Annotated in this window: 207 protein-coding genes, 2 tRNA genes and 1 pseudogene (1 of these 210 running past the window's edge); 125 read left to right on the top strand and 85 right to left on the bottom strand. The window is 65.1% G+C overall.

The window, feature by feature from the left end; genetic code table 11:
* Window positions 1-489: the 3' portion of a septal ring lytic transglycosylase RlpA family protein gene (locus BBA01S_RS07065; RefSeq protein ID WP_027815810.1), read on the top strand. It extends 117 nt beyond the left edge of the window; the window shows 489 of its 606 coding nt (coding positions 118-606); its start codon lies beyond the left edge, outside the window; it ends in the stop codon at window positions 487-489.
* Window positions 490-681: 192 nt separating this feature from the next.
* On the opposite strand, the gene rsmI is transcribed toward BBA01S_RS07065, so the two are convergent.
* Entirely contained in the window at window positions 682-1,578 is an 897-nt protein-coding gene (gene rsmI, locus BBA01S_RS07060) for a 16S rRNA (cytidine(1402)-2'-O)-methyltransferase (protein WP_027815809.1), read from the bottom strand.
* Here rsmI and BBA01S_RS45760 point away from each other — a divergent pair.
* From BBA01S_RS45760 to BBA01S_RS40385, 6 genes and pseudogenes are all read left to right on the top strand, one after another.
* Entirely contained in the window at window positions 1,577-2,122 is a 546-nt protein-coding gene (locus tag BBA01S_RS45760) for a YraN family protein (protein ID WP_084161922.1), read from the top strand. The genes rsmI and BBA01S_RS45760 overlap by 2 nt on opposite strands.
* Window positions 2,123-2,292: 170 nt before the next feature.
* Window positions 2,293-2,880 carry a phosphoheptose isomerase gene (locus BBA01S_RS07050; protein ID WP_027815808.1) on the top strand — a complete coding sequence of 196 codons (588 nt, stop codon included), beginning with the start codon at window positions 2,293-2,295 and terminating at the stop codon, window positions 2,878-2,880.
* 47 nt (window positions 2,881-2,927) lie between these two features.
* The gene (locus tag BBA01S_RS07045; RefSeq protein WP_027815807.1) at window positions 2,928-3,722 is read left to right on the top strand and encodes a BON domain-containing protein; all 795 of its coding nucleotides are present in this window, start codon (window positions 2,928-2,930) and stop codon (window positions 3,720-3,722) included.
* The gene (locus BBA01S_RS40390; RefSeq protein WP_042296292.1) at window positions 3,722-4,057 is read left to right on the top strand and encodes a c-type cytochrome; all 336 of its coding nucleotides are present in this window, start codon (window positions 3,722-3,724) and stop codon (window positions 4,055-4,057) included. The genes BBA01S_RS07045 and BBA01S_RS40390 overlap by 1 nt, the downstream gene beginning before the upstream one ends.
* A 70-nt stretch (window positions 4,058-4,127) precedes the next feature.
* A tRNA-Ala gene (locus BBA01S_RS07040) sits at window positions 4,128-4,203 on the top strand.
* Between the two features lie 190 nt (window positions 4,204-4,393).
* Window positions 4,394-5,607: pseudogene (locus BBA01S_RS40385) on the top strand (tyrosine-type recombinase/integrase).
* Window positions 5,608-5,861: 254 nt separating this feature from the next.
* On the opposite strand, the gene BBA01S_RS07030 reads toward BBA01S_RS40385, so the two are convergent.
* Window positions 5,862-6,320 (bottom strand): hypothetical protein, encoded by a 459-nt coding sequence (locus tag BBA01S_RS07030; protein WP_027815806.1) that lies wholly within the window; start codon window positions 6,318-6,320, stop codon window positions 5,862-5,864.
* 424 nt (window positions 6,321-6,744) lie between these two features.
* On the opposite strand from BBA01S_RS07030, the gene BBA01S_RS07025 reads away from it, so the two are divergent.
* A complete protein-coding gene (locus tag BBA01S_RS07025) occupies window positions 6,745-7,038 on the top strand; it encodes a hypothetical protein (protein WP_027815805.1) in 294 nt (97 codons plus the stop codon).
* 442 nt (window positions 7,039-7,480) lie between these two features.
* Here BBA01S_RS07025 and BBA01S_RS07020 read toward each other — a convergent pair whose 3' ends face one another.
* Window positions 7,481-7,795, bottom strand: coding sequence for a DUF4148 domain-containing protein (locus BBA01S_RS07020; RefSeq protein WP_027815804.1), 315 nt, complete (start codon window positions 7,793-7,795; stop codon window positions 7,481-7,483).
* A 283-nt stretch (window positions 7,796-8,078) separates the two neighbouring features.
* Between BBA01S_RS07020 and BBA01S_RS07015 the strand changes: the two genes are divergently transcribed.
* From BBA01S_RS07015 to BBA01S_RS06985, 6 genes are all read left to right on the top strand, one after another.
* Window positions 8,079-8,327 (top strand): BufA1 family periplasmic bufferin-type metallophore, encoded by a 249-nt coding sequence (locus BBA01S_RS07015; protein ID WP_027815803.1) that lies wholly within the window; start codon window positions 8,079-8,081, stop codon window positions 8,325-8,327.
* A 15-nt stretch (window positions 8,328-8,342) separates the two neighbouring features.
* Window positions 8,343-9,188 carry an MNIO family bufferin maturase gene (gene bufB / locus BBA01S_RS40380; RefSeq protein ID WP_042296291.1) on the top strand — a complete coding sequence of 282 codons (846 nt, stop codon included), beginning with the start codon at window positions 8,343-8,345 and terminating at the stop codon, window positions 9,186-9,188.
* Window positions 9,185-9,967 (top strand): HvfC/BufC N-terminal domain-containing protein, encoded by a 783-nt coding sequence (locus BBA01S_RS07005; protein WP_027815802.1) that lies wholly within the window; start codon window positions 9,185-9,187, stop codon window positions 9,965-9,967. The genes bufB and BBA01S_RS07005 overlap by 4 nt, the downstream gene beginning before the upstream one ends.
* A 275-nt stretch (window positions 9,968-10,242) precedes the next feature.
* Complete coding sequence (locus BBA01S_RS40375) at window positions 10,243-11,748, top strand: sensor domain-containing diguanylate cyclase (protein ID WP_042296290.1); 1,506 nt, start codon at window positions 10,243-10,245, stop codon at window positions 11,746-11,748.
* Window positions 11,749-11,829: 81 nt separating this feature from the next.
* A complete protein-coding gene (locus BBA01S_RS06990; protein ID WP_042296289.1) occupies window positions 11,830-12,486 on the top strand; it encodes a DUF2239 family protein in 657 nt (218 codons plus the stop codon).
* Window positions 12,487-12,995: 509 nt separating this feature from the next.
* The gene (locus tag BBA01S_RS06985; RefSeq protein WP_027815800.1) at window positions 12,996-14,300 is read left to right on the top strand and encodes a solute carrier family 23 protein; all 1,305 of its coding nucleotides are present in this window, start codon (window positions 12,996-12,998) and stop codon (window positions 14,298-14,300) included.
* Between the two features lie 118 nt (window positions 14,301-14,418).
* Here BBA01S_RS06985 and BBA01S_RS06980 read toward each other — a convergent pair whose 3' ends face one another.
* Window positions 14,419-16,086: a Na+/H+ antiporter gene (locus BBA01S_RS06980; RefSeq protein ID WP_027815799.1), complete on the bottom strand. Its 1,668-nt coding sequence runs from the start codon at window positions 16,084-16,086 to the stop codon at window positions 14,419-14,421.
* A gap of 452 nt (window positions 16,087-16,538) precedes the next feature.
* Here BBA01S_RS06980 and BBA01S_RS06975 point away from each other — a divergent pair, with 452 nt between their 5' ends.
* Window positions 16,539-17,816 (top strand): sensor domain-containing phosphodiesterase, encoded by a 1,278-nt coding sequence (locus tag BBA01S_RS06975; protein WP_027815798.1) that lies wholly within the window; start codon window positions 16,539-16,541, stop codon window positions 17,814-17,816.
* 81 nt (window positions 17,817-17,897) lie between these two features.
* Here BBA01S_RS06975 and BBA01S_RS06970 read toward each other — a convergent pair whose 3' ends face one another.
* The 7 genes from BBA01S_RS06970 to BBA01S_RS40360 all read right to left on the bottom strand — a co-directional run bounded on the left by BBA01S_RS06970 (window position 17,898) and on the right by BBA01S_RS40360 (window position 27,147).
* Complete coding sequence (locus tag BBA01S_RS06970; RefSeq protein ID WP_027815797.1) at window positions 17,898-21,512, bottom strand: indolepyruvate ferredoxin oxidoreductase family protein; 3,615 nt, start codon at window positions 21,510-21,512, stop codon at window positions 17,898-17,900.
* 189 nt (window positions 21,513-21,701) lie between these two features.
* Window positions 21,702-22,679, bottom strand: coding sequence for an ion channel (locus tag BBA01S_RS40370; protein WP_084161919.1), 978 nt, complete (start codon window positions 22,677-22,679; stop codon window positions 21,702-21,704).
* A gap of 158 nt (window positions 22,680-22,837) precedes the next feature.
* Window positions 22,838-23,083 (bottom strand): hypothetical protein, encoded by a 246-nt coding sequence (locus tag BBA01S_RS06960; protein WP_027815796.1) that lies wholly within the window; start codon window positions 23,081-23,083, stop codon window positions 22,838-22,840.
* Window positions 23,084-23,266: 183 nt separating this feature from the next.
* Window positions 23,267-23,488 carry a hypothetical protein gene (locus BBA01S_RS06955; protein ID WP_027815795.1) on the bottom strand — a complete coding sequence of 74 codons (222 nt, stop codon included), beginning with the start codon at window positions 23,486-23,488 and terminating at the stop codon, window positions 23,267-23,269.
* 173 nt (window positions 23,489-23,661) lie between these two features.
* Window positions 23,662-24,639 (bottom strand): carbohydrate kinase family protein, encoded by a 978-nt coding sequence (locus tag BBA01S_RS06950; RefSeq protein ID WP_027815794.1) that lies wholly within the window; start codon window positions 24,637-24,639, stop codon window positions 23,662-23,664.
* 68 nt (window positions 24,640-24,707) lie between these two features.
* Entirely contained in the window at window positions 24,708-26,051 is a 1,344-nt protein-coding gene (locus BBA01S_RS40365) for an AGE family epimerase/isomerase (RefSeq protein ID WP_084161916.1), read from the bottom strand.
* 7 nt (window positions 26,052-26,058) lie between these two features.
* A complete protein-coding gene (locus BBA01S_RS40360; RefSeq protein ID WP_042296287.1) occupies window positions 26,059-27,147 on the bottom strand; it encodes a LacI family DNA-binding transcriptional regulator in 1,089 nt (362 codons plus the stop codon).
* Window positions 27,148-27,425: 278 nt separating this feature from the next.
* Between BBA01S_RS40360 and BBA01S_RS45755 the strand changes: the two genes are divergently transcribed.
* Window positions 27,426-27,581: a DUF3309 family protein gene (locus tag BBA01S_RS45755; RefSeq protein ID WP_042296285.1), complete on the top strand. Its 156-nt coding sequence runs from the start codon at window positions 27,426-27,428 to the stop codon at window positions 27,579-27,581.
* Window positions 27,582-27,674: 93 nt separating this feature from the next.
* Here the strand turns inward: BBA01S_RS45755 and BBA01S_RS40350 are convergent, their stop codons facing one another.
* Together BBA01S_RS40350 and BBA01S_RS40345 are read right to left on the bottom strand one after the other, a co-directional pair.
* On the bottom strand, window positions 27,675-29,591 hold the full coding sequence (locus tag BBA01S_RS40350; protein ID WP_084161913.1) for an EAL domain-containing protein: 1,917 nt from the start codon (window positions 29,589-29,591) through the stop codon (window positions 27,675-27,677).
* Between the two features lie 303 nt (window positions 29,592-29,894).
* Entirely contained in the window at window positions 29,895-30,926 is a 1,032-nt protein-coding gene (locus BBA01S_RS40345; RefSeq protein WP_042296283.1) for a bile acid:sodium symporter family protein, read from the bottom strand.
* Window positions 30,927-31,597: 671 nt separating this feature from the next.
* On the opposite strand from BBA01S_RS40345, the gene BBA01S_RS40340 reads away from it, so the two are divergent.
* Window positions 31,598-32,122: a hypothetical protein gene (locus BBA01S_RS40340; protein WP_052391691.1), complete on the top strand. Its 525-nt coding sequence runs from the start codon at window positions 31,598-31,600 to the stop codon at window positions 32,120-32,122.
* Between the two features lie 117 nt (window positions 32,123-32,239).
* Here BBA01S_RS40340 and BBA01S_RS46715 read toward each other — a convergent pair whose 3' ends face one another.
* The gene (locus BBA01S_RS46715; protein WP_156965880.1) at window positions 32,240-32,734 is read right to left on the bottom strand and encodes a hypothetical protein; all 495 of its coding nucleotides are present in this window, start codon (window positions 32,732-32,734) and stop codon (window positions 32,240-32,242) included.
* Between BBA01S_RS46715 and BBA01S_RS06915 the strand changes: the two genes are divergently transcribed.
* Both BBA01S_RS06915 and BBA01S_RS06910 read left to right on the top strand, forming a co-directional pair.
* On the top strand, window positions 32,733-33,842 hold the full coding sequence (locus tag BBA01S_RS06915) for a porin (RefSeq protein WP_027815793.1): 1,110 nt from the start codon (window positions 32,733-32,735) through the stop codon (window positions 33,840-33,842). The two genes, BBA01S_RS46715 and BBA01S_RS06915, sit on opposite strands and share 2 nt — an antisense overlap.
* Window positions 33,843-34,040: 198 nt before the next feature.
* Entirely contained in the window at window positions 34,041-34,997 is a 957-nt protein-coding gene (locus tag BBA01S_RS06910; RefSeq protein WP_027815792.1) for a LysR family transcriptional regulator, read from the top strand.
* A gap of 43 nt (window positions 34,998-35,040) precedes the next feature.
* Here BBA01S_RS06910 and BBA01S_RS06905 read toward each other — a convergent pair whose 3' ends face one another.
* Entirely contained in the window at window positions 35,041-36,000 is a 960-nt protein-coding gene (locus BBA01S_RS06905) for an NAD(P)H-dependent flavin oxidoreductase (protein WP_027815791.1), read from the bottom strand.
* A 281-nt stretch (window positions 36,001-36,281) separates the two neighbouring features.
* On the opposite strand from BBA01S_RS06905, the gene BBA01S_RS06900 reads away from it, so the two are divergent.
* Entirely contained in the window at window positions 36,282-37,175 is an 894-nt protein-coding gene (locus tag BBA01S_RS06900) for an alpha/beta fold hydrolase (RefSeq protein WP_027815790.1), read from the top strand.
* 9 nt (window positions 37,176-37,184) lie between these two features.
* Here the strand turns inward: BBA01S_RS06900 and BBA01S_RS06895 are convergent, their stop codons facing one another.
* Window positions 37,185-37,658, bottom strand: a complete 474-nt coding sequence (locus tag BBA01S_RS06895; RefSeq protein ID WP_027815789.1) for an Lrp/AsnC family transcriptional regulator — start codon at window positions 37,656-37,658, stop codon at window positions 37,185-37,187.
* Between the two features lie 132 nt (window positions 37,659-37,790).
* Here BBA01S_RS06895 and BBA01S_RS06890 point away from each other — a divergent pair, with 132 nt between their 5' ends.
* Window positions 37,791-38,693, top strand: a complete 903-nt coding sequence (locus tag BBA01S_RS06890) for a DMT family transporter (protein WP_027815788.1) — start codon at window positions 37,791-37,793, stop codon at window positions 38,691-38,693.
* A 127-nt stretch (window positions 38,694-38,820) separates the two neighbouring features.
* The gene (locus BBA01S_RS06885) at window positions 38,821-40,122 is read left to right on the top strand and encodes a DUF445 domain-containing protein (RefSeq protein ID WP_245641437.1); all 1,302 of its coding nucleotides are present in this window, start codon (window positions 38,821-38,823) and stop codon (window positions 40,120-40,122) included.
* Window positions 40,123-40,367: 245 nt separating this feature from the next.
* Here the strand turns inward: BBA01S_RS06885 and BBA01S_RS06880 are convergent, their stop codons facing one another.
* From BBA01S_RS06880 to BBA01S_RS06855, 6 genes are read right to left on the bottom strand one after another with little or no spacing between them, the layout of a single operon-like run.
* Window positions 40,368-41,297: an MBL fold metallo-hydrolase gene (locus tag BBA01S_RS06880; RefSeq protein WP_027815786.1), complete on the bottom strand. Its 930-nt coding sequence runs from the start codon at window positions 41,295-41,297 to the stop codon at window positions 40,368-40,370.
* The gene (locus tag BBA01S_RS06875; protein WP_027815785.1) at window positions 41,294-41,755 is read right to left on the bottom strand and encodes a MaoC family dehydratase; all 462 of its coding nucleotides are present in this window, start codon (window positions 41,753-41,755) and stop codon (window positions 41,294-41,296) included. Before BBA01S_RS06875 ends, BBA01S_RS06880 begins: the two co-directional genes overlap by 4 nt.
* A complete protein-coding gene (locus BBA01S_RS40335; protein ID WP_042296428.1) occupies window positions 41,752-42,015 on the bottom strand; it encodes a DUF1289 domain-containing protein in 264 nt (87 codons plus the stop codon). The genes BBA01S_RS06875 and BBA01S_RS40335 overlap by 4 nt, the downstream gene beginning before the upstream one ends.
* Window positions 41,993-42,514, bottom strand: coding sequence for a YbaK/EbsC family protein (locus tag BBA01S_RS06865; protein WP_027815784.1), 522 nt, complete (start codon window positions 42,512-42,514; stop codon window positions 41,993-41,995). Before BBA01S_RS06865 ends, BBA01S_RS40335 begins: the two co-directional genes overlap by 23 nt.
* Before the next feature lie 37 nt (window positions 42,515-42,551).
* On the bottom strand, window positions 42,552-43,484 hold the full coding sequence (locus BBA01S_RS06860) for a hydroxymethylglutaryl-CoA lyase (protein ID WP_027815783.1): 933 nt from the start codon (window positions 43,482-43,484) through the stop codon (window positions 42,552-42,554).
* A 41-nt stretch (window positions 43,485-43,525) separates the two neighbouring features.
* The gene (locus BBA01S_RS06855) at window positions 43,526-44,476 is read right to left on the bottom strand and encodes an NAD(P)-dependent oxidoreductase (RefSeq protein WP_027815782.1); all 951 of its coding nucleotides are present in this window, start codon (window positions 44,474-44,476) and stop codon (window positions 43,526-43,528) included.
* A gap of 301 nt (window positions 44,477-44,777) precedes the next feature.
* Here BBA01S_RS06855 and BBA01S_RS06850 point away from each other — a divergent pair, with 301 nt between their 5' ends.
* Window positions 44,778-45,422, top strand: coding sequence for an RBBP9/YdeN family alpha/beta hydrolase (locus BBA01S_RS06850; RefSeq protein ID WP_027815781.1), 645 nt, complete (start codon window positions 44,778-44,780; stop codon window positions 45,420-45,422).
* 9 nt (window positions 45,423-45,431) lie between these two features.
* Here BBA01S_RS06850 and BBA01S_RS06845 read toward each other — a convergent pair whose 3' ends face one another.
* Both BBA01S_RS06845 and BBA01S_RS06840 read right to left on the bottom strand, forming a co-directional pair.
* Window positions 45,432-46,703 carry an acetate/propionate family kinase gene (locus tag BBA01S_RS06845; protein WP_042296279.1) on the bottom strand — a complete coding sequence of 424 codons (1,272 nt, stop codon included), beginning with the start codon at window positions 46,701-46,703 and terminating at the stop codon, window positions 45,432-45,434.
* On the bottom strand, window positions 46,704-47,666 hold the full coding sequence (locus BBA01S_RS06840; protein WP_084161910.1) for a bifunctional enoyl-CoA hydratase/phosphate acetyltransferase: 963 nt from the start codon (window positions 47,664-47,666) through the stop codon (window positions 46,704-46,706). It lies immediately after the preceding gene.
* 422 nt (window positions 47,667-48,088) lie between these two features.
* Between BBA01S_RS06840 and BBA01S_RS40330 the strand changes: the two genes are divergently transcribed.
* Both BBA01S_RS40330 and fabI read left to right on the top strand, forming a co-directional pair.
* A complete protein-coding gene (locus tag BBA01S_RS40330) occupies window positions 48,089-51,004 on the top strand; it encodes a DUF3141 domain-containing protein (RefSeq protein WP_063750527.1) in 2,916 nt (971 codons plus the stop codon).
* A gap of 100 nt (window positions 51,005-51,104) precedes the next feature.
* The gene (gene fabI / locus BBA01S_RS06830; protein ID WP_027815778.1) at window positions 51,105-51,884 is read left to right on the top strand and encodes an enoyl-ACP reductase FabI; all 780 of its coding nucleotides are present in this window, start codon (window positions 51,105-51,107) and stop codon (window positions 51,882-51,884) included.
* Between the two features lie 50 nt (window positions 51,885-51,934).
* Here the strand turns inward: fabI and BBA01S_RS06825 are convergent, their stop codons facing one another.
* Entirely contained in the window at window positions 51,935-52,216 is a 282-nt protein-coding gene (locus BBA01S_RS06825) for a hypothetical protein (RefSeq protein ID WP_027815777.1), read from the bottom strand.
* A 389-nt stretch (window positions 52,217-52,605) separates the two neighbouring features.
* Between BBA01S_RS06825 and BBA01S_RS40325 the strand changes: the two genes are divergently transcribed.
* Both BBA01S_RS40325 and BBA01S_RS06815 read left to right on the top strand, forming a co-directional pair.
* Window positions 52,606-53,667 carry a hypothetical protein gene (locus BBA01S_RS40325; RefSeq protein WP_052391690.1) on the top strand — a complete coding sequence of 354 codons (1,062 nt, stop codon included), beginning with the start codon at window positions 52,606-52,608 and terminating at the stop codon, window positions 53,665-53,667.
* A gap of 5 nt (window positions 53,668-53,672) precedes the next feature.
* Window positions 53,673-54,812: a glycosyltransferase family protein gene (locus BBA01S_RS06815; protein WP_027815776.1), complete on the top strand. Its 1,140-nt coding sequence runs from the start codon at window positions 53,673-53,675 to the stop codon at window positions 54,810-54,812.
* 68 nt (window positions 54,813-54,880) lie between these two features.
* Here BBA01S_RS06815 and BBA01S_RS06810 read toward each other — a convergent pair whose 3' ends face one another.
* The 5 genes from BBA01S_RS06810 to argS all read right to left on the bottom strand — a co-directional run bounded on the left by BBA01S_RS06810 (window position 54,881) and on the right by argS (window position 61,123).
* Window positions 54,881-56,488, bottom strand: a complete 1,608-nt coding sequence (locus BBA01S_RS06810) for an ABC transporter substrate-binding protein (protein WP_027815775.1) — start codon at window positions 56,486-56,488, stop codon at window positions 54,881-54,883.
* A gap of 252 nt (window positions 56,489-56,740) precedes the next feature.
* Window positions 56,741-57,514 (bottom strand): SDR family oxidoreductase, encoded by a 774-nt coding sequence (locus BBA01S_RS06805; protein ID WP_027815774.1) that lies wholly within the window; start codon window positions 57,512-57,514, stop codon window positions 56,741-56,743.
* Between the two features lie 14 nt (window positions 57,515-57,528).
* Complete coding sequence (locus BBA01S_RS06800; protein ID WP_027815773.1) at window positions 57,529-58,182, bottom strand: thiol:disulfide interchange protein DsbA/DsbL; 654 nt, start codon at window positions 58,180-58,182, stop codon at window positions 57,529-57,531.
* 114 nt (window positions 58,183-58,296) lie between these two features.
* Window positions 58,297-59,190, bottom strand: coding sequence for an SPOR domain-containing protein (locus BBA01S_RS06795; RefSeq protein WP_042296421.1), 894 nt, complete (start codon window positions 59,188-59,190; stop codon window positions 58,297-58,299).
* Window positions 59,191-59,338: 148 nt separating this feature from the next.
* Complete coding sequence (gene argS, locus BBA01S_RS06790; protein WP_027815771.1) at window positions 59,339-61,123, bottom strand: arginine--tRNA ligase; 1,785 nt, start codon at window positions 61,121-61,123, stop codon at window positions 59,339-59,341.
* A 420-nt stretch (window positions 61,124-61,543) separates the two neighbouring features.
* Here argS and BBA01S_RS06785 point away from each other — a divergent pair, with 420 nt between their 5' ends.
* On the top strand, window positions 61,544-61,870 hold the full coding sequence (locus tag BBA01S_RS06785; protein WP_042296276.1) for a DUF1840 domain-containing protein: 327 nt from the start codon (window positions 61,544-61,546) through the stop codon (window positions 61,868-61,870).
* 96 nt (window positions 61,871-61,966) lie between these two features.
* Here BBA01S_RS06785 and BBA01S_RS06780 read toward each other — a convergent pair whose 3' ends face one another.
* The 7 genes from BBA01S_RS06780 to BBA01S_RS06750 form a co-directional block, all read right to left on the bottom strand.
* Entirely contained in the window at window positions 61,967-62,182 is a 216-nt protein-coding gene (locus tag BBA01S_RS06780; RefSeq protein WP_027815769.1) for a hypothetical protein, read from the bottom strand.
* Between the two features lie 241 nt (window positions 62,183-62,423).
* The gene (gene metH, locus BBA01S_RS06775; protein ID WP_027815768.1) at window positions 62,424-65,141 is read right to left on the bottom strand and encodes a methionine synthase; all 2,718 of its coding nucleotides are present in this window, start codon (window positions 65,139-65,141) and stop codon (window positions 62,424-62,426) included.
* Window positions 65,142-65,210: 69 nt separating this feature from the next.
* Window positions 65,211-66,278: a homocysteine S-methyltransferase family protein gene (locus BBA01S_RS06770; RefSeq protein ID WP_027815767.1), complete on the bottom strand. Its 1,068-nt coding sequence runs from the start codon at window positions 66,276-66,278 to the stop codon at window positions 65,211-65,213.
* 293 nt (window positions 66,279-66,571) lie between these two features.
* Window positions 66,572-66,829, bottom strand: coding sequence for a BTH_I0359 family protein (locus BBA01S_RS06765; RefSeq protein WP_027815766.1), 258 nt, complete (start codon window positions 66,827-66,829; stop codon window positions 66,572-66,574).
* 144 nt (window positions 66,830-66,973) lie between these two features.
* Complete coding sequence (locus BBA01S_RS40320) at window positions 66,974-67,816, bottom strand: alpha/beta fold hydrolase (RefSeq protein WP_042296273.1); 843 nt, start codon at window positions 67,814-67,816, stop codon at window positions 66,974-66,976.
* A 337-nt stretch (window positions 67,817-68,153) separates the two neighbouring features.
* Entirely contained in the window at window positions 68,154-69,530 is a 1,377-nt protein-coding gene (locus BBA01S_RS06755) for a DUF3108 domain-containing protein (protein ID WP_027815765.1), read from the bottom strand.
* A gap of 82 nt (window positions 69,531-69,612) precedes the next feature.
* Entirely contained in the window at window positions 69,613-70,551 is a 939-nt protein-coding gene (locus BBA01S_RS06750; RefSeq protein WP_027815764.1) for an IclR family transcriptional regulator, read from the bottom strand.
* A gap of 106 nt (window positions 70,552-70,657) precedes the next feature.
* Between BBA01S_RS06750 and BBA01S_RS06745 the strand changes: the two genes are divergently transcribed.
* From BBA01S_RS06745 to rfaE2, 6 genes are all read left to right on the top strand, one after another.
* A complete protein-coding gene (locus BBA01S_RS06745; protein ID WP_027815763.1) occupies window positions 70,658-71,650 on the top strand; it encodes a fumarylacetoacetate hydrolase family protein in 993 nt (330 codons plus the stop codon).
* A 131-nt stretch (window positions 71,651-71,781) separates the two neighbouring features.
* A complete protein-coding gene (locus BBA01S_RS06740) occupies window positions 71,782-72,606 on the top strand; it encodes an enoyl-CoA hydratase/isomerase family protein (RefSeq protein ID WP_027815762.1) in 825 nt (274 codons plus the stop codon).
* Between the two features lie 192 nt (window positions 72,607-72,798).
* Window positions 72,799-73,551, top strand: coding sequence for a PhaM family polyhydroxyalkanoate granule multifunctional regulatory protein (locus tag BBA01S_RS06730; protein WP_027815761.1), 753 nt, complete (start codon window positions 72,799-72,801; stop codon window positions 73,549-73,551).
* 74 nt (window positions 73,552-73,625) lie between these two features.
* Window positions 73,626-74,873: a patatin-like phospholipase family protein gene (locus BBA01S_RS40315; RefSeq protein ID WP_042296270.1), complete on the top strand. Its 1,248-nt coding sequence runs from the start codon at window positions 73,626-73,628 to the stop codon at window positions 74,871-74,873.
* 539 nt (window positions 74,874-75,412) lie between these two features.
* Complete coding sequence (locus BBA01S_RS06720) at window positions 75,413-76,282, top strand: ferritin family protein (protein ID WP_027815760.1); 870 nt, start codon at window positions 75,413-75,415, stop codon at window positions 76,280-76,282.
* A 124-nt stretch (window positions 76,283-76,406) separates the two neighbouring features.
* Entirely contained in the window at window positions 76,407-76,892 is a 486-nt protein-coding gene (rfaE2, locus tag BBA01S_RS06715; RefSeq protein WP_027815759.1) for a D-glycero-beta-D-manno-heptose 1-phosphate adenylyltransferase, read from the top strand.
* Window positions 76,893-76,960: 68 nt separating this feature from the next.
* Here the strand turns inward: rfaE2 and BBA01S_RS06710 are convergent, their stop codons facing one another.
* The 3 genes from BBA01S_RS06710 to BBA01S_RS06700 are packed head-to-tail and all read right to left on the bottom strand — an operon-like array spanning window position 76,961 to window position 79,002.
* On the bottom strand, window positions 76,961-77,200 hold the full coding sequence (locus BBA01S_RS06710) for a hypothetical protein (protein WP_027815758.1): 240 nt from the start codon (window positions 77,198-77,200) through the stop codon (window positions 76,961-76,963).
* Window positions 77,201-77,251: 51 nt separating this feature from the next.
* Complete coding sequence (locus BBA01S_RS06705; RefSeq protein ID WP_042296267.1) at window positions 77,252-78,088, bottom strand: type III pantothenate kinase; 837 nt, start codon at window positions 78,086-78,088, stop codon at window positions 77,252-77,254.
* Window positions 78,085-79,002 carry a biotin--[acetyl-CoA-carboxylase] ligase gene (locus BBA01S_RS06700; protein ID WP_027815756.1) on the bottom strand — a complete coding sequence of 306 codons (918 nt, stop codon included), beginning with the start codon at window positions 79,000-79,002 and terminating at the stop codon, window positions 78,085-78,087. Before BBA01S_RS06700 ends, BBA01S_RS06705 begins: the two co-directional genes overlap by 4 nt.
* 391 nt (window positions 79,003-79,393) lie before the next feature.
* On the opposite strand from BBA01S_RS06700, the gene BBA01S_RS06695 reads away from it, so the two are divergent.
* The 10 genes from BBA01S_RS06695 (at window position 79,394) to BBA01S_RS06645 (ending at window position 88,766) form a co-directional block, all read left to right on the top strand.
* Window positions 79,394-80,527, top strand: coding sequence for an MlaE family ABC transporter permease (locus BBA01S_RS06695; RefSeq protein WP_027815755.1), 1,134 nt, complete (start codon window positions 79,394-79,396; stop codon window positions 80,525-80,527).
* Window positions 80,524-81,450, top strand: coding sequence for an ABC transporter ATP-binding protein (locus BBA01S_RS06690; RefSeq protein ID WP_407668293.1), 927 nt, complete (start codon window positions 80,524-80,526; stop codon window positions 81,448-81,450). The genes BBA01S_RS06695 and BBA01S_RS06690 overlap by 4 nt, the downstream gene beginning before the upstream one ends.
* Before the next feature lie 82 nt (window positions 81,451-81,532).
* A complete protein-coding gene (locus BBA01S_RS06680) occupies window positions 81,533-82,498 on the top strand; it encodes an MlaD family protein (RefSeq protein WP_027815753.1) in 966 nt (321 codons plus the stop codon).
* A gap of 178 nt (window positions 82,499-82,676) precedes the next feature.
* Window positions 82,677-83,306, top strand: coding sequence for an ABC-type transport auxiliary lipoprotein family protein (locus BBA01S_RS06675; RefSeq protein ID WP_027815752.1), 630 nt, complete (start codon window positions 82,677-82,679; stop codon window positions 83,304-83,306).
* A gap of 86 nt (window positions 83,307-83,392) precedes the next feature.
* Window positions 83,393-84,643 carry a VanZ family protein gene (locus BBA01S_RS06670; RefSeq protein WP_084161907.1) on the top strand — a complete coding sequence of 417 codons (1,251 nt, stop codon included), beginning with the start codon at window positions 83,393-83,395 and terminating at the stop codon, window positions 84,641-84,643.
* A gap of 181 nt (window positions 84,644-84,824) precedes the next feature.
* On the top strand, window positions 84,825-85,160 hold the full coding sequence (locus BBA01S_RS06665; RefSeq protein ID WP_027815750.1) for a (2Fe-2S) ferredoxin domain-containing protein: 336 nt from the start codon (window positions 84,825-84,827) through the stop codon (window positions 85,158-85,160).
* Between the two features lie 65 nt (window positions 85,161-85,225).
* Complete coding sequence (locus BBA01S_RS06660; protein ID WP_027815749.1) at window positions 85,226-85,858, top strand: alpha/beta hydrolase; 633 nt, start codon at window positions 85,226-85,228, stop codon at window positions 85,856-85,858.
* A gap of 372 nt (window positions 85,859-86,230) precedes the next feature.
* Window positions 86,231-87,433, top strand: a complete 1,203-nt coding sequence (locus tag BBA01S_RS06655) for a D-alanyl-D-alanine carboxypeptidase family protein (RefSeq protein WP_027815748.1) — start codon at window positions 86,231-86,233, stop codon at window positions 87,431-87,433.
* Between the two features lie 17 nt (window positions 87,434-87,450).
* Entirely contained in the window at window positions 87,451-88,461 is a 1,011-nt protein-coding gene (locus tag BBA01S_RS40310; protein WP_042296261.1) for a D-amino acid aminotransferase, read from the top strand.
* Window positions 88,458-88,766, top strand: a complete 309-nt coding sequence (locus BBA01S_RS06645) for a DUF493 family protein (protein ID WP_084161904.1) — start codon at window positions 88,458-88,460, stop codon at window positions 88,764-88,766. Before BBA01S_RS40310 ends, BBA01S_RS06645 begins: the two co-directional genes overlap by 4 nt.
* A gap of 89 nt (window positions 88,767-88,855) precedes the next feature.
* Here BBA01S_RS06645 and BBA01S_RS06640 read toward each other — a convergent pair whose 3' ends face one another.
* On the bottom strand, window positions 88,856-89,833 hold the full coding sequence (locus BBA01S_RS06640; protein ID WP_027815746.1) for a transcriptional regulator GcvA: 978 nt from the start codon (window positions 89,831-89,833) through the stop codon (window positions 88,856-88,858).
* A 99-nt stretch (window positions 89,834-89,932) separates the two neighbouring features.
* Between BBA01S_RS06640 and BBA01S_RS06635 the strand changes: the two genes are divergently transcribed.
* The 6 genes from BBA01S_RS06635 (at window position 89,933) to BBA01S_RS06610 (ending at window position 97,609) form a co-directional block, all read left to right on the top strand.
* Window positions 89,933-90,259, top strand: coding sequence for a DUF2917 domain-containing protein (locus BBA01S_RS06635; RefSeq protein ID WP_027815745.1), 327 nt, complete (start codon window positions 89,933-89,935; stop codon window positions 90,257-90,259).
* Window positions 90,260-90,423: 164 nt separating this feature from the next.
* Window positions 90,424-91,326, top strand: a complete 903-nt coding sequence (lipB, locus tag BBA01S_RS40305; protein WP_084161901.1) for a lipoyl(octanoyl) transferase LipB — start codon at window positions 90,424-90,426, stop codon at window positions 91,324-91,326.
* 61 nt (window positions 91,327-91,387) lie between these two features.
* Window positions 91,388-92,404 (top strand): lipoyl synthase, encoded by a 1,017-nt coding sequence (lipA, locus tag BBA01S_RS06625; RefSeq protein WP_027815744.1) that lies wholly within the window; start codon window positions 91,388-91,390, stop codon window positions 92,402-92,404.
* Window positions 92,405-92,757: 353 nt separating this feature from the next.
* Window positions 92,758-94,041, top strand: a complete 1,284-nt coding sequence (locus tag BBA01S_RS06620; RefSeq protein WP_027815743.1) for a dicarboxylate/amino acid:cation symporter — start codon at window positions 92,758-92,760, stop codon at window positions 94,039-94,041.
* A gap of 207 nt (window positions 94,042-94,248) precedes the next feature.
* Complete coding sequence (locus BBA01S_RS40300; RefSeq protein ID WP_042296258.1) at window positions 94,249-96,210, top strand: sensor histidine kinase; 1,962 nt, start codon at window positions 94,249-94,251, stop codon at window positions 96,208-96,210.
* A 37-nt stretch (window positions 96,211-96,247) separates the two neighbouring features.
* Complete coding sequence (locus BBA01S_RS06610; RefSeq protein ID WP_027815742.1) at window positions 96,248-97,609, top strand: sigma-54-dependent transcriptional regulator; 1,362 nt, start codon at window positions 96,248-96,250, stop codon at window positions 97,607-97,609.
* A gap of 79 nt (window positions 97,610-97,688) precedes the next feature.
* Here the strand turns inward: BBA01S_RS06610 and BBA01S_RS06605 are convergent, their stop codons facing one another.
* Window positions 97,689-98,228: a TlpA disulfide reductase family protein gene (locus BBA01S_RS06605; protein WP_027815741.1), complete on the bottom strand. Its 540-nt coding sequence runs from the start codon at window positions 98,226-98,228 to the stop codon at window positions 97,689-97,691.
* A gap of 196 nt (window positions 98,229-98,424) precedes the next feature.
* Between BBA01S_RS06605 and BBA01S_RS06600 the strand changes: the two genes are divergently transcribed.
* On the top strand, window positions 98,425-98,976 hold the full coding sequence (locus tag BBA01S_RS06600; RefSeq protein WP_027815740.1) for a hypothetical protein: 552 nt from the start codon (window positions 98,425-98,427) through the stop codon (window positions 98,974-98,976).
* Window positions 98,977-99,468: 492 nt separating this feature from the next.
* On the opposite strand, the gene BBA01S_RS06595 is transcribed toward BBA01S_RS06600, so the two are convergent.
* Both BBA01S_RS06595 and BBA01S_RS06590 read right to left on the bottom strand, forming a co-directional pair.
* Window positions 99,469-101,037 (bottom strand): YifB family Mg chelatase-like AAA ATPase, encoded by a 1,569-nt coding sequence (locus tag BBA01S_RS06595; protein WP_027815739.1) that lies wholly within the window; start codon window positions 101,035-101,037, stop codon window positions 99,469-99,471.
* Window positions 101,038-101,175: 138 nt separating this feature from the next.
* A complete protein-coding gene (locus BBA01S_RS06590) occupies window positions 101,176-101,445 on the bottom strand; it encodes an accessory factor UbiK family protein (protein ID WP_027815738.1) in 270 nt (89 codons plus the stop codon).
* 592 nt (window positions 101,446-102,037) lie between these two features.
* Between BBA01S_RS06590 and BBA01S_RS06585 the strand changes: the two genes are divergently transcribed.
* From BBA01S_RS06585 to ptsP (BBA01S_RS06555), 7 genes are all read left to right on the top strand, one after another.
* Window positions 102,038-102,376 carry a P-II family nitrogen regulator gene (locus tag BBA01S_RS06585; RefSeq protein ID WP_027815737.1) on the top strand — a complete coding sequence of 113 codons (339 nt, stop codon included), beginning with the start codon at window positions 102,038-102,040 and terminating at the stop codon, window positions 102,374-102,376.
* Window positions 102,377-102,412: 36 nt separating this feature from the next.
* Window positions 102,413-103,900, top strand: a complete 1,488-nt coding sequence (locus BBA01S_RS06580) for an ammonium transporter (RefSeq protein WP_027815736.1) — start codon at window positions 102,413-102,415, stop codon at window positions 103,898-103,900.
* A 448-nt stretch (window positions 103,901-104,348) separates the two neighbouring features.
* Window positions 104,349-105,638 carry a glutamate--cysteine ligase gene (gene gshA / locus BBA01S_RS06575; protein ID WP_027815735.1) on the top strand — a complete coding sequence of 430 codons (1,290 nt, stop codon included), beginning with the start codon at window positions 104,349-104,351 and terminating at the stop codon, window positions 105,636-105,638.
* 108 nt (window positions 105,639-105,746) lie between these two features.
* A complete protein-coding gene (gene gshB, locus BBA01S_RS06570) occupies window positions 105,747-106,700 on the top strand; it encodes a glutathione synthase (RefSeq protein ID WP_027815734.1) in 954 nt (317 codons plus the stop codon).
* Window positions 106,701-107,133: 433 nt separating this feature from the next.
* Entirely contained in the window at window positions 107,134-107,730 is a 597-nt protein-coding gene (locus tag BBA01S_RS40295; protein WP_084161898.1) for a PTS sugar transporter subunit IIA, read from the top strand.
* Window positions 107,731-107,877: 147 nt separating this feature from the next.
* The gene (locus BBA01S_RS06560) at window positions 107,878-108,147 is read left to right on the top strand and encodes an HPr family phosphocarrier protein (RefSeq protein WP_027815733.1); all 270 of its coding nucleotides are present in this window, start codon (window positions 107,878-107,880) and stop codon (window positions 108,145-108,147) included.
* 280 nt (window positions 108,148-108,427) lie between these two features.
* The gene (ptsP, locus tag BBA01S_RS06555; RefSeq protein ID WP_027815732.1) at window positions 108,428-110,167 is read left to right on the top strand and encodes a phosphoenolpyruvate--protein phosphotransferase; all 1,740 of its coding nucleotides are present in this window, start codon (window positions 108,428-108,430) and stop codon (window positions 110,165-110,167) included.
* Window positions 110,168-110,245: 78 nt separating this feature from the next.
* Here ptsP (BBA01S_RS06555) and BBA01S_RS06550 read toward each other — a convergent pair whose 3' ends face one another.
* The 3 genes from BBA01S_RS06550 to gpmA all read right to left on the bottom strand — a co-directional run bounded on the left by BBA01S_RS06550 (window position 110,246) and on the right by gpmA (window position 113,922).
* The gene (locus tag BBA01S_RS06550; RefSeq protein WP_027815731.1) at window positions 110,246-111,001 is read right to left on the bottom strand and encodes a HesA/MoeB/ThiF family protein; all 756 of its coding nucleotides are present in this window, start codon (window positions 110,999-111,001) and stop codon (window positions 110,246-110,248) included.
* Between the two features lie 179 nt (window positions 111,002-111,180).
* Window positions 111,181-112,758: a S41 family peptidase gene (locus tag BBA01S_RS06545; protein ID WP_027815730.1), complete on the bottom strand. Its 1,578-nt coding sequence runs from the start codon at window positions 112,756-112,758 to the stop codon at window positions 111,181-111,183.
* A 414-nt stretch (window positions 112,759-113,172) separates the two neighbouring features.
* Entirely contained in the window at window positions 113,173-113,922 is a 750-nt protein-coding gene (gene gpmA / locus BBA01S_RS06540; RefSeq protein WP_027815729.1) for a 2,3-diphosphoglycerate-dependent phosphoglycerate mutase, read from the bottom strand.
* Between the two features lie 203 nt (window positions 113,923-114,125).
* On the opposite strand from gpmA, the gene BBA01S_RS06535 reads away from it, so the two are divergent.
* From BBA01S_RS06535 to BBA01S_RS06510, 6 genes are all read left to right on the top strand, one after another.
* A complete protein-coding gene (locus tag BBA01S_RS06535; protein ID WP_027815728.1) occupies window positions 114,126-114,551 on the top strand; it encodes a rhodanese-like domain-containing protein in 426 nt (141 codons plus the stop codon).
* Window positions 114,548-114,811: a glutaredoxin 3 gene (grxC, locus tag BBA01S_RS06530; RefSeq protein WP_027815727.1), complete on the top strand. Its 264-nt coding sequence runs from the start codon at window positions 114,548-114,550 to the stop codon at window positions 114,809-114,811. Before BBA01S_RS06535 ends, grxC begins: the two co-directional genes overlap by 4 nt.
* Before the next feature lie 159 nt (window positions 114,812-114,970).
* Complete coding sequence (secB, locus tag BBA01S_RS06525; RefSeq protein ID WP_027815726.1) at window positions 114,971-115,435, top strand: protein-export chaperone SecB; 465 nt, start codon at window positions 114,971-114,973, stop codon at window positions 115,433-115,435.
* A 48-nt stretch (window positions 115,436-115,483) separates the two neighbouring features.
* Window positions 115,484-116,482: an NAD(P)H-dependent glycerol-3-phosphate dehydrogenase gene (locus BBA01S_RS06520; RefSeq protein WP_027815725.1), complete on the top strand. Its 999-nt coding sequence runs from the start codon at window positions 115,484-115,486 to the stop codon at window positions 116,480-116,482.
* 73 nt (window positions 116,483-116,555) lie between these two features.
* Complete coding sequence (locus BBA01S_RS06515) at window positions 116,556-117,080, top strand: O-acetyl-ADP-ribose deacetylase (protein WP_027815724.1); 525 nt, start codon at window positions 116,556-116,558, stop codon at window positions 117,078-117,080.
* Between the two features lie 82 nt (window positions 117,081-117,162).
* Entirely contained in the window at window positions 117,163-118,092 is a 930-nt protein-coding gene (locus BBA01S_RS06510; protein WP_042296254.1) for a glycosyltransferase family protein, read from the top strand.
* Between the two features lie 38 nt (window positions 118,093-118,130).
* Here BBA01S_RS06510 and trmL read toward each other — a convergent pair whose 3' ends face one another.
* Complete coding sequence (gene trmL / locus BBA01S_RS06505; protein WP_027815722.1) at window positions 118,131-118,601, bottom strand: tRNA (uridine(34)/cytosine(34)/5-carboxymethylaminomethyluridine(34)-2'-O)-methyltransferase TrmL; 471 nt, start codon at window positions 118,599-118,601, stop codon at window positions 118,131-118,133.
* A 56-nt stretch (window positions 118,602-118,657) separates the two neighbouring features.
* A complete protein-coding gene (locus BBA01S_RS40290; protein WP_407668292.1) occupies window positions 118,658-119,518 on the bottom strand; it encodes a ComF family protein in 861 nt (286 codons plus the stop codon).
* A gap of 171 nt (window positions 119,519-119,689) precedes the next feature.
* Between BBA01S_RS40290 and BBA01S_RS06495 the strand changes: the two genes are divergently transcribed.
* The 8 genes from BBA01S_RS06495 (at window position 119,690) to BBA01S_RS06460 (ending at window position 127,176) form a co-directional block, all read left to right on the top strand.
* Window positions 119,690-120,685, top strand: coding sequence for a methyltransferase domain-containing protein (locus BBA01S_RS06495; RefSeq protein ID WP_027815721.1), 996 nt, complete (start codon window positions 119,690-119,692; stop codon window positions 120,683-120,685).
* 285 nt (window positions 120,686-120,970) lie between these two features.
* Window positions 120,971-121,447, top strand: a complete 477-nt coding sequence (locus BBA01S_RS06490; protein WP_027815720.1) for a DUF2244 domain-containing protein — start codon at window positions 120,971-120,973, stop codon at window positions 121,445-121,447.
* Window positions 121,448-121,540: 93 nt separating this feature from the next.
* Window positions 121,541-123,175: a cytochrome c oxidase subunit II gene (gene coxB, locus BBA01S_RS06485; RefSeq protein ID WP_027815719.1), complete on the top strand. Its 1,635-nt coding sequence runs from the start codon at window positions 121,541-121,543 to the stop codon at window positions 123,173-123,175.
* A 236-nt stretch (window positions 123,176-123,411) separates the two neighbouring features.
* Window positions 123,412-125,025, top strand: a complete 1,614-nt coding sequence (ctaD, locus tag BBA01S_RS06480; RefSeq protein ID WP_027815718.1) for a cytochrome c oxidase subunit I — start codon at window positions 123,412-123,414, stop codon at window positions 125,023-125,025.
* Between the two features lie 167 nt (window positions 125,026-125,192).
* Window positions 125,193-125,333 carry a cytochrome oxidase small assembly protein gene (locus tag BBA01S_RS06475; protein WP_027815717.1) on the top strand — a complete coding sequence of 47 codons (141 nt, stop codon included), beginning with the start codon at window positions 125,193-125,195 and terminating at the stop codon, window positions 125,331-125,333.
* A gap of 40 nt (window positions 125,334-125,373) precedes the next feature.
* Window positions 125,374-125,955: a cytochrome c oxidase assembly protein gene (locus BBA01S_RS40285; protein ID WP_042296248.1), complete on the top strand. Its 582-nt coding sequence runs from the start codon at window positions 125,374-125,376 to the stop codon at window positions 125,953-125,955.
* Between the two features lie 37 nt (window positions 125,956-125,992).
* A complete protein-coding gene (locus BBA01S_RS40280) occupies window positions 125,993-126,226 on the top strand; it encodes a DUF2970 domain-containing protein (protein WP_042296246.1) in 234 nt (77 codons plus the stop codon).
* 92 nt (window positions 126,227-126,318) lie between these two features.
* Window positions 126,319-127,176 carry a cytochrome c oxidase subunit 3 gene (locus BBA01S_RS06460; protein ID WP_027815715.1) on the top strand — a complete coding sequence of 286 codons (858 nt, stop codon included), beginning with the start codon at window positions 126,319-126,321 and terminating at the stop codon, window positions 127,174-127,176.
* A gap of 156 nt (window positions 127,177-127,332) precedes the next feature.
* Here BBA01S_RS06460 and BBA01S_RS06455 read toward each other — a convergent pair whose 3' ends face one another.
* Window positions 127,333-127,542, bottom strand: coding sequence for a twin transmembrane helix small protein (locus BBA01S_RS06455; RefSeq protein WP_027815714.1), 210 nt, complete (start codon window positions 127,540-127,542; stop codon window positions 127,333-127,335).
* Window positions 127,543-127,659: 117 nt separating this feature from the next.
* Between BBA01S_RS06455 and BBA01S_RS06450 the strand changes: the two genes are divergently transcribed.
* The 6 genes from BBA01S_RS06450 (at window position 127,660) to BBA01S_RS06425 (ending at window position 132,917) form a co-directional block, all read left to right on the top strand.
* A complete protein-coding gene (locus tag BBA01S_RS06450) occupies window positions 127,660-128,445 on the top strand; it encodes an SURF1 family protein (protein WP_027815713.1) in 786 nt (261 codons plus the stop codon).
* Window positions 128,446-128,647: 202 nt separating this feature from the next.
* Window positions 128,648-129,205 (top strand): SCO family protein, encoded by a 558-nt coding sequence (locus BBA01S_RS06445; protein WP_245641444.1) that lies wholly within the window; start codon window positions 128,648-128,650, stop codon window positions 129,203-129,205.
* 40 nt (window positions 129,206-129,245) lie between these two features.
* Window positions 129,246-130,355 carry a COX15/CtaA family protein gene (locus BBA01S_RS06440; protein WP_027815711.1) on the top strand — a complete coding sequence of 370 codons (1,110 nt, stop codon included), beginning with the start codon at window positions 129,246-129,248 and terminating at the stop codon, window positions 130,353-130,355.
* A 9-nt stretch (window positions 130,356-130,364) separates the two neighbouring features.
* Complete coding sequence (gene cyoE / locus BBA01S_RS06435) at window positions 130,365-131,270, top strand: heme o synthase (RefSeq protein ID WP_027815710.1); 906 nt, start codon at window positions 130,365-130,367, stop codon at window positions 131,268-131,270.
* Between the two features lie 13 nt (window positions 131,271-131,283).
* Complete coding sequence (locus tag BBA01S_RS06430) at window positions 131,284-131,928, top strand: SCO family protein (protein WP_027815709.1); 645 nt, start codon at window positions 131,284-131,286, stop codon at window positions 131,926-131,928.
* Window positions 131,929-132,104: 176 nt separating this feature from the next.
* Window positions 132,105-132,917 (top strand): MetQ/NlpA family ABC transporter substrate-binding protein, encoded by an 813-nt coding sequence (locus tag BBA01S_RS06425; protein WP_027815708.1) that lies wholly within the window; start codon window positions 132,105-132,107, stop codon window positions 132,915-132,917.
* Window positions 132,918-133,071: 154 nt separating this feature from the next.
* Here BBA01S_RS06425 and BBA01S_RS40275 read toward each other — a convergent pair whose 3' ends face one another.
* On the bottom strand, window positions 133,072-133,509 hold the full coding sequence (locus BBA01S_RS40275; RefSeq protein WP_042296411.1) for a MarR family winged helix-turn-helix transcriptional regulator: 438 nt from the start codon (window positions 133,507-133,509) through the stop codon (window positions 133,072-133,074).
* 442 nt (window positions 133,510-133,951) lie between these two features.
* Here BBA01S_RS40275 and BBA01S_RS06410 point away from each other — a divergent pair, with 442 nt between their 5' ends.
* The 5 genes from BBA01S_RS06410 (at window position 133,952) to nagE (ending at window position 141,485) form a co-directional block, all read left to right on the top strand.
* Window positions 133,952-134,686 carry a GntR family transcriptional regulator gene (locus BBA01S_RS06410; protein WP_027815707.1) on the top strand — a complete coding sequence of 245 codons (735 nt, stop codon included), beginning with the start codon at window positions 133,952-133,954 and terminating at the stop codon, window positions 134,684-134,686.
* Window positions 134,687-134,828: 142 nt separating this feature from the next.
* The gene (gene nagA, locus BBA01S_RS06405; RefSeq protein WP_027815706.1) at window positions 134,829-135,932 is read left to right on the top strand and encodes an N-acetylglucosamine-6-phosphate deacetylase; all 1,104 of its coding nucleotides are present in this window, start codon (window positions 134,829-134,831) and stop codon (window positions 135,930-135,932) included.
* On the top strand, window positions 135,925-136,932 hold the full coding sequence (locus BBA01S_RS06400; protein ID WP_027815705.1) for an SIS domain-containing protein: 1,008 nt from the start codon (window positions 135,925-135,927) through the stop codon (window positions 136,930-136,932). The genes nagA and BBA01S_RS06400 overlap by 8 nt, the downstream gene beginning before the upstream one ends.
* A gap of 39 nt (window positions 136,933-136,971) precedes the next feature.
* Window positions 136,972-139,587 carry a phosphoenolpyruvate--protein phosphotransferase gene (gene ptsP / locus BBA01S_RS06395; RefSeq protein WP_042296408.1) on the top strand — a complete coding sequence of 872 codons (2,616 nt, stop codon included), beginning with the start codon at window positions 136,972-136,974 and terminating at the stop codon, window positions 139,585-139,587.
* Window positions 139,588-139,739: 152 nt separating this feature from the next.
* Window positions 139,740-141,485, top strand: coding sequence for an N-acetylglucosamine-specific PTS transporter subunit IIBC (gene nagE / locus BBA01S_RS06390; RefSeq protein ID WP_027815703.1), 1,746 nt, complete (start codon window positions 139,740-139,742; stop codon window positions 141,483-141,485).
* 81 nt (window positions 141,486-141,566) lie between these two features.
* Here the strand turns inward: nagE and cydB are convergent, their stop codons facing one another.
* The 4 genes from cydB to rpoH all read right to left on the bottom strand — a co-directional run bounded on the left by cydB (window position 141,567) and on the right by rpoH (window position 145,893).
* The gene (cydB, locus tag BBA01S_RS06385; protein WP_027815702.1) at window positions 141,567-142,703 is read right to left on the bottom strand and encodes a cytochrome d ubiquinol oxidase subunit II; all 1,137 of its coding nucleotides are present in this window, start codon (window positions 142,701-142,703) and stop codon (window positions 141,567-141,569) included.
* 37 nt (window positions 142,704-142,740) lie between these two features.
* Window positions 142,741-144,327, bottom strand: a complete 1,587-nt coding sequence (locus tag BBA01S_RS06380; RefSeq protein WP_027815701.1) for a cytochrome ubiquinol oxidase subunit I — start codon at window positions 144,325-144,327, stop codon at window positions 142,741-142,743.
* On the bottom strand, window positions 144,317-144,613 hold the full coding sequence (gene cydP / locus BBA01S_RS40270) for a cytochrome oxidase putative small subunit CydP (protein WP_063750526.1): 297 nt from the start codon (window positions 144,611-144,613) through the stop codon (window positions 144,317-144,319). The genes BBA01S_RS06380 and cydP overlap by 11 nt, the downstream gene beginning before the upstream one ends.
* Window positions 144,614-144,951: 338 nt before the next feature.
* Complete coding sequence (rpoH, locus tag BBA01S_RS06370) at window positions 144,952-145,893, bottom strand: RNA polymerase sigma factor RpoH (RefSeq protein ID WP_027815700.1); 942 nt, start codon at window positions 145,891-145,893, stop codon at window positions 144,952-144,954.
* A 617-nt stretch (window positions 145,894-146,510) separates the two neighbouring features.
* On the opposite strand from rpoH, the gene BBA01S_RS06365 reads away from it, so the two are divergent.
* Window positions 146,511-146,894, top strand: a complete 384-nt coding sequence (locus tag BBA01S_RS06365; RefSeq protein WP_027815699.1) for a nuclear transport factor 2 family protein — start codon at window positions 146,511-146,513, stop codon at window positions 146,892-146,894.
* Window positions 146,895-147,036: 142 nt separating this feature from the next.
* Here BBA01S_RS06365 and leuA read toward each other — a convergent pair whose 3' ends face one another.
* Both leuA and ybiB read right to left on the bottom strand, forming a co-directional pair.
* Window positions 147,037-148,683, bottom strand: coding sequence for a 2-isopropylmalate synthase (gene leuA / locus BBA01S_RS06360; protein WP_027815698.1), 1,647 nt, complete (start codon window positions 148,681-148,683; stop codon window positions 147,037-147,039).
* Between the two features lie 606 nt (window positions 148,684-149,289).
* Entirely contained in the window at window positions 149,290-150,279 is a 990-nt protein-coding gene (gene ybiB / locus BBA01S_RS06350; RefSeq protein ID WP_027815696.1) for a DNA-binding protein YbiB, read from the bottom strand.
* Between the two features lie 285 nt (window positions 150,280-150,564).
* Here ybiB and BBA01S_RS06345 point away from each other — a divergent pair, with 285 nt between their 5' ends.
* On the top strand, window positions 150,565-151,263 hold the full coding sequence (locus tag BBA01S_RS06345; RefSeq protein WP_027815695.1) for a fumarylacetoacetate hydrolase family protein: 699 nt from the start codon (window positions 150,565-150,567) through the stop codon (window positions 151,261-151,263).
* Window positions 151,264-151,310: 47 nt separating this feature from the next.
* Window positions 151,311-151,958 (top strand): maleylacetoacetate isomerase, encoded by a 648-nt coding sequence (gene maiA, locus BBA01S_RS06340; protein WP_027815694.1) that lies wholly within the window; start codon window positions 151,311-151,313, stop codon window positions 151,956-151,958.
* A gap of 85 nt (window positions 151,959-152,043) precedes the next feature.
* On the opposite strand, the gene ftsY is transcribed toward maiA, so the two are convergent.
* The gene (gene ftsY / locus BBA01S_RS06335; protein ID WP_027815693.1) at window positions 152,044-153,186 is read right to left on the bottom strand and encodes a signal recognition particle-docking protein FtsY; all 1,143 of its coding nucleotides are present in this window, start codon (window positions 153,184-153,186) and stop codon (window positions 152,044-152,046) included.
* A 257-nt stretch (window positions 153,187-153,443) separates the two neighbouring features.
* Between ftsY and rsmD the strand changes: the two genes are divergently transcribed.
* The 3 genes from rsmD to BBA01S_RS06320 all read left to right on the top strand — a co-directional run bounded on the left by rsmD (window position 153,444) and on the right by BBA01S_RS06320 (window position 155,035).
* Window positions 153,444-154,091, top strand: a complete 648-nt coding sequence (rsmD, locus tag BBA01S_RS06330; RefSeq protein WP_027815692.1) for a 16S rRNA (guanine(966)-N(2))-methyltransferase RsmD — start codon at window positions 153,444-153,446, stop codon at window positions 154,089-154,091.
* 111 nt (window positions 154,092-154,202) lie between these two features.
* Entirely contained in the window at window positions 154,203-154,703 is a 501-nt protein-coding gene (gene coaD, locus BBA01S_RS06325) for a pantetheine-phosphate adenylyltransferase (RefSeq protein WP_027815691.1), read from the top strand.
* Between the two features lie 74 nt (window positions 154,704-154,777).
* Window positions 154,778-155,035 carry a YfhL family 4Fe-4S dicluster ferredoxin gene (locus BBA01S_RS06320; protein WP_027815690.1) on the top strand — a complete coding sequence of 86 codons (258 nt, stop codon included), beginning with the start codon at window positions 154,778-154,780 and terminating at the stop codon, window positions 155,033-155,035.
* Window positions 155,036-155,113: 78 nt separating this feature from the next.
* Here BBA01S_RS06320 and hisC read toward each other — a convergent pair whose 3' ends face one another.
* The 8 genes from hisC to BBA01S_RS06280 form a co-directional block, all read right to left on the bottom strand.
* Window positions 155,114-156,199, bottom strand: a complete 1,086-nt coding sequence (hisC, locus tag BBA01S_RS06315; protein WP_027815689.1) for a histidinol-phosphate transaminase — start codon at window positions 156,197-156,199, stop codon at window positions 155,114-155,116.
* 66 nt (window positions 156,200-156,265) lie between these two features.
* On the bottom strand, window positions 156,266-156,868 hold the full coding sequence (gene pth / locus BBA01S_RS06310) for an aminoacyl-tRNA hydrolase (RefSeq protein ID WP_027815688.1): 603 nt from the start codon (window positions 156,866-156,868) through the stop codon (window positions 156,266-156,268).
* Between the two features lie 171 nt (window positions 156,869-157,039).
* Entirely contained in the window at window positions 157,040-157,642 is a 603-nt protein-coding gene (locus BBA01S_RS06305) for a 50S ribosomal protein L25/general stress protein Ctc (protein WP_027815687.1), read from the bottom strand.
* A gap of 174 nt (window positions 157,643-157,816) precedes the next feature.
* On the bottom strand, window positions 157,817-158,773 hold the full coding sequence (locus BBA01S_RS06300) for a ribose-phosphate pyrophosphokinase (protein WP_027815686.1): 957 nt from the start codon (window positions 158,771-158,773) through the stop codon (window positions 157,817-157,819).
* Between the two features lie 64 nt (window positions 158,774-158,837).
* Window positions 158,838-158,914: transfer RNA gene (locus BBA01S_RS06295), tRNA-Gln, on the bottom strand.
* A 50-nt stretch (window positions 158,915-158,964) separates the two neighbouring features.
* A complete protein-coding gene (gene ispE, locus BBA01S_RS06290; protein WP_027815685.1) occupies window positions 158,965-159,867 on the bottom strand; it encodes a 4-(cytidine 5'-diphospho)-2-C-methyl-D-erythritol kinase in 903 nt (300 codons plus the stop codon).
* Between the two features lie 71 nt (window positions 159,868-159,938).
* The gene (gene lolB / locus BBA01S_RS06285) at window positions 159,939-160,577 is read right to left on the bottom strand and encodes a lipoprotein insertase outer membrane protein LolB (RefSeq protein WP_042296242.1); all 639 of its coding nucleotides are present in this window, start codon (window positions 160,575-160,577) and stop codon (window positions 159,939-159,941) included.
* A 10-nt stretch (window positions 160,578-160,587) separates the two neighbouring features.
* The gene (locus BBA01S_RS06280; RefSeq protein ID WP_027815683.1) at window positions 160,588-162,447 is read right to left on the bottom strand and encodes a tetratricopeptide repeat protein; all 1,860 of its coding nucleotides are present in this window, start codon (window positions 162,445-162,447) and stop codon (window positions 160,588-160,590) included.
* A gap of 160 nt (window positions 162,448-162,607) precedes the next feature.
* Between BBA01S_RS06280 and mutM the strand changes: the two genes are divergently transcribed.
* Window positions 162,608-163,438, top strand: coding sequence for a bifunctional DNA-formamidopyrimidine glycosylase/DNA-(apurinic or apyrimidinic site) lyase (mutM, locus tag BBA01S_RS06275; RefSeq protein ID WP_027815682.1), 831 nt, complete (start codon window positions 162,608-162,610; stop codon window positions 163,436-163,438).
* Between the two features lie 15 nt (window positions 163,439-163,453).
* Window positions 163,454-164,602 (top strand): A/G-specific adenine glycosylase, encoded by a 1,149-nt coding sequence (mutY, locus tag BBA01S_RS06270; protein WP_042296239.1) that lies wholly within the window; start codon window positions 163,454-163,456, stop codon window positions 164,600-164,602.
* A gap of 18 nt (window positions 164,603-164,620) precedes the next feature.
* Here mutY and BBA01S_RS06265 read toward each other — a convergent pair whose 3' ends face one another.
* From BBA01S_RS06265 to kdsD, 11 genes are all read right to left on the bottom strand, one after another.
* Window positions 164,621-165,256, bottom strand: coding sequence for an LON peptidase substrate-binding domain-containing protein (locus tag BBA01S_RS06265; protein WP_027815680.1), 636 nt, complete (start codon window positions 165,254-165,256; stop codon window positions 164,621-164,623).
* A gap of 40 nt (window positions 165,257-165,296) precedes the next feature.
* Window positions 165,297-166,190, bottom strand: a complete 894-nt coding sequence (gene rapZ, locus BBA01S_RS06260; RefSeq protein ID WP_027815679.1) for an RNase adapter RapZ — start codon at window positions 166,188-166,190, stop codon at window positions 165,297-165,299.
* Between the two features lie 97 nt (window positions 166,191-166,287).
* Window positions 166,288-167,256, bottom strand: coding sequence for an HPr(Ser) kinase/phosphatase (gene hprK / locus BBA01S_RS06255; protein WP_027815678.1), 969 nt, complete (start codon window positions 167,254-167,256; stop codon window positions 166,288-166,290).
* A 198-nt stretch (window positions 167,257-167,454) separates the two neighbouring features.
* Window positions 167,455-167,910 carry a PTS IIA-like nitrogen regulatory protein PtsN gene (gene ptsN, locus BBA01S_RS06250; RefSeq protein ID WP_027815677.1) on the bottom strand — a complete coding sequence of 152 codons (456 nt, stop codon included), beginning with the start codon at window positions 167,908-167,910 and terminating at the stop codon, window positions 167,455-167,457.
* Between the two features lie 425 nt (window positions 167,911-168,335).
* The gene (gene hpf / locus BBA01S_RS06245; protein ID WP_027815676.1) at window positions 168,336-168,692 is read right to left on the bottom strand and encodes a ribosome hibernation-promoting factor, HPF/YfiA family; all 357 of its coding nucleotides are present in this window, start codon (window positions 168,690-168,692) and stop codon (window positions 168,336-168,338) included.
* 177 nt (window positions 168,693-168,869) lie between these two features.
* Window positions 168,870-170,387 carry an RNA polymerase factor sigma-54 gene (locus BBA01S_RS06240; protein ID WP_027815675.1) on the bottom strand — a complete coding sequence of 506 codons (1,518 nt, stop codon included), beginning with the start codon at window positions 170,385-170,387 and terminating at the stop codon, window positions 168,870-168,872.
* Window positions 170,388-170,784: 397 nt separating this feature from the next.
* On the bottom strand, window positions 170,785-171,552 hold the full coding sequence (gene lptB, locus BBA01S_RS06235; RefSeq protein ID WP_027815674.1) for an LPS export ABC transporter ATP-binding protein: 768 nt from the start codon (window positions 171,550-171,552) through the stop codon (window positions 170,785-170,787).
* A 20-nt stretch (window positions 171,553-171,572) separates the two neighbouring features.
* Window positions 171,573-172,265 (bottom strand): lipopolysaccharide transport periplasmic protein LptA, encoded by a 693-nt coding sequence (lptA, locus tag BBA01S_RS06230; RefSeq protein WP_027815673.1) that lies wholly within the window; start codon window positions 172,263-172,265, stop codon window positions 171,573-171,575.
* 34 nt (window positions 172,266-172,299) lie between these two features.
* Window positions 172,300-172,899, bottom strand: a complete 600-nt coding sequence (gene lptC / locus BBA01S_RS06225) for an LPS export ABC transporter periplasmic protein LptC (RefSeq protein WP_027815672.1) — start codon at window positions 172,897-172,899, stop codon at window positions 172,300-172,302.
* The gene (locus BBA01S_RS06220) at window positions 172,896-173,462 is read right to left on the bottom strand and encodes a KdsC family phosphatase (RefSeq protein WP_027815671.1); all 567 of its coding nucleotides are present in this window, start codon (window positions 173,460-173,462) and stop codon (window positions 172,896-172,898) included. The genes lptC and BBA01S_RS06220 overlap by 4 nt, the downstream gene beginning before the upstream one ends.
* Window positions 173,463-173,568: 106 nt before the next feature.
* The gene (gene kdsD, locus BBA01S_RS06210) at window positions 173,569-174,555 is read right to left on the bottom strand and encodes an arabinose 5-phosphate isomerase KdsD (protein WP_027815670.1); all 987 of its coding nucleotides are present in this window, start codon (window positions 174,553-174,555) and stop codon (window positions 173,569-173,571) included.
* 307 nt (window positions 174,556-174,862) lie between these two features.
* Here kdsD and BBA01S_RS06205 point away from each other — a divergent pair, with 307 nt between their 5' ends.
* The 5 genes from BBA01S_RS06205 to purU all read left to right on the top strand — a co-directional run bounded on the left by BBA01S_RS06205 (window position 174,863) and on the right by purU (window position 180,035).
* Window positions 174,863-176,875, top strand: coding sequence for a cation:proton antiporter domain-containing protein (locus BBA01S_RS06205; protein ID WP_027815669.1), 2,013 nt, complete (start codon window positions 174,863-174,865; stop codon window positions 176,873-176,875).
* A 91-nt stretch (window positions 176,876-176,966) separates the two neighbouring features.
* On the top strand, window positions 176,967-177,533 hold the full coding sequence (locus BBA01S_RS06200; protein WP_027815668.1) for an adenine phosphoribosyltransferase: 567 nt from the start codon (window positions 176,967-176,969) through the stop codon (window positions 177,531-177,533).
* A gap of 21 nt (window positions 177,534-177,554) precedes the next feature.
* Window positions 177,555-178,181, top strand: a complete 627-nt coding sequence (locus tag BBA01S_RS06195; protein ID WP_027815667.1) for a LysE family translocator — start codon at window positions 177,555-177,557, stop codon at window positions 178,179-178,181.
* A gap of 43 nt (window positions 178,182-178,224) precedes the next feature.
* Complete coding sequence (locus tag BBA01S_RS06190) at window positions 178,225-179,103, top strand: NUDIX hydrolase (protein WP_027815666.1); 879 nt, start codon at window positions 178,225-178,227, stop codon at window positions 179,101-179,103.
* A gap of 62 nt (window positions 179,104-179,165) precedes the next feature.
* A complete protein-coding gene (purU, locus tag BBA01S_RS06185; RefSeq protein ID WP_027815665.1) occupies window positions 179,166-180,035 on the top strand; it encodes a formyltetrahydrofolate deformylase in 870 nt (289 codons plus the stop codon).
* A gap of 97 nt (window positions 180,036-180,132) precedes the next feature.
* Here the strand turns inward: purU and BBA01S_RS06180 are convergent, their stop codons facing one another.
* Window positions 180,133-181,230: an AI-2E family transporter gene (locus BBA01S_RS06180; protein ID WP_027815664.1), complete on the bottom strand. Its 1,098-nt coding sequence runs from the start codon at window positions 181,228-181,230 to the stop codon at window positions 180,133-180,135.
* A gap of 131 nt (window positions 181,231-181,361) precedes the next feature.
* Complete coding sequence (uvrA, locus tag BBA01S_RS06175) at window positions 181,362-184,262, bottom strand: excinuclease ABC subunit UvrA (RefSeq protein ID WP_027815663.1); 2,901 nt, start codon at window positions 184,260-184,262, stop codon at window positions 181,362-181,364.
* Between the two features lie 270 nt (window positions 184,263-184,532).
* Between uvrA and BBA01S_RS06170 the strand changes: the two genes are divergently transcribed.
* From BBA01S_RS06170 to BBA01S_RS06150, 4 genes are all read left to right on the top strand, one after another.
* The gene (locus BBA01S_RS06170; RefSeq protein WP_027815662.1) at window positions 184,533-185,705 is read left to right on the top strand and encodes an MFS transporter; all 1,173 of its coding nucleotides are present in this window, start codon (window positions 184,533-184,535) and stop codon (window positions 185,703-185,705) included.
* Window positions 185,706-185,913: 208 nt separating this feature from the next.
* The gene (locus BBA01S_RS06165) at window positions 185,914-186,459 is read left to right on the top strand and encodes a single-stranded DNA-binding protein (RefSeq protein WP_027815661.1); all 546 of its coding nucleotides are present in this window, start codon (window positions 185,914-185,916) and stop codon (window positions 186,457-186,459) included.
* A gap of 338 nt (window positions 186,460-186,797) precedes the next feature.
* Window positions 186,798-187,487, top strand: a complete 690-nt coding sequence (locus BBA01S_RS06155; RefSeq protein WP_042296401.1) for a helix-turn-helix transcriptional regulator — start codon at window positions 186,798-186,800, stop codon at window positions 187,485-187,487.
* Window positions 187,484-188,455, top strand: coding sequence for a threo-3-hydroxy-L-aspartate ammonia-lyase (locus BBA01S_RS06150; protein ID WP_027815659.1), 972 nt, complete (start codon window positions 187,484-187,486; stop codon window positions 188,453-188,455). Before BBA01S_RS06155 ends, BBA01S_RS06150 begins: the two co-directional genes overlap by 4 nt.
* 22 nt (window positions 188,456-188,477) lie before the next feature.
* On the opposite strand, the gene BBA01S_RS06145 is transcribed toward BBA01S_RS06150, so the two are convergent.
* Window positions 188,478-189,383 carry a LysR family transcriptional regulator gene (locus BBA01S_RS06145; RefSeq protein ID WP_027815658.1) on the bottom strand — a complete coding sequence of 302 codons (906 nt, stop codon included), beginning with the start codon at window positions 189,381-189,383 and terminating at the stop codon, window positions 188,478-188,480.
* 138 nt (window positions 189,384-189,521) lie between these two features.
* On the opposite strand from BBA01S_RS06145, the gene BBA01S_RS40265 reads away from it, so the two are divergent.
* The 5 genes from BBA01S_RS40265 (at window position 189,522) to BBA01S_RS06120 (ending at window position 198,231) form a co-directional block, all read left to right on the top strand.
* Window positions 189,522-190,862: an MFS transporter gene (locus BBA01S_RS40265; protein ID WP_407668297.1), complete on the top strand. Its 1,341-nt coding sequence runs from the start codon at window positions 189,522-189,524 to the stop codon at window positions 190,860-190,862.
* A 273-nt stretch (window positions 190,863-191,135) separates the two neighbouring features.
* Window positions 191,136-191,783, top strand: coding sequence for a response regulator transcription factor (locus BBA01S_RS06135; protein WP_027815657.1), 648 nt, complete (start codon window positions 191,136-191,138; stop codon window positions 191,781-191,783).
* Window positions 191,780-192,562: a response regulator transcription factor gene (locus BBA01S_RS06130; RefSeq protein WP_084161895.1), complete on the top strand. Its 783-nt coding sequence runs from the start codon at window positions 191,780-191,782 to the stop codon at window positions 192,560-192,562. The genes BBA01S_RS06135 and BBA01S_RS06130 overlap by 4 nt, the downstream gene beginning before the upstream one ends.
* A gap of 248 nt (window positions 192,563-192,810) precedes the next feature.
* Entirely contained in the window at window positions 192,811-193,548 is a 738-nt protein-coding gene (locus tag BBA01S_RS40260; RefSeq protein ID WP_042296233.1) for an aquaporin, read from the top strand.
* Between the two features lie 9 nt (window positions 193,549-193,557).
* The gene (locus BBA01S_RS06120; protein WP_027815655.1) at window positions 193,558-198,231 is read left to right on the top strand and encodes an ATP-binding protein; all 4,674 of its coding nucleotides are present in this window, start codon (window positions 193,558-193,560) and stop codon (window positions 198,229-198,231) included.
* Between the two features lie 234 nt (window positions 198,232-198,465).
* On the opposite strand, the gene BBA01S_RS06110 is transcribed toward BBA01S_RS06120, so the two are convergent.
* Complete coding sequence (locus BBA01S_RS06110; RefSeq protein WP_027815654.1) at window positions 198,466-199,407, bottom strand: LysR family transcriptional regulator; 942 nt, start codon at window positions 199,405-199,407, stop codon at window positions 198,466-198,468.
* A 463-nt stretch (window positions 199,408-199,870) separates the two neighbouring features.
* Here BBA01S_RS06110 and BBA01S_RS06100 point away from each other — a divergent pair, with 463 nt between their 5' ends.
* The 3 genes from BBA01S_RS06100 to BBA01S_RS06090 all read left to right on the top strand — a co-directional run bounded on the left by BBA01S_RS06100 (window position 199,871) and on the right by BBA01S_RS06090 (window position 202,710).
* Complete coding sequence (locus BBA01S_RS06100; protein WP_027815653.1) at window positions 199,871-200,998, top strand: porin; 1,128 nt, start codon at window positions 199,871-199,873, stop codon at window positions 200,996-200,998.
* 278 nt (window positions 200,999-201,276) lie between these two features.
* Window positions 201,277-201,711 (top strand): CHRD domain-containing protein, encoded by a 435-nt coding sequence (locus BBA01S_RS06095; protein WP_027815652.1) that lies wholly within the window; start codon window positions 201,277-201,279, stop codon window positions 201,709-201,711.
* Between the two features lie 9 nt (window positions 201,712-201,720).
* Window positions 201,721-202,710 carry an alpha/beta hydrolase gene (locus BBA01S_RS06090; protein WP_027815651.1) on the top strand — a complete coding sequence of 330 codons (990 nt, stop codon included), beginning with the start codon at window positions 201,721-201,723 and terminating at the stop codon, window positions 202,708-202,710.
* Here BBA01S_RS06090 and BBA01S_RS06085 read toward each other — a convergent pair.
* Entirely contained in the window at window positions 202,680-203,510 is an 831-nt protein-coding gene (locus BBA01S_RS06085) for an EcsC family protein (RefSeq protein WP_027815650.1), read from the bottom strand. The two genes, BBA01S_RS06090 and BBA01S_RS06085, sit on opposite strands and share 31 nt — an antisense overlap.
* 120 nt (window positions 203,511-203,630) lie before the next feature.
* Between BBA01S_RS06085 and BBA01S_RS06080 the strand changes: the two genes are divergently transcribed.
* Window positions 203,631-205,226, top strand: coding sequence for an MDR family MFS transporter (locus BBA01S_RS06080; RefSeq protein ID WP_027815649.1), 1,596 nt, complete (start codon window positions 203,631-203,633; stop codon window positions 205,224-205,226).
* Between the two features lie 68 nt (window positions 205,227-205,294).
* Window positions 205,295-205,753: a MarR family winged helix-turn-helix transcriptional regulator gene (locus BBA01S_RS06075; RefSeq protein WP_027815648.1), complete on the top strand. Its 459-nt coding sequence runs from the start codon at window positions 205,295-205,297 to the stop codon at window positions 205,751-205,753.
* A gap of 27 nt (window positions 205,754-205,780) precedes the next feature.
* Here the strand turns inward: BBA01S_RS06075 and BBA01S_RS06070 are convergent, their stop codons facing one another.
* Window positions 205,781-207,073: an amino acid deaminase gene (locus BBA01S_RS06070; RefSeq protein WP_027815647.1), complete on the bottom strand. Its 1,293-nt coding sequence runs from the start codon at window positions 207,071-207,073 to the stop codon at window positions 205,781-205,783.
* A 166-nt stretch (window positions 207,074-207,239) separates the two neighbouring features.
* On the opposite strand from BBA01S_RS06070, the gene BBA01S_RS06065 reads away from it, so the two are divergent.
* From BBA01S_RS06065 to BBA01S_RS06055, 3 genes are all read left to right on the top strand, one after another.
* A complete protein-coding gene (locus tag BBA01S_RS06065) occupies window positions 207,240-208,214 on the top strand; it encodes a MurR/RpiR family transcriptional regulator (protein WP_027815646.1) in 975 nt (324 codons plus the stop codon).
* A 92-nt stretch (window positions 208,215-208,306) separates the two neighbouring features.
* Window positions 208,307-209,788, top strand: coding sequence for an N-acyl-D-amino-acid deacylase family protein (locus BBA01S_RS06060; RefSeq protein ID WP_027815645.1), 1,482 nt, complete (start codon window positions 208,307-208,309; stop codon window positions 209,786-209,788).
* A 77-nt stretch (window positions 209,789-209,865) separates the two neighbouring features.
* The gene (locus tag BBA01S_RS06055; protein ID WP_027815644.1) at window positions 209,866-210,255 is read left to right on the top strand and encodes a RidA family protein; all 390 of its coding nucleotides are present in this window, start codon (window positions 209,866-209,868) and stop codon (window positions 210,253-210,255) included.
* A gap of 58 nt (window positions 210,256-210,313) precedes the next feature.
* Here the strand turns inward: BBA01S_RS06055 and BBA01S_RS40255 are convergent, their stop codons facing one another.
* Both BBA01S_RS40255 and BBA01S_RS06045 read right to left on the bottom strand, forming a co-directional pair.
* A complete protein-coding gene (locus BBA01S_RS40255; protein ID WP_042296229.1) occupies window positions 210,314-210,634 on the bottom strand; it encodes a helix-turn-helix domain-containing protein in 321 nt (106 codons plus the stop codon).
* Window positions 210,631-211,116, bottom strand: coding sequence for a type II toxin-antitoxin system RelE/ParE family toxin (locus BBA01S_RS06045; RefSeq protein ID WP_084161995.1), 486 nt, complete (start codon window positions 211,114-211,116; stop codon window positions 210,631-210,633). The genes BBA01S_RS40255 and BBA01S_RS06045 overlap by 4 nt, the downstream gene beginning before the upstream one ends.
* 357 nt (window positions 211,117-211,473) lie before the next feature.
* Here BBA01S_RS06045 and BBA01S_RS06040 point away from each other — a divergent pair, with 357 nt between their 5' ends.
* The 12 genes from BBA01S_RS06040 to BBA01S_RS46710 all read left to right on the top strand — a co-directional run.
* Window positions 211,474-212,418, top strand: coding sequence for an IclR family transcriptional regulator (locus tag BBA01S_RS06040; RefSeq protein ID WP_027815642.1), 945 nt, complete (start codon window positions 211,474-211,476; stop codon window positions 212,416-212,418).
* Window positions 212,415-213,434, top strand: a complete 1,020-nt coding sequence (locus BBA01S_RS40250) for a 2-dehydro-3-deoxygalactonokinase (RefSeq protein ID WP_042296225.1) — start codon at window positions 212,415-212,417, stop codon at window positions 213,432-213,434. The genes BBA01S_RS06040 and BBA01S_RS40250 overlap by 4 nt, the downstream gene beginning before the upstream one ends.
* A gap of 50 nt (window positions 213,435-213,484) precedes the next feature.
* Window positions 213,485-214,171, top strand: coding sequence for a 2-dehydro-3-deoxy-6-phosphogalactonate aldolase (locus tag BBA01S_RS06030; RefSeq protein WP_027815641.1), 687 nt, complete (start codon window positions 213,485-213,487; stop codon window positions 214,169-214,171).
* Window positions 214,168-214,944, top strand: coding sequence for an SDR family oxidoreductase (locus BBA01S_RS06025; RefSeq protein ID WP_027815640.1), 777 nt, complete (start codon window positions 214,168-214,170; stop codon window positions 214,942-214,944). The genes BBA01S_RS06030 and BBA01S_RS06025 overlap by 4 nt, the downstream gene beginning before the upstream one ends.
* A gap of 162 nt (window positions 214,945-215,106) precedes the next feature.
* A complete protein-coding gene (locus BBA01S_RS06020) occupies window positions 215,107-216,108 on the top strand; it encodes an arabinose ABC transporter substrate-binding protein (protein ID WP_027815639.1) in 1,002 nt (333 codons plus the stop codon).
* A 101-nt stretch (window positions 216,109-216,209) separates the two neighbouring features.
* Window positions 216,210-217,721, top strand: coding sequence for an L-arabinose ABC transporter ATP-binding protein AraG (araG, locus tag BBA01S_RS06015; RefSeq protein WP_027815638.1), 1,512 nt, complete (start codon window positions 216,210-216,212; stop codon window positions 217,719-217,721).
* Between the two features lie 23 nt (window positions 217,722-217,744).
* Window positions 217,745-218,761, top strand: coding sequence for an L-arabinose ABC transporter permease AraH (gene araH, locus BBA01S_RS06010; protein ID WP_027815637.1), 1,017 nt, complete (start codon window positions 217,745-217,747; stop codon window positions 218,759-218,761).
* Window positions 218,762-218,784: 23 nt separating this feature from the next.
* Window positions 218,785-219,585: an SDR family NAD(P)-dependent oxidoreductase gene (locus tag BBA01S_RS06005; RefSeq protein ID WP_027815636.1), complete on the top strand. Its 801-nt coding sequence runs from the start codon at window positions 218,785-218,787 to the stop codon at window positions 219,583-219,585.
* The gene (locus tag BBA01S_RS06000; protein ID WP_027815635.1) at window positions 219,582-220,499 is read left to right on the top strand and encodes an SMP-30/gluconolactonase/LRE family protein; all 918 of its coding nucleotides are present in this window, start codon (window positions 219,582-219,584) and stop codon (window positions 220,497-220,499) included. Before BBA01S_RS06005 ends, BBA01S_RS06000 begins: the two co-directional genes overlap by 4 nt.
* A 263-nt stretch (window positions 220,500-220,762) precedes the next feature.
* Window positions 220,763-221,986: an aldose 1-epimerase gene (locus BBA01S_RS40245; RefSeq protein ID WP_084161892.1), complete on the top strand. Its 1,224-nt coding sequence runs from the start codon at window positions 220,763-220,765 to the stop codon at window positions 221,984-221,986.
* Window positions 221,987-222,124: 138 nt separating this feature from the next.
* Window positions 222,125-222,940 (top strand): orotidine-5'-phosphate decarboxylase, encoded by an 816-nt coding sequence (gene pyrF / locus BBA01S_RS05985; protein ID WP_027815634.1) that lies wholly within the window; start codon window positions 222,125-222,127, stop codon window positions 222,938-222,940.
* 559 nt (window positions 222,941-223,499) lie between these two features.
* Window positions 223,500-224,810: ESPR-type extended signal peptide-containing protein (locus tag BBA01S_RS46710; RefSeq protein ID WP_042296221.1), on the top strand; the 1,311-nt coding region annotated here is incomplete at its 3' end.

Below are 224,810 nucleotides of genomic sequence, written 5' to 3'. Positions count from 1 at the left end.
AAGGACGCGCACACCGCGTTCGCGTCGCCGCAGAGCTACGGCTCGGCGCTGGCCGCGCTGCCCGCTTCGGGCACCGCAAAGGACAACTCGCTCGCCGATGCACAGGCGATCGACGACAACGCTGTAGACGTCGGCTCGTTCCACCAGACCGGCCGCGCCTCGTGGTACGGCCGCGCCTTCCACGGTCGCAAGACCGCCAGTGGCGAGCGCTTCAACATGGAAGCGCTGACCGCCGCGCACCGCACGCTGCCGCTGGGCTCGTACGTGCGCGTGAGCATCCCGGCGACCTCGAAGTGGGTTGTCGTGAAGATCAACGATCGTGGCCCGTATGCGCGCGGCCGTGTGATCGACCTCTCGTTCGCAGCGGCGAAGATGCTGGGCCTGCAACACGCGGGTACCGCGAAGGTGAACATCGAAGGACTCTCGCGCCAGGAAGCGAAGGCCGCTCAGGCCGAAATGCTGGCGGCGAATTCGACCAACGCCCAGTGATGGTCTGAGCTTGACGGCCTGGGTGTGTGCCGATCCGTGTTGGCGCGTTGCGCGCACCGGACGAACCGCCCGAGCCGAAAGCTCGCCGGACTGGACGTAGCGAGTTATCGAGTTATCGACGTATCGACGTCTCGAAGTACAAAGGGCCGCCCCATCCGGGCGGCCCTTTGCATTTGGCGCTTCCTGCGGGAATTAGTCTTCTGCTTCGTCGCCGTCTTCTTCCTTCAGCTCGAGCGCACGCGCATAGAGCGTATTGCGCGACGCGCCCGTGAGCGCGGCCGCGATCTTCGCCGCACCCTTCACCGGCACTTCCTGCAACAACACGCGCAACAGCGCATCGTGATCGGCCTCGCCGGACTCGGGCGCGCTCGCGCCTTCCACAACCAGCACGAACTCGCCGCGCTGGCGGTTCGCGTCCCCCGCGAGCCACGTTGGCCCTTCGGCCAGGGTGCCGCGCCAGAGCGCCTCATGTAACTTGGTCAACTCGCGGGCGATCAACAGCCGCCGCGCAGGGCCGAACGCATCGGCGAGTGCCTGCACGGTTTCGACGATGCGATGCGGCGCTTCGTAAAACACCATCGCATGAGCATGCGAGGCGAGCGGCTGCAACGCGGACGCTCGCTGCTTCGCCTTGGGCGGCAGGAAACCGAGGAACGTGAACGTCGATACCCAGTCGCCCGCTGCGGAAAGCGCGGTTGCAAGCGCGCTCGCGCCTGGCAGTGGCACGACCTGGAAACCGGCGTCGCGCACTGCATCGACGAGCTTTGCGCCCGGATCGGAAATGCCTGGTGTGCCCGCATCGGACACGCAGGCGACGCGCTCGCCTGCACGCAGATGCTCGATTACGCGTTGCGCGGCCTGGCGCTCGTTGTGCTCGTGCACGGCGATGAGCGGCTTGGAAATGCCATAGCGCGTGAGCAACTGGCCGGTGTTGCGCGTGTCCTCTGCGGCGATGCGATCGACGAGGCCGAGCACATGCAGCGCGCGCACGGTGATGTCGGCCATGTTGCCGATGGGCGTCGCCACGACGTACAGCGTGGCGACCGGATAGTGCTGGGCCTGTGCGAGTTCGAAAGGAGACGACGTCATGACACGGAACGCGCGAACGCAAGAAAAGAGGCCGTCATTGTGCCATGTGGGGCGGAGCGCGGCGGCGCCTGCGCGCGAGGGCGGCGTGGGTGGCACGAGTGAAGTGGGTAAGCTGGGTAGAGACAGGGGCGACAACTTTTCCGCGCGCGCCCGGTCAAACGCCGAACGCGGCCCGGCCGACCGCCGCGCAACAGGCGCCCGTTTCGAAGCGCATGCGCAGGCCTGGCTGCAACGACAGCGACTGGTGTTCGTCGCGCGCAACGTGCATTGCCGTGGCGGCGAACTCGACCTCGTGATGCGCGAGCGCGACGGCACGCTGGTCTTCGTGGAGGTGCGCGCACGCACGCGGGCCGCATACGGCGGCGCGGCGGCGAGCGTGGGCTGGCACAAACGCCAACGGCTCTTGCGCGCCGCGCGGGAGTATCTGCTCACGTATGCGGACGAACATGGCGCGTTGCCGCCGGCGTGCCGCTTCGACGTGGTGACGTTCGAGGGCGGCCGCCTCGCCTGGCTGCGCGATGCGTTTCGCGAGGATGAGCGTTAAACGTGCGGGGCTCCGTGCGAAGAGACGGAAGAAGCGTGCAGAAAAGCGCGTGATCGAAAAGAACGCCGGAAGAGAACCCCTGCGAGTGCGCTAAACTTGCGGCACGCCGCAACCAAGGGGATTTTCACGAGGGAAACTCGCGAAACCCCGCAGTACAGATTAGAGAGTCGATGTCCGTCGAACGCATTCAACAGCATTTTCGCGATAGCGCAGCGACCCAGCTCGCCGCGATGGAAACCCTGGCGGTACCGATTGCCGCCGCGGTCGATACGATGTTCGCCGCACTGGCAAACGGCAACAAGATTTTGACCTGCGGCAATGGTGGCTCGGCCGCCGACGCCCAGCATTTCGCCGCCGAACTGATCGGCCGATTCGAGCGCGACCGCCCGGGCCTGCCCGCGCTTGCGCTGACGACCGATGCATCGGTGCTCACGGCCGTGTCAAACGACTACGCCTACGACCAGGTGTTCGCGCGCCAGGTGCGCGCGCTCGGCCAGCCCGGCGACGTGCTGCTGGCCATCACGACCTCGGGCAACTCCGCGAACGTGCTGGCCGCGATCGCCGAAGCGCACGAACGCGAAATGATCGTGATTGCGCTGACGGGCAAGGGCGGCGGCTTGGTCAACGAGACGCTTGCGGATACCGACATCCACCTGAGCGTGCCGTCCGAGCGAACGGCGCGCGTCCAGGAAGTGCACCTGCTGACGATCCATTGCTTGTGCGACGGCATCGACGCGATGTTGATGGGCGAAGACTGACATCGGATTCATCGGACTGACACCGAAGAACCAAGGAGAGGGAGTTGATGAGCAGAAACAGCATGACGCGCGCGCTGGCACGAACCACGCTGACGATCGGCTTCGCGGCCTCGCTGTGCGCGAGCCTTCAGGGTTGCTTCCTCGCGCTTGCGGGCGCGGCGGGCGGCACGGCACTGGTGGCGACCGACCGTCGCACGGTGGGTTCGCAGACCGAAGATCGCGAGATCCAGGTGAAGGCGCTCTCGAATGTGACGAGCGGGTTGACCGATGCCGCGCACGTGAATGTGGCGGTGTTTAATCAGCGGGTGCTGCTGACGGGTGAGGTGCCTGACGAAGCTTCGAAGCAGAAGGCCGAAAGCATCGTGCGTGGGATTCCGAATGTTGGCTCGATCGTGAATGAGCTGGCGGTGCAGCCGGCTAGTTCGTTCTCGTCGCGTGCCAATGACTCGTATCTGGAAGGGCGCGTTAAGAGCGAGCTCGTGCTGTACAAGGAGATTTCGGCTAACAACTTTAAGGTTGTGGCCGAGCGCGGGAATATTTATCTGATGGGCTTGGTGACGCCGCGTGAGGGGAATGTTGCGGCTAATGCTACGAGTACCGTTTCGGGTGTGGCGCAGGTTGTGAAGTGCTATCAGTACATTGCTCCGGATCAGGCGCTGGCTTCGTCTTCGGGTAATGCACCGGCTTCGAATGCGCCGACGCAGAGTAATGCGGCTGATGCGCCTTCTGTTGGGGCGATTCCGGATTCGGGTGTGAGCTCGCGTCCGATCGATCAGCAGGCTCCGGCGCCGGTGATGGAGTCGTCGCCTGCGCATGCTGGGTCAACTGGAGCGTCGATGTGATGGTGCGGCGTTTGGTTGTTGGGCTCGTGTTGGCGAGTGCGGCGGCTTCGGCTCCCGCGTTCGCTGCGGATGGGGCTGCGGTTGCTCGGGCTAATGCTTGTATGGGCTGTCATGCGGTTGATCGGAGGCTGGTTGGGCCTTCGTTTAAGGATATCGCTGCTAAATACAAGGGTGATGCCGGGGCGCAGGCTAAGCTTGAGAAGAAGGTGAGGGATGGCGGGTCTGGGGTTTGGGGTGCTATTCCTATGCCTTCGCATCCGGGGATGAGCGCCGGTGATATCCGCGATGTTGTGACGTGGGTTTTGGCTGGGGCGCCGGCTTCTTCGGCTAAGTAAATCGGGTTGCTGCGGCGCAAGGGCGAGGTTGGTACAACGAAAAATAGGTGTGCTACACTCGTTTGGCAGTGGGGCGGTAGCTCAGCTGGGAGAGCGTCGCGTTCGCAATGCGAAGGTCGTGAGTTCGATCCTCATCCGCTCCACCATTAAGTATTCCACGAAGTTCCACAGTATTCCGCAAACCCCGCGTCCCGTAAGGCTCGCGGGGTTTTTGTTTCCACTCTGGGATCATGGCTTCCGTTGACAGCCGGGGGCCTTTCGGCGCAGGTTTGGGGGCATGTGGCTCATTTTTGAGCTCGCTGGAAATTTAGGCCCCCACCCTACGGGAGGTGTCCCATGCCTCTAACCGATCTGGAAGTTCGCCGGGCTGCCGCACAGGAGAAGACGTATCGGGTCTCCGACGGCCGCGGAATGTATCTTGAGATTTCTCCGTCCGGCGGCAAGTACTGGCGCCTCAAATACCGGTTCAATGACCGTGAGCGGAAACTGGCGCTCGGCGTCTATCCAGATGTCACACTCGCCCACGCCCGGAGGAAGCGCGACGAAGCCCGTGCGATGCTGGCCGATGGCATCGATCCTGGCCAGGCCAAGAAGGATAGGAAACGCCTGGCGCGACTCAACGCGGCCACCACCTTCGAAGCCGTCGCGCTCGAGTGGTTCGAGCAACAGGCACCCGGCTGGGCAGCGAGCCACTCCGAGAAGATCATGGGGCGGCTCAAGAAGGACCTGTTTCCGTGGCTTGGTTCGCGTCCCATTGCCGACATCAGCCCCCTGAAGTGCTCGAAGTGCTGCGCCGTGCCGAGAAGCGCGGTGCCCACGACACCGCACACCGGCTCCAACAAAACTGCGGGCAGATTTTTCGCTACGCCGTGGTGACCGGGCGCGCGATGCGCGACGTGAGCGCCGATTTACGCGGAGCGCTGCGGCCCAACCGGCATACCCACTTCGCCTCGATTACGGATCCCGAGAAGGTCGGAGAGATGCTGCGGGCCTTTGACGGCTTTTCCGGCACATTGGTTGTGCGCGCGGCGCTACAACTTGCGCCGTTGCTGTTCGTGCGACCCGGCGAGTTGAGGCAGGCTGAGTGGGCGCAGATCGATCTGGAGCGACACGAGTGGCGCTATACCGTTTCCAAGACGAAGACTGAGCATCTGGTACCGCTGGCTACCCAGTCGGTGCGTATCCTGAAGGAATTGCAGGCGCTGACGGGCAAATGGCGTTGCGTTTTTCCAGGCCGTGACCGCAGAAAGCCCATGAGCGGCGCGGCGATCAACGCCGCGTTGCAGCGGCTGGGCTTCGATACGAAAACCGAGATCACCGGCCACGGATTCCGTGCGATGGCTCGAACGATCCTTCATGAGCGGCTTCGGTTTCCGGCCGAAGTCATCGAGCACCAACTTGCTCACCGGGTTCCTGACTCGCTCGGCAGCGCCTACAACCGGACTCGGTTTCTTGACGATCGGGTCGCGATGATGCAGGCATGGGCTGACTACCTGGATCGACTAAAAGCAGGGGCGGAGGTCGGGCCGATCCGGCCGCGAGGTTTTTGAGGCGGAGATCCTAACGTGCCGAGTTTCTGGTCAGCGCTTAGTTCAGAGCTTCCTAGGCAGACAGAGTCGCGCAAAGCCGTTGAAGGTAGATGCTGTGCGAGGGCCGCCCAAGGTAAATGTCTGCGCAGGAATATAGATGGTTTGTCGCTATCCATCTACTACAGGTTTGCCGCAACGTTGTCGCATCGTCGGGTTGCGTTTGGGTGCGGTCTGATAGCGTCCATCGCGCTGATCCGTTTGTATCGGTGTCTGGTTCAAAGGTCTTCGATATCGGGTCTGATTTGGAAGCTGAACGTATCCTGGACGACCATCGAGCCGGGTTTGTTGTTATCGCGCTCCGTCTTAGCCTGAGGTGCAAGACTGGTTTGCTGACCAGCTGTGCGCTTTGCCGATTGGTTGGGGGAAGTATTCGTGCGACCGCGAGCTCCGGATGTGCCATCCAGTCGACGACCGGTTCCCTTTTGCTTCTTCGTTTCCTGCAGTGCGTATCGAAGTGCACTGGCCGTCACATCGATACCCGCCTGCTTCGCTTGAACTATCAGTTGCTCGACCGAATAACCTTTGGCGCGAGCCGCATTGATGTGGACGCGCACGTTCGGCATCGCGTCCCGCACGGTGATGCGCCGTTCCGACGGTGGCTTTTTCGGTAGCGCATCAAGTAGGCGGACGAACTCATCCCATTGGGCTTTCGTGTACATCTTCGGTGCGGGCATGGTTACCCTCCGTTTCCATCGAACGATCTCTGTCTCTAACCGATCCTGCATGCCGTTGGCTAGCACGTCAACGCCATACTCGTGCGCGTTGTGGACGTTCGCGGTGCGCCTTGGGCGGCAATGGGACACATGGGAACGACGTATCTTTTTCTGTCAGTGACGGAGGAGCAACGTTTGAGCATTCAGGGAGTATTAATCAGGAAAATCCGGGTTTGCGTCGATATTGCAATATGCTCGATCCAGCGGCATAGCGCTATTTGTGAAGCGCGTGAGTATTTTGCAGACGAAATCGCGAGATACGTGTGCAGACAGCTTCCACAGAAGTCGCTGGCGCGTCTCATCCCCCATCCTCATCGCCTAAACTTCCTTCATTCGCCCGGCCGATTCCCCCGCAGCCGAGGCGCCCAGAAGAAGGAGGCTCACCATGCCCGCTCCTCAAAATGGTCCACAAAAGTTCGACCACGAAGGCTTCGAAATCCACGTCAACGCAGCGCCGATAGAAGAGAACGCCGCGCGCTACACCTACACGGCCTACATCTGCCACCCAGGCGCGAACCCAGCGCTCCCAGGTCACACCGTGCACTTTCACGCCGACGGCGAAGAAACCTTTCGCACCGAGCAGGAAGCGCTCGAAGAAGCCGCGCACATCGGCAGAAGCATCATCGACGGCACGCATCCCGACTTGTCGGTGTTATCGCTGGTCACACACGGCTTCTAACTCGCAACTAACTGCCAGCCAGGGCCGCGCCCATCCAAAGCGCACACACATCACCACGCAAGGCCGTCGTGACGTCACACGCCCCGAACCCACCAAAACCAAACAGAAAAAGAAGAAAGCAGACGAGTCCGCGCACCGACGCCAACGAAGCGCGAACTGATGGAACAAAGCGTGCAGCGCCCACAAGGAATAGAGGAAAAAGGCCCGGGCAACGAGTGCCCGGGCAAGCCGCCGGATATCCGACGGCGGAGGTTTCCTTGGGCGTGCTTCGCACGACGCGATCAAAGCGACCAAAGCGATCGCAGCGGGCACAAAGCAACAAAAACTAACGCATCTGCACAAACACTGACGGGCCCGCTCTCCAGTTCCTGCGAGAGCGGGCCCGACTGGCGTAGGTCAGGCAGCGCGCGTCAAGGCGCGGCGCTGGATCTGACCGGGCAACTTACTGGCCGAAATAAACCGGCTTGATGTTTTCCGTCGAGCGGCTGCCAGCTTGCGTCGAACCGTTCGTCGATGCACCGTAGGCCGTGGCTTCAGCCGTCGCGTTCTGTTGTGCGACGCGCGCTTGCGCGGCTTGCAGGTCTTCCGGGTAGTACGGGCTCGACAGGCCCGGGCGATAGCCGGCCTTTTCGAGTTGCACGAGTTCGGCACGCACCTGGGCGCGGGTCAGCGGCTGTTGGTTGTTCGCTTGTGCGAACGAAAGGGCCGGAGCGGCAAGAACAGTAGCAGCAAGCGCTGCGGCAATCAGGGTCTTCATGATCTACAACCTCCAAAAATTATCATTCGAACCGTAACAATGTGCTTGCTCGATCCGTTGATGCGACTTTATTGCGGTGCACATCAAAGATAAATACCGTGATACGGCAAACATCATTGCGAAAAACGAGATAATTCCGATGTCGATTCGGTGCCGGAACGCAAAGCTGGAAATACCGCCCCTCCGATAATTCGGCGTCATCGGTGCTGAGGCAAAATAGGGTGCACAAGGCCGGGCGCGAAAAGCGCGCCGCGCGCCAACCGCAACTTCCAGGAGATTTCCCATGAAAAACGCGCTCGGCCGTCAGGCCGTGATCGCCGCCGCGCTGGCGGGTCTTGCGACGGCAGGCGTCGCGCACGCCGACGATCAGGTGAACTGCTACGGCGTCGCCCAGGCTGGCAAGAACGATTGTTCGAGCAAGACTGGCGTGCATGACTGCGCGGGCCAGGCCAAGGTCGATCACGACAAGGGCGACTTCAAGACCATGCCGAAGGGCACCTGCGAGAAACTCGGCGGCACGCCAGAAAAGTAACGCGCGAGCGTAGCAATGACGACGCAGACGTCCGCGGGCTCATCGCAGCAGCATGCGCGTGGCGCAGGCATAGGCTTGCGCCACGCGCACTATGACGACTTCATGCAGGCTGCGCCGCCCGTCGGCTGGGTCGAAGTGCATAGCGAAAACTACTTCGGCGACGGTGGCTACGACCTGCACGTTCTCGACACGGTGCGTCGCGACCTGCCGGTGAGCCTGCACGGCGTGGGCCTTGGCCTCGGCTCGGCCGCGCCGCTGGACGAGGCGCATCTCGCACGGCTCGCGCGCCTTGTGGAGCGCATCGAACCCGCGCTCGTTTCCGAGCATCTTTGCTGGGGCGCGACGCCGCATGCCGCGCTGCACGACCTGTTGCCGATGCCGCTCACGCAGGCGTCGCTCGCTCATCTGGGCGCACGCGTGGCGCAGATGCAGGACACGTTGCGCCGCCGCGTGCTGATCGAAAACGTCTCGACCTACGTGCGGTTTCGCGACGACGATTTCAGCGAAGCCGCATTTCTCGCGGAGCTGGCGCGGCGCACCGGCTGCGGCGTGTTGCTCGACGTGAACAATCTCTACGTGAACCAATGCAATCACGGCGAAGACGCGCTCGCCGCGATGAACGCGTTGCCGCGCGATATCGTCGGCGAACTGCATCTTGCGGGCCATCGCGTCACGCCGGCGGCGGTGATCGACGATCACGGTTCGCGCGTCGCGCCCGAGGTCTGGTCGCTCTACGATGCGGCGTTGCATCGCTTCGGCGCGGTGCCGACGTTGATCGAATGGGATACGGAAGTGCCGACGCTCGACGTGCTGCTCGACGAAGCGCGGCAGGCACATGAACGCATGAGCGCGCACGCATGAACCCATCGCTAGAGGCATTGCAGTCGGCGTTCGCCGAGGCAATCGAAGATCCTGCTGCCGATGCCGCGCTCCTCCAGCATCTCCAAACAGCCGACGATAAGCTCACGCACGAGCGCCTCGGGCTCTATCGCGGCAATGTGCGCGCGGCCCGGCGCAACGCATTGGCGAGCGCCTATCCCGTGCTCGCGCAACTCACCGGCGACGCTTACTTCGACGCGCTCTCACTCGCCTATGCGCGTGCTTATCCGTCGCGCGAAGCCGACCTGAACCGCTTCGGCGCATCGCTTCCCGAGTTCATCGAGCGTTACGAAGCCGACGCACGCTATGCGTATTTCGGCGATATCGCGCGGCTCGAATGGGCTTTGCATGCGGCTGCGTTCGCCGCCAATGCCGCGCCGCTTTCGCCTGCGCAGTGGCAGGCAATTGGCGTCGAAAAACTCATGGCGGCGCGGCTAAACGTGCATCCGGCATGCGCCGCGCTGGAATCGCGTCACACCGCGTTCGATATCTGGCGCGCGCATCGCCAGAACGAAGTCGTCGAGCGCATCAACATCGACACCAAAGTACCCAACTGGACGCTCATCGTGCGTCCGCAATGGCGAGCCGCCGCGCTATCGCAAACGCTGGCCGCCCACACGGCCTTTACCGCGCTGCAATGCGGAAAGACGCTGGACGAAGCACTCGAACGCGCTTTCGCCATCGACGAAAATTTCGATTTCGCCACGCAATGGCGCACATGGATAGAAACAAACGCGATCACCGGTTTGCGCGACACCTGACTAATGGTTAGCGAACATAAAAATCATAAACAGCGCGATGAAAAACAGGATTCCGAACAAATCAATCGCGCAATGAAACACCCGCTTTAATCAGGCGATTTAAACGTCAGTCCCGATGTGTTCCGCGCCACATAATCGCTGCGCGCGGCGCGTTTTCAGGATGTACACTCGATTGCAAACCGGCACGCCGCGCGTGCCGCGTATCGACGCGTGCGGCCGATTCATTATGCCGCCGGCTGGCTGTTCTTCGCCCGCGCGCACGCGAGTCCAATGCCATGATCACCCGCCGACCGAACGCCGTGATCGTCCTCAGCATCGTGCTGGCTGCCGCCCTCACGGCGGTCGCCGGCTGGGTCATGGCGCAGATGCGAGAGGACGCGCTCGCGAGCGCCCGCGCCGCCGCCTACAACATGGCGCTGCTGTTCGAGCGCGATACGCAGCGCAATTTCGATGTGTATTCGCTCGCGCTGCAAGGCGTGATCGACGCCATCGACGATCCGCGTCTGGCCGAACTGCCCGACGACCTGCGCCAGAGCGTACTGTTCGACCGCTCGGCGACGGCGAAAAATCTGGGTGCAATCCTCGTCGCTAACGCCAGCGGCGACGTCATCTTCGATTCGCGCGCGTCGCCGCCGCGCGAACTCAATGTGGCCGATCGCGATTACTTCATTGCGCAGCGCGACTCGCCGCATACGGGCCTCTACGTCAGCCATCCAATGATGGCGCGCGATGGCCCCGACGACGCCACTATCGGCCTGAGCCGCCGCCTCGAAAAACCCGACGGTTCGTTCGCAGGTGTGGTGGTGGGCACGATGCGGCTCGATTATTTCCGCCGCCTGATGAGCGGCATCGAGATCGGCGCGCACGGTGCCGTCACGCTCACGCTCGCCGACGGCACCTTGCTGATGCGCCGTCCCTACGCGCCTGAAATGATCGGCAGGAATCTCGCCGATTCCGCGCTGTTTCAGCGTTTCGGGCAGGAGCAGGAGGGGGGCTTTTTCGGCGTGGGGCCGGTGGACGGCGTGCGGCGCTGGTTTGCGTTTCGCCGCGTGGACGGTTATCCGCTGATCTTCAGCGTGGCCGTGGCGGCGGGCGATATCTACACCGAATGGCGCGCGCGAGCGTGGATCATCGGCTCGCTCACGGCGCTGCTCGACGCTACGCTGATTGCGTTTGCCGCGCTGCTGTCGCGGCAGTTGCGCCGCCGCGAACTGCTTGAAGACGAGCTGCGCGCGCTCGCGGGCACCGACGCGCTCACGGCGCTCGCCAACCGCCGCGCCTTCGAGGCCCGCGCCGATCACGAATGGCTGCGCGCGCGCCGCTCCGGTCAGCCGCTCGCGGTGATGATGCTCGACGTCGATCGCTTCAAGCCCTACAACGACCGCTATGGGCACGCGGCGGGCGATGCCGCGCTGGCGGCGGTCGCGCGCGCGATCGGCAGCCATGCGCGGCGGCCCGGCGATTGCGCGGCGCGCTATGGCGGCGAGGAATTCGTGCTGCTGCTGCCCGAGACCAACGCGGCCCAGGCGCTCGCCCACGCGGAGAAACTGCGCTCAGCCATCGAGACGCTCGACATCCCACACGCGGACAGTCCCAACAACGTGCTCACGGCCAGCGTCGGCGTGGCGAGCACGTCGGCGAGCGATTTCGACAGCTGGCGTGCGCTGGTCGAAGCCGCCGACGCAGCGCTCTACACGGCCAAGCGGGCAGGGCGCAACCGCGTGGCGGTCTGGCAGCCGAGCTTCGCACGCGAACACCATAACGCTGGCCCCGAGCTTTGACATATTTTTACCCGGATAATATTGCATCGATAAATTTACCCGGGTAATATTCGCTGCATCATTCGATCCGGGGGATTCACGATGACAGCGACAGCAACTCACACGCCGCGCGGCGCGGGCGTGACGGCATTCGCAGGGACGCGGCTGATTGCGCGCGGCACGCCGCTCGACGTGGCGCTCGCGGTAAAGGCGGCGCTGGACAAGGGCGAAGCGGCGTCGGTGCTGGTCTTCGACGACCGCGACGCGACCCAGGTGGAATTCGATCTGCGCGGCCGTCCCGCCGATGTTGCCGCACGCCTGTCAGCCGACGCCGCGTGGCAGGCGCAAGCGGCAAGCGAAACCTCGCAGGACGCAGCGAACGAAGAAGCGGACGAAGAAGCGGGCGACGACGCGCCGCGTGGCCGCGGCCGCCCGAAGCTTGGCGTCGTTGCGCGCGAGGTCACGCTGTTGCCGCGTCACTGGGACTGGCTGGCGGCGCAGCCGGGCGGCGCGTCGGTGGTGCTGCGCAAGCTGGTGGAAACGGCGCGCCACGCGAGCGAGGCGAAGGATCGTGTGCGCACATCGCGCGAAGCGGTGCATCGTTTCATGACGGCGCTGGCGGGCAATTTGCCCGGTTACGAAGAAGCATTGCGCGCACTTTATGCTGGCGAGCGTGCGCGTTTCGAAGCGTGGAGCGTGGACTGGCCCGAGGGCGTGCGCGACTACGTGCGCGAACTGGCGCACGATGCGTTTGCCTGATTGTTCGAAAGCCCGGATAAAACCGGCGCACAAAAAAAAGCCGCTCAGGCCGGGCGGCATGAGCGGGAAGTCGGAGAGTTTACAACTTACAACCTCTGCATGAACAGTCATGGGGTCACGCAGTAGAGCCAGTCTACGGATGGCGCTCCTGCGTCGATATCAGACTTGTCCGAATCTGCGTCAAGATGCTTTCAAAGCCGCAGCCTCGACCATATCCGACCGAGCTGTTTCCTCCCGCCCACACGCAACGCGACTTGCCTTGCCACGCGGATTGCGGCTCCGTACACTCGCGCGTGATTTCTCTGACGGGTATTGCCGAGGCTCGCCGCCACTTCAGCGCGCGAGCCGCGCTCCGTTCCAATAAATAGCACCTGACCACACCGGCGGCCCCGCCCGCGCCGCCTTCTGGAGCACCGAAGGCGACGCTGGCCACAAGCCATAAGCGGACGCACGCCGGTCGCAGGTCAGAACGCCACAAGCAACAGAAAAGCCCACAACAAGGAGCCCTAATGTCCGATTCCTGGTTTCCCCGCTGGCGCGCGCAAACCGGCGCCGCGAAAAGCGTCGTCGCGCCCGACGAGCGCCTCGCCTGGCCGCAGATGTTTGCGATGGGCGTGCAGCACGTCGTCGCGATGTTCGGCTCGACGGTGCTCGCGCCGCTGCTCATGGGCTTCGATCCGAACCTCTGCATCTTCATGTCGGGGATCGGCACGCTGCTGTTCTTCGTCGTCGTGGGCGGGCGCGTGCCCAGCTACCTCGGCTCCAGCTTCGCGTTCATCGGTCTCGTGATCGCCGTCACGGGCTACGGCGGCCACGGCCCGAACACCAATATCCCTGTCGCCCTTGGCGGCATCATCGCGTGCGGCGTGGTCTATGCGCTGATCGGCGTGCTGGTGTCGGCTGTCGGCACCAAGTGGATCGAGACGCTCATGCCGCCCGTCGTGACAGGCGCGATTGTCTGCGTGATCGGCCTGAATCTCGCGCCCATCGCCGTGAAGGGCGTGAGCGCGACGCAGTTCGATTCGTGGATGGCGCTCGTGACCGTGCTGTGCGTGGGCGGCGTGGCCGTGTTCACGCGTGGCATGCTGCAGCGCCTGCTGATTCTGGTCGGCCTGATCATCGCCTACGTGATCTACGCGATCGTGACCAACGGCATGGGTCTGGGCAAGCCGATCGACTTCTCGATCGTCGCCAACGCCGCCTGGTTCGGCATGCCGAAGTTCAGCGCGCCGGTGTTCGATCCGCACGCGATGACGCTGCTGGTGCCAATCGCCGTGATTCTGGTCGCCGAAAACCTCGGCCACATCAAGGCTGTCTCCGCGATGACGGGCCATAACCTCGACCGTTACGTGGGCCGCGCTTTCATCGGCGACGGTCTGGCGACGATCGTGTCGGGCTTCGCGGGCGGCACGGGCGTGACCACCTACGCGGAAAACATCGGCGTGATGGCCGTCACGAAGATCTACTCGACGCTGGTGTTCGCTATTGCCGCGGTGATCGCGCTGGTGCTGGGTTTCTCGCCGAAGTTCGGCGCGGTGATCCAGACGATTCCGGGCCCGGTGCTCGGCGGCGTGTCGATCGTCGTGTTCGGCCTGATTGCCGTGACGGGCGCGCGCATCTGGGTCGTCAACAAGGTCGACTTCTCGGACAACCGCAACCTGATCGTCGCCGCCGTCACGCTCGTGCTGGGCGCGGGCGACTTCTCGCTCAAGGTCGGCAACTTCGGGCTGGGCGGCATCGGCACCGCTACGTTCGGCGCGATCATCCTGTACGCGCTGCTGCGCAGGAAGCCGGCGCAGGAAGCCGCGGTTTAAGCCTTAAAACAAGCTGTCGAATGCAAAACGCGACGCCTTCTTTCGAAGGACGTCGCGTTTTTTTCGTCTGTGCAAAGCGTGCGGACGGCGTGGCTCGGCCCCGCCTTCAGCCCCGCTTTTAGCCCCGATTACGCCCGCGATTCATCATCGCCGTCTCGATCAGGTCGACCTCGCGCATCAGCTTGCCGAGCGTCTCGTCATTGATCGTATTCTGGTTGCGCATCTCAAGCAGCGCCGCGCGTTCGGCACGCATGGCGGCCAGCCGCATCTGCACCTCCAGCATTTCCGCCTGGCGCGCGTTCTTGCTGCGGTCGTGATCGGCGTCGAGCGTCGCAAGGCGCCGGCGATAGGTGTCCATCACGCGCGCGGTGGTGTCGGCGGCATGGGCGAACTCCGATTCGTCCATGTCTTTCGTGGCCGTTTCCATATGCGCGTCCACCGCGCGGATCGCGGCTTGCGCGGCCTGGATGCGGGCGAGGCGTTCCTCGGCTTGATGCTTCGATTCGCCGCCGCGCCGCACGCCGCGCAGCAACAGCGGCAAGCCGACGATCGCCACCAGCAGCGACGCGAGGATCACGCCCGTGGCGATGAAGATGGCGCTGTCGCGGCCCGGCAGCGGCAAGCCGTTGTCGAGCGCGACTGGCAGCGACAGCACGCCCGCGAGCGTCACCGCGCCGCGCACCCCGGCGACCGTCGTGATCGCCACAGTGCGCAGGCCCGGCACCGCGTTCGACACGCCATGGCGCGCCGCGCCGCGGCTCGCGACCCAGCGCAGCAGCCAGACCCAGCCGAAGCGCATCGCGTAGAGCGCGACCAGCACGGCAGCCACATACATGATGAGGCGCAGCATCTGCAGGTTGCTGGTGTGATGCGCCTCCAGCAGCGCCTTGCCGAGAATGCCGGGAAACTGCAGGCCGAGCAGCGTGAACACCATGCCGTTGAAGACGAACTCGATCATCGACCACGTGCTGGCCGCGCGCACGCGTGCCGACACCGGCCCGATGTGCGCGGTGCTCGTGTAATTCATCATCATCCCGGCGGAGACGGCGGCGAGCACGCCCGACACTTCCATGTGCTCCGCGAACAGATACGCCGCGAACGGAATCAGCAAGGTCATCACGACGCCCGGCGCGGGATCGCCTTCGGACGTGAAGTTCAGGAAGCGCTCCGACACGAAGCTGAACACCCAGCCGATGAACGCCCCCACCGCGAGGCCGCCCGCCGCGATCAGGAAGAAGCTCAGCGTGGCTTCGCGCAGCGAGAAGTAGCCGGTGAGCGCCGCCGCTACCGCGAACTTGAGTGCGACCAGGCCCGAGGCGTCGTTCATCAGCGCTTCGCCTTCGAGGATGTGCATGAGCTGCGCGGGAATGCGGTCTTTGCCCGCGATGGCCGAGAGCGCGACCGCGTCGGTGGGCGAGAGCACGGCCGCGAGTGCGAAGGCCACCGGCAGCGAAATCTGCGGTACCAGCCAGTGCACAAAATAGCCCACGGCCACCACCGTCAGCAGCACGAGCCCGAGCGCGAGCATCAGGATCGAGCGGCGCTGCATGAAGAATTCCCGCTTCGGAATGCGCCAGCCATCGGCGAACAGCAGCGGCGGAATGAACAGCGCCATGAAGATATCGGGATCGAACGTGACGTGCGGATTCAGGCGCGGAAACGTCAGCAACGCGCCAATGCCGATCTGGAGGAGCGGCAGCGGCAATTTGATGGGGAGAAGCCGCACGATGACGCCCGAAAGCGCGACGGCAAGGAGCAGAATGAGAACGGTGAAGAGTGTTTCCATCGATCAAGCAAAGGGTGCGGCAAAGATGGGGCGCTGAACCCGCGATAAGCGGCTTCAGGGTGTCCCTTTATGCGGAGCGTTGCGAACGGAGGAGCGTTTGACCCGGAACCTCGCCCGGAGCGTGGGGCGGCCCGGGGTTAGCCCACGAGGCAGGCGGCTAGCTTACAACTAGTTTAGCCCGATGACGGCGTAGGCCGCCGCGAAGCGCGCAGTCAGGCCAAAGTCAAATCGCGGTCAGGCACAGGCCGGGCGCGCGCCGTATGCACGGTTTTGGTGCGTTCCGATGCGGTGCATGCCCGCTGGCCGCGCACAGGCGCTGGCGGCGGTGCAGGGTTCAATGCGCACCGGGTTCGGATGCCAGCGTGCACGGACCTTGCTTTATCGCCTCGCGTGGCGCAACGCATCAGCTGCGGCAACAGGCCGCGGCGATCAACTTGCGCGAAGAGGAAGGCATGATCACAGAGCAACAGGAAAAGACGGCGCTCGCGCCGCACGGATTCGATCTGAGCGTCACCTCGGGGCTGCAACGCTATAGCGCGCAACATGGCGAGCTCACGCTCACGAGCGTGTTCCAGCCGGTCTTCAGCCTCTCGCATATGCGCGCGATCGGCTACGAAGGGCTTTTGCGCGCACACGACGCGCTCGACCGGCCCGTTTCGCCGATCGACGTGTTCGGCGAGGCCGCGCGCGTGGGCGAGGTGTTGCAGGTCGACCGGCTCGCGCAAGGGCTGCATCTGGAAAACTTCTCGCTGCTCGGCGCCGAGCGCGAGTGGCTCTTTCTCAACGTGCATCCCGGCACGCTGATCGAGCCGTATCACGCGGCGGCGCTGCTCGCGAACCTGAACCGGCTGGGCTTGCCGCCGCGGCGCATCGTCCTCGAAGTGCTGGAAGCCGACGCCACCGATCTCGACGCGCTGGCGCATGCCGTCGATGCGTTCCGCGCGCGCGGCTTCCTGATCGCGCTCGACGACTTCGGTGCGGGGCATGTCGATATCGGCCGCGTCTGGCAACTGAATCCCGACATCGTCAAGCTCGACCGCATCATGCTGATGCACGCCGCGCATCGCGCCGACATGGCCGCGACGCTGCCCGCGCTCGTCTCGCTGCTGCACGAGGCGGGCAAGCTCGTGCTGATCGAGGGCGTGGAGACCGAGCAGGAGGCGCAGCTTGCGCTCTCGTGCAACGCGGACTTCGTGCAGGGCTTTTACTTCGCGCGGCCCGCGCCAGGACTGGCCGATTCCCCGCAGGTGCAGACCATCATCGCGGAGGCGACCGATCGCTTCCGTCAGCAAACCGAAGCGCGCGAACGTGGCACGGCCAGCCGACTGGCGCCTTATCTGCGCGCGTTCGAGCGCGCCGCGGAGCGCCTGGGCGCGGGCGAGCCGCTCGAAGAAGTGTGCTGGAATTTCCTCGCGCTCGATCATGCGGCGCGCTGCTTCCTGCTCGATGCGAACGGGCGGCAGGCGGGGCGCAACGTCGTGCTGCGCGTGGATCGCGCGGAACAGGACGCGCGCTTTCTGCCGCTCGACGATGCGCAGGGCGCGAACTGGCTGCGCCGGCCGTATTTTCGCGCGGCGCTGACTGCGCCTGGGCGCGTGCATGTGACCTCGCCGTATCTGTCGATCAACGAGGCGCTGCCCTGCGTGACGCTGTCGATGGCCGTGCAGGTGGGCGACCGCCTGTGCGTGCTGTGCGGCGACGTGGACTGGCTGGCGGAATTGCTGGCGTGAACGCGTTGTCGTTGCGCCAATGAAAAAACGGAGTGAGCGCACCCGCACTCACTCTGTTCATTTCATGCCTTGAAACAGGCGTTATTTCGCGACCACGACCGGAATGCCGCGCAATGCGCCCGCACCCTTGAACGAGTCGATCGACGCCTGCACGACCGCGCTCGTCTTCACGTCCAGGTTCAGGCGCGCGCCAAGCTCACGCTCGCTGCGCTTCACCGCCGCGAGGTTCGCGAGCTTCACGTGGCCATAGCCGCGCACGCGCTGGTGCAGGTTCGCGAGCTTCGCAATCTCGTCGGCGTTGTCTGCCGAGAGCTTCGCAATCGCGCCGCGCAGCGTCGCTTCGTAATCGTCGGCGAGTGCGCGTTCCATGCGGCGCTCCAGCGTCTTGCCGAACGGATCGATCCACGTGCCGCGCACGCCGCGCCCCTTTGACAGCAGCGCAAGCGCGCTCCACAGCCACTGGCCGAACTGCATCTTGCGCGGCGGCTGGCCGTTCTTTTCGCGGGCGAGCAGCGGCGGCGCGAGATTGAACTTCACCGTGAAGTCGCTGCCGGCCTGGCCTTCGAACTGCGCTTCGAGCGCGGCGCGGAAGGCCGGATCGGCATGCAGCCGCGCGACTTCGTATTCGTCCTTCACCGCGAGCAGCTTGTAGAACGTCGATGCGACGGCGCGCGACAACGCCTGCTCTGCCGAACGATCCGCACCGCGCGCCAGATCGACCAGCGCGCGATAGCGCTTAACAAAGCGCTCGCCGCCATACGCGAGCAGGCGCGCTTCGCGGTCGGCGATCAATTCGTCGAGCGTTTGCGTGAGCTTGCGCGCCGTGGCTTTGGCAGCGGCCGCGCGTTGCGCATCGAGCGCTTCTAGCGCGGCCGGATCGGCGGCGGCCATGCGGCCAATCGAGAACGCGAAGAGATTCGCCTGCACGGCGACGTTGTTCAATTCGATCGCGCGCGTGAGCGCCGCGAGCGACACCGGCACGAGACCCAGTTGCCACGCAAAGCCGAGCATCACGATATTCGCGGCAATCGTGTCGCCCAGATAACGCTGCGCGAGCGCTTGCGCATCGCACGCCGCAAGCGGATCCTTCGCTTCGACCGCGCCGCCGGTCGCCGCATGCCGCATCTTCGCGAGCAAGGCATCGGCGTGCAGGTTGGCTTCGGGGTTCTGCACGAACGAGGCGTTGGGAATCTCATGCGTGTTCACGACGATGCGCGTGCGGTCGTGACGCACGGTTTGCAGCGCATCGGCGCTTGCGCCCACCACCATGTCGCAGGCGAGCAGCAAGTCGGCTTGCTGCGTATCGATGCGCACCTGGTTGAGCAGCGCGTCGGTTGCCGCGAAGCGCACGAACGACAGCACCGATCCGCCTTTCTGCGCAAAGCCCATGAAATCCAGCACCGAAGCGCTCTTGCCTTCCAGGTGCGCGGCCATGCTGATGAGCGCACCCACCGTCACGACGCCCGTGCCGCCCACGCCCGTGACGAGAATGTCGTACGGCGCGTTATCCAGGTGCGTTGCCGGAACCGGCAGCGCATTCACGCGCGCGGCCAGCGCCTGCGGATCGAACGCCGCGCCCGCGGCTTTCTTGAGCTTGCCGCCTTCGATCGTCACGAAGCTCGGGCAAAAGCCGTTCACGCACGAATAGTCCTTGTTGCACGACGATTGATCGATCCGGCGCTTGCGGCCCAGTTCCGTTTCCACCGGCTCGACCGACAGGCAATTCGATTGCACGCCGCAATCGCCGCAGCCTTCGCAGACGGCCTCGTTGATGAAGAGGCGCTTGTCCGGGTCGGGAAATTCGCCTTTCTTGCGGCGGCGGCGTTTTTCGGCGGCGCAGGTCTGGTCGTAGATCAGCACGGTCACGCCCGGCGTTTCGCGCAGTTCGCGCTGCACCGTGTCGAGTTCGCTGCGATGGTGGAACGTCGTGCCCTTCGGGAACAGGCCGTGATGGCCGTCGTATTTCTCGGGCTCGTCGCTCACGACGACAAAGCGCGACACGCCTTCGGCTTCCACCTGACGCGCAATCTGCGGCACGGAAATGCTGCCGTCCACCGGCTGGCCGCCCGTCATCGCCACGGCGTCGTTGTAGAGGATCTTGTAGGTGATGTTGGCCTTCGCGGCCACGGCCTGGCGAATCGCAAGGATGCCTGAATGAAAGTACGTGCCGTCGCCAAGGTTCTGGAACACGTGGCGCGTCTTCGTGAACATCGAATGCGACGCCCAGTCGACGCCTTCGCCGCCCATCTGGATCAGGCCCATGGTGTCGCGCTCCATCCACGACGCCATGAAGTGACAGCCGATGCCGGCCTGCGCGACCGAGCCTTCCGGCACCTTCGTCGACGTGTTGTGCGGGCAGCCCGAGCAAAAGTAGGGCGTGCGGCGCACGGCGTCGGCGACGTTGGAGAGAATCTGCGGCGCGACCAGGTCGACCACGCGCTCGCGGCGGTCGAGCGCGGGCTTGTGCTTCGCGAGCCACGTCGCGAATACGGGCAGGATGCGCGACGGGCGCAGCTCGCCCAGATCGGAGAGCAGGAGCGTGCCGTCTTCAGCATGCTTGCCGACGATGGCGGGGCGCGCGCCGCTCGTGCGGTTGTACAGATGATCCTTGATCTGCTGCTCGATCACCGGGCCTTTCTCCTCGATGATGAGCACGTTGTCGAGCCCCGCGACGAACGCGTCGATGCGCGACATTTCCAGCGGAAACGACAGGCCCACCTTGTAGATGCGCACGCCCGCCTTTTCGAGGTCGTCGACGGTGAGGTCGAGGCGGCGCAGCGCTTCCATCAGGTCAAGGTGCGCCTTGCCGCAGGTGACGATGCCCACGTTCGCGTGCGGGCTGGGCGCGATCCACTTGTCGATGCTGTTCACGCGCGCAAAGTGACGCACGGCGTCGAGCTTGGCGGCGAGGCGCTGCTCGATGGCGAGACTCGGCAGGTCGGGCCAGCGGTTGTGCAGTCCGCCGGGCGGCGGCGTGAAACCTTCCGGCGCGACCCAGTCGGTCTTGAGCGCATCGAGATCGACGGTCGAGCCGGATTCCACGGTCTCCGAAATCGCCTTGTAGCCCACCCACGCGCCCGAGTAACGCGACAGCGCCCAGCCATAGAGGCCGAATTCGAGCATGTCCGCGATATTCGACGGATTCACGACCGGCATGTGCCAGGCCATCAACGCGAAGTCGCTCTGGTGCGGCATCGACGACGACACGCAGCCGTGATCGTCGCCCGCCACCACCAGCACGCCGCCATGCGGCGACGAGCCGTAGGCGTTGCCGTGCTTGAGCGCGTCGCCCGCGCGATCGACGCCCGGGCCCTTGCCATACCACATCGCGAACACGCCTTCGACGGTGCGTTCCGGGTCTTCTTCCACGCGCTGCGTGCCGAGTACTGCCGTACCGCCCAGTTCTTCGTTGATGGCGGGCAGGAAGCGCACGTCGGCGGCTTCGAGCAGTTTCTTCGCCTTCCACGCCTGCTGGTCGACCATGCCGAGCGGCGAGCCGCGATAGCCGCTGATGAAACCGGCGGTGTTCAGCCCATGCGCGCGGTCGAGCGCGCGCTGCATGAGCGGCAGGCGGATCAGCGCCTGGGTGCCGGTGAGGAAGATGCGCCCGCGCGTGGCGGTGAGGTTGTCGGTGAGCTTGTAGTCGGCGAGGGGCGGCGTGGCAGGCGTGTCGCCAAAGGCGGGGCGCGCAGTCATGGGGGAGTCTCCGTTTTTCTCTGTGACGCACCGTCGTTCGATGCGTTGAAGACTCTATTTTTTCGCGCCAATGATGGAAATTTTTTGCTAACTAATTGGGGCTGACCTCGATTCGCGCGACAGTCTGCCCACGGTCGCGCGATTTTGAGAGAGATTTTCCCGCGCTGCGCGCGCGCCGCCTGGTTTCGCTCAAATCAGGTTCGGGCCGTAAGGCCTGGTGCCCTCGAACGCGACGACGTCGTGGAAGTGCGTGTAGTCCATCACGCTGCCAGCGGCGGTATCGGTCATCAGGTCGACGTAGCGGTACTGCCAGCGAATATCGGCGTCGTTCCAGATGTGGCGCGCCTGCATGGTCTGCGCGGTGGATTCGTCCGAGCCTTCGATCACCACATGCAGCGACGCGCCCTGGCGCGCGAGTATCTCGGCGGTCGAGCCGTGCAGCGGGCTCGATTCGTCGATCACGTGCATCAGGTTCCAGCCGAGCGTGAAAAGCGGATGCTCCGCGCGCACGAGTTTCAGGTCGTAGATGCGCCGCGCCGTGTAGCCGTCCGACGAGGTTTCTATGCGGATCAGGCGCAGCTTCGCGGTGGCTTCGGCGATCACGTTCTGGCGCGCATTGGCGGCGCGCACCATCAGCGTCATCTGCCCTTCGAGCGGGTGGACGACCGCCTGGCGTGCAAACCAGATCTTCGCGCGTGGCCGCGAGAAGCGCGCGAACACGAGCCCGGTAGCCAGCGCGACGCCCGACATCCCGACAAAGATTTCGAGCGTGGCGACCAGGTGCGCGTAGACGGTTTGCGGGTGCATGTCGCCGTAACCGACCGTGGCGAGCGTCTCGACGCTGAAGAAGAACGCTCCCATGAAACCGTGCGGGAACTGATTCGCGATGGGTGCGGTGCCGAGCTGATAGAGACAGGCGAACACGGTGTTCAGCACCATGAACAGGCCCGCGAGCGACGCGAAGAAGGTGGGCCAGCGCATCGTCAGCGCGAAATGGTAGAAGTCCGTCCAGGTCTGCACCGGCATGCCGTAGACGATCACGTCGCGCGCGCCGACGCGCACTTTGCGCGCGCCGCGCAGGGGTGGACTTGCAGGTGTGGCGGAGGCGGTGTCGGATTGGGCGTCAGTGGCGGCGTGCTCGCGGCGCTCCGGCGAATCGGATGTCATGGCAGTCCCTGCTGCGGGGTCGAATAGCCCGCAAGCGTAGCAATGCCAACGAAGCCGGACAAGCGCCAGCGCGCGCAGGTTTGCTGCGCTGCATCAAAACGGGAAATCAGGCTGCCTGGAAACGACTCAAGCGAACGACGCTCAAGCAGCGGTTGCGGTCACGGGAACGCGCGCGGCTTCGGAATGCCGGCGCCATGATCGATGTCGGCGATGGCCTGGCGGCGCGCCGCGTCGATGGCTTCGGCGCTCTGCGGAAAGCCGCTGCTGCCGCCGATCGTGATCCACGGCTGAACCGGCTTGTCGCGATGGGTGATCTGATATTCGGCGTCCCAGCGTGCACCTTGCAGCTCAAGCGGATGCACGTGGATGGCGTAGACGCCGTAGAGGAAAAGTTGCTCGGTCATGATGGCCTCCTGACCGTGGTTGCCGCGTGGTTGCAGCAGGGTTGCCGCGAAGTTGCCGGATATTGCCGCGCGCGATGTGTGATCCGCGCGGGCCGCGACCGGCGCGAGGGACGGGATCGCCGCCCCACGCGCGTTCATGCAGGAACGCCATACGACGCGCGAGCGCGCGCCTCACAGGTGCCGTTACAGCTCCAGTTCGCCGAGAAGGCGATGCGCCAGCGCCTTGGCTTCTTCCAGCGCTTCCTCGGGCGTGCCCGAGGCTGCTTCGACTTCGTAGAGGGCGTTCTCAAGCTCCTCGCCGTCGTCGCGCGCCAGCGACACCATGCCCTGATACTGCCCGGCGTTCATGGGCCGCACCGAGGCGACCGCGGTGTAGATCCCCTTCGTGTAGCTGACGTCTTCCATAGCCTGCTCCTCGCGCAAGGAAAACTCATGCTAGCACGTTGACCGTGCGGCTGCGGGGCATGCTCGTGACGCTGGCGGGGCGCTTTCGTGTCACGCGCGCGGCCAGGCTATGGCAGCGCCTGGACGGTTTTCGAACGGCTCTCCAGCCGTGCTTCGACCGTCTCGCGCAACGCTCAATCCGCGATCAGCGCGACGACTTCGTCGAGCGTCGGCGAATGCGCGCCGGGGCGCCGGCAGGCAGCCGCGCCCGCCGCGAGGGCGAACGCCAGGTGCTGCGGCCAGCTGCGCTGCGGCGTGCTCATCAGGCTGAACATCAGCCCGCCGATGGACGCGTCGCCCGCGCCCACGGTGTCGGCGACTTCGACGCGCGGCGGTGCGGCCTCGAACACCTCGTCGCCCACGTAGAGCGTCGCCGCCTGCGCACCGCGCGTGACCAGCAGCGTCGCCGCCGGATTGAGCGCGCACATCGCGGCGATCGCTTCCGGCTCGCTCTTGTCGGCGAACAGCATGCGCAGGTCTTCGTCCGAGACCTTGATGAGGTCGGCGAGCGCGGCCATGCGGTGCAGGATCGGCTCGTAGCCGTGCGCCATCAGGTTGCGGTAATTCGGATCGAAGCTGATCTTCACGCCTTGCGCGCGCAGCTCGGCGGCGAGCGTCGCGAGCGTCTCGCCCAGCGGCTGGCGCACGAGGCTGATGCAGCCGAAGTGCGCCCACTTCGCGTGCGCGCGCCAGCCTTCGGGCAGCTTCGCCGGATCGAAGGCGAGATCGGCGCTGTTGTCGCCGATGAAGTAGTACGCGGGCGGGTGCGTCTGATGCACGATCGCGAGCAGCGGCGCGCGCTCGACGCGCTGCATGAAGCGCATGTCGAGACCGGCGGCGACGCTTGCGTTCCAGAGCTCGTCGGAAAAGTTATCGGTGCCGAGCGAGCCCGCACAGGCGGTGGGCAGGCCCAGCCGCGCGACCGCGCGCGCGACGTTCCAGCCCGCGCCGCCGGGGTGGGCGCGCCAGTGCGAATCCATGCCCGGCGCGCCGGACGTGCCGTGGGCTGCGTCGGCAGGCGCGCCGCGCACGAGATCGGTGAGGATGTCGCCCGCCGAGATGAACGCGGGGAAGCCGGACGAAAAGTCGGGGCCAGTGCTGCAGGTGCTCATCGCTTGATCCTTCGCTGTGTTCCGCTGTGTGCCGCTGTGTGCTGCTGTGTTCCGCCGAATGGGCGTGCTCAGACGCTGCCGTCGGTGCCGTTGGCGCGCGCTGCGGGTTCGTCTTGCGCTTCGTCGGCGACTTCGCGCCCGACTACCGGCGCCATGCCGCGTCCCGGCAGCCCGTTGAGCGCCTCGTAGCACGCGCCCATCGTGTGATAGTCGGTCTTGCCCGCAGGGCTTTTCTCGTCGCTGTACTTGCGGTTGTCGCAAGTGAGGATGCGATACCACGCGCCGTAGCGATGATCGACGAAATGCGCCCAGCTATAGCGCCAGATCTCGTCGTACCAGTCCCAGAAGCGCTCGTTGCCGGTGCGCTTGCCGAGCAGCGCCGCCGTGGCGAACGTTTCGGCCTGCACCCAGAAGTATTTGTCGTGGTCGCAGATCGTGCCGTCCGGGCCGAAGCCGTAGTAGAGGCCGCCGTGATCGTTGTCCCAGGCGCGCGCCATGGCGGCGTCGAACAGTTCGATCGCGCGCGGCAGCAGCCACGGCAGCGGACGATGACGTTCGAGAATCAGCAGCAGCTTGGCCCATTCGGTCTGGTGGCCCGGCTGGAAGCCCCACGGACGGAAGATGTTCGAGCTGTCTTCTTCGTTGTAGTGCCAGTCCACCGACCAGTCGGCGTGAAAGTGCTCCCACACGAGCCCTTGCGAGAGCTTCGCCTGGCGCAGCGTGATGTTCGACGCGACGCGCTCCGCGCGGTCGAGGTAGACGAGGTGGCCGGTCGCTTCATAGGCCGCGAGCAGCGCCTCCGTCGTGTGCATGTTGGCGTTCTGGCCGCGATAGCCGCTGACGACCCAGTCCGCGCTCGCTTCGTCGGCATAGAGGCCCGCTGCGCCGTCCCAGAAGCGGTGTTCCATCAGCTCGAAGGTGGCGCCGATCATCGGCTTCGCTTCTTCGATGCCGGCCATCGCCGCGTGCGAGTAGGCGAGCAGCACGAAGGCCAGGCCGTAGCAGTGGCGCGTGGCGTCGAGCGTGCGCTTCTTGCCGTCGCGCCAGTCGATCTCCCAGTCGTAGCCCTGGTGCTGCGGATCCCAGTGCGCCTCGCGCAGGAACTGCAGGCCGTGGCGTGCGTATTCGAGATGTTGAGGATCGCCGAATTCCCGGTACGCCATCGCGTAGTTGAAGACGTAGCGGCAGCTGCTCACCAGGTGGCGCGAGTGCGCGTTGTAGACCGAGCCGTCGTCGCGGAAGTAGTGAAAGAAGCCGCCCGAGGCGTCGAACACGTTGGGCGCGTAGAAGCGCAGCGTGTCCTCGACATGGCCGAGCAGGAACGCGCGGTCGCGAAAGCTCGCGACGGCGGGAACCGTGCTGCTGTCGTTCGCGACGGCGTGGGCGTGAAGGGTGTCGATGGGCTTCGTCATGGCGATCTCAGGTTGACTGGGCTTGAGCGGCGAGCGCCTGCGGCGCGTTCGCGTTGGTATTCGATGGCGTGTTCGGCGGCGTGGTCTGTGGCGTGTTTGCTGCCATCAGCGCGGCGGTGCTCGCGCGCTCGATCAGGCGCACGGGCAGCACGATCTCCGGCGTCACGGGCGTCTCTTCGAGCAGCAGTTCGACGCCGCGCCGGCCGAGCGCTTCCTTGTCGACGGCGATGGTCGAAAGCGAGGGCGCGGCATGCGACGCACCCGCAATATCGTCGAAGCCGATAATCGCGACGTCCTCGGGCACGCGCAGTCCGGCGGCCAGGCACACGCGCATGGCCGCGAGCGCGGCGGCGTCGTTGTACGCGAACACGGCGTCGGGCGGCGCATCGCCGCGCGCACGCGCTGCGTCGAGCAGGCGCTGCATGGCGTGCGTCGCGCCGGTGTCGGGATCGAGCCCGCCGTCGATGGTCGTTTCCAGCGACGGATCGAACAGCAGCCCCGCTTCGAAGAACGCACGCCGATAGCCGAGCGCCCGCTGCGCGATGCTGTAGTGCGCAAGCGAGCCGCCGATAAACGCCACGCGCCGCCGCCCCATGCCGAACAGGTGATGCATGGCGAGCGCCGCGCCCGCGGCGTTATCGATGTTCACCGAACGCAGGCCCTGCGCCCACAGGTCGATCAGCACGAGCGGGCGTTGCAGCGCGACCAGCGCGTTGAGCGTTTCGGGCTCGACGAAGCCCGCCACGGCGATCGCGTCGGGCGCGTGCAGGCGCAGTTGCTGGACGGTGTCGTCGGCGGGGCCGGCGGTGAGCAGCGCGGGCACGATGGCGTGCTCGCGGCAGGCTTGCTCGACGCCGTGCAGGACGTGCGAGAAGAACGGGCTGGCGGAAAAGTTGTTGTGCTGACGATGCAGCAGGAAGGTGAGGCGACGGATGCGCGGACGCAATTGCGCGCTGTCATAGCCGAGCGTACGCGCGACTTCGACGATGCGCGTGCGCGTGGCCTCAGACAGGCCGGGCTGGTTTTTGAGCGCGCGGGACACCGTGCCGATCGACACGTTGGCCGCCTGCGCGACATCGCGAATGGTTGTCCCCATGGTTCCTGTTGGTGCCTGCCTGTGCCTGCCTGTGCCTGCCTGTGCTTGCCTGTGCTTGCCCGTACGTGCCCGTGCTCGCCGGGTGGTCAGCTTTGCGCCGATTGTATAGTAAAAACCTGGGCGAGCAACGTTGCATCGGGTCTCAAAACCCCGGTAAATACCCGTAATTGCACGGATAAACGTAAATCTACTTGTTTAGTAAAACACACTAAACAGTACCGCCGGGAACGCGGGTTGCGCTATGAGTCGCGTCATCATTCGAACCGTACGGAGGCATCATGCTCGGCACCTTGCTTCTGGTCATTCTGATCCTGTTGCTGATCGGCGCTTTCCCCGCGTGGCCGCATAGCCGCTCGTGGGGCTATGCACCGTCGGGCACGCTCGGGATCGTCGTGATCGTGGTGGTCGTGCTCGTGTTGATGGGGACGATCTAGCGGCGGTCTTGCACCGCGTTGCGGAAAACGAAAAAGGCCGGTGCGGATCGTTCCGCACCGGCCTTTTTTGTATGCGAGCACGTGTGGCTCGCGCTACTCGTGGGTCTCGCTCGCGAAGCGCGAAGACTTCGCGGGGATGGCGAGTTGCGCCTCGGCGTAGACCTCGCCGTGCGAGAGCGCGGGCAGCAATTGAGCGCTCTCGCTGGCCTCGATGGCCACGAGCCCTGTCGCTTCCTGTTTGGCGCGCCGCTTGGCGATCGCGGCTAGCGACGCGATCGCTTCGCTGCCGAGTTGCGCGCCGTCGCCGGGCGCGATGTGCACGCAGCCAATCGCCATCGATACGAAGCCGAAGAAGGTCGGATGGCCGTGCCTGTCCTCGCCGTGGATGCCGCCTGCAGCGCGGTCGGCGGGAGCGTAAAAGCGCAGCGCGCCCGCGTTGAAGCTGTCGATGGCGCGGCTCGCCCGCTCGTGCCATGTCTCGCTCTGGAACAGCACCAGGAAGTCGTCGCCGCCCACGTGGCCGAGAAAATCGCGCGTGGGATCGCAGACATCGGCGAGCACCTGGGCCGCGAACTTGAGCACCTCGTCGCCTTGCCAGTAGCCGTACTGATCGTTGAACGGCTTGAACTGGTTGAGGTCGACGTAGCAGGCATGAAAGCCCGCATCGTGCGACAGCAGCCGCTCGATGTGCGAGCTGATCGGGATATTGCCGGGCAGGAAGGTCAGCGGATTCGCGTAGCGCGCCGCCTGGATGCGCACTTCGGTGACTGCGCGCACGAGGCTCTCGCCGGTGCCGAGTCCTGCGTAACGGCCGTTGTCGGTGATGACGAAGCCATCGGCGAGATAGCGCTGATCGTCGCTCGCGAGCAGCGCCGCCATCTGCTCGACGCTCATCGACTGCTCGATCTGCACGGGCTGCGCGTTCGCGAATTGCAGGCAGGCTTTCTTGCCGAACAGCTCGCGGTGATAGGGCAGCGCGTAGCGATCCATGAACGCACGCCGGTTGATGAGCGCGACGGGCGTCTCGCCTTCGACTACGGCGACCGCGTGCAGGTCGGGCATGCGCGTAAAGAGATCGAGCACGTCGTTATTGGTCGCGCGGCGCGGCAGCGCGGGTGCGTGCACCATCATCTTCTGCGCGGGCGCGCCGCCGCCCGAGCCCGCGCCGCTGTTGCGCGTGAGCTCCGGAAACACGGCGATGTGCTGCGCGCTCAGCGCGGCGCGCGTGCGTTCGTCGAGCTTGCGCGGCGGCTGCGCATCGGGGCGGCCGAGGAAAAAGCCCTGGCCGCTTTCGATGCCCATGTCGCGCAGCACCAGCAGGTCGGCTTCGTTCTCGATGCCTTCGGCGACGAGCCTCGCGCCGCTGGCCTGCGCGAAATGCTGCATGGCGCGCACCGCTTCGAACTTGAGCGCGGTGTTGGCGATGTCCTGGATGAAGAAGCGGTCGATCTTCACGACGTCGGGCTGCAACTGCACCCAGACGTTCATGCTGGCGTTGGCGCTGCCGTAATCGTCGAGCGCGAACTGCGCGCCTGCCGCGCGCAGGGCCGCGACCACGGGAGCGAAATCGCGCAGATCGGCGATAGCGCTTTGCTCGGTCAGCTCGATCACGACGCGATGGGCGTCGATGCGTGCGAACAGCGTGTCGACGCCCATGCTCGCCAGCTGGCACAGCGCCGTGGCGCTGAAGTTCAGGAACAGCTTGCCGTTGCAGCCGAGCGCGTTGAACGCGTCGATGCAGGCCTCGGCGGCGGCGCGTTCGAGCGCGGTGGTGCAGCCCGCTTCGGTGGCTTGCGCGAACAGCGCGGCGGGCGATTCGAGCGGCGTGCCAAGCGGGCCGCGAATGAGGCCCTCGTAACCGAGGATCGCGCCATCGTCGAAATCGACGATGGGCTGGAAAACGGCGCGCAACTGGCGTTGGGCGATCAATGCCTCGATGCCGGTCGAGGACGGGACTGAGCCGCCCTCGGTGATCGTTGGGGCGGACGGCGTGGACGCGCGTGCTGACATGGATAGAGCCGAAATGGCCTTAACGACGGGAATATCGGCAGCAGCGTCGGACAATTAAATGAACTTTTAATGACAGTTCGAAGAAAAATGGTGCGCCGTAGGTAGGCCAACGTTTGCGCGATTGCCGGCTGTTGTTTGTTTACTTTTTACAGCCGGTTCGGGGGCGGTTCAGTGGTCATGCGAGGCGGCGGGAAACGCGGCTCGATGTGAGGAACAGGCAGAGGGGTGAGCAGGGGATCCGGGCAGAACCGATCCCCCGCTGGAGGAGGTGAAACTGGGCCGCTCGCCTGGAGCGGCGAAACCTTATCGGCGTCCCGCCGCAGCCGCGCCACGCGACTCGTCGCCGGTTTCGGCGCCGCGCTCCGCGCTCAGGTCGCGTGCGCCCCAACGCTGCGCGAGCGCCGCGCACACCATCAGCTGGATTTGGTGGAACAGCATCAGCGGCAGCACCACCGCGCCCACGGCATTCGACGCGAAGATCACCTTCGCCATCGGCACGCCCGCCGCGAGACTCTTCTTCGAGCCGCAGAAAATAATCGTGATCTGATCGGGGCGCGAGAAGCCGAGCTTCTTGCTCGTGTAGATCGTGATGCCCAGCGCGAGCGCGAGCAGCACCGCGTTGACGACCAGCAGGCCGCCCAGTGCCGCGAGCGGCGTGTGATGCCAGAGCCCTTCGTTGATCGCCTCGGAGAACGCGCCGTACACGACGAACAGGATCGAGCCCTGATCCACGAACTTGAGCACGCCGCGATTGCGCTCGATCCAGCCGCCGATCACCGGGCGCAGCAACTGGCCCGCGACGAACGGCACGAGCAGCTGCAGCACGATGTTCCACACCGTGTGCCACGCCGAGCTGCCGCCGGCGTTCTGGTTCGTCACCACGAGGCTCACGAGCGCGGGCGTGACGAAAATGCCGATCAGGCTCGACGCCGACGCGCTGCACACGGCCGCGGGCACATTGCCGCGCGCGATCGAGGTGAAGGCGATCGACGACTGCACGGTCGAGGGCAGGGTGCAGAGGAACAGCACGCCCATATAGAGCGCGGGCGTCACGAGCGGCGAGAGCACCGGCTTGAGCGCGAGACCGAGCAGCGGGAACAGGATGAAGGTGCTGGCGAGCACCACGAGGTGCAGGCGCCAGTGCGTCGCGCCCGCCACGATCGCTTCGCGCGAGAGCTTGGCGCCGTGCAGGAAGAACAGCAGCCCGACGGCGATATTGGTGAGCCAGTTGAACGCGGTGGCGGCCTGGCCGTGCACCGGCAGCAGGCTCGCGAGAATCACGGTGCCGACGAGGCAGAGCGTGAAGTTATCGGGCAGGAATTTCGGACGTGCCATCGGACAATCTCAAGTGCGCGTGTCGGCGCCTGGCGGTGCGCGTCGTGTAACGCTTGAGACGCGGGCACTGCGGTTCATCGGGAGCCCTGAGCGGGAAAGCACTATTGTCCGCGCAAGGTAATTGAAAAAGCAAATTCATTTGAGGTATCGATTGATGAGCAATGCGCATGACGGGGCGCAGGGTTCTGCATTCGATCGCGCTTTCGCAGTGTCGCAAGTCAATTAAATCGACGTGTGTTTTCCGTCCGATGATTACCGTTTATTCGCTGATTCGTCATGCAAAAGACCGGTTCTCAAGTACGACGAAACATGCGCTTCCCAATGCCCCGCGAAGCCCGTGGGCGCAGGCTCAATCGGGTTCGAAGGAGCACAAAACAGGCCCGCGCCGCAACCCTCCAAAACCCGAAAAATCGTGCAGTAACATGGTGTTACAACCCTTCCGAGGGCATAACACTTTTTGGCTCGACACCCTGGACGGGCGCCCATAAATTACCGTCAAGGATCCTGTGTAGACCGTTGTGGTTGCAATCGTTACGCATAACAGCGCATGGGTTCCGGGAACTGGCCCGCCATGGCCCGAATGGCGGGCGGTCATGCGGATCGTCGGGCAGGTGATCGACATAATGCGCGCAGGGTTGTTACGGATTGGACAGTGGACGCTAGGGGCCGTTTTGGCGGCCCTCGTCGCGCTCGCCCATGCGCAGCCCTCATTTGCGCCGCACGGTGGCGGCGGCTTTCATGGCGGCGGCGGGTTCGGCCGCGCGCCCATGATGCGCGAGGCCTCGCCGATGCACTGGGGCGGTGGCGGACACTTCAGCGGTGGCATGGCGGCGGCTGGCGGTCGCGAGCGTCACAACGGCGCTGCGCCGATGCGCGTGGCCGACCAGGGCGGCTGGCGCGAGCGCGGCGCACCGGGCGGCGCGCGTCAGGCCGAGCGCCGCGAAACCCCCGGCTTCAGCAACAACCCCTACGGCAATGGCTTCGGCAACGGCTTCAACGGCGGGCGCGGCCCGATTCAGCCGGTGAGCGCGGAAGCGCGTCAGGTGCCGCATCCTCCTGCCGATTCCCCGGTACGCGCCGGTTCGATCCGCGAAGACGTTGCGCGCTACAACGAAGAGCGCGCCGCATTCCGTCCGTTCCAGCGCGGCGGCGGCGATGTGCCGCGTCCGCCGATGCCCTCGCCTTATCGCAACTAGCTGGCCCCCAAATCGGGCATAAAAACGCGTTCTGGTGCAATGTTGCACCGCAGCGCGTTTTTGCATTGAGCGAACCTCGCCATCGATCCGGCGACCCAGCCGCAAACTTTCCCCGTCTTACCTCTCTTCTGCGCCGACGCCCGCCTGCGTCACTGCGCCGCTCAAAACCGGCTTGATTTGCCCGTTTCTCCCGCGAAGCGATTTTTCGTGCTGAAACTGACGCGTGGATACCACACTTTTTTGGAAATCACTCGTCATACAGAACCCTTTCGTCATCAAATCCCCCCTTCGCTGTGGCGGCGCGTCAACGGCTTGCGCGGAGAGCGCAAAAATCGGGCAGAAGCCCCGTCCATGCGGGCCACGAGCCCAACGTCGTTCGTGTTGCGATGCAGCAAAAAGAGCTGAAAAACCACTCGCGACAGATTTTGCGGACAACAAACTAATCGGGCCGATATACCGGCGATAACAGCCGATATTTTTGTCCATAAAAATGGTTCGCGAAGATGGTTCCGCCCAGAACGGCCACGCCTGCGAACGACGAAAAAACAAACGGTTTGCGCGAGCGCCACAGCCGCCAGTCACACCTTTTTTGACAAAGACAGGAGAACCCATGAATACAGCCGTCAGCCGCGCGCTGCGCTCCCCGCTGCGTACGTCCCTCAAGGCCGGCGCGATTGCCGCCTTGCTCGCCGCCGCATCGTCGTCGGCCTTCGCGCAGTCGAGTGTGCAGCTCTACGGTCAGGTCGACGAGTGGGTCGGCGCCACGCGCTTTCCGGGCAGCCAGACCGCATGGAATGTCGGCGGCGGCGGTATGTCCACGTCCTACTGGGGCTTGAAGGGCTCGGAAGACCTGGGCGGCGGCTACAAGGCCATCTTCACGCTGGAAAGCTTCTTCCGCGCGCAGAACGGCCAGTACGGCCGCTTCTCGGGCGACACGTTCTTTGCGCGTAACTCGTACGTCGGCATCGAATCGCCCTACGGTACGGTCACGGCGGGCCGCCTGACGACGCAGCTGTTCGTCTCGACGATTCTGTTCAACCCGTTCATCGATTCGTACACCTTCTCGCCGATGGTGTACCACGTGTACCTGGGCCTCTCGACGTTCCCGACCTACACGACCGACCAGGGCGTGGTGGGCGACTCGGGCTGGAACAACGCGGTTCAGTACTCGACGCCGAACTTCAACGGCCTGTCGGGCTCGGTGATGTACGCGCTCGGCAACACGGCCGGCGAAAACGGCAAGAAGAAGTGGAGCGCCCAGGCGCTGTACTTCCACGGCCCGTTCGCCGCGACGGCGGTCTATCAGTACGTGAACTTCAACAACAACCCGGGCGATATCGGCAACATCGTGAGCGGCGACACGACCGTCGTCGGTCTGCGCAGCCAGGGCGTCGCGCAAGTCGGCCTGTCGTACGACCTGAAGTACGTGAAGTTCTTCGGCCAGTACATGTACACGAACAACAACAGCGACATCAACAGCTGGCACGTCAACACGGCGCAAGGCGGCGTGTCGGTGCCGGTCGGCCCGGGCACGGTGATGGCGTCGTACGCGTACTCGCGCGACAGCGGCGGCCTGAACCAGACGCACAACACGGCGGCCGTCGGCTACGACTACCCGCTCTCGAAGCGCACCGACCTGTACGCGGCGTACATGTACGACCACTACGACAACATGTCGACGGGCATGACCTACGGCGTCGGCCTGCGCGCGAAGTTCTAAGCCCGCGCGGTTTTATCGCCATGCAAAACCCCGTGCTGCTCGCAGTGCGGGGTTTTTCTTTTGGCGCAACCGAAACCGAAACTGAAACCGGGAGCGCCGCACCGCTGCGCGTTTGGCTACCAGGAATTGATAAAGCGCGCACAATATCGCGGATTGTTTCCTGATTCCGATGCACCGATAAGAGCGAAGAAGAGCGCGATGGATACCCTCGTCAGCATGAAAGTTTTCCGGCAAGTGGTGGAAGCGGGGAGCTTCGTCGCGGCGGCCGAACGGATGAGCATGTCCGCGGCCATGGCCAGCAAGCACGTGATGCACCTTGAACAGCAGCTTGGCGCGCGGCTCCTGAACCGCACGACGCGCCGCGTCGCGCCGACCGAAGCGGGCCGCGAATACTACGAGCGCGTCGCCCAGGCGCTCACCGAACTCGACGAAGCCGGCCAGATCGTGGGCGCGGCGAGCGTGGTGCCGCAAGGGCGCTTGCGCGTGTCGTCGCTGACGGCTTTCGGGCTGCGTCATGTGATGGGCGCGGTCGCCGACTACGCCGCCGATTTCCCGCAGGTGACCGTCGATATCACGCTGTCGGATCGCGTGGTCGAACTCATCGACGAGGGTTTCGACGTGGCGATCCGCGCGTCGCCTTCGGGGCTCAAGTCGTCGTCGCTGATCGCGCGGCCGCTGGCCACGGCGCATATCGTGCTGTGCGCCTCGCCGGAGTATCTGCGCCGCCACGGCGTGCCCAAATCGGTCGCCGATCTCGCGAAGCACAAGTTCGTGCATTACGCGGGCGCGTCGGCGGCGGAGCTTGCGCCGTTCTCGGAAGCGGGCGCGCGCCCGAAGCCCGGCGGCAACCTCATCGTCAATCACCTGGAAGCGCTGCGCGTGGTGGTGCTGCAAGGCGGCGGCCTGTCGATGCTCGGCACCGAAGTGATCGGCGACGATATCGCGGAGGGCCGGCTCGTGCCGCTGCTCGTCGATGCGCTGCCGCCGCGCGAGCTGCCGATCTACGCCGTCTATGCAAGCCGCCGCCATCTGTCGGCGAAGGTGCGCTCGTTCGTGGACTTTCTCGCCACGCGCTTCAACGAGCGCGCGCTCTGGCCGAACGCCGATGAAATCCGCGTGCTGGCGGCGCAGGCCGCGCAGCGCATCAAGGCCTGAGGAAGGGAACCGCGCTTAGGGCTTAGCGCTTAACGCTTGCCGCTTACCGCGCGATTCCCAGCTTCGTCTTCGCCTCGTCGTATTCGCGCTTGAGGCGCTCGACCAGTTCCGCGACCGAGGGCACGTCGTCCATCAGGCCGACGCCCTGGCCCGCGCCCCAGATGTCTTTCCAGGCCTTGGCCTTGTCGCCGCCGAAGTTCATCGCCGACTTGTCCGATTCCGGCAGCGCGTCCGGGTCGAGTCCCGCGTTGACGATGCTCTCGCGGATGTAGTTGCCGTGCACGCCCGTGAAGAGGTTCGTGTAGACGATGTCGGCGGACCTGGCGCTCAGGATCGCGTGCTTGTAGCCCTCGACCGCATGCGCCTCCTGGGTGGCGATGAAGCGCGTGCCCATATAGGCCAGATCGGCGCCCATCGCCTGCGCCGCGAGGATCGAGCCGCCGTTGGCGATCGCGCCCGACAGCACGATCGGCCCGTCGAAGATGCGCCGTACTTCGCCCACCAGCGCGAACGGCGAGGTCGTGCCCGCATGGCCGCCCGCGCCCGCCGCCACCAGGATCAGCCCGTCCACGCCCGCTTCGAGCGCCTTGCCCGCGTGGCGCAGGTTGATGACGTCGTGCAGCACGATGCCGCCGTAGCTGTGCACCGCGTCGAGCAGTTCCTTCGGCGGCGCGCGCAGGCTGGTAATGAAGATCGGCACGCGATGCTGAACGCACACGCGGATATCGTGCTCAAGACGCGCGTTCGACTGATGGACGATCTGGTTGACGGCGATCGGCCCGATCACGGCGTCGGGATGGGCGGCCTTGTGCGCGGCCAGCTGCTCCTGGATCTGCGTGAGCCATTCGTCGAGCAGTTCGGCGGGGCGCGCGTTGAGCGCCGGGAACGAGCCGACGATCCCCGCCTTGCACTGCGCGAGCACGAGTTCGGGGTAGCTCACGATGAACATCGGCGAGGCAACGACGGGCAGGCTCAGGTTTTGCAGAACGGAGGGCAAGGCCATAGAGGGGTCTCCTTAGGCGCGGAATCGGTCGGGCGCCTGGTCTCGATCAGGCTCGATCAGGATAAGTTTGGCTTGATGTATGTCAGATTTTGTCTGCGCTGCATCAGCGAAACTCACTTGAAAACGGTCGTTCGATTATAGGTGCGACGTAGGGATTCCACCGTTCGTCTGACATTCGAGGGAGTGTTCGGTTTCTAGCGCTATGGGCCTTAAAGCACGGTCTGCGCTCGCGAGTGCCTCATACAATGGCGGGACTAACAGGGACAAGAGAGAGACAAATCATGCCGTTCGAGGGATACACGCGTTTCACCGTCCGCACCGCCGACGGCGTCGACATCAACGGGATGCGCGGCGGCGAAGGCCCGCCGCTGCTGCTCCTGCATGGCCACCCGCAGACGCACATGATCTGGCATCGCTGCGCGGCCGATCTGGCGAAGCACTTCACCGTGATCGCGACCGACCTGCGCGGCTATGGCGACTCGTCGAAACCGGCGAGCGACGTGACGCACGCGGCCTACTCGAAACGCGTCATGGCCGCCGACCAGGTCGCGGTGATGAAGCACTTCGGCTTCGAGCGCTTCCTGGTTTGCGCGCACGATCGCGGCGCGCGCGTGGCGCATCGCATGGCGCTCGACCATGCGGACGCCGTCGAGCGCCTGATGCTGCTGGACATCGCGCCCACGCTCGCGATGTACGAGCAGACCGACCGCGAGTTCGCCACGCTCTATTTCCACTGGTTCCTGCTGATCCAGCCCGAGCCGCTGCCCGAAGCGCTGATCGGCGCGAATCCCGATGCGTATATCGAGCGCGTGATGGGCGGCCGTCACGCAGGTCTCGCGCCGTTCGCGCCGAAGGCGCTGGGCGCGTACCGCGCGGCGCTGCGCCAGCCGGGCGCCGTGCATGCGATGTGCGAGGACTATCGCGCGTCGGCGACCATCGACCTCGAACACGATCGCGCCGATATCGAACGCGGCAACAAGGTCGGCTGCCCGCTGCGGGTGCTGTGGGGCGAGCACGGCGTGATCCAGCGTTGTTTCGATCCGCTCGCCGAATGGCGCAAGGTGGCGCGCGACGTGAGCGGCCGCGCGCTGCCCTGCGGCCACTACATTCCCGAGGAAGCGAGCGAAGCGCTCGTCGCCGAAATGCTGTCGTTCTTCGAAGCGACCGAGCGCTAAAACTGCGGATTAAACGAGCGGCGGCAACCGGCGTGGCACGGGCGTCGTCTTGACGATGGCGCTGCTCGTTTCCGCGCGCTCGGTGACCTTGTTAAGGATCTCGTCGAGCTGTTCGATCGAATGCAGGTAGACGCGGGCGATGAAGCAGTCGTCGCCCGTCACCTTGTCGCATTCGACGAACTCGGGGATGCGCCGCAGCATCTCCTCCACCAGATGCAACTGGCCCGGCAGCGGCTTCACGCGCACGATCGCCTGCAGCGTGTAGCCGAGCGCGCGCGGGTCGATCCGCACCGTATAGCCGCCGATCACGCCCTGCGCTTCGAGCCTGCGCATGCGCTCCGACGTGCTGGGCGCGGACAGCCCGATCTGGCGCGCGAGCTCGCTCACGCTGGCGCGTGCATCCTCGGCCAGCGCCGCGAGCAGCGCGCGATCGATGTCGTCGAGCGGGGCGGGCGCATTGGCGGCATTCAAACGCTTGTTCATGATTTCGCTCATCTGTCGGGCATAGTGCCTTCGATTCTAAGGCGAGCGAAAGTTTTCGCCTTGCTTTTGCCATGTATTGCGCGTCGGGCAGCCAGTAAACTGAACGGCAGAATCTCGACAAGGAAAGACAACATGGCATCCCCAGAAGTGCGCCGCGGCGCGGGCGAAATGGTCGTCGCGATGCTGATGTCCGGCACCATCGGCTGGCTCGTGGTGGCGTCGAAGCAACCGGCGCTCAACGTCGTCTTCATGCGCTGCGTGCTGGGCGGCGCGACGCTCGCGCTGGTCTGCGCGGCGCTCGGCCTTTACCGGCGCGCGCTGCTGCCGTGGCGCACGCTCGGCCTCGCGGTGCTGGGCGGCGCGGCCATCGTCGCGAACTGGGTGCTGCTGTTCGCGGCGTATTCGCGCGCGTCGATTTCCATGGCTACGGCCGTCTACAACACGCAGCCGTTCATGCTCGTCGGCCTGGGCGCACTGCTGCTGCGCGAGCGCGTGAGCGCGTCCACGGTCGTGTGGCTGGCGCTGGCTTTCGTCGGCCTCGTGGGCGTGGTCGAGGTTCAGCCCGCCGTGCTCGCGCTGCCCGGCGAGTACCTCACGGGCGTGGCCTGCGCGGCAGGCGCGGCCTTTCTGTATGCGATCTCGGCGATCATCACGCGGCACCTCAAGGGCACGCCGCCGCACCTGCTCGCGCTTGTGCAACTGGGCTTCGGTGCGCTCGCGCTGGCGCCGTTCATCCATTACGGCACGCTGCCCGACACGCCCGTGCACTGGGCGCAGATCGTCACGCTCGGCATCGTGCATACGGGCGTGATGTACGTGCTGCTGTACGGCGCGATCCAGAAGCTGCCCACGGCGATGACCGGCGCGCTTTCGTTCATCTATCCGGTGATGGCGATATTCGTGGACTGGTTTGCATTCGGCCAGCGGCTTGCCTGGATCCAGGTGGCGGGCGCGGCGCTCATCCTGCTCGCGGCGGCGGGCGTGAACCTGGGCTGGCGGATCGTGCCGCGGCGGGAGAAGGCGCGCACGGTCTGACGCTGTGTCGCGAGCCGCAGAAGCCCGTTGGCGGTGTAAGGCGATGTGAGGCAGTGCGCCCAGGCGCGCCGTTCGGAGAGTGCCCGCATAATGTCGCGGATCGCTTTCCCGACCCTCCCGACCCCGCATGCCCACCCCTGAAATCAGCCGCGACGAAGCCGAACTCATCCGTGCCAAACGGCGCGCGTTATTCCTGCTGATCGCCGCCGCCGTGGTGTTCGTCGTCACGGCGCTGTCGCCGCCGGGCGTGATCGTCGACGGCATCAAGGCCGTGAGCGAAGCGTCGATGGTCGGCGCGCTGGCCGACTGGTTCGCCGTGGTCGCGCTGTTCAGGCGCGTGCCGATTCCTTTCGTGTCCGCGCGCACGGGCGTGATTCCGCGCAACAAGGATCGCATTGCCGACGAACTCGCCGTGTTCGTGCAGGAGAAGTTTCTCGACGTGAATTCGCTCGTCGGGCTGATCCGCCGGCACGATCCGGTCGAGCGGCTGTCCGGTTGGCTCACCGCGCCGCACAACGCGCAGCGCCTGGGCGATTACGCCGTGCGGCTCATGTCGGGCCTGCTCGGCCTGACCGACGATGCGCGCATCCAGGCTTTTATTCGCGATGGCTTGCATGCCGCGCTCGACAAGGTCGATCTGTCGAAATCGGCGGGCGCGATCCTCGACACGCTCACGAAAGACGGCCGCCATCAGGAACTGCTCGACCGCATGCTCGACCAGCTTGGCCTGCTGCTGGCGGAGGAAGGCACGCGTGAGTTCGTGGCGTCGCGCATCGTCGATGGGCTCAAGAGCGAGTTTCCGAAAAGCGAATGGATGCTGCCATCCGAGTGGCTGGGCGACAAAGGCGCGCGCGTGCTGGAGAGCGCCGTGAACCGGCTGCTGCTCCAGGTGAGCGAGGATCGCGAACATCACCTGCGGCAGAAGTTCGACGAGGTGATGCAAAAGCTGATCGTGCAGTTGAAGAACGATCCGGCGTTCTTGCGCAAGGGCGAGGAACTCAAGGCGAGCCTGCGCGAAGGCAGCGCGCTCAACGACTACACGCGCGAGCTATGGGACAGCCTGCGCGGCTGGCTGCGCAACGACCTGGAGCGGCCGGATTCGACGCTGCACGCCAAAGTGGCCGCGACGGGGCAGTGGCTCGGCCAGGCGCTGGCCGCCGACGCCGACCTGCGCGCCTCGCTCAACGGTCATCTGGAAGACGCGGCCCGCGCCATGGCGCCCGAGTTTTCGCGCTACCTGACGCATCACATTCGCGACACGGTGCGCAACTGGGACACGCACGAGACCGCGCGGCTCATCGAACTGAAGATCGGCAAGGATCTACAGGGAATTCGCATCAACGGCACGTTGATCGGCGGCACGATCGGGCTGGGGCTGTACCTCTGCTCGCATCTGTTCGAATGGTTGCGCCTGCAACTCGGCCTATGAAATGGCGCGTGCGCTGCCGCATGACAGGTTCGTGAACGTATCGCGCATAGTTTCGGAGCGCGAAGCAATATGTGCCTGTTTTTACGGGTGTTTTCAGGCCCGGGCGGGGCTCCCGGTTTGTAGGGAAATCACCGATGCGGCACGCAATCACGCGCGAGTATGATCGGCTCGAACGTTTGATCACGTCAGAGCAAGATACTCTCGCTCGTCCTTGCAAAAGGACGAGCGTTTTTTTTGGTGCAGGCTCAGGTGGCGTGGGCTGGCGCTTCGATGCCGTCCTCTCGCAGGACGAGGGCGCCGCTCTTCGCCAGCTCGCCGGCCAGCTCGCGCAGCAGCGTGGGCCACGCGCTTTGTGGCGCGAGTTGCTGCGCCGCCGCGTGCAGGATGGCGGCATCGGTGAGCATCGCTTCCAGCGCCGCGAATGTCATCGCGCGCACTTCCAGCAGCTTGAAAACGATCAGCACCTTGAGCGCGTTCTTCGCGTTGCGCGAGGGATCGGCGCGTAGCCACGCCAGGCGCGAATACGCGCGATCGAGCGCCGCGCCCACGTCCGAAAACGGCGCGCCGTGGCCCGGAATCACCGTCGCCACATCCAGTCGCGCGATGGCGTCGAGCACGGCGTGTTGCTCCGCGAAACCGCTCTCGCCTTCGAGTTCCGGAAAGATCACGCCGAAGCCCTGTTCCCAGAGCGCATCGGCGCTGATGAGCACGCGCGGCTCGCTTGCGTAGAGCATCAGCGAATCGGGATCGTGGCCCGGCGCGCCGATCACGTCCCAGTCGATGCCGCCCAGCTTCAGTCGCATGCCCGGCGCGAGCGTGCCGGTGAAGGTGAAGCGCTCGCAGGTTTGCCCGGTCGCGCCGAAGGTGAGGCGCGCTTCGTCCCACTTGCGCACGGCGTGTGCGCTGGCGGCGGGAATCAACGTCTCGCTGCGCCATTGCGCCTGCAAACGCGCGTTGCCGCCGCAGTGATCCGAATGCAGATGCGTGTTGACGATGGTGTCGAGCGCGCGGCCCGCGAGTGCATGCTGCACGAGCGCGACGGTTTGCGCGGCGTGCGTGGCGTAGCCCGTATCGACGAGTGCGGTACGTTCGTCATCGACCAGCAGGATATTGTTCGACGAGAGCCAGCCGCGTTCGAAAACGCGCAGCGACGTGGGCAGGGCGACGTCGCTCATGAGGTCGCGTTTTCCGCTGATGACGCGGGCTTCGGCATGACGAGTATCGTCGAGTGGCCTACCACGAGCGTGTCGCCATGCTGGTTCTTCGCCGTGCCTTCTAGCTTCACCAGGTCGCCGTTCAGGCTCGATTTCCAGTACGCATCGACGACACGCCATTCGAACGTCAGCACGTCGTTCGCGTGAGCGGCACGCTTGAGCTTCATGTCGAATTCGAGGCCGAGCGGCTGCGCGTACTGCGAGAAATGCGTCGCGAGCAGCGCCATGAAATGCGCGGTGGGCTGCGTGCCGGAAGCGATCAGGCCGCCGAAACGGCTCTGCGCGGCATAGGCGTCGTCATGATGCAGCGGGTTCAGGTCGTTCACGAGCGTCGCGAACGACTTCACCGAATCGGGCGAGAGCGCGAGCGTGGCACCAAATGTCTCGCCGATCTTCACGACGCGGGCGGGCGCGGTCATTGTGCGTCCTCGTGCCTTGCTTCATTGGTTGCGCGAGCAACGTTATGGGCGTCGCGCTTCGACAGCCATTGCGCGTGCCGCACCTCGATCGCGTCCCACACGGCACGCTTCGCGTCATCGTCGAGCGTCGACCACGACGCGATTTCGTCGATCGTGCGCAGGCAGCCTTCGCACAGGCCGCTGGCCTCGTTCATGCGGCACACGTTGATGCAGGGCGAGGGCGTCGTCATGCCAGGATCAGGCGTCACGCAAGGCGACATCGACGACCGGCGCGCCGGTCATCGCCGCGAGTTCCTGCGGCGACAGGTTGAACACCGCATGAGGATGGCCCGCCGCGGCCCACAGGCTGTCGAGCGCGAACAGGTCGGCGTCGATCAGCGTGACCGGGCGCGTGGCATGGCCAATCGGGCACACGCCGCCAATCGCATAGCCGGTCATCTCGCGCACGAACTTCGCATCGGCGCGGCCAATTTCGCCCACATGCGCCTCGACCTTCTTTTCGTCGACGCGGTTCGCGCCGCTCGCGATCACGAGCACCGGCGCATCGTCCTTGCGGCGGCGAAACAGGATCGACTTGGCGATCTGCGCGACTTCGCAGCCAAGTCCCGCCGCCGCTTCCGCCGACGTCTTGCCGGTTTCGGGCAGCAGCACGACCGGCTTTGCATGGCCGTGGTCGCGCAGCAGCAGCGCGACGCGGCGCGCGGATTCGGGCAGCGCTTCGATACCGTCTCTTTCGGAGTTGATGAGGGTGTCCGTCATGTCGATGTTTTCCTTCGTACTGCGATCAGTATTCAAATCAGGCGCAGGCGGCGGCGCTTTGCTGTTTGGCGAGCAGCGCCTTGCCCGCGCGCGAAACGTTGTTGCGGCCAATCGCGCGCGAGATGAAGTCGCCAGCGGCCACCACCTGGTCGAGGTCGACGCCCGTCTGGATGCCCAGGCCGTTCATCAGGTACAGCACGTCTTCGGTCGCGACGTTGCCGGTCGCGCCCTTCGCATACGGACAGCCGCCCAGGCCCGCCACGGATGCGTGAAAGATCGCGATGCCTTCTTCGAGCGCGGCGTAGATATTCGCGAGCGCCTGCCCGTAAGTATCGTGGAAGTGGCCCGAAAGACGCTCGCGCGGGAACACCTTCGTGACGGCGTCGAACACTTCGTGCACGCGCTTTGCCGTGCCCACGCCGATCGTATCGGCGATATCGATTTCGTCGCAGCCGAGCGCGGCGAAGCGCTGCACCACGTCCACCACCGACGCCACCGGCACGTCGCCCTGATACGGGCAGCCCAGCGAGCACGACACGCTGCCGCGGATGCGCACGCCGTTGGCCTTCGCCGCTTCGGCGACGGGCGCGAACCGTTCGATGCTTTCGGCGATGGAGCAGTTGATGTTCTTCTGCGAGAACGCTTCGCTTGCCGCGCCGAAGATCACGATTTCATCGGCGCGCGCGGCGAGTGCGCCTTCGAAGCCGCGCAGGTTCGGCGTGAGCGCCGAGTAGATCGTGCCCGCGCCACGCGCGATGCCGTCCATCACCTGCGCGCCGTCGGCCATTTGCGGCACCCATTTCGGCGAGACGAACGACGCGGCTTCGACGTTCGCAAAGCCCGCCCGCGTGAGGCGATCGATCAGCTCGATCTTCACCGGCGTGGGGACGAATTCCTTTTCGTTTTGCAGGCCGTCGCGCGGGCCGACTTCGACGATCTTGACTGCGCTGGGTAGTACGTTTGATGCCATGTCTGTCTCCTGTCTTTGTTCTTTACCGATGCACACCGCGCTCAATATCCGCGCTTGATATGCACGACGCCGCTCACGGTTTCACCGTGCGCAAGCGCCTCGATCTTGTCCGCGATCTGCGAGACCGCTTCGTCGCGCAACGTTAGCGCCGAGCTATGCGGCGTGATCGTGATGCGCGGCTCCTGCCAGAACGGATGGTCGCCCGGCAGCGGTTCGGTGCGGAAGACGTCGAGCGTGGCGCCTGCGAGCGCGCCGCTGGCGAGCGCGTCGAGCAGATCCTGCTCGACCAGATGCGTGCCGCGCGCCACGTTCACGACATACGCGCCGCGCGCGAGCTTGCCGAAGGTGGCGGCGTCGAGCACATCATGCGTATCGGGCGTGGCGGGCAGCAGGTTCACGAGCACTTTCACATCGTCGAGAAAGGCGTCGAATTGCGGGCCGCGCAGTTCGCCCGAAAAGGTCTTGATGCCGTCGATCGTTTTCGCGCTGCGCGAAAAGCCGCGCACCGGCACGCCGAGCGACGCCACCGCGCGCGCGACCTGCGCGCCCAGCACGCCAAGGCCGAGCACGCCCACCGTGAACGTTTCCAGCGGATGCGGCGCGAGCACATGCCATTCGCGGCGCGCCTGCAGTCGCGCGTAATCGTCGAAGCGGCGCAGATAACGCAGCACGGCGTGCTGCACGTACTCGGCCATCTGCGGCCCCATGCCCGAATCTTCCAGGCGTACGAGCAAGGCATCCTGCGGCAGCGTGCCGGGGTGATCGCGTTCGAGCGCGAGGATCGCGTCGACGCCCGCGCCCAGGTTGAAGATCGCGCGCAGGCCACGCGGCGCGGCGAACATCTCACGCGGTGGATGCCAGACGACGGCGAAATCGGCGCTCGCCGTGTCGCCGGGCTGCCATTCGCGCAGTTCGGCGTCGGGCAGTGCGCGCGCAAGGGCGGCGAGCCAGGCGGAACCATCGGATTGCGGGAGCCAGAACAGAATCTTCATCGTGATACGTTTCCCTCGAAATCGCCGCGCAACACAGCGATAGCCGCGATAGGGCGGGTTGGCGCGGATTGGTGCTGATTGGCGCGGATTGCTGCTGATTGCCGGATGGCCTGCCCGGATCCGTCACATTCTACTTTTTCGTGCCGTCAGCCGCCGCGCTTTCTCCGCGAGGGCGCAATCCGCCGTGCACTGCGCCGCACCATCGCGAGGTCGCGAAAAAGCAAAGCAAAAAAAATTGGTTCGGCGCGTGCGACGTGCGTATCACAATCGCTCCACGATCCGTCGAAGCGAGGAAAAAATCATGCTTTCGTGCGCGCAATCACGCTGGCCGCCGCGACTCGTCACCGTGCCGGGCCTGCACGGCAGCGACGGCGCACATTGGCAAAGCTGGCTGGAGCGCCAGTTCGCGCGCTCGTTGCGCGTCGAACAGGACGATTGGGACGCGCCCAATCTGGCGGTGTGGAGCCGCGCGCTCGCGCAACTGCTCGCGCGCGAACGCGGGCCGTTCCTGCTGGCGGCGCACAGCTTCGGCTGCCTTGTGACGGCCTATGCGCTGCAACAGGGCTTGCTGAACGCCGATGTGGCGGGCGTGCTGTTCGTCGCGCCCGCGAGCCCGGAGAAGTTCCGCTTCGCGGGGCCGTTCGAGGCGCGCCGCCTGAATGTGCCGTCGATCCTGATCGGCAGCGAAACGGATCCGTGGATGTCGCTGGAAGGCGCGCAGCGTCTTGCGCGGCAACTGGGCAGCGCGTTCGTGAATCTTGGCGATGCGGGGCATATCAACACGGCGGCGGGCTTCGGGCCGTGGCCGCGCGCGAAGTATTTCGTCGATACGCTCGTGCATTGCGAAGCGCCGCGCAGATTGCGCGACGAGGGCAGTGACGAGGGCCGCGACGCTGCGCAGGAGCACGTCGCGCAAATCATCGAAGCGCGTCTCAGGTACGCCTGAACGCAGGCGTCAATGCGCCCGCGCCGCGGGTGCGTTGCGCAGCAAGCGCGCGGTATGCAGCGCGATCATCCCTTCTTCATCGGTGCGAACCGCGAACACCGGCACGCGGCTGTCGCGTGCGGCCACGCGCTCCTTGCCCGCGTCATTGGCGGCGGTATCCAGCGTCACGCCAAATAGCGGCGCGAGCCGCTCGCACACCTGCGCGCGGATCTGCGGCGCATGCTCGCCGATCCCGGCCGTGAACACCAGCGCATCCAGCCCGCCCAGCACCACGGCGAGCTTGCCCACTTCCTGCGCGATCCGGTACGTGTAGAAGTCGATGGCGAGCTTCGCCTGCGCGCTGCCGCTTGCCAGCAGCTCGCGCATGTCGCTGCTCACGCCCGACAGGCCCTTGAGGCCCGAGTCGTGATACAGCAGCTTCTGGATTTCGTCGTGGCCCATGCCGTGTTCGAGCATCCACAGCACCGCGCCCGCATCGAGCGCGCCGCAGCGCGTGCCCATCGGCAGGCCGTCGAGTGCGGTGAGACCCATGGTCGTCTCCACGCTCTTGCCGTCGCGCATGGCGCACAGGCTCGCGCCGTTGCCCAGATGCGCGACCACCACGCGCCCGCGCGCGATATCGGGTGCGACCGCATGCAGGTGATGCGCGATGTACTCGTACGAAAGGCCGTGAAAGCCGTATCGGCGAATGCCTTCTTCGTAGTAGCGGTAAGGCAGCGCGAACAGCTGCGCCATGATGTCGTTGCCCGCGTGAAACGCCGTGTCGAAGCAGGCGACCTGCGGCAATTCGGGCGCGGCGATGCGCACCGCGCGGATCGCCGCGAGATTGTGCGGCTGGTGCAGCGGCGCGAGCGGCGTGAGCGCATCGAGTTCGTTGATGACCTGATCGTCGATCAGCGTCGCGTCCTTGAAGTGCGCGCCGCCGTGCACGACCCGATGGCCGATCGCAGCGGGCGGCGTGTCGCGCAGGCCGACCGCGAGCACGAGGCGCAGCAGGCGGAACGCGGCGTCGTGATCGGCGACCTGCGCCACGGGAAACTTCTCGTCGACGATCAGGCGGCCGTCGGCCATATGCGCTTCGACGCGCGGCGCCACGCCAATGCCTTCGATCTGCCCGCCCGCGCCATGGATCGCACGCGCGCCGCCTTCCACATTCGGATCGTCGATCACGCGATACACCGAGCACTTGATGCTCGACGATCCGGCGTTCACGACCAGCACGATCTGGCCTTCGCCGTTATGGTGATTCGGGTGCGACGCGAACGACGTGTCGACGCTCATTTACAGCACCTCCGCGTTCTGGCGCGCGCGGCGCGCATGCGCGAGCAGCACGGCGATGGCGCAACTGCCGATGCGCGAGCGCACGGTGTCGGCGCGGCTCGTGAGGATGATGGGCACGCGCGCACCCAGCACGATGCCGGCGGCTTCGGCGCCGGCGAGAAACGTCAGCTGCTTGGCGAGCATGTTGCCCGCTTCGAGGTCGGGCACGAGCAGGATGTCGGGGTCGCCCGCGACCGGCGAATGGATGTGCTTGATGCGCGCGGCTTCGGTGCTGATGGCGTTGTCGAAGGCGAGCGGCCCGTCGAGCAGGCCGCCTTCGATCTGGCCGCGATCGGCCATCTTGCACAGCGCGGCGGCGTCGATGGTCGAGGGCATCTTGTCGGAGACCGTTTCGACCGCCGCGAGGATCGCCACCTTCGGCGTGGCAATGCCGAGCGCCTGCACGAGATCGATGGCGTTGCGCACGATGTCGGCTTTATCGGCGAGCTTGGGGAAGATGTTGACGGCGGCGTCGGTGATGAAAAGCGGCTTGTGATAGGTAGGCACGTCCATCGCGAACACATGCGAGAGGCGGCGCTCGGTGCGCAGGCCGTTGGAGCCGGAGGCGACTTCGTGCAGCAGCTCGTCGGTGTGCAGGCTGCCTTTCATGAGGAGTTCGGCTTCGCCCGAGCGCACCGCGAGCACGGCACGCGCGGCGGACGCGTGGCTGTGCGGCGCATCGACGATCGTGACGTGGTCGAGCGGAAGATTGGCTTCCTGCGCGACCGCGCGGATCTTTTCTTCGGGGCCGACGAGGATCGGCGCGATCAGGCCCAGGTTGGCGGCGTCGAGCGCGCCCGTGAGCGACGAGACATCGCAGGGATGGGCGACGGCCGTGGGCACGGGCGGCAGGCCCGCGCAGCGTGTCAGCAGAACCGAATACTTGTCGGGCGTTGCAGTCATTTCAGGCTCCACGCAAGGCATGTTCGAACGCGAATGTGACGACGTGAGGCAACGGCTTCGGGCCACGCGTGGAGGCACACACGGCCGCGTTTTCGCACGGTCATGCTGCGCCGCGCAAAGCGCCAATAGTGTAGTCCAGCGGGTTTTGTCGAGCGCGCAAAGTGCGCTTTACGCAGCGTGACGCCGCGTCCGCATGCGTCACGCATGATCGCGCGCAGGCCTTCTGCGGGCCATGCAGCAAAGCGCCGCGCGCATCGCCATGTTTCTGTCACGCCGCATTCACGAGGCGGCGCGATCATGACACGCAAACCTGATCCGGCCCGCCTTGACTTTCGGCGAGGCGCTGCCTAGATTGGACTTTTGCAGTGCAGCATGACTGCCGCGTGCGCTCGCCTGCGCTTTGCCGTTGCGCGACGCGCACCCCGTTAAAGGAGATTCGTGTCGTGGCAGTTTCCGCCCTCTCGTCCGCTTCCTCGTCTGCCCCTTCCAGCGCCGCCCAGGCGACTTCCACTCCCGCCGCGCCGTTCTGGCCCCTCTGGCCGCTGTCGTCGTTCCCCGCACTCAAGACGCTGCCGCCGTTCCAGCCCATCGCCGATGCCTTCGCCGAATCGGCCGAAGCCGCGCAGTCCGCCTTCAGCAATGTGCTCGGCAATGTGTGGCAAACGGCGATCTCGCAGGCGGCGCCGTTCAGCGGTTTCGCCCTGACGCGCGAGCCGTCGGCGGCGGCCAGCCTGCCCGCCGCGCCGAAACTGCCCGCCGCCGCGCCTGCCGCGATCCAGCCGCTGTTCGATTACCTGTTCGACGCGTGGCAGCGCAGCGTGCTGTTCCTCGACGTGCTGCGCGAGCGCGGCAACCAGACGTATATGCACGAAAAGGCGGGCATGCCGCCGGTGCTCGCGTTCGACTACGACGTGATCGTCGATGGGCGTGAACTCGACGACCCCTGCAATTACGCACTGCTGCGCATCAAGCCCGAAGCGGGCGTGCAGACCGATCCGCGCATGCGTCCGTTCGTCGTGATCGATCCGCGCGCGGGACACGGCCCCGGCATCGCGGGCTTCAAGATGGACAGCGAAGTCGGCATCGCGCTGCGCAAGGGCCATCCCTGCTACTTCGTGACCTTCTTCCCGGTGCCGACCGAAACGCAGACGATCGAATCGGTCGGCAAGGCCGAAGCCGAATTCCTGCGCAAGGTGCGCGAACTGCACGCCGACGCAGACGGTCTGCCCTTCGTGATCGGCAACTGCCAGGGCGGCTGGGCCGCAGCGCTGCTCGCGGCGTCCGCGCCTTCGCTGGTCGGGCCGCTGATGCTCGCGGGCTCGCCGCTGTCGTACTGGGCTGGCGTGCGCGGCAAGAACCCGATGCGCTATTCGGGCGGCATGCTGGGCGGTTCGTGGGCCTCGTCGCTGGCCGCCGACCTGGGCGATGGCCACTTCGACGGCGCGCATCTCGTGCAGAACTTCGAGAACCTGAACCCGGCCAACACGTTCTGGGGCAAGCTCTACAACCTCTATGCGCGCGTCGATACGGAGCGCGAGCGCTTCCTGGAATTCGAGCGCTGGTGGGGCGGCCATTTCCAGCTCAATCGCGCGGAAATCGACTGGATCGTGCAGAACCTGTTCGTCGGCAATCACCTCACGCGCAACGAGGTGTATGCGAAGAACGCGCGCTCGCCGGTCGACCTGCGCAACATCCGCACGTCGATCATCGTGCTGGCTTCGTGGGGCGACAACATCACGCCGCCGCAACAGGCGCTCAACTGGATTCCCGACCTGTACGCAAGCGTCGATGAAATCGTCGCCAACGAACAGGTGATCGTCTATTGCCTGCACGACAAGGTGGGGCACCTGGGCATCTTCGTTTCGGCGAGCGTGGCGAATAAGGAGCACACCGAACTATTTTCGGCGCTCGACCTGATCGACGTGCTGCCGCCGGGACTCTACGAAGCGAAGATCACCGACTCGACGCCGGAAGCGGGCCGCCTGGAGGCGCTCGAAGGGCGCTACGAGATCCGCTTCGAGCGCCGTTCGATCGACGACGTGCTGGCGCTGGACGACGGTCGCGACGACGAGCAGCCGTTCGAAGTCGTGCGCCGTTTCGCCGAGAATAACCAGCGCATTTACGACCTGTACGTCTCGCCGCTCGTGCGGGGATCGAGCAACGCGCTCACGGCGCACCTGCTGCGCGAGGCGCATCCGTCGCGCGTGGAGCGCAGCGTGTTCAGCGATGCCAACCCGGTGCTGGGCGTGCTGCCCGCCGTCGCCGAAGCGGTGCGCGCGCATCGCAAGCCGGCCGCGTCGGACAACCCGTTCACGCTGATCGAAAAGCAGGTGTCGGCGACCATCGAAGGCGCCTGGGACGCGTATCGCGATGCCCGCGATGCGTGGGTCGAGCGCACGTTCTACAGCCTCTACACCGCGCCGTGGGTGCAGGCATGGGTGGGCGTTGCGCCCAATACGCCGCTCGACCCGATTGCGCCGCCGCTCTCGGCGCTGCGCAGGGAACTGGCGCAGACGCGTCTGCGCGCGGCGCGCGCGCATCTGCACGACGGCACGCTGCTCGACGCGTTCATGCGCGTGCTCGCGTATCTCGCCGATGAAATGCACGTGGTGCAGTACCGTCCGTTCCAGCGCATGCGGGAACTGGGCCGCGAGTACCTGGGCGACCGGCAGCCGAGCATCGCCGAGCTCAAGGAAGCGGCGCGCCGCCAGGGCGCGATCGTGCAGCTCGATGCGCAGGCCGCGATCAATGCGTTGCCCGATCTCGTGCCGGATGCACGTACGCGGCGCACGCTGATGGCAGTGGTCTACCAGGTGGCGACGGCGTATGAGCCGCTCGAAGGCGAGCGCGCCGACCGCTTTGCCGAAGTGCAGCGCGTGCTGGGGCTGGAGCCCGGCAGCGAGAAGGACGCGTTGCCGCCGCCGCCGGGAAGCGGGGGAGCAGGCAGTGCGGGGGGCAACTCAGGTGGCAGCGCAGGCGGCAAGGCCGATACGGGTTCGCAAACGGCTCCGGCGGGTTCGAAGGGCGCTGCGTCGGCGTCTTCTGCACCCGTCGAAGTGAAGGCCGCGACGCCTGTTGCTGCACCGGCACGCACCCGCGCCAAAGCCGCCAAGGTCGTTGCCGCCGCGAAACCGGCGCCCGTCGTGGTGGAAAAGCCGAAGCGCGCCGCACGTCCGGCCTCCAAAGTGAAGGCCGCGGCAGCAGCGGCGGCGCACGCAGTCGCCGCGCCCGTCGAGCCGAAAGCGCCCGCGACCAAAGCCTCGGCTGCACGCGGCGCACGTTCGACGAGCGCGCCGTCGGCTACGCGTGCGACGCGTCCCGCGGCGGCGCGTCGCCGGGCGTCGCGCGCTGGAGAATAAGCGGTAGACGATGCATCGCGCGAGGCGGTTTGCAGACGCAGGCCGCCTCGCGTTTTCGTTTAGTTGCTGGCGCAACAACTCACCGCCAACGAGGTAAGCCATGCAGACTTCTTCCGACCGTCCGCTCGCCGGCATGCGCGCTCTCGTGACCGGCGTGGCGAACGCCGAATCGATCGCCTACGGCTGTGCACGCGCGTTCGCCGAACTGGGCGCGGAACTCGCGCTCACCTATCTCAACGACAAGGCCAAACCCTACGTCGAGCCGCTCGCAAAGGAACTCGGCGCAACGATGCTGCTGCCGTTGAACGTTGAAGACGACGGGCAGCTCGATGCCGTATTCGAGGCGCTGCGCGAGCAGTGGGGCACGCTCGACATCATGCTGCACTCGATCGCCTACGCACCCAAAGCCGATCTGCAAGGTGGTCTCCTCGATTCGTCGGCGCAAGGCTTCGCTTATGCGATGGATGTGTCATGCCATTCATTTATTCGGATGGCTAAGCGATCCGTGCCGCTCATGAAAAACGGCGGCACGCTGTTCGCGATGAGCTACGACGGCGCGAATCGCGTCGTGCCGAACTACAACCTGATGGGGCCGGTGAAAGCGGCGCTTGAAGCGTCATGCCGCTATCTGGCGTATGAGCTTGGGCCGCGCGGCATTCGCGTGCACGCCGTGTCGCCGGGGCCGCTCAAGACGCGCGCGGCGTCCGGCTTGCCCGACTTCGACCGCATGCTGGCCGACGCCGTTGAGCGCGCGCCGCTCGGCGAGCTGGTCGACATCATGGACGTCGGCTACGCCACCGCGTATCTGGCGACGCGCTACGCACGCCGCCTGACCGGCAACACGGTCTACATCGACGGCGGCGCGCACATCATGGCTTAAGCCTTGTAAGTGGCCTTAAAGCAAGCGGCCTTAAAGCGTTTGCGACTTACTTACCAGCGGCGATAGCCGTAGTCGTCATGGCGATCGCCCCAGCGGCGGTCGCCGCCCCAGCGATGATCGTCCCAATGGCGCTCACGCCATTGATGCTCGTGCCAGCGGCGTTCTTCCCAGCGTCGGTCATCGTGCCAGCCTACGTAGGCGGGGGCCGGTGCTGCATAGACCGGCGCAGGCGCGCCAAGCGCAACACCCACCGATACACCTGCCATGGCCGTTTGCGACACGGCGAGAATCGTTGCACCCGCACCCAAAACGGCGATGAGTTTCTTGTTCATTCGAGCCTCCGGCGTTCGATGAATGGACGACTTCAATTTATCGTGCGCCGTCGGGTTATAAATTACGAATCTGCAACAATGATCTCGACTTGAAGCAATTCAGTAAGGGATCGATGACGTCGGGGAGATCGCTGAAATCCCTTGAAAACAAGGCTGGTTGCTGGTTTCGGAGCGATTGGCTGAGTGATCGAATTCGCCCCGCGATGATGCAAATTTTTGCGCATTGCGCAAACGCGTTACGCAGGGCTTTCATGCAGAAATCGCAATAACCCGTAAATAACCGTAATAAGCTCCTGCGAATACGTAACCTATGTAACGAATGAAAACCCTAGACTCGCGTCTTACTGTGGCGCAAGGCAACCAGCCTCGCGCCGTTGCAAGGCAGAGCAATGATTATCGAAGGCAACGCCATCCGTTCGCCGCGCGCCCGCGCCGGAACGAAGAATGTTGCGCGAGCAACTATCTCGCCGGTCAGGCGTGCCGGCAACACGTTTTTCAAGCTGCTTTATCGCTATACGCACACGCGCGCGTGGCGTCATAACGAGCGCCTCGCGCATGGCGTGACGCTGGAGCGCGACGAAGCGGGGCGGCTCAATGGCATGCGCATTCGTGGGCGCAAGCTTGCCTGCGTCAATGATCTGGTGACCTGCCAGCCTGAAAACAGCGCAGCTTTGCGCGAGTGCCATCTCATCGCGACGGGCCCGTCCGTCAATACCATCGAATACCGCGCGTTGCCGATGCAGCATGTACTCGGCGTCAATGGCGCCATTGCGCTCGCGGCAAAACAGGGCGTGCGCTTCGATTACTACTGCATTGTCGATACGGGTTTCGTGCGCAACCGGCCCGACCTGGTCGAGCGTGTGATCGCCGAATCGCTGACGTTGTTCGCCACGCCGCTCGTGCTCTGGCACATCGCCGAGCGCTTCGGGATCGAGCGCATTCGTTGCCGCGTGTTTCTCCTCGACGACATGCTGTTTCCCGCTGGACGTCGCGCGCCCGCGCCGCGCGAATTGCGCGCGCACTACGGCCCGCGTGCGCTCGCATTATTCGATGCGCCGCAGCCGCTGGGTTTCAGCCTGGATTTGCGCCGCGGTGTTTTCGACGGTCGCACCGTCGCGTATGCGGGGCTGCAAGTGCTGGCGGCGCTCGGTTTCAAGCGGCTCTATCTGCATGGTGTCGATATGGGCGCGGCTAAACGCACGCCGCGCTTTTACGAATCGGCAGGCGACATGCAGCCGAGTTATCTCGACGAAAACTTCGCGGACTTTATCGAGCCATCGTTTCGCCACGCCGCCGCGCTGCTCGCGCGACGCGGCGTCGACGTGCGCAATCTCTCGCTGGAAAGCGCGCTAGGCGACGATATTTTCCCGAAGCTGCGCTGGCAGTCGCTCGCGCAATCCGCCGTGCGCGCGCCGGCCGACACGCGCGAGCGCGCGTTGGCGCTTGTCTGAGCGCCATGCGGGTCGTTCATCTTTCGAATACACCGGTCGCGGGCAGCCCCGGCAACATCGTCGCGGCGCTCAACCGCCACACGGACATCGAAGCGCGCCATGTCGTCTTCAATGCGCAGGCCTACGGTACGCGCACGTTCAAGGTCGATATCGACTGGCACACGCAGCGCGAAGAAGCGCTCGCGGCGATCCGTGCCGCCGATGTCGTCCACCTGCACCAGCATTTCTCCATCGACGAAACCTTTGGCGCTGAGGTCGCGCGACTGATCGGCGCACGCAAGCGGATCCGCCAGTATCATTCCGCGCCCACGCTCTGGGCGAAGCACGATCGCGAACTGCTCACGCGCATCGTCACCGACCCGGTGCCGCAGCTCGTGATTGCGCAGGGGCCGGAGCGTTACTACCCGCTCGCGCGCGTGGTGCCGAATCTCGTGCCGATTCACGATGCGCGTTATGAGCGTGCGCCCGAAGCCGGCGATGGCCCGCCCATCGTCGTCTATGCGCCAAGCGGTCGCGCGAGCGCCTGGAAGACGCGCTGGGAAACCAAGGGCGCGCCGCAGACGCATGCGCTCCTGCGCCGTCTTGAGCGCAAGGGGCTGTGCCGCGTTCGCACGATCATGAACACGCCGCATGACGAATGCCTGCGCCTGAAGCAGGGCGCGGCGCTGGCTGTCGACGAATGCGTGACCGGCAACTATCACCTGAGCGGCCTCGAATCGCTGGCGCAGGGCAAGCCGGTGGTCGGCCATCTCGATGCGCGCGTGCAGGCGCAATTGCGGGCGCTGACAGGCGCCGTGGAGCTGCCGTGGGTCGATGTGAGGCTCGAAGAGGCCGAGCCCGTCCTGCGCGCGCTGCTGGCCGACAAGCGGCTGCGCGAGGAGATTGGCCTGGCGTCGCGCCGCTGGATGGAAGCGCATTACGACGACGCCGTGCTCGTCGAGCATTACCGGCGTGCGTATTTCGACCTGTTCGAAGCGCCGGAAAGCTTCGGCGTGCCGCGCTTTCGCTCGCATGCGGAGCAGTGGCGCGCCGTGGCGCTGCACGATCACGCCTGGGACACGCGCAGGCGCGTGGGCACGCCGTGGTGGCGTCAGGCTGCCGATGCGCTCAAGCGCGCCGTGAAGGGCACACCGGCGCACACGTAAAAAAGCCGGGGCATGCCCCGGCTTTTTTCCTCGCGCTCATTTCGCACTCACAGCGCGGTAAAACAGGCTTACTGCACCGTCACCGCACCAAAGTTCTGGCGGCCGAACGGGCTGACCTGATAGCCACTGACGTTGCTGCGCGTGATGGCCGAAGCGGTCGGATAACCGAGCGGAATCCACAGCGCCTGATCGTGAATGATCTTCTGCGCCGCGTCGTAGAGCTTCACGCGTTTGGCCTGATCGGCGGTCGCCTTGCCTTCGGTGATCAGCTTGTCGAGCTGCGGATCGCAGAAGCGTGCGAAGTTGATGCCCGACTGCACCGCGTTGCAGCTAAAGAGCGGCGAGAGGTAGTTGTCGGGGTCGCCGTTGTCGCCCGCCCAGCCCATGAAGAGCGTGTCGTGCTGGCCCTGCTTGGCCTCCTTGATCAGTTCGCCCCATTCGATCACCTTGATCTCCGCCTTCACGCCGATCTTCGCGAAATCGGCTTGCAGCAGCTCCGCGCCCGCACGCGGGTTCGGGTTGAGCACGCTGCCGTTCGGGCGCACCCAGATCGTCGTCGGGAAGCCGTTGGGCACGCCTGCTTCGGCGAGCAGTTGCTTCGCGCGGGCGATGTCATGCGGATACGGCTGGATCGCCTTGTCGTAGCCCCACGTCGTGGGCGGCCACGGATTGGTCGCGGGCGTCGCCGTGTTGTCGAACACCGTCTTCAGGTACGTCGTGCGGTCGAAGGCGAGGTTCAGCGCCTCGCGCACCTTCGGATTGTCGAGCGGCTTCTTTTGCGTGTTCAGCGCAACGAAGGCGGTCATGAAGGCCGGCGTCTGCACGACCTTGAGCGCCTTGTCGGACTTCGCATCGGCGACGTCCTGGGGCTTGGGCGACAGCGCGATCTGGCATTCGCCGGCCTTGACCTTCTGCGCGCGCACGGCGGCGTCGGGCGTGATCGCGTAGATCAGGCGATCAACTTTGGGCTTGGGGCCCCAGTAGGCCGTATTCACGTCGTAGCGGATCACGGCGTCCTTCGTGTAGCTCTTGAGCGCGAAGGGGCCGGTGCCCACGGGCCTGGCGTTCAGGTCGACCTGCTTGCCCGCCTTGAGCAGTTGATCGGCGTACTCGGCCGAATAGATCGACGCGAAGCCCATCGACAGGATCGGCAGGAAGGTCGCGTTCGGCTCGTTGAGCTCGAACTTGACCGTGTTCGCATCGACCTTGCTGACCGACTTGACGAGTTTGGCGAGACCCATCGACTGCGCGTGCGGGAAGCCGCTCGCGCCCGCCACCTTGTGCCACGGGTTGTTCTCGTCGAGCATGCGCCCGAAAGTGAAGACCACGTCGTCGGCGTTGAGCGTGCGCGTGGGCTTGAACCATTCGGTGGTCTGGAACTGCACGTTCGGGCGCAGATGGAAGGTGTAGGTGAGGCCGTCTGCGCTCACGTCCCACGACTGCGCGAGCGCGGGCACGACCTTCTTCTGCGCTTCGTCGTAGGCGACGAGCGCGTTGAAGATCACGTCGGCGGACCCGTTGGTCGTCACGAGCGAGTTGAACTGCACGACGTCGAAGCCGTCCGGGCTCGATTCCGTGCAGACCGTGAGCGGTTTCGCGAGCGCGGGCGTGGCCGCGCAGGCGAGCGCCGCGCAGAGCGCAGCGGCGAGCACGGGAGCGGGCGAGGTGAAGCGCATGGGATCTCCGTTGGTCGGTTGAGCCGGGGTGGGCCGCGGTGTCGGTGGCAAGGCCGCGCGCGAGGGTGAAGCTGGCGTCACGCTCGGGGCCCGATCGGGGCAAGCTTATCGAAGGGAAATTGGCCAGACAACAAATTAATCGGCATACCCATATAGGGTGCGATCCGGGCCGGGCAATTCGAGGAAGAAATCGAGAGCAGAAATGAAGCGCGGCGCATCGAAATGCGCCGCGCGGGAAAAGTCAGAATCGCTTCAGTGCTGGGCCGTTCGCGGCTTGCGCGGCGCGCGCTCGAAAGCGCGGTCGTACAGCCAGCGCGGCAGCGCGCCCAGCAGCATGGCGACCACGCGCATCGGCCACGGGAACACGGCGAACGTGGTGCCGCGCGCGATCGCGTCGGCGCTGGCCGCGGCGAAGCGGTCGGCGTCCATCAGGAACGGCATGCGGTACGGGTTCTGCGCTGTCATCGGCGTGCGGATGTAGCCGGGCGCGATCGTGACGACCGGCACGTTGAACGGCCGCATCTCGACGCGCAAGGCTTCGAGATAGGCGAACGCCGCCGCCTTCGACGCGCTGTACGCGCCCGAGCCCGGCAGGCCGCGCACGCCGGCCACGCTCGCGATGCCCACGAGCGTGCCGCGCTTCGCCTCGGCCATCGCCTGGGCGAACGGCTCGAAGGTGGCGACCATGCCGAAGTAGTTGGTGTCCATCACGTCGCGGAACGTGGCGAGATCGCCGTGGCCGGTGAGCGCGCCGCGGCTCACGCCCGCATTGGCGATCACCACGTCGGGCATGCCGTGCTCCGCCACGAACGCGTGCGCGGCGGCGGCGAGCGCATCGGCGTCGCGCACGTCGGCGCAATAGAGCGAGATGGGATGCTGGGGATGGGACTGGCGGAACGCTTCGAGCGCGTCCGTACGGCGTGCGACCAGCCCGAGGATGGCGCCGCGCCGCACGTATTCGGCAGCGAGGGCGGCGCCGATGCCGCTCGACGCGCCGGTGATGAAGACCTTCAGCGGTTGTGTCATACCGGCGCGCGCGCTCACATCTTCTTCGCGCGGATCTGCGAAATGATGTAGTCCATCACCTGCAGCGTGGCCGGATCGGCCTTGTCTTCGCTGACCTGCATGAGCGCCGGGCCGGTTTCATACTTGCCCTGGATCGCGATGGTCGGCACGCCGTCGATCTTGTACGCGTCGAGCATGCCCTTGTCGCGCTGGAGTGCGCTTTGCGTCGAGAACGAGTTGTACGCGTCCATGTACTTCTTCGGGTCGACGCCTTGCGTGGCGAGGAACTTGGCCTGGTCTTCCGGCGTCAGCAGGTAGTTCTTGTTGACGTGGATTTCACGGAACACGGCCGGCGTGAGCTTCTGCGCGAGGCCCAGCGCGTCGAGCGCGTAGTACATCTTCGAATGCGGGATGAAGTCGTCGCGGAACGCCACCGGCACGCGCTTGAACACGACGTCCGGGCCTTGCTTGGCGATCCAGCTTTCGAGGAACGGATCGAGTGCGTTGCAGTGCGGGCAGCCGTACCAGAAGAATTCGATCACTTCGATCTTGCCTGCGGGCACGTCGAGCGGCTGGGCCTGCTTCAGGACGGTGTATTCCTTGCCCGCGACAGGCGCGGTCGGCGATGCGTGCGCCGCGCCGGCGAGCATCGAGAGCGAGAGCACAAGCGTTCCGAGAATGCGTTTCATAGCGTGTTGTTCCAGTGAACGGGGCCGGCGGCGTCCGGCCAGGCAGCACGCCGGCGCGCGGCGTGCAAGTGTTGAGATTTGTGTCGGACGCGCGTGGCGTCCGGTCTTCGCGTATTACTGCTTCGTGAAGCGGATGACAGCGGTGTCGATCCCGGCGTCAGACAGGCGCTGACGGGTCGAGTTCATGTCGTCGAATTTCGAGAACGGGCCGATACGCACGCGGAAGTACGTGACGCCGCCTGCGTCGCGTTGCGTGACCTTCGACTCGAAGCCCTGGAACGCGAGGCGCGCACGTTGCTGCTCGGCGTCGCCCGACGTCTTGTAGGCGCCCACCTGCAGGAAGTAGCCGGTGTTGGCGTCACCTGCCGTCGGTGCAGCCGAACCCGGTTGTGCGGGCTTGGCGGCGGGCGGCGTGGTCGTGCTGGGCGACTTCAGCGGCTGGTTGTTGGCGAACTGCTGGAGCGCCTGGTTGGCCTGGCTCGACGGCTGCTGTTGCTGCGGCTGTTGCGGCTTTTTGGCGATGGTCGTGCCGTTGTCGCCGGTGGACGGCTTCGGTGCGACGGCGACGCCGTTGTTTGCTGCCGGCGCGCCGTTGTCGACGTTGGCGTTGCCTGCGTTGCCGGTATTGCCCGCATTACCCGAAGGCGGCACTTCGACGATCTGCGGCTCGTCGAGCATGCCCGACGACTGCGACTGGTTCGTGGTCTGGCCCGGCGCCGTGTTGGGCGGCGTGCTCTGCGCGGCCTGCGGCGTCACCGGCTGGCCCGGCGACTTGCCCTGCAGCGGGCGATTCGGGTCGTACTGCTCGGCCTGGGTCTGGCTGGCGTCCGAGGCCGGCGGCGCGACCTTCGAGACGAATGGCGTAGGCGAGCGCGTGATGTAGAGCGCCACGACCACGGCGATCGCAAGGCCGACAATCAGGCCCAGCACGACGCCCACAAACGTGCCCCCGGACTGTTTCGACTGCTGTTTTGTAGTGCGGCGCGCTTTTGCAATCGGTTGTGCCATCGTCTGAATCACCTGCAAACAAGAGTATTCCGGAATGGCGCGCCCAGGCGGGCACGCCCCAAACATGTCGTCATGCGTTGTGGACGGAGCGCCCGCGCGACGGCTGCCGCGCGGGTAGGCCTGCGCGAGCGCAGGCCGCTTGACATGCTTACATGCGCTCGGGAGCCGAGACGCCGATCACGGCGAGGCCGTTCGCCAGCACCTGGCGCGTGGCCGCGAGCAGCGCGACGCGCGCATCGCGCACGGCGGCATCGTCCACGAGAACGCGTTCGGCATTGTAGAACGAGTGGAATTCAGCCGCGAGTTCACGCAGGTAGAACGCCACGGCGTGCGGCGCGAGTTCCGCGGCGGCGTGCGTGAGCATGTCGGGGAATTCGGCGAGTTTCGCGATGAGCGCGAGCGCGCGCTCGCTCGACAGCGGCGAAAGATCGACATTCGGCAGCGCGGCCAGGTTGCCGCCGTGCTTGCCCTGCCAGTCGCCGAGAATCGACGAGATACGTGCGTGCGCGTACTGCACGTAGTACACCGGGTTTTCGTCGTTTTCCTTCAGCGCGAGGTCGATGTCGAACACGAATTCGGTATCGGCCTTACGCGAGATCAGGAAGAAGCGCACGGCGTCGCGGCCGCGACGGATGGTCGCTTCGTCGAGCAGGTCAGGCGCGACTTCGCTGCCCGGATTCGCGCCGCCCGACCATTCGATCAGGTCGCGCACCGTCACGTAGCTGCCCGCGCGCTTGGAGATCTTCACTTCCTGGCCGTCGCGCATCACGGTGACCATCTTGTGCAGCACGTAGTCGGGGTAGCCCTTCGGGATGCCCACGCCCATGGCCTGCAGGCCAGCGCGCACGCGCGCGATGGTGCCGTGGTGATCCGAGCCCTGGATGTTGATGACCTTGGTGAAGCCGCGCTCCCACTTGGTGACGTGGTAGGCGACGTCCGGCAGGAAGTACGTGTAGGTGCCGTCGGACTTGCGCATCACGCGGTCCTTGTCGTCGCCGTAGTCGGTGGTCTTGAGCCACAGCGCGCCGTCCTGCTCGTAGGTCTGGCCCGAGGCGACCAGCGCCTCGACGGTCTTCTCGACGCGGCCTTCCGTGTACAGCGACGATTCGAGGTAGTAGCGGTCGAACTTCACGCCGAACGCCTGCAGATCCAGATCCTGCTCGTGACGCAGGTAAGCGACGGCGAAGCGGCGGATCGACTCGATGTCTTCCGGATCCTTCGCGCCCGTGACGGGCTCGCCGTCCTTGGCCGCGACGGTTTCGCCCGCGAGGTAGTCGCGCGCGATGTCGGCGATGTATTCGCCGTTGTAGGCGGCTTCAGGCCAGCCCGCGTCGCCCGGCTTCAGGCCGCGTGCGCGCGCCTGGGTCGAGACGGCGAGGTTGCCGATCTGCACGCCCGCGTCGTTGTAGTAGAACTCGCGGTGCACGCCCCAGCCCTGCGAGGCCAGCACGTTCGAAATCGCGTCGCCGAGCGCGGCCTGGCGGCCGTGGCCGACGTGCAGCGGGCCCGTGGGGTTGGCCGAGACGAACTCGACCAGCACGTGCTTGCCTGCGTCGCGCTGCGACTGGCCGAATGCGGCGCCTTCGGTGAACACGGCGCCCAGCACGGCGCGCTTGGCTTCAGCGGTCAGGCGCAGGTTGATGAAGCCGGGGCCGGCCACTTCGGCGTCGGCGACGAGGCCCGCGGCGGCGGGCAGCGCCTTCACGGCGTCGACGATCTGCTGGGCCAGCGCGCGCGGGTTGGCGCGCAGCGGCTTGGCGAGCTGCATCGCCACGTTGCAGGCCACGTCGCCGTGCGCGGCGACCTTCGGACGCTCCAGCGCGATGGCGGGCATGACGAATGCGGCTTCGGTCGCGCCTTCGGTGGCCTTCGCCACCTGGGCGACGGCGTCGGCGAGCAGAGTCTCCAGGGTGTGTTTCTGTGCGGGCAGCATGCTTGTTGCAGGTCCTGTGCGGGTAGTTTGGGTACGGGGCCGCCTGCGTGGTCGCGGCGGCGGCGCGTGCCGTCGAATTCGGGTGAGGGCGGGGCTGGCCGGCGTTTGCGCCGGATGTTTTCCAACCGTCGGCGCGCGTCGGCAGCGTGCGCCCGCAACGCGCCGGTGAGGCTGCTGCGGCGGCGCTTCGGCGTGCCGGTCGGACGTGCCGCGCCCTGCGGGTAATTCCGTTCAGACGGATTTTAGCAGGTGCTAATATGTGAAATGAGAAGCCCGGCCACGCGCGGCCGCCCGGCTCCTTGAAGCGCCGGGCTCGTCGGAGACGCCGCGGACGCGCCGCGAACCTTATAGCCAGCACCAAAGGCTCGCGCATGTCCCGGTCGCAATGCGCTCAACCTAGAAAATCAAAAGGGAACAGTCATGCTGATTACTTTCAAGTGCCACGCCTCGCCCGACGTGCTGATGCTGGATAGCCTCGCGCAATATCTCCTCGGCATTATCGGCAAGCGGCTGGGCGAGCGCGGCGTCATCACGCGCGAAGAACTCGACAGCGCCATCAGCAAGCTCGAATCGGCCATCGCCGTGGACAAGAAGGATCGCGCCGAGCACGATGGCCACTTCCACGAAGGCGAGGAAGGGCACGAGCCCCACGAGTTGCCGCCGGGCCTTGCCCAGCGTGCGTTCCCGTTCCTTGACATGCTGCGCGCGGCGAAAAAGGAAGACAACGATATCGTCTGGGGCATCTGAAGCCCGTCGATTCACGTCACCCCGCGCCCGTCGCACCAATGCAAAGAGCCCGCAAAATCTGCGGGCTCTTTCGTTTTACGGCGCCGATGTAGCGTGTTACTGGCTGGCTGCCGTCGGTTCAGCCGTTTCGGCAGCCGATGCCGCGCCCTTCTTGACCTTCTTTTTCTTCGGTTTCTTCACGTGCTTTTCGGTGGGCGCCGAATACGACGACACGGCGCTCGACTCGTGCGGTGCGGAGGCCGGTTGCGCGAACGACGGCTGCGCGAGGGCCGCGACGCCGAAGGCGGTCAACATCAACATCAGCTTCTTCATACGATTGTTCTCCGTCGAGGTTGCTTCGATCTGGTTTTTTAAGGACTTGCTGATGAGCGAGCCGACGCGGCGCCGGGCGATGCCCGCCGCTGCCGCGTTTGGCCTTGGGTGATGCGCGGCCATCTTACAAAGCCGAAAAATTCCGTGCGCGAAATATTCAGGCTATTGCTTTTCATATGTCGGGCCGCTGCAACGCTGCGCGGCCCGCGTGAAGCAAGTCCCGTCAAAGCCCGAAGCAGCCTTAGAGCAGCGGCGCGAGCGCGCGGCGTGCATCCTCGGCGGACAGCGCCATGCGGGTCGCGAAATCGGCGAGCTGATCCTGGCCGATCTTGCCGACCGAGAAGTACGTGCTGTCCGGATGCGCGAGATAGAAGCCCGACACGCTCGCCGCCGGCAGCATCGCCAGCGACTCGGTCACGCTCATGCCGATCTCGTTCGCCTGCAGCACCTCGAACATGTCGCGCTTCACGAGGTGATCGGGGCACGCCGGATAGCCCGGCGCCGGACGGATGCCCGCGTACTTTTCGGCGATCAGCGCGTCGTTGTCGAGCGTCTCGCTGGCTGCGTAGCCCCACAGGTCGCGGCGCACGCGTGCGTGCATCGCTTCGGCAAAGGCTTCCGCGAAACGGTCGGCCAGCGCCTTGAGCATGATCGCGCTGTAGTCGTCGTGATCCTTCTCGAACTGCGCTTCCTTCACGTCGACGCCGATGCCCGCCGTGACCGCGAACATGCCGATGTAGTCGGCCTTGCCCGAGTCCTTCGGCGCGATGAAGTCGGCGAGGCAACGATTCGGGCGCATCACGCCGTCCACCACCGGGCGCACCGACTGCTGGCGCAGATTGCGCCACGTCATCGCGACTTCGGTGCGGGAGTCGTCGGTGTAGATCTCGATGTCGTCGTCGTTGACGGTGTTCGCGGGCAGCAGCGAGATCACGCCGTTCGCCTGCAGCCAGCGCCCCTGGATCAGGCGCGAGAGCATCGACTTCGCATCCGAGAACACCTTGCGCGCCGACTCGCCGACGATCTCGTCGTTGAGGATCTGCGGATACGGCCCGGCCAGGTCCCAGGTCTGGAAGAACGGGCCCCAGTCGATGTACTGCGCGAGGTCGTTCAGGTCGTAGTTCTTGAACACGCGGCGGCCGATGAACTTCGGCTTCACGGGCTGGAAGTTCGCCCAGTCGATCTTCGTCTTGTTGGCGCGCGCTTCTTCGAGCGTCACCATCGGCTGCGCCTTCTTGTTGGCGTGCTGTTCGCGAACGCGGTCGTAATCGGTCTTGAGGTCTTCGATGTACTTCGTCGCGCCTTCGTCGGACAGCAGGCTCGATGCGACCGACACCGAACGCGACGCGTCCGGCACGTAGACCACCGGGCCTTCGTAGTTCGGCGCGATCTTCACCGCCGTGTGCACGCGCGAGGTCGTCGCGCCGCCGATCAGCAGCGGAATCTTCTTCACGCGGAAGTAGTCGTCGCGCTGCATTTCGGAGGCGACGTAGGCCATTTCTTCGAGCGACGGCGTAATCAGCCCCGACAGGCCGATGATGTCCGCGCCTTCGACCTTCGCCTTCGCGAGGATCTCATTGCACGGCACCATCACGCCCATGTTGACGACTTCGAAGTTGTTGCACTGGAGCACGACCGACACGATGTTCTTGCCGATGTCGTGCACGTCGCCCTTCACCGTGGCAATGACGATCTTGCCCTTCGCACGCACGTCGGCGCCCGATTCGGCGAGCAGACGCTTTTCTTCCTCGATGAACGGAATCAGGTGCGCGACGGCCTGCTTCATGACGCGCGCCGACTTCACCACCTGCGGCAGGAACATCTTGCCCTGGCCGAACAGGTCGCCGACGATGTTCATGCCGTCCATCAGCGGGCCTTCGATCACGTTGATCGGACGGCCGCCGCCGCCCATGATCTTCGCGCGCGCTTCCTCGGTGTCTTCGACGATGAAGTTCGTGATGCCGTGCACGAGTGCGTGCGCCAGACGCTTTTCGACGTCCTGGTTGCGCCACTCCAGGTTCTCTTCCTTCTTCGCCGCGCCGGTCTTGAACTTGTCGGCGATTTCGAGCAGCCGGTCGGTCGCGTCGTCGCGACGGTTGAGCACCACGTCTTCCACGCGCTCGCGCAATTCGGCGTCGAGGTCGGCGTACACGCCGAGCTGGCCCGCGTTGACGATGCCCATGTCCATGCCCGCCTGGATGGCGTGGTAGAGGAACACGGTGTGGATCGCCTCGCGCACCGGATCGTTGCCGCGGAACGAGAACGACACGTTCGACACGCCGCCGCTGATCTTCGCGTGCGGCAGGTTCTGCTTGATCCAGCGCGTGGCTTCGATGAAGTCCACCGCGTAGTTGTTGTGCTCCTCGATGCCCGTGGCGACCGCGAAGATGTTCGGGTCGAAGATGATGTCTTCGGGCAGGAAGCCGACTTCGTTGACCAGCACGTCGTACGAGCGCTTGCAGATCTCGATCTTGCGCTGGTAGGTATCGGCCTGGCCGGTTTCGTCGAAGGCCATCACCACGGCGGCTGCGCCATAGCGGCGGATCAGTTTGGCGTGATGGATGAACGGCTCGCGGCCTTCCTTGAGCGAGATCGAGTTGACGATGGCCTTGCCCTGCACGCATTGCAGGCCCGCTTCGATCACGTCCCACTTCGACGAGTCGATCATGATCGGCACACGCGCGATATCCGGCTCGGACGCGATCAGGTTCATGAAGCGCACCATCGCCGCTTTGGAGTCGAGCATCGCCTCGTCCATGTTGACGTCGATGATCTGCGCGCCGTTTTCGACCTGCTGGCGCGCGACCGCGAGCGCCTCGTCGAACTGGCCGTTGAGGATCATGCGCGCGAACGCCTTCGAGCCGGTCACGTTGGTGCGCTCGCCGACGTTGATGAAGAGCGTGCCGTCGTTGACGTTGAAGGGTTCGAGGCCGGAGAGGCGCAGGGTATGGTCAGTCATGGCGTGGGACTGGATCGTCGGATGTCGTGTGGAGTCGGCGGGCTTTTGTGTCGGGTTCAGTCGCGTCGCTTAAGCAGCGTCGCGGTACTGTCCCGGCCAGCGGCGCGGCTTGATTTCGGCGAGTGCCCTGGCGATCGCGGCGATGTGTTCGGGCGTCGTGCCGCAGCAGCCGCCCGCCACGTTCACGAGACCGGCCGAAGCGAATTCCTTGAGCAGCGCCGAGGTATCAGCGGGCGTTTCGTCGAAGCCGGTGTCGCTCATCGGGTTCGGCAGGCCTGCGTTCGGGTAGCACGAGACATAGGTGTCGCAGAGCTTGGCCAGCTCGGCGATGTACGGGCGCATCAGCGCTGCGCCCAGCGCGCAGTTCAGGCCGAACGTGAGCGGTTTGGCGTGACGCAGCGAGTTCCAGAAAGCCTCGACGGTCTGGCCCGAGAGAATGCGGCCCGATGCATCGGTGACGGTGCCCGAAATCATGATCGGCAGAACCTCGCCGGTGTCCTCGAACAGCTGGTCGAGCGCGAACAGCGCGGCCTTGGCGTTGAGCGTGTCGAAGATCGTCTCGACGAGGAACAGGTCGCAGCCGCCGTCCATCAGCGCCTTCGCTTGTTCGTAGTACGCGCGGCGAAGCTCCTCGAAGGTCACGTTGCGCGCGCCCGGATCGTTCACGTCCGGCGAGATGCTGGCGGTCTTCGGCGTCGGGCCGATCGCGCCGGCGGCAAAGCGCGGCTTGTCCGGCGTCGAGTACTTGTCGCATGCGGCGCGCGCGAGTTTCGCCGACTGGATGTTCATCTCGATGGCGAGCTCGCCCATGCCGTAGTCGTCCTGGGCCACCGTGGTCGCGCCGAATGTGTTGGTCTCGATGATGTCGGCGCCCGCGGCCAGGTACTGCTCGTGGATCTCGCTGATGATCTGCGGCTGCGTGAGCGAGAGCAGTTCGTTGTTGCCCTTGATGTCGCGCGCGTAGTCCTTGAAGCGCTCGCCACGGTAGGCGGCTTCGTCGAGCTTGTAGCGCTGGATCATCGTCCCCATCGCACCGTCGAGGATCACGATGCGCGAGGCAAGCAGCGCGGGCAGCGAGGCTGCGCGCGTGTACGGCGTGGCGGCTGAAGGCGTAGCGTGTTCGGCGGGCTGGTTCATGGGTGGCGGGCGCGCGAATGCGCCGGTCGAGCTGGGAAACCCAACATTGTAGCCGCAGCCGGGGCGCCCCGCTGGCGCGGGCGTGGCGCTCGCGCGTCGGTGCGGGGCGCGATGGGGCGCGACGTGGCCCGCCCAAAAGAAAACCCCGCGCGGCGCATGGCCGGGCGGGGTTTTCTGATGGGGGCGCCGCCATGTAGCAGGCGGCGCGAGGTTTTACTGCCATTCGTACTGCATGAGGTACTGCACGAGCGTGGGAGCCGTCATGCTGCGCGCAAGGCGCGGGCCGCCACGTATCAGTGCAGCACGACAGGTTGCTGCATGAGGCTGTCGAACTGTCCGAGGAATTCGTCCACCTCGTCGAGCGACTGATCCTCGTCCATCAGCTTCTGCACGTCTTCGCGAAAACGTGCCGCCATCACGCCGTCGATGAACAACTCGCGGCGCGCATTCTTGTCGACGATTTCATAGCCGCCAGAGCGCATGGCGACGTGACCGTCCTGCGGGGGAAACTCGACAACGCAATAGTTCGGACTGTTGTAGATCATCTGCATGGCGACACTCCTTTTTCCTGTGCTCCCTCACTGCTTCTGTCCGTACATGGAGCGTTCGATCTGGAATTCAAGGGGTGGGTCCCGCATCACCTCTTTTTTCGGACTGCTCTCCCTCTACTTCCCCGTCTCTGCAAGTTACGGATTTCACTGCGGTTTAGATGCAGGATGCAACTGCTGGGCCTGCTGGCGTAGAAACGATTCGAGCAAGGCGGCGAAGCCATGCGATTCCTCAACCGGGGCCAGATGCGCGGCGTCGAGCATTTCGAAACGTGCATCGGGAATGGCGGCCGCGAGCGCTTCGGTGAGCGCGGGCGGCGTACCGCTGTCGTGACGCCCTGCAACGGCGAGCGTGGGCACGCGCAGGTGCGCGAGGCGTTCGTGAACGTCGAAGTCGCGCAGCGCTTCACAGGCGCTTGCGTAACCCTCTGAAGGTGTCCGTAATAAAACGTCGCAGATGTGCGCAACGGTATCGCGATTCGTGCGACGGAACTCCGGCGTGAACCAGCGCGCCATCGTCACGTCGGCGATGGCGCCGGTACCTTCGCGGCGCACGAGCGCGGCGCGTTCGTTCCATGTATCGCGCGCTTCGGGTGCGGTGCGGCTGGCGGTGTCGCACAGCGTGAGCGAGAGCACGCGCGAGCGCGCATCATGAGCCGCGCCAGGCGCGTGATCGAGCGCGAACTGCTGCGCGATCATGCCGCCCATCGACATGCCGACGAGATGCGTTTTCTCGATGTCTTTCGCGTCGAGCAGGGCGGTGAGATCGGCGGCCAGCTCCTTGAAGCCGAACGCGCCAGTCGACACGGCGCTGGCGCCGTGGCCGCGCACGTCATAACGCAGGACGCGAAAACGATGCCGGAAATGCCCCGCGAGCGTGTCCCACACGGAGAGATCGCCGCCGAGCTGGTGAATGAAGGTCAGCGCGGGGCCGCCGCTGCGGTCTTCGAAGACGTAGCGCGTATCGATGCCGTTGACAGTCGCTTGCATGCGTTCCTCCTTGGCCGATACGGCCGGGAGTCAGGCTGGTTGCGAGGTACTGCGTGGACGTCGTGCGATTGTCGCAAGCCGCGCGCCTGATAGGCGCAAGGCGGGTGTTTCGCGCAGCCGGGTGCGCCGGTGCGATGCGTGGCTCAAGTCTCCCTACGAACGCTTTCCTCTGCTCTTTCTTGTGCTCGTCCCGGGCCGCGCGCGCAGTCGATGCAACTCCGATTCTGGGCGCTTCGATGATTTCCAGTATGCGCTATTTCGCGCAAACGTGCGGCTTGTGCGGCCGGTTTTGTGGCCTGCACGCGCAGTTCTTGTGCGCGTGTGTGCGGGAGAGCGCTTAAGGATGCATCGGGGCGTCGGCGGCTGGCGCGGGGGCGATTTCAGGGGCGGATTCAGGCGCTGGTTGCGGTGACGGCGACGTGGGCGGCGCAGTGGCTTGATCGGCTGGCGGCGTGCTTGCTGACGCGGGCGCAATGCTGCTGGCGGTGCTGCTCATCGAGTTGCTCGCTGCGCTGTTCGATGGGTTGTTCGGTGCGCCTGCCGATGACGCGGGCGCGGCTGCCGCATTCGAATCATCCGACGCTTTCGGCAACGTCAATGCGCCATGCCACAGCAGCTCGACTTCGGTGCCGTTCGGCTCGGTTTGCACGAGACGCACCGGCAGCCAGCCGAGCGAAGGCGCGAGCCACACGTCGATGCGGCGCTTGTCGCCGTCGTGGCGCGGCAGGCGCATGAAGTGGCGCGCCGTGACGTAGCCGTGATCCGTGCTCACGGTTTCATCGCCGATGGTGGTGATCGGCCAGGTCTCGCCGCTGTCGTTATCGGCGACATAGAACTCGCGCGTGACGCCGGGCTTGTACGTATCGGGGTCGCCGCGCACGAGGCTCGCGAGCTGCATCACCATGCTGAAGCGATCCTGCGCGCCATCGGGCAGCGCGAGCGAATTCGGCGTGCGCGTGAACACGATCTGCTTCTGCTCGCGATTGAAGATCGTGAAGTCCGCGGGGCGGCGGCCGCGCTTTTCGATGTATTGATCGGGCGCGAGACCAAACGCGTCGACGTGCCCCTTGCTCGTCCAGCTAAACGTGCCGACGAAAGGCAGCGGAATCGATACCACCATGTCGTAGTGCTGGCCGTCGCTGCTCCAGTGGATCGTGCCGGGTGCATTGCGCGCGCCGTTGAAGAACGTGTCGTATTCGAGTTCGCCCGATGGCGGCACCTGGAACTTGACGCCGTGCGACGCCTGGGTCGCGGGAGCGGAGGGCGTGTTGCCGTTGCCGGGCGCGGCGGCCTGGGCGGCGCCGCTTGCGCCGCTGGACGCCGCTGCAGTCGCATCGGATGCCGCAGCGGGGCTCGATGCGGCTTCTGCGGGCGCGGCGGCGGTCTTCGGATGCGGCTCGGGCGGCGTCACGGCCTGGAGCGTGTGCGGCGGGCTCGGCGCGCGTTTGGGCTGCGCGGGCGCTGCGGGTTTGGCCGCGGGCCTGGTGGCCGCCGCAGCGGGTTTGGCCTGCTGCTCGATGCGTTCGGTCTTGAGCAGCCGCACCTGCACGGGCACATGTGCGGGCTTGACCGGCTGCGCCGTGTGGTGCCGCTCGAACCACTGCGCCGCGAGCCAGTGCATCACCGTCACCAGCGCGAACACGGCCACCCAGCGCCATGCGTGCGAGCGCTGGGGCGAGGTGGAGGCGTTTTGGCTGGTGGTGGAGCTGTTCATCGAGTCTTCGGGCCTGATCGCGGATAAGCGCTACTGTGACACGGCAAGCCTGACCGATGCAGAAGCGGCGCGCGGCGGGCGATCAGCGCGCGACGGGGCTGTACCCCAATTCGTACGAGAGCTTGCCCGCGCACTCGCGCAACGCCGTATCGACGGCGCCGTTCCAGCCGCTCTCAAACGCGCCTTCGTGGCCGAGCGCGATCAGCCCGAGCGCCAGTTCCCCGCTCGCGTCGAACACCGGCGTGCAGAATGCGTGAATCGTCGGCAGCAACATGCCTTCCACGCGCGCTGCGCCGTGTGCGCGCACTTCGGCGAGCGTGGCTTCGAGCGCCTCGGCGCTGCGCGGCGTCGCGCCCCACGAGTAGTGCTGCGCATTGTTCAGTTCGCGCTCGATCATCGGCGCGGTCTTGCTGCGCGGCAGGTAGGCTGCAAACAGCAGGCCCGTCGCGGAGCTGAGCATCGGCATGACGTCGCCGAGCTTGAGCGACGCCTTGGCCGGATGGCTCGACTCCATCCAGTGCACGACGGTCGGCCCCTGGTTGCCCCACACGGCGATGCCCACGGTGATGTCGAGCGCGTCGCGCAGTTCGGCCAGCGCGATGCGCGCAAGCTTCACGCCGTCAACGCGTGCGAGACGCGCGAGACCCAGTTGCAATGCGAAACCGCCCAGCTCGTAACGGCCGGACACCGGATCCTGCGCGACCACGCCCAGGCGCAGGAAACTCACGAGATAGCGGTGCGCTTTCGCAGGGCTCATGCCCGCGCGTTGAGCGAGGTCGCGCAGCATCATCGCGCGCGGCTCGCTGGTCAGCACTTCGAGCAGGCGAAACCCCACTTCGATCGACTGGATGCCCGAGCGCAGTTTTTCCTCGCCACCTTCATTCGCGCTGTCGTTTGCGATTTCATTCGCGCTGTCATTCGCGGTTTCAATCGATTCATTGCCATCGTCGATATCGATATTTTCCTCGACTGTGGCATCGGTGGAGCGGGACGACGCGGCGGTGCGGGTGGACGGCGGCATAACGGGCGTTCGGGCCTTGAGGTAGGGAATGGCGCGCCTCCCCTTGGGCCGCGCCGATTCACCATCGTAGAATACATTTCCTCTATCGTCACTCACGCCTCAATCCATGAAACTCGCCACGCTGAAGGACGGCACCCGCGACGGCCAGCTGATCGTCGTTTCCCGCGACCTGCGCAGCGCCGCCATCGCCGACGCGATCGCGCCCACGCTGCAACGCGTGCTCGACGACTGGCGCTTCTACGCGCCGCAACTGCTCGACCTGTACGAAGCACTCAACCAGGGCCGCGCGCGCAATACCTTCAGCTTCGACGCGCGTAACTGCATGGCGCCGCTGCCGCGCGCCTATCAATGGGCCGACGGCTCGGCCTACGTGAACCACGTCGAACTCGTGCGCCGCGCGCGCGGGGCGGAAATGCCGCCCGAGTTCTGGACTGATCCGCTCATGTACCAGGGCGGCAGCGACGACTTCATCGGCCCGACCGACGACATCGTGTGCGGCTCGGAGGCGTTCGGCATCGACTTCGAGGCCGAAGTGGCCGTCATCACGGGCGACGTGCCGATGGGCGCCACCGCCGACGAAGCGCTCAAGGCCGTGCGTCTCGTCGCGCTCGCCAACGACGTGTCGCTGCGCAACCTGATTCCCGCCGAACTCGCCAAGGGCTTCGGCTTCTTCCAGAGCAAGCCGGCGACCTCGTTTTCGCCGGTCGTCGTCACGCCCGACGAGCTTGGCGAGCACTGGCGCGAAGGCCGCGTGCACCTGCCGATGCTGGTCTACTGGAACAACAGGAAAGTAGGCCAGCCCGACGCGGGCACGGACATGGTGTTCCACTTCGGCCAGTTGATCGCGCACGCGGCGAAGACGCGCAATCTGCGCGCGGGCGCGATCGTGGGTTCGGGCACGGTGTCGAACAAGGACGCGAAGCGCGGCTACTGCTGTATCGCCGAAAAGCGCTGCCTCGAAACCATCGAGCATGGCGAGGCGCGCACGGAATTCATGAAGTTCGGCGACAGTGTGAAGATCGAGATGCTCGATCCGGCCGGGCAGTCGATTTTCGGTGCGATCGATCAGGCTGTGGTGGCGCTTTCAGACCAGCAATAAGCGCGGCTGCAACGTCATAGCAGCGCCACAACAACAAGACCGGCTCGAACACCAGGCATAGACGCCAGGCATAAGCACCAGGCATAAGCACCAGGCATAAAACACCAGCCGAAGAGACAGGAGACAGTGCCATGAACGATCCTTTTTACGCCCGTTATCACGCGCTGCGCGTGCGTCGCCACGAACACGGCATCGTCGAGATCGTGATGAGCGGCGAGGGTGCCAACAAGAGCGGCCTCGCCACCGCCGACGCCAACATGCACCGCGAACTCGCCGAGATCTGGCGCGACGTCGACCGTGATCCCGACGCGCGCGTGGCGGTGATCCGCGGCGAGGGCAAGGGCTTTTCGGCGGGCGGCGACCTGGCGCTCGTCGAGGACATGGCGCTGCACTTCGACGTGCGCGCGCGGGTCTGGCGCGAGGCGCGCGACCTCGTCTACAACGTCATCAATTGCAGCAAGCCGATCGTGTCCGCGATGCATGGCCCGGCCGTGGGCGCGGGCCTCGTCGCGGGTCTGCTCGCCGATATCTCGATTGCCGCGAAGACCGCACGCATCATCGACGGCCATACGCGCCTGGGCGTCGCGGCGGGCGACCATGCGGCGATCGTCTGGCCGCTGTTGTGCGGCATGGCGAAGGCGAAGTACTACCTGCTGCTGTGCGAGCCGGTGAGCGGCGAGGAGGCGGAGCGCATCGGCCTCGTGTCGCTGGCCGTCGATGAAACCGATCTGCTGCCGAAGGCCTTCGAAGTGGCGAAGCGTCTGGCAAGCGGTTCGCAGACGGCGGTGCGCTGGACGAAGTACGCGCTCAACAACTGGCTGCGCCAGGCCGGGCCGAACTTCGATACGTCGCTGGCGCTCGAATTCATGGGTTTTTCAGGGCCCGACGTGCGCGAGGGCGTACAGTCCTTGCGCGAGCGGCGCGCGCCGGAGTTTCCGGGCGGCGATCCGTTCTGAATGCGCTTGAAGTACGTAAAGCCAGGCGCGCATCAAGCGTGAAGCGTGACGCGCAAGCGCAGGATCGCGCGCGGTATGATCGAAAAGTAGCGTGTGCGTGCTGTGTTGCTGCGATAGCGCTTGGGTTGCGCTGCATCGCACGCGACACGCCACGCGCCATCCAACACTGATTGCATTGCGAGGGAGATTCGCATGACCGATTCAGCAGGCTCCGTTCCGCCGTTCCCGGGCTTTCCCGGCTTCCCGCCCGCCGAGATGCTCGACCGCATGTGGGGGATGATGCGCCTCACGCCGTTCGGCAGCGCGTTTCCCGGCAGCGAGCCGGGCGCGGCGCAGGGGCTTGGCCCGTCGCTGTCGATGATGTCCGACATGATGACGCCGCTCACCAATATCGAGGAACTCGACAAGCGCGTCACCGATCTGCGCGCCGTCGAGCAATGGCTCAAGCTGAACCTGAACATGTTGCAGTCGGCGATCCAGGCGCTCGAAGTGCAGCGCGCGACGCTGTCGACGCTGCGTGCGTTCGGCGCGTTCGCGCAGGCGCAGATGAGTCCGCCGCCCGCGCACGAAGCGCCGCCGCGCGAGTCTGCCGCGTCGTTTGCGTCGGCACAGTCGGCACGCGATAGCGCACCGGCAGGCGATGCCGAGGCATCCGCCGACGCGCCGCCGCCGGGCTTCGATGCATCGGCGTGGTGGAACCTGCTGCAATCGCAGTTCAACCAGCTTGCGCAGTTCGCGATGGCGCAGCCAGCCGCGGCGGCTCAAGCGGCGCAGGCTGCGGCCGAAGCGGCTGCGGGGGCTGCGGGCGCGGGCGCAGCAAGCGGCGAGTCGGCGGCGCGCGCGAAACCGGCGGCGAAGCGCAGTAGCGGCGGCGCGAGTTCAGGCGCGGCTGCAGGCAAGACGACTGCGCGCAGCGCGAAGAAGGCGCCCGCCCGGTCGGAGTAAAAGCCGGAGCAAAACCCAGGCGCGTCTGGCGCGCCGATAGTGAGCAAGCAGGAGCACGCGGGGAGGTCGGCGACATGCGGCTGGCACTCGTGATGATGGGCGGCGGTGCACGCGCGGCCTACCAGGCCGGCGCGCTGCATGCGCTTGCGCAGCTCGCCGCGCAGGCCGACCCCGCAAGCCACGCGATTCCGTTCACCGTGATCTGCGGCACGTCGGCGGGCGCGATCAATGCCACGTCCATCGCCAGTCACGCCGATCAGTTCCTGAGCGGCGCCCAGCGTCTGGTCGACGTCTGGGCGCAACTGTCCGCCGACCAGGTCTATCGCACCGACTGGCCCGGCGTCGCGGCGGCAGGCGCACGCTGGCTCGGTGCGCTGGCGTTCGGCTGGGCCACCTTCGGCGTGGCTGCGCGGCGTACCCCGCGCACGCTGTTCGACAACGCGCCGCTCGCGCACTTCCTTGGCCGCACGCTCGACTTTCGCCGCATCGACCAGATGCTCGACCGGCGCTTGCTGCATGCGCTGGCGGTGAGTGCGCTCAGCTATTCGTCGGGACGTCATCTCACCTTTTACCAGGCCAGCGAGCCGATCCGCGCGTGGCGTCGCGCGCAGCGCACGGCGCGCATGGTCGAACTCACGCCTGCGCACCTGCTGGCGTCGGCGGCGATTCCTTATGTGTTCCCCGCCGTGCGCCTTGAGCTGGACGGCCACCACGAGTATTTCGGCGATGGCTCGATCCGGCAGATCGCGCCGCTGTCTCCCGCGATCCACTTCGGCGCGCAACGCATCGTCGTGATCGGCGCGAATTCGAACACGAGCGCCAGCACGCCCGAAGCGGCAGCCGGGCCGGAGGTCGCGGCAACTCGCACCGACATCGACGCCTACCCGACGCTCGCGCAAGTGGGCCAACAGGTGCTGGCGAGCGTGTTCCTCGACGCGCTGGGCGCCGATATCGAGCGCATCGAGCACGTCAACCGCATGGTGTTGCACCTGCCGCACACGGTCGAGCCGGAAAGCGGCTGGCGGCACGTCGACGTGCTCGCGATCGGCCCGAGCGAGCGCATCGAGCTGATCGCGGCGCGCCATCTCGGCCAACTGCCGCTATCGGTGCGCATGCTGCTGGGCGCGGTGGGCGGCAATCGCGCGTCGGGCGCGGCATTTGCGAGCTATTTGCTGTTCGAGCGGGGCTTCACGGAAGAACTGATCGAACTGGGTTATCGCGATACGCTAGCGAAAAGCGATGTTCTTTTGATGTGGCTCAAGGAGTCGTCGGAGATGCGTGCGGGCGCGGCGCTGGGCCATCCCCAGGCGCCCCGGAACTGAAAGATCGCCGTGCTATCATCGTGTAAGGTTTTTCCGACCGTCTCGTGGGTGTCTGGTTGTATTTGCGCATGCCGACCGACACCCGAGGCGTTCCCCGTTTGCTTCCGGTCAAACAGAGCCCGCGTGCGTGCATACGTCGCGGCGGCCGGCGGCAGCAGTCGAGAGAGGCGGGGGCGGTGAGGGTGCCATGCTGCGACAATCTGTCGCGGTATGAGCGGGCGACCCTCGCTGGACGGAGCCGTCAGGTTCGCCGCGCGCTACGCGGGCGGGGCGGGCAGACGGCGCGGGCGGCTCCCCGCGGATTTCAGGCAGCCGGGTTCCAGGCATGGTGCAACTACCCAGAACTCATCGCGGCGCCTTCCACACCGGCACGGCGGATTGCCGCTCGACAGGAAGTAATCTGTTTAGCGGGCGTGCAATTGCGTCCAGAGGGCCAGTTACCGCGTAAAATTAAATGCTTTTCGCCCGCCGGACACGTGAGGACACGCGCCGCGGGCAGCACGCTACGAAGTCGTCATGCGCAGAACAGGGGCGGGACTATGAACACGATGCTTTATCCGGAACTTTACAAATCGCTCGAATCAGTCCGTTGGGACATGGAAAAAGACATTCCCTGGGACAAGTTCGACGGCTCGCTCCTGACCGACGAGCAGGCCGCGACCATCAAGATGAACGCGATCACCGAATGGTCGGCGCTGCCGGCCACGGAAATGTTCCTGCGTGACAACCATCATGACAGCGACTTTTCCGCTTTCATGAGCGTCTGGTTCTTCGAAGAGCAGAAGCACTCGCTCGTGTTGATGGAATACCTGCGCCGCTTCAAGCCGGAAATGGTGCCGACCGAAGAAGAACTGCACGCCGTGCGCTTCACGTTCGACCCGGCGCCGCCGCTCGAAACGCTGATGCTGCACTTCTGCGGCGAGATCCGCCTGAACCACTGGTATCGTCGCGCCGCCGAATGGCACACGGAACCGGTCATCAAGGCCATCTACGAAACCATCTCGCGCGACGAAGCCCGTCACGGCGGCGCTTACCTGCGCTATATGAAGAAGGCGCTGAATAACGCGGGCGACGTCGCACGCGCGGCCTTCGCGAAGATTGGCGTGCTGATGGCGTCGGCGCGCCGCACCGAAAAGCCGCTGCACCCGACCAACCTGCACGTGAACCAGGCGCTGTTCCCGCGCGACACGATCCAGTCGCGCCTGCCGGATCCGGAATGGCTTGAGCGCTGGCTCGACGAGCAGATCCGTTTCGACGACGGCTGGGAGAAGAAGGTCGTCGAGCGTATCCTGCACAACCTGTCGATCCTGTTCGAGCGCACCTTCAGCACGGCGCAGGAACTGAACCGCTACCGCAAGGAAGTGGTGCAGCGTCTGCAGGCCGAACAGGGCACGCAGCAGCCGGCCTGAACGGCAGGTTGACCCCGGCGCGCCCATCGCGGCGCGCGACAGAACACAGAGAAAACGGCCCGGCACGCGCAAGCGTCCGGGCCGTTTTGCCGATCCGATTCAACTTCTATTCGAGTTCCATCCGATGCCCGCAACCTTCGAACGCAAGATCACGACCCGCGACGCGCTCGCGCAACTGCGCGCCTCACTGACTGGCCCGGTGGTGTTCACCAACGGCGTCTTCGATATCCTGCATCGCGGCCACGTGACCTATCTCGCCGATGCGAAGGCGCTGGGCGCGACGCTCATCGTCGGCGTGAACAGCGATGCGTCGGTGAAGATGCTCGGCAAGGGCGACGACCGGCCCATCAACAACGAAAACGACCGCATGGCGCTGCTGGCGGCGCTGGAAAGCGTGGACTACGTGGTGCAATTCACGGAGCGCACGCCGATCGAGCTGATCGAGGCCGTGCGTCCGGACATTCTCGTGAAGGGCGGCGACTACGACATGGATGCGCTGCCCGAGTCGGCGCTCGTGCGCGGCTGGGGCGGCAAGGCGCTGGCGATCGCGTTCGAGCACGACCGCTCGACCACGAAGCTGTTGCAGAAGGTGCGCGCGCAACAGGACTGATTGCGGTGCCAGCTGTGCGGCTAATTGCGCGCCTAACTGCGCGGCGGGTTAGTCACGCTGTTTGATGCTTATTGAGTCAGCGTCGTCGACTGGATGGCCGGGTCGGCGACGGGGCCGCCCACGATGGGCACGTCGACCGATTCGGACGGCTTGATCGCTCGCACGCTCAGGCCTTCCGGATGGATCTGCCGGCTCAGTTGTTTGCGATCGAGTGTGCCCGACGCGGGCAGCGGCCCGAAGAATCCGCGAATCGCCCCGAGGGCGCACAGGTTGGCGAGAATCAAAAGGGCGATCAGGCCACGCAGCATCGTAGGAAACTCCGTCGTTATCGTGAATGAGCGAGCGTGCGCAAGGCACGCTCAGGGTTGCGCTACGGATTGTGCCGCGATCAGCGCGAGGCCCGCGAGAACCAGCGCGTCGTGGCGAGTATGCGGCACCTTGAGCGCCGCTGCTGCTTGTGCGGCTGCGCCGCCGCTCACCACCAGCCGCACCGGCATGTCCCACGCCTGCTGCAATTCGGCCCAGGCGCGCTCGACGAGGCCTGCCTGAGCGAGCGCGCAGCCCGCCGCGATCGAGCGTTTCGTGTCGTTTGCAAACAGCGGCGCGGCGTCACGCTCTTGCTTTGCGCTGGCCAGCCCGGACGCATTATGCGCGTCGAGCACGGGCAACTGCGCAGTGTGTTCGCCGAGCGAGCGCATCATCAGCGTCCAGCCCGGCGCAATCAGGCCGCCGACGAAGGTGCCGTCGGCGCGCAACGCTTCCAGTGTGGTGGCCGTGCCGAAGGTCGCGATCAGCAGCGGTTCGTCGGGAAACGCCGCGCGTGCGCCGATCATCCCGGCCCAGCGGTCGCTGCCGAGCGAATCGGGCGTCGTGTACCCGTTGGTCACGCCGCATTGCTGTTGCGCCGAGCGGATCACCGTGCGCGCAAGTCCCGGCCAATGCGCATCGAGTGCGGCGTCGATACGCTGCGCCACGGTTGCGCCCGCCACGTTCGATATCCACGCGCCGCAAGGCATTGGCAGTCCTGACCAATCTGTAAAGTCGCGCCCGCCGTGCGCATCCGGCGCATCGTCGTGATTCGCCGCGCCGGCGTGCAGCCGCGCGCCGTCGGCGGCGACGAGCGCCCACTTGATCCGGCTGTTGCCGGCGTCGATCAGCAGAAACGGAGGCGGCCCGGCGTGTTGCGCGCCGCTCATGCGGCGCCGCCCGCAAGCCTCAGGGAGACGTCGCCGGTCGTGACCGATTCGCGGCCTTTCGCGGTGTCGAGCAGCAACTGGCCGCGCTCGTCCACGCCCACGGCGACGCCGCGCATCAGCTCGGCGCCCTGTTCGTAGAGCGCGACTTCGCGGCCCGCATAGGCGTGGCACGCGTTCCAGCGCGCCTGGAACGGCGCGAAGCCGTTCGCGCCGAAGCGTTCGAGCGCGCCTTCGAGCGCGTTGAGTTCGGCGGCCAGCACATCGGTGAGATTGGCGCCGGGCCACACGCGCGAGAGCGCCGTGGGCGTCGTGCCCGGCACCGGTGCGGCTTGCTGGGCAGCGGCGTCGGCATTGAGCGCCTGCACCTTCTGCGCGAGCGCGTCCGCGCCGCGCACATTCGTCCCGATGCCGATCACCACCGCCGATGCGTCCGGCGTGCTCCACGCGCTTTCCACGAGGATCCCCACCAGTTTGTCGCCTTCGAGCAGGACGTCGTTCGGCCATTTCAGCGCGATCTGGCCGGGCGCGGCCACGGGCAGCGTGCGCAGGCCGTCCACGAGCGCCGATCCGATCGCGAGACTCAAGCCCGCCAGTCCTTCGAGCGGACGCGGCAGCACGCAGGCGAGCGAGAACAGCAGCGCGTCGCCGGGCTGCGCGACCCAGCTGCGGCCACGCCGGCCACGGCCAGCGGTCTGCAGGTACGCGACGCGCACGATCGGGCGCGCGAGCGCGTCGGCGCGATGCGGCAGCGCCTTGAGGCGCGCCATCAGGTCGGCGTTGGTCGAGCCGGTTTCCTCGACGATTTCGATGGGCCAGTCGTGCGCGGCCGGGCCGAACAGCGTCACCGCGCGTTCGCGGTCGATGCGCCAGTCGTCGGCGCGCGGAGTCTCGGGGGACGTGGGGGTAGCGTTCATGGTGCGTATTGTAGTGGCTCGCCTGCGCTCCGACGGCGGCAGTCGGCACACAGTCGATGGCGATGGGGACGGGCGGATCGAGGCCCGTCTGGCGACCGAAATCTGCTTATTTTTTATGCAATTCACAGCCGATCCACAAGCGGCCAACAGGATATCCACAGAATCGTCCACAAGAGGCCATTCGGGGATGTCGACAAATCCCACTGGCCGGCTAATCGTTCCACATCGCACCCACAGCCTGCCAACAGGTCATCCACAGAATTGTCCACAGCCGTGCGTGCGAGATCGATGAGCGATCTGGGTGCGCTCGCGTGGGTGCGCGTCCGTACCGCCGAAACAGGGCGCGTTCGCTACAATGACTGATCATTCCTCCCCGCCCGAGCGCCCCGCCTTGACTCAAGAAACGCCGCCCGGCCTCGACATCGCGGCCGGCAACCAGGGAAAAATCGTGCGCCTGTCCGGCCAGTGGACGGCGCTTGCGCTCGCGCGCGACCGCGAGCAGGGCGGCGCGGTGCGGAGGCTGCGCGCGCTCGCCGGCGAGCGCATCGGCCAATGGGATCTGTCGGAGGTCGAGCGCATGGATCACGTGGGCGGCCAGGCGCTCTGGCGCTTCTGGGGGCACAAGCTGCCCGCCGACCTCGTGGCGCTCTCGGATACCCAGCGCGACATCTTCGAGCGCATCGCGCTGCTCGATTCGGTGCGCGAGCCGGTTGAACGCGTGGTGCGCGTCGATCCCATCACGCGGCTCGGTCTCGGCATCTTCTCGTTCTGGGATCATCTGTACGGCGGCATCGCGATGCTCGGCCGGGTGATGCTCGACCTGCTCTTCATCCTGCGCAAACCGAAGGCCACGCCGTGGGTCGAGATTTCGGCGAACGTCTATAACGCCGGGGCGCGCGCGCTGCCGATCACGGCGATGGTGGCGTTCCTCATCGGCATCGTGCTGTCGTATCTCTCGGCGCAACAATTGCGGCTCTTTGGCGCGAACCAGTTCATCGTCAACATCCTGGGCCTCGCGGTGATCCGCGAACTCGGGCCGGTGCTCGCGGCGATTCTCGTGGCGGGCCGCTCCGGCTCGGCGATCACGGCGCAGATCGGCGTGATGCGCGTGACGGAAGAACTCGACGCCATGCGCGTGATGGGCATTTCGCACGGGCTGCGGCTGATCCTGCCGCGCGTGATCGCGCTGGGCGTGGCCATGCCGCTGCTGGTGATCTGGACGGACATCATCGCCCTGCTCGGCGGCGCGCTTGCGGCCAAGGCCGTGCTTGGCATCGATATGTCATGGTTCATCCGTTCGCTGCCGAGCGTGGTGCCGATCGCGAATCTCTGGATCGGTCTCGGCAAGGGCGTGGCGTTCGGCATGCTGGTGGGCATTGTCGGCTGCCACTTCGGCTTTCGGATCAAGGCGAATTCGCAGAGTCTCGGCGAAGGCACGACCACCTCGGTCGTGACCTCGATCACGATCGTGATCCTCGCCGACGCCGTGTTCGCGATCCTGTTCCAGAACGTGGGGCTGTCATGAGTACGTCAGGCACGCTGAGCACGATCAAGACGACCGGCACGATGAGCACGCCGCTGCAGAGCGCCGTCGAAGACCTGCCGCTGCCCGCCATCGGCGAGCCGATCATCGAGGTGCGCAACCTCACCAAGCGCTACGGGCGCAACATCGTCCATCAGCACCTGAACCTCGATATCCGGCGCGGCGAGATCGTCACCATCGTGGGCGGCTCGGGCGCGGGCAAGACGACGCTCGTGCGGCAGATTCTCGGGCTGGAGCGGCCCACTTCCGGCACGATCAAGATGTTCGGCGAAGACATTTCGCAGATCGATCCGGAGCGTGCGCGCCTCATGCGCACGCGCACCGGCATGCTGTTCCAGCATGGCGCGCTGTTTTCGTCGCTGTCGGTGTTCGACAACATCGCGCAGCCGGTGCGCGAACTGGGCAAGGTGCCGCCCGATCTGCTGCGCGACATCGTGATGCTCAAGCTGGAGATGGTGGGGCTGCCGTGCAAGCACGCCTCCAAGATGCCGGCGGCGCTCTCGGGCGGCATGGTCAAGCGCGTGGGCCTTGCGCGCGCGATCGTGCTGGAGCCGGAGCTGCTGTTTCTCGATGAACCGACGGCGGGTCTCGATCCGCGCTCGTCCGACGAAGTGGTGGAGCTGATCAGCACGCTGCACCGGGCGCTGGGCCTGACCGTCGTGCTCATCACGCACGATCTGGACGCGATGGTCGCGCTGTCCACGCGCGTGGCCGTGCTGGCCGAGCGCAAGGTGTTGGTGGCCGCGCCCGTGGAAGAGGCCGCCTGCGTGGACGATCCGTTCATCCGGGAATACTTTCTGGGCATGCGCGGACGGCGCGCGTTGCAGGCGCTGCCGCCCGAGCGGCGCGCGAAGCTGCCGCCCGCCGCGCTCGCGCCGGCATCGGTGGGCGTGAAGCCATGTTGAACAAGCTGAATCAGTTGGAGCGGCTTGCCGCAACGGTCGTCAAAACAAACGTCAAAACGGCCGTCAACGAGGAAATCTGACGATGGAAAACAAACCGCATGCGTTCTGGGCCGGTCTATTCACGATCGGTCTGCTGGCTGCGATCGCGCTCGCGGTCTTCTTCTTCAGCGCCGATCACAAGGTGCGCGTGCCCTACGACCTGATCTCGCACAGCAGCGTGACCGGGCTGTATCCGGACGCGGCCGTGCGCTATCGCGGCATCGACGTGGGCAAGGTGCAGTCGATCCAGTTCGACGCGAAGCATCCGGGCCAGATCCGCATTCGCGTGCTGATCGACCAGAAGGCGCCGATGACGCGCTCGACCTTCGGCACGCTCGCGCTCCAGGGCGTGACGGGCATTGCGTTCGTGCAGCTCGACGACAACAACCTCGATCTGTCGCCGTTGCCGACGTCGGACAAGCAGGTCGCCGAGATTCCGCTGCGCCCCGGCCTGCTCGACCAGCTCCAGCGGCGCGGCGACGCGCTGCTGCGCAAGCTCGACAGCATCGCGAGCGACGTCGACCAGATGCTCAGCGAAGACAATCGCAAGCAGATCATGAACACCGTCGCGACGATGCAGCAGGCCGCGAGCAGCGTGAACGTGCTCGCCCAGCAGTTGCAGCCGACCACGCAGCGCCTGCCCGGCGCAGTCGAAGACCTGCAAAAGACGCTCAAATCGACCAACCAGCTCATCACGATGGTCAATCGCCCCGACGGCCCGTTCCAGATGAACCTGAACAAGGCCGGCACGGCGGCGCAGCAGGCGGGCCAGGCGCTGACGTCGATGAACGAATCGATCCAGGAGCTTTCGGCGCGAGTGGGCTACGACACGCTGCCGCGCGTCGATTCGCTGACCGACGATGTGCGTTCCGCGATGCGTTCGGTTGACCGCGCGGCGGGCACGTTCACGACCAGCCCGCGCAGCCTGCTGTTCGGCGGCGCACCGCTGCCCGAGCCGGGGCCGGGCGAGCCGGGCTTCTCGTGGCCCGCGGGCACGGCAGGGAAATAGGGCCGCAAGCCGTTGTGGCGCTTTGAGGATTTCGTGGCGGCGGCGCGAACTGTCGCGCTGCAACATGGTCGGAGTACCTTCGACGTGCACGTAATACACGCCACGCGCGCCACTCGCGCCGCAGACGCCACACACGCATCAGCTCAGCAGTAATCCGCAGCACACAGAAGGAATCGCCATGTCACGCCAAGCCACTTCGTTACGCCCGCTTTTCGGCCTTTGCCGCGCCTTGCTGGCCGCGCTCGCCGTCGGCACGCTGGTCGCGGCGTGCGCCGGCAACCAGGCCGCGCTCTCGGACATCCGCTACGACCTCGGGCCGCTGGAGGCGCAGCCCGCGCCCCCGTCGCTCCCGCCGCTCAAGATCCTCGAAGTGAGCGCGCCGCCCACGCTCGATCACGACGGCATCCTCTATCGCATCGGCGACGCCCAGCGCGAAGGCCGCTACGCCAACAGCCGCTGGACGATGTCGCCTGCGCGCCTGCTCACGCAGCGACTGCGCACCACGTTGTCCTCGCGTGCGACGGTGCTGTCCGGCGCCGATTCCGTGCCCGCGCCCATGCTCAAGATCGAGCTGACCGAGTTCGAACAGGTGTTCGACAACTCGACGTCGAGCTCCGGTGTGCTGGCCGCGCGTGCGACGCTCATGCAGGGCGGCAAGGTGATCGCGCAGCGCTCGTTCATCGCGCGCGCGCCTGCCAGCTCGCCCGACGCGGCAGGCGGCGCAGCGGCACTGCGCGCGGCCAGCGACGATTTCGCGGGCCAGATCGGCGCATGGCTGAGCGTGCAGGCGTTCGCCGGTACGCCTTGACGTTGGCGGCGAGTTAATTGCGAGTTGGCCGCGCCCGCCAGATGCGGCGAATGCCGTGAGCGGCGGGCGGCGGCAAGAGCAGTGAAATGAGCGGCGACAGCGCTTCGACCCCCCCTCCACCCGATATTTCCCCGAGCGGCGATCGCGAAACCCGCGCGCCCGAGGCGCTGCCGCGCCACGCCTCCATCCTTTCGCGCCAGTCGTTCGCGCTCTACGCCGCGCTGATCGTCTACGGCTCCTGGTATCCCTTCAGCGGCTGGCGCTCGCTCGGCCTGAGTCCGTTCGCGTACCTCGGCGATCCGTTTCCGCGTTACTGGACGGTTTTCGACGTCGTCACCAACGTGCTCGGCTATATGCCGTTCGGCGCGCTGGCCGTGCTCGCGTTGTGGCCGCGCTTTCGTGGACTGCTGGCGGTCGTGATCGCCACGCTCGGCGGCACGCTGCTCTCCAGCGTGATGGAAGCGGTGCAGACGTATCTGCCCACGCGCGTGGCGTCGAATCTCGATCTCGCGACTAACGCGCTCGGTGCGCTGCTGGGCGCGGCGCTGGCCGCTCCGCTCACGGGCGCGCTGCTGGAGCGCGGCTTTCTGCGACGGTTGCGCTTTCGCTGGTTTGAGCGCGATGCGGGCGCGCTGATGGTGCTGGCCGCGCTCTGGCCGTTCGCGACCATGTTTCCCGCACCGCGATTGTTCGGCATGGGCGACTGGCCGCGCGCGATCTGGCAGCGTTTCGATGCGTCGATGCAGGACGCCGTGCTGGCCTGGACGCCCGCCGCCTGGCATCTGCGCGCCTTGCCCGACGCGCTGGCCGCGCGCCTGCCCGACAGCGACTGGGAAGCGCTCGTGACGACGCTGAACCTGTTCGGCGCAGCGGCCTTCGCATCGCTGCCGATGCGCGCCCGTGCGCCGCGCGCGAGACTGATCGTGGTGCTGCTGGCGACCACGCTGGTGGTGAAAGCGGGCGCGACCTTCCTGCAATCGCAAAGCGGCCTGCTGTTCGACTGGGCGACGCCCGGCGCGCTCGCGGGCCTCGTCTGGGGCACGCTGGCCGCGTTTCTGGCGCTGCGTCTGCCGCGCACGGCGCGCGCGGCGGCGGCCACGGTCGCGCTGGCGGTCGCGCTCGTGCTCGTGAACCTGTTGCCGGTGAATCCCTATTTCGACGTGGTGCTGGCCGACTGGCGTCAGGGCCGCTACCTGCATTTCAACGGCCTCGCGCGCTGGCTGGCATGGAGCTGGCCGTGGGCGGCGCTCGGCTGGACGGCGTTTTCACTGGAGCGCGCATGGCTCGCGCGGCGCGCCCGCACGCGGCAGGCGCGCGACTTGCAGCGTCCGCGCTGAGTCCGCTCCTGGTTCTCGCCGAGTCCACTCCGGGCCGCGAACGATCGCGCCGCGCTCGTTATAATCGACCGCACTCCTATCTCTGACAGGCAGTCGCAGCATCGCGCGCCACGTCGCCAATCCGCGGCGCGGGCGCGATCGACTTTGCGGCTGAACCCGTCCCCCCACTGGTACCCACGCCATGACCGACTCCTTCTACAAGCACCATGTGTTCTTCTGCCTGAACCAGCGCGATCCCGGCGCCGAGCGTCCGAGCTGCGCAAGCTGCAACGCCCAGTCGATGCAGGAATACGCCAAGAAGCGCGTCAAGCAACTGGGCCTCGCGGGCCCCGGCCAGGTGCGCATCAACAAGGCGGGCTGCCTCGACCGCTGCGAGGAAGGCCCGGTGCTCGTGGTGTATCCGGAAGGCACCTGGTACACCTATATCGACGAAAGCGACATCGACGAGATCGTCGTCTCGCATCTGCAGAACGGCCAGCCGGTCGAGCGCCTGATGATCGATCGCAAGGATGTCTGACCGTCTGACGGTCTGATCGATCCACGTCGCGCGATGCGCAAAACGTCAAACCCAACCGCAGAACGATGAACGCACAAACCGAGAAGTTTCATATCGACGGCCCCGTCGGCAAGATCGAATGCGCGCTCGACCGGCCCGACGCCGGCGCGCCCGTGCGCGGCATTGCACTGGTCGCGCATCCTCACCCGCTCTTTGGCGGCACGATGGACAACAAGGTCGCGCAGACGCTTGCGCGCACGCTCGTGCAACTTGGCTACGTGGTCTACCGCTCGAATTTTCGCGGCGTGGGCACGACGGAGGGCACGCACGACAACGGCATCGGCGAGCAGGACGATCTGCTCGAACTGCTCCAGTACATGCGCGCGCAGCCGGGGCAGGGCGACGCGCCGCTCGTGCTCGCGGGCTTTTCGTTTGGCACCTTCGTGCTCTCGCATGTCGCGAAGCGCTATCAGGAAGCGGGCGGCGAAATCGAGCGCATGGTGTTCGTCGGCACTGCGGCGAGCCGCTGGGAAGTCGCACCGGTGCGCGAGGACACGCTCGTGGTTCATGGCGAGCTCGACGACACGGTGCCGATTCTCTCGGTGTACGAATGGGCGCGTCCGCAGGAGCTGCCCGTCGTTGTGATTCCGGGGGCAGAACATTTCCTGCACCGCAAGCTGCACGTGCTCAAACGCATCATCGTCGACGCCTGGCGCTGAGCATCGAATCGCTTCGAGAAAAACGAACGCACAAACGAACGCACAAGCGAACGCGCGCCCGTTGCAAGGCGCGCGTTTGCCGCGCGAAGGCGGTCGTCAGAAATACTTGAGAAAAAGTTGAGAAGCACGCCGAAAAAATCGCGCGGAAAATTCGCGACGCGTGAAAAATGCACGACAGGTACGCAGAATCGAAAGGCATCTACAAAAATCGCCCCTACGTGACGCGTATAATGAGCGCTCTTTTTGCGGCAGCCGCGCCCGTTGGGACTGAGTCCTGGCGTGCGAGCGAGGCGCCGCAATCCGGCTCACCCGACTGTGCGCCGCATGGCGCGCAACGTTCGTCCTGACCCCAATCCCGTCCGACCTGAACCTATGCGTTTTCTCTCCAACGGCCAGCAGTCCTCCTTCGTTTCCCCTTCCATTGTTCGCACCATCACGCTCGGCGCCACGCTGCTCGCGAGCGCATCGGCCTTCGCGCAGGTGCCGCCGCCCGCAGTGAACGCACGTTCGTGGGTGCTCGTCGATGCAACCGCCAACCAGGTGCTCGCATCGGGCAACGCTGACGAGCGCGTCGAACCCGCATCGCTGACCAAGCTGATGACGGCGTACCTCACGTTCGAGGCGCTGCAGACCAAGAAGATCTCGATGGAGCAGATCGTCACGCCGAGCGAAGCCGTGCGCCGCGTGAAGACCGACGAGTCGCGCATGTTCATCGAGGCGAACAAGCCCGTGTCCGTGCACGATCTCGTCTACGGCATGATCATCCAGTCGGGCAACGACGCGGCGATCGCGCTGGCCGAACTCGTCGGCGGCAGCGAGTCGAACTTCGTCAACATGATGAACGCCGAAGCGCAGAAGCTCGGCATGGCGCACACGCATTTCGCCGACGTAAACGGCATGCCCGACCCGAATCACTACACGACGGCGGGCGACCTCGCCACGCTGTCGGCGCGCCTGATTCGCGACTACCCCGAGTACTACAGCATCTTCTCGGTCAAGGAATTCAAGTACAACAACATCAAGCAGCCGAACCGCAATCGCCTGCTGTGGATCGACCCGACGGTCGACGGCCTGAAGACCGGTCACACGCAAGCCGCGGGCTACTGCCTGATCGCATCGGCCAAGCGCCCGATGGCGGGCGGCGGCGATCGCCGTCTGGTCTCGGTGATGATGGGCGAGCAGAAGGAGCACGACCGGGTGCAGGACAGCCTGAAGATGCTCAACTACGGCTATAGCGCCTACGACACCACGCGCATCTACGGCGCCAACCAGGCGGTCGCGACGCCGCGCGTCTACAAGGGTGCGGCGGACAGCGTGAAGGTCGGCGTGAAGAAGGATCAGTTCGTGACGCTGCCGAAGGGCGCCGCCGACAAGGCCAAGCCGCAGATCGAAGTCACCAGCCCGCTGATCGCACCGCTCGCGGACGGCCAGCAGGTCGGCACGGCGAAGTTCGTCGGCGCGGACGGCAAGGTGCTCGCGCAGTTCCCGCTGGTGGCGCTGCAGGCCGTGCCGCAAGCCGGCATCGTCGGCCGCGTGTGGGATTCGCTGATGCTCATGTTCAACAAGAAGAAGTAATAGAACGGGGCGACGCCATGTCCTCGACTTCGACCGCGGTTGCAACTTCAACGCACGAGGCCGCCGAGCCCGTCGTCTGGCTCAACGGCGAACTGACGCCGCTTTCCGAAGCGCGCGTGCCGGTGCTCGACCGCGGCTTCATTTTCGGCGACGGGATTTACGAAGTCGTGCCCGTGTATGTGCTCGAAGCCGGGGACGCGGGCGATCAACGCGAGCAGGTGCGCGTGCCGTTTCGCATTGCGCAGCATCTTGCGCGGCTCGCACGCTCGCTCGACAAGGTGGGCATCGCCAATCCGTTCGATGAAGCGGGCTGGCGTGCGCTGATCGCGCGCGTAATCGAGGCGAACGAAGCGGCGGGCGCGCTCGCGCGCAACGCCCACGCAAATGTCTACGTGCAGGTGACGCGCGGCGTCGCGAAGCGCGGCCATGCGTTTCCGGCCGGCATCACGCCCACTGTCTTCGTGATGGTCAACCCGCTCGTCATGCCCGGCGACGCGCAGCGCGCGGCGGGCGTGGCCTGCGTGACGGCGGAAGACCGCCGCTGGCTGAACTGCGACATCAAGGCGACGTCGCTGCTCGGCAATGTGCTGATGGCGCAGAACGCCGTCGAGCATGGCGTATTCGAGACGATCCAGCTGCGCGACGGCTGGGTGACCGAGGCGTCGTCGTCGAATGTGTGGATCGTGAAGGACGGCGTGCTGTATGCACCGCCGCGTAGCAGCAAGATCCTCGAAGGCATCCGTTACGGGCTGATCGAGGAGCTGGCGCAGGACTGCGGCCTGCGCTTCGAGGCGCGCGAGATCGACGAAGCGGCGCTGCGCAGTGCCGACGAACTGCTGGTATCCTCGGCGACCAAAGAAATTTTGCCCGTTGTCACGCTCGATGGCGCGGCCGTGGGCAACGGCAAAACAGGGCCGGTTTATGCCGCGCTCTACGAGGCTTATCAGCGTGCGAAGGCACGCGAGGCGCGTGAGGTGTTGCAGGCGCTGCACACGACGCGTGCCACGCTACAGGAAGTGGAAAAATGACTGCATCACAGAACAGCCCCGCCGTGATCGGCGCGGGCATGGAAGCCAAGGAATCGCTGATCGAATTCCCCTGCGATTTCCCCATCAAGGTGATGGGCAAGACGCATCCGGAATTCGAATCGACCATGATCGCGGTGCTGCGCGAATTCGACGGCGGCTTCGACGAGTCGACCATCGAAAAGCGCCCGTCGAGCGGCGGCAACTATACCGGCCTTACGGTGACGGTGCGGACGACGAGCCAGGCTCACCTGGACGATATCTACCGCGCGCTCACCGGTCATCCGATGGTGAAGATCGTGCTGTAACGAAGACGGGCGCTTTGGGCGCCGGATCGTGAAAAAGGCTGCCTCAAGGGCAGCCTTTTTCATTTGTACGCCGATTTGTGCGCGGGCTCTTAAACCGCATCGCCTTCGCTGGCACGCAACGCGGCGGCGGCCGCCGTCATCAGCGGGCCGGCTTCGCAGGCGTCTTCGTAAAGTCGCCGGAAGCGCGCGACTTCATCGAATACCCACGCGCGGAACGCCTGCACGCGCTCGGTCTGCAAACGCTGCGGCGTGCAGATGAGGTAATAGCGCCACGGGCTGGGGCCGTCGATGTCCTTGAAAAGGCGCACGAGCCGCCCGCGCGTGATCTCGTGCATCGCGAGCGAGCGTCGCACGAGCGCGATGCCCTGGCCGTCCATGGCCGCTTGCAGCAGGTTCGACGAATCCTGGTAGAGCACGCCGCGCTTCGGCTCGGGCATGTCCTGCATGCCGGCGGCGTCGAACCACGGTCGCCAGAGTTCGTCGTCGGAGCGCAGCAGCGGGAGTTTCGCCATTTCGCGCGGGTCGTCGGGCAGCTTGCCGTCGCGGAAATCGGGCGAACAGGCGGGGAAGAAGATCTCGTCGAGCAGCAGTTCGGCGTGCAGGCCCGGATAGTGGCCGTAGCCGAAGCGGATCGCCACGTCCACGTCGTCGCGCGCGAAATCGGTGAGCTGGTTGGTGGACTGAAGCTCGACGTCCCACTGCGGATGGGCTTCGATAAAGCGGCCGATGCGTGGCGTGACCCAGCGCGCCGCGAACGACGACAGCATCGACACGACCAGCCGCCGGTCGCGGTCGCCCGCGCGGATTTCCTGGGTGGCGTGCGCGAGCTGGTTGAGCGCGTCGCGCACCTGGCTGGCGTAGCGGCGGCCCGTGTCGGTCACGCGCACGCGTTTGCCGTCGCGCGCGAACAGCGACACGCCGAGGTCGGCTTCCAGCGCGCGAATCTGGTGGCTCACCGCGCCGTGGGTGACGAAGAGCTCGTCGGCGGCGCGCGAAAAGCTTTCGTGGCGCGCGGCGGCTTCGAAGGCCTTGAGGGCGTTGAGCGCCGGTAGTGTGCGCAAGTCCATCGTACTTTTTCTCACATAGCCGTGAAAATTGATCGTTTTGTCCGCTCCCTTGTGTTGCCTAGGATTGTAGTCATCGAAGCAGGCCATTCGGAGACGGAAATGAGAGAAATTTCTTCAGATATCACGTTCGAAGTCGAGGCTAATCAAGTCGCATCGGTGCGCGTGTCGCGCAGCACCCGGCTGACGGTGCACTGCGGCGCGGTGTGGGTGACGCGCAGCGACGACACTGCCGACTATTGGCTGGAGCCGGGCCACACGCTGCGTTTGCGGCGCGGCGAGCGCCTGTGGATCGGCGCGGAGCAGGGTGCGGCGGCGTGGGTGGCGTTCGCGACGCCTGCGCGCATCAGCGAGCGCGCGCTCGACTGGGCCGCGCGGCAGGCGGCGCGCGTTGGGCTGCATGCGGGCGACGGCTGGCGCACGGTTTGACGCCGCGCGGGAAGCTGGGCAAAGGGGCCAAGGGGCCAAAAGGGCCAAAGGGCGGGCGCTCACCGGAAGGAGCGCCCGTTTCTGCTTTTTATGTGTTGCGCAAGAGACTTTCGGCCGCAGACCCCTCGGCGCGCTTGTCCCGAATTGGGTAAACTCCGGAAATCATGTGCGCCACCCCGGTTTCATCCCCGTCAATTCACTCCGACCCCGTGCTTGAACGCAGCGTCGATCCTGTCGATTCCGCCGATGTGGCCGAAGCGCCCGTGCTGCGCTGGCGCGGCACCGAGGACTACCAGACCAGTTTCGACGCCATGCGCGAGTTCACCGCGCAACGCGACGCGAATACGCCCGACGAAATCTGGCTGGTCGAGCATCCCGGCGTCTTCACGCTCGGCCAGGCCGGCAAGCCCGAACATCTGTTGATCGCCAATAGCGGCATTCCGCTCGTGCAGATCGACCGCGGCGGCCAGATCACGTATCACGGGCCGGGGCAGGTAGTGGCCTACCTGCTGCTCGACCTGCGACGCCGAAAACTCATGGTGCGCGAGCTCGTCACGCTCATCGAGCAGGCCGTGATCGAAACACTGGCGGCGTATAATCTCGCCGGTGTGCGCAAGGACGGCGCGCCCGGTATTTACGTGCCAGATGACGCCCAGGGCGACAGCGCCGTTCACCGTGGCGCCAAGGTTGCCGCGCTGGGCCTGAAGATCCGTAACGGCTGCAGCTATCACGGCGTGAGCCTGAACGTGTCGATGGATCTGAGCCCGTTCCTCGCGATCAATCCTTGCGGCTACGCGGGCCTTGAAACCGTCGATATGGCGACGCTCGGCGCGCGCGCGACATGGCGCGAAGCGGCGCAGACGCTGGCCGCACGGCTCGAAGCGAATCTCGCCGAACACGCCGCCGCGCAAGCCGCCAGGCACAGCGAGAGCGCGCAGGCAGAAGTACAGGCGGCACAGGCAGCGCAAGCAGCGCAGCAAGCAGAACCTCTTCCGGCAGCCGAAGCGGCTGTCGCAGACCCCGCGGCCGAAGCGGCCGCCGTGGACCCGGCCGCTCGCGCGGTCTGAAGGCGGGCAACCGCCACAACCGCAGGCTGGCGTTCCCCGGCGGCCTGACTGGATCGAAAGCATGACTGACGTAACCGCCAATACTGCAGCGACCCCCGCAGCGACTCCCGCAGTGAATCCTGCCGCAGACGCCGTTCCGTACGACGCGACCGCGAAGCAGAAAGCGCAAGCCAAGACCGCGCGCATTCCCATCAAGATCGTTCCCATCGAGAAGCTCAAGAAGCCCGAGTGGATCCGTGTGAAGGCGGCCACCGGTACGTCGCGCTTCTACGAGATCAAGAACATCCTGCGCGAGCACAACCTGCATACGGTGTGCGAGGAAGCGAGCTGCCCGAACATCGGCGAATGCTTCGGCAAGGGCACGGCGACGTTCATGATCATGGGCGACAAGTGCACGCGCCGCTGCCCGTTCTGCGACGTTGGCCACGGCCGCCCCGATCCGCTCGATCCGGAAGAACCGGGCAACCTCGCGCGCACCATCGGCGCGCTCAAGCTCAAGTACGTCGTGATCACGAGCGTCGACCGCGACGACCTGCGTGACGGCGGCGCCGGTCACTTCGTCGAATGTATCCGCCAGGTGCGCGAGCATTCGCCGGAAACCCGCATCGAAATCCTCACGCCGGACTTCCGCGGCCGTCTCGATCGCGCGCTGGAAATCCTCAACGCCGCGCCGCCCGACGTGATGAACCACAACCTCGAAACGGTGCCGCGCCTCTACAAGGAAGCGCGCCCGGGTTCGGACTACGCGCACTCGCTCAAGCTCCTCAAGGACTTCAAGGCGCTGCATCCCGAAGTCGCGACCAAGTCGGGCCTGATGGTCGGCCTGGGCGAAACCGAGGAAGAGATCCTCCAGGTGATGCGCGACCTGCGCGCGCATGACGTCGACATGCTGACGATCGGCCAGTATCTGCAGCCGTCGGAGCATCACCTGCCGGTGCGCTCGTACGTCCACCCGGACACCTTCAAGATGTACGAGGAAGAGGCGTACAAGATGGGCTTCACGCACGCGGCCGTTGGCGCGATGGTGCGTTCGAGCTATCACGCCGATCTTCAGGCGCACGGCGCGGGCGTGGTTTAAGCCGCTGCTCAGCCTCAGCCGTCAGTAAAAAGCCCGCCTCGCGCGGGCTTTTTTGCGTCTGGCGTTCCGGATTCCCGGACGTATTCAATCCGCATTTCTGGAAATCCGGATTACGGTTTTTCCGCGCTTTGGTAAAAGCCTTGTAAATCAAGGCTGGCGCGACAATGCGCCGCTGGCATCAACTTTGCAATACAGAAAGCGCGGCCACCCTCGGCCGCGACAAAAAAAACAGCAAGGAGACAGCCGATGTCCGATCACCCCATCTGGTTTCGCTGATTCCCCCCGTTTCGACCTGTCGCGGCAGGCGCTCGAATGCGCGCGGCCATCGGCTTAACTTATTGCAGGCACCCCAAGTGAAGAAACCTCTCCACAAAGTCCTCTATTTCCAGGTGATCGTGGCGATCGTCATTGGCGTCGTTCTTGGCCACTTCTGGCCGGCGCTCGGCATCGACATGAAGCCGCTCGGCGACGCTTTCATCAAGCTCATCAAGATGGTGATCGGGCCGATCATCTTCTGTACCGTCGTGACCGGCATCGCCGGCATGGAGGACATGAAGAAGGTGGGCCGCGTGGGCGGCAAGGCGCTGCTCTACTTCGAAATCGTCTCGACGTTTGCGCTGGTGCTCGGCCTGATCGCCACGCACGTGCTCAAGCCGGGCGCGGGCTTCAACGTCGACGTCAGCACGCTCGACGCCAAGTCCGTCGCGAGCTTCGCCGAAAAGGCGCACGGCCAGAGCTCGGTCGACTTCCTGATGCACATCATTCCGGACACGATTTTCTCGGCGTTCGCGCAGGGTGAAATCCTCCAGATCCTGCTGATCGCGCTGCTGTTCGGCGCCGTGCTCACGCAACTGGGCGAGCGCGGCCGCGTGGTGACGGAGTTCATCGACGGCATCTCGGGCGTCCTGTTCGGCGTCGTCAAGATCGTCACGAAGCTGGCGCCGATCGGCGCGTTCGGCGCGATGGCCTTCACCATCGGCAAGTACGGCGTGGGCTCGCTGCTGCCGATGCTCAAGCTGATCGGCACGTTCTATCTGACCTCGATCGTGTTCGTGCTGGTCGTGCTGGGCGCGATTGCGCGCATGACGGGCTTCTCGATCATCCGTTTCGTCTCCTACATCAAGGAAGAACTGCTGATCGTGCTGGGCACGAGCTCGTCGGAATCGGCGCTGCCGCAACTGATGCAGAAGCTCGAACGCCTGGGCTGCTCGCGCTCGGTGGTGGGCCTCGTGGTGCCGACCGGTTACTCGTTCAACCTCGACGGCACCAACATCTACATGACGATGGCCGTGCTCTTCATCGCCCAAGCGACCAACACCGACCTCACGTGGACGCAGCAGCTCACGCTGCTCGCCGTGACGATGCTCACGTCGAAGGGCGCGAGCGGCGTGACCGGCGCAGGCTTTATCACGCTGGCGGCGACGCTGGCCGTGGTGCCGACCATTCCGCTGTCGGGCATGGTGCTGATTCTCGGTATCGACCGCTTCATGAGCGAGTGCCGCGCGCTGACCAACATCGTCGGCAACGGCGTGGCGACGGTGGTCGTTTCGGCATGGGAGAAGGAGCTCGACCGCAACAAGCTGCGCGCCGTGCTGGCCGGCGAGTCGTCGGAAGTGAAGGAAAGCGCGGGCGCGTAAGTCCGCGCGTGCATGCAAGACCGGGCGGCGCGCTCAGCGTCGTCCGGGTTTGCCAGGCTGTCGTTGTACCCGCTGTACCGGCTGTACAGGCAGTAAGCGGCGCAAGCCGTTGGGCGGTGCGTTGTTCCCCTGCGATGCGCCGCCCACTATCTCTCCCGTCTTCCCCTGGCGCTCCCCGCCTTCCACGTTTCGGCCGCCTCGCGCGGTATGCGTGTGCCACAATCCCACCCATTCCCGCTCGATCATCCGGAAGCTTCCTCCGTGACGCGCCGTCTCGTCCTGCTGTTTGCGCTCGCCATCGGGCTCGCACTCGTGTGCGCGCTCGCGTGGACGCTCGCCTGGCAGACCGGCATCGACGCGCTGCGCCAGAACGCCGCCGTGCGCGGCGACCGCACGACGGCGGCGCTCAAGAGCACGCTGGAGCGCTACGAATCGCTGCCCTATCTGGTGGGCGCGCACCCGCTCGTGCAGGATGTGCTCGCCGATCCCAATCCCGAGCGCGTCGCGGCCGCGAACCGCTATCTCGAAGACGTGAACCGCCACGCGCGCGCGACGACGACCTACATCATCCGCGCCGACGGCATCTGCATCGCTGCCAGCAACTGGCGCGGCACGGACAGTTTCGTGGGCGTCGAATACCGCTTCCGGCCGTACTTCATCGAAGCGTCGAAGGGCGACGTGGGGCGCTTTTTCGGCATCGGCACGATCTCGCGCGATCCGGGCTATTACATCTCGCAGCCGGTGCGGCGCAATGGCCAGATCGTCGGCGTGGCGGTGGTGAAGCTCAATCTCGAATGGTTTCCCGGCTCGGACGCTTCCGAGCCGCTGCTCGTCACCGACGATCACGGCGTGATCTTTCTGTCGTCGGTGCCCGCCTGGAAGTACCGCACGGTGCGCCCGCTGCCGACCGACATCGTCGCGTCGATCGACCGCACGCGCCAGTACGCGCGCCAGGACATCCCGCCGCTGCCCGCGAGCGTCGAGCGCGTGCTGGAAGGCGACGCCGATATCGTGCGCATCGGCAGCGGCCTGCGCGCGCCGCGCTATCTGGAGACGCGCCGCGCGCTCGGCGAACCCGACTGGCATCTGGTGACGATGTCGCCGGTGGCGCCCGTGCTCGACGCCACGCGCAACGCGACCATCATGACGGGCTTCGGCTACGTGTCGCTGTGCCTGCTGGCGTTCTACTGGCGCATGCGCCGCGCGCGCGTGCGCGAGGTGGTGAAGAGCCGCGCGATGCTGCAAAAGGCCTACGCGATGCTCAACGACCGCGTGGCCGAGCGCACCGCCGATCTTTCGCAGGCCAACGAGCGCCTGCAACTCGAAGTCGCCGAACGCACCCGCACCGAACAGGAACTGCGCGCCACCCAGGACGAGCTGATCCAGGCGAGCAAGCTGGCCGCGCTCGGGCAGATGGCGGCGGGCATCACGCACGAGCTGAACCAGCCGCTCGCGGCGCTGCGCAGCTTCTCGGACAATACGCGCGTATTTCTGGAGCGCGGCCAGTACGACGCGGCGCACGAGAACCTGGAGGCGATCGGCTCGCTCACCGAGCGCATGGGCAAGATCGTCAACCAGCTCAAGCTGTTCGTCGGGCGCGCGAAGCCGCGCGGCCAGCGCTCGCCGGTGGCGCGCGCCGTGCGTAATGCGCTGGCGTTGCTCGGCAAGCGGCTCGAAGGCGTGCAGGTCGAACTGACGCTCACCGACGGCGACGCCGCGAGCGTGACGCTGGAGCGCGACGGCGAGTATCCCGAACTGGTCGCGCAATGCGACGATCTGCGGCTCGAACAGGTGCTCATCAACCTGATCGGCAATGCGCTCGACGTGGTGGCGGGGCTGCCTGATCCGCGCATCGCTATCGACGTGCGCGCGCTGCCGGCGACGCTCGAAATCTCGGTGCGCGACAATGGATCGGGCATTCCCGCCGATGTCATGCCGCGTCTGTTCGAGCCGTTCTTCACGACGAAGGAGATGGGGCAGGGCCTGGGGCTGGGGCTGGCGATCTCGTCGTCGATTGCGCGCGACTGCGGCGGCGCGCTCACGGCGCACAATGCCGATGGTGGCGGCGCGGTGTTCGTGCTGACGCTGCGGCGCTCGCGCGTGAATGCGGCGGCGGATGTTGCGGCAGGCACGTCGGGCACGCTGGATAAGCCGCGCGCGCAGCATTGAGGCTGCATCGGAATCAGAACAAGGAAGACGAACCAACATGGTCAGTTCAACGCCCGGCCGGGTGCTCTATATCGAGGACGACGAACTGGTGCGCCGCGCCGGGGTGCAGAGCCTGCAGCTCGCAGGCTTCGACACTGCGGGATTTGCGACCGCCGAGGCCGCGCTGCCGCTCGTCGATGCGGGCTTTCCAGGCATCGTGGTGAGCGATATCCGCTTGCCTGGCATGAGCGGGCTTGACCTGCTCGCGCAGTGTCACGAGCGCGCGCCCGATGTCCCCGTGATCCTCGTCACCGGTCACGGCGATATCTCGATGGCCGTGCAGGCGATGCGCGACGGCGCTTACGACTTCATCGAAAAGCCGTTTGCTTCGGAGCGCCTGATCGAAACCGTGCGCCGCGCGCTGGAGCGCCGCACGCTGATGCTCGAAAACCTCGCGCTGCGTCGCGAGCTGGCGGGGCAAAACACGCTCGCGCCACGCATCATCGGCAAGAGTCCGGCGATCGAGCAGGTGCGCCGGCTGATCGCGAATGTCGCGCCCACAGACGCCTCTGTCCTCATCAACGGCGATACCGGCGCGGGCAAGGAGCTGATCGCGCGCAGCCTGCACGAGCTGTCGCCGCGCCGCGACAAGCCCTTCGTCGCCGTGAATTGCGGCGCGCTGCCGGAGCCGATGTTCGAGTCGGAGATGTTCGGCTACGAGCAGGGCGCGTTCACGGGCGCGGCCAAGCGCCGGATCGGCAAGCTGGAGCATGCGGCGGGCGGCACGCTCTTTCTCGACGAAATCGAGAGCATGCCGCTCGCGCTACAGGTCAAGCTGTTGCGCGTGTTGCAGGACGGCGTGCTGGAGCGGCTCGGCTCGAACCAGCCGGTGCGCGTCGACCTGCGCGTGGTCGCGGCAGCCAAGGGCGACATGAACGAGCATGTGGCGGCGGGAACGTTCCGGCGCGACCTGCTGTACCGGCTGAACGTGGTGACGATCGGCTTGCCGCCGCTCGGCGAGCGCCGCGAAGATATCGTGCCGCTGTTCGAGCATTTCCTGCTGGATGCGGCGGTGCGCTACCAGCGGCCCGCGCCGCTGTTGACCGAGCGCGACCGCATGCGTCTTGCGCAGCGCGACTGGCCGGGCAACGTGCGCGAGCTGCGCAATGCCGCGGATCGCTATGTGCTTGGGATTCCCGACGATGTTGCGCCGCCGTCGCAGGCGGGTGTCGACGATGCGCTGCCGCTCAAGGAGCGCGTCGAGCAGTACGAGCGCGCGCTGATCGCCGATGCCTTGCAGCAGACGCATGGCGCGGTCGCCCAGGCCGCCGAGCGCCTGCAGATGGCGAAGGCCACGCTCTACGAGAAGATCCGGCGCTACGGGCTGGTCGCACGCCAGGAGAGCGAGACGCGCGGTTGAGCGCGCGCGTCGCGCAAAAGAAAAACGGCAGCGAAATCGCTGCCGTTTTGCATTGCGTCCGGGGTGGATCAGCGCCGCTTCAGGTCGCCAGCGCCTTCTTCAGCAGCTGATCGAGTTCCGCGAACTGCGGCTCGCCCACATAGCGCTTGAGGATCTTGCCGTTGCGGTCGACCACGAAGGTCGTCGGCGTGAGCTGGACGTTGCCGAACTGTTTGGCCGCCGAACCGTCGTCCATCGCCACCTTGAAGGGCAACTGACGCGTCTGCGCATAGTTGGCGACGTACATCGGCGCGTCGTAGTTCATCGCCACGGCGACGAACTCCAGGCCGTCGCCCTTGAAGCGGTTATAGGTCTGAACCATTTGCGGCATTTCCTGCATGCAGGTCGCGCAGCTGGTCGCCCAGAAGTTGATCAGGTAGACCTTGCCTTTGAGGTCGGCGGTCGAGACCTTCTGGCCCGACAGCAGCGTGAAGGTGGCGTCGGGCACGCGCTGCTGGCTGCCGAAGAAAGCAAAGTAGCCCGCGACGGCGATGGCGACGACAACGATCGCCGCGGCGATGTTGCGGATCGCGCCGGAGCGCGCTTTCGACGATTGCGGGGAATTCGGGGATGCTGACATGGGTGAAGCCTCAGGCGCCGACGGGCGCGCAACGTTGCTGATCTGGCGGAGCCAGTCTATCTCGCAATGGCTCGGGCGAACATTGTAGCGCCGAATTTCCCGGCATAGCGGTTGCGGCGGCACGCGCGGGCGCAGGCGCAGGATAATGTCCGGCGCCATCCTGCCCGACTACTATTGCGCCCCAATTACAAATCACATGTCCACCAACGCCCTTCGCTCGCTGGCCGCGAGCGCACTGCTTGCGGTGTTTTCCAGCGCATTGATCGCCTGCTCGCCCACTTATGACTGGCGCACGATTTCGAACAACACGAACGGCTACAGCGTGGATCTTCCCGCCAAGCCCGGTTCGGACGCGCGCAGCATCGACGTGAACGGCACGCCCATGCAGATGCACATGCAGACCGCCGAAGTAGGGGGCGCGGTCTTCGTGATCGGCACGCTCGATCTGCCCGACGCGCAACCGGCCACGCAGCAGAAGGCGCTCGCGTTCCTGCGCGACGGCCTGGCGCGCAATGTCGGCGACGCGCCTGACGCGCGTACCGTGGCCGTGCCCTTGGTGGCCGGCGGCAGCGTGCCGGGGCTCGATATGGAACTCACCGGCAAGGCGGGCGCCAAGGACGAGATGCGCACGATCCACGCGCGCCTGGTCGCGAAGGGAGCGCACGCTTACCAGCTGGCGATCGTGGGGCGCGAGCAGCCCGCCGTCGAGCAAGTCGATCAGTTCTTCCAATCGTTCAAGCTGTATTGAGGAGACCCGAGCGACCGCGTATTGGCTCACCCGATTGCGCCGCCGTTTGCGCGCCGAAGTGAAAGTGCTCTCCTGGGTTTACGAGCTATCTGCTGGATTTGATTGAGGGTTTACTGGTTACCCACAGGTTCTGTGGATAACTTTGTGGGTAAAACGGCGCCGCCGCCCGCAAAAGGCCTTGCTGTGGGCTTTTTGTTAGTTTTGACGGCAGCTCGTCGTTTTTTGAAATCTATAAAAATCAATGACTTGCGTTTTGAATCGGCGCGAAATGCGAATCGCATCTCGAAAGGCTGCCAACGCAACAAAGTGTGCATAAGTCAAGTCTTGACTTCGATTTTTTGATCCTTCTGACGGATTGGATAAGTTGCGGTGAGGGCGGGGTTTCGGTTGTCTGGGCGCATGAAGCGGGCGTGTCGAGGCCGAGCCAGTTGCGCTGAAGTGACGCGCGACGAGCCATGCCGATGGGTGAACCCACAGCCCGGTTGATCCGCACTACTGATCGCTGAACGCCCGCCGGTACTGCACAGCTTCCGCCACATGGGCGGCGTCGGGCATGGCGGCACCGGCGAGATCCGCGACCGTACGCGCGACCTTGAGCGCGCGATAGTAAGCGCGCGCCGACCAGCCGAAGCGCTCGCCTGCTTCGCGCAACAACGCCTCGCCTGCGCTGTCCGGGCGACAGACTTCATCGGTTTCCCGGCCGCTCAGCTCGCGGTTGGTTTTGCCCTGGCGAGCAAGCTGGCGCTCGCGCGCCGCTGCCACGCGCGCCGCGATCGCGTCGCTCCGCTCGCCGGGCGCGGTGGCGCGCGAGGCCAGTTCGGCAGGCGGCAAAGCGGGCAACTCGATCTGGATGTCGATGCGGTCGAGTAGCGGCCCGGAGAGCTTGCGCCGATAGCGCGCCGCGCCTTCGGGCGTGCAGCGGCAGCGTCCCGACGGATCGCCGCGCCATCCACACGGGCACGGGTTCATGGCGGCGACGAGCTGGCAGGCGGCGGGGAAGTCGGTCTGCCAGGCGGCGCGCGAAATGGTGATCGAACCGGCTTCCAGCGGCTCGCGCAGCGTCTCCAGCACGTGCCGGTCGAACTCAGGAAGCTCGTCGAGAAATAACACGCCCAGATGCGCGAGCGTGATCTCGCCGGGCTGGGGCGGATTGCGTCCGCCGATCAGTGCTGCTGCGCTCGACGAATGATGCGGCGCGCGAAACGGCCGACGGCGCCACTGCTGCGGCGAAAAGCCGATTGCACTGGCCGACAGCAGCGCCGCGCTGGCGAGCGCCTCTTCGTCGTTCATCGGCGGCAGCAGGCCAGGCAGTCGCGCCGCGAGCATCGACTTGCCTGCGCCCGGCGGCCCGACCATCAGCAGATGATGGCCGCCCGCCGCCGCAACTTCGAGTGCCCGTCGCGCGCCGCGCTGGCCAATCACGTCGGCCATATCGGGCAAAGGCGTGGTGCGCGCCGCGTCGAGCAGCGGCGCGCGCACGGGCGCGAGCCGTGCATCTCCGGCGCCCGCGAGATGGCCGCAGAGCGCGCGCAGGTCGGTGACGGCGTAGACGTCCACGCCGGGTACGAGGGCGGCTTCGGGGGCGTTGTCGGCGGGAAGATAGAGTTCGGGCGAAGGCGTCGACGCAGCGCCATCGATGTCGCCGGGATCATCGGCGGCATGCGCGCGCGCCGTGCCGCAAGCCATCGCGAACGCGCCGCGCATCGGTCGTACCGCGCCAGTCAGCGACAGTTCACCTGCGAATTCGCGCGCGCGGGTGAGGGCGGCGGCGGGAATCTGTCCACTTGCCGCAAGAATGCCTAACGCAATAGGCAGGTCGAAGCGCCCCGACTCCTTGGGCAAGTCAGCCGGAGCGAGGTTGACGGTGATGCGTCTGACGGGGAAATCGAAGCCGCAGTTCGAAAGCGCGGCGCGTACGCGCTCGCGGCTTTCGCGGACTTCGAGGTCGGGCAGGCCGACGATGGAAAACGACGGCAGCCCGTTGGCGAGGTGAACTTCGACGCTCACTTCGGGCGCGCGGCCAGCAGCCGGCGCGCGGCTTTTCACCACGGCAAGCGACATGGAAATCTCCGAAAGGCGGCGCACGCGCGGCGGTGTATCCGCTCGATTCGCATGCGCCAGGCTGGTGAAGCGCGTGCCCCTTTACGGTTCCATTGCTAAACCGTTACGGCTCGCTTGCCTTGATGAAGGTGAAATTGATCAGGAGGACTGTCCAGTCGAGCTGGCGCTGACCGGCAATTTCTGTTCGAGTTCGGCGACGCGGCGCTCCAGTTCTTCCAGACGCTGACGCGTGCGCACCAGCACCTGGGTCTGTGCGTCGAATTCCTCGCGCGTCACCAGTTCAAGCTTCGAAAAGCCTTGCGAGAGCATGGCGCGCACATTGCGCTCGACATCGCGCGCCGGCGAATTCTGCAAGAGTTCGCTGACCTTCGACTGTAGGTCGTTGAATACGTCGTTCGGTTGTTTCATTCGGTTTCCCCTTCGCTGCACAAAAAATGTGCAGATTTCGTTTCGACTGTGCCTCGCGCCGCGTCGTGATCGATCTTGGTGCGAGACCCGCGAAGCCCTCAATGCCCGTGTGCATATCTGGTGCGCGGCGCGCAAGCGCGAGCCGCGTGCCCGACATGACCCGCATTCTGCGCGCGCGGGCTGGCGTTGCGTGCGTCCTTCGCGGCCCGCCGCGCCTCGTTCTCACGCTTATCCGCGTGCATCTGAAGCGATCCTGCCGGGCCTGATCCTTGAGAACACTCTAGCAACTCTCGACTGGCGTTGCCACCGCTCAAGCCCTGCGCTGGCCGTTCGGCCAGGGGCTTGTGCGGCCCGCGCGGCGCGGACTTCGGCGTGCGGACGGGCATTGTCCACGGGATGCGCACTTCGTGCATTGAACTTCGTCGCAATCCCGCAAAGAGCGGCGCTCGATCAAATTGGCACGGGTGTTGCTAATAACCCCCCGCGCACCGAACAACGGCTGGCTCGCGGTGCGTCGGCGGGGCGAGACCCGCACCGCAGGCGCCCGTTGCAGAAGTGAATACGGGATGAAAGCAACCACAGCGAGGACTACATGAAACTGATTACAGCAATCATCAAGCCGTTCAAGCTCGATGAAGCGCGCGAGGCTCTTTCGGCCATCGGCGTCTCGGGGATCACAGTCACGGAAGTGAAGGGCTTCGGCCGTCAGAAGGGCCATACCGAGCTGTATCGCGGTGCGGAATACGTCGTCGACTTCCTGCCGAAGGTGAAGATCGAAGCGGCCGTGTCCGACGACATCGTCGACCAGGCGATCGAATCGCTCGAGCGCGCTGCCCGCACCGGCAAGATCGGCGACGGCAAGATTTTCGTCACCCCCATCGAACAGGTCATTCGTATCCGCACCGGCGAGACCGGCGCCGACGCTCTGTAATCGACCAGACAACGAAAGAGACAAGAGGAACCCCAGATGCGCAAACTTTTGATGTCCTTGCTGATGGCCGGCTCGCTGCTGGCTGGCGGCATCGGCGCCGCGCTGGCGGACGATGCGTCCGCTCCCGCAGCGGCATCGGCCGCCGTTGCTTCCGCGCCTGCCGCGCCCGCTGCAGACGCAGCTTCCGCACCGGCAGCCGCCGCTTCGGCTCCGGCAGCCGCAGCCAGCGCGCCGGCTGACGCATCGGCCGCTGCTGCAGCCGCTGCCGCAGCAGCACCGACCGCACCGGTCTCGGTCGATTCGTCGAAGATCAACTCGGGCGACACTGCCTGGATGCTGACTTCCACCGCGCTCGTGCTGTTCATGACGATCCCGGGCCTCGCGCTCTTCTACGGCGGCATGGTGCGCAAGAAGAACGTGCTCGCCACGCTCATGCAGAGCTTCGCCATCACCTGCGTCGTCACGGTGATCTGGACGGTGATCGGCTACAGCCTCGCGTTCACGCCGGGCGGCCCGTTCATCGGCGGCTTCTCGCGCGTCTTCCTTGAAGGCATGAACTACATCAAGGGCGACAAGGCGACCACGCTGACTGTGAGCCACCTGGCCACGACGATTCCGGAAAGCGTGTACTTCGTCTATCAGATGACGTTCGCGATCATCACGCCGGCGCTCATCACCGGTGCGTTTGCTGACCGCATGAAGTTCTCGGCGATGCTGGTGTTCATGTCGCTCTGGTCGATCATCGTCTACTCGCCGATCGCCCACATGGTCTGGGAACCGACCGGCTGGCTGGCAAGCGCAGGCATCCTCGACTTCGCAGGCGGCACGGTGGTGCACATCAACGCCGGTATCGCCGGTCTGGTTTGCTGCCTTGTGCTCGGCAAGCGCGTCGGTTATGGCCGCGAAGTCATGGCACCGCACAACCTGGTTCTCACGCTGATCGGCGCGGCCATGCTGTGGGTGGGCTGGTTCGGCTTCAACGCGGGTTCGGCAGTCGCGGCTGACGGCCGTGCCGGTTTCGCAATGCTCACGACGCAGATCGCCACGGCTTGCGCGGCGCTCGGCTGGATGTTCGCGGAGTGGATCGCCAAGGGCAAGCCGTCGGTGCTCGGCATCGCTTCGGGTGCTGTCGCGGGCCTGGTGGCTGTGACGCCGGCTTCGGGTTTCGTCGGTGTGATGGGCGCCATCGTGATCGGCGTGGTGGCAGGCGTGGTCTGCTTCTGGTCGGCAACGTGGCTCAAGCACAAGTTCGGCTATGACGATTCGCTCGACGCGTTCGGCGTGCACGGCATCGGCGGCATCATCGGCGCCATCCTGACGGGCGTGTTCGCGGTGCATGACATCGGCGGCGCCGACGGCAACGTGATCCTCCAGGTCAAGGGCGTGCTCACGACCCTCATCTACAGCGGCGTGGTGAGCTTCATCCTGCTGAAGGTAATCGACATGGTGATGGGCCTGCGCGTGACGGAAGAAGAAGAACGCGAAGGTCTCGACGTGATCCTCCATGGCGAGCGCGTCGAATAAAACGCAAGAGATTGCACGGGGTAGTGCAGTGCCGTAGCACAGTAGGGCAGTAGCAGTACTGGAGCACAGCGACTTGGGCCCGCCTTCATGGCGGGCCCTTTCTTTTTTGGGCGCGGGTTCTGCTCAGCGGCATCGAAGGCGAAAAAAGGGGGGAATAAAACGCGGACTTGCGCGTTACCCGGTTGAACCCGCCGTTTTCCCTGCGGTTGACCCTTCGATTCGTACGGCGCCATTGCGTCTGACGGGGCGCGCGGTTCAGAATGGATATTCGATGTGGATAACGGGGGCAGTACCGGCCATCACGGGGTGGCGGACGGCCGAATTCGCGACTAACTGCAAGTAACCCTATGGAATGTAAGGGGAAACATCTTGTAACCGGCGCAATCGTCCCCAGTTAAGCTCCCGGTTTTCCTACAATTCATCAGCTTTTGTCCGCGAGTAATACCTTATGGTCCCGCATCTGGTTACGGCGTTGAACGGCCCGCTCCTTGAGCTGGAGCAGCGCATCCTCGACGCGACGCCGGCCATCGAGCGCTGGTTCCGCCTCGAATGGCAGGAACACACGCCGCCTTTCTACGCTTCCGTGGACTTGCGCAACGCGGGCTTCAAGCTCGCGCCGGTCGACACCAACCTCTTTCCCGGCGCCTTCCATTGCCTGCCGATGGAAGTGCTGCCGCTCGCCGTGCAGGCCGCCATGGCCGCGGTCGAAAAGATCTGCCCGGACGCCAAGAACCTGCTCGTGATCCCCGAGCAGCACACGCGCAACGCCTTCTATCTGGAAAACGTCGCGCGCCTGGCAACGATCATGCGTCAGGCGGGGCTGAACGTGCGTTTCGGCACCTTCGACGAGAACATCGCCGGGCCGGTCACGATCTCGCTGGCCGACGGCCAGAAGATCGTGCTCGAACCGCTCGAACGCTCGCAGCGCCGTCTCGGCCTGAAGAACTTCGATCCGTGTTCGATCCTGCTGAACAACGATCTGTCGGGCGGCATTCCGTCGGTGCTAGAGAACCTGCACGAGCAATACCTGCTGCCGCCGCTGCACGCCGCCTGGGCCGTGCGCCGCAAGTCGACGCACTTCTCCTGTTATGACGACGTGGCGAAGAAGTTCGCCAAGATGGTCGGCGTCGATCCGTGGATGATCAACCCGTACTTCGCGCACGTGGAAAACGTCGATTTCGAGGCGCGCACGGGCGAAGAGCAACTGGCCACGTCGATCGATGCGGTGCTCAAGAAGATCGCGAAGAAGTACCGCGAGTACGGCATCACCGAAAAGCCCTATGTGGTCATCAAGTCCGACGCCGGCACCGACGGTCGCGGCGTGATGACGGTGCACGACGCATCCGAGGTCGCCGCGCTGACCAAGCGCGAACGTGCGAAGATGTCGGCCACGAAGGACGGGCTGGAAGTGCGCGACGTCATCGTGCAGGAAGGCGTGTACACGTTCGAGCACATCGGCGACGAAGTCGCCGAGCCGGTCGTCTACATGATCGACCGCTACGTGGTGGGCGGCTTCTACCGTGCGCACGGCAGCCGCGAGCGCGACCAGAACCTTAACGCGCCCGGCATGCACTTCGTGCCGCTCGGTTTCGAGCACACGGCGTTGCCCGATACGCGCGCCAAGCCCGGCGCCGCGCCGCCGAACCGCTTCTATATGTACGGCGTGGTGGCGCGTCTGGGGCTGCTGGCGGCATCGGTCGAGCTGGAAAAGACCGACCCCGAGGCGATCCAGGTCTAAGACCGGTTCAACGCGATAACAACCGCTGCTGCGCCCGCTCCGAGCGGGCGCAGCCGTCATCAAGGCCGGAAATTTCCGGCACAACATCCAATTTGCTGCAGGGACGACATGGACATTCTCTTCATCGCCGATCCGCTTGAGCGGTTCAAGATCTACAAGGATTCGACCTACGCGATGATGGCCGAGGCCGCGAAGCGCGGCCACACGCTCTACGCGTGCGAGCCGCAGCACCTCGCCTGGGTGAACGGCCACGTCGAAGCCGATGTGCGACGCTTCGAGATCGTCGGCGACACTTCCGACCTGCATCGCGAGACCTGGTTCAAGGACTCGCCGGACTCGCGCGCGCTGACCGGTTTCGACGCCGTCATCATGCGCAAGGACCCGCCGTTCGATATGGAGTACGTGACGTCGACCTGGCTGCTGGAGATCGCCGAGCGCGCGGGCGCGAAGATCTTCAACAAGCCGCAGGCGATCCGCGATCATTCGGAAAAGCTCGCCATCGGCGAATTTGCGCAGTTTGTCGCGCCGACGCTCGTGACGCGCGACGCCGCGCGCCTGCGCAAATTCCACGAAGAACATCAGGACGTGATCCTCAAGCCGCTCGACGGCATGGGCGGCATGGGCGTGTTCCGCGTGAAGGCCGACGGCATGAACCTCGGCTCGATCATCGAAATGCTGAGCCACGACGGCGCGCGCAGCGTGATGGCGCAGAAGTTCATCCCCGAAATCAAGGCGGGCGACAAGCGCATCCTGCTGATCGGCGGCGAGCCGGTGCCGTATTCGCTCGCACGTATTCCGCAGGGCAACGAGGTGCGCGGCAACCTGGCGGCGGGCGGTCTGGGCGTGGCGCAGCCGCTCACGGCGCGTGACCTGGAAATCGCGAAGACGCTGGGGCCGAAGCTGGTCGAGCGCGGGCTGCTGCTCGTGGGGCTCGATGCGATCGGCGACTGGCTCACCGAAGTCAACGTGACGAGCCCGACGTGCTTCCGCGAGATCATGGAGCAGACCGGCTTCGACGTGGCGGCCATGTTCATCGACGCACTGGAGCGTGCGGCGGCGTGAGCCGCAGTGCAGCGACGCGACGTCCTGCATAAAAACGGCTATAAATCGATTGAGGATTCCCTCGAATCGCGGAGGCGGGGCGCTTGAACCGGCTTGAATCCCGCCGCCGGGACGGCATCTTCTGGCTAAGGATGCGCGCTTGCGTGCTGCGAGGCACAAAACCTGCGCATCGGTAAGAGGAAACTGGAAGGCAAGTGCGGGGGAAAACCGCGAGCAAAACCGCATGGTCGACACGAAAATGACCCTGCTACAATGCCGCGAGCCCGCGCCCGGATTTTGCGCTGCGACAGAATCGACGTCGCAGCAGCGCAAGACCCGGCGCATGTTCCGACCCTGATGGCCCACGGCTGGCCGCAGGTCGGCGCTGTCGGACGCGATCTTCGGAGATCGGCCCTAGGCATCAACCGAAGCCGTTATTTGTAGTCACGCTGACATGGCAGGGATTCTGATCATCGCTCACGCACCGCTCGCTACTGCGCTGCGCGAATGCATTGCCCACATCTACGGCGGCTGTCCGGCGCGCATCGGCGCTCTGGACGTGTTGCCCGACAGCGACCCCGCTGTGGTCGTCGCCCAGGCGAACGCCGAAATCGAGCGCCTGCGCGAGGAAAACGGGGCACTCGTGCTCACCGACATGTTCGGGGCTACGCCTTCCAACATCGCCGCGCGTCTGGCCACGGTGCCTCAGGTGCGCGTGCTGGCGGGCGTCAACCTGCCGATGCTGGTGCGCGCGGTCTGTTACCGCGCAACGCCGCTCGATACGCTGGTGGAAAAGGCGCTGGCGGGCGCGAGCAAGGGCGTCCAGCCCATCGGCCCGAGCACGCCGCCTCCTGCCAACGATTGCGGCTGCGCGCCTACGCCGTGCGCCGAAGCGGCTTCGGAAGCCGTCGCCAAGGCCGCCGTCAGCGCTGCCGCTGCAAGCAGCGCGGCCAAGGTCGGGGCGTCGGAGCGCGCGCAAGCCACCATCACCGCCGCAAGCGCCGCAGCGGCAGCACCGGCGATGGCGCTCAAACCTGCTGGCACGGCCTGAGCCGGATCGACCCGGCTTGGGCCCATCTCGAACAGCAAGCCCGCGGCGCACGCCCCAGCGTGTGCCCGGACGCGCAGCGCGCGCGTATTGCGCGCGCGACGCACAATCCCACAGCATTACCTCAACACACTGCGCCTGGATCGACCTATGCTGCAACAAGAAACGACCATCGTGAACAAACTCGGCCTGCATGCGCGGGCGTCGGCGAAGCTGACGCAACTGGCGGGCAACTATCAGTCGGAAATCTGGATGAGCCGCAATGGCCGCCGGATCAACGCCAAGAGCATCATGGGCGTGATGATGCTGGCGGCGGGCATCGGCAGCACGGTGCTGATCGAAACGGAAGGCCCGGACGAGACCGACGCCATGAGCGCGCTGCTCAAGCTGATCGCCGATAAGTTCGGCGAAGGTCAATGAAGCTGGATTGAGCGCCTGCCGCGCCTGATTCGGCCATCGATGTCAGTCTTACCCGACGCCGCGTTTCGACGCGGCGTTTTCATTGCTGCATCGCACGCGCAATTCAATAGACGCAAGCGAGCCGGAAGCCTCGCGAAAGCCGGCCAGGCAACGATTTTCGCCATTTACCCGCGGGTCGTACAGAACATCGGAGCGCGACGGAATTTATAATAATGGGCGGGGTCAGAGAGAGCGCATTGCAGCGGTTTGCCGCGGCATCACATAACCAGAGGAGGTGCGCGTGCCGTTCACGCTGCATGGAATTCCCGTATCACGCGGTATCGCCATCGGGCGGGCGTATCTGATCGCGCCGGCCGCGCTCGACGTCGACCACTATCTGGTGGAACTCGCGCAGATCGAAGACGAAATCGAGCGCTTTCGGGTTGCGCTCAAGCTCGTCGAGCAGGAGCTCGACACGCTGCGCGCCGATCTTGCCGCCGACGCACCCAGCGAGATGGGCGCGTTCATCGGCGTTCACCTCATGATCCTGAACGACGTGATGCTCGTGCAGGAGACCATCGATCTCATCCGTACGCGCCGCTTCAACGTCGAATGGGCGCTCACTGAACAGCTCGAACGCCTCTCGCGTCACTTCGACGATGTCGAGGACGAATACCTGCGCGAACGCAAAGCCGACATCGAGCAGGTGGTCGAGCGCGTGCTCAAGGCGCTCGCGGGCGCGTCGCCCCCGACGCTGCACGGCAGTTGCGACGAGATGATCGTCGTGGCGCACGACATCGCGCCCGCCGACATGCTCCAGTTCAAGGGCCAAACCTTCCAGGGCTTCGTCACCGATCTGGGCGGGCGCACCTCGCACACGGCAATCGTCGCGCGCAGCCTGGGCATTCCGGCGGCCGTGGGCGTGCAGCAGGCCAGCGCGCTGATCCGCCAGGACGACCTCATCATCGTCGACGGCGATCATGGCGTGGTGATCGTCGATCCCGCGCCCATCGTGCTGGAGGAGTACACCTACCGCCAGAGCGAGATGGCGCTTGAGCGGCGCAAGCTCCAGCGCCTGAAGTTCTCGCCCACGCAGACGCTGTGCGGCGCGAAGATCCAGCTCTACGCGAACATCGAATTGCCCGACGACGCCCAGGCGGCGCTCGACTCGGGGGCGACCGGCGTGGGCCTGTTCCGCACCGAGTTCCTGTTCATGAACCACAAGGATCAGTTGCCGGAAGAGGACGAGCAGTTCGAGGCTTACAAGCGCGCGGCCCAGCTCATGAACGGGCTGCCCGTGACGATCCGCACGATCGACGTGGGCGCCGACAAGCCGCTCGACGCGATGAGCGCAAGCGACGGCTACGAAACCGCGGCGAACCCGGCGCTCGGCCTGCGGGCGATCCGCTGGAGCCTGTCCGAGCCGCAGATGTTCCTCACGCAGTTGCGCGCGATCCTGCGTGCGTCGGCGTTCGGCACGGTCAAGATCCTGATTCCGATGCTTGCGCACGCGCAGCAGATCGACCAGACGCTCGACCTGATCCGCGAGGCAAAGCGCCAGCTCGACGACGCGGGCCTCGCCTACGATCCGAACGTGCAGGTGGGTGCGATGATCGAGATTCCGGCGGCGGCGCTGGCCTTGCCGATGTTCCTGCGGCGGCTGGACTTCCTCTCGATCGGCACCAACGACCTGATCCAGTACACGCTGGCGATCGACCGCGCCGACAACGCCGTGGCCGATCTGTACGACCCGCTGCATCCGGCCGTGCTGCAGTTGATCTCGCACACGTTGCGCGAGGCGAAGCGCGCGGGCGTGCCGGTGTCGGTGTGCGGCGAGATGGCGGGAGACCCGCAGCTCACGCGCCTGCTGCTGGGCATGGGCCTCACCGAGTTCTCGATGCACCCGAGCCAGTTGCTGGTGGTGAAGCAGGAGATCCTGCGCTCGCAACTGAAGGCGCTGGAAAAGCCGGTCGCCGATGTGCTCGCGGCTTACGAGCCCGAGGAACTGGAAGCGGCGCTGGGGCGTCTCGCGCAGGCTTGAGCGCGCTTCATTGACCCTTCATCGACACTCCATCGACGCTTCATGACGTAAAAAAGCCCCGGCATGCCGGGGCTTTTTTTATGCGTGCCGCTCGCCGCACACGGGGCAATCGGGCTGACGCGCAATGCGCATCGTGTTCCATTCCATGCGCAGCGAGTCCAGCATCATGAGCCGCCCGACCAGCGGCGTGCCGATGCCGCCGACCACGCGCAGCGCCTCCGCCGCCTGCATCGCGCCGATGATGCCGACCGTCGGCGCGAACACGCCCATGGTCGAGCACGCGACTTCCTCGAACGGTTGATCTTCGGGGAACACGCAGGCGTAGCAGGGCGACGCGGTGTCGCGGAAATCGAACGTGCTGATCTGGCCGTCGAAGCGCAGCGCCGCGCCCGACACGAGCGGCACGCCATGCTTCACGCAGGCGCGATTGATGGCGTGGCGCGTGGCGAAGTTGTCGGTGCAGTCGAGCACGACGTTCGCGCGCGGCACGTGTTCGTCGAGCCAGGCGTCGTCGATGCGCGCCTGCACGGCGTTCACCTTGACCTCGGGATTCAGGCGCGCGATCGCGTCGCGGCCCGACTCGACCTTCGCGCGGCCAACCGAGGCCGTCTCGTGCATGATCTGCCGCTGGAGGTTGGTGAGATCGACGGTGTCGTTGTCGACGAGGGTGAGCGTGCCTACGCCCGAGGCTGCCAGGTACATGGCAGCCGGCGAGCCAAGGCCGCCCGCGCCGATCACGAGCGCGTGTGCGTCGAGAAAGCGCTGCTGCGCCTCAATGCCGATTTCGTCGACGAGGATATGGCGGGAATAGCGGAGGAGTTGGTCGTCGTTCATCGCAATGCGCACGGTGCGGGCGCTGCGGGCGCCGTGACTGGGCCGGAAGACCCGGGGTTCGCCATGCGCGCCGAAGCTACAGATCGCCTATTGTACTGGCGCCGGTGTAAACGGACTTGCGGCCCTTGGCGCATGGAGCGCGAAGGGCCGCAAGGTGAGGGGCTACTGCTCAGGCGAGCTTACTTTGCCGGAGCGGGCGCCGAGGCCGGAGCCACTGCCGAAGCACCCGGCACGGCCGAAGCCGACGGCTTCACGGCGATCGGTGCCGAAGCGGATGCAGGCGGCTTCGCTTGCGCGAGGCGGCGCTCCATCGGCGACTTCGATTCCGCCACCGGCTTGCCCTGCAGCTTGTTGAGCGCCTGCTGGAGCATGAAGTCGTCCGTCGAGCCGAACTCGACCGGCTTGCGCTCGCGATCCTTCTGGCGCTGTTCCGGCGTCTTCTTGTCGTTCTGCTCTTCGAGCTGGCGCAGCATGTCCATGCGTTCCTGCTCGCGCTGATCCTGTTCCTTCTTCTCGTCCGGATCCTGCGTGTTCGCAAGGTGGTTCGAGTAGTCGACTTCGCGCGTGACGAGTGCGTCGTCCGGATCGCCGTCGGCGTACTGGTCGACCGCGACATCAGGACGGATGCCCTTGTTCTGGATCGAGCGGCCGCTCGGCGTGTAGTAGTACGCCGTGGTCAGGCGCAGTGCGGTGTCGGCCGTCATCGGACGCACGGTCTGCACCGAACCCTTGCCGAACGTCGTCTTGCCGATGATGAGCGCACGCTTCTGGTCTTGCAGCGCGCCCGCGACGATTTCCGACGCCGACGCCGAGTAGGCGTTGGTCAGCACGATCATCGGCACGGTCTTGAACTCGGCCGCTTCGCCCTTGAGCGGATCGCCGTCGAACGACGGCAGGCGGTAGTTCTCGTAGTTGTCGCGATAGACCTGCTTCGAGTCCGGAATCTGGCCGTTGGTCGAGACGACCACCGAGTCCGCCGGCAGGAACGCACCCGCGACGCCGACCGCGCTCTGCAGCAGGCCGCCGCCGTTGTTCCGCAGGTCGAGGATGAGGCCCTTGAGGTTCGGCTCCTGGCGCGCGATGTCCTGCAGCTTGGCTGCGAGGTCAGGCGTCGTGCGTTCCTGGAAGCTCGTGATGCGGATGTACGCGTAGCCCGGCGCGAGGATCTTCGACTTCACGCTCTGCACCTTGATGATGGCGCGCGTGATCGTGAGCGGGAAGGTGCGGTCGTCGGTCTTGCGGAAGATCGTCAGCGTGACCTTCGTGCCCGGATCGCCGCGCATCTGCTTGACCGCCTGGTCGAGCGTCATGCCGCGCACGGGCTTGTCGTTGATGCGCGTGATCAGGTCGCCCGGACGGATGCCGGCGCGGAACGCGGGCGTGTCTTCGATGGGCGAGATGACCTTGATCAGGCCGTCTTCCGAGGAGATCTCGATGCCGAGGCCCGCGAAGCGGCCCTTGGTCTGCTCCTGGAGCTCCTGATAGTCGGTCTTGTCGAGATACGACGAGTGCGGGTCGAGGCTCGACACCATACCCTTGATGGCGGCGGTGAGGAGTTTCTTGTCGTCGACCGGCGTGACGTACTCATGCTTGATCTGGCCGAACACTTCGGCGAAGAGCCGGAGCTGGTCGAGCGGCAGCGGCTCGATCACAGTCTGCTGGGTCTGTTGCGCCGAGGCGGAAATCTGCAGGGTGGCAAAGACGCCGGTCGCGAGGCCAGCGGCGATCAGGCCGATATTTTTAAGGTTCTTTCGCATAGAGGTTGTTGCGTGCGGTCGAAAGGCGCGTGGCAGCGTCTAATGGAAAAGCGACGGACAAGTATAACTGCACACTCGACCGCCCTGTGTATAAGGCGCGATGCGGGGACGAACGTTGCGGGTTCGACAGTCGGAATGCGAGCCAGTTCGCAAGTCGCGTGCCGCAAAGCCTTGCTGGGCGCGGGACTGGCGATAACGTGACGGGAGGCTGGCGAGTCTGCCAGAGAGGCGCGCTCTGAACGCGCAGAGACCGGCGGGCGCATGAGGCGTGCAAGGCGCACGCGCAAACATGCATAGCGCTCACCGTGCCGCGGGTAAAACAGGAGCGTCCGGCCCGCGCGAATGCGAGAGCCGGACGGTTTTGACGCGTGACAGGAAAAGATGGACTTGACCCGATGGAGGCGACCGATCGGCTTAGTCCGCCTTCTTGCCCTGGTTCGCCACGGCAGCCTGGGCCTTCGCGATGGCGTCGGCGTCGCCGAGGTAGTAGTGCGTGATCGGCTTGAGGTTTTCGTCCAGTTCATAGACGAGCGGCACGCCGTTCGGGATGTTCAGGCCGACGATGTCGGTGTCCGAAATGCCGTCGAGGTACTTCACGAGCGCGCGGATCGAGTTGCCGTGTGCGGCGATCACGATGTTCTTGCCCGCCTTGATGGCCGGTGCGATCGATTCGTTCCACAGCGGCAGCACGCGCGCGACGGTATCCTTCAGGCATTCCGTGAGCGGCAGCTCTTCGCGCGGCACCTTGGCGTAGCGCGGGTCGTTGTAGGCCGTGCGGTCGTCCGACGGATCGAGCGCGGGCGGCGGCGTGTCGTAGCTGCGGCGCCAGACCAGCACCTGCTCATCGCCGTATTTGGCCGCCGTTTCCGCCTTGTTCAGGCCCGAAAGCGCGCCGTAATGGCGCTCGTTCAGTCGCCACGAGTGGACGACCGGCAGGTACATCTGATCCATCTGGTCCTGGACGTGCCAGAGCGTGCGGATCGCGCGCTTGAGCACCGAGGTGTAGGCGATGTCGAACGCATAGCCGGACGCCTTGAGCAGCTGGCCGGCCTGCTGGGCTTCGCGGTTGCCCTGTTCGGTCAGGTCGACGTCCACCCAGCCGGTGAAGCGGTTTTCCTTGTTCCAGGTCGATTCGCCGTGGCGGATAAGTACGAGTTTGTACATGTGGATGACGGTCGGTAGTGAGGGAAGCGGTAATCGGGGACGGGGAGCGTCGGTGATACGGCTACTGCGCGTTCGCTGCCTGGTCCAGCGGACTGCACACCCGGGCTGGGGGGCGGCAACCCTGCGACAAACGGTTATTTTATAATGAGCGGATTGTCTGAACTGGATTTCCCTCGATTTCTCTTTTTCCCGGCGGCTCATCCGTGACGTTCTTTACCAATTACATCAACCTTGTACTCATCGCGATCGTCCTCATCTCAGGAGGGTTGCTGCTGTGGCCGACGCTCAAGCGCGGTGGCCGGGGCGGAATTTCCGCCGCCGAGGCGACGCAGATGATCAACCGTCGCAACGCGGTGGTGATCGACGTGCGTTCGGCCGACGAATTCGCCAAGGGCCATCTGCCCGCTGCCCGTCACCTGCCGGTGAGCGAGCTGCAGGGCAAGGTCGCGCAGTTCGTCAAAAACAAGAGCAACCCGGTGTTGCTGGTCTGCCAGACGGGCCAGCAGTCGCACAAGGCCGCGAGCCTCGTGAAAGAAGCCGGTTTTGCTGAAGTCCATGTACTGGACGGCGGCGTGAACGCCTGGCAGCAGGCCGGCATGCCGGTCGTGAAACAAGGAGGTTCGAAGTGAGCAAGGTTGTCATGTACAGCACCCAGGTGTGCCCGTATTGCCAGATGGCCGAACGTCTTTTAAAGTCGCGCGGCGTCGAACATATCGAAAAAGTGCTGATCGACCGGGATCCGGCGCGGCGCGAGGAAATGATGACGCGCACCGGCCGTCGCACGGTGCCGCAGGTTTTCATCGGCGAGACGCACGTGGGCGGTTACGATGACCTTTCCGCGCTCGACCGCGCCGGCGGCCTGATGCCGCTGCTCGAAGCAGCGGCGTAAAAGCCGGCTGGGCGGTGCGCTCATGCGCGCCGCCAGGTTTTTTGCCCGCGTGGGCCTTTCAGGCGCGCGCGGGCTTGCTGTCGTTTGTTGCTGTCATTGCTGCTCATTGCGGCTGCGCCTGCGCAACTGCAACTCCATTTAATCAGGAAGCCATAGACCATGTCTGACGAGAATAACCAGCCGTTCTTCAACATCCAGCGCATCTACCTCAAGGACCTTTCGCTGGAGCAGCCGAACTCGCCGGCCATCTTCCTCGAGCAGGACATGCCTTCCGTGGAAGTCGAAGTCGACGTCAAGGCCGAGCGCCTCGCGGAATCGGTGTTCGAAATCCTCGTGACCGGCACGGTCACCGCCAAGGTCAAGGAAAAGGTCGCTTTCCTGATCGAAGCCAAGCAAGCCGGCATTTTCGATATCCGCAACATTCCGGCTGAACAGGTCGATCCGCTCGTTGGCATCGCTTGCCCGACGATCCTGTTCCCGTACCTGCGCTCGAACATCGCCGACGCGATCACGCGTGCTGGCTTCCCCCCGATCCATCTGGCCGAAATCAACTTCCAGGCGCTCTACGAGCAACGCCTGCAACAGCTCGCGCAGCAGCAAGGCGCGAGCAACGCCACGCATTGATCGAACGCGATTGATCGCTGAACCTCACAACCGGTGCGGAGTACTGGAATGAAAGTCGCCGTTCTCGGCGCCGGAGCGTGGGGCACCGCGCTGGCAGGGCATCTCGCCCAGGCGCACGACACGCTGTTGTGGGCGCGCGATGGCGCGCTCGTGGACACGCTGCGCAAGACGCACGAGAACGCCCGCTATCTCGCGGGCGTCTCGCTGCCTGACACCCTCAAGTACGAAACCGATCTCGCCACCGCGCTCGAGCATGCCTCGGGCGAGGCGGATCTGGTCGTCCTCGGCACGCCTGTCGCGGGTTTGCGCGACACGCTGCGCACGATGCGCGACATGGGCCGCGTGCCCGCGCACTTCGTCTGGCTCTGCAAGGGCTTCGAGGCCGATTCGCAACTCATGCCGCATCAGGTCGTGGCCGCCGAGCTGCCCGATCATGCGAGCAACGGCGTGCTGTCCGGCCCGAGCTTCGCGCGCGAAGTGGGCGAAGGCCTGCCCGTCGCGCTGACGGTGGCCAGCACGTCGGCCGATTGCCGCGAGCTCACGCTGGCCGCGTTCCATCATCGCGCCATGCGCATCTACACCGGCGACGATGTTGTCGGCGTGGAAGTGGGCGGCGCGGTGAAGAACGTGCTGGCGATCGCGACGGGTATTTCCGACGGCCTGGGCCTGGGCCTGAACGCGCGCGCCGCGCTCATCACGCGCGGCCTCGCGGAAATGACACGGCTGGGCGTGACGCTCGGCGGACGCGCTGAAACCTTCACGGGTCTCACGGGCCTGGGCGACCTGATCCTGACCGCTACCGGCGATCTATCGCGCAATCGCACGGTGGGCAAGCAGCTTGCGAGCGGACGTACGCTCGACGATATCCTCGGTGCGTTGGGGCACGTGGCTGAAGGCGTGCGCTGTGCGCGCGCCGTGGCGGCGATCGCGCGAGCGCACCAGATCGACATGCCGATCACCGAAGCAGTATGCGACGTGCTGTTCGAAGGCGTGGCGCCGCGCGACGCGGTGAGCGCGCTGCTGAGGCGCGACGCGAAGGCAGAGTAGGGGGCGGATCGACCGGTTTCCGGTGCAACCCGCGCCGTCTGTCGCATGGGCGCGGACTGGATGGAGGTTTGCCATGCTCACCGTTGGAAACTGCCGCATCGAAGCGCAGGTCGTCGACATCACGACGCTGCACGTCGATGCAATCGTGAATGCCGCGAATACGTCGCTGCTCGGCGGCGGCGGCGTGGATGGTGCGATCCATCGCGCGGCGGGCCCCGACCTGCTGCGCGAATGCCGCACCCTCAACGGCTGCCCGACCGGCGACGCCAAAATCACCGCCGGTTATCGACTCCCCGCCAGACACGTGATCCACACCGTCGGCCCCGTCTGGAACGGCGGTGGCCGCGACGAGGCGCACCTGCTGGCGTCGTGCTACCGGCGCTCGCTGGAAGTCGCGCGCGAAGCCGGTGTGACGAGCATCGCGTTTCCGGCAATCAGTTGCGGCGTGTATCGCTTCCCGCCGGACGAAGCCGTGAAAGTTGCGCTCGCAACGGTCTTCGCGGCCTTGCCCGCTTATCCTGCGCTCGAACGCGTGATCTTCGCCTGCTTCGACGATGCGATGCTCGCGCGCTACGAGCGCGAACTCGCCGCGCACTGACCCTGCTGCGTGACGCGTTACTTGTTGACGCGTGTCAAGCAGTCCCCGCCGGGCCTCCAGAGCCGCCGCCTAGAATGAGGCGATGAAAAACATCGTCTACTTTTGCCCTGGCGTGGACTTTCCCGTCGGCGGCGTGAAAGTCATTCATCGGCATGCCGAACTGATCGATGCGCTGGGCGCCCGCGCGGAAGTCTTCTATTGCTGGGGCGAAGGTCGACGCGTGGAGTGGTTTCGCCACGCTGCCCGCATCAGGGCGCACAACCGCTTCAGCCCGGACGATTTTGTGTTGCTGCCCGAGAGCCTGGTCGGCGATCTCTGGGCGCGGCTGATCGAACTCAATATCGAATACGGCATCTTCGTGCAGAACGGCTATCTCGTGACGCGCGGCACGAATGCCGACGATCTCGCCGCGTGTTACGCACGCGCGAAATGCATCGCCTGCATCAGTGAAGACGCCGTGCGTTGCGTTCTCCAGCTGTTTCCCGATTGCACGGACAAAATCGTGCTGGTGACGTATTGCGTCGACGATGCCGTGTTCCGGCCAGCCGGGAAGGAGCGGCTCATCACCTATATGCCGCGCAAGATGCCGGAACAGAGCGCGCTGGTGAGCGCGTTGCTGCGGCGTTGCCTGCCGCCCGCATGGTCGATCGAGCCGATCGAAAACATGAGTGAAGTCGAAGTCGCCGCCGCACTGGCGCGCTCGCGTATTTTTCTCGCGTTTTCGGAGCTGGAGGGCTTGCCGGTGCCGCCTGTCGAGGCGGCGTTCTGCGGCAACTTCGTCATCGGCTATACGGGCCAGGGCGGCAAGGAGTATTGGCACGCGCCGGTTTTCGAGTCGATCGAAAGCGGCGACGTGATGGCGTTCACGTCAGCGGTGCAGCGGCGCGTGCACGCTATCGAGACACATGGGGCCACGGTCGGCGACAACCTGCTCTTCATGCTCAAGGAGCGCTTTTCCAGCGAGCGCGAGCGCAAGACCCTGGCGAATCTGATCGCTCGAATCGAGGCTTGAGCTCAGCCGCGCAGCTTGCGCGGCTGTTGTTCTGGCGCTTACTCCCCGCCCTCAAATCCCGCCTGCCGCCACGCTTCGAACACCACCACCGCGACGGTGTTGGACAGATTGAGGCTGCGGTTGCCTGGCCGCATCGGCAGACGCACGCGCTGTTCGGTCGCAAAGCGATCGAGCACCGCGTCGGGCAGGCCGCGTGTCTCCGCGCCGAATACGAACCAGTCGCCCGGCAGGAAGGCGTGATCGTGAAAACGGCCCGAGCCGCGCGTCGTGAACGCGAACATGCGCGCCGGATCGGGCGTTTCTTTGGCCAGGAACGCGTCCCAGTCGCGATGCACATTCATCTGCGCGTATTCGTGATAGTCGAGGCCCGCGCGGCGCAGCTTCGTGTCGTCGAGCGGAAAGCCGAGCGGTTCGATCAGATGCAGCCGTGCGCCGGTGTTGGCGCACAGGCGGATGACGTTGCCGGTGTTCGGCGGAATTTCCGGTTCGACGAGAACGACGTTAAACATGACGATAAAAAACCGTGAAAAGAGCTGGATGAGAGCGGGATGACAAAAGAAAGACCTTAGTCCTTCGGCGTGCGCAGGGCGACGAAATTCGTCACGCGCCGTGCGCCCGCGGCCTTGAGCTTCTGCGCGAGGGCGTCGAGCGTCGCGCCCGAGGTCATGACGTCGTCGACCACGCCGATGTGCAGGCCGCGCAGCATGGAGCCGCCGTCCCTCAGCGCAAACGCGCGGCCCACGTTGCGGCGGCGCGTGTCGCGATCGAGCCGCGCTTGCGCGGCGGTGTGCAGCGTGCGGCGTACGAGCGTGGCGTCGGCGCGCGTGCCGAGCGCGCGGGCCAGCGGCCTGGCGATCTGCCACGCCTGGTTGTAGCCGCGCGCGATCAGGCGCTCGCGCGAGAGCGGCACCGGCACGATCAACGTGGGCGCGTCGGCCGGATCGAGCACATCGTCGGCTGCGCGCGCGAGGCGCCCCGCGAATTCCTCGCCTAGTCCGAGCCGCGAGCGAAACTTCAGCCCGCGTGCGAGCGCGTCGAGTGGCGCGCGGTAATCGGCGAGCGCGATCGTTGCATCGAAGGCGGGCGGCGTGTTCACGCAGGCGCTGCACCGATGATCCCCGCGCCCGCTTCCATGCGAGCGCCGGGCGCTCGCGAGCGGCAGCGCGCAGACCGTGCAGCGCTGCCGCGCCTCGTTCCAGTACGCCGCGTCGCAGGCCGCACAGAGCAGCGTATTCCACGCGCGAAGGCCGCCGCACGGGCCTGCACCGGCATTGCGCACCCCGCGCGAGCGTCGCGGCAAATTGCCGCATAATGGGCACGCACTGGGTAACAGGTGCGGCAGCAGATTCGGCAGCAGATCCGACAGCACTAACTGGACGAGCCGTGGCCAACGCGCTTGCCCGTCCCGATACGCGCGCATTGCCATGTTCCGGCAGGCGCGTCGCGGGGCAGGCGACGGGTTGGACGTCGCTGAGGACGTCGAAGATGACGGCAAATCACGCGGCGGCGGCATCGTAAGACGGCCCGAAGCGGGCGAGTGAACTGAAAGGATGGGAGTGAGCGAGTATACTTCGCAGACTTCGCCAATACGACCGACATGTCCCCGTCTCACCCCAGACCCGGCCGTCCGGCCTATGATCCGCGCTATCTGCAGCGGATTTTTGACCGCCGCGCGGCGACTTTCGACGACGTCGCGTTCCTGCCACGCGAAATCGCCGACCGCATGCGCGAGCGCCTCGAATACATCAAGGTGAGCCCCTCGTGCGTGCTCGACCTGGGCTGCGGCCCCGGTGACGATCTCCCGAAACTGCGCGAGCGCTTCCCTGAAGCGCCCGTATTCGGCGCCGATCTCTCCTTCGCCATGCTTGAGCGCGCCCGCGTGCACGACGCGGGCGACACGAGCTGGCGGCGCTTCCTGCCGGCATCGATCGGACGGGCGCTCGGTGCACGCGGGCCGCGCTTCGCGCAGGCCGACTTCGCCGCGCTGCCGTTTGCGCACAGCGCCTTCGAGCTGCTGTGGTCGAACCTCGCCTTGCACTGGCACCCGCGTCCGGATCTCGTGTTCGGCGAATGGCAGCGCGTGCTCAAGGTGAACGGCCTGCTGATGTTCAGCACGCTCGGGCCCGACACGCTCAAGGAGCTGCGCGGCGCCTACGCCGAAGTCGAGGCCGCGCACGGTCAGCCGATGCAGCCGCACGTGGTCGATTTCGTCGATATGCACGACCTTGGCGACATGCTGGTCGAGAACGGTTTCGAGATTCCCGTGATGGATCAGGAAACGCTCACGGTCACCTACAAGACGCCGGAGAAACTGCTCGCCGATGTGCGCCGCTGGGGCGCGTATCCGTTTGCGCGAAGCTTCGGCGAGGGCGACGAAACGCAGCCTGGCGGCGGTTCGCGGCGTCTGTACCGCGCGCTGCTGGCTGCGCTCGAAGCGCGCCGCCTGACCGATGGGCCGAACGCCGGCACGATCCCGCTCACCTTCGAGATCATCTACGGACACGCGTGGAAAGCCGTGCCGCGTACGACCGCGGAAGGCCACGGCATCGTGCGGATCGAAGATATCGGCCGAGGTTCGGCAAGGAATCGCTGACGTAATAAGGGGGCTTTCGTTATGCCTGAAATTAGCGCCTGAAAAGCCCTCGAAAAATTGTTGGAAAATCGCTGAAATGCCCGTCGGTATTGGGTTTTCGGCCGATTGGGGCTTGCTTGTGAGGGCTGGGGATCGCGCCTATAATGCGTCGGTCTGCAGGCGGTGGGGCGGCCGGTTTGTCTTATCGGTTTGCGCGCAACGCCGTGGCGCCTCCAGATTCTCCCGCAGTTGTGCAAGGCGCAAAGCGGCGATAGTCTGAGGATGTTGCAGTGGGGGAAACGAGCGATGCAGACATCTGATCTGCTGGCGAGCCCGGAGCCGGTCCTCAAGGACTGGACGATGAAGCGCAATTGTTCGGTTTCGCCCAGGCAATTCGTGTTGTTCTATTTGTCGCTGGCGCTGGTCTCCATCGCGATCGCCGTTCTGCTGTTGATCCACGGCGCCTGGCTGGTTTTGCCGTTCACTGGTATCGATCTGTTGGTCGTTGGGGGCGCCTTCGCCATCTATGCGCGCCATGCTGTCGATTACGAACGTATCAGGCTTTATCCGAACCGGCTGGTGATCGAGCAGATGAGCGCCGACGCGCTCACGCAGTTCGAATTCAATCCCCGCTGGGTCCGGGTCGAGCCGGGCGCGACCCCACGCGACCCGGTGCGTCTCGTGTCCCGCGGTCAGGCGGTCGCTGTCGGGTTGCATTTGCCGCAGTATCGGCGTGCGCAGTTCGCGCGGGAACTGCGCGCGTGGCTTGCGCGCGCGATCTGAATTTATGCGCGGCGTGAGTGAATCACGGCGCGGCAGTGCGCCCCCCAGGGCGCGACCTGGTTGCAAAACCTTCCTGCGGGGTCGAGGGTTTGAATGGAAATTATGGGTAAGGAAGCTATGAAAACAATCAAGCGAGCCCTACAGGGCGTGCTGGCGTGCAGCGGACTTGTATTCGCCGGCGCGGCACTCGCAGTCGGAGACAGTCCGGGCGGCCCAGCGGTCAACGAGATCAATCTCCAGCCGCCCGTCACGCGCATCGCAGAAGAGCTTTACAACCTCCATACGATGATGCTGATCCTATGCACGATAATTTTTATCGGCGTATTCGGCGTCATGTTCTATTCGATCTTTGCGCACCGCAAATCGAAGGGCCATCAGGCTTCGCATTTCCACGAAAGCACGACCGTCGAAATCATCTGGACGATCGTGCCGTTCATCATCGTCGTGCTGATGGCGCTGCCGGCTACCAAGGCTGTCGTCGCGATGAAGGACACCTCCAACGCCGACATCACCGTGAAGGTGACGGGCTACCAGTGGAAGTGGGCCTACGACTACGTGAAGGGGCCGGGCGAGGGCATCAACTTCTTCTCGACGCTCACCACGCCGCGCAGCGAAGTGAACGGCCTCGCGCCGATCACCGATACCTACCTGCAGGAAGTCGATAACCCGCTCGTCGTGCCGGTCAACAAGAAGATCCGTGTGATCACGACGGCCAACGACGTGGTGCACTCGTGGTACGTGCCCGCGTTCGGCGTGAAGCAGGATGCGATTCCGGGCTTCGTGCGCGACACCTGGTTCAAGGCGGAAAAGGTGGGCACCTATCGCGGTTTCTGTACGGAACTGTGCGGCAAGGAGCACGCCTACATGCCGGTCGTGGTCGAAGTCCTTTCCGACGACGATTACGCGAAGTGGGTCGAGACGCAGAAGGCGAAGATGGCCGCGGCCAACGACGACCCGAACAAGACCTACACGATGGCCGAGCTCAAGGAGCGCGGCGAGAAGGTCTACGCGTCGAACTGCGCGGTCTGTCACCAGCCCACGGGCAAGGGCGCGGGCGTGTTCCCGGCGCTCGACGGCAGCAAGGTCGCTAACGGCCCGATCGCCGAGCACGTGAGCATCGTGCTCAAGGGCAAGGCGGCGATGCCGGCCTGGGCGCCGACGCTCAATGACGTCGAAATTGCCTCGGTCGTCACCTTCGAACGTAACGCGTGGGGCAACCACACGGGCGACATCCTGCAACCGCGTCAGGTGGCCGATGCGCGCAACGGCAAGATGCCGGAAGGCGGCGGCACGACGGCTGCGGCAGGTGCGGCTGGTGCGGATCAAGCCGCGAGCGGTGCGGCTGAGGCGAGCGCGCCGGCTGCTGCGGCAAGCGGTGCGGATCAGGCTTCGGGTGCGGCGCAGAGCACGGCTTCGCTGCCCGCTAGCGTCTACTTCGAAGTGGGCAAGAGCACGCTGCCCGCCGACGCGAAGGACGCGATCCAGGCGGCCGCCGATTACGCCAAGGCGCATCCGGACGCGAAGTTCACGCTGTCGGGCTACACCGACGCAAGCGGCAAGGCCGACGCCAACGCAGAGCTGGCGAAGCACCGTGCCCAGGCCGTGCGCGACGCCCTCAAGGCCGCGGGCATCGCCGAAGATCACATCATTCTGAAGAAGCCGGAAACCGTCACCGGCGGCGCGGACGCGAAGGAAGCGCGCCGCGTGGAAATCGGCACGGCCGCGTAAGACGGTCGGCAGCGGGGCGGAATCGGGCCCCGCAATGTGACTGGCCCACAAGCAGTCCATAACGAATTCGATAACAAGAAACTCGCAGTACGCTGTAAAAAAGCGGGCACGTGCAGCGGCAACGCAAGCAGGCCAACACTGCAGTAAGAGACGCAAAGCAATTTGCTTCAGCAACTAAATTGCATGGGGCCCGAGTCAGGCTAACGCGCCAACTCCGGCCGACAGGAGAAAGAGTCATGTCTAGCATCGGACACGATGTAGCTGGGGGGCACGGTCACGTGCATGGCGACCACGCCCACGCGACGCCGCACGGCTGGCGCCGCTGGCTGATGGCCACCAACCACAAGGACATCGGGACGCTGTACCTGCTGTTCTCGTTCGTGATGTTCCTGTCGGGCGGCGTGATGGCGCTAGGGATCCGCGCCGAGCTGTTCGAGCCGGGCCTGCAGATCATGCGCCCCGAGTTCTTCAACCAGCTCACCACGATGCACGGCCTGATCATGGTGTTCGGCGCGATCATGCCGGCCTTCGTGGGCTTCGCGAACTGGATGGTGCCGCTGCAGATCGGCGCATCGGACATGGCGTTCGCGCGCATGAACAACTTCAGCTTCTGGCTGCTGCCCGCCGCCGCGTGCCTGCTGGTCGGCTCGTTCTTCGTGCCGGGCGGCGCAACCGCCGCGGGCTGGACGCTCTACGCACCGCTCTCCACGCAGATGGGCCCGGGCATGGACTTCGCGATCTTCGCGGTTCACATCATGGGCGCCTCGTCGATCATGGGCGGCATCAACATCGTCGTCACGATCCTGAACATGCGCGCACCGGGCATGACGCTCATGAAGATGCCGATGTTCGCCTGGACGTGGCTCATCACCGCCTATCTGCTGATCGCCGTGATGCCGGTTCTGGCTGGCGCGATCACGATGCTGCTGTTCGACCGTCACTTCGGCACGAGCTTCTTCAATGCGGCAGGCGGCGGCGACCCGGTCATGTACCAGCACATCTTCTGGTTCTTCGGCCACCCCGAGGTCTACATCATGATCTTGCCGGCGTTCGGGATCGTGTCGCAGGTGATCCCGGCGTTCTCGCGCAAGCCGCTGTTCGGCTATAGCTCGATGGTGTACGCCACGGCGTCGATCGCGATTCTCTCGTTCATGGTCTGGGCGCACCACATGTTCGCCACGGGCATGCCGGTCACGGGTCAGCTGTTCTTCATGTACGCGACCATGCTGATCGCCGTGCCGACGGGCGTGAAGGTGTTCAACTGGGTCGCCACGATGTGGCGCGGCTCGCTCACCTTCGAGACGCCGATGCTGTGGGCCGTCGGCTTCCTGATCGTGTTCACGTTCGGCGGTCTGTCGGGCCTGATGCTCGCGATGGCGCCGCTCGACATCCAGTATCACGGCACTTACTTCGTGGTGGCGCACTTCCACTACGTGCTGGTGGCGGGATCATTATTCGCGCTGTTCTCCGGGTGGTACTACTGGTCGCCGAAATGGACGGGCTGGATGTACAACGAGATGCGCGGCAAGATCCACTTCTGGTGCTCGCTGGTGTTCTTCAACGTCGCGTTCCTGCCGATGCACTTCGTCGGCCTTGCCGGGATGCCGCGTCGCTACGCCGACTATCCGGCCCAGTTCACCGACTGGAACCAGGTCATCACGATCGGTGCATTCGGTTTCGGCCTGTCGCAGGTGTACTTCCTGTTCTTTGTCGCGCTGCCTGCGTATCGCGGCGGCGGCGAGCTGGAAAAGGCCGGCGACAAGCCGTGGGATGGCGCGACCGGCCTCGAATGGACTGTGCCGAGCCCGGCGCCGTTCCACACCTTCGAAAATCCGCCGACGGTCGAATAAGTCAATTCAGCACCGCTCGACACACGGTGTCCGGCCTCATGCACGGCACAGGCCGGACACGACGAAACGCAACGAAGCCGCACGATTCACGCAGGGAGCGATTCACGATGCAGGGAATCACGCCAACCGCGCTGGATGAACAGGCCGCGGCCAACCGTACTGCAAGCATGACCCGTCACTCTCAGAAACGACGCACGCCCGAGCAGATTCGCGCGGGCAATCTTCGGCTCGGCCTGGTTCTGCTGGCGGTCGCCGCCGTGTTCTTTCTGGGCGCCGTCGTGAAGCAGGTGTATTTCCCCGGACACTGACGCGTGGGCGTCGTGCCGGCACACCGTTCGAGGAAGTCCGATGTCCACGCAGCAAGCAGGTAGCGACCGCGCTTTCAACCGCTCGATGCTGATCAAGCTCGTGGTGGTGGCGCTCTTGATGTTCGGCTTCGGCTGGGCGCTGGTGCCGATGTATCGCGCGATCTGCGAAGTCACGGGTGTGAACAATCTCGTGCAGCGCGACACGACCGCACGCGAGGCGCGCAACACACAGGTGGACATGACGCGCACGATTTCGGTGGAGCTGGACGCCAACGCGCGCGGCTTGCTCGGCTTCAGGCCGGAGCAGAACAGCATCGACGTGCATCCGGGCGAAGTGATGACCGTGATGTACGACATTTCGAACAACGAAGGACGCACGATCGACGCGCAGGCCATTCCGAGCTACGCGCCGAAGCAGGCAACCGAGTACTTCCGCAAGATCGAGTGTTTTTGCTTCACGCAGCAGACTCTGAAGGCGAACGAGACGAAGCGCATGCCGGTGGTGTTCGTGATCGATCCGAAGCTGCCGAAGGACGTGAAGACGATCACGCTGTCGTACACCTTCTTCGAACTGAACAAGCCGGCGGTGCCGCAAGCGCCGAAGCAGGCGGCGGGTGCATAAGGTGCATGAGGCGCATGAGGCGCATGAGGCGCGAGCAATGAGCGACGAGAGCGACGACAGCGGCGCAGGATCGGCGAAGGCGAAAAAGGGCAGCGTGCTGCAACTGGTGAAGGCGGTGGCGTGGTCGTTTCTCGGGGTGCGCAAGCGCGCCGACCTCGAATCCGACGCCGCGCAACTGCATCCCGTGGCGCTGATCGCGGCGGGGATCATCGGCGCGATCCTGTTCATCGTCGTGTTGTTGCTGATCGTGCACGCGGTGGTCGGCAAGTAGCGTAGTTGCTGTACCGGGCACTGAATAATGCAAATGAATAACGCAGAGACACCGGCACTGTCCGGGAGCAACTGGAAACTGGAGAAACAGGCATGAGCGGTCAAAACGATAGCCCGTACTACTTCGTACCGCACCCGTCGCGGCATCCGATCAGCGCGGCCATTGGCCTGCTGGTGATGCTGTCGTCGCTCGCATCGTGGATCAATGGCGATTCGTGGGCGCCGATCGGCGTGGTCGTCGGTCTCCTGTGGCTGCTCTTCACGCTCTGGCACTGGTTCGGCGACGCGATCTCCGAATCGGAAGGCGGCATGTACGGCAAGCGCGTCGACGTGTCGTATCGCTGGAGCATGAGCTGGTTCATCTTCTCCGAAGTGATGTTCTTCGGCGCGTTCTTCGGTGCGCTGTTCTACGCGCGCCAGATCGCGCTGCATCAGCTCGGCAGCCTCGACTTCAAGCTGATCTGGCCGGACTTCTCGGCGGTGTGGCCCAACAATGGCCCGGCGCAGCTGGTCTCGCATTTCCGCTCGATGACGCCGTGGCCGGTGCCGACGATCAACACGGCGCTGCTGCTCTCGTCGGGCGCGACGCTCACGGTGTCGCACCATGCGCTGCGCGACAACCATCGTCGCAAGGCGATTGCGTGGCTCGCGGGCACGCTGGTGCTGGGGATCTGCTTCCTCTGCCTGCAGGCCTTCGAATACATCCATGCGTACAACGAACTGAACCTGACGCTCGCTTCGGGCATCTATGGCTCGACGTTCTTCCTGCTGACGGGCTTCCACGGTTTTCACGTGTTCCTGGGCGGCACGATGCTCGCCGTCGTGATGGTTCGCATGATTCGCGGTCACTTCACGCCTGAGCATCACTTCGCGTTCGAAGGCGCGGCGTGGTACTGGCACTTCGTGGACGTGGTGTGGCTCGGCCTCTACGTGGTGGTGTACTGGCTGTGACGCGCGCGGCGCGCTGCGACTTCATATGCAGTGCGCCTGAAAAACGCGCCTGAAAACACGAAGGCGCCGCTCCGACATGGTCGGCGCGGCGCCTTGGTTTTTGCGGGCCCGGCGTATGCGCCGGTTATTCAAATCTGTTGTGGTGCGTGGTCGCGATCAGCGGCCGAGCGGAATGCCGGTCGGCTGGATCCAGCCCATCCAGTGCGCGAAGAGAATGAAGAGGAACAGCGAGATGGAGAAGCCCACCCGCGTGGCGAGCGACCAGACCATGCGCTTGGTGCGGCCCCGGTCGTGCATCATGAAGTAGAGCGCCGAGATCATGCTCGCGATGATCAGCGCGAAGGCAATGGGAACGAGTATGTGCAGGAAATTCACGGCGGAGTGTGCGGAAGATTCCATGTCTGAAAACGCCTGTCTCATTATGGCACCGCGCTGCTATGCGCGGGGTTCGATCAACCGTATGTGCCGCATCGGTCGTGCCCAATGAAGATCCGTCTGGTTCCCGCGCTGCTGATCCTGATTGTGATGGCCGTGACGATAAGGCTGGGCTTCTGGCAGCGCGATCGCGCACATCAGAAGGAAGCCTTGCAGGCGCAGATCACGCAGTACGAAAACGCCGCACCGCAGGACGTGGGCGCCGCGCCCGTCGCGCTCAAGGACATCGAGTTCCATCGCGTGCGTGCGAAGGGCACGTTTTTGCCTGCGCGCGTGGTGTATCTCGACAATCGTCCCTATAACGACCAGCCAGGTTTTTACGTCGTCATGCCGCTTAAACTGGACGGCGGCGGTTACGTGCTGGTCAACCGTGGCTGGCTGCCGCGCAGCATCGACGATCGCGAGCGGATCGCGCCCTATGAGACGCCGGCGGGATCCGTGGAAGTGGAGGGCATTGCCCGCGCCGATGCATCGCGCGCGTTCGAACTGGGTGCGGGCGGCTCTGCACCGCACCAGAAGATACGGCAGAATCTCGGCGTCGCTTCCTACGCAGCGGAAACCGGTTTGCCGCTGCAGCCTTTCGTGATCCAGCAGACGGGCTTCGTGCCAACTGCGCAGCCGCCGTTCAAGGACGGTCTCGTGCGCGATTGGCCCGCGCCCGCCACGGACGTCGAACGCAACATCGGCTACATGTTCCAGTGGTGGGGCATGGCGGCCGCGGCGCTCGGATTCGGTCTTTACGCAGCCCGGCGGGCTGCGACAAAAGAGCGCATGCAGGGCGCGGGGAAACAGAAGCCCGAACCGGGGCCGGTTCACAGCGCGAAGGACGCCTGACGATCTAGCCGACGTCAGCGCAAATTGCGCGCTCATCAGTGCGTTGCGATCTCGCAGCGCCCGATCAACAGGAAGCGACAGAAACGAGGTTCACGCAGTGTCGACGCAATCTCCCGATACCACGCAGGTCTCCCGCAACGCGGCGCAGCACGGTAGCGCACAGCCCGCACAGCCCAAAGGCTCGTGGCGGCGCGGCCGCTGGATGCTGTTCCTGATCGCGCTGATCTGCGGCGCGCCCATCGCCATTTCGTATTTCACGTACTACGTGATCCAGCCCAAGGGCGGCAGCACCAGCTACGGCACGCTGGTCGAGCCGCAGCGTCCCATTCCGGCTGCGCTGATGGTGACCGGCGACGATGGCCGCGAGGTGCCGCTCGCCTCACTGCGCGGGCGCTGGCTCATGATTTCCGTCGATAGCGGCGCATGTGACGAAGCCTGCGTGCACAAGTTGTACTTCATGCGCCAGGTGCGCGCGACCCAGGGCGCGGAGCGCGAGCGCGTGGTCACGGTGTGGCTGCGCAGCGACGACGCGAACGTGCCTGCCGTGGTGCGCAGCGCCTATCCCGACACCCGCATGCTGCGCGCCGATCCCGCCGCCGTGGCTGCGTGGCTGCCCGCCACCGACACGACGAAAGACAGCGATCACATTTACCTCGTCGATCCCAACGGCAACCTGATGATGCGTTTTCCCGACCATCCGGATCCGTCAAAGATCAAACAAGACGTGACTAAGCTCCTCAAGTGGTCCAGCATCGGTTAAGGTGCGCAGCGCGAGTTCTGACAGGAAAGAGTAAGAGAAGATGTTTATTTTGGAGCTGGGCCTGATCGGCCTGTGCATCGCGTTGCTGCCGCTCTCGTGGGTGTGGGTCAAAGCCGACGACAACAAATTCCGCAAGCTCGTGTGGCTCACGACCTTCATGACGCTCGACCTCGTGATGTTCGGCGGCTTCACGCGTCTGACCGATTCGGGCCTGGGCTGCCCGGACTGGCCGGGTTGCTACGGCACGTCGTCGCCGTTCATCGCGCACGCGCAGATCGCGGCCGCGCATCTGGCCATGCCGAGCGGCCCCGTGAGCCTGTCGAAGGCGTGGATCGAGATGATCCACCGTTACTTCGCCATGGCGATCGGCGTCCTGATCATTGCGCAGATGGCGATTGCCTGGCGCGCGCGCATCAAGCGCATGCCGCTGCATGTGTCGCCGTGGTGGCCGACCGCGCTGCTCGGCCTGATCCTCGTGCAGGGCATCTTTGGCGCGTGGACTGTGACGATGAAGCTGCAACCGGTGATCGTCACGACCCACTTGTTGCTGGGTCTCACGTTGCTCGGCACGCTGGCGTGGCTCGCCGCGCGCATGACGCCGTTGCCCGCCTATGAACCTGATGCCGCGCGCTGGCGCGTGGCCGCGCTGGCGGCGCTCGTGCTGCTGATCGTGCAGATCGCGCTGGGCGGCTGGGTCAGTACGAACTACGCAGTGCTCGCGTGCACCGACTTTCCGACCTGCAACGGCGCATGGATTCCGCCGATGGATTTCCACCACGGCTTCCACCTGTGGCGCGCGCTCGGCATGGACGGCAACGGCGATGTCATCACTCAGGACGCACTGGTCGCGATCCATTGGACGCACCGCACGTTTGCCTTCGCCGTCATCGCATATCTGGTATGGTTCGCCCTCAAAATGCGGCGCTATGCCTCGTTGCGCCGCCCCGCGAACTGGGTTCTGATCGTCATTGCGATCCAGTTTCTGACAGGACTTTCCAACATCGTCCTGCAATGGCCACTACCCATCGCGGTGGCTCATAACGGTGGCGCGGCGATCCTGCTGCTTTTGCTCGTCGTGCTAAACTTTCGAATTGCTTGTAGCCGCCCCGGCCGCGCCTTTCTCCCTGCGCGCGACACCGCTGCGGTGTGATCCCGCCCTATGGAAAGTACAACCCTCCCCCAGTCACCCGGTAGCCGGATTTCGCAGTATCTCGCGCTCACCAAGCCCCGCGTGACCCAGCTGGCCGTGTTCTGCGCGGTCATCGGCATGTTCCTCGCCGTGCCGGGCATGGTGCCCTGGAAGCAGCTGATCGGCGGCACCGTCGGTATCTGGCTGACGGCTGGCGCCGCGTTCGCGATCAACTGTCTCGTCGAGCAAAAAGTCGATGCGCGCATGCGCCGCACGTCGTGGCGTCCGTCGGCGCGCGGCGAGATCACCAGCGTGCAGATCCTGATTTTCTCCGCGGTGATCGGCGGCCTGGGGATGTGGGTGCTGTACACGTTCGCCAATCCGCTGACGATGTGGCTGACGGTGGCGACTTTCATCGGCTACGCGATCATCTACACGCTGCTGCTCAAGCCGGCTACGCCGCAGAACATCGTGATCGGCGGCGCTTCGGGCGCGATGCCCCCGGCGCTTGGCTGGGCGGCCGTCACCGGCCACGTGCCCGGCGACGCCTGGATTCTCGTGCTGATCATCTTCGTGTGGACGCCGCCGCACTTCTGGGCGCTCGCACTGTATCGCCGCAAGGACTACGAAGCAGCGGGCCTGCCGATGCTGCCGAACACGCACGGCGAAAAATACACGCGCCTGCATATCCTGCTGTATTCGCTGATCCTGTTCGCGGTTGCACTGATGCCCTATATCTCGGGCATGAGCGGCCTGGTGTATCTGGTGTCGAGCGTGCTGCTCGGCGCGATCTTCCTCGCCTACGCGTGGAAGATCTATCTTGAGTATTCGGATGCCCTCGCTCGCGCGATGTTCCGTTACTCGATCATCTATCTCTCGCTGCTGTTCGTCGCGTTGCTCGTCGATCACTACGTGCATGCGCTCATCGGAGCGTAAGGAGCGTAAGACCATGACTCGACGCACGCTTGCGCGCTTTGCGCGCGCGACGGTGATCGCGCTGGCCGCGGCGGGCGCGGTTGGCGCGACGCTCGGCCTCGAAGGCTGCGGCCAGCAGCCGCCGTCGTTCTCGAATCTCGACATCACCGGCAACACGCAGTTCGGCAACAACTTCTCGCTGCCGGATTCGAGCGGCAAGACGCGCACGATGGCCGACTTCAAGGGCAAGGTCGTGGTGCTGTTCTTCGGCTACACGCATTGCCCGGACGTCTGCCCGACCACCATGGCCGAGCTGTCGCAGGCGCTCCAGCAACTGGGCCCCGACGCCGACAAGCGCGTGCAGGTGATCTTCGTGAGCGTCGATCCCGAGCGCGACACGCCGCAGATCCTCGGCCAGTACGTGAGCGCCTTCAATCCCACCTTCATCGCGCTGCGCCCGGCTGACGACGCGCAGCTCAAGCAGGTGACGAAGGACTTCCGCGTCTACTACGCGAAGGTGCCGGGCAAGACGCCGGATGGCTACACGATGGATCACACGGCCGCGAGCTACGTGTTCGACACCACCGGCAAGCTGCGCCTGTTCGCGCGCGACGGGCAGGGCGTGACGCCCTGGGTGCACGACCTCAAGATCCTGCTCGGCTCGAACGACGGCAACTGATCGATCCGCACCCCGGGGCGCTTCGCCCCGCACCGCTGGCATACCAGTATGCGATTTCTGTCTTTCGCGGGGCTGGTGCCATATGAGACGATTTATGTCTGGCAGCGGGCGGCACACAATGCGGCTCTGCGGCTCAACAACGTAATAAACAAGCAACAAGCGGAAATATCATCTCCATGCAGCGCAGAAATCTGATCAAAGCACTCCTCGCCGGCGTCGCCGCCACCACGCTCGCAGCCAGCTTCGGCGCACGCGCAGACGACCAGGTCATCAAGGTCGGCACCGTGTCGGGCCCGGACGCCCAGGTGTGGGCCGTCGTACAGAAGGTCGCCAAGCGCGAAGGCCTGAACGTCAAGGTCATCGAATTCAACGACTACGTGCAGCCGAACGCGGCGCTCGATTCGGGCGACCTCGATGCGAACAGCTTCCAGACCGGCCCGTACCTCGACAGCCAGATCAAGCAGCGCGGCTACAAGATCGTCAACGCAGGCCTGACGTACATCTCGCCGATCGGCGTGTACTCGAAGAAGCTGAAGTCGCTCAACGACCTGGCGCAAGGCGCGAAGGTCGCGGTGCCGAACGATCCGTCGAACGAAAACCGTGCTCTGCTCCTGCTGCAAAGCAAGGGCCTGATCAAGCTGCGCGCAGGCGCGGGCACGAACGGCAACAACGCAACGCCGCTCGACGTCGCGTCGAATCCGAAGAAGGTGAAGCTGGTCGAACTCGACGCCGCGCAACTGCCGCGCGCGCTCGGCGACGTCGACGCTGCCGTGATCAACACGAATTACGCGCTCGCCGCCGGCCTGCAGCCGACCAAGGACGCGATCGCGATCGAAGACATCCACAGCCCGTACGCCAACCTGATCGCCGTGCGCGCGCAGGACAAGGACAAGCCGTGGGTGAAGAAGCTGGTCGCCGCGTATCAGTCGGAAGACGTGCGCCAGTTCATCAAGAACGAATTCAAGGGATCGATGGTTCCGTCGTTCTAAGCGTGTGACGATGCGCGGCCTGTGTGCCGCGTTTCAGTCGTCTCGCGAGCCGTCCCAGAAGCAAAAAAGCCGCTGCCATTTCGATGGCGCGGCTTTTTTGTTTTTCTGCGCATCGCAGCGCGGCGACTTCCTACCCCGCTTGCGACCTTGCTTGCTACCCCAGCAGCCGCTGCACGACCTCCATGGCGTTGATCAGCTCTTCCTGTTCGGCGGTGGAGAGCTTGCCAAGCCGGTCGGCCAGGCCGCCGATTGCCGCGTCCCGTAGCGTCGCATAGGTGCTGCGGCCGGTGTCGGTCAGATAGATGAAGGTGCGGCGCGCGTCGGCCTGCGAGGCGGCGCGCGCAATCAGGTGCCGGCGAGCGAAGCTCGCGAGGATGCGGCTCAAATAGCCTGAATCGAGCGCAAGCGTGCGCGCGAGTGTCGCGGAAGTCTGCGTGCCCCCGCTGTCCAGCTCGCGCAGCACGCGGATTTCGGTCAGCGAAAACGGCGAGCTGGGCTGATCGTCCTGTTGTGCCCCGAGGAACGTTCGATAAAAGCGATTGAACTGCAGGACGGCTTCTGCGCGCCGTCTCGTGTCGGAATCATTCGACAAACTGGGTACCCGTGGTCAGTTCGTTGATATTGGTCAGATGCCACTATATGGGATGTCAGAGGCGCGCGATATCGTTCACTTTCTGAATCTTCGCATTGGTTCTACGCCGGTATCAAGCTGGGATTCCAAAGCTTGAAAGCTGGAGCCCGAGTGGTTGCGACCAAAGAGCCCAAATGGGCTGCGCCAGGGAAAATACCGATGCGAGACTAGCCGCCCGCAGCGCCTTATGGAATTTCACAAGCATTTGATTTATATGAAATTTATCTCGCGTAGGCAAGGAGCTTCGCCTGTGTTGACTGGTATTATTGTGGTTATATAATGGGCTCGCTTTCGCACCGGGCCGACGCCACACTGTTTTTGCCGCTTTTCTTGCGCGATCAGTCCGGGCGTCTCCACGATCCGCTCAACCACTGAAACCGCCGCTACCGCTGGCCGGAGTTCCATGGAAACCCGTTGGTCTGCCCTGATGCCCGATGCGCGCAACGTGACGCCGCTCTATCTGCAGCTGGCGCGCAACCTTGCTACGGCCATACATTGCGGCGTCTGGTCGGCGGGCGAGGCGCTGCCCTCGGAGCGAACGCTTTCGGACTCCATCGGCGTGTCGCGCATCACGGCGCGCAAGGCGATCGAGTTGCTCGTCGAGCAAGGCTTGATCCGGCGCGCGCGCGGTGCGGGTAGTTTCATTACGCCGCGTGTCGAAGACCCGCTTTCGCGCCTCACTGGCTTTACGAAGCGAATGGAGCAGCGCGGTTTCACGGCGGATTCGGTGTGGCTGGAACGCGGCGTGCGGCCCGCGCATCGCGAGGAAATCGTGCAGCTTGGCCTGTCGCCGGGCGCGTCGGTGTCGAGCCTGCGACGGCTGCGCCGCGCGGACGGCATCGTGATGGCCGTGGAACATTCGGCGCTGCCGGTGTCGATCGTGCCGGATCCGCAGGGCTTCGACGGTTCGCTTTATGCGTACCTTGAAGGACGCAATATGCCGGTCGTGCGCGCGCTGCAGCACTTTCGCGCCGTGAATGCGACCGGCGAGATCGCCGCGCTGATGGGCGTGGAACCGCGCGCGGCGCTGCTCGTGATTACGCGCGTGGGTTTTTCGCGCGACCAGCACGCCATCGAACTCACCGACACGTATTGCCGCGACGGCTATTACGACTTCGTCGCGGAGCTGCGCCAATGAACGCAGCGATGCAAGCAGCAGAGCACCGCGCAGAACGCGCAACGAGCGGGAACACCTGCGCGCGCCACGACTCTCTCATGCACGTCACCGTCAAGACTGACCGCGCGCTGGCTGTTGCCGCGCGCAATATCGGAAAAATCTCATGCTGAGCGGAAACATTCTCACCCCTGATGGCTGGATCAACGGCACGCTGACGTTCGAAAACGGACGCATCACGTCGATCGAGGGCGAGTCCGCCGATCCGGCGAAGAACGACGCGCCCTACATCCTGCCGGGCTTCATCGACCTGCACGTGCACGGCGGCGGCGGCGCCGACGTGATGGAAGCGGGCAACGCAATCGAAACCATCGCGCGCACGCATGCGCGCTACGGCACCACGAGCCTGCTCGCGACGACCATGACCGCGCCGCGCGACGAGCTGATGAACGTGGTCGCGGGCCTTGGCGACGTCGCGCGCAAGCGCACGCCAGGCGGCGCGCGCGTGCTGGGCGTGCACCTTGAAGGGCCATACATCAATCCGGGCAAGCTGGGCGCACAGCCCGACGCGGCGGTGTCGGCCGTGCTCGACGAGGTGCTCAAGTACCTGTCGATCGCACCGATCCGCGTGGTCACCGTGGCGCCCGAAATCGCGGGTCATATCGAGATCATCGGCGAGATGGCGGCGCGCGGCGTGCGCGTGCAGATCGGCCATACGCTCGCGACCTATGACGACGCGGTCAACGCGCTCAAGCATGGCGCGTGCGGCTTCACGCACCTCTTCAACGCGATGTCGCCGCTGCATCATCGCAATCCTGGCGTCGTCGGCGCGGCGCTCGCGCACGCCGAATACGCCGAAATCATCCCCGACCTGCTGCATGTGCATCCGGGCGCGATCCGCGCTGCGCTGCGCGCGATTCCGCGCCTTTACGTCGTGACGGACAGCACCTCGGCGACCGGTATGCCCGACGGCGAATATCGCCTCGGCAGCCAGCATGTCACCAAATGCCTCGGCGGCGTGCGTCTCGCGGACGGCACGCTCGCGGGCAGCACGCTCACCATGGACCAGGCGTTGCGCAATCTCGTCTCGCTCGGTTTGCCGATCGCGGACGTGTCCGCACGCCTGTCGCGCTACGCGGCCGATTACCTCGGCATCGAAGACCGGGGCCGCCTCCAGCGCGGCGCCTGGGCCGATGTCAACGTGTTCGACCGCGATCTCGCGCTCACCGCGACCTATGTCGAAGGAGAATCGCTTGTCGAATATGCTTAAAGAAGCGCTGGCCTCGGCCGGCGTCGTCGCCGCGCAGCTCGCGGACACCTCGCGCGTCGAGGCGCTTGCGGGCGCACTCGAAGCCGGCCCGCGCCACGTCGCGCTCACCGTCGCACGCGGCAGCTCGGATCACGCAGCGAGCTATTTCGCTGCGCTCACCATGAGCCGCCTGGGCGTGCCGGTCGCCTCGCTGCCGATGTCGATTGCCACGCTGCAGCAGGCGCCCTTACGTGTAAGCGGCCAGTTCGCCCTGGCTTTCTCCCAATCAGGCAGGAGTCCTGATCTCGTGGCGACGATCAAGGCGCTGCGCGATGCGGGTGCGCTGACCGCCGCGATGGTCAACGTGGCCGACTCGCCGCTGGCCGAAGCCGCGGGCACGGAACTGCCGCTGCTCGCCGGCCCCGAGCTGAGCGTGGCCGCCACCAAGAGCTATATCGCGATGCTTGCGATGTCGGCGCAACTCGTCGCGTTCTGGCAGCGCGACGCCGCGTTCCTCGACGCCGTGCGTGCGCTTCCCGATGCGCTGCATCGCGCGGGCTCGCTCGACTGGTCGACGGCCGTCGACGAATTGCGCGACGTCAAACAGATGATCGTGATTGGCCGTGGCGCAGGTCTTGCCATTGCCCAGGAAGCGGCGCTCAAGCTCAAGGAAACCTCGGGCATCCAGGCCGAAGCCTTCTCCAGCGCCGAAGTGCGTCATGGCCCGATGGAGCTGATCGGCCACGACTATCCGCTGCTGGTGTTCGCGCCGCGCGGGCCGGAGCAGGCGGGTCTCGTCGAGCTGGCGAGCGACATGCGCAAGCGCGGTGCGCGCGTGCTGCTGGCCGCGCCCGAGGGCGTCGAGGGCGCCACGCTGCCGCTCGTCGAGAGCGCCGATGCGGCACTCGATCCGATCGCCGCGATTCTTTCGTTCTACGTGATGGCGGCGGGTCTCGCCGCTGCGCGCGGCCGCAACCCCGACGAGCCGCGCTACCTGAACAAAGTCACCGAAACCCACTAGATTGGAAAGCTGATGGAACGCATCCAGGAGTCCCGCCTGATGAGCCCGGAAAATTCCGCCGATCAGGGCAACCACGGCAACCGTGGCAGCATCGCGCTGGTCGCGCCGCTCACCGGCCCGGTCGTGCCGCTCGCTGCGGTGCCCGATCCGGTGTTCTCGGAAGGCCTGTTCGGCGACGGCATCGGCATCGATCCGCTCGCGGGCAAGCTGCTGTCGCCGTGCGACGGCACGGTCATGCACCTCGCGCGCACCGGCCACGCCGTCACGCTGGAAACCGCCGAGGGCGCCCAGGTGCTCGTGCATATCGGCATCGATACGGTCGAGCTGGGCGGCAAGGGTTTTTCGCCCAAGGTCGAGCAGGGCGCCAAAGTGCGCCGCGGCGACCTGCTGATCGAATTCGATCTCGATGTCGTGGCGTGCGCAGCGCCGAGCCTCGTGTCGGTGGTCGCAGTGGCGAACTCCGATGCGTTCGAAGTGATCCAGCGCGCGGGCGCGGGCAACGTGGAAGCGGGCCAGACGCCGCTGCTGGTGCTGCGCGCGCGCGATGGCGCGGCCAACACGGTGGGTGCGGCCGGCAGCGCGAACCTGGTGATGGACGAAGTGCGCCGCAGCGTGACGCTGACGCACGCGGGCGGCCTGCATGCGCGGCCTGCGGCGCGGGCGCGCGAAGCGGTGCGCGGCATCGAGGCGCGTGTGGAAGTGCGCTTCGGCGAGCGCAAGGCGGCGATTGAAAGCGTGGTCGGCCTGCTGGGACTCGGTGCGGGCGAGGGCGCGACGATCGAGCTCGTCGGCATGGGACGCGAAGCGCAGAAGGCGGTCGATGCGGTCGCCGGCGAACTCCTGCGCGCGGCGCCGGGCGAGACCAGCGAAGCGCCTGCGCGGCAGGTGTCGCCTGCACCGGCTCCTTCGATGGCGCCGGCGGCAACGGGCGCAGCGCCCGGCACGCTCTCGGGCGTCTGCGCGGCGCCAGGCGTGGCGGTTGGCAAACTCGTGCGCTGGGACGACGCGGAACTCGCACCGGCCGAACTCGCGAGCGGCTCTTCGGCGGCGGAAAGCCGCCTGCTCGACAAGTCCGTGGCGGCTGTCGATGCGGAACTCGACGCTTCCGTGCGCGCGGCGTCGCAACGCGGCGCGATCGGCGAAGCGGGCATTTTCCAGATGCATCGCGTGTTGCTCGAAGACCCGACGCTCATCGATGCGGCGCGTGACCTCATCAGTCTCGGCAAGAGCGCGGGCTTTGCGTGGCGCGAGTCGATCCGCGCGCAGATTGCCGTGCTTGGCAAGGTGGACGACCCGCTGCTCGCGGAACGCGCCGCCGATCTGCGCGATCTCGAAAAGCGTGTGCTGCGTTCGCTCGCACTCACGAGCGGTGCAGCCGGCACGCATGTCAACACGGCGCGCGAACTGCCCGACGAAGCCGTGCTGGCCGCCGACGAATTCACGCCGTCCGACCTCGCCACGCTCGACCGCAAGCGCGTCACCGCGCTCGTGATGGCACGTGGCGGCGCGACCTCGCACGCGGCGATCATCGCGCGTCAGGCGGGCATTCCGGCCATCGTTGCGCTCGGCGACACGCTGCACAAGATCGCCGAAGGCACTGAAGTAGTGGTGGACGCGGGCGCGGGGCGCCTGTCGTACGCACCGAACGCGCAGGACATCGAACGCGCGCGCGCCGAAAAGCAGCGCCTCGCGGGCGTGCGTGAAGCAAACCGGCTGACCTCGCAGGCCGCCGCCGCGACGCGCGACGGCCACGCCATCGAAGTCGCGGCGAACATCGCGACGCTCGACGATGCGCGCACGGCGGTCGACAACGGCGCGGACGCCGTCGGCCTGCTGCGCACCGAACTCATGTTCATCCACCGCCAGGCGGCGCCGACGGTCGAGGAACATCGCCAGAGCTATCAGGCGATCGCGGAAGCACTTGCGGGGCGCACGGCAATCATCCGCACGCTCGACGTGGGCGCGGACAAGGAAGTCGATTACCTCACGCTGCCGCCCGAGCCGAATCCCGCGCTGGGTCTGCGCGGTATCCGTCTCGCGCAGGTGCGCCCGGACTTGCTCGACGATCAATTGCGCGGGCTGCTTGCCGTCGAACCGCTGGGCGCCATTCGCATCCTGCTGCCGATGGTCACCGATGTCGGTGAACTGATCCGTCTGCGCGAGCGCATCGACCTGTTCGCGAAGGAAGCGGGCCGCAGCGGCCGTGTCGAAGTGGGCGTGATGATCGAAGTGCCGTCGGCGGCCTTGCTCGCCGATCAACTCGCGCGCCACGCCGATTTTCTGTCGGTGGGCACCAACGACCTCACGCAGTACACGCTCGCGATGGATCGTTGCCAGCCCGACCTCGCGGCGCAGGCCGACGGCCTGCATCCGGCGGTGCTGCGCCTGATTGCCGTAGCGGTTGAAGGCGCGAGCAAGCACGGCAAATGGGTGGGCGTGTGCGGCGCGCTGGCGGGCGATCCACTGGCGGTGCCGCTGCTCGTCGGCCTCGGCATCACCGAGTTGTCGGTCGATCCGGTTTCGGTGCCGTCGATCAAGGCGCGCGTGCGCAATCTCGACTACAACCAGTGTCGCGAACGCGTGTTCGACATTCTTGCGCTCGAATCGGCGCAGGCCGTGCGCGCCGCAAGCCGGGCGCACTGGCCGCTCGATTGAGTCTGGCCGTTGCCAGGTTAGATCAAGTCGGTAGCAATCCTTAGTAAACGTCGTCAACAAGAGTCGTCAATATCCCGGCGCGCGCAGCGATCGTGCGCCGGCTTCTCTCACTTCAATACGTCACGCTAGAGACAGGGACTGGAGGCAGTTCGATGGAAGGCAATCCGTTTCTTAAAATTCAGAGCCTCGGCCGCGCGCTGATGCTCCCGATCGCAGTGCTGCCCGTGGCGGGCATTCTGCTGCGCTTCGGCCAGAGCGACATGCTCAACATCAAGATCATCGCCGATGCGGGCGGCGCGATCTTCGACAACCTGCCGCTGCTGTTCGCGATTGGCATTGCCGTGGGTTTCGCGAAGGACAACAACGGCGTGGCGGCGCTCGCGGGCGCACTCGGCTATCTGGTCGAGATCGCCGTGATGAAGGACATCAACGACAAGCTCAACATGGGCGTGTTGTCCGGGGTGGTGGCCGGTGTCGTCGCGGGCATGCTGTACAACCGCTTCAAGGACATCAAGCTGCCCGAGTTCCTGGCGTTCTTCGGCGGCAAGCGCTTTGTGCCGATCATTACCGGGGTCGTGTGTCTCGTGCTCGGGGTGATATTCGGCTACGCATGGGCGCCGGTGCAGGCCGTGATCGATTCGGCAGGCCACTGGCTCACCACGGCGGGCGCGATCGGCACCTTCGTCTATGGTCTGCTGAACCGCCTGCTGCTCGTGACGGGTCTGCACCACATCCTCAACTCGCTCGTCTGGTTCGTGTTCGGCAGTTTCACGCCGGCCGGCGGCGCGCCGGTGACGGGCGACCTGCACCGCTTCTTCGCGGGCGACCCCACGGCGGGCGGCTTCATGGCCGGTTTCTTCCCGGTGATGATGTTCGGCTTGCCGGCCGCGTGTCTCGCCATGCTCCATGAAGCGCCGAAGGACAAGCGCGCGATGGTCGGCGGCCTGCTGATGTCGATGGCGCTCACCTCGTTCCTCACGGGCGTGACCGAGCCGATCGAATTCACCTTCATGTTCCTCGCGCCGGTGCTCTACGGTATCCACGCGGTGCTGACGGGCCTGTCGCTCGCGATCTGCTCGCTGCTGAACATCAAGCTGGGCTTTACGTTCTCGGCGGGTGCGATCGACTACTTCCTGAACTACGGGCTGTCGACGCATGGCTGGGAGGCAATCCCGCTTGGCATCGTCTATGCGGTCGTGTACTACGGGCTGTTCCGCTTCTTTATCCGCCGTTTCAACCTGCCGACGCCGGGCCGTGAAGCTTCGGCTGGCGACACGGAAATCGCTGCGTCGATGTCGGGCGTGGCGGTGGCGGGCAGCGCGACGGCCACGCGCGCGACGCGTTATATCGATGCACTGGGCGGCGCGGCCAACCTCAAGGTGGTCGATGCCTGCACGACGCGCCTGCGCCTGAACGTGGTGGATCCGGCGCATGTGTCGGAGCCGGCGCTCAAGGCAATTGGCGCGCGTGGCGTGCTCAAGCGCGGCGGCGAAAGCGTGCAGGTCATCATCGGGCCGGAAGCGGACATCATCGCCGATGAAATCCGTCGCGAGATCGCAAGCGGTCGTCCGGCTGCGGCTGCTGCTTCTGCGGTTGCGGTTGCTGCTCCGGCTGCGGCGGTGGCGAGCGCGGCACCCGCGGTTACGGCGAACGAAAGCGGCCCGCTCGACCCGAATCCTTCGCGCTGGCTGTCGGTGTTTGGCGGTGCTGGCAATATCGTGTCGCTCGACGCGGTCGCGGCGACGCGTCTGCGTGTGATCGTGCGCGATCCGGCGGCGGTCGATCGTGCGCGACTCGGCACGCTGGACGTGGTGTGGGTGGCGACGGATACGTTGCATATCGTCGTGGGCAACGCGGCGCAGCGTTACGCCGACGAGCTCTCGCTGCAATCGGCTTGAGCGTTTGCCTCACCATGAAAAAACCGGCGCTTGGCGCCGGTTTTTTTGTGTCCACGTCCAGCGCGGTGATCTGCGCAGTGATCAGTACAGCGAATTGCGCTTGTCCTCGACCGCTTCGACGGTCACCTTGCCGCGCATGATGCGATACGCCCACGTCGTGTAGGCGAGCACGATCGGCAAGAAGATGACGACGGCGACCAGCATGATTTCGAGCGTCATCTTGCTGGAGGTGGAGTCCCACACGGTCAGGCTCGAACGCGGATCGAGCGAGGACGGCATGATGAACGGAAACATCGAGAATCCAGCCGTCAGGATCACGCCGACGATCAACAGCGAGGTGGCGAGAAACGCCGTCTTTTCCAGCCGCGATCCGGCGAGAGCAAATGCAATCACGCCGCCCAGAATGCCCGCGATGGGCGCGACGGCCATCCACGGATAGGTCATGTAGTTGCTGATCCATAACCCGGTGCCCGGTTCGACGCTTTTCAGCAGCGGATTGGCGACCGTGTCGTAGGGGGCGGCGTCGGTGATTACAAAGCCGCCGATCAGCGTCGCGATCAGCGCGCCCGCCACGATGAAGAGCACGACCGCAAGTCCCGACGCGATGCGCAGCGCCTTCGACGCGCGCGCGGCCACGATGCCGTCGCTTTTCATCTTCACGAACGCCGCGCCGTGGGCGGTGAGCATCGTGAGGCTCACGAGCCCGCAGATCAGCGCGAACGGATTGAGCAGCGCCCAGAAGCTGCCGTAATAGGTCACGCGCAGGTCGGAGTCGTACTGGAACGGCACGCCTTGCAGCAGGTTGCCGAACGCCACGCCAAACACGAGCGCAGGCACGAAGCCGCCGATGAACAGCGCCCAGTCCCACGCGCTGCGCCACTTCGGGTTGTCGCGCTTGCCGCGATAGTCGAAACCCACGGGCCGGAAGAACAGCGCGAACAGCACGAGCAGCATCGCGAAGTAAAAGCCCGAAAACGACGCCGCATAGACGAGTGGCCAGGCGGCGAACATCGCGCCACCGGCCGTGATCAGCCAGACCTGGTTGCCTTCCCACGTCGCGCCGACGGTATTGATGACGATGCGGCGTTCCGCGTCGGTCTTGCCGATGAAGGGCAGCAGCACGGCCGCACCCATGTCGAAGCCGTCGGTGAGCGAAAAGCCGATCAACAGCACGCCGATCAGCACCCACCAGATCACTTTGAGCGTTGCGTAATCCATGATGTGGTTCCTTGTGTGGCGTTGTCGTGGGCGTGCGTCACGCGACGCGGTTGCCGCTCGGCACCGTCGACGTCTGCTCGTGGAAATATCGGCCCGTATGCAGCGCGGACGGCCCGAGGCGCGCGTACTTGAACATCAGCGTGATCTCGATGATGAAGAGCGCCGTGTAGAACACCACGAAGCCCGCAAGGCTCAGCCAGACGTCGCCGGGCTGAAGGCTCGACGCTGAAAGATGGGTCGGCAGCACCTCGGCGATCGTCCACGGCTGGCGGCCCAGTTCCGCGACGACCCAGCCGAATTCGGCGGCGAGCCACGGCAGCGGAATCGCCCAGACCACCCAGGTGAGAAACCAGCGGCGACTGTTCTTGAGCAGCGAGCGCTGCGCGCAGAACCAGAACGCCAGCACGAAGGTCGCGAGCATCAGCATGCCGAGTCCCACCATCACGCGGAACGACCAGAACACGGGCGCGACGGGCGGGATCGAGTGCTTCGCGGCGGTCTTGATCTGCGCAGGCGTGGCGTCGATCACATTGGGTGCGAACTGCTTCACCAGCAGGCCGTAGCCGAGGTCGGCCTTGTGCGCATCGAAGACGGCGCGCGTGTCGTCGTCGGCGTCGCCGCGTTTCATCTTTTGCAGCGCGGCGTAGGCGAGCATGCCGTTCTGGATGCGCACTTCGGCGCGGCCCATGAGATCGCGCAGGCCGATCACCGGCTCGTCGATCGAACGCGTCGCGATGATGCCCATGAGGTAGGGAATCCGGATCGCGTAATCGGTGCGTTCTTCCTGCTGGTTCGGAATGCCGAACAGCGTGAACGGCGCGGGCGCGGGCGCGGTGTCCCATTCGGCTTCGATGGCGGCGAGCTTGATCTGCTGAACCTCGCCCGTGCGATAGCCCGATTCGTCGCCCAGCACGATCACGCAGAGCGTCGACGCGAGGCCGAAGCCCGCCGCAATCGCGAATGAGCGCAGCGCGAATTCGGTGTCGCGGCGGCGCAGCAGATACCACGACGAAATGCCCAGCACGAACATCGACGCCGTCACATACCCCGCCGAGACCGTGTGCACGAACTTGACCTGTGCGACCGGATTGAAGATCACCTGGAACAGGCTCGTCAGTTCCATGCGCATGGTCTGGTAGTTGAACGCAGCACCGACGGGGTTTTGCATCCAGCCGTTGGCAATCAGGATCCACAGCGCCGACAGGTTCGAACCGAGCGCGACGAAGAACGTGGTGATCAGATGGCCGCCCTTCGACATGCGGTTCCAGCCGAAGAAAAACAGCCCGACGAACGTCGATTCGAGGAAGAACGCCGCGAGCCCTTCGACGGCGAGCGGCACGCCGAAGATGTCGCCCACGTAATGCGAGTAGTACGACCAGTTGGTGCCGAACTGGAACTCCATGGTGAGGCCGGTGGTGACGCCCATCACGAAGTTGATCGCGAAGAGCTTGCCCCAGAACTGCGTCATGTCCTTGTAGATCTGCTTGCCGGTCATCACGTAGACCGATTCCATGATGACGAGCAGCCACGACAGCCCAAGCGTGAGCGGCACGAACAGGAAGTGGTAGAGCGCGGTGACGCCAAATTGCAGGCGCGAGAGATCGACGGTTTCGCTAATGGGCATGGTGGTCCCCTTGTTCTACGTTCGTCGGAGTACTCGTGGTTTGTGTGGCGCGCGTGGCCGGCGCGGGGACGGACAGGATCGCCTGCGCGACATCGGCGGGGCGCATGGCCATGTTTTCGGCTTGCGGGTGATTGAAGAACGCGTATTTCAGCGCCATCAGCAGCACGAGCTTGAAGGCGAGGACAAGCGCGATGTCGCGGCCGAAAGTCGGGCCGCGCACCCAATGGAGAATGCGAGCGCCGAGCGGGGCATGCGCGCGTCGGGCCTGGCCGGAGGTGGAGAGCATGGCGACGGATGGCTCCTTGCGGTGTCCTGTTCCTGGGGACGCGCGCCCGGATCGCCAGGTCGCACTTGCCCGTTTCTCCCTTTTTTGCCGCGATGTTGGCAGTGCCAACGCATCGGAACCCTAATGTTGTAGGTCAAATTTGCAGGGTCGAATGCCAGGATGTATGTCGCCCTTGCCGGATCAGGGCGGCATCATCTTGAAAATATCTTATGAGGGAACGGGAAACGGTGGCGCGAAGGTGTGCGTGTTGAGTTGCTGCCGCCACAGCGCATAAAAGAAAAAACCCCGCTCTTTGGGAGCGGGGTTTTGCGGTGACAGATCAACCTGTCAGGCGGGCATCATGCGTATTCGGCGAGTGCCGTGCGCATCTTCTTCATCGCGCTAGCCTCGATCTGGCGGATACGTTCCGCCGATACGCCGAATTCGTCAGCCAGTTCGTGCAGCGTCGAGCCGCCCGATCCGTCGTCGGCGACATTCAGCCAGCGCGCTTCGATGATGCGGCGGCTGCGCGCGTCAAGCGCTTCCAGTGCGCTGGCGATACCGTCGGACTGCAGACGGTCGCGCGAACGTGCGGCCAGCACGGCGCTCGGCTCGTTGTGCGAATCGGCCAGCCAGGCGATCGGCGCGAACGATTCTTCGCCGTCGTCGTTCTGGCTTTCGAGTGCAATGTCGGCACCCGACAGACGCGTTTCCATCTCGACGACTTCTTCGCGCTTGACGTTCAGCTCTTGCGCCAGGCCTTCGATCTCTTCCGGCGTGAACGACTGCAAACCTTGCTTATGGCTGCGCAGGTTGAAGAACAGCTTGCGCTGCGCCTTGGTCGTCGCGACCTTCACCATGCGCCAGTTGCGCAGGATGTATTCATGGATCTCAGCCTTGATCCAGTGCATGGCGTACGACACGAGACGTACGTTCTGCTCCGGGTCGAAGCGCTTCACGGCCTTCATCAGGCCGATGTTGCCTTCCTGGATCAGGTCGGCGTGCGGCAGGCCGTAGCCGAGGTAATTGCGCGCAATCGAGACGACGAGACGCAGGTGCGACAGCACCAGGCGGCGCGCGCCTTCAAGATTGTTTTGCTCGCGGAACTCGGTCGCGAACTGGCGCTCCTCTTGCGGCGTCAACATCGGGATCCGGTTCACGGCCTGAATGTAGGCGTCGATGTTGCCCAGCTGGCCGGGCAGCATGGAAGCGTTCGCGAGCGCCAGTACACCCGAACCCCCGGCCTTGGCCGACGAAGGGCTCAGCGTATTCGGAAGGGTCATGGTCATTGCGTTGCTCACGTAGCGAACTCCTCAGGAATCTTGCAAAAGTCAGACTGCGACTCCACGGTGGATGTTAGCACTCTGAATCAGTGAGTGCTAATACTTGGAGTCTGTAGGGGCTTCATGATTCCGGTCGTCCTATCAAAAATTTGTTTCAATAGGTTTCAGCGAATGACCGGCTGGCAAGCTGGGCGGGGCTTGCGGCCCGGAAGAGCCCGCACACACCGGCGGGCCGAGGAAATACTCTAGAACGGAACCGCTTCCTGCACGGAAACGGCGAAGAAAAAGGGCTGGAATAGCGCTGCTTCGAAATGATGCTTGCCACGAAGACTATCGTAGCTGGGCGGTCTTAATCGGGACTTAAATTGGCTTTAAATCTGGCCCGAGTTTTGATGTCTGGATCTGTCCAATAGACATCAGCACTGCACGGGAAATGCGACCCTGCGGCATTGCGGCGCGCTTCTCCCGAACGAATTGCTGCGCGCGTGTGCGCTCGCGAACCTATATGGGGGCGCTCCTTTTGATCGCAAGTATCCTTGCGCGAAATCCTGGTATAAATTTCAGCGGAACGCGTGGGGTAAATCTTCGGTGCGAGTTGGCGGGCGACGCGAACTCGTGCACAAGGGGCTCGAGCAATGGCGGCAAAAGTAATCGATGCGATTCGCGGTCTGGAGCGCGAGCGGTTCCGTGCGATGGTGGACGGCGACGGATCGTCGCTGGAGCAACTGCTTTCGGATAGCGCGACCTTCGTGCACACGAACGGCAAGCGCGAGACCAAACAGCAGTTCATCGACGCGATCACGGCGGGCCGCCGCCGCTATCGGCAGATCGAGATACAGTCGCAGGATGTGCTGCCCGTCGGCCGCGAGACCTGTCTGATCTCGGGCCGCGCGCTGATCGAAATGGAAGCGAACAACGGCGCGTTGCTCTATCCCATTGCCTACACGGCGATCCAGACCCAGGAGGATGGCCACTGGCGTCTGGTTGCGTGGCAGGCGACGCGTTGCGCAATCGAGTGATGACCGGTAAGTCCACCCGCCGATTCCGCTCTTTAAGCGGATCGGGCGCACGCCAGCGGCCCGTTATGCCGCCGGCGCTCAACGGCGCCGCCTCCTTCTTTACTGCTACTGCAAACCCACTCTTGATCGGATAAAGCGTCGATCAGGCCGCCACGCGGCGATCGATTTGCGTCCATGCCGAGCGATTGACCGCGCTGACGACGGCGGCAACGACTGCCTGGGCGGGATCGTCCGCGACGCCTACGCCGTGGCGCAGCGCCTGGCCGCCCACCCGCGCGCCGACGAACACCGCCGTGCCGCCTTGCGCCGTGCGCGTGGTTTCGTACGAGGTGATTTCGATGCTTTCGTCCGCTGCTGCGGCAACTGCGGCGGCGACCGCCTGCGCATGCGCTTCGTCGCTTTGATTTGTTGCGGGAAGCGCGACGTCGCGGCCTTCGAAGCGCACGCGGCCTGCGCCGACTTCCTCAACCGGCCCCTGCGTCTCGAAGTACTCGCTCGCGAACAATGCGCAGACCGCATCTCCCGTGATCTCTTCGCCGGACGTGTCCGTGACCGTCTGCACGGCGTGGCTGAACTCGATCTGCACGCGGCGCGGCGGCGTGAAGCCCATGCCGCGTTCGAGCAGATAGGTTGCGCCGCCCTTGCCCGACTGGCTGTTCACGCGGATCACCGCGTCGTAGCTGCGGCCGAGATCGGCGGGATCGATCGGGAGGTAGGGCACTTCCCACACGGCATCCGGCTGCTGCACCGCGAAACCCTTGCGGATCGCGTCCTGATGCGAGCCAGAGAACGCCGTGAACACGAGGTCGCCCGCGTACGGATGACGCGGATGCACGGGAAGCTGGTTGCAGCGCTCGACCATGCGACGCACCGAGTCGATATCGGAAAAATCGAGGCCCGGATCGATGCCCTGGGTGTAGAGGTTCATCGCGAGCGTGACGAGATCGACATTGCCGGTGCGCTCGCCATTGCCGAACAGGCAGCCTTCGATGCGATCGGCGCCCGCGAGCAGGGCCATTTCGGCGGCGGCCACCGCCGTGCCGCGGTCGTTATGCGGGTGGACGGAGAGCACGATGCTGTCGCGATACGCGAGGTTGCGATCCATCCACTCGATCTGGTCGGCGTAGACGTTGGGCATCGCGGCTTCGACGGTCGCCGGGAGATTCACGATCATCTTGTGATCGCGCGTCGGACGCCACTGCTGCGCGACCGCATCGCAAACCTCACGCGCGAAAGTCAGTTCGGTCATGCTGAACGTTTCAGGAGAATACTGATAGATCCAGTGGGTTTGCGGGTTCTTGTCGGCATGTTCGCGGATGATGCGCGTGCCTTCGACCGCGAGCGCCTTCACTGCATCCTTCGACTGGCCGAACACGATCTTGCGGAATGACGGGCAGATCGCGTTATAGAGGTGGACGATGGCGCGCGGCACGCCCTGGAGCGCTTCGAACGTGCGTGCGATCAGGTCTTCACGCGACTGCACGAGCACTTCGATGGTTACGTCGTCGGGAATGCGCTTTTCTTCGATGAGCTTGCGCACGAAATCGAAGTCGGTCTGCGAAGCGGACGGAAAGCCGACTTCGATTTCCTTGAAGCCGATGGCAACGAGCATTTCGAAGAACTCGGTCTTCTGCTCGATGCTCATGGGTTCGATGAGCGACTGGTTGCCGTCGCGCAGGTCGGTGCTCATCCAGATCGGCGCGCGTTCGACGGTGCGCGTCGGCCATTTGCGGCCGTTCAAGCGGATGGCGGGGAAGGGGCGGTACTTCTCGGCGGGATTACGCAACATGACGAGCCTCGTTCTTCATGGTGTCGTTTGCGATGGCGGTCGGCAGCGGGCGGCTAGCGGGCTGGCGACGGAGCACGATGCGCGAAACTTCATGCGTACGGGCGGCAACCGCGGACGCAAAGAAGACGGCCACGGTGACGGCGGTAGCCGGCGCGGCGAAAGCGGACGTGAACAATGCCCATGCAACGTGCATTTTGACCTCGCGACTCGTCCGAACGATAAGCGGACGAATGCAGACGACAGGTTGTAGAGATACAGCGGATTTGGGGTACTGCGAGAACTGCTTTGGGAGGACCGCGGTGACCGGAGAGGTGGTCGTTGCGGCGCTACACCAGCTTTAGGCTAGGCGTAGCGATAGGGCCGATAGTAGGCCGTGGGCAATGCGGAGGGTGTTCGGGAAGGAACGCATCCGTCCAATGTAAATCAGGGCGGTTGCGCGTGTCAATAACGAATTTGCAGATTTCCGGCGCGAAGATGCCGGAAGTTGGCCGACGAAGCGCGCCGATGCGTTTTGAGCAAGGGTTCGGCGAAGGCGTGCGCGAATCGCGGATCGCCCGTTCCGCGCGGCTTTCGGCGGATCGGGCGGGTTGACTTTGGCGTGACCGCCTAGCGTTTCGCGATGCGCTTGATCGTTTCAATCTGACGCGCGATAGCGTCGGGCACCGGCGCTTCGCCGCGCAGCACCGCTTCGATCCACGCGGACGTCGTGGCTGCGTCTCGAGCCTCGGGAAGATCGACTTCGGGGGCATCGGGCGAAGAGCGCTCGGGCTCGATCAGCGTTTCGCAGATACCGTCGTGCAGCCAGTCGACCTGCACCTGGCGGCGCGTATCGGCGACTGCCTCGCCTTCGGTGCCGCGCGCGAGCAATGCGCCGCCAACTGCCGCGTCCGGATGCGCAGCGAACAGCGCGCTCAGGCTTTCGCGATAGGGCGGGTGCGTGTAGTTCACCAGCCGCAGGCCCGGTTGCGCGAACGGCTGGAGCAGCTTCACGAGCGTATGCGTGGAGTTGCGCACGCCCATGCGCCGGCGCAACGCAAGCAGCCGCGCGACCTGCGGCGCGAGCGTTTCGATCGGCGCGAACGCCACGTTGCGCTCAGCCAGCTGCGCTTCGATTTCCGCGTGATCGTGCACGGCGGGGCGGTTCAGCGCCGCGAAGATTTCAGCGCTCGTCACGCGGCCCGGATCGGTCACGACGCCATGCACCAGAGTCGGCACGCCCTCGCGCGCGAGCAGCAGCGCGAGCAGGGGCACGAGATTCGGCTGCTTGCGCGCGCCGTTGTAGCTCGGGATCGATACCGGACGATATGCGCCTTCGGCGACGACGAGCGGCGCGAACGACGCGTGCGCGGCGGCCAGCATCGCGGCCAGTTCCTCGGCGGTTTCACCCTTCAGGCGATAGGCGAGCAGCACGGCGCCCAGTTCGAGCTCAGGCACGCGGCCGTCGAGCATCGCTGCGTAGAGCGCGTGCGTGTCATCGGGCGACAGCGAGCGTGCACCGTGCGGCCCGCGGCCAATCTCCTTGATGAAGCGGGCGCAGGAGAAGGTCTCGGTGGGAGCGGGGGAACCGGTCGCACCGGTCGATTCGGGGGCGTTCATGGCGGCGTGGTGCGGAGCCGGCGGCGCGCGCCGCTCCGTTCAATTTGGGATATCGGGGATGAGGGGAGTATCGCACGAGCCGCGCGGCGCGACCGGACGCAGTGAGGGCGGAAACGGTCGCAGCAGCGCCATCGGCGTGATGCGTTGTAATGCGCCGCTCCCATCGGGTTGCCATCGCGTGATGACGCCCTTATGCCGCTGCGCGTTACACTCGTACGTTGCGCCTCGCCGCTCGCGCGATTCCCTCGTCGGCGACCTGGCATCATCAAGAAGACGGAGATTTCGATGACTTACGTATTCGATCCGGCGCCGCTCGCCGCCGTGCCGGTCGCTGGCAGCGACGCACGCTTTCCGGTGCGCCGCATCTACTGTGTTGGCCGCAATTACGAGGCACATGCGCGCGAGATGGGCCACGATCCCAACCGCGAGCCGCCGTTCTTCTTCGCCAAGCCCGCCGACGCCGTGCTCTACGTCGCGCCCGGCGTGACGGCCGAATTTCCGTATCCCGACCAGTCGCAGAACGTGCACTTCGAGATGGAACTCGTCGCGGCAATCGGCAAGGGCGGCAAGAACATTCCCGTCGAAAGCGCGCTCGATCACGTGTTCGGCTATGCGCTCGGCCTCGACATGACGCGCCGCGATTTGCAGGCCGAAGCGAAAAAGCTCGGCCGCCCGTGGGATACCGCGAAGGGTTTCGATCATTCGGCGCCGATCGGCCCGATCCATCCGGTCGCGCGAGTCGGCCAGATCGGCAAGGGCGCGATCTGGCTGAACGTGAACGGCGAAGAAAAGCAACGCTCGGATATTTCGCAGCTGATCTGGCCGGTTGCCGACACGATCGCATTCCTTTCGACGCTGTTCGAGCTGAAGGCCGGCGACCTGATCTACACCGGCACGCCTGAAGGCGTGGGGGCGGTGAAGCGCGGCGACGTCATGACGGGCGGCGTGGACGGTCTGGGTGAATTTGCCGTGCGCGTGGCTTAAGTCCAATAACACCCGCTAAAACCATCAGCCAGGAGCGTGAGAGGAGCATGAAGCTTTACAGCTATTTCCGCAGTTCGGCGTCGTATCGCGTGCGTATTGCGCTGAACCTGAAGAACCTGCCCTACGACTACGTGCCAGTGCATCTGGTGCGAGAAGGCGGCGAGCAACTGAAGCCTGAGTATCGCAAGATCAACCCGGACGCGATCGTGCCGACGTTCGTCGACGACGACAACCTCGCGATCCAGCAGTCGCTCGCGATCATCGAGTACCTGGAGGAAACGCATCCCGAGCCGCCGCTGCTGCCGAAGTCGCCCGCCGACCGCGCGCATGTGCGCTCGCTGGCGCTACAGGTCGCGTGCGAAATCCACCCGCTCGACAACCTGCGCGTGCTCAAGTACCTCAAGCACACGCTGGGCGTGGACGATGCGGCCAAGGACGCGTGGTATCGGCACTGGATCGAAAGCGGCTTCGCGACGCTGGAGGAGCGACTCGCGAACGACCCGCGCACGGGCAAGCTTTGCTTCGGCGATACGCCGACCATCGCCGATCTGTGCCTCGTGCCGCAGGTCTACAACGCGAACCGCTTCAAGATCGACACGACGCGCTATCCGACGATCCAGCGCATCTGCGATTACGCCCTGCAACTCGATGCCTTTGCACGCGCAGCGCCGGGCGTGCAGCCGGATACCGAATAAGCGCTGGTTGGCGTGAGTTCGATGTAAAAAGGGCGCCGTTCGCGAGAACGGCGCCCTTTGCATTGGTGCGCTGCGAAGCGGTCGATCAGCCGCCGAGCAGGGCGTCGGCGAATTCCTCGGCGACGAACGGCTGCAGGTCTTCGACCTTCTCGCCCACGCCGATGAAGTACACCGGCACCGGACGCTGACGCGCGATTGCGGCCAGAATGCCGCCCTTCGCCGTGCCGTCGAGCTTCGTGACGATCAGGCCCGTCAGGCCGAGCGCATCGTCGAAAGCCTTGACCTGCGTAAGCGCGTTCTGACCCGTGTTGGCGTCGATCACCAGCAGCACTTCGTGCGGTGCGCCTTCGAAGGCCTTGCCGATCACGCGCTTGACCTTCTTCAACTCGTCCATCAGGTGCAACTGCGTCGGCAGGCGACCGGCCGTATCGGCCATCACGACGTTGATGCCGCGTGCGCGTGCCGCGTTCACAGCGTCGAAGATCACCGCAGCCGGGTCGCCGCTTTCCTGCTGCACGACCGTCACGTTGTTGCGCTCGCCCCAGATCGTGAGCTGCTCGCGCGCGGCGGCGCGGAAAGTGTCGCCGGCGGCCAGCAGCACGCTCTGGTCGAAGCTTTGCAGATGCTTGGCGAGCTTGCCGATGCTGGTGGTCTTGCCCGCGCCATTGACGCCCGCAATCATCATGACGAGCGGCTGCGCGCGGCCCAGCATCAGCGAGCGCTCAAGCGGCTTGAGCAGGTCGATCAGCAGCTGGCGCAGTGCGGTTTTCACCTGCGGCGCTTCGGTCAGGCGTTCGGCGCGCACTTTCTGGCGCAGCGCTTCGAGCAGATATTCGGTCGCGTCCACGCCTGCGTCGGACATCAGCAGCGCCGTTTCGAGCTCTTCGTAGAGATCGTCGTCGATCTTCGCGTTGACGAAGATGCTCTGGATGTTTGAACCCGTCTTGGACAGACCCGAGCGCAGGCGCGACAGCCAGGACTGCTTGGCGCCCGCGTCAGGAGCGGGCGGCGGGACGATCTCGACGGTGTCGAATTCGCTTTCGTCGATGGCGTTGAGTTCGCTGGGTGCGGCAGCTTGCGGCGCGCGCGGCTCGATCGCGGCGGGCGAGGCAGGCGCTTCCTGCGCTACGTCGGCCTCATTGGCCTCGTGGGCTTCGTCGTGCGCGGCTTCGGCTGCGTCGTTCCCGGCGCCCTTCGAGCCCCGGAGTCGTTTGAAGAAACTGAACATGATCTGGTGTGGTGGGGTCGCGTTGCAGGTCTGACCGAGGGACGGTCATCGACGTCGAAGATGCGGGCAACGCTCGGAAAACACAGCATTTTATCAGGCGGCCCCGAGCGCGTCGCCGCTGCAGGCTTCGCGTGTGCGCGGCCGATGAAACGCGCAGTGCGCAAGCCGCGCTGCGGCGTTCGCGCGACCCTGTGGTAACGTTCGCGCAAAGACGCACAAGCGCGTACAACCGTACTCATTCATCCAGTAGAACCAGCATGGCCCGTTCATCTTCCCCGCGCCCACAAGGCGCCCGCCCGGCCCACGGTGCGAAGCCTGCCGCAAAGTCCGCAGCAGGTGGCGCACACACGATCCGCATTATCGGCGGCGACTGGAAGCGCACGCCGCTGCCGGTGCTCAATCTCGACGGCCTGCGTCCCACGCCCGACCGCGTGCGCGAAACCCTCTTCAACTGGCTCGGCCAGAGCCTGGATGGCCTGCGCTGCCTTGATCTGTTCGCAGGCAGCGGCGCGCTCGGCTTCGAGGCGGCGTCGCGCGGCGCGGCGCGCGTCGTGATGGTCGAGCGCAGCGGACGCGCCGTCGCGCAGTTGCGCGCGAACCAGCAGCGCCTGGGCGCACGCATGATCGAGATTGCCGAAGCCGACGCGCTGCGGCTCGCTGCGAACCTGGCGCCAGGCTCCTTCGACGTGGTGTTCCTCGACCCGCCCTTCGGCGACGAGGCGCTGCTTGCGCGCTCGCTCGAACTGGCCGCGCCGCTCGTCGCGGCCGACGGCTGGCTCTACGTCGAATCGGGCGAGCCCGTCGACCCCGCCACGCAGCCCGCGCTGGCGGGCTGGACGGTGGTGCGCGAGGGCAAGGCGGGGGCCGTCCGCTATCATTTGCTGCAACGCGAAAATGAGGAATAATGCGCGTTCGATAACGAAGCGGGCGGGCGTCATCCGGCGCCACGCAGGCACTCGCGCATGCCGTAACCAGGCTTGGCAATGCGCCCCATTTCTGTTGAGAGGAGAAGCCTCATGGTAGTCGCCGTGTACCCCGGTACGTTCGATCCGCTCACGCGCGGTCACGAAGATCTCGTGCGACGCGCATCGAGCATTTTCGACACGCTGGTGGTCGGCGTGGCCGACAGCCGCAACAAAAAGCCGTTCTTCACGCTCGATGAACGGCTCGAAATTGCCCACGAGGTGCTAGGCCATTATCCGAATGTGCAGGTGATGAGTTTCAAGGGCTTGCTGAAGGATTTTGTGCGCAGCAACAATGCGCGCGTGATCGTGCGCGGGCTGCGCGCGGTCTCGGATTTCGAATACGAATTTCAGATGGCAGGCATGAACCGCTACCTGTTGCCGGACGTCGAAACCATGTTCATGACGCCGTCGGATCAGTACCAGTTCATCTCGGGCACGATCGTGCGCGAAATCGCCCAGTTGGGCGGCGATGTCAGCAAGTTCGTGTTTCCCTCGGTGGAAAAGCGCTTGCAGGACAAGGTCACGGCGCTCAACGCGGCCGTCAAGCCTTGATCTTTTCGCGGGTCGGCAAACGCAGGGCCGCGGCGCTATAATGTATTGTTTTTGAAGGGAAAAGCGAGAGAAGTATGGCCCTGATGATTACCGACGAGTGCATCAATTGCGACGTCTGCGAGCCCGAGTGCCCGAACGACGCGATCTCGATGGGCCCGGAAATCTACGTGATCGACCCGAACAAGTGCACGGAGTGCGTCGGCCATTTCGACGAACCGCAGTGCATCCAGGTGTGTCCGGTGGAGTGCATCCCGAAGAATCCCGAGCACCTCGAAACGCAAGAGCAACTGATGCAGAAGTACGAGACGCTGACGGCGGCGAAGAACGCCTGAGGCCCGCCGCGCTGTGTCTTTCAGCGCCGCAAACAAAAACGCGCCCAAGGGGCGCGTTTTTTTATGGCTCGGAGCGAATCAGCCGACGATCGCCTTCAGCGCGGCGACGAGCGTATCGCATTCGGCATCGGTGCCGATGGAGATGCGCAGATGCTGGTTGATGCGCGGCGCGTTGAAGTGGCGCACGAAGATTTCCTGCGCGCGCAGCTTCGCCGAGATTTCGGCCGCGTCGTGGCCCGGATGCTTCGCGAACACGAAGTTCGCCGCCGACGGCACGACCTCGAAGCCGAGCGTCTCCAGCGCCGCGACCAGGCGCGTGCGGCTGTCGATCACGCGCGCGCAGGTGGTTTCGAAATACGCGTGATCGGTGTACGCGGCCGCAGCGGCCGCCTGCGCGAGACGGTCGAGCGGATACGAGTTGAAGCTGTCCTTCACGCGGTTGAGCGCCTGGATCAGGTCGGCATGACCGAACGCGAAGCCCACGCGCATGCCCGCGAGCGAGCGCGACTTCGACGTGGTGTGCACGACCAGCAGGTTCGGGAAACGGTCGATCAACGCGATGGCCGATTGCGCGCCGAAATCCACATACGCTTCATCGACGATCACGACCGAATCCGGATTGCCCGCGACCATGCGCTCGACTTCGGCGAGCGGCAGCACGTGGCCCGTGGGCGCGTTCGGGTTCGGGAAAATCACGCCGCCATTGGGATGGTTCTGCGCGAGGTAGTCGTCGACGCGGATCTCGAAGCGCTCGTCGAGCGGCACCGTGTCGTATTCGACCTCGTACAGGCGCGCGTAGGTCGGATAGAAGCTGTAGCTGATGTCGGGGAACAGGATCGGCTTGTCGTGCTTGAGCAGCGCCTGGAAGGCGTGCGCGAGCACCTCGTCGGAACCGTTGCCGACGAACACCTGTTCCGGGCGCAGACCGTGATGCGCGGCCACGGTGGCGCGCAGGTTCTTCGCGACGGGGTCGGGGTAGCGGCGCAGCGATTCGCCGGATCCGTCCGTGCCTGCGAGTTCGGCGCGGATTGCGTCGAGCACGCGCGGCGAGGGCGGGTAGGGGTTCTCGTTGGTGTTCAGCTTCACCGGGTGCGCGAGCGCCGGCTGCTCGCCGGGCACGTAGGGCACGAGACGGTGGACGATGTCACTCCAGAAACGACTCAAGACGCTCTCCTTGCTTCGATATGACCTGCGGCGCGCGGGGCCGCAGGTCAGCGCCGCGCGCGAATATCAGCCGTTGCGATGCAGCAGCATGACGGCGCGTTCGGTTTCGCCCTTCACGAAGGTGGGCATGATGGCGAGCGAGCGCTCGATCGACGCGTCGATCACATCCTGCTCCTCGCGGCGCGGCGGCTTGAGCACGAAATTCGCCACATCGGGCTTCGCGCCAGCGCGTGCGCCCTCGGGAATCAGGTCGCGCGGATGGCCGATGCCGATGCGCAAACGCCAGTAATTCTGCGTCGACAGATGCGCGGAAATGTCCTTCAGGCCGTTGTGGCCGCCGCTGCCGCCGCCCATCTTCAGCTTGACGGTGCCGGGCGAGAGATCGAGCTCGTCATGCGCGACGAGGATCTCGTCGGGCAGGATCTTGAAGAAGTTCGCGAGCGCGACGACCGACTGCCCCGAGCGGTTCATATACGTCTGCGGTTCGAGCAGATGCACTTCCTCGCCGTAGAGGCGCGCTTTCGCGTAGTGGCCGTGGAAGCGGCGCTCGTCGCGCAGCGTGGTGCCGGCTTCGCGCGCGAGCTGGTCTACGAGCCAGAAGCCCGCGTTGTGGCGCGTCGCCGTGTATTCGGCGCCCGGATTGCCGAGCCCGACGATCAACCTGATCATGTTTGGTGTTCCGCCTGCATGAAACGATGAAGCGATGAATCGCTGGATCGATCCGCAAGTGTACGGAAGAGTAGAAAAGAGTGCGAAAAAAAACCCGCCGGGGCGAACCGCGGCGGGTCACATCGTCCGTTTTATTCAAACGGATCGAGAGGATCAGCTCTTGCCTTCAGCTTACTCAGCTGCGGCTTCGCCTTCAGCAGCGGCTTGCGCGCCAGCCGGAACCGGTGCCGAAGCGACGACCGGGTTTTCGGCTTCAACGTGCTGAACCAGCGTCACGCCTGCGGGCAGGGTGATGTCCTTGGCGTGCAGCGACTGGCCGGCTTCGATGTTCGCGAGGTCGACTTCGAGGAATTCCGGCAGTTGGGCCGGGAGGCACTGGACTTCGATTTCTGCCAGAACGTGCGAGATGATCGCGCCACCCGTCTTCACAGCCGGGTTGGTTTCCTGGTTCATGAAGTGCAGGGGCACCTTCGTGTGGATCTTCTTGCTCGGGTCAACGCGCTGGAAGTCCACGTGCAGCACGAGCTGACGGAACGGGTGGTATTGCACGTCGCGCAGCAGAACCTGTTGCGACTTGCCTGCCACTTCGAGCTCGAGGATCGACGAGTGGAAAGCTTCTTTCTTCAGGGCGTGCCACAGCGCGTTGTGATCGACTTCGATCAGTTGCGGCTCAGCGCCGACACCGTAAACGATGCCAGGGGTCTTGCCAGCGATCCGCAGGCGGCGGCTCGCACCCGTACCTTGCAGGTTACGCTCGAAAGCGATGACTTTCATGGTGTTCTCTTTTCAATGCACTGCCCGCGACCAGGCAGTAAGTAAAACGGGGCCTTTACGGCAAATCACTTGCCAGAAGGCCCCCGACGATACAGCACAGACCTTCGTCCGCCTGCGCTGATTACACGAAGGCGCGGCATCCTTGCGAATGCCGCGCCTTGCGCGCGAATCTCTTTAGCTTTCCGCGAACAGCGACATCACCGAGTCGCCGCGACGGATACGCGAGAACGTTTCTGCCAGCAGGCCGGCGCTCGTGAGCGCGCGGATCTTCGAGCAGGCACGGGCTTCTGCGCCCAGCGGGATCGTGTCGGTCACGACCAGTTCGTCCAGAGCCGAAGCAGCGATACGCTCGCCTGCGCCACCCGAGAGAACCGGGTGCGTAGCGTAAGCGAAGACCTGCTTGGCGCCGCGTTCCTTCAGCACTTGCGCTGCCTTGCAGAGCGTGCCGGCGGTGTCGACCATGTCGTCCATGATCACGCAGGTGCGGCCTTCGACTTCACCGATGATGTTCATCACTTCGGCGACGTTCGCCTTCGGACGACGCTTGTCGATGATCGCGAGATCGCAACCCAGTTGCTTGGCGAGCGCACGGGCGCGCACCACGCCGCCGACGTCCGGCGAAACGACCAGCAGGTTCTCGTAGTTCTGCTTGCGCAGATCGCCGAGCAGCACGGGCGTAGCGTAGATGTTGTCGACGGGAATATCGAAGAAGCCCTGAATCTGGTCAGCGTGCAGATCCATCGTGATGATCCGCTCGACGCCCGCGATTTCCAGCATGTTCGCCACGACCTTCGCCGAGATGGCGACGCGCGCCGAACGGGGGCGGCGGTCTTGACGGGCATAGCCGAAGTAGGGGATGGCTGCAGTGATCCGGCCAGCAGATGCGCGCTTGAGCGCATCGACCATGATCATCAGTTCCATCAGATTGTCGTTGGTCGGTGCGCAAGTCGACTGAAGGACAAAGACGTCCTTACCGCGCACGTTTTCCTGGATTTCGACCTGGATTTCGCCGTCGGAGAAGCGGCTAACCATAGCCTTACCGAGGGGAATACCGAGGATCTTGACGACTTCCTGTGCAAGCGCGGGATTTGCGTTGCCAGTAAAAACCATCAGGCCGTCATGGCTGCTCATCATGCACCTGCTGCGGACTTTGGGGGGCGAGAGGAACTACTTGGGCGAACTACTTTAGAATTTTTGGCAGGGGAGGAAGGACTCGAACCCTCGCATGCCGGAATCAAAATCCGGTGCCTTAACCAACTTGGCGACTCCCCTACACTGAACTGCGAGCCTGACTGACCGGCAGAGCGATCAGCCACGCAAAACTATGACGCGAAAGCGAAGAGTGGATGCTTGTCCAGACTCGAGGTGACTGCGCTTCTCCAGTTCGGCTGTTCCGCAAGCAGTTTGGCCTGAGCCGTTTCTGCTTCGTACCGACTGGCGAATGCTGCGAAGACGCTTGCACCCGATCCGGTCATCCGCGCCGGCGCGACACTGTTTGATACATCATCAAACCATCGCAGTACTTGCGCTACTTCCGCGTATTTTCCTGCGACAACCGCTTGCATATCGTTATGACCGAAACTATCTGGCCATCCCTGCTGCGTTGCTTGCTGTGCAAGAAAGAATGCTATTGTGCAGTGCTGTGTGTCCCGTGTCAACAGCTTTTCCGAAAAAATCTCGGCGGTCGGGACATGAGCCTGCGGTGTCACCACCAGGAAGTGGCGCGCCGGCAATTCTGCGGCTTGCAACGCTTCGCCAACGCCCTCCGCGAACGCGTTTTTGCCGAACACAAAAAAGGGCACATCGGCGCCCAGCTTCAGCGCCAGCGCCTGCAATTCCTCGCGCGGCAGATTGAGCTTCCACAGGCGGTTGAGCGCGAGCAGCGTGGTGGCCGCATCCGAGCTGCCGCCGCCCAGGCCTGCGCCCATCGGCAGACGCTTTTCGATATCGATTTCCACGCCTTGCTGCGTGCCGGTATGTTGCTTGAGCAACGTTGCGGCGCGCACGGTCAGGTCGTGTTCGGCGGGCACGCCGTCGACTTCCGTCGTGCGCGTGATGCGGCCGTCCTGGCGGCGCGTGAAATGCAGCGTATCGCCCCAATCGAGCAGCTGGAAAACCGTCTGCAGATTGTGATAGCCGTCGGGGCGGCGGCCCGTGATGTGGAGGAAGAGATTGAGTTTCGCGGGCGCGAGGCAGTCGCGCAGCGAGTCTTGAGTTTCGGTCATGTTGCCTGGCGCCCGGCGGGGCGTTCGTCGATGTTGATGTCGATGCGTGCGCGCCGGGCGCTATATCTGGATTACTGGTCGAGCACGAGCTTGATCTGCAGCGGCGGATCTTCGCGCGTGAGGTTCACGCGTTTGACGCCGGTGGCCGGCGCGTCCGCGTAAGCGATGTAGTCGATGTCCCAGCCGTCCTGCTCGATTTTCGAGAGACGCTGCGGATTTTGCGGATCGAACGTCGTGCGGGCGCGCGAATCGGGCGCCGCCGACGGCTGCAGCCAGTAGCGCAGGCCCTCGACCGGCAGGGCGAAACCGAGCGCCTGCTGCATCAGCGTGCTGACGTTATCGGCGGTCAGCGGCTGCTTATTGGGCAGTTCGAGCGTGGCTTGTCCCGGTGCCGACGTCACGACAGCAAGCGTCTGCCCAAGCGGATTGAGCAGTTGCAGCGTGACAGTCGAATCGGTCTGGCGCAGATCGAAGTTGCCGTAGGCGTTGCGTTGCTGGCCGTTCTGATCGTTGTACTGGATCGCGAAGCGGCCGTGATACGCGCGGCTCGTCTGCGTGGTCAACGAAGTCGTCGCGCGCGCTGTGGACGGTTCGTGCGGCGCCTGGGTGGCGCAGCCCGCGAGGGCAAGCAGGGCGGCGGCCGCAACGCCCAGCGCCGGGCGCTGGACGAAGCGGTGATGCAAACGGTTCAGCAATTGAAATTCAGCCATCGGAAATCGATCAAAGATCGTTGACCTGGAAACGCTTGAGCGTCTTCAGGAGCGTGTCGTTGTCGGGTTCGAGCTTGCGCGCCTCGCGCCAGGCATCGCGTGCGCCGGTCTGGTCGCCGTTCTTCCACAGCACTTCGCCCAGATGCGCGCCGATTTCGGCGTTCGGCTGCAGGCTGTAGGCCTTGCGCAGCACCTTGATGGCATCGGCGTTGTCGCCCATGCGGTACTTGACCCAGCCCACGCTGTCCATGATGAACGCGTCGTCCGGTGCGAGCGACGAGGCCTTTTCGACCAGCTTGTCCGCTTCCGGCAGACGCTGGTTGCGATCCGCGAGCGAATAGCCGAGTGCGTTGTACGCCTGCGGATTGTCCGGCTGCGTCTTGATCAGCTTGCGCAGCTGCGCTTCCATGATCTCGTAATGGCCGTTCTTTTCGGCGGCCATCGCGTAGTCATAGGTGAGGTCGGGATCGTCCGGGAAGTCGGCGGTGGCCTTGGCCAGACGCGTTTCGGCTTCCGGGTAGCGCTTTGCGTCGAACAGGATCGCGGCGTCCGTGCGGGCGATCAGCGCCTGGTCGCGCGGGTCGTCGCTCTGGATGGCGGCGAGCTGACGGCGCGCGTCGTCGATCTTGCCCTGACGGTCGAGCATCTGCGCGCGCGTGATCTGCGCGGGCACGTACTGCTGGCTGCTCGGGCCGATCTTGTTGAGCCACGCCTGGGCGCCCGCGTCGTCCTTCTGCTCGACGGAGAGCTGCGCGAGGTAAATGTAGGCCTGGCCGGCGTCCGCGCCCGGCGTCTTTTCCGCCTGCTGCGCGTACTGCTGGAGGTACTTCTTCGCGTCGTCGTACTTCTTCTGCTGCACGTCGATCAGCGAGAGCGCCATCAGCGGCATCAGGTCTTTCGAATCGTTCTTGTGCAGCACTTCGAACTGCTTCTGCGCGTCGTCGAGGCGATCGGAAGCCAGATACGTCTGCGCGAGCGCGAGGCGTCCGTCACGCGACTTCGGATTGGCCTGCACGTATTTTTCGATCGCAGCAATACCTTCCTTGCGCTCTTCCGGGCCCATCTGCGCGAGCATCAGCGCGGCGGGCAGGAAGTCGGGCTTGATCGCGAGCGCCTGTTCGAAGGACTTGCGTGCGCCGGGCACGTCGTCGGCCAGCAGTTGCTGACGACCGATCGCAAGCTGTGCTTCCGGGCGGTTCATGTCGTTGGCCAGCAGCGACTTGAGCACGTCGAGGCCGCCCGAACGGTTCGGGCCGCGCGAGAGCAGCAGTTGCAGCGAGAGAATCGCCTGGCCACGGCTGTCGGCGGGCACGCGCGCCAGTTCGCGCGCGAGCAGCGGCTGCGCGTCGGCAGGCTTGCCGCTTAGTACGAGCAGCGATGCGTCCAGTTGCGCCGCGCGCTCCGAATCGGGCGCGTACTGCTGCCACAGCTGCACGGCGGTCAGCGCATCGGTCGGGCTTTGTGCCGCGAGCGCGATTTCGGTCGCACGCTGCGCCATGCGCGGGTCGTGCGTGTCGCGCGCGAGCGCAAGATAGGTCTGATAGGCAGGCGCCGGTTGGTCGCGTTGCAGCGCGACTTCGGCGGCGAGCACCTGGAAGACGATCTGGCTGGAGAGCGCAATGCCCGGCAGGTCCTTCTGCTCGTCCGCCGAAGCAGGGCCGAAGGCGTCCGGCATCGTGACGGACGTGTCGTCCGAGTCGGGGGACGGATCCTGCGCGTACGCGCTCGAAGTGGTCAGTGCCCAGGCCGCGAGTACGGCGACGCCGAGCAGGCGACGGGGCCCGAACGCACGCAGTGCCGAGGTGTTGCGCAGGCGCGGCGCTGCTCCAGGCAGGCGCTTCGCAAACAGCTTTACGAAAGACAGTTCCATGGAATTCCGTCGAATGTTTCGGTCGATTGTAACGCGCTGGCTACAATACGCGCACGACGATGACGCAAGTTGCAGACCAGCCCCGCGCCATCGCCCAATCGTTTCAGTCTGGTCTCGCCAGTCCCCGGTTAGCCGCCATTACCCTCATTTACCGTCAGTCATGCCAGAACTGCCAGAAGTCGAAGTCACCCGCAGAGGCATCGAGCCCTGGGTCGCGGGGCGCCGGGTCGAGCGCGTGGACGTGCGCAATGCGTCGCTGCGCTGGCCGGTGCCTGCGACGCTCGCTCGCACGCTACGCGGTCGCACGATTCGTTCCGTGGGGCGGCGCGGCAAATATCTGCTGTTCGAAATCGATGAAGGCTGGTTCATCGTGCATCTTGGCATGACTGGGACGTTGCGGGTGTTACGGAATTTTCCAAAGCCGCCCGCCGCCGAAAAGCACGATCACGTCGACTGGCTGTTCGACGAATTCACGCTGCGTTATCGCGATCCGCGCCGCTTTGGCGCCGTGCTCTGGCACCCGCGCGAAGACGGCGACGTGCTCGGCCATCCGCTGCTCGCGAGTCTTGGCATCGAGCCGTTCACGCCCGCTTTCGACGGCGCGTTGCTGTTTCGGGAGACGCGCGGGCGCAAGGTCTCGGTGAAACAGGCGCTGCTCGCGGGCGATATCGTCGTGGGCGTCGGCAATATCTACGCGTCGGAGAGTCTCTTTCGCGCGGGCATCCGGCCGACTACGCCGGCGGGCCGCGTCTCGCTCGCGCGCTACGAGCTGCTCGCGGACGCCGTGCGCGCCGTGCTCGCGTCGGCGATCGAAAAGGGCGGCAGCACCTTGCGCGACTTCGTCGGCAGCAATGGGGAAAGCGGCTATTTCCAGCTCGAATATTTTGTCTACGACCGCGCGGGCCAGCCATGCCGCGTTTGCGGCACGCCGATCAGGCAGATCGTGCAGGGCCAGCGCTCCACTTATTTCTGTCCGCGCTGCCAGCGCTGACGGGCAAGCTTCTTCATGTATCTCTCGACCGCATCCAACGACACGCTCACGAGCGCCGCGCGCCAGGCCGCGCTGAAGGCCACTTATCCCGTCGAACTGCTCGCGAGCTTCGCGCCGCGCCTGATCGCCTGGCAGCGCGTGCACGGCCGTCACGATCTGCCGTGGCAGAACACGCGCGATGCGTACCGCATCTGGCTATCGGAAATCATGCTGCAGCAGACGCAGGTTTCCACCGTGATCCCGTATTACGCGCGTTTTCTCGAACGCTTCCCAACGGTCGAAGCGCTTGCGAGCGCACCCGTCGATGACGTGATGGCGCTGTGGGCCGGTCTTGGCTACTACACGCGTGCGCGCAATCTGTATCGCTGCGCGCAGGTGGTGGCTGAGCAGCACGGCGGGCAGTTCCCGCGCACCGTCGAAGGACTCGCGGAATTGCCTGGCATCGGCCGCTCGACGGCGGCGGCGATTGCCTCGTTTGCGTTCGGCGCGCGCGAGACGATTCTCGACGGCAACGTGAAGCGCGTGCTCGCGCGCGTATTCGGGGTGGAAGGCTTTCCGGGCGAAAAACGCGTGGAAAACGGCATGTGGACGCTCGCCGAATCACTGGTGCCGGACGCCAGCGCAACCGACGCCGACGTGAGTTCGTACACGCAAGGCTTGATGGATCTGGGCGCGACGCTCTGCACGCGCGGCAAGCCCGATTGCGAGCGCTGCCCGTTCGCCGACGACTGCGTTGCGAAGACGACGAACCGTCAGCGCCAGTTGCCCGCATCGCGCCCGAAAAAGGCCGTGCCGTTGCGGCAGACGTGGATGCTCGTGCTGATGGACGGCGATTCGGTGATGCTGGAAAAGCGCCCGCCTTCGGGCATCTGGGGCGGCCTGTGGAGCCTGCCCGAAGCGGCCGACGAAGCAGCGCTCGTCACGCGTGCTGAAGGTTTCGGCGCCGATGTGGCCACGGTGTCGCCGCTTGCGCCGCTCACGCATACGTTCACGCACTTCAAGCTCGACATCGAGCCGCGTGTGGCCGAACTCGCGAAGAAGCGCGGCGCGCTCGTCGCGCAGGAAGCCGATACTGCGTGGGTGCCGCTGCGCGAAATCGACGCTTATGGCGTGCCTGCGCCCGTGCGCAAGCTGCTCGACGGGCTGCGCGGTTCGCTGATTTGATCGACTAACGCAGCAGCGTCACAGCAACTGATGCTGCTGCATGTAGTGATGCACGATCTCGATGCGCGCGCCTGCGTCGTTCAGTTCCATGAGCTTTTGACGCGCGCGTAGCGCGATCGGCAAGACTTCGGCGAGACGGTTGGAGACCCAGGACGGATCGTCGAAGCGGAACGGCTCCGCGAACGGCACGCTGGCCGCGTCGCGCTCGCGGATCGTCGCGATGATCCGCTCCAGCACCTCCGCACAAGCACCGAAGCGCGCCTGCTGCTCGCTGCCTTCCAGCGGAATATCGTCGGGCAGCGGCTCGGCCATGCCGACCAGCAGGCCGTCGGGCTGCACGCGATGCGATAGCAGCCTGAAGCGCCGCGTGCCTTGCGCGCGGATCAGCAGCATGCCGAACGTCTCCACATCGCATTGCTCGATTTCGGCGAGGCAGCCGATCGCCTCGGGCACCGAGGGTTCGTCGGGTTGCGCGACTTCGCCGCCGCTCTTGAGCATGCACACGCCGAACGGCGTTTTCTCGCGCAGACATTCGCGCGCCATGTCCAGATAACGCGCTTCGAAGATCTTCAGCGGCAACAGGCCGCCGGGGAAGAGCACCGTATGCAGCGGAAAGAGCGGCAAATCGGCGAGCACGGCAGGAGTCGAGGACATGGCGCAACGCTTTCGGTTAAGGCCGCGCGCACGCGGCCAGTTAGGCGATAAGCCGGGACGATTCTCCGACGTCGAGGGGTGCATCGCGATGACGCACGATCACGTTCGACTCGCCCGCGAAGCGCGTGGCGAGCGTCTGGGCGATAAAGACCGAGCGATGCTGGCCGCCGGTGCAGCCGATCGCGACAGTCAGATAGCTGCGGTTGTCGGCGCGAAAATGCGGCAGCCACTTGGCCACGAACGCATAGACATCGTCGATCATTTCATGCACGGCCGGCTGCGCCTTGAGGAAATCGATCACGGGCTGGTCGAGCCCGGTGAGCGGACGCAGGCGGGCGTCGTAGTGCGGATTGGGCAGCGTGCGCACGTCGAAAACGAGATCCGCGTCGAGCGGCACGCCGCGCTTGAAGCCGAACGATTCGAAGGTGAGCATCAGCGAGCCGCGCTCGCCTTCGACGAACACCTTGACCCACTGGCGCAGCGCGTTGGAACTCAGGTTGCTGGTATCGACCTGATGGCCGAATTCGGCGAGATTGGCGACCAGTTCGCGCTCGTGCTCGATCGCTTCTTCCAGCGACTTCAGCATGCCGACGTTGGCGTCGTGCGCGGCGGAACCGGAAAGAGGGTGGCGGCGACGCGTTTCCGAAAAGCGCTGGATCAGCGACTGCGTGCTGGCGTTGAGAAACAGCACGCGTACGTCGTGTTCGGGCGCGAGACCGCGGATCATCTCCGGTATGTCTTCGAACGAGGAACTCGAGCGCGCATCGATCGCAACCGCGAGACGCTCGTAACCGTCTTCGGAGAGATATTGCGCGAGCTGCGGCAGAAAACGCGGCGGCAGATTGTCGACACAGAAGTAGCCGACGTCTTCGAGCGCGTTGAGCGCCACTGACTTGCCGGAACCCGAGATGCCGGTGATCAGGATGATACGCATGGGAAAGTCGATGAACCCGATTGGGTCATCATAGCATCCGATCTGCGCCCTCGCGATGACAGCCGGGCGCAGGACGGCGTGCCGCCGCGGGCTGCGATTAGATCAGTTTGCCGGGAAACTGGCTGTCCGGGTCCTGCATGGCCAGGCGCTGACGATCCATAAAGTCGCGCAATGTGTCGATGCCGCGCAGTTGCAGGATCGTGTTGCGCACGGCTGCCTCGACCAGCACGGCCAGGTTTCGGCCGGCCGCCACCTGAATCGTGACTTTGCTGATGGGCAGGCCCAGCACGTCGACGGTCTGGCTTTCCAGCGGCAGGCGCTGGAATTCGCCGTCGGGGCGGCGCACCAGTTGCACGATGAGCTTGAGCTTCATCTTCCGGCGCACGGCCGTTTCACCGAAGATCGTCTTGATGTCGAGCAGGCCGAGGCCGCGCACTTCGAGCAGATTTTGCAGGAGCGGCGGGCAGCGGCCTTCGACGAAATCGGGGCCGAGGCGCACGAAGTCCACGGCATCGTCGGCGACCAGACCGTGACCGCGGCTGATCAGCTCCAGACCCAGTTCGCTCTTGCCGAGACCCGAATCGCCCGTGAGCAGCACGCCCATGCCGAGAATGTCGAGAAACACGCCGTGAAGCGTCGCGCGCGGCGCGAGGATGCGCGACATGTAAAGGCGCAGGCTGTCGATGACCGTGGCCGCCGACATCGGCGTGGTGAAGAGCGGCGTCGAGGAGCGTGTGCAGCGCAGAACCAGTTCGGGCGGCGCGGTCATGCCGTCGGCGACCACGAGGAACGGCGGTTCCAGCGCGATCAGCTCGGCCATGTGGCGTGAGCGGTCTTCGTCGGTCTGGCGCTGGTAGTAGTGCACCTCGGCGTCGCCGAGCACCTGAATGCGGTTCGGGTGAATCAGGTTCAAGTGGCCGACGAGGTCGGCGCTGGCCGTGGCCGTGGCCACCGTTTCGGCGGAAAAGCCGCGCTCCCAGCCTTCGTGCCCCGTCAGCCAGCTGAGCTTCAGCGTGGTGGCGTTGTCGTCGAAGATGCTTTGGGCGTTGATGCTGGACGTGTCCATGAACCGGTGACTCCGCAGTGAATCGCTTGACTACTTCTACCGTACTTCCACCGTTTTAACGGATACCGGTGTCGCCCGGTTGCCCGTGTTTTCACCGATGAGGCGCGCGCGCATGCATACGTGCGCACGCCGCGCACCGGGCCGAACGTAGAGGTCCGGCAGGCGCGAGGCAGGCGCACATGCGCAACACGCGCTACATCAAGGTTGCCACTGGGTGAGCAGGCGATGCAATGTCTCGCGATCTTCTTCCGTGTGCAGGCGCTCGCGGGTTTCGCGATCCGACAGCAACTGGGCGATCTCGGACAAAATTTCAAGATGCTGCTGCGTGGCCTGTTCGGGCACGAGCAGGAAGATGAGGAGCGAGACGGGCTGACCGTCCGGCGCTTCGAAGGCGATCGGTTCGGCAAGACGCACGAACGCGGCAAGCGGCTGCTTCAGGCCCTTGATGCGGCCGTGCGGGATCGCCACGCCCTCACCGAGACCGGTGGAGCCAAGGCGCTCGCGCGCGAACAGATTGTCGGTAACCGTGCTGCGGGCAATGCCGTTCTGGTTTTCGAAGATCAGGCCAGCTTGTTCGAAGACGCGTTTCTTGCTGGTGACGGACAGGCCGACGACGACGTTCTCGATGGGAAGTATTTTGGCTAAACGATTCATGTTGGCAGGCGAAAACGTGGCCTGAAATGCTCCTCACCCCGGCAGACGAAGCGGCGGGTGCGCGAGGCATACATGCCTTTGCGCACCTGACGGTGCGTGCGCGGCCGGCGCCTGGATTGGCACAACCTGCGCGGAGCCGGGACCGTGGGGACGTGATACCCCGAAAGCGACCAGACCATTATAGATCAAGCGTACTGGCCGATGGTGCGATGCGCCAGCCATCGGCGCAACCAATGTTGCACGGTTGCACCTGTCAGCACCGTTCGATGCTGAACATGCGAGGCGGGCTTCCATTAAAAAAGCCGCCCGGTTGGGCGGCTGCGCTGGTGCATTGGGTCGGGCATTCAAACTTGCCGTGAATCGGGGCTGTATCGGAACTCAATCCTCGGCCCCTCCAACACTAGTGCACCAACATCTTCATCGCATCATTGCGGCGGTAGTTCGATCTGAACCTGCGGCTGATGCTTGAGCGCTTCGTGCTGATGTCCCTGCACGCGGTCCTTGTGACGCACGACCTGGCGATCGAGCTTGTCGACCACGAGATCGATGGCGGCATACATGTCGCCATTGCAGCTCTCAACGAAGATGTCCTTGCCTTTCAGATGAAGGTTCACTTCGACCTTCTGCCTCTTATCCTTTTCCTTGTGGTTGTCGACCGAGAGGACCACATTGCCATCGATGACCTGATCGAAATGCCTTAGCACCCTGTCCAGTTTGGTGATCACGTATTCGCGCAACGCTGGCGTTACTTCGAGATGGTGTCCACTGATCTTCAGATTCATAGTGCTTCTCCAGGCTGATGGCCGCGTGACGCGTGAAGCGCGGCTGTGCCGGTCGACTGACTCGCCGATGCGTGAGGCTCTCCGAAAGGCCTGCTACGAACGACTAGCGCGGCCGGCCATTTCCGCCAACTGGCGTTGCGGCCGGAAAACGCCTGCTCCGTAAAGGCCGGAACAGGCTCAAAGAGACTTGCGCAAATTGACCGCTGGAATCCGCAGTGCCTCGCGATACTTCGCGACGGTGCGTCGCGCGACCACGAAACCCTGTTCAGCCAGCAGTTCGGCTATGCGGCTGTCCGAAAGAGGGGACTTGGTGTTCTCGGCTCCTATGAGTTGCTTGATGAGCGCGCGGATCGCGGTTGAGGATGCTGCGCCTCCCGTGTCCGTCGATACATGCGATCCGAAGAAGTACTTAAATTCAAGTGTCCCGAATGGAGTCAGCATGTATTTACCGGTTGTCACACGCGAGACAGTTGATTCGTGTAGGCCCAGCGTATCAGCAATCTCCCGCAAAACCAAGGGGCGCATGGCGATCTCGCCGTGCACGAAAAAGTTCTTCTGACGCTCGACGATAGCCTGCGCCACGCGCAGGATGGTTTCGAAGCGCTGCTGGATGTTCTTGATGAGCCAGCGCGCTTCCTGCAACTGCTGGCGCAGCGAGCCGCTGCCGGGGTCGCCGCGGTTGTTGCGCAGGATATTCGCGTACAGATGGTTGATGCGCAGCTTGGGCACTACTTCAGGATTCAGTTCTGCGAACCAGTTCTGTCCCGTCTTCTTCACGATGATGTCCGGCACTACATAGTCCGCTTCGGCCTTGCCGTAGGCCGCGCCCGGGAACGGTTCGAGCGAACGGATCATCGTGTGAGCGTCGCGCAGTTCGTCGTCGCCGGTCTTCAGTTGCTTGCGCAAGCGAGTGAAGTCGCGCGCCGCGAGCAGTTCCAGATGGTTCGACACGATCTCAAGCGCGAGCGTGCGCGTGGGCGACGAATTGACGCGCAGCAATTGCAGCTTCAGGCATTCGGAGGCCGAACGCGCGCCCACGCCCGCCGGGTCGAAGCTGTGCAGCAAGGCCAGTGCCGCGTTGAGTTCGTCGCCGTCGACGTCGAGTTCTTCCGGGATATCGGCAAGAATTTCCTCGCAGGTCGTGGACAGGTAACCGTCTTCGTCGAGCGATTCGATCAGGAACGTAATGAGCGCACGATCGCGCAGGCTTGCGTTGGTTTCGCGCAGCTGCGCCATCAGGTGATCGCGCAGCGTCGTGGTGGATTCGTGGATTTGCAGCGGCGGCAGGTCGTCGTCGTCGGAGGCGCTGCCGGAGCGACCGTAGTCGTCGAGATTCCATTGGCTGGAGTCGCCATTCGCGTCGCCGCCGAGGCCGTTGTAGTCGTCCACGCCGCGCGGTTCGCCGTCGCTGTTGTCGCTATCGCTGCTCGACGAGCTGGAGCTACTGCTTGCGCCCTGCATCGATTCCGGGGCGGAGGACTGCGGCGGCTGCGCGATGAGCGAGCCGTCGGCGGCCACGCGCAGCGGGCTTGCGATCCAGTCGTCGTCGTTCTCGAGCAGCGGATTCTGCGAGATCGCCGTGGCGACTTCCTGTTGCAGTTCGAGCGTCGACAGCTGTAACAGCCGGATGGACTGTTGCAGTTGCGGAGTGAGCGCAAGATGCTGCGAGAGGCGGAGTTGGAGGCTGGCTTTCATGGCAATGTGCGATTCATTGTAAAGAGTTTGCCACGCTCGCGATACCACGCGACATTCGCGAAAACGCGCGTGCCCTGCCTTGGTGCCAGTGGGGCGGCGGGGGCGAATTTGGTGCGCAAACAGTGCGTCCGGCTGCGAGCTCAACGGCGCGTTGAGCCGCGCTGAGCGAGCACGACGCAGCCACACGATAGCGCATCGGGCGCTCGCGACAGGCAATCGCCGGCAGTGCCGACAGCGGCCAGACACAACGGAAAACTCAGGGGGAAGCGGGGGCGCGAGGCAGGCTATGCGCCCAGGAGACAGCGAAAGTACAGCGAAGATGCAGCGAAAGTACAGCGAAGATGCAGCCGGGTTCGGGCAGGCCGGATCCGGGCGCGTGCTGCGCCCGGAGGGCCTGTTACATGCGGAAGTGTTCGCCGAGATAAACGCGGCGCACGCTTTCGTTTTCGATGATTTCACTGGGGGCGCCGGCTGCGAGCACGGAGCCGTCGCTGATGATGTAGGCGTGATCGCAGATGCCGAGCGTTTCACGCACGTTGTGATCGGTGATCAGCACGCCGATGTTGCGCTGCTTCAGGAACTTCACGATCTTCTGGATTTCGAGCACGGCGATCGGGTCAACGCCCGCAAACGGCTCGTCGAGCAGAATGAAGCTCGGGTCGGTGGCCAGCGCACGTGCGATTTCCACGCGGCGGCGCTCGCCGCCCGACAGCGACAGCGCCGGATTCTCGCGCAGGTGCGCGATCTGAAGCTCGTCGAGCAGCGCTTCGGCGCGCGTCGTGATGACGTCCTTCGACAGGCGCTTGCCGTTCTCGTCCACCTGCAGTTCGAGCACTGCGCGGATGTTCTCTTCGACGGTGAGCTTGCGGAACACCGACGCTTCCTGGGGCAGATACGACAGACCCAGCGCCGCGCGTTTGTGGATCGGCAGCAGGCTGATCGACTGGCCGTCGAGATCGATCTCGCCGGCGTCGAGCGGCACGAGTCCCACGATCATGTAGAACGAGGTGGTCTTGCCCGCGCCGTTGGGGCCGAGCAGGCCGACCACTTCGCCGCTTTTCACGTCGAGCGAAACGTCCTTGACCACGGTGCGCGAGCCATAGCGCTTCTTGAGGTTGCGCACTACGAGCGAACTCGTCTTGCCCGCGGACGGGCGCTGATGAATGGGGGAGGCGGTGGCGATGTTCACTGTTGCGGCGCTTCCTGAAGCTTCGTGGAGGGCGCGAGCGTGGCCGAAGCACCCGTGAGCGGCTGCACGCCGCCGTTGCGCGGCGACAGCATGGCGCGCACGCGGCCCTTCGGATTGCCCGGGCCCGCGACGTCCGAGCCGGACTTCGCAGTGTAGAAGTCCTTCTGGCCGTCATAGGTCACGACGCTGCCATGCACCTGGTCCATCACCGTGGACAGGCCTTGCAGGCGGCGCACCGTGGCGCGCGTCGTGAGCGTGGTGAGGTCCTGCTTGCCGTCGTAGTCGATGCGCTCGGCCGTGCCGTCGACGTATTCGTCGATGCCTTCGCGCTTCTGGCGGAAGTAGGCGAGGTTGGCGTCGGGCGTGCCGGGCGCGACCGTGCCGGTGGCGTACTGGTAACCCTGCGGATCCTGGGTGACGACGAGCTTGTCGGCCTTGATCAGGATTGTGCCCTTGGTGGCGACCACGTGACCGGTGAAGATGGTCTGCTGCTTGAGGTCGTCATACGTCATGTTGTCCGCTTCGATGTTAAGCGGCTTGTCCTTGTCGGCGCGTTCGGCGTGTGCGGCCGGAGCGAAGCTCGCGAGCGGGAGCGCAAGGGCGAGCGCGCCCAGCGTGGCGAACGCGGCGCGGCGCCAGCGCTCGGCGCGCGGCAAACCGGACAAGAGACGGGGAAGCGAATCGTTCATGCAATCATGTGCCTTGCGTGGACGGCCCGGGGGATCAGGACGAGCCGCCGGAGTCAGCCGGGGCGATCGCGCCGCGGACGTTGCCGAAGAGCTGGATGACCCGGGTGACGTTGTTGTAGTTCATGCCGTTGGTGGCCGTCATGACCGACAGGCCGCGACGAAGTTTAACCGGCTTTTCGGTCAGGATCACATCGTCGTTCACCAGCACGCGGAAATGCTCGGAATCAGCCTGCATCTCGGGGTCGCCATAACCGGCGGCGCGCAGGATGCGGGCGTCGTCGTACAGGTTGACGATCGAGGCGTCCGAATTCACCGTGCCGCGCTTGCCGGTGGCCGTGACCACCGGCTTGCCGGGCTGGAACGCGCGCACCGCGGGCATCGTGAGGTCGCTGTCCTGATCGTCCTCGTAATGCACCATGTGGGTGGCGGTCAGGCGGTACTGCGTCGCACCCGACTGGTCGAGTTCGGACACCGAGAAATTGTCGGCGAAGTAATCGGGCGAATGCGTGAGCGGACGCGGCGCAGCCTCGTTCTCGTGCGGCTTGACGGCCTGGAACAGCCACCAGGTGAAACCGGCGAGAAATGCCACGCAGACGAGCGGAATCAGCGAGGTGAGGCGGAACTTCGGGTTCATTGGTGCGCCCCGGCGTCCGGAGAATCTGCTGCGCAGGCGGCCGCGAGCATTGCGTCGTAGTGGCCCTGGGCGCGCAGGATCAGGTCGGTGACTTCGCGCACGGCGCCGTGGCCGCCGGTGCGGTCGGTGACCCAATGCGCGCGCGCGAGCACTTCCGTGTGCGCGTTGGCCGGCGCTGCGCCGAAGCCGCACTGGAGCATCACCGCGAGGTCGGGCCAGTCGTCGCCCATGTAGCCGCATTCGTCAGCCGTGACGCCGGTTTCGGCGAGCAGCTGCTTGAATGCGACGCGCTTGTCTTCGACGCCTTGATACAGATGCGTGATGCGCAGTTCCTTCGCGCGCACGGCGACGATCTCGGACTTGCGCCCGGTGATGATGGCCGTGTCGATGCCCGCTTCGCGCAGCAGCTTGGCGCCGTGGCCGTCGAGCGAGTTGAAGTCCTTCATGGTGTCGCCCGCGCCGGTGAACAGCAGGCCGCCGTCGGTGAGCACGCCATCGACGTCGAAAATCATCAGCCGCACGCGCGCCGCGCGTGCCTTTGCATCCAGCTCGGAAGCCGCCATCAGATCACCTTCTTGGAGAACAGGTCGTGCATGTTGAGTGCGCCGATGAAAATCATCAGCCGCACGCGCGCCGCGCGTGCCTTTGCATCCAGCTCGGAAGCCGCCATCAGATCACCTTCTTGGAGAACAGGTCGTGCATGTTGAGTGCGCCGATGAGCGCGCCGTCGGCGTCTACCACCAGCATCTGATTGATGCGATGGCGCTCCATCAGTTCCACGGCTTCGACGGCGAGTTGATCGGGGCCGATCGTGCGGGGGCCGCGGGTCATCACGTCGCCGATAGGCAGATCGCGGAAATCGCCTACGCGTTCGAGCACGCGGCGCAGGTCGCCGTCGGTGAAGATGCCGGCCACGTGGTCGTCGGCGTTGACGATCGCCGTCATGCCCATGCGCTTGGCGGTGAGCTGGAAGAGGGCGTCGCGCACCGAGGCGTCGTCGCGCACCTTCGGGACGGCTTCGCCCGTGCGCATCACGTCGCGCACGTAGGTCAGCAGGCGTCGGCCGAGCGCGCCGCCCGGGTGCGAGCGCGCGAAGTCGTCGGCGCCGAAGCCGCGCGCGTCGAGCACCGCGACCGCGAGCGCGTCGGACAGCGCGAGCGCCGCCGTGGTGCTGGCGGTCGGTGCGAGATTGAGCGGGCAGGCTTCTTTTTCGACGCCGGCGTTCAGGTGCACGTCGCAGAGCTTGCCGAGCGTCGATTGCGGGCGGTCGCCCGTCATGCCGATCATCTTCGCGCCGATGCGCTTGACGAGCGGCAGGATCGCCACGAGTTCTTCGGATTCGCCGGAATTGGACAGGCCGATGAAGACGTCTTCCGCGGTCACCATGCCGAGGTCGCCGTGGCTCGCTTCGGCAGGATGCACGAAGAAGGCCGGCGTGCCCGTGGAGGCCAGCGTGGCCGCGAGCTTGCGGGCAATGTGGCCCGATTTGCCGATGCCGGAAACGACAACGCGTCCACGGCAACTGAGGATGAGATCGACCGCGCTGACGAAGTTGTCGTCGAGCCGGTCGCGAAGCCCGCGCACGGCGTCAGCTTCGATGTCGAGCACGTCGCGAGCGAGCTTCAGCGCCCGGTCGCCATTGATTTTCGCTATCATCCGGGGAGTATAGCAAAGGCGTATGCGCGCCGCGCCTGCGCGCCCAGCGCGCGCGGCGCTTCGCGCGGTGCCTCGGGTGGCCTCTGGGCGGCCGCTTTGTCACCGCTTTACGGCCACTTTGCGGCCCGTCCGGCGGAGCTCGCCGCCCGCCCGGGCTTCCCCCTGTAGTCCCTCGCAGCACTTCCCAATTCGCATCGTTTGCGCCGATCATGGATCCGACCGGCGCGGGCATAGTTTCCACAGCCGGGCTTGTGCATTTCGAGATGCACATCCGGCAACGCATAAGAGAACGAGGACGCTTCTCACGATGATCTCCCCGCTGGAAATGACGTTGTTCCTGCTGCTCGCTTCGGTGGTGGGCGTCGTGCTGTTCCGTTACCTGAACCTGCCGCCGATGCTGGGCTACCTGACGGTCGGCATTCTGGTCGGGCCGCGCTCGCTCGGCATCGTGCCGGACACGCATGGCGCGCAGAACCTGGCGGAATTCGGCGTCGTGTTCCTGATGTTCTCGATCGGGCTGGAGTTTTCGCTTTCCAAGCTGCGCGCGATGCGGCGCGCCGTGTTTGGCCTCGGGCTGTCGCAGGTCGTAGGGACGATCGCGGTGGCGCTGCTGGTCGGCCTCGTGCTCGAACCGTGGGTGCATATCACCTGGCAGGCCTGCGTGGCACTGGGCGGCGCGCTCGCCATGTCGTCGACGGCCATCGTCAGCAAGATGCTGGCGGAGCGGCTGGAGATCGAATCGGAACATGGCCGCAACATCCTGGGCGTGCTGCTGTTCCAGGATCTGGCCGTGGTGCCCCTGTTGATCGTGATTGCGGCGTTCGGCGGCTCGTCGAAGTCGCTGATCGAATCGCTCGGCATGGCCGCCATCAAGATCGTGCTCGCGCTCGGCATCCTGCTGTTCGTCGGGCAGAAGTTCATGACGCGCTGGTTCAACGTGGTCGCGCGGCGCCGCTCGCAGGAACTGTTCGTGCTGAACGTGCTGCTCGTCACGCTGGGCGCGGCGTTCATCACCGATAAATTCGGCCTGTCGCTCGCGCTGGGTGCGTTCATCGCCGGCATGCTGATCGCCGAGACGCCCTACAAGCATCAGGTGGAAGAGGACATCAAGCCGTTTCGTGACGTACTGCTGGGGCTCTTCTTCGTCACCACGGGCATGCTGCTCAACCCGCACGTGATCTGGCAGCACCCGTTCATGGTGGGCGCGTTCTTCATTGCGCCCATCGTGCTCAAGGCCGTGCTCATCACGGCGCTCACGCGGCTCTTTGGCGCGTCGCCGGGCGTGGCGATGCGCACGGGCCTCGGGCTCGCGCAGGCGGGCGAATTCGGTTTCGTGCTGCTGAACCTCATTCTCGACAAGCATCTGGTCGATCCCACGCTGCTTCAGGCGATCCTCGCGGCGATGCTGCTGTCGATGCTGGCCGCGCCGTTCCTGATCCAGAACGCCGACCGCATCGTGATGCGGATTTCCTCGACCGAATGGATGCAACAGTCGCTGATGATGACGCGCATCGCCACGCAGAGCATCAAGCAAAGCGGCCACGTGATCGTGTGCGGCTATGGTCGTGCCGGGCAGAACCTCGCGCGCATGCTCGAATACGAAGGGCTGTCGTACGTCGCGCTCGACCTCGATCCTGACCGTGTGGCGGCAGCGGCGGCGGCGGGCGAATCGGTGGTGTTCGGCGATGCGGCGCGGCGCGAGTCGCTGGTCGCGGCGGGCATTCACCGTGCGGCCGCGGTCGCGATCACCTATGCGAACACGCAATCGGCGTTTCGCGTGCTGCATCACATCCACGAACTGGAGCCGACGCTGCCCGTGATCGTGCGCACCGTCGACGACGCCGATCTCGAACGGCTGCTGGCCGCCGGCGCGACCGAGGTGATTCCGGAAATCGTCGAAGGCAGCCTGATGCTGGCTTCGCACATGCTCGTGCTGATGGGCGTGCCGATGCGCCGCGTGGTGCGCCGGGTCGAGGAACTGCGCGACGAGCGTTACAGCCTGCTGCGCGGCTATTTCCACGGCACCGACGATGCGGGCGAGGACGGTCACGAGCAGGTGCGGCTACAATCCGTACCGGTCGATCCGCGCGCCGACGCCGTGGGCCGCACGCTGGCCGATCTGGGCCTCGTCGACCTCGGCGTGGAGGTCACGGCGATCCGCCGCCACGGCATTCGTGGCGTGGAGCCAGACCCCTCGACCAAGCTGCGCGAAGCCGACATCGTCGTGCTGCGCGGCCTGCCCGAGCAGCTCGCGCTGGCCGAGGAACGCCTGTCGCGTCATCGCAAGGCAGGCGCCGGGGCGGGCGCGACGGCGGCTTGATGCGCCGACGGGGTCTCGCCCCGTTTAACCGGCCGCTGCCATCGACCGTTCCCTAATTTTGCTTCAATTCTTGCTACTACCCGGAGAAATCATGTCCAACGCACCTGCGAACGCGAGCGCCGATCCTGCGCAGTTCGTAAACAGCCTGATCCGCACGGTGCCCGACTGGCCTCAGCCGGGAGTGCAGTTTCGCGATATCACGCCGCTGATCGGCGACCCGAAGGGCCTGCGCGTGCTGATCGACCTGCTGGTCGAGCGTTACGTGGGCATGAAGCTCGACTGCATCGCGGGTCTGGACGCGCGCGGCTTCATCATCGGCCCGATCGTTGCGTATGAGCTGAACGTGGGCTTCGTGCCGATCCGCAAGATCGGCAAGCTGCCGTACAAGACGGTGTCGGAAACCTACAAGCTCGAATACGGCGAATCGACGGTCGAGATCCACGAGGATGCGGTTGGCCAGGGCGACCGCGTCGTGATCGTCGACGACCTGATCGCCACGGGCGGCACCATGCTCGCGGGCAAGCGCCTGCTTGAGCGGCTGGGCGCGACGGTGGTGGAGGGCGCGGCGATCATCGACCTGCCGGAACTGGGCGGCTCGAAGCTGCTCACCGAAGCGGGCCTGCCGCTCTACACCATCACCTCGTTCGGCGGACATTGATTCCACGGAGGCCCTGAGGCCATGCCCAACTTCGCGCTCTTTCTCGCGACTTCGCTCGCCATCACCTTCGCGCCCGGCCCGGACAACCTTCAGGTGCTCGCGCGCGGCATCTCGCAGGGCCGCGCCGCCGGTCTCGTGGCCGCGCTCGGTTTCGCGGCGGGGGTGACGTTCCACACGACGCTGGCCGCGCTGGGCATTGCCGCGCTGCTGCGCTCGTCGCCGCTCGCATTCCAGATCCTCAAGCTCGCGGGCGCCGCGTACCTGATCTGGATTGGCGTGAAGGCATTGCGCAGCCAGGGCCTGGCCGCCGCGGGCGACCGTCCGCGCCAGCCGCTCTCGACGATCTTTCGCCAGAGCGTGCTCGGCAACGTGATGAACCCGAAGGTGACGTTGTTCTTCGTCGTCTTCCTGCCGCAGTTCGTCGATACGCACGGCGCGCAAAGCGGTGGTCAAAGCGTGACGCTGCAGATGCTCGAACTGGGCGCCGTGTTCATGCTGCAGACCGTGGTGGTGTTTTCGGTGTTCGGGCTGTGCGCGGGCACCATCGGCGGCTGGCTCAAGCGCCGGCCGCGCGCGGGCGTGTGGCTCGACCGCCTGGCGGGCCTCACCTTCATCGCCATCGGCATGCGCATCGCGCTGCGCGACTGAAGCCTGACTCACGCCCAACCGACGACGCCTGGAGTTTCACACGATGAGTTTGCCTTGCATCACCGACGCGCGCCGCTTCGACGCGAACGCGCATCTGCCGTTCTATTTCGGTGACGAACGCGTGGGCTGGATTCGCCGCGCCGATGTCGCATTGCTGGCGCGCTGGCCCGACGTCTTCACGATTGTCGATGCCGGGCCCGACGCGCGCGTAACCCTCGCCGCCGAATTCGACAATGTGACGGCGCGCAGCGCGGCACTGGGATCGGTGATCGGCGCGCTCGCCGCCGAGGGCCGCATTCCGGGCTGGCGCAACGAAACCTACGCGATCCGCAACGCCTTCGATGCGCCGCCGCTCGCCTATATCGAGCGCGCCGCTTCGCGCTTCTTCGGCACCATGACCTATGCGGTGCATTTGAACGGCGTCGTAGAATATGCGGCTTCGGCTGCTGGCGCGACTTCGAGCGCGCCGCAGCTCTGGATCGCGCGCCGCAGCGACACCAAGGCCACCGACCCCGGCATGCTCGACAACGTCGTGGCGGGCGGGATCGGCTGGGGACTCGGCATCGAGCCCACGCTCGCCAAGGAGTGCTGGGAAGAGGCGGGCATCGCCGCCGAACTCGCCGCGCGCGCCACGCCGGGGCGCACCGTGCACGTGTTGCAGTCGCTGCCCGAGGGCACCCAGGCCGAGCAGATCTTCGTCTACGACCTCGTGCTGCCCGAAGATTTCGTGCCGCACAACCAGGACGGCGAAGTGGGCGAGCATCGCCTCGCGCGCATCGAGGAAACCGCACGCTGGATCGAGGAAGGCCGCATGACGGTCGACGCGGGCCTCGCGACGCTCGACCTGATGCTGCGCCGCCAATGGATCGACGAAGACGCGTGCGAGGGCATTGCCGCGATCTTCGAACCACCGACGCTGTGAAAGGGCGTTGGGTTTAACTAGCCCTTTTGAATCAGAGAGAAATGACGGGAGTTACCAGGGTCATGTCGACCGATCACAGCTTTATTCTCAACCTGTCGTGCGCCGACCGGCCGGGCATCGTGCATGCCGTGTCGGGTTTTCTGTTTGAGCGCGGCAGCAATATTCTCGACTCGGCCCAGTTCGGCGACAGCCACACCGGCGAGTTCTTCATGCGCGTGCACTTCCAGCAAGTGGGCGGCGACCCGGGGCTCGACGGCCTGCGCGCGGCGTTCGCGCCGCTGGCGAGCGAGTTCAGCATGCGCTGGGAGCTGCAGGACGCGAACGTGAAGCCGCGCGTGGTCATCATGGTGTCGAAGATCGGCCACTGCCTGAACGACCTGCTGTTCCGCTACCGCACCGGCCAGTTGCCGATTGAAATTCCCGCGATCATCTCGAATCACAAGGACTTCTATCAGCTGGCGGCGAGCTACAACATCCCGTTCCATCACTTCCCGCTGCTCGGCGGCACGGCCGCGGACAAGGCCGCGCAGGAAGCGCGCGTGCTCGAAGTGGTGAACAACGAACGCGCCGACCTGGTGGTGCTCGCGCGCTACATGCAGATTCTGTCTCCGCAACTGTGCGATGCGCTGGCGGGCCGTGCCATCAACATTCACCACTCGTTCCTGCCGAGCTTCAAGGGCGCGAAGCCGTACTACCAGGCGTTCGATCGCGGCGTGAAGCTGATCGGCGCCACGGCGCACTACGTGACGTCGGATCTCGACGAAGGCCCGATCATCGAGCAGGAAGTCGAGCGCGTGGACCACAACATGACGCCGGAGCAACTCACGGCGATTGGCCGCGACGTGGAGTGCGTGACGCTCGCGCGCGCGGTGAAGTGGCATGTGGAGCACCGTATCCTGCTCAACGGGCATAAGACGGTGGTGTTCCGCTGATTTGAGCGCACGGTTGTGACGAAAAAAATGGCCCCTTCGGGGCCATTTTTCATCGCGCTATGCGGTTTCAAACTACGCGGCTTCAAACTACGTGGCTTCAAACCAGCCGCAGATAAATCAGCTCGCGCTTGATATACGCGTAGAAAATCGGCGCGGCGATCACGCCCTGGATGCCGAACGCGGCTTCCATCACCAGCATCGCCGTCAGCAGTTCCCACGTGCGCGCCTCGATCTGGCCGCCGACGATACGTGCGTTCAGGAAGTATTCGAGCTTGTGAATCACGATCAGGAACGCCAGCGCCGTCACCGCCGCCGGCAGGCTGACCGTGAGCGCGATCGCCACGATCAGCGTGTTCGAAATCAGGTTGCCGATCACCGGCAGCAGCCCCACCACGAATGTCACCACCACCAGCATCTTCGCGAGCGGCAGCGGCGCGTGAACCACCGGCAGCACCAGCAGCAGGAACAGCCCGGTGAACACCGTGTTGATCGCCGAGATCTTCACCTGTGCGAACACGATGCGGCGGAACGCATCGGCGAAACGCGACACGCGTGCGACAAACGCCGTCGATAGCGGCAGCCGCGTGGCGTTCTTCTGTGCGCCAATCGCGATGATCGCGCCGATGATCATGCCGATCACGATATGCCCGAGGATGCGCGCCGCGTTCTTGCCGCCCTGGCCAAGCTGCGTGGCGTGCTCGTGCATCAGCGCGAGCGCCTTGAGCTTCATCTGCGCGACGTCCACGGGCAGATAGGAGGCGATGGCGTCGGGAATGCGCCCGCGCGCCTGGTCGACGAAGGTCATCATCTGCGCCATGACCTTCTGCACGCTCGGCACGTCGTTTTCGAACTGCTCGATCACGCCCACCGTGAGGCCAGTCAGCACGCCCACGATCACAATCGACACCAGCACGACCGACAGCCAGCGCGCGCGGCTGCTCGACATGCGCCGCTCGATCAGCGGCGAAATCGTGTGCACGAGCTGATAGACCAGCATCCCCGCGAGCAGGGCGCCGAGCAGATTGAGATGCAGCACCGCCCACATGCCGCCGAGCGCGGCCAGATAGCTGCCGATCTCCACCGCCGAAAGCTTCGGCAGGCTCATGTCGCTCGTGAGCCGCACGGGCCTCGGCCGCAGGTCGCGCACCTGCTGCTTGTCGTCCGCCGTGTCGGTCGCTTCGTTGCGCTTGGCCATGTTGCGTCTATTCCGTCCCCAGACCCTGGGGGCTCGCGGCCCCCGTCCCGTTGTGTGCGCAGCTTTATTGGTGCACTGCGCTGCTTGTTGCCCGATTTTTTGCCCGATTCTTTGCCCGATCCCGCGCCCGACTACTTGCCCGAGGCCGTATCGAGCGCCGCGATCTTGCCGTTCGCGCGCTTGAGCAGCGGTGCGAGATAACGCCCGGTGAAGCTGGCCTTCGACTTCGCCACCTGCTCCGGCGTGCCTTGCGCCACGATCTGGCCGCCGCCCGCGCCGCCTTCGGGGCCCATGTCGACGACCCAGTCGGCGGTTTTTATTACATCGAGATTATGCTCGATGATCACGACCGTATTGCCCTGATCTCGAAGTCGATGAATCACTTCGAGCAGCAGCGCGATATCGTGGAAGTGCAGACCGGTGGTCGGCTCGTCGAGGATGTAGAGCGTGCGGCCCGTGTCGCGCTTGGACAGCTCCAGCGACAGCTTCACGCGCTGCGCCTCGCCGCCCGACAGCGTGGTGGCCGACTGGCCCAGGCGGATATAGCCCAGGCCCACGTCCAGCAAGGTCTTGAGCTTGCGCGCGACGACCGGCACCGCCTTGAAGAACTCGTAGGCGGTTTCCACCGTCATGTCGAGCACTTCGCTGATGTTCCGGCCCTTGTACTGGATCTCCAGCGTCTCGCGGTTGTAGCGCTTGCCGTGGCAGACGTCGCAGGGGACGTAGACGTCGGGCAGGAAGTGCATCTCCACCTTCAGCACGCCGTCGCCCTGGCAGCTTTCGCAGCGCCCGCCCTTCACGTTGAACGAGAAACGGCCCGACTCGTAGCCGCGCTCCTTGGCCGCCGGCACGCCCGCGAACAGTTCGCGGATCGGCGTGAACAGGCCGGTGTAGGTGGCCGGGTTCGAGCGCGGTGTGCGGCCGATCGGCGACTGGTCGACGTTGATGACCTTGTCGAAGTGATCGAGGCCCTCGATCGCCTCGAACGGCGCCGGTTCCGCCGACGATCCATACAGATGCTGCGACACGGCGTGATAGAGCGTGTCGTTGATGAGCGTGGACTTGCCCGAGCCCGACACGCCCGTCACGCAGGTCAAAAGGCCGACCGGCAGGTCGAGCGTGACGTGCTTGAGGTTGTTGCCGTAGGCCTCGACGATGCGCAGGCGCCGTTCGTCGGCTTCCTTGCGCTCGTCCGGATAGTCGATGCGACGCGCGCCCGACAGATATTGACCCGTCATCGAAGCCGGATCGTTTTCCACGTGCTTGGGCGTGCCTTCGGAAATCACCATGCCGCCGTGCTCGCCCGCGCCCGGCCCCATGTCGACGACGTAATCGGCCATGCGGATCATGTCCTCGTCGTGCTCCACGACGATCACCGAATTGCCGAGGTCGCGCAGATGCTTGAGCGTGGAAATCAGCCGGTCGTTGTCGCGCTGGTGCAGGCCGATCGACGGTTCGTCGAGCACGTACATCACGCCCGTGAGGCCGGAGCCGATCTGCGACGCCAGCCGGATGCGCTGCGCCTCGCCGCCCGAGAGCGTCTCGGCGCTGCGGTCGAGCGACAGGTAATCGAGCCCGACGTTATTCAGGAACATCAGCCGCGCGACGATTTCCTTGACCACCTTGTCGGCGATCTCGCGCTTGGCGCCTTCCAGACGCAGCGTCTGGAAGTAGCCGAGCGAGTCGCGCAGCGGCCAGCCGCTGACTTCATAGATGGCGCGCGCGTCCTCGTTCATGCCGATGCGCACGAAACGCGCCTCGCGGCGCAGTCGCGTGCCTTCGCAGTGCGGGCAGGCCTGGTTGTTCTGGTATTTCGAGAGTTCTTCGCGTACCGCGGCCGAATCGGTCTCGCGGTAGCGGCGCTCCAGGTTCGGAATGATCCCTTCGAACACGTGCTCGCGCACCGAAGTGCGGCCGCGCTCGTTGATGTACGAAAACGGGATTTCCTGCTTGCCCGAACCGTACAGCAGGATCTTGCGCACTTTCTCCGGCAGGTCTTCGAACGCGGTGTCGATGTCGAAGTCGTAGAACGCCGCCAGGCTTTGCAGCATCTGGAAGTAGAACTGGTTGCGCCGGTCCCAGCCCTTGACGGCGCCCGCCGCGAGCGACAGCGACGGATGCGCGACCACGCGCTTCGGATCGAAGAAGGTGATCTGGCCGAGGCCGTCGCACTCCGGGCACGCACCCATCGGGTTGTTGAACGAGAAGAGGCGCGGCTCCAGCTCCGGCAGCGAGTACGAGCAGATCGGGCAGGCGAACTTCGAGCTGAACAGATGCTCCTTGTTCGTGTCCATTTCGAGCGCGACGGCGCGGCCTTCAGCCAGACGCAGCGCGGTCTCGAACGATTCCGCGAGGCGCTGCTTCATGTCCGGGCGCACCTTCAGGCGATCCACCACCACGTCGATGGTGTGGCGCTCGCTCTTCTTGAGCTTGGGCAGCGACTCGACTTCATAGATCTTCGCCTCGCCTTCGTTGGCGGTGCCGCCGCCCGAGCGCACGCGAAACCGCACGAAACCCTGCGCCTGCATGTCGTCGAACAGCTCGGCGTGCTCGCCCTTACGATCCACGACCACCGGCGCGAGAATCATCAGCCGGGTCTCTTCGGGCAGCGCGAGCGCGGCGTCGACCATCTGCGAAACGCTTTGCGACTCCAGCGCAATCTCGTGATCCGGGCAGTACGGCGTGCCCACACGTGCGTAAAGAAGTCGCAGGTAGTCGTGAATTTCGGTGACCGTGCCGACCGTCGAACGCGGGTTATGCGAGGTGGCTTTCTGCTCGATGGAGATAGCGGGCGACAGACCCTCGATCAGGTCGACATCGGGCTTCTCCATCAGCTGCAGGAACTGGCGCGCGTAGGCCGAGAGGCTTTCCACGTAACGGCGCTGGCCTTCCGCGTAAAGCGTGTCGAAGGCGAGCGAGGACTTGCCTGAACCCGACAACCCGGTGATCACCACGAGCTTGTGGCGCGGGAGGTCCAGATTGACGTTCTTCAGGTTGTGGGTTCGGGCCCCACGGATACGGATTTGTTCCATGAACCTGCGGGAGAAAGGGAGGCTAAACCTGCTACTATAACGACTTTTCCAGACCGCCGTTACGGCTTGCTGACGGTCTTTGAAAGGGTCCTGACGTGCGCCTGACGCATCTCACGCGGGCCCTGCAAGCGAATCGACAGCTCTTGCATGCGACCCAGGCCTGTGCGCCGGGCCACGGTCGGCGCCATCGGCGCGCGCGACCGGCGGGCAGCGGCGGCCTAATCACAAAACGCTCCGATGTCCTCCAACTCACCCGCTACCTCTTCACGCATGAGCGCGCCCGAAGTGCGCGCGACCGTGTCGCTTGCCGCGATCTTCGCGCTGCGCATGCTGGGCCTGTTCATGATCATGCCGGTGTTTTCGGTCTACGCGAAAACTATTCCCGGCGGCGACAACGTGCTGCTCGTCGGCATTGCGCTTGGCGCGTATGGCGTCACGCAATCGCTTCTGTATATCTTCTATGGCTGGATCTCCGACAAGGTCGGGCGCAAGCCCGTGATCGCCGCCGGCCTCGTGATCTTCGCGATCGGCAGCTTTGTCGCGGCAGGCGCGCATGACATGACGTGGATCATCGTCGGCCGGGTGATCCAGGGCATGGGCGCGGTGTCGTCCGCCGTGCTCGCCTTCATCGCCGACCTGACCTCCGAGCAGAACCGCACCAAGGCCATGGCGATGGTGGGCGGCTCGATCGGCCTGTCGTTCGCCGTGGCGATCGTCGGCGCGCCGGTCGTGTTCCACTGGCTCGGCATGAGCGGCCTGTTCACGCTGGTGGGGATTTTCTCGATCGTCGCCGTGGGCGTGGTGCTGTGGGTGGTGCCCGATGCGCCCCGGCCCGTGCATGTGCGCGCGCCGTTCTCCGAAGTCCTGCACAACGTCGAGTTGTTGCGCCTGAACTTCGGCGTGCTGGTGCTGCATGCCACGCAGACGGCGCTGTTCCTCGTGGTGCCGCGCCTGCTCGTCGATGCGGGCCTGCCGGTCGCCGCGCACTGGAAGATTTACCTGCCTGTCATGGGCCTGTCTTTTGTGCTGATGGTGCCTGCCATCATTGCGGCGGAGAAGAAGGGCAAGATGAAGGCGGTAGTGGTATCGGCCATTGGGCTTATCCTGATCGGCCAGCTTCTGCTCGGCTCGCTTGCGCATACCATTGCAATCGTGGCGGCGGTGCTTTTCGTGTACTTCCTCGGTTTCAATATTCTGGAGGCGTCGCAGCCGTCGCTGGTGTCGAAGCTCGCGCCGGGCACCCGCAAGGGCGCGGCTACGGGCGTGTACAACACGACGCAGTCGATCGGGCTTGCGCTTGGCGGCGTGGTGGGCGGCTGGATGCTCAAGCACGACGGCGCAAGCGCGGTGTTCTACACCTGCTCAGCGCTGGTGGCGTGCTGGCTTATAATCGCGGCCAACATGAAGGCCCCGCCCAAGCGGGCTGAGCCGAAACAGGCCTGAGTGCAGACATCAGCCTGGCCGGCCTGAATCCGTAAGAAGCGGCGGTGCGCCATGTGGCGCGCTTTCGTGCACAGACTCAAGGCTCGCAGCCAGGCATCGCAGCTACACATTTCGCGGAGGCGGTCCGCGCCCGTCAGTCGCACAATGACTGCAACGCGTGCGCGAACCGCGCGGCCGCTCCTCGCAACTGAATCAACAGGAGAATTTCATGGCATCCGTGAACAAGGTGATCCTCGTCGGCAACCTCGGCGCCGAACCTGAAGTGCGCTATCTGCCGAGCGGCGACGCCGTGGCGAACATCCGCCTCGCGACGACCGACCGCTACAAGGACAAGGCGTCCGGCGAGTTCAAGGAAATGACCGAATGGCACCGCGTGTCGTTCTTCGGCCGTCTGGCCGAGATCGTCTCGGAATACCTGAAGAAGGGTTCGTCGGTGTATATCGAAGGCCGCATTCGCACGCGCAAGTGGCAGGCGCAAGACGGCACCGACCGTTATTCGACGGAAATCGTCGCCGACCAGATGCAGATGCTGGGCGGCCGCAGCGGCGGCGGTGCATCGGCAGGCTCGGACATGGGTGATGACGGCGGCTACAGCCAGCAATCGTCGGCACCGCGCGGCGGCGGTCGTATGTCGGGCGGCGGCGGCGGTGGCGCTCCGCGTTCGAGCGGTGGCGGCGCAAGCAGCGGCGGCAGCCGTCCGAGCGCGCCGGCTGGCGGCGGCTTCGACGAAATGGACGACGATATTCCGTTCTAAGCGCTCATTCGCGCAGCATCCCTTTTAAGAGCCCTCGCAGCTTGCCGCTGCGAGGGCTTTTTCGTTGGTTTTCGTATTCCTCCGATTCAGACGCGCGAGCGCGATCTCTAAGCTGAATCTCCTTGAAGCGCGGCACGTCGCTGCGCCACACCGGAGTCCAGCCATGAGTCCCAGCCCGCTTATCGACCTCACCCGCCTGCAGCAGATTCCTGCTTCAGCGTCTTCCTCACGCGCCTCGGCGCTCAGTCTTGTCGCCGCTTTCGTCCGACGTTTGCTTGCCAGATAGCAGCTTTTCGAAGTGATTTGACATTTTGTCGTAAACCGTCAAAATGTCACTCATGACGAAGCCAGCCAGACCCGCTGCCAGTGCGCACGAACAGCAGCAACACGAAAACCAGCTCCTCTTGCGCGAGGGCCGCAAGATCGTCGAGGCGCTCGGCCAGACGCTCGCGCCGCTTGTCGAAGTCCTGCTGCACGACCTCACGACGCCCGACCAATCGGTCGTCGCCATCGCCAACAATCTGTCGGGTCGGCAGATTGGCGACGCCGCCACCGAAATGGGTCTCGCGCGGATCGCTGACCCTGGCTTCCCCGATGTCGTCGCCAACTACCCGAATCGCTTCCCGGACGGGCGTCCCGTCAAAAGCACCTCCATCGGCCTGAAGAACAGCGCGGGCGAGTGCGTCGCGGCCATCTGCCTGAACATGGACGTGTCGCTGCTCGGCGCGGTCACGGCGGGCCTCGGCCAGCTGATGCAGACCGGCGCGGCGGCACCGGTCGCCGAAACGCTCGCGCCGCACACGAGCGGCGAGGCGCGCGAAACGATCCGCGCCGCGCTCGAACGCTTTGCCGCCGCGCGCAACACCACGCCCATCGGCATGACGCTCGCGCAGCGCCGCGACGCCGTGCGCGAACTTGCCGAAAGCGGCCACCTGAACCTGCGTCACGCGCTTGCCGAAGTCGCACGCACGCTCGGCGTGGCGCGCCCGACCGTCTATTCCTACCTGCCCAGCGAGCACCGACCATGAGCACCTTGCCGATCACCTTCGAAGACGTCGCCGCCGCGCACGAGCGCATTCGCGGCGTCGCGCATCGCACGCCCGTCATGACCTCGCGCACCGCGAATGCGCTGGCAGGCGCGGAGCTGTTCTTCAAGTGCGAGAACTTCCAGCGCATGGGCGCGTTCAAGTTCCGTGGCGCCTACAACGCCATCGCGCAGTTCACGCCCGAGCAGAAGCAGGGCGGCGTGATCACGTTCTCGTCGGGCAATCATGCGCAGGCGATCGCACTATCGGCGCAACTGCTCGGCGTGAAGGCTGTGATCGTGATGCCGCACGACGCCCCCGCGGTGAAAGTCGAAGCCACGCGCGGTTACGGCGGCGAAGTCGTGTTCTACGACCGCTATACCGAAGACCGCGAAGCGCTCGGCAAGCGCCTGGCCGACGAGCGCGGCCTCACGCTGATTCCGCCGTACGACCACCCGCATGTGATGGCGGGGCAGGGCACGGCGGCCAAGGAACTGTTCGAGGAGGCGGGCGAGCTGGACGTGCTGCTCACGCCGCTGGGCGGCGGCGGGCTGCTGTCGGGCTGCGCGACGGTGGCGCATGCGCTCGCGCCGCGCTGCACGGTGATTGGCGTGGAGCCGGAAGCGGGCAACGACGGCCAGCGCAGTTTCCAGTCGGGCGAGATCGTGCACATCGACACGCCCAAGACGATTGCCGATGGCGCGCAGACGCAGCACCTCGGCCACTACACCTTCGCGGTGATCCGCGAGCGCGTGCAGGAAATCGTCACCGTGAGCGACGCCGAACTCGTCGAGACGATGAAGTTCTTCGCGAGTCGCATGAAGCTTGTCGTCGAGCCGACCGGTTGCCTCGCAGCCGCGGCGGTTCTGCACCGCAAGGTGGATGTGCGCGGCAAGCGCGTCGGCATCGTGATTTCGGGCGGCAATGTCGATTTGCTGCGTTTCGCCGATCTCGTCAAAGCCGCAGGCTGATCTGCGTCGATTCGCGGCTCGCTCAACCGAGCAGGGCCGCGAGTGCCTCGCGTGCATGGCTCACCTGCGCGCTCTCGCCGGGCCGCCCCGGCAGCAGATGAAACTCCGCCGCCGGCAGCGCCGGCAGGCCGAACGAAGCCGGGCAGGCTTGCACGCCCTCGCCAATCGCCGATTCGTTCAGGCACGAAATCCCCAGTCCCGCCTTGAGCGCCAACTGCAGTCCGGCGACGCCCGACGCCGAATGCGAAATCAGATACGGCATGCGTTCGCGTTCGAGCAGCTTCACCACGTAACGCTGCAACTGGCACGTCGAGGGCAGCAGCACGAGCGGCCACGGCGGCGCGAGCGAGGCATGCTCGCGCAGCGTCTCGTGCGCGCCGACCCACAGCAGCTTCTCGCGCCGAATCACGGTGCTCTGGCGCCCGCTTGCGTCATCGGCGCGCGCCGAGGCGCGGCGTGGCAACGCAGCGACGACGCGCAGCGACAGGCCGATGTCGAATACGTTGTCGTGCGCGCTCGCGTCGATCGTCGCGCTCGGCAGCACGGTCACGTGCAGTCGCAGCCGCGGGTGCTGGCTCGCGAAGCGCCGGATGATCGCGGCCACGTCGTGTGGCCGGTAGTAGTCGGTGATCGCGAGACGCAGTTCGCCATCGAGCGAGCGCCCGAGCATGTCGTCGAACGCGGCGTCGCACATGGCGACGATGCGGTGCGCGTGCGCCGCGAGCTTCGCGCCCGCGGGCGTGTGCGCGACGCCATGCTTGCTGCGCACGAATAGCGGCTGGCCGATGCGCTCCTCCAGCTTCTTCAACTGCTCGCTCACCGACGACTGCGAAAGAAAAATCCGCTCAGCGGCGCCCGAAACGCTGCCTGCTTCCGTCACAGCGAGAAAAGTGCGCAACTGCGCGAGATCGAGACCGCGTGCGTTCATGTCGATACTGGCCCTGGCGCTGCTGATGTTTCGGAATTTCCGATGATGTCGATTTAATATTCCCGCTTTTCCGATGGATAGTGCGCCTTTAGCATGGCCGCAGTCAACGTATTTCTGGAGACGGTCATGGAGCACGCGATGGAACAGGCAATGGGGCGTCGGGCGTCGCATCGCTGGAAGGTATTGAGTGTCGGCGTGGTGGCCAATGCGAGTTTTGCGGCGGCGTTTTCGGGGATTCCGGCGACGGCGGTGTCGTTACGCCCCGCTTACGGGATCGGAACGGGGGAGCTCGGAATCGTGCTCGGCATGCTCGGACTCGGCATCGTGCTCAGCGAATTGCCATGGGGACTGCTAACTGACCGATGGGGCGACCGGCGCGTGCTGCTGTTGGGGCTGGCTTCGACGATGGCAGCGCTTGTCGCCATGGCCATCTGGGTTTCGCCCACGGCGGCTTATGTGCCGGGCACGCATGCGCTGGCGGCGGGCTTTCTCGCCGTCGGACTGCTGGGCGGCAGTGTCAACGGATCGAGTGGACGCGCCGTCATGGCCTGGTTTGGGCCAAAGGAGCGTGGCCTTGCCATGAGCATCCGGCAGACGGCGGTGCCTGCGGGCGCGGGCATGGGCGCACTGCTGTTGCCGGCGCTTGCTGCCCATGCGGGGTTCATGTGGGTCTATGGCGCGCTCGCCGCGATGTGCTTTCTATCGGTAATCCTCACGATTATCTGGGTGCGCGAACCCGTGGTCGACGAGCAGCAGCCTGTTGCGAACCCGTCGCCTGACGCCGCAAAGCCTGCGCGTTCGCCATTACTGCGCGGGGAGGTCTGGCGCATGGTCGGCGGCATCGCGGCGCTCTGCATGCCCCAGGTCGCCGTGATCACGTTTGCAAGCGTCTTCTTGCACGATTTCGGCCATGTAAGGAGCGAGGCAACCGGCGCGGTGCTGGCGGCGGTGCAGATCGGTGCGGCAGTCATGCGTGTCTGGAGCGGGCGCTGGACTGACCGGCGCGGCAATCGCAGTGTCTATCTGCGTCTATGCGCGGCGCTTACTGTCGTGTTGTTCGTCGCGCTGGCGGCGTCCACGGCCTGGTGCGCGCACACCGTTCATGCGGCGATGGACTTGCCCTTGCCTGTCTTGATCGGGCTATCCGTGCTGCTGGCGGCGGGTGGCATCGCCGCATCGGCATGGCATGGCGTCGCCTACACCGAGCTCGCGACGCTTGCAGGCGACGGCCGCGTGGGCAGCGCGCTGGCGATGGGCAACACGGGCGCGTTTATCGCCTTCTGGCTAGCGCCCTCTCTCATTCCGATGCTGCTCGCGGCCCAGGGTTGGACTGCTGTGTGGCTTGGCGCAGCGGCGTGCGCGGGCCTCGCGTGGCCAGCATTCGCGCGAGCGGGTTCGAACCGCTCGCATGCGGGTGCCGCGATTGTCGTGGCCGCGCGCAATTCCGATCGCCAGACGAATGGTGGCGCTGCGATTTGATAGGGGAAACAGCGCATTGTCTTAAGCGCGAGATATAAAAATGAGAATTATGCGAATCTCGCGCATTTGATACGTATAACTGATTAAGTAGTTGCGATTGAGAGAGTATTGATGATTAGGATATTTCTTATTCTGGCAATCTTTAATCAATGTTCAGATGAGGCCTTCAGAAAAGTTGCGTGTCGAGCAACGACGAAAATGGTGCGGCCCGCCTGACGGTCCGGGCACGCGTCGGCCGATCCGATACCCCTACACCATCGAGAGAGAGCCACCTTGAAGCTCAGAGTCGTCCTTGCTGACGATCATCCATTTGTATTGCTAGGCGTGCGTTCGGCGCTAGAGACGACTGGCGACATCCAGATCGTCGGCGAGGCAACGGGCCCGCGCGCACTTTTGCGCACGCTTGAAAGAATTCCCTGCGATATCGTGCTCACCGATCTCACGATGCCCGGAGAGCCCGGCGAATCGGAAGACGGACTAAGCCTTGTGCGACGCCTGCGGCGCGACTGGCCGCATTTGCGCATCGTGGTGCTCACGAGCATTGCGAACGTTGCGATCCTGCGCGCGGTGATGAACACGGGCGTGACGGCGCTGATCCGCAAGAGCGAACCCATGGATGAACTGACGGCGGCCGTGCGCGGAGCGGGCAACGGGCTGCGATACGTGAGTCGCTCGATCCTCGAAGAACTCGCGGCGGCGGGCACGGAACGCGCCGACAGCACGCGTGTGCCGCGCCTGTCGCCACGGGAATCCGAAGTCATCCGTCAATTCGTGCACGGCCGCACGATTACCGAAATCGCCCGGACGCTCGACCGCGACGTACGCACGGTGAGCCGCCAGAAACGCGACGCAATGGCGAAGCTTGGCGTGAGCAACGACGCAGGGCTGTTCGCCTTTGTGCGGGCTCACGGTCTGCTATGAACACTACCTCACCCAGCCAGGCCCACGTGTGGCCGTCTCATCTGTCTTCTGTGTCCGCGCGCGAAGGCGTTGAGCGAGGCGCGGCCGAAGCGGTCGAGTCCAGGGCCTCTCAGCAGGCGCAGCCGCTGAGGTTGCTCGTCGCTGACGACCATCCGCTCGTGCTGTTCGCACTCGACAATCTGATCGCCACGCTGCCGAACATGTGTATCGTCGCGCGCGCGCAAACCGTCGCGCAGCTATTCGATGAAGCCGCGCGGCATGCGTTCGATCTCGTCGTGATGGATCTGCACATGCCTGGCGACGGTTACGAAGAGGGCCACAGCGCGATTCGCAGTTTCCAGCGCGAACATGCAGGCAAGCCCGTGGTCGTGCTCACGATGGACGACGACGCCAGGGTGTTGCGCGAGGCGCTAGAGCTCGAAGTCGAGGGCGTGCTCAGCAAGCGCGACCGCATCGACCTGATTCCGGTTGCGATCGCTTCGGCCATGGCGCATGAGCAATATGTGGGGCCGTCAGTGCGCGACCTGCTCGAAAAGGCCGCACGCGAGGAGCGACATGCGCATGTGCATCAGGTGCTGTCGCGGCGCGAGTACGAAGTCATTTCGTACTACGCCACTGGCCTTGGCGTGACCGAGATCGCCAATCTGCTCGGGCGCAGCGTCAAGACCATCAGCGCCCAGAAGTGCTCGGCGATGAAGAAGCTTGAGCTCACGAGCGATATCGAGCTCTACCGGTTCGCGATCGACTGCGGCGTCGTGCACGCTGAAACGCCCGAATGAGTGAGCACGCGCGAGCGAAATGCCTCGCGCGGCTGCTTGTCTCTGTCAGATTCAGTCGCGAATAGTCATCGCGTACTCTTCGCGATTTTCAGAGTAGTCCTATCCGATCAGACAAGCATCGTGAGCATAATTTTTAGCTCGACGCGCGAACTGTCGGCCATCGCGAATTTTCCGATCCCGTTTCTGGTTTCTGACAAGGCCGCCGGCACATGGCGGCGCGCGCAGTAACCGGAAGAGGGCACAGGACGATGAAGCTCGGCGAGCGTTTGGCGGTTGAGGCCGCGGGCACGGCATGGCTCGTGTTCGTGGGCTGCGCGAGCACGGCGCTTAACACGAGCGCGTCTGCGCCGGGCTGGAACGTCTTCGAAATGGCTGCCGCCTTTGGCCTTGCCCAGACTGTCGCGGCTTACGCCTGCGGGCGCGCATCGAGCGCTCACTTCAATCCCGCCGTTACGATCGGCTATGCCATCGCGGGCCGTTTTCCCACTCGCGACGTTGCACCGTATATCGCGGCGCAGACCGCAGGCGCACTCGCGGGTTCGACGCTGCTCGCGGTCGTGGCGAGCGGCCGCCCTGGATTTGCGTTCACGGTTTCCGACTTCGGCAGCAACGGCTATGGCGAGCATTCGCCTGGCGAGTACGCGCTTGCTGCCGTGATTGCCATTGAGCTGGCGATGACGTTTGCCTTCGTCCTTCTTCACATCGTGATGTCGGCTTCGCAGCCACGGCGCCGTGCCGCGCCGGTCGCGCTAGGGGCGTGCCTGACAGCGGCCTACCTGATCGCGATTCCGGTGAGCAACGGCGGCTTGAATCCAGCGCGCTCTACCGGCTCGGCGCTCTTTGTGGGCGACTGGGCGCTCGATCAACTCTGGCTGTTCTGGGCCGTACCCATGCTCGGCGGGCTCGTAGCCGGCGCGTTCCATCGCCTTGCGTTGTGCCGCCGCGCCCGCATCAAGCGTCGCGGCGGGCCGTTCGGCGAAGCCTGAACTGCGACCATGAGCGCGCCGCGACCCGACATGCTGGTTGCTCGCCTGTTCGTCATCCGCGGCGTTGCGCGTGCGCGGGCGGTTGCGGCGGCTTTCGCGCTGATCGCACTTATCGCGTTGATCGCGTGCGCTGCGTGCGCGGGGGCGGCAATGGCGTCACCGGCAGGGCAGAGCGTGCGGGCGAACGATGCGCGCACCCTGCCGTCAACGCTCAGCGTCGGGGTCGTCGCGGGCGGCTGGCCGCCTCTCGAAGTTCTCGACGGCAACACGGTGAACGGCTTCAGCGCCGACTACCTGCGTCTGCTCGTCGGCCCAGGCGTGCGCCTCGTGCCGCACGTCTATCCGAACATGAGCGCGTTGCTCGCGGGCGCGTGCGCTGCCGAAATCGACATTGTCATGAGCGTCGCGCGCTCGCCGCAGCGCGACCGGTGCCTCGCTTTCACCGTGCCGTATTTGAGCGGCAACAGCGCGTTCGTGACGCGCGCGGGCAACGAAGCGCTCGTGACTTCGGCCCAGCGTCTTGCGCGTGCGCGTATCGCCGTCGAGCGCGGCTACGTGCTCGAAGCGGTTCTGCGCCAGCGCTTTGCGCAAGCCGATATCGCCGTGTTTCAGGATACCGGCGCGGCGCTGCATGCGGTCGCCCAGGGGAGCGCCGACGTCTATGTTGGCTTCGCGCCGGTCGTGCGCTATCAGCTTTCACTCGCTGCCTGGCGCGGCTTGCGCATCGCCTACGAAGAAAGCTTCATGGTGCGCGAGCTGCGCTTTGGCGTGCCGCTCGCCAAGTCTGCACTGCGCGACCAGTTGAATGTTGCCGCCGGTGGCGTGCGCCCGGCAGCCGCCGCCGCGCTGCGCATGCGCTGGCTCGGCAACGGCGAGACGCGCGGCGAAGGCCCGCGCGTCTCGCCGCTGGTGCTCGATCCAGGCGAGCGCGAGTGGCTGCGCTCGCTGCCGCCGTTGAAAGTGGGCTTCGATCCGGGCTGGCTGCCGTTCAGCTATGCGAGTCAGCGTGGCCAGGCGACGGGCATGGCGATCGATTACCTCGACTATCTGAGCCGCACGCTGGGCGTCACGTTCGAACGCGTGCCCATCGCCAGCTGGCTGGACGCCGATGCGCAATTCCGGCGCGGTGACCTTGCGATGCTCGCAACGTCGGAAGGCGATGGCGGCCTGGCCGCTGGCACGCTCTACACGCAACCGTTCGAGCACTATCCGCTCGTCATCGTGGGGCGCCGCGACGAGCCGATGACACGCAGCCCCCGCGATCTCGCCGATCGCCGCATCGTGCTGGCGCCGCACGCGCCGTCCGCCCAGCAACTCTTCGGGGAGTCCCAGCCCGTGCGGACTGAGCGGGCCACGACGCTCGAAGCCGGCCTCGCCCAGGTTCGGCGCGGCGACGCCGATCTTCTGGTGGGCGACGCTGCCGCGCTCGACGGGCCGCTCAGCCGGCAATATCTCGAATCGCTCAAGGTGGTGGGCGCGCTAGGCACCGACGAATCGACGGCCTTTGCGGTTCGCGGCGATCTTGCTTCACTCCAGGGCCTGATCGATAAGGCGCTCGATGCGATGTCGCCCGTCGAGCAGCAAGCGATCCGCAATCGCTGGACCGCCGCCGCCGCCATCGAGCGTCGAGGGGGATGGAGCATGAACGCGCTGCGTCTGCTGCCCTTCGTGATTGCCTTTGGCGTGGTGCTGCTCGTGACGCTGCGCGCCTATGTGCTGTTGCAGCGCGAGATGCTGAGGCGACGTCGCGCCGAGCAGGTGCTCGCAAGGCAGGTCGAATTGCAGGACACGATGACGGAGATGATTCCGTATCCACTCGGGGCGCGCGATCTGGAGAACCGCTATCTGGCGGTCAACCGTGCGTACGAAGAGATGACCGGCTTGCAGCGCGGCGAGGTGCTTGGGCGCACCGGTGCGGCAGTGGCCGCATGGGGCGACGAAATCAGCCGTCGTGTCGACGCGCTCTATACGAAGACGGTCGAGGAAGGCGAGAGCCAGCGCGTCGAATTCGTGTTCGACGAAACGTCCAGGCCGGGCCTGTCCGAGGGCGGGCGCAGGCACGGCATTTTCTGGACGCGGTTGTGCCGCGACGCGCGCGACGAGCCGTTCTGCGTGCTCGGCACGATGATCGACATCACCGAAATCCGCCGCGCCGAAATGCGCGCACGCGCGTCCGAGCGGCTGCTGTCAGACGTCACGGGTTCGCTGCCCGCGCTCGTATTCCAGCTACGGCGCAGCCGCGACGGCCAGTACACGTTTGCTTATCTTGGCGGCGATACGCAGCGTCTGCTCGGCGAAGCGGCCACGCAACTCATGCGGAGCAGCGCGCTCGATCTCGCACGCGTACATCGAGCCGACCGCGCGCGGCTCTCGGCCGCGCTCGAACGGTCGGCGCGCCTGCTCTCGCCGCTCAACACCGAGTTCCGCTTTCAAGGCGCAGGCGGACTGCTATGGGTGCGCGCGGAGTTCGTGCCGCGCGGCATGGAAGATGACGCGGTGGTCTGGAGCGGCTATGCGGTGGACGCGAACGTCGAACATACCCGCGCCACCGAACTGTCGCGCGCACGCGATCTGGCGGAAGCCGCGTCGCGTGCGAAGGACGACTTCCTTGCCATGATGAGCCACGAAATCCGTACGCCGATGAATGGCGTGCTCGGTCTCATGGAGGTGCTGGAGCGCACGCCGCTCAATCCGGATCAGACGCAGATGGTCGGGATGGTGCACGAATCGGCGGGCGCGCTGCTCCAGATCCTCGACGATCTGCTCGACTATTCGAAGATCCAGGCGGGGCGGCTTGTGATCGACTCGGAGCCTTTCGATATGCGCGAGCTGGTCGACAACGCAGTGGGGCTGCTCGCGGGGCGCGCGCATGAAAAGGGGCTCAAGCTGCGCGTGGATGTCGGCGCGGGCGTGGCGGCGCAGTTGCGCGGCGACAGCGTGCGGCTGCGGCAGATTCTCTTCAATCTGCTGAGCAACGCCATCAAGTTTACGCCGCATGGCGAGGTTAGCGTGCGCGTGTCGGCGAGTCCGGCAAGCGGCTTTCACGGCGCGCAGCGCCAGCGTGTGTCAATCGCAGTGGCCGATACGGGCATCGGCATCGCGCCGCAGGCACAGGCACAACTCTTCGAGCCCTTCGTACAGGCGGAAACGTCGACGACGCGGCGTTTTGGCGGCACGGGCCTTGGCCTCACGATCTGCCGCAAGCTCGCGGCGCTGATGGATGGCACGCTTGAACTGCGCAGCGAAGTCGATCGGGGCACGTGCCTCACGCTTCACATCGCTTTGCCGGTTGAGGTTCAGGGGGAGACGCCGGCGGCCCATGCGAGCGGGCCGCGCGGCAAGCGCGCGATCGTGCTCTGCGACGACACGCCGGTGGCCGAGGCCTTGATGCACTTTGGCGTGGCGCTCGGCATGGAGATGTCGCGCGCGCAGTCCGCCGCGCGTGGCCAGGCGGGGCGACGCGCATTGGCTGCGCTGCGCAAGCTGGCGCAGCGCGGCGGCGTCGATCTTGTCTTCGCCACCGAGGCGCTGGCCGGTGAGCTCGACGACCTTGCCGTGCCCGTCATTCGCCTGACGGAGAATCCCAAGCCCAGTGGTTATCGGGTCGCGGAGAGCGGCGTACGGGTGAGCGTCAACCCGCTTTCCTGGCATGGGCTCGGCGCGGCCTGCGCAATGGCGATGACCGGCTTGCCCGCGACGCCGGCGCGGCACGCGCCATCCGCTGAAACGGCCCTGGTCGCGCCCGATCGCGAGAAGGAATGCGCGGCGGGCCGCTTGATCCTGGTCGCCGAGGATCATCCCGTGAATCAGGAACTGATCCGCCATCAGCTTGCGTTGCTGGGCTTTGCCTGCGATGTGGTCGACGATGGCGCGCAGGCGCTCGTGGCGCTTGAGCGCACACGTTACGGTTGCCTCATCACTGATTGTCATATGCCGAACGTATCGGGCTACGACCTCGCGCGGCGTGTGCGCGAGATCGAGGCGCTGGGCGTGCGCAAAAAGGCAAAGGGCAACGGCCGGGGCGAAAGCAAGCCGCCGCGCGACGCGGTGCGTCTGCCGATCCTCGGCATCACGGCGAACACCGCACCCGAGAACACACGTCTGTGCCGCGAAGCGGGCATGGACGACTGCCTGATCAAGCCCACGCGCGTCGCGACGTTGCGTGAACACCTCGCGCGCTGGTTCGGCGCGGAGGGCGGCCACCGTGTCGCGCCAGAACGCGTGGTGCTGGATGCAGACCAGGGCCGTGATGGACGCATGGCGGCGGAGGCTGCGCACGGTAATGAGAGAAATAGCGCGGGCAATGGCGAGGTAAATTGCGAGGTAGTTAGTGCGCCAGACGGCGAGCCGCTCGATCTCGCGCACATGATCCAGGTGTGGGGCAGCGAGGCAACGGTGAAAGCGCTGCTGGCCTCATTCGTGAGCGCGATGCGCGACGACCTGAACGCGCTGCCGGCACTGCTTGAGGATGTCGATGTTGCGCGACTGCGCGAATGGCATCATCGGCTCGCGGGGGCCGTGGGCGTACTGCACTATCCGGCGCTGCTCGCCGTGCTCGAAACCTGGCGTAGTCATATGAACTGTCACACGGCGCAGCAGTTGCGCGAGGAAGGGTTCGCGCTGATCGGAACGTGTCACGCCATGCTCGATGGCATCGAACAACAGGCGGCCCTGCTGGCCTGACGCATTGCGCCGGTGGTGCGAATCATTTAGTACGGATCCGAAAATGATCCAGACATGGCGCAAAACTGGCAGCTCTGTCAGAAATGCAAAAAAATCGTGTCGAGGCGCTGAAGCAGGCGAAAAAAAACGCGGCCGAAGCCGCGTTCAAGCTTGGAGACCCTTCGATGAAGAGTCACTTCTCGCAGAAACAAGCATAGTTCGCGAGCCGCCAAAAATCGAGATAAAAACCATCAATTAACTATTACACGATGTGTCGATAATCGGCTGGCGCGTGACTTCGTTTTGCCGAAACCAGTCCACCGTGAAATCGACGAACGAGCGTGTTTTTGCCGGGACGTGACGACGGCCCGGATAGACGAGCGAGAGTTCCTTGTCGGCGTCGCGAATCTCATAGGTGGCGAGCACGCGTACGAGCGTGCCTGCCTCAAGGTCGGTGGCGACCTGGTTCGCTGGCAGGATCGTGATGCCCATGCCCGCGAGCGCCGCCTGACGCAACATCACCGAGTTGTTGACGGCGTAGGACGGATCGATCAGAACCGGCACACGCACGCCGTTGGCATCGTCGAAATGCCATTCGTTGCCGTGGATGTCGGCGGACGGGGCGAGCAGCGTGTGACGCACGAGTTCGGCCGGATGGGCAGGGGCGCAATGCGCGCCCAGATAGGCGGGCGACGCCACGGCGACCGGCGCCACGGTGACGAGCGGGCGACGGATCAGCGTGCCGCCGCTCACCTGGCGCGGTGCGACGATGCCTGCGTCGAAACCTTCTTCGATGAGATCGACCGGGCGATGCAGCAGCGTGAGCGCAACGCGCACCTGCGGGAACGACGCAAGAAACTGCTTGAGCAAGGGCGTGAGGCCGTGCAGCGAGAACGATGCGTGCGCGACGAGCCGCAGCGTGCCCGAGGGCACGGACACGCCGTGCGCGATCTGCGTTTCGATACGTTCGAGATCTTCCAGCACTTGCCGGCACGCCTGCGCGTACGCGCTCCCCGCTTCCGTCAGCGAAATGCTGCGGGTATTGCGATTGATGAGACGCGTATTGAGATGCGACTCGAGCAATGCGACATAGCGCGTGACGACGGCATTCGACATCTTGAGGGTTACGGCGGCGCGGCCAAACGAGCCGTTCTCGGCAACGCTGACGAACACGCGCATCGCCTGAAGCTGATTCATGGTCTTGGGACGCGTCAACATGGGGTGCGAAGGCGCTGAGGCGCTGTCTTTCTGGGGGCGAGGCGCGATGCGGGTCGAGTCGCGAACGTTGCCGGATCGTACCGGCACGCATAGCCCTACGGAATGGGACTGATCCTATTCGCGTCTTTTCCTGCATTGATCGTGTTGCCTCTTGACAACGCTATTTCAGGATACCGAATCACATTGATTTTCCAGCGCGAAATTGAGATTGAGTGGACGCGTTGTCCATCAAGCGATTGCGGCGAAGCACGAAGGGTATTTCGACTTTTTCAAAAAGCCTTTTGTGTTCGTGCGGGATGGCTTCACCAAAAGTGACGCCAATAAACTTCGCTTTGCAAATTGAATGCGGCGCCGTGATTGCGGCGTGAGGGGATAACGAGCCGGCACGCTGTCGGTGAAATCGTCTACCAGTGCAGCAGGGTTTTAAAACGAAGGAATCACCATGAAAAAGAGTCTGGCTATCGCGGCGGCAGTCGCCGCCACTTTTGCATCGGCGTCGTACGCTCAAAGCAGCGTGACGCTCTACGGCATCGTCGATGCGGGTTTCACGTACACGACCAACGTGAACGGCAAGGCAAACTACGCGATGACGAGCGGTAACATCCAGCAAAGCCGTTGGGGCATGCGCGGTGTCGAAGATCTTGGCGGCGGCCTGAAGACGATCTTTACCCTCGAAAGCGGCTTCAATATGATGAACGGCCAGCAGGGTAATTCGCTGAACAACAACAGCCTGTTCAACCGCCAGGCCTATGTGGGTCTGACGCAAGACCAGTACGGCACGGTCACGTTCGGTCGCCAGTACGACTCCGTGGTCGATTACCTCGCACCGCTGACCGCAGTCGGCTCGTGGGGCGGCACTTACTTCGCGCACATGGCTGACAACGACAACGGGAATGCATCGTTCTCGCTGAATAACGCGGTCAAGTACACCAGCCCGAACCTGTCGGGCTTCCAGTTCGGTGGTGCCTACGCTTTCTCGAACCAGGCCAACGGCTTCGCGAACAACCGTGCGTATAGCGCCGGTGCGGGTTACTCGTATGGCGGCCTGCGTGTCGCGGCAGCCTACCTGCAGGCAAACAACGCAGGCAGCCTGACCAATCCGGGCGGCGCGATCACCAACGACCAGTTCGTCTCGGGTCAGCGTCAGCGCGTCTGGGGCGGCGGCGTGAACTACACCTACGGCCCGGCAGTGGGCGGCGTGGCCTTCACGCAGACGCGCCTGAACGGCCTGAGCGACAACCTGTCGGTGCGCTTCAACAACATCGAAGCCAACCTGCGCTACAACCTCACGCCGGCCCTGGGCATTGGCGCGATGTACACGTACACGAACGTGAACGGTTCGCTGCTCAGCTCGGAAGGCGGCGGCAAGACCGCGCACTGGAACCAGTTCGGCCTGCAAGCGGACTACTCGCTCTCGAAGCGCACGGATGTGTACCTCGAAGGCGTGGGTGCATGGGGTTCGGGCGAAGCTGCCGTGGGCAGCACGCAGGTTGGCTTCGTGTCGCCGACGAACTTCTCGTCGTCCAAGAACCAGGGCATCGTCTCGACGGGTATCCGTCACCGCTTCTAATCAGAGCGGATGCAGTAGTTCGAACGATGTCGGCGATCCGGCAGCGCGCCGGGTCGTCAACGCATAAGGGTAGCAAAGTAGAAGGTAGTACTTGGGTTCAGAGCGCCGTTCGCGGCGCTCTTTTTTTTTGCGTGCGATATCTTCGTGTCATGCCGCTTTCGGTAATGACGCTGCGAACGTCATTGGCGGATTTGCTCTAGCATGTGGCTTCGCGGCTGCAGCCTGGGAGGCCTTTCAGTTTTCTCTGGTGCAGCGCGTCACAACAACGGAGAAATCCCATGAAAGCGCTTCGCCCGCTCCAGCTCGCTCTCGCTCTGTGTGTTCTCGCTTCCGGTGCCGCTTTTGCCGATACCGTCGCGCTGAAAGCCGATCTCGAACCTTCCAGTGAAGTGCCGCCTCGCGTGAGTCATGGCCACGGCATGCTCAACGCCACGTTCGACACCTCCACCAAATCGCTGAACTGGAACGTCACTTACGAAGGCCTGTCGACGCCGGTGACGGCCGCGCATTTCCACGGCCCCGCACCCGTTGGCCAGAATGCGGGCGTGCAGGTGCCGATTCCCAAGGGCGAACTCGCCAGCCCGATCAAGGGCAGCGCCACGCTCACCGACAAGCAGGTCACCGACCTGATGGCCGGCCAGTGGTATTTCAACGTGCATACGCAACAGAATCCGTCGGGCGAAATCCGTGGTCAGGTGTTGCCCGCGAACTGACGACGATTCATGAGCCTGCAAAGCCGCTTCATTTGCTGGTGGCTGCGTCGCCGCTTCCTGCCGGTGACGCGCCGTCCTATCGACGTCGCGCGCACGCGCGCCAATACGGATAAGCGCGTGTGGCTGCCGCCGGTGCCCGCAGGCTGGCAACTGCGTGAGCAGTATGGTCATGGCGACATGCCGTTGCGCGGCGAGTGGCTGGTTCGCGAGGGCGGGGCGCCGCGCACGGTGCTCTATCTGCATGGCGGCGGCTATTACTTCTGCTCGCCGAAGACGCACCGCGCGATCACCTATGGTCTCGCGACGCGTGCGCAAGCCGATGTCTTTTCGCTCGACTACCGGCTTGCGCCCGAGCATCCCTTTCCGGCGGCGCTCGACGATGCGCTCGCGGCCTACCGGCGTTTGCTCGCCGATGGCGTGCGCGCGGATTCGCTCGTGATCGCGGGCGATTCCGCGGGCGGCGGCCTGGCGCTGGCGACGCTCGTCGCGTTGCGCGATGCGGGCGACAAACTGCCGGCCGGTGCGCTGCTTTATTCGCCGTGGACGGATCTGGCCGTGACGGGCGCGTCGATCCGCGAAAACGACGGACGCGATCCGATGTTCTGCGGCGACGTATTCGCGCGCGTCGCCGCGCTCTATCTTGGCGAGGCTGGCGTGGCGCGCGCAACCGATCCGTACGTCTCGCCGCTCTACGCCGATTTCCACGGTTTGCCGCCGCTCTTCATGCTGGCGGGCAGCACCGAGACCCTGCTCGACGATACGCGGCGCGTGGCCGACCGCGCGCGCGCCGCGGGCGTGCAGGTGGACTGCAAAATCGCGCGCGGCCTGCCGCATATCTGGCCGATCTACGCGCCCTTCATGCCCGAGGCCCGTCGCTCGCTCGACGATTCGGCGCGCTTCGTGCAACGCGTGACCATGATCGACACGACGGCGCGCGCGCAGAAAACCGCTTCATCCGGCCAGTCGGCTCATTCCAGCGAGAGCTCGATCTCGTCGTAAGCCGCATGCACGGCGGCCTCGCCATAGCGGCGTTCCAGCCGTCGCACGGTGAAGTGGCCGTGCGCGACGTTCTGGAAGTGGTCGATAAACACCGTGTTCACCATCGCGCCGAGCACCGCGCCGATTGCCGGAATCGATTTCGCCGCAACCTGCTCGCTCACCTGCACGGAAAAACGCGCGGCCACGGTCTGCATCAGCTTGAGCAGGGCGGCCGAGCCATGCGCGGCGAAACCCTTGGCCGCCATCTCCGACGACGCCTTCGACACCGCCTGTGCCAGCGCGCCCCGCACGACGAAGTAGCCGAAATCGGCTTCGTCGTCGGAGGCCGAGCGCCCGCCCATGCCGAACACGGTGAGGCACTGGAGCTGGGTGTCGGCGTGCGTGATGTCTTCGCCTTCGCTGCGCGCGATGTCGCAGATCGAGCGGAACATCAGCGTCGTCGTCACGGGCAATTCCACCGGCAGCGCGAACAGGCCAAACGCGCCGCCCGCCGCGCCGGTGGTCGCGACCGCGAACTTGTGAAGCAGGTTGCTGGGCTTTGCGGGCACGGTCGCCGCAAGCGCGCTCTCGCCCTGCTTGCCGAGCGTCTTCAGCGCGAGTTGCAGGCATTTGCGCAGCGCCGCCTGGGTCGCATCGTTGACCTTGTCGTTGGCGACGGCGGGCAGTTTTGCGATCAGCTTTTCGACCGGCGCGCCGACGATGGCGGCCAGCTTCATGCCGAGCGGCGGGGTTTCCAGTTCGTGTTTGGCGCGCTTGAGCGCGGCGAGATCGGCTTCTGAAAAATCGCTGAGTGACGCCATAGGTCTCCCGGAAGACAGTGCGGCAAGCGCCGCTCGACCCCCAGTTTATCGAGGATCGGCCGCGCTACTGCGTGCTACTATATGAATCCTTTGACGTGTCAATCGTTGCGGGATCAAAAAATGGCCGTTCATACCGCCGCCCACCACTCCAGCGGGCAGGTGCTGCCGTTCCGTGAATCGCTGCTGGCGATGCTCGGCGTGTCCTTCGTGACCATGCTGGTTGCGCTCGACCAGACCGTCGTCGGCACCGCGCTGCCGACCATCGTCGCCGAACTGCGCGGCTTCGAGCTCTACGCGTGGGTCGCCACGTCCTATCTGCTCACCTCGGTCATTACCGTCCCCATTTTCGGCAGGCTCGGCGACTACTATGGGCGCAAGCCTTTTGTGATCGCGTCGATTGTCGTGTTCACGCTCGCCTCGGTGCTCTGCGGCGCGTCCAGCAGCATGCTGTTCCTCGTGATCGCGCGCGGACTGCAGGGCATTGGCGGCGGCATGCTGGTCGGCACTGCGTTCGCCTGCATCCCCGATCTCTTTCCCGATTCGGTCGTGCGACTACGCTGGCAGGTGCTGATGAGTTCGGCGTTCGGCATCGCCAATGCGGTCGGGCCGTCGCTGGGCGGCTTTCTCACGCAGTACTACGGCTGGCGTTCGGTGTTCTACGTGAATCTGCCGGTCGGTCTGCTGTCGCTGTTCTTCGTCTGGCGCTACCTGCCGCATCTGCGCCACATCGCGCACAAGGAGCGCATGCGGCTCGACTGGCCGGGCGCACTGCTGATCGCCGTCACGCTCGGCAGCTTGCAGCTCTTTGTCGAGCGTCTGCCGCAGCATGGCGTGACGCTGTCGGCGCTCGGTCTGCTTGCGATTGCCGCCGCGGCAGCCTGGGCGCTGTGGCACTGGGAGCGGCGTTGCCCGCAGGCGATCCTGCCCGTCGATATGTTTCGCAACGCCAGCCTCAACGCGCTCTTCACGCTCGCGGTGCTGGGCGGCTTCACGATGTTCTCGCTGCTGTTCTATGCGCCGCTCCTGTTCCAGGGCGGCTTCGGCATGTCGCCGAACGAGGCGGGCGTGGTCATCACGCCGCTGGTGGTGTTCATCACGATTGGCAGCATTGCGAACGGGCGCATCGTGTCGCGCATCCGTCACCCGAACCGCATGCTCTATATCGGCTTCGCGATGCTCGCGCTCTCGTGCTTTGCGGTGGCGCTCGCGTCGCACAACACGCCGCGCGGGCTGCTGATGGCGTTCATGATCGTCGGCGGCCTGGGGCTGGGTTTCGTGATGCCGAACCTGACCGTGTTCGCGCAGCAGACCGCGGGCCGCGAGCATCTGGGCATCGCCACGGCGCTGCTGCAATCGCTGCGCATGATCGGCGGGATGATTGGCACGGCGCTGACCGGCACGCTCGTCACGCAGCTCTACTCAAGCGGCGTGCACAAGGCGCTCGACGCCGATGGCGCGCTGCACTGGTTCACGCAACTCGCCGATCCGCAAATTCTCATCAACCGCGACGCGCAAGGCGCGCTCGTTGGCGAACTGGCGAAGGCGGGGCACAATGGCGCGCCGCTGCTCGAAGCCGCGCGCGAGGCGCTGGTGGGCGCGATTCATCTGGGGATCGCGCTGGCGGCGGTGGTGGCGCTGGTGTCGTTCTGGCAGACGCGGCGCGTGCCGCTCATCAAGCTGCAACGCAAGGTCGAGCCGATCATTCACGCCGACTGATCCGGGCAGGCGCAGGCGCGCCGCCATCGACACGAACGCAATCAAGCAATCAGGCAGGAAAACACAGCATGGAAGCACAGGATCGCATCGCCATCATGCAGCAATTCGGACGCACGTATCGCGCGTTCATGTCGGCATTCGAGGCGCAGGTGGGCCATCCACTGCCGCGCTGGCGGATCCTGCTGGCGTTGCACGAACAGGACGGCGCGTCGTCGCAGAAGCGTCTGGTCGAGCGTCTGCGTGTCGACCCGGGCGCGCTTACGCGTCAGTTGAAGCCGCTGGAGTCGCTTGGCTGGATCGAGCGCAGCGCCGACGAGCGCGACAACCGCATCACCAACGTCAAGCTGACCGCCCAAGGCCGCGAGGTCGTCGAAGCCGGCCTGCCGCGCCGCAACGAGTTCCTGCGCGTGGCGATGTCGCTGCCCGACGACGCGCTCACGGCGCTGTCGGGCGCGCTGCGCATGATGGAGGAGCGCATCGGCGTGGCGGCGGCGCAGACTGCGCAAGGCAGCCCGGCCGCCGATTGACGACTCGACGGCTTGTCGAGAAAACGGTCAGAAGAACGTTTCGATCACTTCCGTCACGCGATACTCGCTGTCGACCATCAGCACCTGACGCCACTTGTCGAAGGTGAGACACGGGTGCGAGATATCGAAGCCGATCATGTCGCCGACCTTGATGTCCGCATCGGCGGGAATCTGCAGGTAGGCGTGCTGATCCATCATCTGGAACACCTGCCAGCCTTCCTTCGCGTCGATCTCGCGCGGCGCGCCGTGAACCTCGCCGTCACGCGCCGGACGATAGTGGCGCGACGGTTCCGGAAAGCCCGCATCGAATGCCGCGTCGCGCTTGCCGAAGCCGATGATCGCGCGGCCCGGTTCCGGAATCGACTGCACGCACGCCCAGAGTTGCAGCGCGGGCAGCAAGGCCACGCCCATTTCGCGCGCGACCGGATTGCGCGAGAGGATGTCTGACTGCGCCTTCTTGTAGACGCCCACGTCGTGCGTCAGGTAGCAGCCGGGACGCAGGATCACGTCGATGGTGCCAGCCTGCGCGGCTTGGGCGAATTCCTCGGCGACGATGTCGTACCACGCCGATCCCGCGCCCGAAAGCAGCGCCGGCGAGCGCGAGAAGCGGCCCGCTGCGGCGAGTTCCTCTGTCACGTTGAGCGCGTCGCGCAGGAAGGTGCGCACCTCGCTTTCTTCCTTGAGCACGCCTTCGTAGATTTCCACGCCCGCGAGACTGAGCGAATCGGGATAGCGCTCGATCGCTTCGAGCACGGCGCGGCGCGTTTCGGCGTCGCGCACGCCCGTGCGCCCGCGCGGCACGCCCAGTTCCAGCAGCACTTCGAGCTTGCGGTGGGCGGCGCGGAAGAATTCGCCAAGTTGCTCGACGCCTTCCACCGAATCGACCAGGCAGAAGAATTCGAACGTTGAGTCGCTGAGCAGCTCGGCGATGATGGCCATGTTGCGGCGGCCGACGAGCTGGTTCGCCATCAGCACGCGCGAGATGCCGCCGCGATAGGCGGCGCGCGTCTGATGGGCGGTCGCGAGCGTGATGCCCCAGGCGCCTGTCTCGATCTGGCGGCGGAACAGTTGCGGCGCCATCGTCGTCTTGCCATGCGGCGCGAGTTTCACGCCGTAGCGCGTGACGAATTCCTGCATCCACTTGAGGTTGTGCTCGACGCGATCTGCATACAAAACGGCGGCGGGCAGGCTCACGTCCTCGGCGAGCAGGTTCCATTCGAGGCGCCCGGCGTCGCCCAGCGGCACGCTCGCGCCGGGCACGTTGCCGAGGCCCTTGCTGTTCGGGTCGATCGTCGCACTCTGATAGTTTGTAACTTTCATTTCCGTTCGCTCCATATTCTCCGTTACGCCTTATATTACGGTATCGACAGCTTGTGGCGTTGACTCGGTGATAGTACACAAAGTACCATCTCTGCGTGAAATGTTATTTACTAACAGAATCATTTGAAACATCCCCGCAGTCCAATCTGAATCTTGCCCGACTCCCATGAATTCCGCCTCTGAGCCTGGCCGCTTCGATATCGTCGCGCGAATCGCACAATGCGTGCCGGATCTGCGTCCGGCCGAGCGCGACGTCGCCGCGCTCGTCCTCGACGACATCGCCGCCGCCGCACGCGCCAGCATCGGCGAACTGGCGCAGCGCGCGGGCGTAAGCGTCGCGTCCGTCACGCGCTTCGCCAAGACCGTCGGCTGCCAGGATGTGCGCGAACTGAAGCTGCGGCTCGCCCAGGCGGCGGCGGTGGGCGAGCGCTTCCTGCGCGCCGCGCCTGACGAAAAGACGGGCAGGAACGATGCGCCCAAGGGCAAACGCCGCAAACAGCGTGCGGACGATGCCGATGCGGCCGCGGCTGACGGTGCCGCGCTTCCCACGCGCGTCTACGAGGAAATCCACTCGGCGCTCGCTCGCAACCACGAACTGCTGCGCCAGGCGCCGTTCGCCCAGGCCGCGGCTGCGCTCGCGAGCGCGCGCATGATCTACGTGTTCGGCATGGGCGGCGGCTCCAGCGCGCTCGCCGACGAAATGCGCTTTCGCCTCGTGCGTCTTGGGCGTCCGGTCGCGTCATATCAGGACAGCCTGCTGCAGCGCATGGTCGCCAGCACGCTTACGCCCGATTGCGTGGTCGTCGCACTGTCCGTGACCGGTCGCGTGCCTGAGCTGCTCGACGCTTGCCGTATCGCGCGCGACTATGGCGCGAAGCTGGTCGCGCTGACTGCGCCCGCGTCGCCGCTGGCCGCGCTCGCCGACTGGCTCGTGCCGATCGTCGCGAGCGAGACCGATTTCATCTACAAGCCGTCGTCGTCGCGCTACGCGATGATGATGGCGCTCGACGTGCTCGTGACCGAACTCGCGCTCTCGCAGCCCGAGCAAAGCCGCGAATTGCTGCGCCGCATGAAACACACGCTCGACGCGCATCGCGGCACGGCCGGGCGCGGCGGCGAGCGGCAGCCGCTGGGCGACTGAGCCGGCTGCCGAAGCGCAAGTGAAGCAGCGAGCGGGTACGATCGACTCGCTTCATCGACAACATTCGTCTGGGATCGACAGGAGACCCTGATATGCATTCGCATCCCGAAGCCGCCGACACCTTGATCGTCGGCGCCATGCTTTATGACGGCACCGGCGCGCCGCCCGTCGAGCGCGACGTGGCGTTGCGCGACGGGCGCATCGTCGCCATCGGCAACCTGTCGAACTGGCTTGCCGAAGAAGTGATCGAAGCCGAAGGCCGCGCGCTCGCGCCCGGTTTCATCGACGTGCACACGCATGACGACACGCACGTGATCCAGGCGCCGCAGATGCTGCCGAAGATCAGCCAGGGCGTGACCACGGTGATAGTCGGCAATTGCGGCATTAGCGCGTCGCCGGTTTCGCTCAAGGGCGATCCGCCCGATCCGATGAACCTGCTCGGCGCGCGCGAGGCGTTTCAGTACCCGACGTTCGCGGCCTATGTGGACGCCGTGAACGCCGCGAAGCCCGCCGTGAACGTGGGTGCGCTGATCGGCCATACGGCGCTGCGCAACAACCATCTGGACGATCTCAAGCGCGCGGCTACCCGCGAGGAGATCGAGGCGATGCGCGCGCAACTCGAAGAAGCGCTTGTGAACGGCGCTCTGGGGTTGTCGACTGGCCTCGCTTACGGTTCGGCGTACGAGGCGTCGACCGAAGAAGTCGCGACGCTGGCCGAGCCGCTCGCGCTCGCGGGCGCGCTCTACACGACGCACATGCGCACAGAATTCGACGCGATTCTCGACGCCATGGATGAGGCGTATCACATCGGCAAGCACGCGCGCGTGCCGGTCGTGATCTCGCACCTGAAGTGCGCAGGGCCGACGAACTGGGGGCGCAGCGCGGAAGTGCTTGAGTCGCTCGAACGCGTGCGCAAGTATCAGCCGGTGGGCTGCGACTGCTATCCGTATAGCCGCAGTTCGTCGACGCTCGACCTGAAGCAGGTGACGGGCGACATCGACATCACGATCACGTGGTCGACGCCGCATCCCGAACAGGCTGGCAAGCTCATCAAGGACATTGCCGCCGAGTGGGGCGTCTCGCAGCAGGAGGCGGGCAAGCGCCTGCAACCGGCCGGCGCGGTCTATCACAACATGTCCGAGGACGACGTGCGCCGCATTCTCTCGCACCCGGCGACGATGGTCGGTTCCGACGGACTGCCGAACGATCCGTTGCCGCATCCGCGTCTGTGGGGCGCGTTTCCGCGTGTGCTCGGCCACTATGCGCGCGACGCGAAGCTGCTGCCGCTGGAAGAAGCGGTGCGCAAGATGACCGGGCTGTCGGCGCGGCGTTTTGGCCTTGCGCAGCGCGGCGAAGTGCACGTGGGCTGGCATGCCGATCTCGTGCTGTTCGATCCCGCGAAGGTGCGCGACGCCGCGACTTTCGACAAGCCGCAGCAGGTGGCTGAAGGCATCGACGCCGTGTGGGTGAACGGCGTGCTGTCGTACCGCGACGGCCAGCCCACGGGCGAGCGCGCAGGGCACTTTGTCGCGCGCGGGCCGCGTGACGCGCAAGCCGATGCAGCGGCGTTTTAGCGATTGAAACACGATTGAATTTCGACCCTCGGCGCGCGGCGAATCGCGCGCGCCGCACGAACCCAAAGGAGCAAACGATGAAGCGATATGGAGTGGAAGGCGGCAAGGGCCAGGGCGGTCAACACCTGCCGTTCGCACGCGCGGTGGAAGCCGATGGCTGGCTGTTCGTCTCGGGCCAGACGCCGATGGAAAACGGCGAAGTGATCAACGGCGGCATCGTCGAGCAATCGCACAAGACGATCCAGAACGTGTTCGCGATCCTCAAGGAAGCGGGCTATGGCCCGGAGCATGTGGTGCGCTGCGGTGTGTGGCTTGACGATGCGCGCGACTTCCAGTCCTTCAACAAGGTCTTCCGCGAGTACTTTGGCGATCACCCGCCGGCGCGCGCCTGCGTGCAGTCGAGCATGGTCATCGACTGCAAGGTGGAAGTCGATTGCGTCGCGTATAAGGCGCCGGCTGGGAAGTAAGGTTTCTTCCTGCTTTTCCTGCGTAGTGCGAGTTTCAGCAGAGCGGCTGCCCGGTTAGCTATCGGGTGGCCGCTTTTTCATTGCTGTCGTCACCGTGCGGGTCACGAGGCGTGATGCGCAGCTCGATCTTCATGCCTGCCGCCACAGCCATGTTGATGAGCACATCGAGCGAGAACAGTTCGATCTTGCCGCGCACGAGGTCGGACACGCGCGGCTGCGTGACGCCGAACAGCGCGGCGGCCTGCGCCTGCGTCATCTCGTTGCGCTTGATGTGCTCTTCGAGCGCGATCATGAGATCGCAGCGCAGCGTCATGTTCTGCGCGACTTCGGGCGTGTCTTCGAGCGCGTCCCAGACGTTGTCGAAGGTTTGGGTCTTCATCGTTTTGCCTCCTGGGCGTATTGGGCGAGCGCCGCGCGATAGCGCTGCCTGGCGAGTGAAAGGTCGGCAAATGCCGTCTTTTCGCTTTTCTTGCTGAAGCAGTGCAGCACCAGCACGACATCGCGAACTTTCGTCACGTAGAGCACGCGGAACGCACCGCGTTCATCGTGGATACGAATTTCACGCGCGCCGTGCGCGACAGGGTTCATCGGTTTCCAGTCGTGCGGGTCGAGCCCGAGTTGTACGCGACGTAGCTGTCGCCCGGCTTCGTGCCGCGCTTTTTCAGGAAATGTCTTCAGGTCGGCCAGCGCGCCGGTGCAGAACTGCAGTGGCTTCGGTGTGTTGAGGTTATACAAAATTTTATATGTCCTCCAGAGATTCGAGCGATCCCGCCGCGCAGCGGGGATGACATGGCTCAACTCTCTGCAAGGACGGGCGATTGCGCCCTCGATTCCATCAAAGTCGGCTACAGCGTTATCCATCCGGATAAGACCCACCAGGCCGAAAATTCCCAATATATGAACGACCCAATCACATATTGGAGATCTCGGAAAAACCGCCCTACAATCCGATCCATCCGATCCGACGTGCATCGCAGTCCAGAAGAACGCCCGTCGGAACATCGGCCAGACACCTAAAGAAAAGCCCGCAGCCGCGCCCCGATGCGCGCCAGCGGGCAAAACCGGAGACGTTTGCCATGTTCCAGCCCGCGAAGTGCGCGGCCTCGTGCCGTCCGCCGTCCCGCGCCACTGCGCGCCGCCGCACCCCGAACCATGGCCCGCGCGCCGTCGTCTGACGCCGCGCGATCAACTCCCGTCTTCTTCCAGATCGACCTCGCCATGAACAAAGCGATGTCCCAGAATCTCGCCGAGCGCCTTGAAGGCATCGACGCCGTCCAGGCGCCGAAAGCACCGCAAGCGCCATCGCAACCCAAGGCCCACGCGAATGGCGACGAAATCGTCGGCCTGCCCGGCACGCTGCTCGACGGCTCGTCGCAGGCGGGCACGCAGACGCTGCTGCGCGGCCTCGCGATCCTCGAAGCCGCCGCTGCGGGCGTGCGCGATCTGCGCTCGTTCGGCGCGGTGCTCGGCACCACGCGCAGCACCACGCACCGGCTCGTGTCGAGCCTCGTGCAGGCGCGCTATCTGCGCCAGGTGCAGGGCGGCTATCTGCTCGGCCCGAAGCTGATCGAGCTCGGCACCATCGCGCTCGAACAAATGCCGCTCACCGCGGTCGCACGCACCCACCTCGAAGCGCTCGCGAACGCGACGCTCGACACGATTCACCTCGGCGTGCGCGATGGCGACGACGTGCTTTACATCGACAAGATCCCCGGCCAGCGCGCCCTGGAAATGCGCTCGCGTGTCGGGCACCGCATGCCGCTCGCGTCGACGGGCATCGGCAAGGCGATGATGCTCGACCTCACGCCGCAGTCCTGGCGCGACCTGTTCGAAGCGTCGCGGCGCACGCTGGCGGGCGTGAGCTTCCGTCCCGATCACAGCCTCGACCCCGACACGTTCCTCAAGCGCATGGCCACCTACTCGGCGGGCGGTTACACGTTCGATCTTGAGGAAAACGAAATTTCGATCCGTTGTGTGGCCGCGCCGGTGCGCGACGCCTCGGGCGCGATCGTCGCCGCGCTGTCGGTCGCGAGCACGATTCCCTATATGCCGCTCGAACGCATGGACGAGCTGATTCCGGTCGTGCAGCGCGAAGCGCGCGCGATCTCGCAGGAACTCGGCTGGCGCGCGCCGCAGCCCACCACGCGCAGGATCCGCCGATGACCGGCCGCACCACAGAACAGCACATGGAACACGGCAAACAAGGCAAGCACGCGGATGCGGCGCTGATCGCGCTGGACTGGGGCACGACGTCGCTGCGCGCGTATCTCTTCGATGCAGCGGGCAACGTGCTCGACACGCGTGTCTCGACGGCCGGGATCATGAACCTGCCGGTGCCCGCCGAAGAGGGCGGCTTCGACGCGGCCTTCGAGGAAGCGTGCGGCGTATGGCTCGCGCCAGCGCCGTCGCTGCCGGTGCTGGCGGCCGGCATGGTGGGCAGCGCGCAGGGCTGGGTGCAGGCGCCGTACGTGGAAACCCCTGCGGGCGAGGACGCGCTCGTGGCCGGCATCGTCAAGGTGCGTGCGGCGAGCGGCGCAGAGATCGCGGTTGTGCCAGGCGTGCTGGAACCCGGCGCGCTGCCGAACGTGATGCGCGGCGAGGAAACGCAGATCTTCGGCGCGTTGAGCGGTATGAGCGGCCAGGCTGCGCAGGAAACCGCGCTGATCGGCCTGCCGGGCACGCACGCCAAATGGGCCGTGGTGGAAGGTGCGCGCATCGCGCGTTTCTACACCTTCATGACGGGCGAGGTGTACGCCGCGCTCAAGGCGCACACGATCCTCGGCCGCACGATGAAGCTGCCTGCCGCGCCTGATACCGCCGCGTTTCTGCGCGGCGTGACGGTCGCACGCGAACACGGCAGCGCGGGGCTGCTCGCGACCGCGTTCAGCACGCGCACGCTGGGCCTCACCGATCAACTGGCCGCAGACGAGCAGCCCGACTATCTCTCGGGTCTCGTGATCGGGCATGAACTGGCCGGGCTCGAAGCGGTGCTGGCGCGCCGCGACGTGGCGCTCGCGGGCTGTGCGCCGCAGCTGATTGGCGCCGATGCCTTGTGCGAGCGCTATCGGCTTGCGCTTGCGCAGTTTGGCTGCACTGGCGCGCAGGTCGTGCGCGAGGCAACCGAGCGGGGCCTCTGGCGCATCGCAGCGCGCGCGGGCCTCGTGCGCGCCGCAGCCTGAAAACGCTCCGTACACACGAACACCGCAGCGCACTTCCACAGGACACGCACATGCAACCCGAACTGAACCTGCCCGCTCCGTACACGCCTCACGCTGGCTTCGTGGCCGCGTTCGCGGCGTGCCGGATGGTCGCGATCGTGCGCGGCATCAAGCCCGCCGAAGCCGCCGAGCATGGCCGCGCGATCTACGAGGCGGGCTTCCGGATCATCGAGGTGCCGCTCAATTCGCCGTCGCCGCTGGAGAGCATCGCCGCGTTGCGCGCGACGCTGCCCGCCGACGCGATGATCGGCGCGGGCACCGTGCTCACGACCGCGCGCGTGCGCGACGTGAAGGCGGCGGGCGGCGAGCTGATCGTCATGCCGCACGCCGATACCGACGTGATCCTCGCCGCCAAGCTGCAAGGCCTGGCCTGCGTGCCGGGCGTCGCCACGCCGACGGAAGCGTTCGCCGCGCTCAAGCACGGCGCGGACGGCCTCAAGATGTTCCCCGCCGAACAGCTCGGCCCCGAAGTCACGAAGGCCTGGCGCGCCGTGATTCCGTCGATCGTGCCGCTGTTGCCGGTAGGCGGCGTGAAGCCCGACAACATGGGGCCGCAACTCGCGGCGGGCGCGAGCGGCTTCGGCCTGGGGTCGGCGCTTTACAAGCCGGGCCAGGACGTTGCAGCGACCCGCGCCAATGCGCTCGCGTTTATCGCGGGCTGGAACGAAACGGCGCGCGTGCAGGGAGCGAAGGCGTGAATCGCCTGACGGGCAAGGTCGCACTCGTGACCGGCGCGGGACGCGGCATCGGCGCGGCGATCGCGCGCGCGTTCGCCGCCGAGGGCGCGGCGGTCGTGCTCGCCGAACTCGACATCGCCACGGCGCAGGTTACGGCGCGCGAGATCGCAGAAGCCACGGGCGCAAAGGTGCTCGCGGTGCAAACCGACGTCACGCAATCCGCGTCGGTGCAGGCTGCGGTGAGCGAAGCGCAGGAAGCGCTCGGCCCCGTCGATGTGCTCGTGAACAACGCGGGCATCAACGTATTCGCCGATCCGCTGACGATGACCGACGACGACTGGCGGCGCTGCTTTGCCGTCGATCTGGATGGCGTGTGGAACGGCTGCCGCGCCGTGCTGCCAGGCATGGTCGAGCGCCGCGCGGGCAGCATCATCAACATTGCCTCGACGCACGCGTTCCAGATCATTCCGGGCTGCTTTCCGTATCCGGTCGCCAAGCACGGCGTGATTGGCCTTACGCGCGCGCTCGGCATCGAATACGCGCCGAAGAACGTCCGCGTGAACGCGATCGCGCCGGGCTACATCGAAACGCAGCTCACGCACGACTGGTGGAACGCGCAGCCCGATCCCGAGGCGGCACGCAAGGCCACGCTGGCGTTGCCGCCGATGAAGCGCATCGGCAAGCCGGAAGAAGTGGCGATGACCGCCGTGTTCCTCGCCTCGGATGAAGCGCCGTTCATCAACGCGAGCTGCATCACGATCGATGGCGGGCGCACGGCGCTGCATCACGAATAAAAGCAGCACAGCAGCAACGAAGCAAAAAAACAGCAGCACGAAGGCACTACAAGGTAGCAAGACATCGCATCACTTTCGCCGTTGCGCTGGCCGCGCGCGGGCGAAGGCAGAACAAGCGGCCGTTACCCTTCCCGTGACTGAAGAAGACAGGAGACTGACACCATGCAACGCAGGATTTTCCTCACGCTGATCGCCGCCGCGACCACCGCTGTGCTCGCTCATGCGCCCGTCGCGCAAGCCGCCGATCCGGTGAAGATCGGCTTTCTCGTCAAGCAGCCCGAAGAACCGTGGTTCCAGGACGAATGGAAGTTCGCCGAAGCCGCCGCGAAGGAAAAGGGCTTCACGCTGGTGAAGATCGGTGCGCCGTCGGGCGAGAAGGTGATGAGCGCGATCGACAACCTGGCCGCGCAAAAGGCCCAGGGTTTCATCATCTGCACGCCTGACGTCAAGCTCGGGCCGGGCATCGTCGCCAAGGCCAAGGCCGACAACCTGAAGATGATGACGGTCGACGACCGCCTCGTCGACGGCGCGGGCAAGCCGATCGAGGCGGTGCCGCACATGGGCATCTCGGCGTACAACATCGGCAAGCAGGTGGGTGACGGCATCGCCGCCGAAATCAAGAAGCGCGGCTGGGACATGAAGGACGTCGGCGCCATCGACGTGACCTACGAGCAGCTGCCGACGGCGCATGACCGCACCTCGGGCGCAACCGACGCGCTGGTCGCCGCCGGCTTCCCGAAGGCGAACATCGTCCAGGCGCCGCAAGCGAAGACCGACACGGAAAACGCCTTCAACGCCGCCAACATCGCGCTCACGAAGAACCCGCAGTACAAGCACTGGGTGGCTTACGGCCTGAACGACGAAGCCGTGCTCGGCGCCGTGCGCGCAGCGGAAGGCCGCGGCTTCAAGGCCGACAACATGATCGGCATTGGCATCGGCGGTTCGGATTCGGCGCTCAACGAGTTCAAGAAGCCGCAGCCGACGGGCTTCTACGGCACCGTCATCATCAGCCCGAAGCGCCACGGCGAAGAAACGTCCGATCTGATGTACGCATGGATCACGCAAGGCAAGGAACCGCCGAAGCTCACGCTGACGACGGGCATGCTCGCCACGCGCGACAACGTGGAAAGCGTGCGTCAGCAGATGGGTCTCGCGTCGAAGTAAGCGCTGGATAGAGGTTGTTAGGTGTTTCCCGCTGCGGGGCGCCCGCCAGACCGATGGTCTTGACGAGCGTGCCCGCGGCGATCGAATGAGAGGAAACCGAAGTGTCAGCGACACTGCGTTTTGACAATATCGGCAAGGTGTTCCCAGGCGTGCGCGCGCTCGACGGCGTGTCGTTCGACGTGAACGCAGGCGAAGTGCACGGCCTCATGGGCGAAAACGGCGCGGGCAAGTCCACGCTGCTGAAAATCCTGGGCGGCGAATATCAGCCGGACTCGGGCCGCATCCTGATGGACGGCAACGAGGTGAAGTTCGCCGATGCAGCGGCTTCGATCGGCTCGGGCATCGCCGTGATTCACCAGGAACTGCAATACGTACCGGATCTCACCGTCGCGGAAAACCTGCTGCTTGGCGCGTTGCCCAATGCGCTCGGCTGGGTGAAACGCGGCGAGGCGCGCAAGTTCGTGCGCGAACGTCTGGGCGCGATGGGCGTGGATCTCGACCCTGCCGCGAAGCTGCGCAAGCTCTCGATCGCGCAGCGCCAGATGGTGGAAATCTGCAAGGCGCTGTTGCGCAATGCACGCGTCATCGCGCTCGACGAGCCGACCAGCTCGCTCTCGCACCGCGAGACCGAAGTGCTGTTCAAGCTCGTGCGCGAACTGCGTGCGGACAACCGCGCGCTCATCTACATCTCGCACCGCATGGACGAGATTTACGAGCTGTGCAACGCCTGCACGATCTTCCGCGACGGCCGCAAGGTCGCCTCGCACGAGAAGCTCGAAGAGGTGAAGCGCGAAACGCTCGTGCACGAAATGGTGGGCCGTGAGATCAGCGACATCTACAACTACACGCCGCGCGAGCATGGCAACGTGCGCTTCGCGGTGCGTGGCGTCGAAGGCCATCCGTTGAGCGAGGCGGCCAGCTTCGAGGTGAAGTCGGGCGAGATCGTCGGCTTCTTCGGGCTGGTTGGCGCGGGCCGCAGCGAGCTGATGCAACTCATCTACGGCACGCACAAGCGTCGCGCGGGCGAGATCGAACTCGACGGCAAGACGATTCGCGTGAAGAGTGCGAGCGATGCGATCCGTCACGGCATCGTGCTGTGCCCGGAAGACCGCAAGGAGCAGGGCATCGTTGCGATGGCAACGGTTTCGGAGAACATCAACATCAGTTGCCGCCGGCATTTCCTGCGTGCGGGCATGTTCCTCGACCGCAAGAAGGAAGCCGAAACGGCGGATCGCTTCATCAAGCTGCTGAAGATCAAGACGCCGAGCCGCCGCCAGAAAATCCGCTTTCTCTCGGGCGGCAACCAGCAGAAGGCGATCCTGTCGCGCTGGCTCGCCGAACCCGACCTGAAGGTCGTGATCCTGGACGAGCCGACGCGCGGCATCGACGTCGGCGCGAAGCATGAAATCTACAACGTGATCTACCAGCTCGCCGAACGCGGCTGCGCGATCGTGATGGTGTCGTCGGAGTTGCCGGAAGTGCTCGGCGTGTCGGATCGCATCGTCGTGATGCGCGAAGGCCGGATTTCGGGCGAGTTGCCGCGCAGCGCGGCGAGCGAACACACGGTGCTTGACCTGGCGCTGCCCAAGCGCACGCAGGCCAAGGCCGCATGAGTGGACGGGGAGGAGTGACTGAAATGCAAGCAAGAGAAAACCTGGCGGCCGAGTCCGCCAAGAGCGTCGCCGACGCGCTGATTCCGAGTTCCACCGACAAGCAGAAGTGGTGGCAGCAAATCACCGAATACAGCCTGATCGTGATTTTCGCGGTCATGTTCATCGTGATGTCGCTGACCGTCGATCACTTCTTCTCGATCGAGAACATGCTGGGCCTCGCGCTGTCGGTCTCGCAAATCGGCATGGTGGCCTGCACGATGATGTTCTGTCTCGCCTCGCGCGACTTCGACCTGAGCGTCGGCTCGACGGTCGCGTTCGCGGGCGTGCTCTGCGCGATGGTGCTCAACGCGACCGGCAACACGTTCATCGCCATCGTCGCGGCGGTGGCGGCGGGTGCGGCGATCGGCTTCGTGAACGGCGCGGTGATTGCATACCTGCGCATCAATGCGCTGATCACCACGCTCGCCACGATGGAAATCGTGCGCGGCCTCGGCTTCATCGTTTCGCATGGCCAGGCCGTGGGCGTGTCGTCGGACACGTTCATTGCGATGGGTACGGTCGCGTTCTTCGGCGTGCAACTGCCGATCTGGGTGACGCTGTTCTGCTTCATCGCGTTCGGCGTGATGCTCAACCAGACGGTGTACGGGCGCAACACGCTCGCCATCGGCGGCAATCCGGAAGCGTCGCGTCTCGCGGGTATCAAGGTCGAGCGCACGCGCGTGTGGATCTTCCTGATCCAGGGCGCGGTGACGGCGCTGGCGGGCGTGATTCTCGCGGCGCGCATCACCTCGGGCCAGCCGAATGCGGCCGAAGGCTTCGAGCTGAACGTGATTTCGGCGTGCGTGCTGGGCGGCGTGTCGCTGCTGGGCGGCCGCGCGACGATCTCGGGCGTGGTGATCGGCGTGCTGATCATGGGCACGGTCGAGAACGTCATGAACCTGCTCAACATCGACGCGTTCTACCAGTACCTCGTGCGCGGCGCGATCCTGCTGGCGGCGGTGCTGCTCGACCAGTTGAAGAACCGCGGCGCGCGCGACTGATTAACTTCACCAGGAAGCCCGATATGTCGTCTCCGGCCAACGCCAGCGCACATCACGCGCACGAAAGCTACGCGCGCTATCCAAGCCTCACCGATCGCGTCGTCCTCATCACGGGTGGCGCGACCGGCATCGGCGCGTCGTTCGTCGAGCACTTCGCCGCGCAGGGCGCGCGTGTGGCGTTCTTCGACATCGACGCGACGGCGGGCGAAGCGCTTGCCGACGAACTCGGCGATTCGCGTCACAAGCCCCTGTTCGCAGCCGTCGACCTCACCGATATCGCCGCGCTGCGTGCCGCCATCGCCGACGTGAAGGCCGCGCTCGGCCCGATCGAAGTGCTCGTGAACAACGCCGCGAACGACAAGCGTCACACGCTTGCGGACGTCACGCCCGAGTCCTTCGACGCGGGTATTGCCGTGAACGTGCGTCACCAGCTGTTTGCGGCGCAGGCGGTGGCGGAGGACATGAAGGCTGCGAAACGCGGTTCGATCATCAACCTCGGCTCGATCAGCTGGATGCTGAAGAACAGCGAGTATCCGGTCTACGTGATGAGCAAATCGGCCGTGCAGGGTCTCACGCGTGGGCTGGCGAAGGATCTTGGCCGGTACGGCATTCGTGTCAATTCGCTGGTGCCGGGCTGGGTGCTGACCGACAAGCAGCGCCGCCTGTGGCTCACCGACGAAGGCCGCGAGAACATCAGGCGCGGCCAGTGCATCGACGAGGAGCTGCTGCCCGAAGACCTCGCGCGCATGGCGCTGTTCCTCGCTGCCGACGACAGCCGCATGATCACGTCGCAGGACGTCATCGTGGACGGAGGCTGGGCATGAGCGCGGGGCAAGACGCACCCCAGGATGACGTCGCGGAACTGCTGATCCACGCGAAGAACGCGCTCGGCGAAGGCGCGACATGGTGCTCGCGCAGCGCGCGCCTCTACTGGACTGATATCGAAGGCGCGAGCCTTTCGCGTTATGACGGCGCGGACGGCTCGCATCGCACCTGGCCGATGCCGGAGCGCCTCGCGTGCTTTGCGCTCTGCGAAGACCCGAACCGCCTGCTGATTGGCCTCGCGTCGCGCCTCGCGTTCTTCGACCTGGAAACCGGCGAGATCACGCCCATCGTCGATGTCGAGCCGGATCTGCCCACGCGCCTGAACGATGGCCGTTGCGACCGTCAGGGGCGTTTTGTGTTCGGCACCAAGTACGAGCTCAAGCCGTTCGAGAAGATCGGCGGCTTTTATCGGCTGAATCACGATCTCACGCTGGAGAAGCTGCCGCTGCCGGTGGCCGCGATCTCCAACAGCATCGCCTTCAGCCCGGACGGCGCGACCATGTATTACGCCGATTCCTTCACGCGTGAGATCCGCGCCTGTGATTACGGCGCTGATGGAACGATTGCAAACGATCGTCTGTTCGTGCAGGTGCCGAATCACGAAGGCGAGCCGGACGGCTCGACCGTCGACAGCGAAGGCGGCCTCTGGAACGCCCAGTGGGCAGGCGGGTGTGTCGTGCGTTACGGCCCGGACGGCAGGGAAACCGGGCGCGTAAAGATTCCCACGGCGCAGCCAAGCTGCGTTACGCTCGGCGGAGCGCATCTGACAGCGCTTTATGTGACGAGCGCGCGCGTAGGTCTGGACGATGAAGCGCTTGAGCGCGAACCCCATGCTGGCGGGGTGTTCGTGGCGCAGACGGGACGTACGGGCATCGCGGAACCGCTGTTTCAGGGCGTGCCGTCACCGCAATAAGCGACATGGCGAGGCGCTTGATTTCGCGCCTCGCGATCCGCAAACCGGCCATCAACGTTGTAGTCAGGCAACAGTCGATTAGCAGTGCATCTGGTTTTTTCAGTGACTCAAGTACGCATCACAGTAGGTACAGAAGGGCGAAGACAAGAAGCGGCTGCAACATCGCGTCGGACGTGCGTGAAACGAGCGCACCGCGCGAGTGGCAAGCCGCCCGTGCGCCGCCTGCCTGGGCGGCAACATTGAAGCCTCTCGAGGAGCCGCTCATGAGCGTCGCGAATTCCGCTTTGCGTCAAACTGCGCGAACCCGTACTTCTCCCGGCATGGCATCGGCCAGCGCGGCGACGGCTGCCGATGTGGCCGTTGCTGCCGCCGCTGCTGCTGCTGCTGCTGCAACGACTGCAACACCCGCAGCGGGGACGCCTGCGGCCGCACGCCGCGCGCGGCTCGAAGCGGCCACCCATCCCGTCATTGCAGGGCCGAGCACATCGGCGGTCGCGATCGGCGCGGCCGGTGTCAGCGACGTGGCCTGCGTCACGCTCGCCAACGCATACCTCCGTCTCGACGTCGCGCCGCAACTGGGCGGCGGCATCACGCGCTTCGACTGGCGCAGCGAAGGCGCGCTCGAACCCGTGTTCCGCCGCTGCGAACAGGTGAGCGCGCGCATGGATCCTAACCAGCTCGCCTGCTATCCGTTGCTGCCGTACTCGAACCGTATCGGCGCGGGACGCTTCCACTTCGGCGGGCGCGATATCGAAGTGCCGCGCAACCGCGCCGGCGAGCCGCTGCCGATCCACGGCGACGGCTGGCTCGCGCCCTGGAGCGTCGAGCGTGCCGAGCGCGAAAACGTGCGCCTCGTGCTCGACCGCAGCACGGGCGAGCCGTATGCGTACCGCGCGGCGCTCACCTATGCGCTCGATGGCGCGACGCTCACGATGACGCTCGAAGTCGAGAACACGGGCCGCGACGCGATGCCGTTCGGCCTGGGCGTCCATCCGTTCCTCGCGCGCGACGCGAGCACCGAGCTTTCCGCGCCCGCAAGCGGCCTCTGGCTTTCGGGCCAGGACTGGCTGCCGGTGCGCCACGTGCCCGCGCCTCCCGCGTGGCAGTTCGGCGTGGCTTACCCGTTGCCCGAGCAGATGGTGAACCATGCATTCAGCGGCTGGAGCGGACGCGCCGCCGTGGTGTGGGAGCGCCGCCGCATGTCGCTCGCGATCTGCGCGAACACCGATTACTACGTGCTCTATACGCCGCCCGGTGCGGACTTCTTCTGCTTCGAACCCGTCGATCATCCGATCAACGCAGTGAACCTGCGCGGCGGCGGCGACGCCAACGGCATGACCGTGCTTGCGCACGGCGAGCGGCTCGTGCGGCGCTTTTCCTTCAGCGTCGAGCGCATGGATCTGCGCGCGGCGGCCAGCCCGCATCGCGGCGGGGCGCGCGGCAAGGCGGGTGCGCGAGGCGGCAAGGGCGCGCGGGCGCGGGCGTAAAGCTCGCGCAATCCAGCAAGGTTGGGCGCCATTCATCCGATGAATGACGCCCTCTGACCGTGCTGCCGGAAAACGCCGCTTCCCGGGCCGGGTAAAATACGCGCCGTTTCCCTTATCGGCTCACCGCGAGTTTTCTCCATGACTTCCTTTACCCAGACCCTCGGCGCTGCGTGGCAGCGTACCGGCTCGCTGCTGTGCGTGGGCCTCGATCCCGAGCCGACCAGATTCCCGGCCGCGCTCAACGGCCGCAGCGACGCGATTTTCGAGTTCTGCCGCGACATCGTCGACGCTACCGCGCCGTATGCGTCCTCGTTCAAGCCGCAAATCGCCTATTTCGCCGCGCATCGCGCCGAAGACCAGCTTGAAGCGCTGATTGCCCATATCCACGAAAAGCATCCGGGCCTGCCCGTGATCCTCGACGCCAAGCGCGGCGACATCGGCAGCACGGCGGAGCAGTACGCGCGCGAAGCCTTCGAACGCTTCAAGGCCGACGCGGTCACGGTCAATCCCTATATGGGGTTTGATTCGGTCGAGCCGTGGCTTGAGCACAAGGGCAAGGGCGTGATCGTGCTGTGCCGCACCTCGAACCCCGGCGGCTCGGATCTGCAGTTCCTGACGGTCGACGGCAAGCCGCTCTATCAGGTCGTGGCCGATCTCGCCGCGAACAAATGGAACGCGAGCGGCGAACTGGGTCTCGTGGTGGGCGCGACGTTCCCGAAGGAAATCGAGACGGTGCGCGGCATCGTCGGCGATATGCCCTTGCTGATTCCCGGCATCGGTGCGCAGGGCGGCGACGTCGAAGCCACCGTGAAAGCGGGCCGCACGGCCAACGGCACCGGCATGCTCATCAACTCCTCGCGCGCGATCATCTACGCAAGCAAGGGCGAGGATTACGCGCAGGCGGCTGCAATGGCTGCTGAACAGACGCGCGACAAGATCAACGCCTATCGTTGATTTGATTTCGTCCTGGCCGACGCAAATTTGAGCGGTACGTCGGCCAAACGCTAAATCTTCTTAAGATTTTCTTTGTTCGCTAAGGCGATATCTCATACTCGACAGAGAAAATAAGAGTTCTCTGATTCGTCCTGCTTTTCCCCCTCCGTAACATTCGTACCGCAAAGCGGGTGATGTCAACGCACGCCAATTCCTGGCCGACCTGACCGAATGTTCGCAAATGCCAACCGGATTTCCCCAATGCACGCCTTCAGCCGCTGTGTTCGCAGGCTGCGCCGGGTATGGCCGTTGTGTCTGTAAGTCCCGCTCGCTGGGCAGCAGGTGGCGCTTTATCGCGTTAATCGAATTCATCCGATTGGTTTGAAAGTCCGCGAGGCAGACACTAGGTCAAGAGATTCAGGCGCCTGCGCACCCTGCCTCTGAAAACAGCGCGCGGTGTGACTCTCCGCCAGGAACTTTTTGGTAACGAACCGGATATAGCCGGTTTTCACGTGGTTTCAGACGGGATTTAAAGACCCGAGAAATTCTGTACATCTTAACAGTTAATTAAGGATTGCAAATGAATAAGGCTTATCGTTCGGTCTGGAACGACGCGACTGGAACGTGGGTTGCGGTGCAGGAGACGGCGAAATCGAAAACGCGCTCCGCCCAGAATGCTGCCTGTGTGACGGCTGTCGCTCCGACGCAAGAGAACTTTGCGAATTCGGTCAAGCTTGCTATCTTGCCGCTCGGCCTTGCGTTGGGTGGACTGGCCATGCCGGGACTCGCATCGGCTGCGGGCTTTTGCTACACGAACACGACCGGTACCAACTACATCGACAACAATGTCGCTAACATCCAATCCGGCTGCGGGGGGCCGGGGTGGATCGACGGTACCCAGCAAGGAAAGCAGAATGCGGCGCAGATGTACGCAGGTGGCACGCAGATCGACCTGAACGCGAATCTCGCCACCATCACCATGTCGCCGGACGGCACGTCGAAGTTCGTGATGACGGCGGTCGGCAGCAACGTCCTGCTAAACGGTGTTGCCGCCGGTGCGGTGAGTTCGACCAGCGTGCAGGGCATCAACGGTTCCCAGTTGTACGGCCTCGCCAATTCGACGGCGTCGGCGCTGGGTGGCGGTTCGAGCGTGACATCGACGGGTACGGTCAGTGCGCCGAGCTACGCATTGAGCAATGCCAACACGATCGCCGGCACCACGGGCGCGGCGACGGACATCGGCACGGCATTCGGCAAGGTCGATGCTGCGCTTGGCCAGATCAACAGCAGCGGCATCAAGTACTTCCACACTAATTCAACGGGCGCTGACTCGACGGCGAGCGGTACGAACTCGACCGCAATCGGCCCGGTGGCACAGGCTACGAACACGAACGCGATTGCAATCGGCAACGGCGCGACCGCCGGCACGGCGAATTCCGTGGCGCTGGGCAATGGTGCAACGACGGCAGGCGCCAACGCGACATCCGGCGGCACGATTGGCGGCGTTAGCTACACCTACGCGGGCACCACGCCGACGGGGGTAGTGAGCGTAGGAGCAAAGGGCGCAGAACGTCAGGTCACGAACGTGGCGGCTGGCCAGGTGACGGCGACGAGCACGGATGCAATCAACGGCTCCGAACTGTTTGCAACCAATACGCAGGTCACGACCAACGCGACCAACATCTCGACCCTTCAAGGCCAGGTGACGACCCTCCAGGGCAACGTCACGACCCTCCAGGGCAACGTCACGACCCTCCAGGGCAATGTCACCACCCTGCAAGGCAGCGTGTCGACCCTCCAGGGCAATGTCACGACGCTGCAAGGCAACGTGACGACCATCAACGGCCAGATCACGAACCTGCAAGGCCAGATGGCCGATGCAGTGATGTAC

Source organism: Paraburkholderia bannensis NBRC 103871 (assembly GCF_000685015.1).
In the GTDB taxonomy this organism is placed as follows: domain Bacteria; phylum Pseudomonadota; class Gammaproteobacteria; order Burkholderiales; family Burkholderiaceae; genus Paraburkholderia; species Paraburkholderia bannensis.
The sequence above is the reverse complement of the archived record's forward strand: the minus strand, read 5'-3'. Positions and strand labels throughout refer to the sequence as shown.

Coding starts and splice junctions, on each gene's coding strand:
- ctaD (WP_027815718.1), top strand. CDS start 123,412: ATGTCTAGCATCGGACACGATGTAGCTGGGGGGCACGGTCACGTGCAT.
- BBA01S_RS06655 (WP_027815748.1), top strand. CDS start 86,231: ATGCGTTTTCTCTCCAACGGCCAGCAGTCCTCCTTCGTTTCCCCTTCC.
- BBA01S_RS06875 (WP_027815785.1), bottom strand. CDS start 41,755: ATGACCGCGCCCGCCCGCGTCGTGAAGATCGGCGAGACATTTGGTGCC.
- BBA01S_RS06165 (WP_027815661.1), top strand. CDS start 185,914: ATGGCATCCGTGAACAAGGTGATCCTCGTCGGCAACCTCGGCGCCGAA.
- BBA01S_RS06110 (WP_027815654.1), bottom strand. CDS start 199,407: ATGAATCAGCTTCAGGCGATGCGCGTGTTCGTCAGCGTTGCCGAGAAC.
- BBA01S_RS06705 (WP_042296267.1), bottom strand. CDS start 78,088: ATGAGCGGCGCGCAACACGCCGGGCCGCCTCCGTTTCTGCTGATCGAC.
- BBA01S_RS06825 (WP_027815777.1), bottom strand. CDS start 52,216: ATGAACAAGAAACTCATCGCCGTTTTGGGTGCGGGTGCAACGATTCTC.
- BBA01S_RS06660 (WP_027815749.1), top strand. CDS start 85,226: ATGAACGCACAAACCGAGAAGTTTCATATCGACGGCCCCGTCGGCAAG.
- BBA01S_RS06430 (WP_027815709.1), top strand. CDS start 131,284: ATGACTCGACGCACGCTTGCGCGCTTTGCGCGCGCGACGGTGATCGCG.
- BBA01S_RS06560 (WP_027815733.1), top strand. CDS start 107,878: ATGCTGCAACAAGAAACGACCATCGTGAACAAACTCGGCCTGCATGCG.
- ybiB (WP_027815696.1), bottom strand. CDS start 150,279: ATGAACGCCCCCGAATCGACCGGTGCGACCGGTTCCCCCGCTCCCACC.
- BBA01S_RS06550 (WP_027815731.1), bottom strand. CDS start 111,001: ATGAACGACGACCAACTCCTCCGCTATTCCCGCCATATCCTCGTCGAC.
- BBA01S_RS06490 (WP_027815720.1), top strand. CDS start 120,971: ATGCAGACATCTGATCTGCTGGCGAGCCCGGAGCCGGTCCTCAAGGAC.
- BBA01S_RS06590 (WP_027815738.1), bottom strand. CDS start 101,445: ATGAAACAACCGAACGACGTATTCAACGACCTACAGTCGAAGGTCAGC.
- BBA01S_RS40360 (WP_042296287.1), bottom strand. CDS start 27,147: ATGGGGACAACCATTCGCGATGTCGCGCAGGCGGCCAACGTGTCGATC.
- purU (WP_027815665.1), top strand. CDS start 179,166: ATGTCGACCGATCACAGCTTTATTCTCAACCTGTCGTGCGCCGACCGG.
- BBA01S_RS06220 (WP_027815671.1), bottom strand. CDS start 173,462: ATGGCGGCTTCCGAGCTGGATGCAAAGGCACGCGCGGCGCGCGTGCGG.
- BBA01S_RS06810 (WP_027815775.1), bottom strand. CDS start 56,488: ATGCGCTTCACCTCGCCCGCTCCCGTGCTCGCCGCTGCGCTCTGCGCG.
- lptC (WP_027815672.1), bottom strand. CDS start 172,899: ATGAACCCGAAGTTCCGCCTCACCTCGCTGATTCCGCTCGTCTGCGTG.
- BBA01S_RS06645 (WP_084161904.1), top strand. CDS start 88,458: ATGACTGCATCACAGAACAGCCCCGCCGTGATCGGCGCGGGCATGGAA.
- BBA01S_RS40255 (WP_042296229.1), bottom strand. CDS start 210,634: ATGAAGACCCAAACCTTCGACAACGTCTGGGACGCGCTCGAAGACACG.
- BBA01S_RS06800 (WP_027815773.1), bottom strand. CDS start 58,182: ATGAAACGCATTCTCGGAACGCTTGTGCTCTCGCTCTCGATGCTCGCC.
- BBA01S_RS40250 (WP_042296225.1), top strand. CDS start 212,415: ATGACCGGCCGCACCACAGAACAGCACATGGAACACGGCAAACAAGGC.
- BBA01S_RS45755 (WP_042296285.1), top strand. CDS start 27,426: ATGCTCGGCACCTTGCTTCTGGTCATTCTGATCCTGTTGCTGATCGGC.
- BBA01S_RS40315 (WP_042296270.1), top strand. CDS start 73,626: ATGCGGCTGGCACTCGTGATGATGGGCGGCGGTGCACGCGCGGCCTAC.
- kdsD (WP_027815670.1), bottom strand. CDS start 174,555: ATGATAGCGAAAATCAATGGCGACCGGGCGCTGAAGCTCGCTCGCGAC.
- BBA01S_RS06990 (WP_042296289.1), top strand. CDS start 11,830: ATGACAGCGACAGCAACTCACACGCCGCGCGGCGCGGGCGTGACGGCA.
- metH (WP_027815768.1), bottom strand. CDS start 65,141: ATGACTGACCATACCCTGCGCCTCTCCGGCCTCGAACCCTTCAACGTC.
- BBA01S_RS40320 (WP_042296273.1), bottom strand. CDS start 67,816: ATGCAAGCGACTGTCAACGGCATCGATACGCGCTACGTCTTCGAAGAC.
- ptsP (WP_042296408.1), top strand. CDS start 136,972: ATGAGCCCGGAAAATTCCGCCGATCAGGGCAACCACGGCAACCGTGGC.
- BBA01S_RS06840 (WP_084161910.1), bottom strand. CDS start 47,666: ATGCCTTGCGTGGAGCCTGAAATGACTGCAACGCCCGACAAGTATTCG.
- BBA01S_RS06120 (WP_027815655.1), top strand. CDS start 193,558: ATGAGCGCGCCGCGACCCGACATGCTGGTTGCTCGCCTGTTCGTCATC.
- BBA01S_RS06600 (WP_027815740.1), top strand. CDS start 98,425: ATGTCCACCAACGCCCTTCGCTCGCTGGCCGCGAGCGCACTGCTTGCG.
- BBA01S_RS40365 (WP_084161916.1), bottom strand. CDS start 26,051: ATGACGAAGCCCATCGACACCCTTCACGCCCACGCCGTCGCGAACGAC.
- BBA01S_RS06365 (WP_027815699.1), top strand. CDS start 146,511: ATGGCGGCAAAAGTAATCGATGCGATTCGCGGTCTGGAGCGCGAGCGG.
- BBA01S_RS06700 (WP_027815756.1), bottom strand. CDS start 79,002: ATGAACGCTACCCCCACGTCCCCCGAGACTCCGCGCGCCGACGACTGG.
- BBA01S_RS06300 (WP_027815686.1), bottom strand. CDS start 158,773: ATGAGCAGCCATGACGGCCTGATGGTTTTTACTGGCAACGCAAATCCC.
- BBA01S_RS06240 (WP_027815675.1), bottom strand. CDS start 170,387: ATGAAAGCCAGCCTCCAACTCCGCCTCTCGCAGCATCTTGCGCTCACT.
- BBA01S_RS07025 (WP_027815805.1), top strand. CDS start 6,745: ATGCCCGCTCCTCAAAATGGTCCACAAAAGTTCGACCACGAAGGCTTC.
- BBA01S_RS46715 (WP_156965880.1), bottom strand. CDS start 32,734: ATGGGTTCTCCTGTCTTTGTCAAAAAAGGTGTGACTGGCGGCTGTGGC.
- rapZ (WP_027815679.1), bottom strand. CDS start 166,190: ATGCGTATCATCCTGATCACCGGCATCTCGGGTTCCGGCAAGTCAGTG.
- BBA01S_RS06855 (WP_027815782.1), bottom strand. CDS start 44,476: ATGAAGATTCTGTTCTGGCTCCCGCAATCCGATGGTTCCGCCTGGCTC.
- BBA01S_RS40285 (WP_042296248.1), top strand. CDS start 125,374: ATGTCCACGCAGCAAGCAGGTAGCGACCGCGCTTTCAACCGCTCGATG.
- BBA01S_RS40390 (WP_042296292.1), top strand. CDS start 3,722: ATGGTGCGGCGTTTGGTTGTTGGGCTCGTGTTGGCGAGTGCGGCGGCT.
- pth (WP_027815688.1), bottom strand. CDS start 156,868: ATGATCAGGTTGATCGTCGGGCTCGGCAATCCGGGCGCCGAATACACG.
- BBA01S_RS06805 (WP_027815774.1), bottom strand. CDS start 57,514: ATGACACAACCGCTGAAGGTCTTCATCACCGGCGCGTCGAGCGGCATC.
- BBA01S_RS06745 (WP_027815763.1), top strand. CDS start 70,658: ATGAAACTCGCCACGCTGAAGGACGGCACCCGCGACGGCCAGCTGATC.
- bufB (WP_042296291.1), top strand. CDS start 8,343: ATGACGACGCAGACGTCCGCGGGCTCATCGCAGCAGCATGCGCGTGGC.
- BBA01S_RS45760 (WP_084161922.1), top strand. CDS start 1,577: ATGACACGGAACGCGCGAACGCAAGAAAAGAGGCCGTCATTGTGCCAT.
- BBA01S_RS07020 (WP_027815804.1), bottom strand. CDS start 7,795: ATGAAGACCCTGATTGCCGCAGCGCTTGCTGCTACTGTTCTTGCCGCT.
- ispE (WP_027815685.1), bottom strand. CDS start 159,867: ATGACCGAAACTCAAGACTCGCTGCGCGACTGCCTCGCGCCCGCGAAA.
- BBA01S_RS06595 (WP_027815739.1), bottom strand. CDS start 101,037: ATGTCGCTTGCCGTGGTGAAAAGCCGCGCGCCGGCTGCTGGCCGCGCG.
- BBA01S_RS06155 (WP_042296401.1), top strand. CDS start 186,798: ATGACGAAGCCAGCCAGACCCGCTGCCAGTGCGCACGAACAGCAGCAA.
- BBA01S_RS06975 (WP_027815798.1), top strand. CDS start 16,539: ATGATCACAGAGCAACAGGAAAAGACGGCGCTCGCGCCGCACGGATTC.
- BBA01S_RS06865 (WP_027815784.1), bottom strand. CDS start 42,514: ATGACGGACACCCTCATCAACTCCGAAAGAGACGGTATCGAAGCGCTG.
- nagA (WP_027815706.1), top strand. CDS start 134,829: ATGCTGAGCGGAAACATTCTCACCCCTGATGGCTGGATCAACGGCACG.
- uvrA (WP_027815663.1), bottom strand. CDS start 184,262: ATGGAACAAATCCGTATCCGTGGGGCCCGAACCCACAACCTGAAGAAC.
- BBA01S_RS06060 (WP_027815645.1), top strand. CDS start 208,307: ATGCATTCGCATCCCGAAGCCGCCGACACCTTGATCGTCGGCGCCATG.
- BBA01S_RS06845 (WP_042296279.1), bottom strand. CDS start 46,703: ATGAGCGTCGACACGTCGTTCGCGTCGCACCCGAATCACCATAACGGC.
- BBA01S_RS06755 (WP_027815765.1), bottom strand. CDS start 69,530: ATGAACAGCTCCACCACCAGCCAAAACGCCTCCACCTCGCCCCAGCGC.
- secB (WP_027815726.1), top strand. CDS start 114,971: ATGTCTGACGAGAATAACCAGCCGTTCTTCAACATCCAGCGCATCTAC.
- BBA01S_RS07045 (WP_027815807.1), top strand. CDS start 2,928: ATGAGCAGAAACAGCATGACGCGCGCGCTGGCACGAACCACGCTGACG.
- BBA01S_RS06090 (WP_027815651.1), top strand. CDS start 201,721: ATGAGCCTGCAAAGCCGCTTCATTTGCTGGTGGCTGCGTCGCCGCTTC.
- BBA01S_RS07050 (WP_027815808.1), top strand. CDS start 2,293: ATGTCCGTCGAACGCATTCAACAGCATTTTCGCGATAGCGCAGCGACC.
- BBA01S_RS06785 (WP_042296276.1), top strand. CDS start 61,544: ATGCTGATTACTTTCAAGTGCCACGCCTCGCCCGACGTGCTGATGCTG.
- BBA01S_RS07030 (WP_027815806.1), bottom strand. CDS start 6,320: ATGCCCGCACCGAAGATGTACACGAAAGCCCAATGGGATGAGTTCGTC.
- gpmA (WP_027815729.1), bottom strand. CDS start 113,922: ATGTACAAACTCGTACTTATCCGCCACGGCGAATCGACCTGGAACAAG.
- BBA01S_RS06960 (WP_027815796.1), bottom strand. CDS start 23,083: ATGACCGAGCAACTTTTCCTCTACGGCGTCTACGCCATCCACGTGCAT.
- BBA01S_RS06070 (WP_027815647.1), bottom strand. CDS start 207,073: ATGAAAGTTACAAACTATCAGAGTGCGACGATCGACCCGAACAGCAAG.
- BBA01S_RS06610 (WP_027815742.1), top strand. CDS start 96,248: ATGGTCAGTTCAACGCCCGGCCGGGTGCTCTATATCGAGGACGACGAA.
- BBA01S_RS06690 (WP_407668293.1), top strand. CDS start 80,524: ATGAGTACGTCAGGCACGCTGAGCACGATCAAGACGACCGGCACGATG.
- cydP (WP_063750526.1), bottom strand. CDS start 144,613: ATGCTCTCCACCTCCGGCCAGGCCCGACGCGCGCATGCCCCGCTCGGC.
- BBA01S_RS06425 (WP_027815708.1), top strand. CDS start 132,105: ATGCAGCGCAGAAATCTGATCAAAGCACTCCTCGCCGGCGTCGCCGCC.
- BBA01S_RS40295 (WP_084161898.1), top strand. CDS start 107,134: ATGGCAGGGATTCTGATCATCGCTCACGCACCGCTCGCTACTGCGCTG.
- BBA01S_RS06200 (WP_027815668.1), top strand. CDS start 176,967: ATGTCCAACGCACCTGCGAACGCGAGCGCCGATCCTGCGCAGTTCGTA.
- BBA01S_RS06520 (WP_027815725.1), top strand. CDS start 115,484: ATGAAAGTCGCCGTTCTCGGCGCCGGAGCGTGGGGCACCGCGCTGGCA.
- rfaE2 (WP_027815759.1), top strand. CDS start 76,407: ATGCCCGCAACCTTCGAACGCAAGATCACGACCCGCGACGCGCTCGCG.
- BBA01S_RS06460 (WP_027815715.1), top strand. CDS start 126,319: ATGAGCGGTCAAAACGATAGCCCGTACTACTTCGTACCGCACCCGTCG.
- BBA01S_RS06580 (WP_027815736.1), top strand. CDS start 102,413: ATGCGCAAACTTTTGATGTCCTTGCTGATGGCCGGCTCGCTGCTGGCT.
- BBA01S_RS06280 (WP_027815683.1), bottom strand. CDS start 162,447: ATGGAACTGTCTTTCGTAAAGCTGTTTGCGAAGCGCCTGCCTGGAGCA.
- BBA01S_RS06205 (WP_027815669.1), top strand. CDS start 174,863: ATGATCTCCCCGCTGGAAATGACGTTGTTCCTGCTGCTCGCTTCGGTG.
- BBA01S_RS06795 (WP_042296421.1), bottom strand. CDS start 59,190: ATGGCACAACCGATTGCAAAAGCGCGCCGCACTACAAAACAGCAGTCG.
- BBA01S_RS07015 (WP_027815803.1), top strand. CDS start 8,079: ATGAAAAACGCGCTCGGCCGTCAGGCCGTGATCGCCGCCGCGCTGGCG.
- BBA01S_RS06475 (WP_027815717.1), top strand. CDS start 125,193: ATGACCCGTCACTCTCAGAAACGACGCACGCCCGAGCAGATTCGCGCG.
- BBA01S_RS06000 (WP_027815635.1), top strand. CDS start 219,582: ATGAGCGCGGGGCAAGACGCACCCCAGGATGACGTCGCGGAACTGCTG.
- coxB (WP_027815719.1), top strand. CDS start 121,541: ATGGAAATTATGGGTAAGGAAGCTATGAAAACAATCAAGCGAGCCCTA.
- lolB (WP_042296242.1), bottom strand. CDS start 160,577: ATGGCTGAATTTCAATTGCTGAACCGTTTGCATCACCGCTTCGTCCAG.
- BBA01S_RS40265 (WP_407668297.1), top strand. CDS start 189,522: ATGGAACAGGCAATGGGGCGTCGGGCGTCGCATCGCTGGAAGGTATTG.
- BBA01S_RS06770 (WP_027815767.1), bottom strand. CDS start 66,278: ATGAACCAGCCCGCCGAACACGCTACGCCTTCAGCCGCCACGCCGTAC.
- BBA01S_RS40325 (WP_052391690.1), top strand. CDS start 52,606: ATGATTATCGAAGGCAACGCCATCCGTTCGCCGCGCGCCCGCGCCGGA.
- BBA01S_RS40375 (WP_042296290.1), top strand. CDS start 10,243: ATGATCACCCGCCGACCGAACGCCGTGATCGTCCTCAGCATCGTGCTG.
- BBA01S_RS06955 (WP_027815795.1), bottom strand. CDS start 23,488: ATGGAAGACGTCAGCTACACGAAGGGGATCTACACCGCGGTCGCCTCG.
- araH (WP_027815637.1), top strand. CDS start 217,745: ATGCAAGCAAGAGAAAACCTGGCGGCCGAGTCCGCCAAGAGCGTCGCC.
- argS (WP_027815771.1), bottom strand. CDS start 61,123: ATGCTGCCCGCACAGAAACACACCCTGGAGACTCTGCTCGCCGACGCC.
- BBA01S_RS06905 (WP_027815791.1), bottom strand. CDS start 36,000: ATGGCCTTGCCCTCCGTTCTGCAAAACCTGAGCCTGCCCGTCGTTGCC.
- BBA01S_RS06910 (WP_027815792.1), top strand. CDS start 34,041: ATGGATACCCTCGTCAGCATGAAAGTTTTCCGGCAAGTGGTGGAAGCG.
- BBA01S_RS06085 (WP_027815650.1), bottom strand. CDS start 203,510: ATGGCGTCACTCAGCGATTTTTCAGAAGCCGATCTCGCCGCGCTCAAG.
- BBA01S_RS06635 (WP_027815745.1), top strand. CDS start 89,933: ATGAGAGAAATTTCTTCAGATATCACGTTCGAAGTCGAGGCTAATCAA.
- BBA01S_RS06860 (WP_027815783.1), bottom strand. CDS start 43,484: ATGGCATCAAACGTACTACCCAGCGCAGTCAAGATCGTCGAAGTCGGC.
- BBA01S_RS06030 (WP_027815641.1), top strand. CDS start 213,485: ATGCAACCCGAACTGAACCTGCCCGCTCCGTACACGCCTCACGCTGGC.
- BBA01S_RS06680 (WP_027815753.1), top strand. CDS start 81,533: ATGGAAAACAAACCGCATGCGTTCTGGGCCGGTCTATTCACGATCGGT.
- maiA (WP_027815694.1), top strand. CDS start 151,311: ATGAAGCTTTACAGCTATTTCCGCAGTTCGGCGTCGTATCGCGTGCGT.
- BBA01S_RS06780 (WP_027815769.1), bottom strand. CDS start 62,182: ATGAAGAAGCTGATGTTGATGTTGACCGCCTTCGGCGTCGCGGCCCTC.
- BBA01S_RS06605 (WP_027815741.1), bottom strand. CDS start 98,228: ATGTCAGCATCCCCGAATTCCCCGCAATCGTCGAAAGCGCGCTCCGGC.
- BBA01S_RS06900 (WP_027815790.1), top strand. CDS start 36,282: ATGCCGTTCGAGGGATACACGCGTTTCACCGTCCGCACCGCCGACGGC.
- BBA01S_RS40245 (WP_084161892.1), top strand. CDS start 220,763: ATGAGCGTCGCGAATTCCGCTTTGCGTCAAACTGCGCGAACCCGTACT.
- BBA01S_RS06145 (WP_027815658.1), bottom strand. CDS start 189,383: ATGAACGCACGCGGTCTCGATCTCGCGCAGTTGCGCACTTTTCTCGCT.
- BBA01S_RS40335 (WP_042296428.1), bottom strand. CDS start 42,015: ATGTCGCCTTGCGTGACGCCTGATCCTGGCATGACGACGCCCTCGCCC.
- BBA01S_RS06130 (WP_084161895.1), top strand. CDS start 191,780: ATGAACACTACCTCACCCAGCCAGGCCCACGTGTGGCCGTCTCATCTG.
- BBA01S_RS06545 (WP_027815730.1), bottom strand. CDS start 112,758: ATGCGAAAGAACCTTAAAAATATCGGCCTGATCGCCGCTGGCCTCGCG.
- mutM (WP_027815682.1), top strand. CDS start 162,608: ATGCCAGAACTGCCAGAAGTCGAAGTCACCCGCAGAGGCATCGAGCCC.
- BBA01S_RS06885 (WP_245641437.1), top strand. CDS start 38,821: ATGCCCACCCCTGAAATCAGCCGCGACGAAGCCGAACTCATCCGTGCC.
- BBA01S_RS40280 (WP_042296246.1), top strand. CDS start 125,993: ATGAGCGACGAGAGCGACGACAGCGGCGCAGGATCGGCGAAGGCGAAA.
- gshA (WP_027815735.1), top strand. CDS start 104,349: ATGGTCCCGCATCTGGTTACGGCGTTGAACGGCCCGCTCCTTGAGCTG.
- ptsN (WP_027815677.1), bottom strand. CDS start 167,910: ATGAATCGTTTAGCCAAAATACTTCCCATCGAGAACGTCGTCGTCGGC.
- BBA01S_RS06180 (WP_027815664.1), bottom strand. CDS start 181,230: ATGGCCAAGCGCAACGAAGCGACCGACACGGCGGACGACAAGCAGCAG.
- BBA01S_RS06710 (WP_027815758.1), bottom strand. CDS start 77,200: ATGCTGCGTGGCCTGATCGCCCTTTTGATTCTCGCCAACCTGTGCGCC.
- lipB (WP_084161901.1), top strand. CDS start 90,424: ATGTGCGCCACCCCGGTTTCATCCCCGTCAATTCACTCCGACCCCGTG.
- BBA01S_RS06005 (WP_027815636.1), top strand. CDS start 218,785: ATGTCGTCTCCGGCCAACGCCAGCGCACATCACGCGCACGAAAGCTAC.
- rsmI (WP_027815809.1), bottom strand. CDS start 1,578: ATGACGTCGTCTCCTTTCGAACTCGCACAGGCCCAGCACTATCCGGTC.
- hpf (WP_027815676.1), bottom strand. CDS start 168,692: ATGAATCTGAAGATCAGTGGACACCATCTCGAAGTAACGCCAGCGTTG.
- BBA01S_RS06410 (WP_027815707.1), top strand. CDS start 133,952: ATGGAAACCCGTTGGTCTGCCCTGATGCCCGATGCGCGCAACGTGACG.
- BBA01S_RS40350 (WP_084161913.1), bottom strand. CDS start 29,591: ATGTCAGCACGCGCGTCCACGCCGTCCGCCCCAACGATCACCGAGGGC.
- BBA01S_RS06495 (WP_027815721.1), top strand. CDS start 119,690: ATGTCCCCGTCTCACCCCAGACCCGGCCGTCCGGCCTATGATCCGCGC.
- BBA01S_RS06950 (WP_027815794.1), bottom strand. CDS start 24,639: ATGAGCACCTGCAGCACTGGCCCCGACTTTTCGTCCGGCTTCCCCGCG.
- BBA01S_RS06980 (WP_027815799.1), bottom strand. CDS start 16,086: ATGGAAACACTCTTCACCGTTCTCATTCTGCTCCTTGCCGTCGCGCTT.
- BBA01S_RS06265 (WP_027815680.1), bottom strand. CDS start 165,256: ATGTCCTCGACTCCTGCCGTGCTCGCCGATTTGCCGCTCTTTCCGCTG.
- BBA01S_RS06080 (WP_027815649.1), top strand. CDS start 203,631: ATGGCCGTTCATACCGCCGCCCACCACTCCAGCGGGCAGGTGCTGCCG.
- BBA01S_RS06730 (WP_027815761.1), top strand. CDS start 72,799: ATGACCGATTCAGCAGGCTCCGTTCCGCCGTTCCCGGGCTTTCCCGGC.
- mutY (WP_042296239.1), top strand. CDS start 163,454: ATGTATCTCTCGACCGCATCCAACGACACGCTCACGAGCGCCGCGCGC.
- BBA01S_RS06890 (WP_027815788.1), top strand. CDS start 37,791: ATGGCATCCCCAGAAGTGCGCCGCGGCGCGGGCGAAATGGTCGTCGCG.
- BBA01S_RS06915 (WP_027815793.1), top strand. CDS start 32,733: ATGAATACAGCCGTCAGCCGCGCGCTGCGCTCCCCGCTGCGTACGTCC.
- BBA01S_RS40370 (WP_084161919.1), bottom strand. CDS start 22,679: ATGACATCCGATTCGCCGGAGCGCCGCGAGCACGCCGCCACTGACGCC.
- BBA01S_RS06075 (WP_027815648.1), top strand. CDS start 205,295: ATGGAAGCACAGGATCGCATCGCCATCATGCAGCAATTCGGACGCACG.
- BBA01S_RS06095 (WP_027815652.1), top strand. CDS start 201,277: ATGAAAGCGCTTCGCCCGCTCCAGCTCGCTCTCGCTCTGTGTGTTCTC.
- cydB (WP_027815702.1), bottom strand. CDS start 142,703: ATGGATTACGCAACGCTCAAAGTGATCTGGTGGGTGCTGATCGGCGTG.
- BBA01S_RS06895 (WP_027815789.1), bottom strand. CDS start 37,658: ATGAACAAGCGTTTGAATGCCGCCAATGCGCCCGCCCCGCTCGACGAC.
- BBA01S_RS06670 (WP_084161907.1), top strand. CDS start 83,393: ATGAGCGGCGACAGCGCTTCGACCCCCCCTCCACCCGATATTTCCCCG.
- BBA01S_RS06675 (WP_027815752.1), top strand. CDS start 82,677: ATGTCACGCCAAGCCACTTCGTTACGCCCGCTTTTCGGCCTTTGCCGC.
- lptA (WP_027815673.1), bottom strand. CDS start 172,265: ATGAACGATTCGCTTCCCCGTCTCTTGTCCGGTTTGCCGCGCGCCGAG.
- BBA01S_RS06380 (WP_027815701.1), bottom strand. CDS start 144,327: ATGCCCATTAGCGAAACCGTCGATCTCTCGCGCCTGCAATTTGGCGTC.
- BBA01S_RS06515 (WP_027815724.1), top strand. CDS start 116,556: ATGCTCACCGTTGGAAACTGCCGCATCGAAGCGCAGGTCGTCGACATC.
- BBA01S_RS40310 (WP_042296261.1), top strand. CDS start 87,451: ATGTCCTCGACTTCGACCGCGGTTGCAACTTCAACGCACGAGGCCGCC.
- BBA01S_RS06720 (WP_027815760.1), top strand. CDS start 75,413: ATGAACACGATGCTTTATCCGGAACTTTACAAATCGCTCGAATCAGTC.
- BBA01S_RS06765 (WP_027815766.1), bottom strand. CDS start 66,829: ATGCAGATGATCTACAACAGTCCGAACTATTGCGTTGTCGAGTTTCCC.
- BBA01S_RS40300 (WP_042296258.1), top strand. CDS start 94,249: ATGCGTGTGCCACAATCCCACCCATTCCCGCTCGATCATCCGGAAGCT.
- BBA01S_RS06445 (WP_245641444.1), top strand. CDS start 128,648: ATGCTGTTCCTGATCGCGCTGATCTGCGGCGCGCCCATCGCCATTTCG.
- BBA01S_RS06345 (WP_027815695.1), top strand. CDS start 150,565: ATGACTTACGTATTCGATCCGGCGCCGCTCGCCGCCGTGCCGGTCGCT.
- BBA01S_RS06880 (WP_027815786.1), bottom strand. CDS start 41,297: ATGAGCGACGTCGCCCTGCCCACGTCGCTGCGCGTTTTCGAACGCGGC.
- leuA (WP_027815698.1), bottom strand. CDS start 148,683: ATGTTGCGTAATCCCGCCGAGAAGTACCGCCCCTTCCCCGCCATCCGC.
- BBA01S_RS06195 (WP_027815667.1), top strand. CDS start 177,555: ATGCCCAACTTCGCGCTCTTTCTCGCGACTTCGCTCGCCATCACCTTC.
- BBA01S_RS06750 (WP_027815764.1), bottom strand. CDS start 70,551: ATGCCGCCGTCCACCCGCACCGCCGCGTCGTCCCGCTCCACCGATGCC.
- BBA01S_RS06190 (WP_027815666.1), top strand. CDS start 178,225: ATGAGTTTGCCTTGCATCACCGACGCGCGCCGCTTCGACGCGAACGCG.
- trmL (WP_027815722.1), bottom strand. CDS start 118,601: ATGTTTAACGTCGTTCTCGTCGAACCGGAAATTCCGCCGAACACCGGC.
- BBA01S_RS40290 (WP_407668292.1), bottom strand. CDS start 119,518: ATGGCAATGCGCGCGTATCGGGACGGGCAAGCGCGTTGGCCACGGCTC.
- rsmD (WP_027815692.1), top strand. CDS start 153,444: ATGGCCCGTTCATCTTCCCCGCGCCCACAAGGCGCCCGCCCGGCCCAC.
- BBA01S_RS06040 (WP_027815642.1), top strand. CDS start 211,474: ATGAACAAAGCGATGTCCCAGAATCTCGCCGAGCGCCTTGAAGGCATC.
- BBA01S_RS06450 (WP_027815713.1), top strand. CDS start 127,660: ATGAAGATCCGTCTGGTTCCCGCGCTGCTGATCCTGATTGTGATGGCC.
- nagE (WP_027815703.1), top strand. CDS start 139,740: ATGGAAGGCAATCCGTTTCTTAAAATTCAGAGCCTCGGCCGCGCGCTG.
- gshB (WP_027815734.1), top strand. CDS start 105,747: ATGGACATTCTCTTCATCGCCGATCCGCTTGAGCGGTTCAAGATCTAC.
- BBA01S_RS06440 (WP_027815711.1), top strand. CDS start 129,246: ATGTTTATTTTGGAGCTGGGCCTGATCGGCCTGTGCATCGCGTTGCTG.
- BBA01S_RS06055 (WP_027815644.1), top strand. CDS start 209,866: ATGAAGCGATATGGAGTGGAAGGCGGCAAGGGCCAGGGCGGTCAACAC.
- pyrF (WP_027815634.1), top strand. CDS start 222,125: ATGACTTCCTTTACCCAGACCCTCGGCGCTGCGTGGCAGCGTACCGGC.
- BBA01S_RS07005 (WP_027815802.1), top strand. CDS start 9,185: ATGAACCCATCGCTAGAGGCATTGCAGTCGGCGTTCGCCGAGGCAATC.
- BBA01S_RS06400 (WP_027815705.1), top strand. CDS start 135,925: ATGCTTAAAGAAGCGCTGGCCTCGGCCGGCGTCGTCGCCGCGCAGCTC.
- hprK (WP_027815678.1), bottom strand. CDS start 167,256: ATGGACACGTCCAGCATCAACGCCCAAAGCATCTTCGACGACAACGCC.
- BBA01S_RS06320 (WP_027815690.1), top strand. CDS start 154,778: ATGGCCCTGATGATTACCGACGAGTGCATCAATTGCGACGTCTGCGAG.
- BBA01S_RS06170 (WP_027815662.1), top strand. CDS start 184,533: ATGAGCGCGCCCGAAGTGCGCGCGACCGTGTCGCTTGCCGCGATCTTC.
- BBA01S_RS06985 (WP_027815800.1), top strand. CDS start 12,996: ATGTCCGATTCCTGGTTTCCCCGCTGGCGCGCGCAAACCGGCGCCGCG.
- BBA01S_RS06020 (WP_027815639.1), top strand. CDS start 215,107: ATGCAACGCAGGATTTTCCTCACGCTGATCGCCGCCGCGACCACCGCT.
- BBA01S_RS40260 (WP_042296233.1), top strand. CDS start 192,811: ATGAAGCTCGGCGAGCGTTTGGCGGTTGAGGCCGCGGGCACGGCATGG.
- BBA01S_RS06065 (WP_027815646.1), top strand. CDS start 207,240: ATGAATTCCGCCTCTGAGCCTGGCCGCTTCGATATCGTCGCGCGAATC.
- BBA01S_RS06815 (WP_027815776.1), top strand. CDS start 53,673: ATGCGGGTCGTTCATCTTTCGAATACACCGGTCGCGGGCAGCCCCGGC.
- BBA01S_RS06740 (WP_027815762.1), top strand. CDS start 71,782: ATGAACGATCCTTTTTACGCCCGTTATCACGCGCTGCGCGTGCGTCGC.
- BBA01S_RS06100 (WP_027815653.1), top strand. CDS start 199,871: ATGAAAAAGAGTCTGGCTATCGCGGCGGCAGTCGCCGCCACTTTTGCA.
- coaD (WP_027815691.1), top strand. CDS start 154,203: ATGGTAGTCGCCGTGTACCCCGGTACGTTCGATCCGCTCACGCGCGGT.
- cyoE (WP_027815710.1), top strand. CDS start 130,365: ATGGAAAGTACAACCCTCCCCCAGTCACCCGGTAGCCGGATTTCGCAG.
- lipA (WP_027815744.1), top strand. CDS start 91,388: ATGACTGACGTAACCGCCAATACTGCAGCGACCCCCGCAGCGACTCCC.
- BBA01S_RS06045 (WP_084161995.1), bottom strand. CDS start 211,116: ATGGATAACGCTGTAGCCGACTTTGATGGAATCGAGGGCGCAATCGCC.
- BBA01S_RS06640 (WP_027815746.1), bottom strand. CDS start 89,833: ATGGACTTGCGCACACTACCGGCGCTCAACGCCCTCAAGGCCTTCGAA.
- BBA01S_RS06150 (WP_027815659.1), top strand. CDS start 187,484: ATGAGCACCTTGCCGATCACCTTCGAAGACGTCGCCGCCGCGCACGAG.
- BBA01S_RS06970 (WP_027815797.1), bottom strand. CDS start 21,512: ATGACTGCGCGCCCCGCCTTTGGCGACACGCCTGCCACGCCGCCCCTC.
- BBA01S_RS40345 (WP_042296283.1), bottom strand. CDS start 30,926: ATGGCACGTCCGAAATTCCTGCCCGATAACTTCACGCTCTGCCTCGTC.
- ftsY (WP_027815693.1), bottom strand. CDS start 153,186: ATGTTCAGTTTCTTCAAACGACTCCGGGGCTCGAAGGGCGCCGGGAAC.
- BBA01S_RS06305 (WP_027815687.1), bottom strand. CDS start 157,642: ATGAAAGTCATCGCTTTCGAGCGTAACCTGCAAGGTACGGGTGCGAGC.
- BBA01S_RS06665 (WP_027815750.1), top strand. CDS start 84,825: ATGACCGACTCCTTCTACAAGCACCATGTGTTCTTCTGCCTGAACCAG.
- fabI (WP_027815778.1), top strand. CDS start 51,105: ATGCAGACTTCTTCCGACCGTCCGCTCGCCGGCATGCGCGCTCTCGTG.
- BBA01S_RS06585 (WP_027815737.1), top strand. CDS start 102,038: ATGAAACTGATTACAGCAATCATCAAGCCGTTCAAGCTCGATGAAGCG.
- BBA01S_RS06850 (WP_027815781.1), top strand. CDS start 44,778: ATGCTTTCGTGCGCGCAATCACGCTGGCCGCCGCGACTCGTCACCGTG.
- BBA01S_RS06510 (WP_042296254.1), top strand. CDS start 117,163: ATGAAAAACATCGTCTACTTTTGCCCTGGCGTGGACTTTCCCGTCGGC.